This window comes from Microbacterium sp. EST19A, from assembly GCF_019969685.1.
Taxonomy (GTDB): domain Bacteria; phylum Actinomycetota; class Actinomycetes; order Actinomycetales; family Microbacteriaceae; genus Microbacterium.
Genome location: NZ_JAHXYZ010000002.1, coordinates 1,073,197 through 1,300,079, shown reverse-complemented (window position 1 = coordinate 1,300,079; position 226,883 = coordinate 1,073,197). Strand labels below are relative to the sequence as shown.

Below are 226,883 nucleotides of genomic sequence, written 5' to 3'. Positions count from 1 at the left end.
GCGGCGCCGTGCGCTGACGCACCGCCGTGCGGTCAGGCGACGGGCGTCGTCGTGTCGATCGCTGCGCGCAGCGGACGGCGCATCGCCCGCCAGTAGTTCGACGGAGCGGCGCGCACCAGCACGTCGATCAGCCGTGCTTCGCGCCCGACCATCGTGCGCACAGCCCGCCGCTCAGTGGCGCGGATGATCTGCGCCGCGGCATCCGTCGGCTCGGTGTGGTACATCGCGGCCTGCGCGGCGGCAGCGCGAGCCGCCACGTCGGGGTCGATGGCTGCGGCGTAACGGCCGTGCAGGATGATGCCGGTGCGCACCCCTGCCGGATAGACGGCGCCGACGGTGACGGCGGTGCCTTCGAGCTCGTGCCGCAGCGCCTCGGAGAACGCCCGCACGGCGAACTTGCTGATCGCGTAGGGGATGCGTCCGGCGGGTGCCGCCAGTGCGTAAACGCTGGCGAGGTGCGTGATGTGCGCTGCCGGAGCTGCGCGCAGGGCCGGCAGCAGCGCCTTGGTGACCGAGACCGTCCCCCAGAGGTTGACGTCGGTGAGCCAGCGCATCTCCTCCATCGTGAGCTGATCGAGGGTGCCCAGCATCGAGGAGCCGGCGCAGGTGATCAGAGCGTTGATTCGCGGATGTGCGGCGCTGATGTCGTCGACACCCGCGAAGACGGCGTCGTCGTCACGGAGGTCGATGACGTGCGTCGTCACGGTGGAGCCGCGCAGACTCGCGGCCACAGTCGCCAGGGCCGACGCGTCGTGGTCGATGAGCGCGAGATGCACGCCGCGCGCCGCCAGAAGCCGGGCGATGTCGGCGCCCATGCCGTTCGCCGCCCCCGTGATCACGGTGGTGCTGCCGACGAGATCGAGATGCTTCATGCGGCCTCCTGCGGGCGCGTTCCGACGGGGGCCGGGCGAATGTCGGACCGATGGGGGATGCTGATCCGGAACCCATTCTTGCCCACACCGCTCCGGCGGCATACCGGTACGCTCGAGGAGAGGAGGTCGCGGTGGGACGAACAGCGGATGCCATCGCCGAAGGCGTTGCGATCGCGACCGCCGCGGCGCGCCTCGCCGTGAAGAACCACATCCTCGTCGGCACCATCGCCGAGGACGGCGTGTTCGACACCGAGAAGTACATCGCCGACGCCCGCGAGGCGCTCGGCGCGATGGCCACCGAGGCCGAAGAGGCCGCCGCGAACGTCACCGCACTGCGCAAGCGCGCACGCGGACGCCACTCCGACCCGCACGGCACGCACGACTACCGAGACCGCGACGTGCGCAACCTCCGTCGGCGCGCCAAGCAGTCGACCGGCGTGGGCGCGCGCCTCCGCGAGATCATGCAGGACCGCGAGCGGCTCGGCGTGATCGTCGAAGAGGCGCGAGAGGCCGCCTGGGCCGACGTGCGGCACAACCTCGACCGTCGGCTGCGCGTCGAGGGCATGCGCCCCGACCACGATCCGGAGTACGGAAAGATGCGCGAGGCGCGCATGCAGGCGCTGCGTCTCGTCGACCTGCAGGCCCTGTCGTCGGAGCAGCGCGCGAGGGCCAAGCGCCGCAAGAAGCAGGAGCTGGCGGAGGCCGTGGAGGACTGAGGCCTCGTTTCGCTTTCGCGTCGGGACTGTTGTAGGCTTATCGTCGGCCCGCTGAGCGTTGAAGTTCGCGGATCATGCGCCCGTAGCTCAATGGATAGAGCATCTGACTACGGATCAGAAGGTTAGGGGTTCGAGTCCCTTCGGGCGCACACTGTGTTGAGACAGTGACAGAAACCCCGTCGTGAAAGCGACGGGGTTTCTGCTTTGTCTGAGGTGCTCCGGCATCCGTTCCGGTCGCAGCTTCTGCCGCCGGCATCCGTTCCGGTCGCAGTTGCTGTCGTCCGGAGGCGGCGGAGGCGGCCGCAATTGCGACCGGAGGCCGGGCGGGCGACGTCGACGGCGACCTGAAGCAGAGCCGCGCGCGCTACAGCAGGCTCGTGATCGCCGGATCGCGTCGGGCGACCTCGGCCGCGGTCGCCAGGATCACCTTCCGCATCGCGGCGACCGCCACCGCCGGGGTGACATCCGAGCGGTGCGCGAGGCTCACGATGCGGGTCATCATCGGATGCGTCAGTCGCACGGATCGCAGCGCGGGCTGGTCGAGCAGCACCATCGCCGGCACCACGGCGACACCGAGCCCGCGCTCGACGAAGCGCAGCACGGCGTCCATCTCGGCGCCCTCCAGCACATGCGTCGGCGTGAGTCCCACGGAGCGGAATGCGGCATCGGTCGTGGCGCGGAGCTCGTACGTCTCGTCGAGGGCGATCAGCGGAAGCGTGGCGAGATGATCGAGTCCGATCGCGGGCGTCACTGCCACCGGGGGCAGGGATGCCGAGGAGACGACGACGAGCTCCTCGGTGAGCAGCGGTGTGCGCGTGAGACTGAAGCCCGACGGCGGCGGCCCGTCCGACTCGGTGATCAGTGCGATGTCGACGGCGCCGACGGCGAGCTGATCCACGAGCAGACGCGAGCCGCTTTCGATGAGGTGCAGGTCGACGTCGGGGTGCGCGGAGTGGAAGACGCTGATCGCCTCGGCCACGAGACTGATGCACAGCGTCGGAGGGGCGCCCAGGCGCACGCGCCCGCGTCGCAGGCCCTGCAGCTCGTCCATCTCCTCGCGGATGGCGTCGGCCTCGGCGAGCATCCGCTGGGCGCGGGGGAGAAGCGTCTCACCCGCGGCGGTGAGGGCGATGTGGCCGCGCGCGCGGTGGAACAGCTCGGCGCCGAGTTCGCGCTCCAGCGTCGAGATCTGTCGGCTCAGCGACGGCTGCGCCAGGTGCAGGTGCTCGGAGGCGCGAGTGAAGTGGCCGAGCCGGGCGACCTCGACGAACCCGCGCAGTTGCTCGAGGTTCATGGCCATAGCCTACCTGCATCGTTCAGAGTCGAACTATGCATTGGAGTTATTAGGATCGCCTAACTAGCGTGGATTTCATGAGTACACGCGAACGTCAGATCTCCACCACCGTCCTGGTCATCGGGACCGGTGGTTCCGGGCTGCGGGCGGCGATCGAGGTCGCCGAACACGGCATCGACGTCCTCGCCGTCGGCAAACGCCCCCGACAGGATGCCCACACCTCCCTCGCCGCCGGCGGCATCAACGCCGCGCTCGGCACCATGGATGCCGACGACAGCTGGCAGCAGCACGCCGCCGACACGATCAAGGAGAGCTACCTGCTCGCCAACCCGCACACGGTCGAGATCGTGACGCAGGGCGCCGAGCGCGGCATCCGCGATCTCGAGCGCTGGGGCATGGACTTCGCGCGCGAGGACGACGGCCGCATCTCGCAGCGGTTCTTCGGCGCGCACACCTTCCGTCGCACGGCCTTCGCGGGTGATTACACCGGCCTCGAGATCCAGCGCACCCTCGTGCGCAAGGCCGAGCAGCTCGAGGTGCCGATCCTCGACCACGTCTACATCACCCGCCTGCTCGTGCGCGACAACGTCGTGTTCGGCGCCTACGGCTTCGACCAGTCCGACGGCACGCGGTACCTGATCCATGCCGATGCGGTGATCCTCGCCGCCGGTGGGCACAACCGCATCTGGCGCCGCACCTCGTCCCGCCGCGACGAGAACACCGGCGACTCGTGGCGCCTCGCCGTCGAGGCAGGAGCCCGCCTGCGCGACCCCGAGCTCGTGCAGTTCCACCCGTCCGGCATCATCGAGCCCGAGAACGCTGCGGGCACCCTCATCTCCGAGGCCGCCCGCGGTGAAGGCGGCATCCTGCGCAACGCCCTCGGCGAGCGGTTCATGGAGAAGTACGACCCGGAGCGGATGGAGCTGTCGACGCGCGACCGCGTCGCCCTCGCCGCGTACACCGAGATCGCCGAGGGTCGCGGCACCCCGAACGGTGGAGTCTGGCTGGACGTGTCGCACCTTCCGCGCGAGACGATCATGACCCGTCTTCCCCGCGTCTACCAGACGATGATGGAGCTGCAGATGCTCGACATCACCACCGACCCGATCGAGATCGCCCCCACGGCGCACTACTCGATGGGCGGCGTGTGGGTGCGTCCGGAAGACCACCAGACCGACGTCGACGGACTGTACGCCATCGGCGAGGCGTCCAGCGGACTGCACGGCGCGAACCGCCTCGGCGGCAACTCGCTCATCGAGCTGCTCGTCTACGGCCGCATCGTCGGACAGGCGGCGATCGCGCACGCGGCGGGGCTCGACGCGCAGCGTCGTTCTGCGGATGCCGTCGCGCAGGCTCGCGCCGAGATCGACGATCTGCTCTCCGCGGACGGGCGTGAGAACGTGCGTGCCCTGCAGCGTGCGATCCGCAACCTGATGACCGAGTTCGGCGGCGTCGTACGCAGCGAGGAAGGCCTGCGCGCCGGTCTCGCCGATCTCGACATGATCGAGGGGCGCATGGAGGACATCGGCATCCACCCCGACATCGCCGGCTTCCAGGATCTCGCGCACGCGTTCGATCTCAAGGGGTCGGCGGTCGCGGCCCGCGCGACGCTCGAAGCGGCGCTGCAGCGCCGGGAGACCCGCGGATGCCACAACCGCAGCGACTTCCCTGACACCGACCCGACGCTGCAGGTGAACCTGGTGTGGAGCCCTCGCACCGGCGTGACCCGCGAGGCGATTCCCGAGATCCCCGCCGAGATCGTCGAGCTCATGCGCGAGGTGGACACCGAGGGCAAGCTCGTCGAGTAGTTCGCAGCCCTGCTTCCGGTCGCAGTTTCTGCCGGTTCGACGTCGCTCCGGCGGCAGCAACCGCGACCGGAGTGACGACCGACGGCAGCAACTGCGACCGGAGCGGCCGCGCCTCAGTCGACCTGCGGCTCCTCCGTGTCGATGACCCCGATCCCGACCGCCTCATGGTCGGGCTCGGGCTCGTCGCGCTTCGGGGCCTTGGGCTCCTCGCCCGGATCCTTCTCGGTGCTCGGCTCCTCGAGTTCGTCCGTGCTCGGGATCTCCTCCGGGTCGGCCTGCTCGGGCGACTCGGCCTCTTCCGGGGTCTCCGCCGTGAGGTGCCCTGCCTCGTCCGCGGCCGGCGGAGAGGTCGGAGTCGGCGCCTGCGCCTCAGCGTCGACCTGCTCCGGCGTGCTGTCCTGGTCTGGCGTGCTGTCGGTCATGATCGCCCCTTTCGCGATGTCGTCACGCTCAGGATGCCGCCGCGCCCCGCACCGATGAAGGGGCTTGACGAGCGTCAGGTCGATGGGGGTGAACCGGGCACCGGAATGCGGCGTAGCCTGGAGGCGTGACAGCGTACGTCTCGGCCTTCGACCTCTTCTCCATCGGAGTGGGGCCTTCGAGTTCCCATACGGTCGGACCCATGCGGGCGGCGCTCGCCTTCGCGCAACGGCTCAGCGCGAGCGGCTCGCTCGATCGCGTCTCGCGCGTCGGCAGCACGCTCTACGGTTCCCTCGGCGCGACCGGGATCGGCCACGGCACGCCGGATGCCGTCGTCGCCGGGCTCCGTGGGCTCTCGCCCGAGACGTGCGACCCGGGCGAGGTCCGTTCGGCCTGGACCACGTACACGCCCGGCGAGCCGCTGCGGCTCAACGGCCGGCACGACGTCGCCTTCACGAAGGAAGACATCGTCTTCGCGCCGCGCACGCGCCTCCCCGGCCACCCGAACGCGATGACCATCACCGCCTGGAATGCCGACGGCGGCGTGGTCGCCGAGGACACGTACTACTCGATCGGCGGGGGCTTCATCCGCCGTGACGGCGAGGAGGCGAAGCTCACGACCGGCAGCTTCCCCTATGCGTACACGGATGCCGCGTCGCTGCTCGCCCTGTGCGACGAGAGCGGGCTGTCGATCGCCGAGCTCGCGCGTCTCAACGAGGCTTCGGTGCGCAGCGAGGAAGAGGTCGCCGCGGGGCTCGATGCGATCTGGAACGCGATGTCGGCCTGTGTCGACGCGGGCCTGCATTCCGACGGAGTCCTGCCCGGCATGCTGAAGGTGAAGCGTCGCGCCGGCACGATCCGCGCACAGCTGGAGGAGTCCGAGGCCGGTGGACACCGTGAGCTCCCGGGCGAGTGGCTCGGAGCGTTCGCGCTGGCCGTCAACGAGGAGAACGCGGCCGGCGGCCGCGTCGTCACCGCGCCGACGAACGGCGCTGCAGGCATCCTTCCGGCCGTCGGGATGTACTGGTGGCGCTTCATGGCCGACTCCGGCCTCGGCGCGGGCAACGCCGTCACGCCCTACGGCGAGCTGGTCGGCAGCGCCCTGCTCGGCTTCGACGCCGCGCACGCTCCGGCGGAGGCGCACGGCGAGGCCGCGAGTCTTGACGGCGACCTCGTCGCGGAGGCGAACCGCCGCCGCGGCATCCGCCGTTTCCTGCTCACCGCGACCGCCCTCGGATCGCTGTTCAAGGCGAACGCGTCGATCTCGGGTGCGGAAGGCGGATGCCAGGCCGAAGTGGGCTCCGCGTGCGCGATGGCGGCCGGCGGCCTCACCGCCGTGATGGGCGGCACGAACCGTCAGATCGAGAACGCCGCCGAGATCGCGATGGAGCATCACCTCGGACTCACGTGCGACCCGATCGGCGGTCTCGTGCAGATCCCGTGCATCGAGCGGAACGCGATCGCCGCGTCGACCGCCGTCACCGCTGCCCGTCTCGCCCTGCGCGGCGACGGCAGCCACTACGTGTCGCTGGATGCCGTCGTCGAGACGATGCGGCAGACCGGTGTCGACATGTCGACGAAGTACAAGGAGACCAGCGAAGGCGGCCTCGCGGTCAACGTCATCGAGTGCTGACCTGACCGCCCGACTCTGGTGGAGCGGCCATCCAGCCCTCATGATGTGTACCAGAGCCGACAAGCGGCAGGAACGGCGGCGGATCATGGAATCAGTGCTCTTGGGCGCTCCCAGTGGCATCTCGGTGCGATTCGGCGCCGACGAACGACTGGATGAGCACGAACGCAAGCGCCTCCTGGCGCGCGAAGTCGTCGCGTCGCTCATGAACGTCGAGGTCGCCGAAGTCCGCGTGCACCGCGAGGAGCCGGCGCAGTTCGGCTATCACCCGCATCTGCTCGCCACCGTCGCCGGATCGGAGATCCCGCTGGCCATCCGCAGCGCCAGCACAGGACCGGCCACCGTGGTCGTCGTGGCCGATCCGGTCATGCCGCTGGGGGTGGACCTGCGCCCTGCGACACCTGCCGAGGCGGATCTGCGCGACATGCGCGCCCACTCGCATCTGTTCGGCGACACCGACGAACAGCATCTGCTCGCGCACTGGTCCCGAGTGCAGGCGGTGCTCCATGCCGACGGCCGCGGCTTCCGCGTCAGACCAGAGCATGTGCGGCTGGACCCGACGCTCACGCAGGGCTGGATCCCCGATCGGCGGGTGCACTATCGCCTGCTCGACCTCCCTCGCGAATCGTGGGCGATCACCCTCGCCTACGGGGCGTTCCCGCTCTAGTCCGTCGCCGGGTCTCAGCCCGATGACAGCCCCAGTACCGGGAACAGCACCTCGAACCCCTTGTCGAGCCCGCCGGAGACCGCGGTTCCGCCGTGGTCGGCCCCCTCCACCTCGAACAGGGTGGTGTCCATGCCGACCGTCTGGGCCTCGGTCGACACCGCGCGTGCCGCCGCGAGGAACGAGGGATCCTCGGAGCCGGCGGAGAAGATGCCCGTCATGCCGCGGTACGTGCTGGCAGGGGCCGCCTTCATGATGTTGATCGGTTTCGACGCCTCGAAGGCGCCCTCGTCGCCGCCGTACACGTCGGTGACGACGGCATCCGGATCCTCGGACCCGGGGAACTCCTCACCCGACACGTCGATCACGTTCTGGAAGGTCTGCGGGTACTTCGCGGCGTACTTCGCCGCGCAGCCTCCGCCGTTCGAGTACCCGGCGATGGTCCAGTAGTCCGGATCGTCGATGATGTTCAGATTCGCCCGCGCCCAATTGACGACATCGGTCGTGACGTAGGTCTCCGCGTTGCCGAACGTGGTCGAATCGGCGCAAGCGGGATCCCTGCTACCGTCTCCGCCGAGCTGGTCGGCGACGATCACGATCGGAGCGAGCCCGTCGTGCTTCGCTGCGAAGCCGTCGAGCACGTCGCTGATGATCGTGCCGTCCGGGTTGCCGGTGTACCCCATCATCATGATGACGACAGGCAGCGCCGGCGGATCCTTCACCAGCGCCGCGGGCGGGAGGTACACGCTCGCATCACGCGCGACGAAGCCCGACACCGTCCCGGGGATGGCCTGCGTGCCGCGCTGTCCCACCTCGGGCATGTCTCCCGGCGGCGTCCAGGTGGTGTGGATCGGCTGAGCGGGAGCGTCACGGTCTTCGATCAGCGCCGGCAGGCCGATCGGCGCGGACGCCACGACGCCGAACAGCGTGCCGACGTTCGGGTTGAGCCCGTAGAAGGCGTTGATACCGATCACGGCCGTGACGACGAACCACACGATCGACAGCGCGGCGACGATCTTGCGCCACACGTGCGAGTCCCACAGCGACACGATCGCCAGTCCGACTCCGGCGAAGGCGGCCGCCGCCCACACGCCCACTTCGACCGGCAGGTCGACGCCGAACGCGTCGGCGACGTTCGACACCAGGTAGGCCGCCGCGCCGACCGCAGCACCGACGACGATGCCGATCAGGGCGCGGCGGACCCGCTTCGCGGTCGGACGACGACACAGCAGAGTCACCAGCAGCACGGCTGCGATGCCGTAGACGATCCACATCGCGGGGGAGTCGATGATCGGCAGCGTCAGTAGGCCCTCCACGGTGACTCCTCTCGACCGGCTGCTCGGCCCGAGCAGATCCTGTGACGCGGAGTGTAGCAATCGCACAGATTCGCTCGCGTCACACACGGAGAGCTCGACGCCCGCTAGCCTGTCTCGCATCCGACCACGGCGAAACGAGTACGCGAATGTGGACGCAGAACATCGACCCCGTCTCGAACCTGGGGCTCTCGGCCCTTGTGGCGGCGATCCCCGTGCTGGTCTTCCTGCTGTGCCTCGTGGTCTTCAAGCTCAAAGGCATCCTGGCTGCCGCGATCGCGGTGGTGGCCGAGGTGGCCGTGGCGGCGCTGGTGTTCGGCATGCCTGCGACTGCGATCGGCGGGTCCGCGCTGATCGGTCTGCTCACCTCGATCTGGCCGATCGCCTACATCATCGTGATGGCGGTGTGGCTGTACCGGCTGGCTGTCGCCAGCGGGCGCTTCGACATCATCCGGGCCTCGATCTCGGGCATCTCGACGGATCAGCGCATCCAGGTGCTCCTGATCAGCTTCGCGTTCGGCGCGTTCCTCGAGGGGGCGGCAGGCTTCGGGGTTCCGATCGCCATCTGCGCGGCATTGCTGGTGCAGCTGGGGTTCCGTCCCGTCAAGGCGGCGATGCTCTCGCTGGTGGCCAACGTCGCCGCCGGAGCCTACGGCGCCATCGGCATCCCGGTCATCGTGGGGGCCCAGGTGGCGGGCGTCGATGTCTCGGAGCTGTCGCAGACGATGGTGCTTCTGCTGCAGCCGCTCACCTTCCTCGTGCCGTTCCTGCTCGTCGTGATCCTCGACGGATGGCGCGGCCTGCGCGAGACGTGGCCCGCGACGCTGCTGGTCAGTGTGGTCTTCAGCGGCGTGCAGGCATCGGTGCTGTGGTTCCTCGGACCGGAGCTCGCCGACCTCGGCTCGGGCCTGGCGGCGATGGTCGCGCTGTTCGTGTTCGGTCGCGTGTGGCAGCCGAAGCGCATCTTCCGTGAGGGCGGCGTCGAGGCTCCGCCGGTCGAGCGGCACAGCTTCCGTGAGGTCGCGGTGGCGTGGAGTCCGTTCTACATCCTGACGGCGTTCATCCTCGTCTGGAGCGTGCCGTGGTTCAAGCAGCTGTTCGCGGCCGAGGGCCCGCTGGCGGCGGCCGTGATCAAGGTGCCGATTCCCGGACTCACCGGTGAGGTGGCCACGGCCGGCGGCGATGCGGTCGCGACGACGTGGGACTTCACGCCGCTGAACGCCACCGGAACCGCGATACTCCTCGCGGTCATCGTCTCGTTCCTCACGACGCCGCGGTTGAAGGCGGCGGATTTCTGGGGACAGCTCGGCTCGACGCTGCGCGACCTCTCCCAAGCGCTGCTGCTGATCGCGGCGATCCTGGTGCTGGCGAACATCGCCAACTACTCGGGTGGCTCGGCGAGCATCGGCAGCGCACTGGCCGCGGTCGGCCCGCTCTTCCCGCTGTTCGCGCCCATCATCGGTTGGATCGGCGTGTTCCTGACCGGTTCGGTGGTCAACAACAACACGCTGTTCGGACCGCTCCAGGTCGCCACGGCCCAGCGGATCGGTGTGCAGTCTGACCTGCTCATCGCCGCGAACACCGCCGGAGGAACGACCGCGAAGGTCATCTCGCCCCAGTCGATCGCGATCGCTGCCGGTGCGGTGGGACTCTCGGGGCGCGAGAGCGAGATCCTGCGAGCATCCATCGGCTACAGCCTCGGCATGCTCGCCTTCATCTGCGTCTGGTCGTTCGCGCTGTCGAACCTGTTCCTCGGCTGAGGGTCGGTCGGTTCCTCACTCAGGTCTCGAGGGATGCACGGACCTCGCGGAGAGCATCGGCGGAGCGACGCAGCAGACCGAGCTCGTTCGCCGAGTAGGGCGTCGCGTGGATCGGCGTGGCGCCGGCCGCGCTGACGATCGACGGAACCGAGAGAGCCACGCCGTCGAGGCCGTGGTAGCCGTCGAGCACCGTGCTGACGGGCATCACGGCGTGCTCGTCGCGAAGGATCGCTTCCACGATGCGAGCGCTGGAGAGACCGATGGCGTAGTTGGTCGCTCCTTTGCCTCGGATGACCTTGTACGCGGCATCGCGCACGTCCACCGCGATCGCGTCGAGCTCATCGACGGTCATCTTCGGGTGGCCGGGCGCCTCCCAATCGAGGATCGGAACGGTGCCGATCGTCGCCGTCGACCACAGCGGGAACTCCGTGTCGCCGTGCTCGCCGACGATGTGCGCGTGCACGCTGCCGGTCGAGACGCCGGCGCGTCGGGCGAGTTTCCATCGCAGGCGCGAGGTGTCGAGCACGGTGCCCGACGCGAAGATGCGTTCGCGCGGCAGGTTCGTCGCCTCCTGCGCCAGTACGGTGAGCACATCGCAGGGATTGGTCACGATGACGTAGATCGCATCGGGGGCGGCCTCGAGCAGCTGCGGCATCATCGAGCTCAGGATGCCGGCGTTCACGCCCGCCAGCTCGATGCGCGTCTGGCCCGGCTTCTGCTTCGCACCCGCGGTGATCACCACGACATGCGAGCCCTCGACGACGGCGAGATCGCTGCCGCCGATGATGTCGCTGGAGCCGGTGAACTGGGTGCCGTGAGCGAGGTCCAGGACCTCGGCCTCGACCTTCTCCGCGGCGATGTCGTACAGGGCGATGTGTCGAGCCGATCCTCGGATGAGTGACGCGTACGCGACGCTCGATCCGACGCTGCCGGCGCCGACGACGGTGAGTTTCGAATTCTCGATGACGGCCATGCGGCCAGTCTGGCAGGACGCCGCGCCCAGGACCACAGTCCTGCCGGAGTCCGCCGCTCTCGGCTGTCGGACGCTTCCGCTATTCTCCCCGGAGGCTCGGATGCGGAGAGGAGGACGGATGACGGGTGATTTCTGGGCGCCGACGTCGCGCCGACGAAAGCAGCAGCCGGTCGTCTCGGTGCAGCCGTCCGACGATGCACCCGGCGCCGACGACCATTGGCCGACGAACATCCCCGCCGTCGCCCAGGTCTTGCGGGAGGGACTCGAGCTCGATCCCGGCGTGACCTTCCTCGTCGGCGAGAACGGCAGCGGCAAGTCGACCATCGTCGAGGGCATCGCGATCGCGTACGGGCTGTCGCCGGAGGGCGGGTCGCGTCAGGCCCGGCACCGCACGCGCCCCACCGAGTCGCCGCTGTCGGACTGGCTGCGTCTGCAGCGCGGTGTCGGCGCGAACCGCTGGGGCTTCTTCCTGCGGGCCGAGACGATGCACTCCTTCTACACGTACCTCGAGGAGAACCCGTCGACCAGCGGGCCCGATGTCCCGTTCCACGAGATGAGCCACGGCGAGTCCTTCCTCGCCCTGCTCGAGAGCCGCTTCGACGACCCCGGCTTCTACTGCCTCGACGAGCCCGAGGCGGCGCTGTCGTTCAATTCGACCCTCGCCCTGATCGCCGTGCTCCGGCGGATCGCCGACGAAGGCGGCCAGGTGCTGTGCGCCACGCACTCGCCGGTGCTGGCTGCTCTTCCCGGCGCCCGCATCCTCGAGGTGGGCGACTGGGGCGTTCGGCCGACCGAGTGGAACGACCTCGAGATCGTGAACCACTGGCGCTCGTTCCTCGGCAGTCCGGACCGCTACCTCCGGCATCTGCTCGACTGACGGCGAAGTCGTAGGCTGGCGGGCATGACCGAGCAGAAGGCGCCGCGCCGCCGTGGGCGTCCGCGCGGCGGCACCGATTCGCGGGAGCGCATCATCGCGGCGGCGGTCGACGAGTTCGGCGAGCAGGGATACGACGGCACGACCGTGCGCTCGATCGCGGCACGCGCCGGAGTGGACTCGGCGCTCGTGCATCATTACTTCGGCACCAAGGCCGATCTGTTCGCGGAGGCCGTGGGCATCCCCCTCCGCCCCGACATCGACGTTCCGGGCATCCTCGCGGGGCCGCAGGACGAGGTCGGCGAACGCCTCGTGCGGTACGTGCTCGAAGCGTTCGAGCAGCCCGACATCCGTCGGCGCGGGGTGATGCTGATGCGCACCGCCATCGGCAGTCGCCTGACGACGCCCCTGCTCGCCGGGTTCCTGTCGCGCGAGCTGATCGGGCGGATCGCGAAGACGCTCGGGGTGGAGGATGCCGACCTGCGCGCGACGCTCGTCGCCTCGCAGATGGCCGGGCTCCTGCTCACGCGCTACGTGCTCAAGATCGCACCGATCGCGACGGCATCCGTCGACGAGCTGGTCGGCAGGATCGGCCCGACCGTGCAGCGCTACCTCTTCGGCTGACTCCGTCCCCGCTCAGTATCCGTTGACGCGATCGACGGCGAGGCGCATAATTCATCACATGATGAATAACTCGGCCGTCGAGATCGCGCAGCTGCGGGTGCGCCGGGGGAGCGTGCACGTCTTCGACGGCATCGATCTCACGATCCCGCGTGGGCAGATCACCGGCCTGCTCGGGCCGTCCGGGTGCGGCAAGACCACGCTGATGCGCTCGATCGTCGGCGTGCAGAAGATCGCTTCGGGCGACGTGACGGTGCTCGGCGAACCGGGCGGATCGCGGCAGCTGCGCCATCGCGTCGCGTACGGAACACAGGGTGCCGCGGTGTACGGCGACCTCAGCGTACGGCAGAACCTCGCGTACTTCGCGGCGCTGCTCAAGGCGCCGAAGCAGGACGTCGACCGTGTCATCGACGAGGTCGGGCTGCGCGCGCAGAGCGGTCAGCTGGTCGACTCGCTGAGCGGAGGGCAGTCGAGCCGGGTCTCGCTCGCGATGGCTCTCATCGGCTCGCCGGAACTGGTCGTGCTGGATGAGCCGACCGTCGGGCTCGACCCGGTGCTGCGTGCCGAGCTGTGGGAGCTCTTCCGCGGGCTCGCCGAACGCGGCGTGACGCTGATCGTGTCGAGCCATGTCATGGACGAGGCGCTCCGCTGCGATCGCCTGCTGCTGATGCGCGAGGGGCGGATCATCGCCGACACGACCCCGTCTGCACTCCTCGAGGACACGGGCACGGCCGACCCGGAGGATGCGTTCCTCGCCCTGATCGAGCGCGACCGCACGGCGCACGACGACACCCGCCGCTCTCGCCGAGAAGCCCGCGATCCGGGCGGGGAGGCCGCAGAATGAACGGCCGCCGGATGTTCGCCACCGCAGGACGCGTGCTCGCGCAGCTGCGGCACGACCCGCGCTCGATCGCGCTGATGGTGATCGCCCCGAGCCTGCTCGTCGGGCTGTTCGCCTGGCTGTTCAGCGACCAAGAGGGTGTCTTCGACCAGTTCGGCGGAGCGATCCTCGCCCTGTTCCCGTTCGTGGTGATGTTCCTCGTCACGTCGATCACGACGCTGCGGGAGCGGAAGTCCGGCACGCTCGAGCGCCTGATGACGACCCCGCTCGGCAAGGGCGACTTCATCCTCGGCTATGCGCTGGCCTTCGGGCTGATGGCGCTGCTGCAGGCGGTGATCACCGTGTCCTTCGCGGTCGGCGTGTGCGGGCTCGACGTCGATGGACCGCTCTGGCAGCTCGGACTCGTGGCCATCGTCGACGCGCTGCTCGGCACTGCACTCGGCCTGCTCGCGAGCGCGTTCGCCCAGACGGAGTTCCAGGCCGTGCAGTTCATGCCGCTGCTGGTGTTCCCGCAGATCATCCTCGGCGGGCTGTTCATGCCGCGCGACCAGATGCCCGACGTGCTGCACGCCATCTCCGACTGGCTGCCGCTGAGCCACGCGATCGACACGATCAACGCGGTCGCCGCGGGAGACGAGGGATGGGACGTGTTCGGCCCGCTGCTCATCGTGGTGGCGTTCGCGGTCGGCGCGCTCGTGCTCGCCTCTCTGACGCTGCGTCGCCGCACGCGCTGAGGGCTCGCCTCGCGCTCAGCGGGCGGAGCGGTTCTTGGTGTGCCGGGTCGGGACGGCGGCCCACGGGTCCTCGGGCCACGGATGCTTCGGGTACCGGCCGCGCATCTCGGCGCGAACCTGGGCGTAGGGACCCGACCAGAACGAGGTGAGGTCGTCGGTCACCGCGAGCGGGCGACCGGCGGGGGAGAGCAGGTGGAAGAGCACCGGCACACGCCCGTCGACCAGCCGGGGCGTCTCGGCCCAGCCGAAGCACTCCTGCAGCTTCACGGCGACGACAGGCCGGGCGTCCGGGTCGTCGAGGGTCGGGTACGCGATGCGGATGCGGGATCCGGTGGGTACCTCGAGGCGTTCGGGCACGAGGTCATCGAGGCGTCGTGCCTCGGGCCACGGCAGCAGTCGGCGCAGTGCGGATGTCAGGTCCAGCCGTGCCACCGGGGTGCCACCCGCCAGCGCGTCGAGTTCCGGGGCGAGCCAGGCGTCGAGGGCGGCGAGGAGTCCGGCATCCGACACATCCGGCCACGGCGACCCCAGCTCGCGGTGCAGCAGCGCCAGACGCGACCTCAGCTCCACGGCCGAGGATGACCAGGCGAACATGCTCAGCCCCTCGCGCCGAAGAGCCCGGCGCACGGCATCCCGCCCCTCGTCGGCCGACGCTCGCACCGGCGCCGAGGAACGCAGGATCGCGCCCACACGGCGCTCGCGGCGGGCCTGGATGCGACCTCCGACGAACTCGGCCTCGACGCGGTCGGTGATCAGGTGGCTCGCCGCCTGTTCCATCTGCTGCTCGGTGAGCACCGCCGCAGACCGCACGATCGCGCCGGAGCCGGCGGCCGCGCGGCCGGACGCCCGCGCGACATCGGCGATGGCCAGCCACTCGACGGCCGCGAGCGGACCGCTCACTCCCGCACGGGTTCCCGACGCCAGCAGGAACGTCGCCCCGCCGGCCGTGCGGTCCACGCGGCGGGCGACCCGCTCGGGGAACGCCAGCGCGATCACGAGGCCGACACCGTCGAGGTCGGAGCGCAGACCCGGCGTCGACGTCGTCAGGCGTTCGAGCCGATCCGCGTCGCTGCGCCACCGCCGTGCCTCCGGTGATCGCCCGCCGCGCAGTGCGATGAGGGTCTGCGCGACGTCGGAGTCCGCCGTGCGCACATCGCCGCCCAGCAGCGCGACGACCTCGGCGGCGAGCCGGGTGCCCACGACAGGGCTGCCGTCGCGCAGGGCGCGGGCGAGCCGCGGATCGGTCGGGATGCGGGCCAGGGAGCGGCCCTCCGAAGTCGCGCGGCCCTCGTCGTCGATCGCCCCGAGGTCGTGCAGCACCGTGATGGCGTCGGCCAGGCTGTCGGCGGGCAGCGGATCGATCAGCCGCAGACCGGTCCCGCCCGGCGCACCCCAGCAGGCGAGCAGCAGGGCGGCATCCGCGAGGTCGCTCGAGGCGATCTCGGGAGTCGGGCGAGCGGGGGCCGTGGCATAGGTGCGCTCATCGACGCAGCGGACGACGATCCCCGGTCCCTGACGGGTGGCGCGGCCGGCACGCTGCACGCACGACGAGCGGGAGGCGGCAGTGGTCACGAGGCCCGTCATCCCGCGCGCAGCGTCGCGGTGCGGAGACCGTGCCAGGCAGGTGTCGACCACCAGCCGCACGCCGGGCACGGTGAGCGAGGACTCCGCGAGCGAGGTCGTGACGATGATGCGGGCCTGCTCGCCGGAGCGGCGGCCGCGGACCACGGCATCTTGCTCAGCGGCGGGCATCCGCCCGTGCAGCTCGCGCACGTCGAACAGGTCGGTCGCATCGCGGATGCGGCGTGCGATCTCCGACACCTCGCGCGCACCCGGCGCGAAGACCAGCACGTCGGCGGCAGGGTCGTCGCGGTGCAGCTCGAGGGCGGCGGATGCCGTGGCGCGCGCGACATGATCCAGGAAGGCCCAGGTGACTCCGCGCTCGTCGAGGCGCGGTGCGGGACTCGGTGCCCAGCGCTCGGTGAGCGGGAAGGCAGGAACCTGGTGGTCGACGATCGGCGCCGGCTCGTCGTCTGTGCCGATGACGTCGGCGATCCGCGCGGCGTCGAGGGTCGCCGACATGGCGATGAGCACGAGGTCGTCCCGCAGCTCGCGCACCTCCGAGAGCAGGCCGATCAGCAGGTCGGTCTCGAGCGCGCGTTCGTGCACCTCGTCGATGATCACGGCATCCACGCCCGCGAGGCCCGGGTCGTCCAGCAGGCGACGGAGCAGCACGCCGGCCGTGACGAACTCGACCCGTGTCTCTCGTCCGACCGCGCGCTCGCCGCGGACCGTGAACCCGACGCGAGTGCCCAGCGGTGAGCCGTCGAGCTGCGCGAGCCGCCGCGCGGCCGCCCGGGCGGCGACGCGACGTGGCTGGGTGACGATCACGCGACCGGCGGAACGCGAGGCGAGCAGCGGAGGCACGAGCGTGGTCTTGCCCGTGCCGGGCGGTGCGCTCACCACCGCTGACCTGCTCGCGTCGAGCGTCGCCGCAAGCTCATCGATGGCGGCCGCGAACGACAGACCCGCGCCGATCGCGGCGAGGTCGAAGGCGGCGGACGTCATCGTCCCAGTCTGCCCGGTCGGGTCGGAGACGACGGATGCCGCGACCGAATCGGCCGCGGCATCCGCTGTTCTCTGTCTTCTACTCCGCGGCAGGCGCCGGGGGAGCGGGCGGCGGCGGAGTGGTCGGCTTCGCCTTGCGGGGTGCGGGAGGCGTGGCTGCAGCCACACCCTCGCCGATGCCGCGACCGACGGCCTGACCCTGGATGATGCCGGCGAGGTCGAGCCCCGTGGCCGAGTGGACGCTGTCGAACACCGAGCGCAGCGCCTTCGCACTGTCGGCACCGACCACACTCGACGCGCCGTCCTCACCGGAGCTGCCGATGATCGACACGTTGCCGATCGCGGCGTAGCCCTTGGCGAACTCGGCCATGATCGACGGCAGCACCTCGAGCACGCGCTGCGAGAGGAACGCGTCCTGGTTCGACGCGATGGCCTTCGCCTCTGCCTCGAGGGCGGCGGCGCGGGCGTCACCGGTGGCGCGGATCGCCTCGGCCTCGGCAGCAGCCTGCAGGCGTCGGGCGTGAGCCTCGGCCTCGGCCTTCGACCGCAGCGCGTCGGCTTCACCGGTGGCGCTCGCGACCGCAGCCGCAGCCTCACCGTCGGCACGGGCCTTGTCGGCCACGGCCTGCTGCTCGGCGATGCGAGTGCGGGCCTCGGCCTGCTTGACCTGCTCGATCGCGGCAGCCTCTGCCGCCCGCTCACGGGTGTACAGCTCGGCCTGGGCGCGGGTCTCGGCTTCGTACCGCTGCGCGTCGGCGACGCGCTTGACGTCGGCGTCGAGCTGCGCCTGCCGGTTCTCGGCCTGCTGCTGCAGAACGGCCTGCTGCGCCTGCTCGCGGGCCAGGTTCTCGGCCTGCTCCGCCTCGGCGCGCGCACGGCCGATGCCGGCGTTCGAGTTGGCCGTGTTGGTGTCGAGCGCGGTCTGCTCGATCAGGTTGGCTTCCTGGTTCGAGATGTTCTTCTGGTTGATCGCGCGGTCGGCGTTGGTCTGCGAGATCTCCGCCGACTGACGCTTCGCCTGGATCTCGGGGGCGCCGAGCGACTGGATGTAGCCGACCTTGTCGGTGATGCCCTTGATCTGGAACGAGTCGAGGATGAGGCCCTGCTCGGCGAGCTCCTGCGAGACATCGGCGGCGATCTGGTCGGAGAACTTCTTTCGCTCGCGCATGAGCTCGACGACCGACAGCGTCGCGACGATGCCGCGGAGAGCACCCTCGAGCTGCTCGGTGGTGAACTGCTCGATGGCCGAGTCCTGCGAGGCGAAACGCTCGGCGGCGCGGCGCACCAGGAGCGGGTCGGAGCCGATCTTCACGATCGCGACGCCATCGACGTTCAGCGTCACGCTGTCGAGGGACTGCGCCTCGGCGTTGAGGGAGACCTGCCGCGAGCGCAGCGAGATGATCTCGTGACGCTGCGTGATCGGGTTGACGAGCGACTTGCCGTTCACGATGACCGTGACGGGCGACTCCGACATCTCGTCGCGGCTCGAACCGTCGGCCCCGAGGACCGCGAGCTGCACCTTCTGCTTGCGCCCGGAGATGACGAGGGCCTCGTCGGCTCGGGCGACCTTGATCCAGCTGCGTGCGAACAGCAGCAGGATGAGCAGCAGAACGACGACGACGACGACGGCGATGCCGACGATGACGAGGATGCCGATGATTCCGGCGATCTCCATGGATGACTCCCTCTTCCCCCCGGCGCGCCGTGCTGCGCGCCTTCAGGCTCCACCCTGCCAGACCGGCGCGCGTTCCCGTCGCACTTCTGGCGGGTAATACTGCCCGGGACCGGCCACAACTGCGACGGGAGGGAGGTCAGCCGCGGCGGAGCTTCTCGGCCAGGTCGCGCAGGGTACGGAGCTCGGCGTCGTCGAGGCGCGACATGCGCTCCGCGATCGAGCGGCCGTGGACCGTGGCGAGGGAGCGGAAGGTGCGAGCCCCGGCATCCGTCGCCCGGATCAGCGCGCCGCGACCGTCTTCGGGGTCGGGGCACTTCGAGACGAGACCGCGCGAGACCATGCGGTCGACGAGGCGCGAGACGCTGGGCTGGCTGATCAGCATGTTGGTCGTGACGTCGCGCAGACGGGCGGTCATCTCGGGGGAGCGCGTCACCGTCAGGAGCACGTCGTACTCGGCCTGCGCGAGATCGCCGTGCTCGAAGTCTTCCAGCATCTCGTTGAACAGTTCGTGCTGCGCGCGGAACAGGCTCTCCCAGGCCTCCAGGGCGAGCTTGCGATCGGTCATCCTCACAGAATAGTGGGAACAGTAAAGGGCCGGTCGGAGAGGCTCCCGACCGGCCCTTGTCCCTTGCACCAAGAGTGTCCTGCAATCACATGCGGTGGATGCCACAGCAAACATTCACCGTGTGATCACTGTATAACGGCAAGGTAACGAATGCAACGGTTTGGTCACGGAAACTTCTGGCAGGAGCCGCCATTGTCCGATCTCACGAAAAGTGTCGGAGTCTCACGAAGGCTGTCGGAGAGTCTCACGAAAGTGTCGGAGTCTCACTAGACGTGTCGGAAGAGCGGCGTGTCGACCAGCCTCGTTGGGTGCCGGACATAGTCTGCCCGTGAGCAGATCCCCAGTCGGGGCATCTTTGTCAGGGCTCAGGACATAGGCCAGTACCGCTCCCCAGGAGAGAGGCTGACTGCCGAATAGGAAGTATCCGTCGATGTCGATTGGATCCCTATGGACCTGACTCAGCAGTGGCCTGTTCCTCCCACCACTGAAGCGAACCGGACGCGAGCTCGCGTTGAGTACCGTCTCGATGGCGTGCAACTAGAGCTTGACGCCGTCGACTGCGACAGCGTGCCCTTCGAACGAGGCGATCCCGTTCGGAACTTTCCCAGTTGGCGGCTCAAGAGGCACTACGACGGATACCACTGGATGGGAGCGCTTGGCGCGTCTGTCGGATTCGAGTCGCTGACGGAGCGGGGCTGCCTCATCGAATTGGACCGCACCCCGGGCGTGGTTGCGATCGCCAGCCAGCCCATGTGGATCCGATGGACCACGCCCGACGGCCCGCGCGAGCACTGCCCGGACTACTTCGTGCGTCTGGACGACGGGCACGCCGTGCTGATGGACGTCAAGCCGGCGACTCAGATCAAGGACGACGTCAGAAGACAGTTCGACATGACAGCGGTGTTCGCCGCTGAGCGCGGCTGGCGGTATGTCGTCTATGACGCGGAATCGGTAGTCCGCGAGGCCAACCTCCGATTCCTGGGCCCGTTCCGAGACTGGGCGAGCAGCGAAGAACTGCCAATGCTCCCAGAAGATGGGCTGCCCCTGGCTGAGGTAGCTGCGCTGCTCGGCGTCGGATCCGAGGGCTTCGCACACTGCTACGCGCACCTCTGGTCAGGGGCGCTCGAGGCAGATCTCGATCAAGCCCTCAACATCAGAACGATCGTGTGGCAAAGGAGCGTGTGATGCGCGTTGTAGTTGGCGGGTCGCTCACGTGGCGTCAACGCAAGTTCTCGGTCTTGTTCATTGAGAAGGATTCGGCGATGCTCCGAGATGAGGACGGAAGTGAGGTCGAAGTCGCTCTCGACGAGCTTCGACATGATGCAACACCGGTGCCTAGCGACACTTCAGGTCTGCTGAACCTTTCTCTGCAGGTGCAGGACATCACGCCGGACATGGATCCGTGGCTGCAATCGTGCATACGCATCGAGGCGACCCGAGAAGAGATCGGGGTCGGGAAGGCTGTTGAAGCAGAGCGCGAGTGGCTGGAGGTGCGCCTAAGCAGGACTGTCTCCACGCGCGCCGTGGAGCGTCGGCTTAAAGCGTTCCGAGAGCAGGGGACGACCACTGCAGGCAAGGGCTCCCCACGCAAGAGCACATGGGATCCACGCCTCGTCGAGGCCATCAACCACGTACTCGGAGGAAAGAGCCGCGCCTCGACTGTGAGTCGAACTACGGCGATCGAACAAATCATGAGGCGCGTCGAACGTCTCCACGGCGATGCGGTGAAGCTGCCGAGCCGAGCGACGTTCTTCCGACTTCTCGAAGCAGACGAGCACGGGCAATTCACCTTCGGTTCGGCCAAGACTCGCGAGTCGCTTGCGCTTCAACCCGACGGCACATTCGGCACTCGCACCGCACTGCGTCCCGGCGAACTGGTCGAGATGGACTCCACGCGGATCGATGTCATGCTGCGGATCGATGACGAAACCGTCGGCCGGCCCGAACTGACGATTCTCCTTGACGTCGCAACTCGCTCGATTCTTGCCGCGATGCTGCGCCCCGAAGGGACGAAGAGCGTCGACCTGGTGGCTGTCCTTGCACGGGCCCTGGTGCCCTATGGCCGGCGTATGGAAGGGGTTCGCGAGACCCGACAGCTGATCTCGACGGCATGGGCTGACGATCAACTGATCGATCAGGAGCGATTTGAGCGATTGCGTCTCGCGCAGCCGTATGTGTTTCCCGACACGATCACCACCGACCGCGGACGAAACTATTTGTCGCGGCATTTCCGCGCTGCGTGTGAAACCTTGAATATCTCGCTGATCACCTCGGCGCCGCACACACCAACGGACAAACCGCACGTAGAGCGAGCGTTCGGGGCAATCAACTCAATGCTGCTGCAGCACGTGAAGGGATATGTCGGCCGCAGCGTCGAACATCGCGGTCGCGACACAGACACGGAATCCGACGAACTACTGACGATCGCGCAGGCCCAGGAGCTCCTAGAGGACTGGATCGCGGTCGAGTGGCAGAATCGTCCGCATGACGGACTGCGGGACCCGTTGCATCCGCGTATAAAGTTGTCGCCGAACGAGATGTGTCGCGCGTTCCGTGCTTACGTGCCCGAACTCCACGTACCGCTGACGCGAGACGATTACATCGCGCTGCTACCTGTGGACTACCGAGTTCTGAACCGCTACGGCGTGCGCATCGATAACCGCGTCTACAACTCCGAGCGGCTCAAAGGCCTGTGGAGGCGCAAATCTCCTGACAAAGCGCGGAACGGCCGATGGCCGATCCGCGTAGACCCGTACAATCTGCACGTCGTCTGGCTCGAGCGGGACGGCGAGTTCATCCCTCTGAGATGGTCCAATCAGGTCCATGAACTCCCGATGCTGGGTGATGTCTGGCGGTACGCCCGCACGTCGCGCTCCTGTGGTGTCGCTGAGCTCGATGCTGAACGTCGCGAGCTTGCGATGGCGATCAAGGCGTTCGCCGGTCAAGGGAATCCGGCCCCTCGAAGCAACGGTCAGAAGCGAAGCGGGCGAGAGCGCGCTCGATTGGCAGCGATCGCTGAAGATCCGATGAACTTCACCAGTGTGAAGAGCATCGAGGACGAGAAACGACCTGCTGACGATGACAACTCGTCCATCGAGACCACCTCTATTGAGGAATGGCCTAACACCGGTGGCTTCCCTCTCATCGGAGACAGGCTCGACGAGGTGCGGCGGAGGATCGACGAATGATCGAGATCGCGACCAAGGAAGGCTGGCGCGAGCACGTTGACACCGCGTATGAGCGCCCGGCGCCGGTCACATCCGTGGAGCTTCGGGCCATGAGCTTCGGGGACCGCGCGTTATACAACCAGGGACGAGCTCAATACTCGCAGGCAGGCGCCTTCGTGCGGACACCGCAGTTCGAGGCCTTCCAGCGAGCCGTTCGGGATCGCGTCATGCTCAACGCCTACCGACGAGTCGGGAAGCTAGGCCTGATCCTCTCGGGGGAGCCAGGCCAGGGCAAGACCACTTCGCTAGTCGAGATCGGTAGAGCACACGAACGCAGGCGGCGAGACACCGGCCACCCGGCTGCGGGGCCGGGCATGCTCCCAGTCGTGTATGTCGCGGTACCCGCCCAGTGCTCAGCCAAAGCTCTGATGCATGAGTTCGCCCGATTCCTTGGTCTCCCGGTTCTCGGCAGGATGACCTACGGGGACCTGCTGGAAGCGGTCTCGAACGCCCTGCGCAGATGCTCCACCGAACTCGTCTTGGTCGATGACGTGCATCACCTCGATCTGAAATACCGGCAGAACGTCGAGGCATCAGACATGCTCAAGCAGCTTTCCGAGCGATGTGGAGGCACGTTCGTCTACGCCGGAATCGCAGTTGAGGGGACCGGACTTCTCGACGGCTCACGTGGTGGGCAGATCGGGAAGCGATTCGAAGTGCACGTGGCCTTACCATTTCCTTTGATCTCGACCGCGGAGAAGGCTCGCTGGGGTGATCTGCTTCTCGCCATGGAGAGCTCACTGTGTCTAGCAGAGCAACGGCCAGGATCGATTCTGTCCGCGGCGCCGACACTGCACGCGCTGACGGGCGGGGAGATTGGACTGCTCAAGGACCTCTTGCAGTTCGCTGCCCTGAGCGCGATGGACGACGGAACCGAGAAGCTCGATTCGGCCGCATTCGAACGCGACCTTGCCCGCCGTCAGACGGCCGCAACGCTCCACACAAGCAAGCCGCGACGATCGCGAACGCCTGTGAGTGCGGCATGACCTCGCGTCCCGGGCTTCCGACTTCCGTTCGCCTGTATCCGGGGGAAACGGCGGCGAGCTACTGGGCGCGGCTTTGCGCCGCAAATGCAATCGGCGAAAAGGACCTCTGGTTGGCGTTGCGACGCGAGGATCGAACCCTCCCAATTCGGGTGACACCGAGAAGCGCCCTCTGGAAGATCGAGGCGTTGGGTGGGCTTCCGGATGGTGCATTGCTCCGCGAAGCCGGCGGTCGCGCCTGTGGACATGGTGGCGCCACGCGTCAAGTCGAATGCCCGAGTTGTCGCATGATTCCGGCAGCTGTGGCTCTCTGCAGACGGTGCGCCGGAGGCGATCAGGTCACAGTCGCGCGTATGCACGGTCCGGTCTGCGTGCGACACCGGAGGTGGCACGGAAGCGGTCGAGATATTCCCCTGCCGGGGAGGCACAAGCACCTGCTCGCGCAACGCCTGCTGAATGGAACTCTCACTCTTCGAGGTGTGCCGTATCGGTCACCCGAAGTTGATGCGGCCGCGGAGTTGCTGCGACTGCGAAATCTCGAAGGTGGGTGCGCAGCTGAACTTCTGGATGACGAGATTCCTCAATTTCCGCGGCGAATCGCGCTCACTGCGCGGCTCACTGACGCTCGTCTCACGAACGTTCTGATGTCGCAGGGTCTCGGTGGGTACGCACTGGCAATGCTGTTCGATCGCGTAGTCGCCGCGCACTCTCTAGGGCATCGCGCCGTGGACGGCATCTTCGACAGCCTGAGAATTCAGGGACGGGAACTCTGGATCGGCAGGTTCGCGGTCGCTACGCAAGGCGGCTGCGTGCTTACGCCCGCTGCCAGGCGCATGCTTCCGAGGGTCAAGGCGATCAGGGCGCATGTGCTGAACCATCGTGTGGAACTGAGGTCGAGGTAGGCATGCGAACTCTTCCCTGTCGTGTGATTCCGCTGCCCGGGGAGACGCCTGCCGGTTTCCTAGCTAGGTTGGCCGTCGCCAACTCGCTCGATCTCAGCGCGCTCACCCACTATTTGGAGCGGACGGTTGGTGCCAACAGGTCGAGCTCGACCAACGCTCGATTCACATCTGCGACTGAGGCAATCGGTGCGCTGCCTCCCGGGCACTTCGCCAAGGAACGCGCACGCTTCCGTCTGTATCGGCGCTGCCACCACGTTCGGTGGATGCTTCGACGCTGCGCCACGTGCGACGTTGTTGATCGCGCTCGCTCCGCGTGCTTGGTATGCAGCGACGGAAACCCGACTGAGGTGTTCAGTAGGGGAGGAGGGTTTTGCATTCGCCACCGTCGATGGCACTTCCTCGGTGAAGATGAGCTCCTGTCCACCCCGTCGGCGTGCCATCGCGCCGAACAGTCGATTTCAGGAATCCTCTGGAGACGCGGGGTGACCATGCACACGGGCGAATACGACCTTGCCCTGCGCCTAATCATCGACAGCTGGCAAGAGCGACCTGACGCGCGCTGGCTCCGAGCCTCGTGCTCGTATGCGCCGGCAGTTGACCTGCTCGTGACGCTAACGCACCCTGACGTCACGCTCAGCTTGTTTGCACTCGCCGAGAGCGACTCCCAGCAGGTCGAAGGGCTTATCGGGCTCGCCGTAGGCATTGGAGGTGGAAGCCGGACGGCGGAACTGGAATCGACCGCAGCCACGGTCGTAGCGGTTCACCGCGCCGCGATGTACACCGCGATCCGAATGCCAAAATCGAGCGGGGCGACGGTATCGAAAACGCCGTTTGAGAAGGGGGTCGCGGAAGCGTCCTACCGTGAGAAAGCGGTTCTCCTGCGCCACGTCACGCGCTCCGGCAGAAGAGCGGACATCGTGGAGCGTGCTGTGCGTGCGGCACCTGCATCTCGGGTCGTATCCCGGCGCATCGTTCCCGGCTGGGCCGACGATGCACCGTGGGTCACGCAGGGGACTGAACAGCGCTCAGCGACTTCGAAGATCGGGAGCGTTCCCCGGGACCAGATCGGTCAAGGTGACGCCGAGCACCTGGGTGAGAGCCAGGAGAGTTCGCAACGTCGGGTTAGCCGGGTGGCCGGGGCGTGATTCGCCCTTCTCGTACTTCTGATACGTGTACCGGGTCAGCCCGGCGCGGTAGGCCACGTCTTCCTGGCTCAGATTGGCTTCGTGGCGAGCAGTGCGAAGGGAAGTGGCGAAGCGCTGCGCGAACGCAGCCCAATCTGCTTCCAAGTCGTCGTTCCGCTGGCGCACCTTCCAAGCGTCTAGATCCGGGCGCTCATGTTTGGCCTAATCGGTATGGCATAATTTGGGAGGCCATACGAAACAATCATCATCTTCGTCGGATTGCTCCGCTACTCCCTGCACGTGTGCTGCCCATCCCGGTGACTGGCGGTCGCGCCGCGGGATCGGCCCGTGCATGCGACCGCGAAATGTGATGGTGTGCGTCATGTGTGAGGCGTTCCCGATCTGGTGGCAGGACATCACGAGTCCGCCGCCTACAGAATGGGTGTACATGTTCGAAGAGTTCACCGGCGATGACACCGCGGAGGAATGGGCACTGGCTGCCGCCATCTTCATCGCGCAGACTCGACGCCGCACGGGCCTCGGTCCGACGTTCGCCGAACTCTTCACCCACCTGCTGCCCGACACAGGTGGATTGCCGGGTCCTTTCCCAGAAATCGAGTTCATGGAGCGCCGACGGGCGGTCACGGGATTTCGAGGTCACGCCGCTATCGAGTGGCGTCGTCGAGGAATGATTAGCTTCGACAGGGCCGTCATGCGCAGTCTGCGCGTAGGGCGCGCGTTCCGTGAACATTCTCGACTGCGGCAACAGTCCCGAGCGTCCCTAGTTGCCCGTAACGGTTCGAAGCATTCCACACTGGTCCTGCTTGCGGAACCGCTGGATGTGGCTGACTAAACGAACGAAGGTACGGAGGCTCCCATCGAGCCGAGGTACCCGTGAGCCACCACTAGCCCGTTCGCATCGTCTAGAGCAGAGAACGTCGATCAGGAGGGGACGATATGACTGAGAACGCTCCGCCGGAGCTTCGGCGGATCATTGCTCGCATCGAACCTGGCTGGCCTGAGCTCATCGATGTGAGCTCCGGCTGGTACCCGCTTCTCGACCGGCTCGACAGAAAACTCGCGGCGATCGCTCCGGGCTACGTCGTTCAGCAGGTCAAATCAAAGTTCGGCTCTCTCAGCTTTTACGCTCGGGCATCCGAAGACGTCTACGATTACAACAAAGAATTCAGCGAAGCCATCCTCGCTGCTGAGTGGGAGAGCACGACAACCTGCGAAGAATGCGGGGCGCCGGCGAGGACCTACACGATCCGAATGTGGGTGTGGGCACTCTGCGCATCTCACGCTCGCGCCAAGGCTGAGGAAGCCGCCGAATGAACGCCCGCAGTGCCCGGCGGGCGTTCAGAGTCCGAGCTGCTCGGCTAGAAACTGATCAATTCGCCCAATATCGGCAAGGGTGACGCCCACAAACTTGTCGGGGCGGACGACCAGCGATGGGACCTCCGTCATTGCGGTTAGCCGTTGCTCAGCGTCCTCGGGAGCTTGATCGTCTGCCCACACGACTGCGTTCGGGCTCGTCTGCCGAATGTGCGAGATCAGGCTCGCCGTCCGCCATCCACGCTTGGGCCAGTTCTGCCAAGGCACGTACGGGCCGATGAGCTTGCCTCGCAACGGCTCGCGGATCAACCAGCCGACCTGATCACGCGGCCACGTCGTCAGCCAGGCGACCTGCACGCCGGGTCGCTGGGCGAGGTCGTCAAGTGCGTCCACGAGGTCATCGTCGACCGCCATCCAGGAGCGCCAGCCTTCGTCGTTCTGATGCAGCGCGCGCTCTTCCTCGCGGTAGATCCGGGAGATTGTGCCATCGACATCGAGCGCAAGCAGTGCAGCGCGCTGATGGGAGCGTTTATCCACGATCAGACATCTCTGCGCGAGTTTGCGGTGTTCGGGCTGGCCAGGTGTTCGGCTGTGTTGGCGTGACGAACGGGGGCTCCGAGATGGCCATAAGCGCGAGCCTAGGACCATTGTGGCTCGGGTGCGAGTCGCTCCTAATCATGGAGTACGACGGACGCCGCCCAGGCGAGGAGGCGATAGCCGTCGCGCGCAGTTGCGCGGCATCGGGAACGGCAACGGGCGCATGATTCCGTCTTCGCGCGGTCTTGGGTGTTGTCCCGCGGAGACGTTCCTACCCCTACGCTTAGCGCTATGTCGCGGGTGAAGATCTATCCATGGGATGCAACACGCGGCCAGGCGGACCAAGAGTACGCACGCGTAATCGAGCTGCACCGCAAGAACCGCACGACGCTCGGCCATCTTCCTTTCGCAGCGTTTGAGGAGGCGGGAGCGCGGCGACGACTGATTCTCGGCACGGTCGACGATGTTGTTCAGGGCTATCTCCTCTACAGCACGCCGCGCCAGCAGACACTGAAACTTGTACACGTCTGTGTTGATGCACTCGCGCGGGGGATCGGCCTCGCCAAGGCAATGGTCGACGCAGCGATCGCTGCGAATCTCGATCGTGCAGTGATCACCGCACACTGTCGGTCGGACTACGACATGGACGGCTTTTGGCGATCGCTGGACATGGCGCCGACTGCTGAACGCCCTGGCAGAGCAGCTAAAGGATCGACACTCACGGTCTGGACACGCAAGATCGGGCAACTCGACCTGCTTGAGAGCGCCCTCTACGACTCCTCGCGCCCCATCGCCGTGCTCGATTCGAACGTCGTGATCGACCTGTACGCCTCGAACCAGATGGAGCGCCCGGACCGAGAGGAGTCGAAGGGGCTGGCCGCGGACTGGTTAGTGGATGTGGTTGAGCTCGCGGTGTCACCAGAGGTGTCCGTCGAAGTCAATCATTTGGAACCGCCCGTCGAACGGCAACGGGTGCAACGCAGTCTCCAGGGACTGGTCGCGCTGCGACGACGCGAGACAATGAGGCCGCTCGCAGCAGAGTTCGTTGCGCGGATGCCGACCGCGGCTATACAGCGAGACTCCAGTCTCCGAAATGACGCTAAACACCTCGCGGACGCGGTGCTTGCTGGTGCCGACTACTTTGTTACACGGGACGAGAGCTTTCTCGCAGCCACGGCGGAGTGGGCGCGCGAACAGTACGCCATCGACGTGCTCCGTCCAGTGGATTTGCTTCGTGCGTTCATCCCCCCGTCCGCACCGACTGAGTTCCGCTCTGGACAGTTGGAATCGGCCGGCCTGCGCTGGCAGTCCGTAGACCAAGTCACCGCGGATCTAGAAGACGAGTTTGTCGACATCCGCAACGGAGAGAAGGGGACAGTCTTCCGGAAGCAGCTTCGTGCGGTGCTTGCGAGACCGGCCACGGCGCGCCTTGAGGTTCTCCTCGATGATCGCGGGCGGCGTTGGGCTCTTCTCGGAACGGAATCTACCGACGATACGCTCCGCGTTTCGGTGATGCGCGTCGCGAGAGGCTCGCTCGGCGGAACTATCGCATTCCAACTGACTAGGTACCTCCGTGCCCTGGCGTTGGAGCGAGCCGCGGGCGCCGTGGCGATCGTGGAAGGGGCTCTGAACCCGGCGTTGCGAGCCGCACTTGTCACCGACGGCTTCCAATCCGAGCCACCTGCCGCCCGGCTTGCACGCCACCCCGATCCGTCACAGACCGCCTCCCTTACCACCCCGGCGGAAGTGACCGAGTATGAGCGACGGCACTGGCCGCAACTCCTGCTTGGGACGGATGTCCCCGTGAGGGTTGTGCCGATCCAGCCGCGTTATGCCCGCGAACTCCTGGGCTTCAACGACACTCTTTTCCAGGTCCGCGATCGACCCGCCCTTGGGCTCGCTCGCGAGTTCGTGTACTTCGCGGCGCCAAAGATGAAACACTGGGAGATCCCAACCCGGGTGCTGTGGTATGTCACCAAGGACCCGACTGCCCCTGAACACCGCGCAGTTCGCGCCGTCGTCGCACACTCTCGTGTGGTCGACGCCGAAGTGATGCACGTGCAGGACGCAGTTGACCGGTACCGAACCCTGGGGGTCCTCCGGGGTGGGGAGATCCAAGGGCACGCAAAAGACGGGAAGGTGCTGGTGCTGAGATTCGAGGACACACACGTGCTTGACGCCCCGCTGGGGCGAAAATCACTCGATGCGCTACTACGCAAGCACGGTGTCACCACCTCACTCATCACCACACGCACTGGAACCCCCGGGCTCTTCGATGATGTCATCCGTACTCAGGTTGGATGGGAAGGACGATGACCCGCGCCCTGTTCCTATCGATAAAGCCCCGGTACGCGAGGGCAATCCTCGAAGGACGCAAGACGATCGAAGTCAGACGTAAGTTCCCCGACCTCCCCGCTGGCACAACCATCGTGCTCTACTCGAGCTCCCCGGAGCGCGCGATCGTGGGCACGGTGCGTCTGAAGCAGGCAAGCAAACTGCCACCAGACCGTGTCTGGGAGCTGCACTCGGACGCGATCGACATTCCAGAGGACGCCCTCGGTGAATACCTCCAAGGCACCGACGCCTCCACCCTTCTGGAAGTCGAGCGCCCTAGAGCGTGGGAGCGACCAGTGTCCCTCGCTTCGCTCCGAGACCTGCTGGGATTTGGACCGCCCCAGAGCTTCCGCTACCTCGATTCACTGCAGGTCGAGCTGATCGCCAGCAGCGGTTTGTCCGTTAATCAATGACGTAAGCGCAGCGCCCGGCTGCGGGGACATGGGCTCCTCGGCATTTCGCGTCGACGAATCGCACCGCGGGTCATTGTCAGAGAATCGCTAGCTACCGGTAGGGAGGCAGGACGGATCGGCGGCATCGCCTGCGCGCGAACCTGCGGATGACTCACGGGCCACGTTGCAGATGCGCGAGCGGACCTCTGGACGCTTCTCGGGCAGCGTGTTCGTTTGACCCTACGAAGCAGTAGGCCGCTGGAGGGGCGAGGCTGCCATCGCCGGAGCGGGTCCCTAAGGGGGCAACAGGATCGATCATGGAACTAGGCCTGCGTTTGTCAGTAGTATGAACCACCACAACGACGTTCGAACAGGGGCTCCCATGGCTGAAGAGAAGGTAATTTTCGTAGCGTTTGCTATCGAGGACGAGCGCCAACGTGATTTTCTGAAAGGGCAGTCGCTGTCGCCGCGAGCGCCATACTCCTTCATCGACATGTCCGTCAAGGAGGCCTACGACTCCGACTGGAAAGAAAAGGTGCGTACGCGGATCAAGCGCTCGCACGGCGTGATCGTCCTCGTAAGCGAGAACTCCGCAGCTTCAACGGGCCAAGCATGGGAGATCGAGTGCGCGAAGGATGAAGGCAAGCCGATCCTCGGAATCTGGGCTTACTCGGGCGACCGATCAACCATCACGGGGATTAAGACAGTGGCGTGGACTGACGAGAACATTTCGACCTTCATCGATTCGCTCTAGGCCATCGTGCGCAAGGCCCTAATCGTCGGTGTCGACCACTACAACGAGATGCCCTCGTTGCGAGGGTGCGTCAACGATGCCCATAGCGTCTTTGCCGTGCTCGAGCGTGACGCAGACGGCACTGCTAACTTCATCAGCCCTAAGTTGCTTATAGGGACCGGTGAGAATTCGCCGGTGGAGCGGGCTGCACTACGGGAAGCGGTGCGCGAGCTGTTCCGAGACGACGCAGAGATCGCTTTGCTGTATTTCTCTGGGCACGGCTACCTCGATGAGACAGGTGGCTTTCTCTGCGTGAGCGACTCGCGCGACGGCGACGATGGGCTGGCGCTCTCAGAGATCATGACGCTCGCAAATCAGTCGCCTGCGACGAACAAGATCATCATTCTCGACAGCTGTCACAGTGGAGCTGCCGCCGGCGCTGCAACCGGCGCTGCTCAGGCAGACATTCGTGAAGGCGTAACGATCTTGGCCGCGTCTACAGCGAATCAGTACGCACTCGAGTCCGGCGGTTCAGGAGTGTTCACCAGCCTCTTGGTCGACGCCTTGAACGGCGCAGCCTCCAACCTCGTCGGTGACATTACGCCCGGCAGCGTTTACGCGCATGTCGATCAGTCTCTGGGCCCCTGGCAACAGCGCCCCGTGTTCAAGACCAACGTGACCAATTTCGTGTCTTTGCGCCGTGCGCGACCTCCGATCTCGCTGGAAGATCTTCGGCAAATCACTTCAATCTTTCCGGTACCGGGAGTTCCCTTGCCGCTGGACCCTTCGTTTGAGCCGAGCCGCAGTGCAGAACAGATCGCGGACGGAACCATACCGCCGCCAGACCCCGCCAACACCGCCACCTTCAAGGTCCTGCAGAACTATGTCAGGGTCAACCTCGTGCAACCGGTCGGGGCAGTTCACATGTACTACGCTGCGATGGAAAGTCGAGCCTGTGAACTCACCGTCCTCGGGGAGCACTACTGGAACCTCGTGAATGAGAGGTTGATTTGACAGGCTCAAGCTGGGCGGGACTCGAGTCAACAGAAGCTCTCGAGACTCTGGCCGCGGTCGAGCACGCTAGGTGGTCGCACTGGCAACGATATCTGCACAGCCGATGTGTGCAGAACGCTGATGGCTCTCTGACCATTCCGGTCGATGACGCTGAGAAGTGGTCTAGGCAGATGGCTACGCGCTACGAAGAGCTCAGCGAAGAAGAGAAAGAAAGCGACCGCGAACAGGCGCTCGAATACCTCGACGCGTTGCGTCGGCTTATCGCGTCGCGCAATGCCTGAGCGCGTGGCGACTACTTCTGAGGTGTCGAAACACCAGAATTACCTGCTGGCGGCTTGCCCGTTGCCGGTTGCTTTGGTCCTGACCCACTCCCCGTAACGGACCTAGGATGAGCGCCCTCGTTGGAGCGGTGCGGCCGAGCGCCCTTGTTTCCTGACGATTCACCCTGCTTGTTTCCGGACATCCGATTCCAATCGATCTTCCGCGTCGTAGAGCCATTCAACTATGTAGTCGTCTCTTACGGCTACCCAGACGCCCGCGCTGCCCTCAACGGGATCGTTGAAAGCTCCCATCTGATCCATCATGTACTGAGTTTCGATGAAGATGTCTCGAGGCTCTGGATACGTACTGAAGTATGACTGATCCCCAAACCTGCCCCCGATCCACACGCCGTCAGCGATGCGTATCCTGACCCAACCCGCTTCTGTAGTAGTCGCTGCCAGATCCCAGGCAGTCGGGGTTGCCTCGTACCTGGAGTCGGTGAGGTGTGATCGCATCCTCGATGCGAGTCGATGCAGCGGCTGGAGCGCTCTTCCGCCGCCGTAAACGACGTACGACAGCAGGGCGGGGATGACGATCCCCATCAATAAGAAAAGCCATGCTGCCACCGACACCTCGGCGGGCGCGATCGCTTCGCCAGAACGAAGGCGCGCGATGACGGGCGGCCCGAGGACGGCGATGTAGACCGCGTCGAAGATGACGCTAACGATGAAAGCTAGAAGTATCCGGGACCCGACGCTACGGTCGACATCTCTGAAGCCTCGTAGCTGCGATCGCACGAGTATGAAGATCACTCCGGGAACGATGAGCGCGAGATACGAGAGGATCCCTAGGCCGTCTGTCGGCAACGTCAACATTCTCTCCTGACAGGCTGCGCTCGACTTTCGATCTTCTGGCAGTCGATCGGTGTGCGCTGGTTCGTTCGAGCTGACACGCCCAGGAATGCTACGGTTCCGCTGTCAATGCCGGGCGGCCGCATCTGGGCGCATCTGAATCTAGCTGAAACCGAAGCGGTATGTTCCGCCGCGAGCATTCCAGGCCACGCGTTCCTCGTCGCTTGCCCTCCTTCGGCGGGTCGGGGCTTGGACTCAAGCGTTCAGAGCCGCAGATGACGATCAACGGTGTTACCTCCTCGTGCGACGGTCACCACTCGAGAATCCGTGTCTCCGCGCCTACCGTCCCGGCGGGTCGCGAGGTCAGAACGCGGGTCAACGACAGTGTTGTTGACCCGCGTCGGTCGCGGCCTGCGCGAAAGGCTCCGTCGAAGTCATCGGGAGCGTCCGTATCCTTCCGTCAGCTGCGGTGAGATCGGACAACTATGTCCGATTTCAAGAAAGTCTCGAAGTCTCACGAAAGCTGTCAGACGGTCTCGCGAAGTTGTCGGAGTTTCACGAAGCTTGTCGGATCAGAATCGGCGCAGAACCATCTCCCCGCCCTAAACGATCGTTTCAGCGGCCCTCGGACGTGCTACTCGTTTTCACTGGTTTCGCGTCTCAGCGACCGATCCTCTTTCGGACAGTGCCAGCCGGACTCTCAACCTCTCCCCTTGAAAGCGGCACCGCCGATTTCGAGACCTCTACGGCGCGATCGGGGAGGTCATCGCTCTTCCTCTGAGATGGGTCAGGACAGCCATGCCGCAACTGACATCCTTTGACGTATGAAGACTCCAGAAGAAGTAGCGGCAGGGGAGCGGCTGTCCAGGACTTCGTTGCGTGACTTCAAAGCGGCGCCTCGGGGCAAGGAGCCGGACTACGATCTCCCTTCGTTCATGGCCACCGTGCCGCTGGAAGAAGCGCCGATCCCCGTGTTGCTCCGTCATGCGCTGAACCTGATCGGCATTGACCACACGGGCCCGGGGGAAAAGGTTGCCTGGTGGGCAACGTTCGCCTACAAGGGCTATGCGTGCTCGCTCGTACACCAGAAGTTCGGTCTCCGGCTACGTATCCGCGGCAACCTCACTGACGCGCAGGCGAACAGTCTCCTATCCGAGATGCAGGAGAAGCTGGTATCGGCCGTCGCAACTGTTGAAGGGCTGCTGATCACCAGAACTCGCGACACCTTGAACGCGGGAGACGTCACAGTCGTTAATCAGGAACGGCAGTTGCGGCGGGCGTATAGCTACTTCCGCGAGCGTGCAACAGACCCAGACGTTGTGGCCGACGTTTCCGACAGCGGAAAGAGCGAGTTCGGAACGTGGACATCGTTCATCTTGGGCAAAAACATCATGGCCATGAACTCGTTCCACGACCTCGTCGCCGCCATCTCGGCCTTCCTCAGCTCCCTGGAGCATGAGCTCGTCCTAGCTCTTCCGTTTCTGGACTTCAACCCGTCGATTGATGACCTGACCCGGATCATCGGTGACACATGGGGCAAGAAATGGCGGCGCGTAGTGGGAACGTCTGACCCCGAAGCGGTTCGGCTGCGGGAACGGCTTGCCGAGGTAGTCGAGCGTTGGCGCAATCCATATTCGCACGGAGGGTTCGAGAAGGGGCACAGCGCGACGATCTACGTGCACACCCCCATCGGGGCACTCCCGGTCGGGCTGTCACAGATCCGCGATAGCCCGCTGTTCTCGTTTCACGCCGCGTCGGAGACCGACATCGAAGGCGTCTTCGCCCTGTTCGACGAGATCGACGCCTACCTCGACGGGACGATGCCCCATGCAAGAGCCTGGATCGCCTCTGGCCTCGACGTCAGATTCGACGCAGATTTCAGAGCACAAGTGGTCGAGTACGAATCTAAGGGCAACCTGCAGGAGCTAATCGATGCTCACGCCTACCGAGCGGACATGATCGCCAACATGGACTTCTGAAAGGCGCTGCGACAGGGTTGATCGCTGCGACGCCGAGGAGAAGCGGTCGATGATCGTGACCAGGCCAACGACCTCGCTAGCGGTCAAGCGTTGCGATGACTCGGTGATCAAGACGCGTGTGACCCGGTTGCGAAGCTTTCTCGCTGAGTAGTTCCGTGATGAGCACAGTGCGGGCTTGGGCTGGGTGGCTGCTTCCAGCGTGGTGTCGATCTCGCGGGCGTGAAGCAGGGGAGCGAGAAGCACGATCACGCAATCCTGCCGTCGGTGATCCTGTCGATCACAGGGGGGTTGACTTTGAAGTGCAGCTAGCCGTGCGGCGACGACTCTCTGCTTAGCCAAGGAGGACGGGGGCGAAGATGAGGATCGGGACGCTTCCGATGGTGGTGAGGAAGACGGTGTCGCGCGAGATCGTCTCGCCGACATCGTAACGTTGCGAATAATTGAAGACGTTCTGTGCCGTTGGAAGCGCTGCGAGAACGGTGACCACGAGCACGTCGTGCGCAGAGAGTCCGAACACGAACCGTGCAACCCCCCACGCGAGCACCGGCATGACGATGAGGTTGAGTGTGGTCGCTAGAACAATGTCTCGACGTCGTCCCGACGGGGCGAAGATGCGCTGACCGTGCAGCGACATCCCGTAGGCGATGAGAAGGAGCGGTACGCAGGCATCGGCGATGAGGTCGGCGGGTTGCAGGACAATTGCAGGCAATTCGATTCCTGAGACCGCGACAAGTGTGCCCAGCACAGAGGCGACGACGATCGGGTTCGTCGCTACGCGGACGATTACCCGCCAGAGGGAGGTCTGCGTGGTTGTTGCGGCATCCAGAATCATCATCGTGATGGGGGTGAAGACTAGTAGCTGCATGAGTATGAGCGGTGCTGGGTATGCGGCGCTCCCGAGCAGATAGAGCGACACCGGAATGCCGATATTGCTGGAGTTGACCTGACCTGCGCTCAAAGCGCCGATCACGGTTTCGCCAACGGATCGGCGCCATGCGAACCGTGCGATGAGGACGTACACCGCGATTACGGTAGCGGCAACTATGGCTGAGACTGGCAGGAGTGCGGAGAACAGGTTATCTACGTCTGCTTGCGCGAGGACAACGAACAGCAGAAACGGCGATAGAACGAAAAACGCCAGCCGTGCTAGAACCGGCCGGGCGTGCTCACCCAGCAAGTCGGTCCGGCCGACGATCCAGCCCACGAGGATCGCAACGGCGACAACGGTGAACCCGGTGAATGATTCCATCAATGGAACGACTGTCTAGGAAGCATCGAACGCTCTGGCGCGTTCAAGGATCTTCGTTGCACGCCTTAGACGGGGAGGGTCGCTACCGTCACGCACGACTCTTCCCCTGTCGTCGAAGTCTGTCAGGAACGCCCGCGCCCAGGAGATGTCCGAGGGCGAAGGGCTGAGCACTTCGTTCACCACCGCGAGCTGGTCGGGAGAAAGACAGAGCTTCCCCGTCATGCCAAGAGACACAGCAACCTCAGATTGCGCGCGAACCAGGGAATGGCTCGAGGCGACGGCCGGGCCATCGATCGGCCCAGGAAGGTTCGCGACGCGGGATGCGATTACCAACCGCGAACGGGGGTACGCCATCGCGAGGTCTTCAGCCGTCGCGCCGGTGTCCCCTCGGTAGTCGCCGCTGCCGAACGCGAGTCGAAAGGAGCCGCGTGCCTTCGCTATGGAGACTGCGTATTCGATGCCGACGGCTGATTCGATCAGTGCCACGACCGGTGCTGTCTCCGCGAGCCTGCTGTAGGTGGCTGTGACTTGGTCGCCCGCCTCCGTCTTCGCGAGCATGACGCCCATCAATCCCGGCAGGTGCTTGAGTGCATCCAGGTCGTTCGCCCAATGGTCCGAGTTACGGTCGTTGACACGGACCCACGCGCGGTTGTCTTCTGTCGATAGGAAGTCGGCGACGGCCTCTCGTGCCGTCTCCTTCGAGCGAGGGTCGATTGCGTCTTCGAGATCAAAGATGACCTGGTCCGCTCCGGAGACGAGCGATGACGCGAACTGCGACGGGTGTGCGGCATTGACCAGCAGCCACGTGCGCGCGACGCTCGGGTGTTTAGTGACGCTCATCGGACGCTCCTGAGTTGAAGGTCACGCATGTCGTCTATGGCTTCTACGGGGACAACAGGTAGTTGCAACGTCGAGACACGCGGACCTCCGGTGCGAACGCCGTTGATGACCACCGCGGCCTGAGCTGCACGCGGTCCCTGACCGAGCAGGTTGTTGTTGGCGTCCACACGTGGAAAGTTCGATGACGAGATGTCGAGGCGAATGCGGTGATGTGTCGCAAATCGGTTGGCGATCGGCGGCATCTCGATCTCTAAGTGCACGGTCAGCCTCGTGGGATCGTCATCTATGAGTTCCGGATCTTCTATGGCACGAAGGCGTACGACGGTGTCGCACAGGTTCATTGCGAATCCGTCCGGGTGGTCCTCGCTTGGCGGGTAGTGGTCAACGAGTTTGACGGTGACGTCCGTGTCTTCTCCGGTGGTTGAGAAGTCCATGCGCACGATTGGTGAGCCCGTGATGGCGAGGTCAGTGTTGAGTGGGTCGGAGCTAAAGGAAAGAACATCGGGACGTGACAGGAGTGGGAGATAGGGCTCCGCGCATCCTGGAAGTCCGGGTCGTTCTCGTTGATCGAAAGCACCCGGCTCAAAGACGCCAGGATAGGAGCCGATCCCTCCGCCCACGGTCGGGACAGGGTGGCGAGGATCGTATCGGAACGTGGTGAACTCGTCGGGCGCGGGCAGCAATGCCGGATGAGGGTTGAGGGTCCCTTTGCTGCCCAAGACCCAGGCTGATGCTTCGGCAGCAGATGGCGGCCATTGCTCGGCGGCGAGCCACTCACCACCGTGGTTGAGCCGACCGTGGGTGGAGGTGCCGGCTCCTCCACCCATGAGGAAGAACGTCACCCGGGGCCGGAACCCCGTAAGTGGCAGTGTGCTGTGGCTGAACCACCGCTTGCGGAGTTCGAAGTAGCCGCACCCGACGGCGTGCTCGAGGCTGGCGGCTTGTCCGAACTCGACATCGCCAGCGAACGTGTCGTCGATGCCGGAGTGGGTCCAGGGCCCAAGGATCAGGTAGGCATCCCCGTTGGGTCGTCGCTCCAGTTCGTGAAAGATCTTCACTGTGGACATGGGATAGATGTCGTACCAGGAGCTGATCTGGAGCGAAGGAAACCCTTCCAGCCGGCTTGCCTTCCCGCGAGCGGAGAGGCTCGGCTGTTCCCAATACCTGTCGAACGTGTCTTGGTCCCATTGAGAGAGCAGGTCGTCCTCGCGTTCCCGGTCGAATCGCAATGGTGAGCGGCCGTGCCGCCAGGGGAGGCGGAGCAGCCATTGGTCAAGTGCTTGCTGATCGATGGAGCTCACCCTGACGGTGTCTCCCTGATCGGCGGCAGCCCGGCGGGCCGCGCTAAGTGCCCAAGTAGCTTGTTTGAGCTCGAAGGCACCATTCAGTCGGATCCCTTCGTGGAATGCACTCCAGAATCCGCCTCGGTCAAGATAGAGTCCCAGCAGTGCTGGCGCGCCGGCGACGGCAGCAGCGAGTGCCGCGTGGGCGGAGTAGGAGACGCCCATGAGGATCGCGCCGGCGCCGAACCAGGCGTGCGTCGTTGCCCATCGGATGGTGGCGAGCCCATCGGCGGCCTCATTGACATACTTCGTGAAGACGCCCCCCGAATCGCCAGTGCCTCGGCAGTCCTGCACGATGACGGTGAATCCTTCGAGACATAGCTCCTCAAGATGGGCCTGGAACTGCGCGGCCGGGAGACCGTGGAGCGCTGCCTTGCGGCCGTAGGGCGTACGTTCGATGATGGTGGCGCGGGGCGCCACGCCCACGGGGATGAGAATGTCGGTGGCCAAATCCACGCCGTCCGGCATGGAGACCACGGTCGTGAGCCGTTTGACAGTGAGGTCGGCGGCGTCGTGCAGATCCTGCATGGAGATACCTGTTCGGGGCTAGTCTGCGGATGTATCGACCGGCTCGTGCGGGGAGGGGTCGTCCATGCGCGCCGCGTTGACAAGGATCTGTGTGTACGGATTCTGCGGTGCCCGCATGATCTGGTCCGCTCGTCCGCGTTCGACGACCTCGCCGCGGTAAAGCACGGTGACTTCGTCGCTGATGAAGTTGACGACACCGAGGTCATGCGAAATGAAAAGCATGCTCAATCCGCGGTCTTCTTGAATGTCCTTCATGATGTTCAGTACCTGTGCCTGAACGGAGACATCCAGGGCGGAGACAGGCTCGTCCGCGACGATGAACTCCGGCTCGAGGATGAGAGCTCGCGCGATGGAAATACGTTGTCGCTGCCCGCCGGAGAATTCATGAGGCAGTCTGCCGAGGAAGCTCTGGCTCAGTCCGACTTCGTCCGCGACCTTCTTCACACGCCGCTGCCGCTCGGCCGAGTTCCCCTGCCGTTGCACCAAGAGCGGTTCTTCGAGGAGCTCATTGAGAGTCATGCGCGGATTGAGTGAGCTTCCGGAGTCTTGGAAGATCATCTGCATTCGCAGCCGGTGTTTGCGAAGCCTTTCGCCGCGTAGGGAGATGATGTCTTCCCCCACGCACTCGATGGCGCCTGCCGTCGGGCGGATCAGCCCGATCGCAATCCTTCCGAGCGTTGACTTTCCGCTGCCGCTTTCGCCGACAAGCCCCATCACGGTGTTGGGGCGAACGACCAGGTCGACGTTCTTGGCTGCATACATGGTCGTTTTTCGTCCGAGCGGCCCGACACGGTACGTCTTCTGAACCTGTGTCATCCGCAGCGCTACTGGGTCAGTCATGCCGAAGCTCCCGCCGGTTCGTAGGGGCGAACTCGACGGTTGTTGCCGAGGTCGATCATTTCTTGCGCGTCCGGTGCAGAGGAGTTCTGAAACGAGGGGACGGTGGGGAGGCGTCGCTGATCACGCGAGAGTGCCCTGGCGACCTCGATCAGAGCGCGAGTGTAGGGGTGTTGAGCATCGTCCATGACTGCCTTCGTGGGGCCGGTCTCGAGGACTTGCCCGCCATACATGACGGCAATGTTGTCGCTGTGCCGAGCAACGACAGAGATGTCGTGACTGATGAGGATCATCGCCAGGTTGTCGCTGCGGCGCAGCTCGTCGAGCAGTTCCATGATCTGTCCTTGGACGGCGGCGTCCAGCGCGGTGGTGGGTTCGTCGGCGATAACCAGCCGGGGGCTGTTGGAGAGAGCCATGGCGATCATGACGCGTTGGCGTAGTCCGCCCGAGAGCTGATGCACGTAGCTGTTAAGCACGTTGCGGGCCGGGGGAATACCGACCTTATCTAGCAACTCTGCGGCGCGAGCCTCTGCGGCGCGAGCGGAGACCTTTTGGTGGAGGCGGATCGGTCGGATCATCTGATCTTTGATGGAGAGCAAGGGGTGCAGCGCTGACATGGCTTCTTGGAAAATGAACCCGATCTCGGTGCCGGCGAGAGCGCGTCGTGCTTTGGGTCGGAGGTTGGTCAGCTCCTGGCCCTTGTATCTGATGCTGCCGGTGACGGTCATGTTGTTTTCGAGAAGGCCAGCGATGGCCATCGCGGTGATGCTTTTTCCGGAGCCGGACTCGCCGACGACAGCGAGGCATTCGCCTTCGGCCACCGCGTAGGAGACGTCGGACACCAGTTGAAGGGGTGCGTTTGATCGCTGCCGAACCGAGACGGCAACACCGTCGAGGGTGAGGATCGGGTCGTGGAGTGCGGTCATGGTCACGCTGCCTTTCCGTAGCGGATGCGAGGGTCTGCAACGGCGTAGAACAGGTCGACGACGAGGTTCGCGAGCACCATAATCAGGGCGATGAAGAACACGCAGCCTTGGATGAGGGGGTAGTCACGTCGCTGCACGGCGGTGAGGAGAAGCTGGCCGAGCCCGGGCAGCGAGAACACGGTCTCGAGGATGACGGCGCCTCCGAGAAGGGTGCCGAGGCTCAACCCGAACACTGTCATGACGGGAACGACAGTCATCCTATTCACATAGTGGTTTTGAATGTCACGGTCGGAGATGCCCAGTGAACGAGCGGTCGTGACGAAGGGCTGCCGCATCGAATCGAGCATCGATGCGCGGGCGTATCGGAACAGTTCTGCCGCTTGCAGGATGCCGAGGCAGAAGACGGGGAGAGCCAGGTGCTGCGCCCATGCGAAAGCGTCTTCGGTCACAGGAACGTACCCGGCTACCGGGAACCAACGCAGCTGTACGGCAAATACGCCGACGAGGATCACCGCGAGCCAGAAGCTGGGTATAGCATTTCCGATCACCGCGAACCCCACAAGTACGCGGTCGATGAGTCCGTTGTGTGCGCGGGATGCGATCGTGGCTGTGACGACGGCGACGACAAGTGCGAACAACATCGACAGGAGAACGAACGTCGCTGTGACCGACAGGCTCCCCAGAACCAGGCTGCTTACATCGGCGTGGAGGAAGAGCGATTGACCGAAATCGAAGCGGATGAGGCTGCTGATGAAGTCGAGGAACTGGCGCCAAAGGGGCTCGTTCAGGCCGAGTTGGGCTTCGAGTTCCGCGATCTGCTCAGGTGTTGCTTCATCCCCAAGGAGCGCTCCAGCGGGCCCGCCCGGTGCTAAGCGTATGAGGACGAAGAGTAGGACCATCGGAACGAGGATCGTGGGCAACAGTGCGCCCAGTCTTTTGAGTGCGTAGAGGATCATGGTTCAACCTCGTGAGGATCGCGGATCGAGGGCATCACGGAGCGCGTCGCCGAGGAGCACGAGTCCGAGAACGGTGAGGAAGATAGCAAGGCCGGGGAAGACGGCCATCCACCAGGCCGGGTTGAAGTATTGCTGTGCCGAAGAGAGTTGCCCGCCCCAGGTAGGAATCGAAGGATCCAATCCGATGCCGATGAACGACAGGGATGCGATGACGAGGATCCCGGTGGCCAGCGCCATTGTTGATTGGACGATGATCACTGAGACACCTTCGGGGGCGATATACCGGAGCAGGATCCGAGGCGTTCGGGCTCCGATAGCGCGGGCAGATTCAACTGATGTGAGTTCTTTCGCGGACAGAGCGGCGCCGCGGACGAGGCGTGCAGTAGCCGGAACGAGGGCTATCGACATGCCGACGATCAGGGGTGCGACTCCGTTTCCGAGAACTCCGACGAGGCTGATCATCAGGACGACGGTGGGGAACGACATCAGCCCGTCCATGATGCGCATGATCACGCTGTCGAAGCCGCGGTAGTACCCGGCAAGGACGCCGATCACGTACCCGACCAGTACGGCGATAGCTGTTGAGACGACCGTGATGAGCAGTGCTGCCCGGCCACCCCAGACGGTCAATCCGAAGACATCTCGGCCGAGGTTATCTGTTCCGAAGAGATGTTCCGCGCTGGGCGACTGCAGCCGGTTGAGCGGTTCGACCACGTTGGGGTCGGTGTTGATGAGTGGTGCCGCGACCGAGATGACGATGATGAGGAGTAGTAGGCCCGCGCCCACGAGGGTGTTGGGCTCTCGGAGGAGTGCCCTGCTGGTTCTTGCGAACCGTGTGAGTGAGGATGACATAGCGATTCCTAGTGAGCGCGGGCGGGTGACTACTGGGCGACGACGACGTTGTAGAAGCCGCGCGCACTGCCTCGTGCGGGCGGGTACTCTGCGATGTTGCTGCTGGTGACGTCGATCTGAGAGCGGCCTCCGAACCTGACGAACGGCACCTGCTCGTAGATCAGCCCCTGCAGGTCGTCCCACACGGCTTTGCGCTCTTCCTGAGTGGCGCCGGCTGTGAGCTGTTCCATGAGGTCTTGCTTTTCGGGGGTGTTCCACCAGCCGGGGAAGTTCTCTCCGAGGAACACCACGGTGAGGGGGTCGCCGTAACTGCTGCCACCTGACATGAACAGGTTCCACTTTGTGTCGTCTCCACGGGCAGCGGTGAAGGCGGCACTATCGAGGAGCTCGGCCTTGACGTTGAAGCCGGCGTCGGTGAGCTGTTCGACGATCACGGGCGTATAGGCGTCAGCCGCCTGATAAAGCAGGACGATCTCCTCACCGTTATACCCGGCTTCTTCTTGCAGCTTCTTAGACAGCTTGATGTCGGCGGCGTTGTACGCGTCGGCCCCGGCTTCGCTGTACCACGGCGATCCCTCTGGGAGGAGACTGGAGTTGAGGTCTACATACTCCTCGGAGGGGGCGATAGCGGCCATGATGCTCGTGTCGTCCAAGGCGGCCTGCAGAGCTTGGCGGAGAGTCTCGTCAGCCAGGATGCCGTTTCTGGTGTTGAACTGCATCAGCGGGAAACCACCGCTTGCTGTCTGGTTGACGGTTACGGCGGAGTTTCCTTCCACTGAGGTGACCTGATCGAGAGGGAAGTTAGGAGCGATGTCCGCCTGCCCCGAGACGAGGAGGTTGGAGACGTTGGCCGGAGTGCTGGGTACGAAGGTAATGGTGTCGGCATACGCGACTTTCGCGCCTGCGGCGCCATCGCTTTCCTCCGTCCGCGACGCGTAGTCGTCGAATCGGCTCAGCTCGATCGACTGGTCGGGTACGTAGCTGTCCAACTTGTAGGGCCCCGTGCAATTCAGCGACTGGAGCGCATCAGCGGGCGCCTTACCCGCAATCGAGTCGGCGGACATGATGTACGCGGCGGTGTCCGGAGTGGCGAGCAGCGCTGGGATGGCTCCGCTGGGTTGCGTGAGGACGAGATTGACGGTGTAGTCATCGACAGCGGTCACTGTTTCGACCAGGCCGCCGAAGATCGCGCCGGGTGCGCTCTCGGCGTATCGCTGCAACGAGGCGACGACGTCAGCTGACGTCAGCTCGGTGCCGTCGTGGAAAGGTACGCCCTCGCGGAGCGTGAACTCATACGTCTTCGCATCCTCGTCGTAACTCCAATCCTCCACCAGTCCCGGCGCAACGTCGAGTTCGGCGGTGCTGGCAAAGAGGCCTTCGCATGCCTGCGCTGCGGGCATCCCTGCAGCGCGCAAGCTGGTCGATACGGGGTCGATCGTCGGTGGGATACCAGCCACGGTGATGGTCCCACCCTTCTCGGGTGTCGCGGAGGCGGTCGGCTCGGCCGTGCCGCCGCCGCTGCAGGCGGTCAGTGTGGCGGCGATCGCGACAAACGCGACCACGGGGGCAATGCGGTGCATTTTCACTTGCTCACTCCTATGTGACGTGCTCCCTCGAGCATCGCCGCAATCGGCGCTGCTCGGGGGTTCGGGTTGGCCCTGGTCGGGATGCTCGTGTGGAGACATCCTCGTCCCGGGATGCTGGCTCCAACAGAAGCTAGCGTTGGTGTGTATCGAGCACATTACCATTCGATTTCAAAAAGAAGTAGTTCGATTGGTTGCATACTTTTTTCGATTTCTGTTAGTTTGGAGATATGACGATGGAAGAACGCAGGTACCGCGACGAGGACGTCGCACCAGGGTCCGTGGGGGATGTGTTCCGACAGATCCGTTCTAAGGGTGCGACCTCTCGCTCAGCGATAGCGCGTTCTTTCGGTCTGTCCCCGTCGACCGTTGGCCTTCGCGTGGAAGCGCTGCAGCGGTTAGGGCTGGTCACAGATGAGGGCAAGCATGATTCGCAGGGCGGTCGTAGGGCACGGAATCTCGCTGTCGTGGACGATGCGGGCTATGTGGTGTCCGTCGAGCCCGGGGTTCGGCTACTGAAATTGTCGGTTGCGAATCTCAGCGGGCACATCATTCATAGTGAGCGCCTTCCCGCCGTGGCCAGTCAGGAGCCGGTGGATGCTGTTGCCGCGATTTGGGCGGAGATCGTCACGTTGATGGAGACCGCACGAGTGCCCTTCGAGCGACTCCGCGGCATCGCGGTCGGGCTGCCGGCGTCCGTCGAATATGCCACAGGTCGGGTGGTGATGCCATCGTTCATGCAGTCCTGGAATGACGCTCACGTGCCGCAACTTTTCCGCACTCACACGACGGTGCCGGTGCTCGTAGAAAACGATGCCAACCTGGTAGCGATATCAGAGCTTTCGGAGGTCGCGGGCAGCCACGACGACTACTTCCTTGCTGTTCTGCTGGGACGACGTATCGGCGGCGGGCTCGTCGCGAACGGCGAACCGCTGCGCGGCTTCAACGGTGCGGCCGGGGAGTTCGGCCACACACCCGTGGCAGGGCCGGCCGTGATTCCTTGCGTGTGCAGCCTTGATGCGTGCTTGGAATCAGTTGCTAGCGGTGCGGCGGTCGCGGCTCGGCTGTCCGCGCTCGGGCATACCGTCGATATCCCTTCCGACATCGTCGCGCTCGGTCGAAGCGGCGATCCCCGCGTGCTTGCGATCCTCCGAGAGGCCGGCACGCACATCGGCGCTGCCCTCGCTTCGAACGTGAATTTCTTCAACCCGCGCCGCGTCGTTCTCGGTGGTGCGCTCTCGCTGTCGTCTCCGCTCGTGGCCGCACTGCGCGCGGAGCTGTTCCAGAAGTGCCTACCGATCGCGGCACAGGATTTGGATATCAGCGCCATCGATGATCCGGACACGGCCGGTGCTCGCGGGGCCCTGCGTCTTCTTCTAGACGAGGTACTCGCCCCGGCTCGAATCGATGAGCTCGCTCAGCTCGCGCTCGTCGACGAGAAGGCGACGAGTTGAACGTCAGCCCCACGACAATACTCACCACCGCCAGGGCTGCGTTCGCTACTCTTGCGGTCGACATTGGGGGCACCACCCTTAAAGGGGCGATCTTTGGCCTCGATGGCAGTGTCCGACACCAAAAGCAGGTTGGCACCTTCGCTGCAGGACCCGACCCTCTTCTCGCGTTGACTGCACTGATCGAAGAGTTGCAGGGGGCGGCCGACGAAGACGGCTGGACCCTGCTCGGCATTGGTCTCGCCTCTCCGGGGGTCATCGATGCGGACCGCGGTCGCGTCGTCTATGCGTCCAACCTCGGCTGGAACGAGCTTGCACTGGCAGAGTGTCTCGCGCGTCGCTTCTCCCTTCCCGTTCGCGTCGAGCACGACGCTCGTGCTGGCGCCATCGCTGAGATCGCCGCGCGCGGAGACGACAGCCGATACCGCGACTTCGTTTTCGTTCCGATAGGAACGGGTGTTTCGGCAGCGCTCGTCCTGGATCGCAGAGTCATCCATGGCGCCACTTGGGGTGCGGGCGAGTTCGGACACATGCCGGTCGTGGCTTCAGGGGAAAGTTGCAGCTGCGGGGGTTTCGGCTGCATCGAGGCGTACTCGTCTGCCACGACAGTTATGAAGCGCTACCGGGCCCGCGGTGGGATCGCTGCGAATTCGACCCCGGAGCTCGTGTCCCTCTTGCCCACGGATCATGTCGCTGAACGAGTTTGGCGCGATCTGGTCGACGCCTTGGCTGTTGGATTGAGTTCGTTGTGCGCCGTCATCGATCCGGCTCGCATCGTCATCGGCGGTGGACTCTCGCTGGCTGGCGACGTGTTGCTCAAGCCGCTCCGTGCGGCCATGATCGAACGGTTGCCCTGGCGAGAAACTCCGCCGCTGGTCCAGTCAGGACTCGGGAGCCACGCGGGCCTGATTGGTGCAGCCCTCCGCACGCTTCCCTTCACTGAGCATTCCCGGCAGCGCTTCGCCCTCACCGCTGCAGACGAACTCCGGACAGCGGCACATCCGCGGGAGAGCTCCAGCACGCTTCCTTGACCGTACGCCTGACGAATGGACCCTCATGCAGATCGTGATCTTGGCCACCACCGATGACATCGAAACCTTCACCGGCGACTACATTCTGAACCGTATCGAAGCCGGGCATCTCCGCGTCCTCGGAGTAGCCACAGGGTCATCCCCACTGCCGGTCTACCGTGGACTCGCGAAGCGCTGGACGCCGAAAGTCGGCGCACTCACGGCATTCGCACTCGACGAGTACGTCGGACTGGACTACTCCCACCCCGAGAGCTACCACGCGGTCGTTGACCGAGAGGTGACGCAGCCGTTGCGCCTCGACCCGATGCGGGTGCACGTTCCCGACGGCAATGCGCCCGATCTTGACGCGGCCGCCGCAGACTACGAGTCGCTGATCGCTCAGAGCGGGGGAGTCGACTTGCAGATTCTCGGCATCGGTACGACAGGACATATCGGATTCAACGAACCGACCTCGTCCTTGAACTCGCGCACTCGGGTGAAGACGCTAGCTCTTCAAACCCGCGCAGACAACGCAAGATTCTTCGATGCACCGGAGCTCGTACCGTCTCTATGCCTCACCCAAGGACTCGGCACGATCCTTGACGCCGCGGAAATTCTGATGGTCGCCCAAGGTGAATCCAAGGCGCACGCCATCGCACAGGCCGTCGAAGGCCCGCTCACCGCCATGTGTCCTGCGTCGGTGCTGCAGCTTCATCCTCGAGCCACCATCGTCCTCGACGAGGCCGCCGCGAGCGAGCTACTCCACTCCGACTACTATCGCTACGTCTTCGCGCAGCAGCGAGGGATCACACATCCTGGGCTCATCGACCCCGGCAGATCCGCGACAGCGAACTAGATCTGCACCCTTGCAGGCAACACCCACCGTGCCACTGGCTTCATGGCCATCTGAGCGGTCCACGCGCCGGTCGGGCACCCGCCAGCACAAGACAGCGGAACCACCGTATTGAAGCCGCGACATGTCCTATGGATGGCTCGGTGAACGACGAGGAGCAGCACTCTCTTGACAGCACGGCCAAGCCCGGCTTTACTTTAATGCAACCGGTTGCAAAGGAGTTCAAACATGCTTTCAGATTCCAACAGATTGGGATTCGCCGAGATGCGTGTTGCCGACCAAGCGGCCGACGCTGGGGAGTACGCCGCGGCCGCGGCGGCCGAGGCTATCGAACGAGCAATCTTCGAACGGGGGCGGGCCCGGGTGATTTTCGCGAGTGCGACTTCCCAGAGGGATCTGCTCGCTGCTCTCGCATCTGACCCGCGCATCGCTTGGGATCGCGTCGATGCGTTCCACATGGATGAGTACCGGGGGTTGGACGCGCAGGATCCCCGCTGCTTTGGCCAGTGGCTGCAGGATCGTCTGCCCGAGGCGGCCCAGGCCGGGCTGCACCGTATGGATGGCACGGCGAGCATCGAGGAAGAAGTCCAGCGCTACGGCCAGCTGCTCGCCGCTTCACCCATCGATCTAACGTGTCTGGGTATCGGCGTTAATGGCCACATCGCGTTCAACGAGCCCCATCACACGCGTTTTGACGACGACGCCGTTGTCCGATTGGTCGAGATTGATGTCATTTCGCGGCGGCAACAGGTCGACGAAGGGCTATTCGCCAGTCTTGAAGATGTCCCTCACCAGGCACTGTCTCTGACCGTGCCGGCGGTACTGAGCGCGGCTACGGTCGTCGCGACCGTGGTAGGACAGGCCAAAGCCAAGGCCGTGCAGGTCGCACTGGAATCTTCAATCGGTGCACACTGTCCGGCCACCGCACTGCGACTTCACCCCAACGTGTCGATATTTCTTGATCGGGCCGCCGCCGCAGACCTCTCTGATGCGTCTCTCAGCGCGGTCTGACCGGTCCGGTGGACTGCCGCACGACCAATGCACCGGAGGTCGTCACGGGTGCGGCGGTTCCGTTGGCGAGGAGCAACTCAAGTTGCCGCATCGCCAGTTCACCCATCCGATCGTTGGGAGAGCTGATCGTTGTGAGACCGGGAGTGAGCACCTGGGCGAGCAGCACGTCGTCACAACCAACGAGGGATACGTCGTGAGGGACGGACTTCTGAGCGGCGTCGAGGCCGGCGATCACACCACAAGCCGTGAGGTCGTCGAAGGCGAAGGCAGCCGTCGCTTGAGTTTCAAGAAGATCAGCGGATGCGCCCAGGCCGCCCTGGAAGGACGCGTCGTAGGGGCCGAGGGTGATCAGGTCGACGGGCGCGGTGGTAGCCCAATCTTGGATGGTGCGAGTGCGCTGTTCCGCTGCCCAGGAGCCATCTGTTCCACGGAGCAACGCAATAGCCCGATGCCCAAGGTCGAGCAGATGCTGCCCGGCCTCGAGCAACGCGGTGGTTCGGTCGCAGATCACCGAAGCCATCCCGTCGATTTGCCGATCAAGGAGAACTGTCGGTACGGAGCCGGTGGCTTCGATGAGCTTCTGCGCCGGCGAACGCGGAGAAGCGATGACGAGTCCATCGACTTGCGCGGCGAGTCGTTCGATCAGGTGAATCTCGTTGTCGGTGTCCTGTCCGCCGTCGATCAGAATGACCGTCGTGTCGGAGGCCGCCGCCGTTCGCTGCACGGCGCGAATCAGAGGAGGAAAGAAGGGGTTAGTAATGTCCGGAACGAACAGCCCGATGGAACCCGTCCTCCCTGTGCTGAGTCTCCGTGCCGTCTTGTTCGGGTGATAGCCGCCCATCTTCTCCGCGGTGGCGAAAATCTCGGCCCGTACCTCCGCTTTCACCAGGTCCGGCCGACTGTACGCACGAGAAACGGTCGCGGGCGAGATCTGCAGCTGCTCCGCGATCGCATAGATGGTCACTCTGCCCATACCACCGCCCTCTCCCTAAAGTTCCTACCCACGTTAGGGCACATCGCTGCAACCGGTCGCAAGGCGGCTGACCCTCGTGGGTAGCACGAGGCAGGTCCGAGGCCGACATGTCACGACGGGATCCTGCATCGCAGTCGAGATACAAGACGGGTACATCTCGTCCGTGGCCCCGGTCGCGGAGGATAAGGGCCTGCCATGGCTTTCCGCAGGACTCGTCGATCTGCAGGTGAACGGCTTCGCCGGTCACGACGTCAATGGTGAAACGTCAGCCGACGAAGTCATCGCCCTCACGGCGGCACTGGCCGCAGTGGGGACGACCACATACCTGCCTACGATCATCACCGCGTCTGCACAGGAAACGATCAATTCGCTTCTCGCCGTACGTCGAGCCCGCGCTGTTGATGCCGCGACCGCGGCGGCCGTCCCGTTCGTCCATCTCGAGGGACCGCACCTCTCGGACCAAGCGGGCCCTCGAGGCGTGCATCCGACAGCCCACATTCGTCCACCAGATCTTGAGGCTTTCGCACAGCTGCAGGAGCAGTCGCACGGGCTGATCGGCATGATGACATTGTCTCCGCACTACGAATCGTCTGCGGCTTTTACCTCGGCGCTCGTGAGCCGTGGTGTCCGCGTAGCCATCGGCCACACACATGCAAACAACGCCGAGATCCAGCGGGTGGTCAAGGCAGGTGCTACTTTGTCGACTCACCTCGGCAACGGTGCCCACAGGATCATTCCTCGACACCCGAACTACATCTGGTCGCAGCTGGCCGAAGACCGGCTCACCGCCGGATTCATCGCGGATGGCCACCATCTCCCCGACGAGACCCTGGTGTCGATGATTCGCGCAAAGGGAGTCGAGCGCTCGATCCTCGTCTCGGACTCCACCTCCGTGGGGGGCCTGCCTCCCGGTCATTACCGCACGGCCGTGGGTGCGGAAGTTGTCCTCGACGATCGGGGACAACTACGAGAGGCGGAGGGTCCCTTCCTCGCTGGCGCTGCACTGCCGCTCATCGCCGGAGTCTCGCGGATCGCAGCCCATGGTGCTTTCACGCTCAAAGAAGCGGTTGCCATGGCCACGCGGGTGCCCGGATCGATCATCGGAGGGCGTGGTGAGATCGCCACCGGCAGTCCGGCGGACCTTGTGACCTTTGACCAGAACGAGAGCGACGGCGAGCTACACCTGCGGACCGTCATCGTCAGTGGGCGTCTTAATGACTGACTCTCCGTTTGACGACGCTTCGCACCCCCGCCCCCGCAGCGTATCCCACGTCTCTGCCCCAGGCTCAGAGGCAGCCGACACCGCTGGTCGCCCGACGCAGGTGCGGATTGTCCACCTCGGGCTCAGCGCTTTCCACCGTGCGCACCAGGCCTGGTACACGGCGCAAGTTGACAACACCCGGGAATGGGGGATTGCCGCGTTTACCGGCCGCCATCCCGATGCCGCACACACTCTCGCCGCTCGGGACGGTCGCTATGTCGTGATCGAAAGGTCCGACGCGGCAGACACTTTCGCAACGGTCGGGCACCTCATAGCAGCCCGCGATGGAGCCGATCGAGCCTCGCTCCGTGCATTTCTCCAAGACCCGGTCGTTGCGATCGTCACGATCACCGTGACCGAATCGGGTTACGGCTTGAACGCATCCGGAACGCTCGACATGGGTGCGCCTCACATCGCTGCCGATCTCGAGCACGTGCGAGCGAGTATGCGCGGCGAACATGACGACACCACGGCGCTGTCGTCGACGATTGGACGTTTGGTCGATGGACTGGCCGCGCGCCGATCACATCGGGCCGGGCCGTTAGCGGTGCTGCCATGCGACAACCTGCCAAGCAATGGTGAGCTCGTCCGACGCGCGGTACGCGATTTCGCGACGGCAGCTGACGAGCAGCTGGCGCGCTGGATCGAAAGCAACGTCAGTTTCGTCAGTACATCCGTGGATCGAATCACACCACGAACTCGTCCCGAGGACATCGACCTGGTAGAGAGAAAGACGGGATTTCGCGACGAAGGAGTTGTGGTCACCGAGCCTCACCACAACTGGATTCTCGCCGGGCAATTCCCCGCGGGTCGTCCGGAGTGGGAGCGTGCGGGCGCTCAATTCGTCGAGGACATCCGTCCCTTCGAGAACCGCAAGCTCTGGATGCTGAACGGCGCTCACTCACTACTCGCCTACGCCGGAACAATCCGGGGCCACGAGACAGTGGATCAAGCGATCGCCGACCCCGTCCTCCTCAGACAGGTGAATTTCCTTTGGAACCTTGCTGGTCGCCATCTTCCCCAGCAAGGGCTCGCTCTGCCGCGCTACAGGGCAGAGTTGCTCGAGCGCTTTCAGAACCGACGCATCCGTCACGGCCTGCGACAGATCGCGGCGGACGGGACCTTGAAGCTTCGAAGCCGAACCGTCCCCCTGGTTGTGGCCGAGCTGCAGGCGGGCCGAGACGCGAACGCCGCTCTGCGAGTCGTCGCTGCGTGGGTGGACTACCAACACGCGGCGCCAGGCAATTCTGAGTCCGATGCCGAGGCGCTGCGGATTCGCGAGGCCCTGAATAAAACGTCCTCGGAACAGCTGCCCGCCCTGCTCGAAATCCTTGAACCGTCCTGGCGACATAACCCAGATGTTCATCGAAGAGTACAAATGCTTCGCGCACTCTGAGACCTGCAAGACCCTCAACTCTGGAAGGCCAAATGAAGATCATCGCCGCCGACGTCATCGTCACTAGCCCAAGCCGCAATTTCGTCACCCTTAAGATCACCACAAACGACGGCGTCACAGGCCTCGGAGACGCCACGCTGAACGGCCGTGAGCTCGCGGTCGCCGCGTACCTTCGCGAGCACATCGTTCCGCTTCTACTCGACCGAGATCCACATCGCATCGAGGACACCTGGCAGTTCCTCTATCGCAGTGCGTATTGGCGACGCGGCTCAGTGACGATGGCCGCCATCGCCGCAGTAGATATGGCCCTGTGGGACATCAAAGGCAAGGTCGCTGGCCTTCCTGTCTATCAGCTGCTCGGCGGAGCCTCTCGCACCGGGCTCGCAGCTTACGGTCACGCCTCCGGGCGCGACATCCCTGAGTTGTTCGACTCGATCAAGATGCACCTCGAAGACGGATATACCCACATCCGTGTCCAGACGTCCATACCCGGGGTTCGCGCCGTGTACGGGGTCGCCGCACAGACGCAATCGTCCGGCGAACGGTACGACTACGAGCCGGCCAGCCGCGGTGCTCTGCCCGTTGAAGAAGACTGGGACACTCGCGCTTACCTGCGTCACCTGCCCGGGGTGTTCGAAGCCGTGCGCAATGAGTTCGGACCGACGCTGCCGTTGCTCCACGATGGACACCACCGGATGACGCCGATACAGGCCGCGAAGCTCGGCAAATCGCTCGAGCCGTTTGACCTCTTCTGGCTGGAAGACTGCACTCCTGCGGAAAATCAAGAAGCGCTACGACTGGTCCGTCAACACACAACGACACCGCTCGCCATCGGCGAAGTGTTCAACACCGTCTGGGATTTTCAGCTGCTGATCAGAGAACAGCTGATCGACTACGTGCGTGCGGCATCGACGCACTTTGGCGGAATCTCACCGTTGAAGAAGGTCATGGATTACGCCGCGCAGTATCAAATCAAATCCGGTTTCCACGGCCCGACCGATGTGTCGCCGGTGGGGCTTGCGGCCCAAGCCCATGTCGGGCTGGCAATCCACAACTTCGGTGTTCAGGAGTACATGGCACACAGCGACCGAACCAACTCCGTCTTCGAGCAGACCATGACGTTTAAGGACGGAAGCCTGCATCCAGGCGATGCACCCGGTCTCGGGGTGGAACTAAACGAGGAAGCCGCCGCAGCATTCCCGTACCAGCAGGCATACCTGCCCTACAACCGTCTCGCCGACGGAACGATGCATGACTGGTGATACGGGAGCGGCGGCCAGCTGCATCGTCGTGATGGGTGTTTCCGGTGTGGGTAAGACGACTCTTGGCCGAGAGCTGTCCCGGCGTCTCCACTTGCCGTTCATCGACGGTGACAACCTGCACTCGGCGCACAACGTCGACAAGATGCGGGCGGGGATCCCGCTCAGCGATCGTGACCGCGTCCCCTGGCTAGACGATGTGGGGGCAGTTCTTGCGTCAAGCAACGGCGTCATCGTCGCCTGCTCGGCGCTGAAACGGGAATACCGCGACCGAATTCGGCACTTAGCACCTCGCACCTTCTTCCTTGAGCTGGACGCAACACCGGCGTTCATCGCGAGTCGCCTCGCCAATCGGGCCGATCATTTCATGCCAGAGTCTCTTCTCGCCTCGCAGCTTGAATCGCTTGAGCCGCTGCAGAACGAGAACGGTATGCGTATCGACGTTGAAGGGGACACCGAAAAAGTCTTGGAGCTAACTGTTGCAGCGTGTACCGCCGCGTTTGGTGGAGAACGATCTCTCGCTTAGGTGGTAGAGCGGCGGGATGGGCGGGAGCGATCACCGGCATCTTCTGGGAGAGTCGCGTCTCACCGAATGAAACTTTCTCGAGTCTGGACAGATTTCCACAGGTGTGTCTCACGAGATCTGCCCCGTGGTGTCGAGCCGCGGCGACGCGAGGTTCATGCTGTGGGGGATGCCGGGGTGTGTGCCCGTCAACAGCGCGTGGGTGCCCTCGCCGCGTGCCGGAACGTGATTACCGACATGTTTCATGAGAAAACTGGGAAGCAGGGAGTGATCGCACTTGTCCGCCTTTCCGCGGGTGTCGCGTCTCGCCTACCGCCAGCATTCGTGAGATCGGACATTTGTCGTTTCTCACGAAACCTGTCGCATTCTCACGAAACCTGTCGCTGTTCTCATGAAAGGTGGCGGATTCTCGCGGATGTTGTCACACGGTCTTCCGGGATCGACACCTGTGTCAGCAACGCCGAGGTCGCCTACGCATCAACTAGCTCTGGAGAAGCGTCGGAAGCGGCAAGCGATTTCGACAGTGCGGTGGCGTGGTTCGGCGGACGCATAGGGGATCTGCGTACAGTGCGAATGTGCCTCGAGACCCACGCTTTCGTACCGTTCGTGGTGCGGTCGGAGTCATGCTCGCCGCAGTGTTCGCCATCGGTCTGAGCGGGTGTGCGCCGGATCCGGTCAGCGATTCCTTCCTCAAGGGGGAGAACACCGGCTATGTGGCCGCCGACGGCTCGATCGTCGAGATCCCGGTGGCCGAGCGGAGCGAACCGGTCGCCTTCAGCGGCATCACTGAAACTGGTGATGATTTCGACAGCGCCGACAACGCCGACAACGTCACGGTGGTGAACTTCTGGTACGCCGGGTGCGCGCCATGCCGCGTCGAGGCGAAGGATCTCGAAAGCGTCTGGCAGGAATACGGCGGCGAGGATGTAGCTTTCATCGGCATCAACACCCGCGACCAGGCCGACACTGCCCAGGCTTTCGCTGACGAGTTCGGCATCACCTACCCGAGCCTGATCGACGTGAACACGGCCGAGGCGAAACTCGCGTTCTCCGAGGCTGTGCCGATCCAGGCGACGCCGACGACTCTCGTGCTCGACAGACAGGGCCGTGTCGCGGCCCGCATCATCGGACCCATCGACGGCACCTCGATCCTCTCGACCCTCGTCAAAGACGCTCTAGCAGAAACACCATGAACACCGACACCATCATTGGGTCCGGCGCGCTCTGGCTCGCAGTCCCCCTCGCGATGCTCGCCGGCCTCGTGTCGTTCCTGTCGCCCTGCGTGCTCCCGCTGGTCCCCGGCTTCCTCGGCTTCCTCGGCGGAGCGGTCGCGCCGCGGTCGAAGGGCGACGAGGGGAATGCTGCCACTCCCGAGCGCCGTCAGCTCGTGGTCGGCGTGCTTCTGTTCATCCTCGGCTTCAGTCTTGTCTTCGTTCTCATCACCGCGCTGAGCGGGACGGCCGGCGTGTTCTTCCTCCGCTGGGGCGACGTGATCACACGGATCCTCGGCATCGTCGTCATCCTGATGGGGCTCGTCTTCCTCGGGCTGTTCAGTTTCGCCCAGCGGGAGGTCCGCTTCCACGTCGGCTCCCGGGCCGGAGTCGTAGGGGCGCCGCTGCTCGGAGTGGCACTCGGTGTCGGCTGGGCGCCATGCATGGGTCCGACGCTGGCCGCGATCATCGCGCTTTCGTTCAACGCCGGCGACCCTGTCCGGGCCGGCCTCCTTGGCCTCATGTATTCGCTCGGCCTCGGCATCCCGTTCCTGCTGGTCGCACTCGGGTTCGGTTGGGCGGCGAAGACGGTCGAGTTTCTCCGACGTCACATCCGGGTGGTGAACGTCTGTGGCGGCATCATGCTGATCGTCCTCGGCATCCTGATGGTGACCGGGCTATGGACCGACATCATGTCGCGGCTGACAGCGGTGATGGGCAGCGTCATCCTCCCTCTCTGAGACCCGGAGCGGGGATGTCGCGAGTGACGACTGAAGCGGCCCTCTCTACCCGACTGCTCATGTCGACGGCGCCACTTCGTGATCCCGTGTCGGAGCCTTAGATGTAGACGCCGCGGTCTTCCATGAATCGGACGGGGTTGGTGTAGCCACCGTTGATGTAGACCTCGAAATGCAGATGGCACCCGAAGGAGCGTCCAGTGTCGCCCGCGTAGGCGATGACCTGGCCGGAATTGACCCACTGCCCCCGGCCGACGGCGATGCCTCCGGGTTTGATGTGGGCGTACCCGGTGCTGACGCCTCCGCCGTGTTGGATGCGGACGTAGTTGCCGTAGTTGCCGTTGGCGCCGGCGTAGTCCACTGTTCCGGAGTTGGCGGCGTAGATCGCCGCTCCGCAGCCGTTGGCCATGTCCGCGCCGTAGTGGTAGCTCGAGGAGCAGCCCTGCGAACCACAGATCGGGGTCCGCGGGCCGTAGCTTGAACTTCGGCCGCCCCCGTGGGGCCGAACCCAACCGCCGCTCCCGGCGGAGCCTCCGCCGCCACCGTTGCCGCCACCATTGGCTGCCGCTTCGGCGGCTTCGCGTTCGCGACGGACTCGCTCTTCGGCCTCGCGTGCGGCTACACCCGCCTGGTAGCCAGCGACAGTCTGCGTGGTGGTGTCTTTCAGCGCGGCGAGCTGCGCCTGCATCGTGTCGAGGTTCGCGGCTTGCTCGTCGAGCGCGGCCTGTGCGGCGTCGGCCGCTTCTTGTGCGGCAATCATCTTCTGCTCTGCAACCTGCTGCAGCCGGTCCCGTTCGTCGCGGGCGACCGTGGCCTGATCGGTCAGCGATTGGGCGGTATTTCGCGCCGAGATTGCGTCATCGTAGACCGACCGGTTGTACTCGAGCAGCTTGTCCATTGTGCCCAGCCGGGACAGGAGCTCATCGGCGTTGTCCGCGGAACCGGAGAAGAACAGTTGCAGTGCTGAATCGTCTCCACCGTTGCGGTACAGCTGTGCCGCAACTTGACCGGCCCTTCGCGCAGAGGTTTCGGCAATCGCTGATTGTTCGTCGGCCTGCGCCTGCAGGCTCTCGGCTTCCGTGATCGCAGCGAAGTATTCCTGTTGTGCGGCGTAGAACTCGTCGGAGGCGGTATCGGCGGCAGCCTGGGTCTCGGCGACTTTCTGCGTCAAGGACTGGATCAGCCCTTCGATCCGGGTGATCTCGGCGGCCTTGGCAGCTTCGTTGTTCTTGGCGCGTTGGACATCGTCCCAGCTCGGGTAGGACGCAGCGTACGCAGCTGAGACGCCGGAGCCGATACCGAAGGCAGCGAATGCAGCGACGCCGAGGGCGCCGAGTCCGAAAGCGCCACGTCGAGTAACACTCAGCTTCCAGAACGAGTCGCGTTCGGCGGGCGTGGGTGCACACCCGCATTCTTCAGCCGCCTCCGTAGCAGCCGCGGAGACGCTTCGTCCGTTCACTGTGCCCTCTCCTCGAGCTCGGCTTCGTGGATTCTGCTGCCAGGGGCGCGCAGATTGGCCATGCTCGCGTTGCCCGCTGTCTGGTCTATCGTCCGTTCGTGGGGGCCGAAGTCGCGCCGACTCGCCCGTGATCTCTGATCTGTGGCCCATATCTGACGCACCGAACTTGAGTTCGACTGCCCTGACACGAAGCTCACTCTTTCGGGTCCGTGTGGCCGTCGGCGCTCAACCTGTCGTGTTTTTTCTTCTTCACTTGCCGTACAACAACGGTGGCGGTGATCACCGCGGCACCTATGACAGCAACGGCGATTATGAGCGGGATCGCGATCGAAGCCACCTCGTCCTCGCCTGCGGATACCGCCGGGGCAGGGGTGTCCGCTGCTGGCGGTTCGGTGGTTGGCGCGGCGGAGGGCGACGCCTTTGCCGGTTGGATCCGTGATTGTTCGTTCCCGCATGCTGGTTTGTCCCATCCCAGCCCTGGCTCGATACCGGTGGGAGCGTACGTGAACGTGAAGCTCTCGGATATGGGGTGACCGTCGCTGGAGACGGCGTTCCACAGCACGGTGTAGACGCCCGGTTCCCCGAGTGCGACCGGGGTGGTGAGGATGTTGCGGTCGATGGTGGAGCAGCTGGATTCGTAGAAGAGGCCGTCGGGCCCTTGCACTTGGGCGAAGCTGGCCTTGCTGAAGTCAATGAGCTCCCCGCTGAACGTGAGAGCGACGTCGTCAAGTTGGGTGACGGTTTCGTCTGCCCCGGGCACGGTGTCCAGGAGGTTGTCGTGCGCGAGAGCTGCGGGGGCAGGTGTAGCCACGATTCCCAGTGTGATGAGGGCTAGAAGTGTGCTGGCGAGCCAGCGGGTGCGGTGGGTGGAGGTCACAGGTGCGGGTCCTTTCGTACGGCGGGCACGGGGGTGCTACCGGTAGGTCGGTTGTTGCGTTTCGTGTGTAGGACGGAGAAGCCGGTGAGGATTGCGAGCGTTCCCGCGATCATCAAGGTGGCGCCTCCGGCGAGGGCCTGGTCCTGGAGAGGGGTGGGTCCCCACGTCCGCCCCATGGCGCCAAACCACTCCGCGACGATGAGGTCGGAGCGAGTGCTAGTGGCGATGCCGAAGAACGCTGCCACGCCTGTGAGTGCAGTGAGTGAAGCCCACCGCCACCGCCCCTCGGGACTCGTGGACGCGTTCAGGGAAAGCGATCGCACGAAGAGGCACCCGGTGACGAGGAGCTGACTGATCATCCATTCCGCTCCGAGCTGGTCGTAGAGCGACCAGCGGAACAGGTCGGAGTAGTGGAACAACCACAGCGACGTGGCGAAAAGAGCCGCGGAGACGACGGGGCGCAGAGTAAATCTGGCCAGCGGGCTGTGGGCGGCCCAGACAAGCCATTCCCGCGGTCCTCGGCTTCCATCGTCCCGTGGATGGATGACCAAGGTTGCGAGGGTGATCGGCGCCGCGAAGACAAGGAGCAAGGGGATCGCGAGACTGAGGAGAGCGAAAGAGAGGAATCGCATACTGATGAGCGAATCGTCATAGGCTGCGATCGGCCCACTGGTCGTCCACAGAAGCGCCCCCATCCCCGCAATCCAGCTGACCGTCCGCCTGGCTGGCCACGGATACCCGCGGCGCCGTGCGCGTCGGACGCCGACGAGGTAGAAGACGATTCCGAAACCCGCGACGAGCACCCAGAGGAGGTCGGGGCTCCACGCCGTGAACCATCTCTGCAGGGTGAGTGCGACCGGGACGGGTGCGTCGGTGAGGATCTCTGCGGCGGTGGTCTGCGGGAGTGTGATCGTGTCGGCGGGGGCGGCGGTGCGGGCGAGGGCGGCGGCGGCACCGCTCGCGATACCCATGAAACCGAGTTCGACGCTCACGATCATCCAGAAGGCGCCACGGCCCTCGTTGGCCTTTGCGATGAGTCGACGGCGGTAGGCGGCACCCAGGACGCCCATGACCAGAAGAGCGCCGATCTTTGTGAGAAGGATGATGCCGTACGGTGAGGCCAACTCCTCCCACCGGCCGAGGGCAGTGAGCGCCCGCACATATCCCGAGACGGCGACGCCGATGAACGCGATGAGTGCCACCGTCGAGTACCGGCGGAGCAGGTTCTCGAGTTCGTGCGGAGAGCTGATCGGTCGCGCGACGACGAGCAGGATGAGACCTCCGAGCCATATTGCCGCTGAAATGACGTGCAGGACGAGGGACATGACCGCGGGATCGTGGTTGGCGAGCTCACCCGAATGACCTTGGGTGGCCATGGGTATCAGGCTGATGATCGCAAGCACGGTTGTGATCAGCACCGCCCCATAGCTGCGCACAGCGAATGCGAGAACTGTCACGACCGAGGCGAGGATCGCGGTGATGAGCCATGATCGTCCCAGCTCGGTGTCGAGGAGGAAGCGGCCGAGCTGCGTGCCGAACTCGGCGCTCAGGCTCACTTGCGGATTGAATGAGGACAGGAAGGTGAGGAAAGCCACCACCCCGCTTGTGATGGTGAGGGTTGCGGCGCCGGCGGAGGCTATATCGAGCGCGACGGTGAAGGGTTTCCCCCCCGAGGGGAGAGCGAACACCGCCAGTACCAGTGGCCCGAGCATCGCCGCACCGGAAAGATTGACGAACAGCTTCGCGGCCGGGAGTCCCCATCGCACGAGCGCTCCAGGGTCACTGGTGAGTCTCGGTGCAGCTCCTCCGCCGATCGCGAGCCCGACCACCACAGCGATGAGTGCGGCGACAACGAGAATCGTTGGTCCAACGATCCGGAGAACAACGGGATTCATGGAGTGGTAGCTCCCGTCTCAGCGTCCGCGACGTCCGGGTCTTCCGTCACAGGTGCCGTGCATTCACCGGTCTTGGGGAGCTGCTGGATCGCCCCGGCGAGAGATTCAAGAACCGCGTCCGCCGACAGGGTGGCGGTGTCTACGTACACCTGGGCAGCTGGATCTCGGCCGTAGGTTGTGAGCCGCAGATTCGGGGTCTCCTCCTCGTCGACGATCCAGTCGACGCCCCCCAAGCTGACACATTGCAGGGTGGTGGGGGCCGGGGGCTCCAACCCGCAGGTGAGGAGCACGCTACTGGGGGTGCCCCATGCTGCGGTGGCCTGAGCGTCCGTCCAGACACGAGCCTGGTCGCCAATCGAGTCCGGTAGTCGCACGGTGACCTCTGCGCACAGCGGGTCATTCGCGTTTGCTGCGGGCTCGAGGTGGACGGTGGGTGCGCAGCTGCTGAGTAGAAGCAGTGCGCAGAGTGCCGCGACAGAGGTCAGAATCTTGAGCTTCACAACTTCATCCATCCGTCTTCTTGGGAGTCAGCATGCAACCGCCGCCGTCGGATCGACATGATGAGCAGCGCTAGTACGGTTCCGATACTGAGTGTCCAGCCGAGCCACGGCATCAGCACGACGGCGAGGGTCGTGCCGGTGCGGAGAGGGACCTCGGTGATCTTCGCCGCGGTCGTGTCCACCGCAACCTGAGCCAACACCTGCCCGTCGCGGCCGATGACTTGACTGGTCCCGGTGGTGGAGACGTTCACGGCAGTTTTCCCGGTTTCGATCGCGCGCATGCGGGCGATGGCCAGCTGTTGGAGGTTCTCGTCGGTGCCTCTGAAGTCCGCGTTGTTGGTTTGAAACACGAACATCTGCGCGCCAGAGGCCGCGCTTTGGTGGATGACGTCGTCGTAGATGACGTCGAAACATATCGCCAGACCGATGGGCACATCGCCAACGTTCACGAGGGGTGTGTTGGAGCCGGGTGTGTACTCGCGTTGTATCAATCCGATGAGGTCGGGGGCGATCGCTTCGTAAAACCAACGATCCGGGACGTATTCGCCGAAAGGGACGGGGTTGGCCTTGTCGTGGAGCTGCTGCGGCCCGGCGCTGGTCCACAGCATTGAGGTGTTGAACGTGTCGGCTCCACGAGTGGTCGCCGCATTCACCAGTGCCGGAGCGCCAGCACCCTGCACGAGTCGATCAAGGCGTCCTGCGACGGCGACATCGCGCAGGGGATCGGCGTCGACGGCCCCTTCTGGCCAGACGAGAAGGTCCATCTCACGGTCCAGAAGAGGAGCGGTCGCTTCTTCCTGCGCGCGCATGATGTCACCTGTTGTCCTGGTGTCGAAGTAGCCGCTAGGGCCGTTGCCCTGCACCCATCCGACGCGCATCGTTCCCACTTGCTCGGTGGGGAACAGAGGGACGGCTATCGCGGCAACGACGATGACCGCCGCTGCTGCTGCTGGCTCCCATCGGCGGAGGATGAGGGCCTCCACGACGCTCGCGCAGACGAGAACCGTCAGGAAGGACAGCCCGGTTGTTCCCACCCATGAAGCGGCCTCCGCGAGCGGGCTCTCGGCGAGGCTGAAACCGACGCGCGCCCACGGGAACCCGGTGTACGGCGTACTCCCCATCAGCGTTTCTCGCAGCACCCACACCCCGGCGACGAGCACGGGAGTGATCGCGCGATACCCGTATCCCGCCCGGGTGGTGGCGACACGATAGGCAAGTGCGATCAGCACGCCGCCGGCACCGAATAGCAGGGATTCCAAGCCAGCCAGCGCGACCCACGGGATGGGCCCCAGAAACCGTGACACCCATACCAAGTGGGTGAAGTAGAAGGCCGCGCCGTAGACGAGCGAGATCAGGAACGCCCTGGGGAGAGAACGTCCGCGGAGCGTCCACAGCCCGATGGTGACGCTCACGAACGTTGCAGGCCACCACCCGTATGCGGGGTAGCCGAGATCCAGCATTCCTCCTGCGATGGCGGACGCGACAATCGCTACGGGGAAAGGCACCGCAACAGGCAGGCGCGCGTTGTGCTCTCTGGGGTTGCCGCGCCGTGATCGGCCGGAGAGGGCGTGTCTCACCAACGGGTCAGCGGTCACGGTCATGAGAGCTCAGCTTTTTGAGGTAGGCGTTGTACGTGTCGAGGTCGGTGTTCCCGTGCAGGTCGGCGTACCGGTCCGCCGCGGCAGCACGAGCGGTGTCGCTGCGGAACCAACGATGCATCACGTAGATCAACATCAGCACGGTCGGGGCTTCACCGTAGGACCATGCCAGGGCACCGGCTAGCTGCTGATCGGCGAGGGGATCGATGCCCAGCGCCTCTGTGGGGGCGACGAATGAGCCGACCAGGATCGTACTGGCCATCATGAGGAACACCCCGAAGAACGCGTGCAGCGCAGCTTCAGCAAACACGTCCAGTGCACGCGCACCATGACCCAACCTGACCGGCAGAGGATCGGAGGACAAGATGGGGATGGTGAACAGCATGCCGGCGAGGAGGAATCCGACCTCGAGCGCGACGTGACCCCCGGGCGCGGTGAGGATGACATCGGCAGCACCCGCAAGGTAGATACCGTAGAACGCGAACAGGTAGAGCGGGACAGTGGCCCACGGGCTGAGTACCCATCTCGCGGCCGGGCTTCGGAGAGCACTGTGGGCCGCTGTGAGGACTACCCGTCCCGCTCCGTGATGCGGCGTTGCTCGCAGTAGAAGGGTTCCGGGTGAGCCGAGGACCAGTAGCGGCGGCACCATCATCATCAGAGTGAGTTGCTGGAACATGAAAACGGACACCAGCGCCTGGCCGTAGGTTTCAACGCCCAGTCCGGTGACCGCCGCGAGGAGAACGCACCCAAGCAGGAAGCTGACCGTCCGCCACACGGGCCAACGACGCCCGTGCGTCCACAATCGGATCGCTCCGACGAGATACAGCGCAGCGAGGATCCCCGCGACGATGGGTAGCACCGGAAGCGGGATGTCGGCCGGTGCGAGGAATGTCTGCAGAGACGGGGGACTGCTGGGGATCTCGCCGCTCACGCGCATGGTCGTGTCAAGAAGCTCACGCCGCTCACTTCCGGATCACCTTGATCGTCGCTCCGGCTGCCAGGAACACCACGGCCGCGATGGGCTGTGCTGTGGTCCACACGACACCGGAGAAGGGGAAGGGCATCACCGGATTCCAGAGCACGGCGATCGCGAGGAACACCGGGATCCACCACCAGTGGCGTGCCTGCAGCGCAAACCACGCGACGATCAGCCCGAAGATTGAGGCGATGAAGAGGACGAGGGGTGCCCAGTTCGCCTCAAAGAGCGCCGGGGCCAGGAACAGGATCGCGGCGGCGACGAGGCTGGGGGCCAGGGCGTTCCGCTGGTACGTGGAGGGGACGCGTTCTTTGGGACTCATGGGTGAACCGTTTCTTCGGCGGGTACAGGGTCGACGGGATCGGGGCGGGACGCGGGGTCTGGCCGGCGACGGCTCGCGCGCAGACCCGCGACGATGAGGAACACGGCACCGATGCCGAGAGCGACATCGGCGAGGTTGCCGATGAATAGGTTCCCGTAGGCGAGGAAGTCGGTGACGTGCCCGATCCCGAACGCGGGAGGCGAGAATAAACGGTCGATGAGGTTCCCGATCGCACCGCCCACGATGAAACCGAAACCAACCGCCGACCACACGTTCCGGGCTCGGGTGGCAGCACCGATAAGGACCGCGGTGACAGCGACCCCGATGACGGTGATGACCCATGTGGAGCCTTCCCCGAGCGAGAAGATCGCCCCGGGGTTGAAGGCCAGTTGAAGACCGAGCCAGTCACCGATCAGCGGTGTACGCGCATCTTGCCGCAACGTGTTCAGAGCCAGAGTCTTGGTGCTTTGGTCGATCAGGATGACGATGGCGGTGACGATGAGCACCACGGCCAACCGGCGGACTCGATCACGCATCGGCGTCTTTCTCGGTAGCTGCGGCATCCTTGGCGGCCTGGGCGCGGTCGCGCTGGTGACGCCGGCGCCCGGCCATAACCACTCCCACAACGCCGATCCCCAGAATCAGTGCCAGACCCGAGAGGAAGAACAGGGGTAGCAGTTCGAAAGCACCGCCGCCGGATGCCGTGCCACCGTATGTTTGCGCGGGTCGAGCCGGTTCCGGCTCCTCCGTGCTTTCTGGGGAGGTTTCAGGGGTGGGGCTTGTGGTCGGAGTGCTGGGTTCCGTGTCCATCGCGGGCGTGACCGTGTACACATACTCCCCGTTGATCGGGTGTCCGTCGGCGGAGACGGTCTTCCAGCGGACGGTGAAGATGCCGGTTGCGGCGTCGGGGGAGAGGTGTTGAGTGATCGAGTCACCGCTCACCGTTGGCGGGTCGACGGCGACGTTTGCTCCGCTTTCATCGATAACCTCGACGACCGTTGCGTCGTCACCACCGGTGAGGGTCCCGGTGAACATCAGAGAGATCTCGTCGGGGGAGCCGTTGATGGTCGAGTCGGCGGTGGGGTACGACGAAACGAAGTCGTCATGAGCGGCGGCCGGAGATGCAGTCCCAAGTACGACGGATGCCGACAACAACAGGGTGGTGAGGACGGCAGTGGTGCGTGCCGAGAGGCGTTTATGCATGGGTGTCGTGCTCTCCGGGGTGGGATTCGGGTTCGATCTGAAAAGTGGAGTGTTCGATGCTCACGGCGAAATGTTCGCTGACGCATTGCTGAAGTGATGTCAGCAATGCGGCGGAAGCTTCCATCGTGACGGTGTCATCGACCACGACGTGGGCGGTGAGCGTGGGGAGGTCGGTCGAGACCTGGGTCGCGTGGAGGTCGTGCACAGCGACCACGTGCGGAAGGGCAAGGATGTGGCGGCGGACGTCCTCGAGGTCGAGGCCGGCAGGTGTGGACTCCATCAACACTCGGCCGGATGCTCGCAACAGGATGAGGGTGCGGGGAATGATGAGCAGCGCGATCAGAACGCCCGCGACGGCGTCCGCCTGATACCAACCGAAAACGGCGATGAGGATGGCGCTGGCGATGACGCCGACGGAACCGAGGGCATCGTTGACGACCTCGAGGAACGCGGCGCGCATGTTGAGATTGCGTCCGCGGCCGCTGAACAATACGAGCATGGAGGCGATGTTGGCGACGAGACCGACGATGCCGAAGAACAGCAGACTCCCCGAAGCGATCTCAGGGGGCTCGAACAGCCGCCGTACGCCTTCCACAAGCGCGAAGATGCCCACTCCGAGCAGCAGAGCTGCTTGAGCGAGCGCACCGAGCACCTCCGTGCGTTGAAGACCGAAGGTGTATTTGGGAGTCGGGGGACGGTTCATCAGATGCGCAGCGGTGACGGCCATCGCCAACCCGATGACATCGGTGAGCATGTGCGCCGCATCAACGAGCAGTGCGAGGCTGCCTGTGATGATCGCGCCGATCACTTCGACGATGAAGACCGAGGAGGTGATCGCGAACGCGATGACCAGGCGATTGCGGGGAGTGGCGTCACCAATACCGTGACTGTGCCCTGTTTCTGTCATGGTGCTCCTTTACGGCCGTCCAACGATGAGCCGGGCGACGGTCGCCGCATCGCGACTCGTCCCAGCGAGGGTGTCAGCGTCCGCGCGGGAGTATCGCGGCATGCCAACAGTGAACAGCCCGGGGATGCGTGCACTGACGTGCAATGGCTGCCCGGGCGGCTCCGAATCGGGCAGCCATGTGTCTGCCGGCCTGTATCCGGTCGCAAGGATCACGGAATGCGGCTTCATGGACGCCCCATCGGCGAACATCACGGTGTCTCCGTGAATCTCCGCTACGGCGGCGGCATGAGTGACGTCCGTCGAAGCTACGCGGTGGCGTACCTCGGACATCGGACCCTTACGCCGCAGCCTTGACCAGACGGACCGCTCCGATATCCGTGCTGGTTCGGCTCGAGTCGCGAGGGTGACGTCGTGGGAGGACGCGAGTTCTTCAGCAATCTCTACTCCGCTGTATCCGCCGCCAACGATCAACACGGGGCCGGGGGGTATCTGCGCGGGGTAGAGATACTGGCTGGAATGCAGCACAACACCGGGTACTGCCAGTTCCTGGCGCCATCCCGGTATGCGCGGCACGGCGGCAGCTCCCGTTGCGCAGACCACATTTCGGGTTTGCACTTCCCCGGCGGAGGTCGACAGATGCAGCGTGGATCCGTCGCCCAACCGGTTGACTCCAAGAGCTCGGGTGCTCCACACGGTCTTCACACCGATGGCTTTCTCCACCGAAGACAGGTAGTCGGACATCTCATCCGCACTCGGATAACGATCTTCATCGCCCGGGAAAGGGAACCCGCGGACGACACTGTGGCGTGCCGCACTGCGTAGTTTCATCGACTGCCGCCGCGTGGCCCAGCTTCGTCGACCGGGGGGTGCAGAATCGATGATCACGAAGTCTTTCTGGGGCTCAAGCCCGGAGGACCTGAGCGCGGCGGCTGTCGCCAATCCGGAGTGCCCGGCGCCAACGATGATGACGCGACGATGCGATAGCGAATGCGCCATCATTCAGCACCGTTCACCGCGGCTTCAATGCTGTCTTCCAGGTCAGTCCACGTCTCCAGTACGACAGGCTCCCCATCGATGAAGAACGAGGGGGTACTGCTGACACCGAGCTGCTCACCCTCGTCGAGATCGAATTGGACCCGTTCTGCTGTCGCCGGATCAGCGACCGCATCATCGAACGCGGCCATGTCCAATCCGAGTTCTTCCGCAAACCCCCGGAACAGGTCCGCACGAGACTCTTGAGCCTCACCCCATTGAGGCTGCGTTTCGAACAGGCGGTGATACATGTCCTCGAGCCGCCCCTGCTGCGCTGCGGCTTCGGCAGCGATTGCGGCGTTCTTTGAGTTGAGGTGACCCGGCAGCGGGAAGTAGCGGATCACGTAGGTGATCTCGCCATCGAACTTGCCGCGGAGATCCTCGACGAGGGGATAGAAAGCACCGCAGGCCTCGCACTCGAAATCGAGGAATTCGACAACCGTCACCGCCCCTTCTCCTCCGTCATCGAGGACGTGCGAGTTCTCACGGACGACTTGTGGACCGTCAGCGGTCCCCGTCTCGGGTGCGGCAGCTTGATTCTGATTGATCAGGACGAAGACCAGCGCGACGACCAGCAACACCACGGCGAGAGCCACGGTGACAAGTACCGCTTTCACGGAAGATTTCATAGACACTCCAAACACACACAACGAACGAGGACGACCAGTGGAGCGCCATCGAAAAGATGGCGCCGCCAGGGTCAGGTCCGCGACAGAGAAAGCTGTGTGAGAGAAGGAGGCAGTGCGAACAGGCGCCCCGTCAGGGCCGCCATTGATGGTGCGCGCGGCAAACGTTCGCGAATGTGAGAAGAGGGGACGTGCCGGAGGAAGGTCCGCGTGACGATGAGCACCAAGAAGCAGCAGATGATACCCAAGAGGCACCCGGCAACACCGATCACGATGTCATTGGCGGCATCCCCGGCCAGGAATTGTTCGGCGGTCGCGCCGACATCGCTTTCACCCGAACCCGCCGAGACATGGCCAGCAGAAGGCGTCCCTAGTGACGACGAGGATGTCGTGCTCAGATACGGAGTCGCGTCCGTCGCGTCACGATGGCCGCCCGGCCATGCTCCGACAACGAGAAGAAGCGCCAGTCCGAGGGCTGTAATGATCTTCGTTATCAGGAAACCGTCGGCGCGGCTGGCGCAGTTGCGAGTGCGACCGTGGACGACCATGACCTCAGGATGGTACCAGCCCCACCAATCGATATTCTTTGCGAACCCGAGAGCCACGCGCCCGTTCTACCGGCGAAACAAAGAGGTCTTGGGACGTCCGCTGAGCCAGCCCATAACCCATTCAACGGGGCCAGTCCCGACGAACCGCCACCACAGCCAACCCACCACAATCATGCCCGGAACGATCACCAGCCAGCCCAAATAGAAGTTCTCGGCAGGGCGGCCATACGCGTTACTCCAGAGTGCGATGAGACCGCCGTGCAGCAAGTACAAGGACAGCGCCACCTGACCGCACGCGCACAGGGGAACAAAGACGGCGCTCCAAAAACGCTCTGCATGCTCCCGTCGCACCGTAGCCCCGAGTACAACGCACACGTAGACGGCGAACACCAGGCCAATATCTCTCAGAGAGTCCAGGTAGTCCCCGGACAGCACCGTGCCGAAGCGCTGCCCGAAGCCCCAGGCAAGATACGCCAACGGCGCCACAGCCGCCATGATCCACAACAAGCGGTCGCGTTTCAAGCCGTGACGGATCAACAGGGCGCCGATGAGGAACATCGGTAACAGGTTGACCACCCGATACTGAGGGCCCAGGAACATCCAGGTCATGACCTCACGTACGGGCGGTGGCGCGGTGTAAACCCAAATCCAGGTGCGTGCGACGCTCAGCAGTGGCTGACTGGCTAGCAAGAGAACCGCTGTCGCGGCGATCACGACCGGGGTGCGCAGGAGTAGAAGGGGCGCGCCGATGATGATGAGCAGTCCGAGGTAGCTGAGGATGACCGCCAGCCAGGAGCCCCACGTGGCCATCCAAACGCCCAGGACGATGAGGAACAGGCCACGCAGAACCTGTTGCAGCAACGTCACCCCCACAGGGCCGCCGCGTCGCCACACAAGCTCCGCCGACATGCCCATGACGAGAGCGAAGAGCGGCGACGCGACACTACTGAAGTTCGCCGTGACGAATTGCGCCGCCCACGGTGCGTTCGGCACGAAAGGAGCCGCGTGCGCGATGAGCATCGCGACAATCGCGAACCCGCGAAGCGCGTCCGGAATCACAAGACGACCCATGTCAGAGACGCGTCGAGCTCGCCTGTGCATTCTGGGTGGCAGCGTTCTTTCGGGCTCGAAGACCATGCCCTGAGGATATTGGCTTGACCGCATAGGAAATAGGTCAGCGGAGACTGTATAGTTCAGCTTATGCTGACCATTGCTTCTCGTCTCGACGTCATGAACCGGCTCGGCCGCGCCATGGCTGATCCTACGCGTTCTCGGATTCTCATGACTCTGCTCGGTGGCCCGAGCTACCCCGCAGTCCTTTCCCGTGAGCTAGAGCTGACGCGCTCCAACGTGTCGAACCATCTCACCTGCCTGCGTGACTGCGGGATCGTTGTCGCCGAGCCTGAGGGCCGGCAAACCCGCTACGAGATCGCCGACCCTCATCTCGCCGCGGCCCTCCTCGCGCTTGTGGATGTGACGCTGGCTGTGGACGAGCACGCGCCGTGTGTGGACTCGGCCTGCACGGTGCCGGGCTGCTGCGGAGCAGAGGCTGACGCGTGAGCGCGGCGTGCGGCTGCGAGCACGAGTCCGCCGCCCCGGCGGGAGAGGAACACGAAGAGGCTGAGCGGCCGTGGTGGAGGGACCGCGGGATCATGGTGCCGGTCTTTTCCGGCGTTGCGTTCCTCGTCGGCCTGATCCTCGAGTGGTCCGGCCTCGAGATTCCGGCGCTCGTGCTGTTCTGGGCCGGTCTGCTGCTGGGTGCGTCGACGTTCACGCCTGGCGCGATACGGAAGCTGTTCAAGGGCAAGCTCGGCATCGGACTGCTGATGACCATCAGCGCCATCGGTGCAGTCATCCTCGGATACGTCGAGGAGGCCGCGGCTCTGGCGTTCCTGTACTCGATCGCTGAGGCGCTCGAAGACAAGGCGATGGACCGGGCCCGCGGGGGTCTACGGGCGCTCCTGAAGCTCGTCCCGGAAACAGCGACTGTGCTGCAGGGCGGCAACGCTGTGCAGGTGCAAGCGAGAGAGCTGATGGTCGGTCAGGTCATGGTGGTCCGCCCGGGCGAGCGGATCGCAACCGATGGGATCGTCCGCTCCGGTCGCTCCAGCCTGGACACCTCGGCGATCACTGGGGAGTCGATCCCGGTCGAGGTCGAGCCTGGCGATGTTGTGTCGGCCGGCGCGATCAACAGCGCCGGCGCGCTGGAGGTCGAAACGACGGCTGCGGGCACCGACAACTCGCTCACCACGATCGTCGAACTGGTAGAGAAAGCACAGACCGAGAAGGGCGAGCGTGCTCGTCTCGCGGACAGGATCGCCCGCCCGCTGGTGCCCGGCGTGCTGATCCTCGCAGCGCTCGTCGCGATCATCGGTTCGCTGCTGGGCGACCCCGAGGTGTGGATCACCCGCGCGCTCGTCGTGCTGGTCGCCGCTTCTCCGTGTGCGCTGGCGATCTCGGTGCCCCTGACGGTCGTCGCGGCGATCGGTGCGGCGAGCAAGTTCGGCGTGATCATCAAGTCCGGCGCCGTCTTCGAGCGCTTCGGCACGGTCCGCCACGTTGCCGTCGACAAGACCGGCACCCTCACCCGCAACGAACCTGCGGTCACCGCCGTGCTGACCACGAACGGTGTAACCGAGGTCCAGGCGCTGGCCTGGGCGGCCGCCCTGGAGCAGCACAGCACACATCCTCTTGCCTCAGCAATCACCGCCGCAGCCTCGGGGATACCGGCAGCTGCAGATGTGACCGAGCAGGCCGGCCACGGCATCGACGGCACCGTCGACGGATCGACAATCACCGTCGGCAGCCCCCGCTGGCTGGACGCCGGCGACCTCGTCGAGCGGGTCGCATCGCTGGAAGAGCAGGGCATGACCGTCGTCATCGTGCACCGCGACGGGTCACCGGTCGCCGCGATCGGCGTCCGTGACGAGCTGCGCCCTGAAGTCCCTGACGTAGTCCGGACACTCACCGGCCAGGGCGTCGGCGTGACTATGCTCACCGGCGACAACGCCCGTACCGCTCGTGCACTGGCTGCGCAGGCCGGGATCAGCGACGTGCGAGCGGAGCTGCGCCCGGAGGACAAGGCGACCGCGATTGCAGAACTGTCGAAGGCAGGACCGGTCGCGATGATCGGCGACGGCATCAACGATGCCCCGGCCCTCGCTAGCGCAGACATCGGCATCGCGATGGGCGCGACAGGCTCCGACGCAGCAATCGAATCCGCCGACGTGGCCTTCACCGGCCATGATCTGCGCCTCATCCCGCGGGCATTCGACCACGCCCGCCGCGGTCGACGGATCATCAACCAGAACATCATCCTGTCGCTGCTGATCATCACCGCCCTGCTCCCGCTCGCGCTCTTCGGCGTCCTGGGACTCGCGGCCGTCGTCCTGGTCCACGAGGTCGCGGAAGTCATCGTGATCCTCAACGGCCTGCGCGCCGCCCGCGCCCGCACGCCACAACTGGAAAACTGATGCTCGCCACCATCGGTTCAGCGATCGGCCTGTTCGCGGCAACCAACATCGACGACATCGTCGTGCTCACCGTGCTGTTCCTCGCCTCCAGTCGAGGGAAACCCCGCCCGTGGCAGATCGTCGCAGGCCAGTATCTCGGGTTCATCACCCTGGTCGTGATCAGTGTGATAGCCGCGCTCGGTCTCACCATCGTTCCGGACGAATGGGTCGGTTTCCTGGGTCTGATCCCGCTCGGCATCGGCATCTGGACGCTCATTCGCGGCCTGCGCCGTAACAGCGACGATGACGATGATGACGACTCCAAGATCACCGCGGTCGGACTATGGGGCGTCGCAGGGATCACGATCGCCAACGGGGCCGACAACATCTCCCTCTACACGCCGATCTTCCGCACCAGCGCCCCCAGCGACGTCGCGATCATGATCGTCGTATTCCTCATCCTCGTCGCGGTCTGGTGCGCGGCCGGCCGGCTCATCGGCACCAACAAGGCCGTCACCGAAGCGCTGGAACGCGTCGAGCACTGGCTCGTACCCGCCGTGTTCATCGGTCTCGGCCTGTTCATCCTGATCGAATCCGGCGTCATCGTCCGTCTGATCGAGGTGCTCGCATGACCTCCTCCCAGACAGAGGCTCACCCGCCCGCTGCGCGCAAGCTGTCGTCGGCACGGCGATGGCAGCTCACTGGTGGAGCGCTCTTGATCGCCGTGGTTGTCGTGCTGATTGATCAGGGAACCAAGGTGTGGGCCGAAGCGACCCTCACCGAGCGTGAGCGCATCCCGCTGATCGGTGACCTGCTGGGTTTGCAACTCGCCTATAACCCGGGAGCGGCATTCTCGTTCGGGGAAGGCTTCACATGGGTGTTCGCGCTGCTCGCTGTTGCCGCCACGCTCACAGCGATCGTGTTCGCGTTCCGAGTGCGACGCCCGGGGTGGGCGATCGTTGTCGGTGCGCTCGGTGGAGCTGCTGCCTCACACGCAGGCGACCGCTTTTTCCGCGATCCTGGGTTCGCCCGGGGTCACGTCGTGGACTTCCTTGCCTACGGGAACTGGTTCATCGGGAACGTCGCTGACATCGTGATCTTCGCCGCAGCGATCGCCGGAGCAGTTTTCATGATCCGCGCAGATGATGAGAGCACCGAGTGAGATTCGTTGTCCGGTGGTGGGACACTCATCAACTCGCCCTCTACATCGTCGCAATCGCCGTGGGCGCGGCCATCGGGTTGATAGCGCCGCAGACCGCTCCGAGCCTCGAGCACTCGATCGAACCGGCACTGATGCTGCTGTTGTTCGCCACTTTCCTCGGCGTCCCGCTCATCGAGGTAAAGCGCGCGTTCCGTGACATCAGGTTTCTAGGCACGGTGCTGGTGGCGAACTTTGTCATTGTGCCGATGCTCGCCTGGGGTCTCTCCCGCTTCGTGGTCGATGACCGGGGACTACTCCTCGGGGTGTTGTTCGTCCTGCTGACCCCGTGCATCGATTACGTCATCGTGTTCGCCGGTATCGCGGGTGGTGCTGGCGCGCGACTGCTCGCAGCCGCACCGCTGCTGATGTTGGTCCAGATCTTGCTGTTGCCGGTGTTCCTGTTCCTCTTCGCCGGTGGCGCTGTGCTCGATGTGGTCGACATCGGCCCATTCATCCGGGCATTCCTGTTGCTGATCGTGGTCCCACTCTCTGCAGCAGCGGTTGTGCAGGCGCTTGCGCGTCGTTACCGGGGAGGGCGGTTTATCGAGAAGATCATGGCGGGTGCAATGGTGCCGCTGATGATGGTGACCCTCGCCGTGGTCATCGGTTCCCAGATCGCCGCCGTTGGATCGCAAATAACCGCGCTCCTGCGCGTAGTGCCGCTGTACATCGCATTTGTCGTCCTCGCCGTCGCGATCGGGAAGCTCGCCAGCCGCGTCGCACAACTAGACGTTTCCGCCACCCGCGCGGTGATGTTCTCCACCGCGACGCGCAACTCGCTCGTCGTCCTACCGCTCGCTCTCGCCCTTCCCGCCTCGATGCGCATTGCCCCGCTCGCGATAGTCACGCAAACCCTTGTCGAGCTGGTCGCGATGCTCGTCCTCGTCCGCGTGGTCCCCCTCTTCACGCGCGAACCACGGCCGAGCCTCGCCTAGCCGCAGCACTGGACTATAAATCGGAGCGGTCGTCCCACCGAAATCGATCGTTTGCGGCTCGGGCGTCTGGAGGGCCACCGCTAATGCTCACCGCACCCCCGAGACGGCAGGCGTTTTCGGCGTGTCTCAACTCCCGCTGCTCGAAGTGTCGCGCAACGAGATGACGGCCCTACTGGTGACCGGGCGTAATCAAGACCGGCGTATACGGAGGGAACCTGCGCGGCTGTTTCACGAGCTCAGCGAGCGGGATGCCTGTTCGAGCGTGTCGGTGACGACTCGGTAGTACGCCCAGCGCCCTCGTTGTTCGCGTGTCGCGAGACCGGCATCGACGAGCAGCTTCATGTGGTGCGAGACGGTGGGTTGGGAGAGTCCCACGGGGTCGGTGAGGTCGCAGATGCAGGCCTCGCCGCCGTCTGATGCTGCGATGAGCGAGAGCAGCCGCACGCGCGTGGGGTCACCCAACGCTTTGAACGTGTGGGCGATCCGCTCAGCTTCCTCAGCTGTGAGCACCCCGCCGGTAACAGGCGAGCAGCAGACCGCCACATCCGCTGGCAGGAGAGCGAGAGGGGAAGGCACGATCGAATTCTCTCACGTCGTATTGACATTTGTCGATACATCGACAAGTCTCGATGCATCGAGGATTGTCGATGCGTATTGGAGAAGGCTAATGGTGAACACGTTGCCCGTCGTTGTGATCGGTGCTGGTCCGCAAGGGCTGGCCTCGGCTGCGCATCTGGTGGAGCGCGATGTCCCGGTCGTGGTGTTGGAAGCAGGGGACGGCCCTGCCGCGGCCGTGCAGGAGTGGGGGCACGTGCGGTTGTTCTCTGAGTGGCCGGAACTGGTTGATGCGGCCGGGGCTCGCATTCTCGAGCCCACGGGCTGGAGCGCCCCCACGACGGGATATCCCACAGGGGAGCAGTGGATCACCGGATATCTCGCACCCCTCGCCGCCGAGCTGGGCGAGCACATCCGCTTCGATTCCCGAGTCGTCGAAGTATCTCGCCTTGGGCGTGACCGACTTGTCGACGCAGGTCGCGGAGAGCAGCCGTTCACCGTGCACGTGCAGCCCGTGGAAGGCGACGAGTACCGGTTGCAGGCTCGGGCGGTCATAGACGCATCGGGCACCTGGGATACTCCGAACCCCGCTGGTGCTGACGGCCTGCCGGCTCTCGGAGAACATGCATCCGCGGATCTGCTGTCCTACCGCATCCCTGATTTCCGTGATCGTGAGCAGTTCGGCGGCAAGCACACCGTGGTCCTCGGGTCCGGCCACTCAGCGGTCACCGCCGTTCTGGCGCTGGGGCAGATGGCGCGCCGCGACCCGAACACGACAGTGACCTGGGCGCTGCGGCGTGCTGCCGCGGGCAACGCTTTCGGAGGCGGCGAGGCCGACGAGCTGCCCGCCCGCGGAGCGCTCGGCATCAGGGCGAAGGAGTTCGTCGACGCCGGCCTGGTCTCTCTCGTCACGGGGTTCCGCGTGGAGCGGGTCACCCGCGACGGCGAACGGCCGGTGCTGGTCGCCGAAGACGGCCGCACCCTCACCGCCGATCGGGTGGTGGTCTTGACCGGTTTCCGCCCGGATCTATCGTTCCTGTCGGAGCTGCGCCTGGAGCTAGACGCGACGTTGCAAGCTCCAGTGCGTATCGCCGCGGAAGTGGATCCCAACGTGCACTCGTGTGGCTCCGTCGCCGCCACGGGCGCGATCGACCTGGCTCAGCCGGAACCGGACTTCTACCTGGTCGGCGCCAAATCGTATGGCCGAGCACCCACCTTCCTCGCTCTCACCGGGTATGAGCAGGTCCGCAGTGTCGTCGCTGAGCTGGCCGGCGATCACGAGGCCGCGCGCCGAGTCGAGCTTGTGCTGCCGGACACGGGAGTGTGCGGTGGGGCGGGACTGTTCGACGCATCCGGGGCATCGCTGGGCGGTTCGTGCTGCGCGCCGCCCGCTCAGGTCCTCCAGATCGGCCGCATGCCGGCATCCGTCTGACGAGAGGGAGTCGACGATGGACCCGCATTTCGCTTTCGAGGTCTACAAGCGGAGGGAAATCGAACTAACGCGGCGGCTGGAGCTTCAGCGTGTGGCGCGCGCGAGAATCGACGCGATACGTGGGACTCCGCGGGAAGGCTGGCGCTCCCGCGTGCAGCGGTGGTGGAAGGCGTCGTTGGGCGGCCGTGTGGCTCGCCCGTCGCCCGTCGCCTGCTGCGCCACCGCCGTAGCCTGCTGAAGAGCCGCGCCGAGGCCGGGTTCGTACGGAGCTTCTCAGGTGAGAATCGCCGTACGAATCTTCTCGGCCACCGCTTCGCGCAGCGGGCGAACAGCGTCAGCGTCCCACGATTCCGGGTTGGGGAACGACCACTCCAGAAGTTCCCCGCGAGGCGTCGACGGCAGGGTGAGCCCGGGCTTCATCAGGACCACGACGTCGGCGGCGTCCAGGTCGTCGACTGTGACGGCACGCGGCACGCGATCGGTGATGTTCATTCCGAGTTCTGCCACGGTGGCGGTCACGGCCGGATTCACTTCGTCGGCGGGGGAGAGACCCGCCGACGTCGCGGTGAACCGGTCGCCGGCCAGGTGCTCTAGGAGAGCTGCTCCGAGCTGCGAGCGGCCGGCGTTGTGCTGGCAGATGAAAAGGACGGTTGGGGGAGCGTCAGTCACGGGTTCTCTTCCGGGTTGGGTTTCAGCTGGCGGCGAGATGGGGAGCGAGTTCCGCGATGCGGCGCTCCAGCTCGTCGTAAGCGGTATCGAAGGCGTCATCGGTGCCGATCCGCACGGGGTCGGGGATCGACCAGTGCAGGTGCCCCGTGACGCCGATTTCTTCGTGAGCGTTATCGCACACCGTCACCACGAAATCCGAATCGGTCAGGATCGAAGTCAGGGCGCGTGGTGATTCCGTAGGCAGCGCGAGGGCGTGGCGCTCGGCTGCGGCAACCGCGCCCGGATCTATCCGCTCGGCCGGGTGCGTTCCTCCCGATGACGCCGGGATGCTGCTGCGGGTAGACCACAATGCCGCGGCAAGCTGCGACCGGGCGGAGTTCGCCGTGCAGACGAACACGACGCGATCCGCGCGCTCCACTCGGCCGGGAGTGAGCCCGCGAAGTGCGGTTTCGGTTAGGTGAATGTAGCTGCGTCGTTTGTCAGCCTCCGAGCGGGAACGCGAGACCATCCCCACGGACTCCAGCACATTCAGATGGTGTGTGACGAGGTTGGAGGGAAGGCCCAACGCCACCCCGATTTCGGTGGGGGAGAGGTCGCCCAGCGTGAGACGGTCGACGATCCGCAGGCGAGATGGGTCGCTCAGCGCGGCGTGCTTCGCCGCGCGCGCCTCCACCTGATCAGTTCGTTCAGTGTTCATTGTCTCAATCTTGACTGAACTACCCCTCTCGGGTCAAGATAAGCCGACATGAACATTGCTACCCGCTCCCAGCCCGAGCCCCCGCGACCTCACCTGCTGCGCCGAACTGCTGCCGAGTTCCTTGGAACCGGCCTGCTCGTCACGATCGTTGTGGGTTCCGGCATCGCTGCGCAGCGCCTCTCGCCGGATGACGTCGGCCTCCAACTGCTGGAGAACAGCCTGACCACCGCGCTCGGTCTGACGGTCCTGATCCTCATGCTGGGCCCCGTGTCTGGCGCGCACTTCAACCCCGTGGTGTCGATCGCGGATTGGCTGCTCGGACGCCGCGCCGGGACGGGACTCCCGCTACGCGATCTCGCCCCGTACGTGCTCGCGCAAGTTCTCGGCGGGATCGCCGGAACGTTCTTGGCGGGAGTGATGTTCGACACCGCCCCCGCGCTCTCATCGAACGACCGCTCGACCGGTGGACACCTGGTCGGGGAGGTGGTCGCCACGGCGGGCCTCGTGCTGTTGATCTTCGCGCTCGCGCGCACGGGCAAGGGATCGGCCACGGCAGCCGCGGTCGGTGCGTACATCGGCGCGGCGTACTGGTTCACCAGCTCAACGTCGTTCGCGAATCCCGCGGTGACGATCGCCCGCATGTTCACCGACACCTTTGCCGGCATTGCGCCCGCCTCTGTCACGCCGTTCATCGCTGCACAGCTCGTCGGGGCCGCGGTCGGCCTCGCTGTGCTGCTCGCCCTCTACCCGACCGCCGCCCGCACTGCCGGCGACGTCGTGGTCCCTCAACAACTCGAAAACCAGCCCTGAAAGGCACCCTCATGCATCTTGTAGCGATCGGCGGAAGCGACGCCGGAATCTCCACCGCCCTCCGCGCCCGCGAACTCGACCCCTCCGTCGACGTCACCGTCGTCGTGGCCGACGCCTACCCGAACTTCTCGATCTGCGGCATCCCCTACTACTTCTCCCGCGAAGTGCAGCCCTGGCAGTCGCTCGCCCACCGCACCCACGCGGACCTCGAAGCCACTGGCATGAACCTCCGTCTGGACACCCTCGCCACGAACATCGACGTTATCGGCCGACGCCTCACGGTCCGCGACGCGAACGGCAGCGAATCGACCATCGCGTACGACGAACTCATGGTCGGCACGGGAGCCTCCCCGTCGACCGCCGGCATCGCAGGTCTTGACCAGCTCGGCCCCGACGACGGCGTGCACCTGTTGCACTCGATGGGCGACACGTTCGCGCTCGAGCGCTACCTCGACGACCACCAGCCCGAGACGGCAATCATCGTCGGAGCTGGCTACGTCGGCCTCGAAATGGCCGAAGCGCTCACCGTGCGGGGCCTCCAGGTCACCCAGCTCCAGCGCGGCCCCGAAGTCCTCTCCACCCTCGATCCCGAACTCGGCTCCCTCGTCCACGACGAACTCACCCGACACGGCGTCGATGTCCTCACAGGTACGCGCGTCGAAGCCGTCACTCGTGAAGCCGGACGAATTGCCGTGGTCGGAAACCGCGACGGTGAAGCGTTCTCTCGCACCGCTGATGTGGTGCTCGTCGTCGTCGGAGTGCGACCCAACACCAGCCTTCTCACCGCAGCAGGCGCAACCACGGGCGCGGGCGGCGCTGTCGTCGTCGACGAACGGATGCGTACCGGCCTGCCGAACGTGTGGGCGGCCGGCGACGGGGTGGTCACCCATCACCGCCTGCTCGGCGTCACATACCTTCCTCTCGGCACCACGGCGCATAAGCAGGGACGCGTCGCGGGGGAGAACGCGATCGGTGGGGATACACGGTTCGCAGGGAGCCTCGGCACGCAGGTCGTGAAGGTCTTCGACGTCGTCGCCGCACGCACAGGGCTCCGCGACCACGAAGCCACATCAGCCGGCTTCGCCCCGCACAGTCACACCGCGATCGCGGACGACCACAAGCGGTACTACCCGGGAGCTACGCCCATCAGCATCCGCATCACCGGCGACACCAACGACGGCCGTCTGCTCGGCGCGCAGCTCGTCGGCACCCGGGGCGCGGAAATCTCCAAGCGCGTCGACACCTACGCCACGTCCCTTCATCACGGCATGACCGTCGCCGCGATGAGTGACCTCGACCTCTCCTACACGCCCCCGCTCGGCTCCCCGTGGGACGCCGTACAGATGGCTACGCAGGCGTGGGAACGCGACCTGCGAAGCCTCGCAACAGTGTGACTCCGGGCGCGCCGATCGAACCCTCGGTGCAGCTCACGCGTTCGGGCGGTCGTGGCGGAGACGAAGCGCCACCCACCATCCGCAGCGACGGCAGATGAACGCACGATCGTTCCCGAGGGAATGCAGTTTCCTTCGGGGCAGGGATCGGCCGCAACAGGTGCATTCCACCTCAGAGTCAGTCCCCATGAGTGGTGATGGCCTGTCGAATTTGTTCGGTGGTCGGCATCCCGGCCAACCCCGCAGGCGTTCGGTAGATTCGGCAAGCTAAGTCGACTGTGCGGTCCGAACCAGGGAACAGATCGTTTCCATTCAACGTGATTGTGGGCGAGCCGGCGAAGGCGACTTCCGCGGCGTCTTCCTCGGTTCGCACGAGTCGAAAGGTCAGCGTCGAGTCAACGTCGTGACCCGTTTCTCGGAGCGCCTCGGAAACGCGGCGCCCCGTCTCGACCCAACTGGGGCACTCTGCGATATGTAGCAACTCGATCTTCACGACTTCAATCATCCTCCTTCCGGGGCCGGTCAACGATGGTTGCCATCGCTGAATGTGAGATGACGCATGAGTAGTCCGCATCGTCTGACCGGCGGTGTGGCGCACCCGGGTAGGGCACGCCACACCGTTCGTGGTCAGAGGATCGCGAGAATCTCCTCCATCGTGGCGATCTCCGCCGTCTGAGTGTCGACGATCGTCTGAGCGAGGTTCACGGCGTCGCTGTTCTGGCCGTTGTCGATCTCGTCCTGGGCCATGTCGATGGCCCCATTGTGGTGCTCGATCATCTGCTCGAGGAACAAGCGGGACGCCTCGACACCGGTGGCGTCGTCAAGGGCTTGCATATCCTCTTCGGTCATCATGCCACCGCCGTGATCCATTTCGCCCGTGTCTGTGTCGGCGGCGTCCCAGTCCTGGAGCCAGCTCTCCATCTTCTCGATCTCGGGCTGCTGAGCTGCCTTGATGTCTTCGGCGAGGGCGGTGACCTGCTCGTCGATGCCTTCTTTGGCCAGGATGGTGTCGGACATGTCGACGGCCTGGGTGTGGTGCTCGATCATCATGCGGGCGAACATGACGTCAGCCTCGTTCGCGTCCGCTGTCTCTGCGGGTGCGGAGGAGCTGCCGCCGTGGTCCATTCCGTCCATATCGTCGCCGGAACCAGTGCCTCCGGCGCAGCCGGTGAACGTGAGTAGTGCGGTGAGGGTGAGTGCGGCGATTGCCGCGGGTCGGATCTTCATCAGTGTTCTCCAAGGGTCGGTGATGAGGCCCGACTGTTGCCGGGCCAAGGGATGCGTTGCCTGCGGAGCGGGCTAGCGCGTCATCACGTGCGACTGATGCAGAGAACCGTGAGAGACGGGGGCGGGGGCGGTAGGGGTGCGTGAGCCCGGGCGGGCCGGTCGATCGTCGCGAGCATCGCGGCCAGCGGTGTACGCCGCCAACCGAGCCCGATCCGTTGAAGCAAGATGGTGGCGACCAGGAGAGCGAGCACACACGCCATCCACGTCATCGCATCCTGACCGCCACACGTAGTGCACCCCGTGTCTTGTGCCGGTGCGGCCGGTAAGGGGGCTGCTGCTGGAGCATCATGGTGGTGCGCCGGCGCTGCGGCCTGCGCGCCGACAGCCGCCGTGTCATGGTGACCGGCTGCCGTCGCGTGCGAGTTGAAGGAGTGCATCGCCAACAACCCGGCGATGATGCCCACGGCGACCGCGATCACGACCAGGACGGTGTGGGTGAGCGTGCGCGGTGCCCGCACTCGTTGTGCGACATTGATCAGCGACATTCTCACCTCCCGTTCTCCTCAGCCTACGTCCACGCGGTCGGCTCTCCTCGGCTACGTGCCCGTCACCGCGTCGGGGCGGAGATCCAGTCGTCGCAGCAACTGAGCGTTGAGCGCGACCACGATGGTCGACAGGGACATCAGCACTGCACCGACGGACATCGGCAACACGAACCCGATGGGGGCGAGCACACCGGCCGCGAGCGGGACGGAGAGGAGGTTGTAGCCGGCGGCCCACCAGAGGTTCTGCTTCATCTTCCGGTAGCTGGCCCGTGACAGCTCGATCACGGAGAGCACTGACCGGGGGTCGTCGCTGGCGAGGATAACTCCGGCCGATGCGATCGCGACATCCGTTCCCGCGCCGATAGCAATACCGACGTCGGCCTGGGCGAGGGCCGGGGCATCGTTCACACCGTCGCCGACCATCGCGACCCTGCGGCCTTCGCTCTGCAGTTCTTTCACCTTGGAAGCCTTATCCTCCGGGCGCACCCCGGCGAAGTACCGGTCGATACCCAGCTCACCCGCTACGGACGCGGCCACCGCATCAGCGTCACCGGTGATCATGACCACTTGCACGCCACGCTCATGGAGCGCGTCGACCGCGTGACGCGACTCGGAGCGAATCTCATCCGCCAGGCGCAGCGCACCCGAGACCTGTCCGTCGACGAGCACGTGGAGGATGATCGCACCCTCACCGCGCCACTGGTCGGCCACGGGCAGCTCCCGCGCGTGTTCCTGCTCGAGCATGTACGGGCCGCCGACCTGCACAATGCGTCCGTCGACGCGCGCACGCACCCCAACAGCGGGGGAGGATTCAAAGTCCGACGATGCGCGGACCGAGAGGCTCTTCTCTTTTGCCGCGTTGACTATCGCACGGGCAAGGGGGTGCTCAGAGTCGGCTTCCGCGGCAGCGGCCCAGGCCAGCAGCTGGTCAGAGTCGGCCCCAGGGACGGGATCGATGGCGGTAACGGCGGGGGTGCCCTTGGTGAGAGTGCCAGTCTTGTCGAACAGGACCGTATCGACCGTGCGCATGCTCTCCAACGCGAGACGATCCTTGATCAGCACACCGCCCCGGGCGGCGCGCTCCGTCGCGATCGACACAACAAGCGGGATCGCAAGACCCAGAGCATGCGGGCACGCGATCACCAGCACGGTGATCGTGCGAATCACCGCAGCGTCAGGCTGTCCGACGAGAGTCCAGACGATGGCGGTGATCGCAGCGGCGCCGAGTGCAAACCAGAACAGCCACCCCGCCGCCTTATCCGCGAGCCGTTGCGCCCGCGACGATGAACTCTGCGCCTCAGTCACCAACTTCTGGATACCCGCAAGTGCGGTATCGTCGCCGATCGCCGTGATCTCCACCCGCACCCCGGAGTCGGTCGCGACCGTGCCGGCAATCACCGAGTCACCATCACTGCGGCGCACCGGCCGAGACTCTCCCGTGATCATCGACTCATCCATGCTGGCCGAGCCCTGCACGATCCGCCCGTCAGCGGGGACCCGCCCACCCGGGCGCACCACCACCACATCACCCACCTGCAGGTCAGAGGGGGCGACTGTGACGGTGGCGTCTCCTTCTACCTTCTCCGCCTCGTCGGGCAGCAAAGCGGCGAGGGAATCCAGTGCCGACGTCGTCTGCGCCAGGGAACGCATCTCGATCCAGTGACCGAGCAGCATGATCACGATGAGCAGCGCCAGCTCCCACCAGAAGTCCAGCTCATGATGCAACAGGCCCAGGCTCGCACCCCATGACGCGAGGAATGCCACGGTGATTGCCAGGGCGATCAGCAGCATCATCCCGGGCTTGCGCGCACGGAGCTCGCTCACTGCACCAGTCAGGAATGGTGCCCCGCCCCACACGTACATGACAGTTCCGAGAACCGGTGACACCCACGCGACCCACGCCGCGTCGGGCAGCGGGTAGCCCAGAATCATCGAGAACATCATCGAGAACCCGACCACCGGGATCGCGAGGACCAGCATGATCCAGAACAACCGCCGAAACTGGCCCACATGATCGCCATGGCCACCGTGCCCGCCGTGGTCACCATGGCCGCCGTGACCGTGTGGTGCAGCGGGGTCGTGGCTCATCGCCGCGTGGTCATGATCCATCGCAGCCGCTCCCGCGTGACTATCGTGCGCGGTGTGATCGGTGTGTTCGTCGTGCTGGCTCATCGGAACTCCTTGCTTAATGCGCCCGGGGCGAGCCGGAAGCCGTCAGATGCGACTCAAACGTTGCTGGTCGCGAGGGTGTAGCCGGCCTCTTCCACCGCGGCCTTCACAGCAGCCGAATCAACCGGGGCAGCGCTGTGGATGGTCACCCGGGAAGTGCCGCCCGCGTTGAGATCCACGGTGACCGAATCGACGCCGTCAACAGCGCTCAGCTCCTCGGTGACACTCGATGCACAATGCGAGCACGTCATCCCGTCAACAAGCACCTCCGCTGTCACCGCAGCATCAACAGGCGCAGGTGTCTCCGTGTTCGATGACGCAGCGCAGCATGCGCAACCAACATTCGCGTCCTTCAGCCCAAGCTCGATGCGATCAGACATGGTGTTCCCTTTCAACTAGACAGACGTGTGATCATGAACGAACCAGGCGGGCTATCGCTTCGTTGGCCTCACGGACCTTCTCGGCCGCAACCTCGCCACCCTCCGCACTTGCCTCGGCGACGCAGTGACTCAGATGATCACTGAGCAGCGACAACGCCACCGTCTCCAGGGCCCTCGTCGCCGCGGAGACCTGCGTGAGGATGTCGATGCAGTACTTGTCCTCATCAACCATCCGGGCGATCCCACGCACCTGACCCTCAACACGGCTCAGCCGCTTGCGCAGATCCGCTTTGTTGTCGTCGTAGCCGTTCATTCTTACATGATACCCCCTGGGGGTATACAACACAATCGAGAGATCTTCATTCCGGAACCGCGGCACAACCATGAGGCCAGCCCTGTTGCACCCTCCGATAACGATCGTTTCCGGCGGGCGCACCGAGGTAGCCAGCCGACTGCACGACACGCCGATCGCGCATCTGCCGAAACCCCCTCCCGGAACCTGCTGCACCGAAACGGTCCGCCCGACCTTTTAGGCAGGGTGAGAGCGAACGCGACCACTGACAAGCTTCGTGAGACAACTGGAAGTTTCTGCAGCCCACCACTCACCCGTCTTTCCGGAGATTCTCTATTCAGTAACCGACAACTCTCGTGAGATCGGACAGCCATCGGCGATGGACCGCTCGTCGAAGAACGTCGCATCGAGACCGGGCTGCGTCTCTCGACCACCTCGCACCGTCGACGTAGAATCACGACCGGTGACCACAACCCGAATCAGGGAGGTAGGAACATGGCGTTGTTCGCGAAGAAGGGCGACGAGGCTGTTCTGGCCAAGCTCCGAGAAGCCCCCGAGCAATATCGGGAGCTCGCGGAACGGCTCCACACACTCGTCCGGGAGAGCGCGCCCTCGTTGGAGCCGGTCGTCCGTTGGGGGCTCGTGTTCTACGTCAAGGCCGGCAAAGACATCTGCTACATCAAGCCGGACAAGGACTACCTCGCGTTCGGCTTCGGCGAAGTCGTCAACCCGACGCGAGAAGAGGGTGCCCATCTGCATCCCGTGGCGTGGACCGTCAGTTCGCTGGATGCTGCGGCAGAGACTCAGATCCGCGGGTGGGTGGAGAGAGCATCCGCCTGAGGCATCCGGGCAAGTGCGCCCTGTGCTCGACGACCGCCAACTTCGGTGAGAGCGGACACGTCAGGTGAGGTGGAAAGCAGCGGCGGCAGGTGCGGAATGTCGATGGGACGTGTCGCGCGGCCTCTCTCGTACAGTCGCCGCACATCGTCGAGAGCCTCGACGGGTGACATGTACCTTGTCGCGACGGTCAGGGTGCGCATCCACATGACTTCGACTTCGTGTTCGTCGACCTCATACACGCATCCCACAGTGCGGCGAGGGTCGTTGGCCTCGTACTTGTGATCGAGAATCAACCATTCGCGCGCCGCGACGTCGCGGAGCTCGAATCGTGCGTCGATCAGTTCATTCATAGGTCCACCTCTTCGGCGTTTGTTGCGGGCAGCTGGTGAGTGACAGGGCTGCGGGGTGAGCGTGGGTGATGGCGGAGAGGACATCCGCCACCACCCACGCTGGACAGTCAGCTCAGCTCGGATCAGGCGGTCACGGCTTTGGCTTCGCGGGCCGCCATCGATTCGATCTGGATCTTGCGCGGCTTGGCGCGTTCGGCGACCGGGATGATCACGCTGAGCACGCCGTTGTCGTAGGTGGCGCTGATGCCCTGCGCATCCACGTCGTCACCGATGGTGAATCGGCGCACGTAAGACCCGAAAGGGCGCTCCTGTGCCAGCCAGCGAGAGTTGTCGCGTTTCGCCTCCGTCCGCTCGGCGCGGATCGTGAGCAGGTGACCGTCGACGTCCACATCGACCGAACCGGGATCGACTCCGGGAAGGTCGGCGTTCAGTACGTACCGGTCGCCTTCGCGGAAGAGATCCACGGGCATGAGGCGCGGTTGCCTGCTGGTGTCGAAGACGCTCTGCGCGATCCGGTCCAGCTGGCTGAAAGGATCAAATGACATCGACATGGTGAAAGAAGCTCCTCTCAATGAGTGACGGCGTGACCTGCCGCCCAACAGATGGTGGTCAGCGGTGATGGCCGCGAGCGGCCGGATCGGGTGGAGGTGCGCGTACCCTCTCAGCGAGGGCCTGGGCCCACGAGTCCCCGGAAGGGGCAGGCGGGCGGATGAGTCCGTAGATGGGACCCGCCGGGCGATGCGGCGGCATGATCGTCGCCGTCGACACGGCGGCAAGGCCGGACACGATCTGCTCGAACTCTGCGCGCACCCACTCCGGGTCCGCGCAGATGATGTCTGCGATTCGCGTCAGCGGGTCATCGACCGGGCTGATGACTGCCACAGAAGATCACCTCCAAATCCTTCGTCGTCACGGCCGGAGTGCCGGGGGATCGGCACTCCGACCTCGAGAGATGTGGATCACTTGATGCATATTTTGTACACCAGGGATTGACGTAATGCAAGTTCTCAGAGCAGACTTCTCGATATGGATTCGTCCCCTCGCGCGCGGCCGGTGTACACCATGGGAGTGGCTGCAGAACTGCTCGATCTGCCTCCGGCGACGTTGCGGCTGTACGAGCGCAAAGGTCTCGTCGTTCCCGCGCGCACCGAGGGAGGAACGCGCCGCTACAGCGAGGAGGACATCGATCGGATGCGCCGGGTCGCCGATCTCCAGACGGACGGCGTCAACCTGACGGGCATCGGCCAGGTGATGGACCTGCAAGACGAGAACGCCGAACTCCGGGCCTCCCTCGACCGCAGGGATCCTGAATAGGCGAGCGCGTCGTCAGGTCGAGGAGCTCCGGAGGTCGTCGGCCTCGAGGAGAGCGGCGGGGAGCTCGCGGGTGAGATCTCGCGCCAGGAACCCCAGCCCCATCCGTTCGGTCAGCCGATCGCCCGCGCGGGTGTGGCACCACGAGCCCCACACCGCGGCTTGTTCGGGGCGGAGACCGCGGGCGGCGAAGCCGGTGATGGAGCCGGCGAGCACGTCGCCCGAGCCGGCTGTTCCCAGACCGGGGCCACCCGCGTCGATCTTCCACACCTCGCCGGACTCGAGGAGACGATGTTCTTCACTCCGGAGGCGTGGATCTCCTCGTCGGTGTTGAGGCGCCGCACCACGCCTCGCGCGACGACGCTCCAGCGGAGACCCGCGTCGTCGCCGTCGACTTCCCACGCGGCGATCGGGTGGATCGCCAACGCTGCGAGCTTCGAGCCGGGTGCCGAGCGGAAGTAGATCGACTCGTCGTGAACGGAGTAGTTCAACGGGGAGACGTCAGGCGCTCCATCCCGCGCGGTGATGGCGAGCCGACCGAGATTCTCGGTTCCGATGAGTCGCCAGCACTCGGTCGTCGTCAGATTCTCCACTCCGTCGGTCACCGTGCCTCTGCTCGAACCTGCTCGGGCGTCGTCTTCTGATGACCTCATGATCCCGACCTTTCTGTTCCCTCCAGTGCACCGCCGACGGCGACGGACCGGCAGGGCCGAAGGTCCCTTCTTGTCGAAGCCCCACTCCGAAACCGACGGCGTCACTCCTGCGGGATCGCCCTCACGCGATTGTTGCGCGGGTTGTGCTCGAGTTCGACGAGACCCAGGGCCTCCAGCAGCGGCGGCACGTACATGCCGAAACGACCTCGATACCCCTTCCGCTGCCCGTACCAGCCACCGACGGGGTTGTCCTCGGACCGTCCCCAGGCCTCGACCGAATCGGGTGCCGGCTCCTTCTTCTCGTCGGCCGCACCGAGCGCCACCCAGTCGCCCCGTCGGAGCAGCTCCGCATGAAGGTCCTCGATCGCCCGGGCGAGGTAGGTGAGACGGGTCGCGCCGACCTGGCAGACCAGGAGAGCAGGATCGCTGTCGTCATCCCGGTAGAGGGTGTAGTCGGATGACAGGGGAGCTGTCTTCAGCATCCACGGGTCCTCCGGGGTGCCTGCGCCGGACCAGTGCTGTTCGGTCATTTCCTGCTCCTGTCACGGCTTCTCAGGGAGAGCGCGCCGAGGGCCCTGATCCTAGTCCGATCGACGCGAGTCAGTCATTGACAGTGGGTTCCTCCGTTTGGTAGCGTCTGCTCTAACGTTGAAGCAGATTCCGAATACCCGGCTCCGCGAATAAATCGTCGTTCCGAGGATTCAGTGCTCAAACGTTTCAGCATCCGACCACGTCGAAGGAGACACGATGGCATCTGCATCGAAGGCTGCGGGAGCGACACTGCGCGACATCGCGAAGGAAGTCGGCATCTCCGTCAGCGCGGTGTCGATGGCACTCCGGGACCACCCCCGCATCGGACCCGACACGAAGGCGAAGGTTCTGACGGTCGCCGACGAGCTCGGCTACGTGCCCAATTCCGCCGGTCGCGCGCTTCGGGCGCGCAAGGCCGATGCGGTGGCCCTCATCATTCCCAACACCAGTCAGCATGTCTTCGGGCACAGCTACTTCATGCACGTTCTCACGGGCGTGACCGGAGTGGCGAACGACAAGGATGCGCAGGTCGTCATCTCCACCAACCCGGATGAATCGCACGGGATGGCGGCGTACGAGCGCGTCATGCGATCGGGAAGTGTGGACGGCGCGATCGTGACCAGCGCCGCCGTCACGGACGACAACATCGAGCGCCTGGTCAAGAGCGGCCTGCCCTTGGTCCTGCTGGGGAACTTCCCGTATCTGCCGGACTCGGTCAGCATCGGCGTCGACGACCGCGCTGCGGCCTTCGAGGCGACGTCGCATCTCATCGAGGTGCACCAGCGCCGGGTGCTGGCACATGTCAGCGGTCCCCTCGACCACCAGAGCGCGATCGACCGGCGGGACGGATTCTTCGACGCCGTCGAGGCGCACGGCATCACCGGACATCTGCTCGTCGGCGACTACAGCGAGGAGTCCGGCGCGCGAGCTGCCGGCGACATGGCTGAGGTCGACGGTGTGTTCGCCGCCAACGACGAGATGGCATTCGGCGCGATGACGCGCCTGCGTGAACGCGGCCTCGCCGTGCCCTCTGAGATCTCGATCATCGGGTTCGACGACTTCGGCCTCAGCCGTGTCACGACTCCCTCGATCACCACGATGCACGTGCCGGCGGAACACATGGCACGTCTCGCGACCGAACGACTGTTCGACCTCGTATCCGGAGTCGCCGTGGCACAGGATGACGCTCACGTCACCCTGCCCGTCGACCTCGTGACGCGAGAGTCGTGCGGCTGCTAGGCGCACCACCGAGAGGGCCGTCTCTCACCTACCCGAATCACACGATCTCATACAGCCCGAAGGAGAGCTTTCCTATGAGAAGAATCACATCTGCAGTGGCGGTCGCATCGGTGGCGGCCATTGCCCTGGCCGGGTGCAGCACGGCTGCCCCCGAAGCAGACGGCCCCGTCGAACTCACGCTCTGGACCGGGTTCACCGGCGGAGACCGTGAAGCCTACGAAGACCTCATCGCCACGTTCAACGAGACCCACGACGACATCCAGGTGACCATGGAGGTGCAGCCCTGGGACACGATCGCGCAGAAGCTGCCGTCCGCGTGGGCGACAGGGCAGGGACCCGACCTCGCGACGCCGAGCTTCGACCCGAACGTGGTGAACAAGTACCTCGATACGAATTCGCTGCTGGAGCTCGACGACGTCGGAGACACCAGCCTGCTCGCCCCCGCGGCGATCGAGGCCTTCACGGTGGATGACGCGCTCTACGCCGTGCCCGCGAACGTCGCGACGCTGCAGCTCTACTACAACAAGACCCTCTTCGCGGCGGCAGGCGTCGACCAGCCGCCGACCACCGTCGAAGACTTCAAGGCGGATGCCGAGGCGCTGTCCGGTGACGGCGTGGTGGGACTCTCGCTGGCGGATCACGAGACCATTCAGATGTGGCCGATCCTGCAGTGGCTCGAAGGCGGCGACATCGTCGATGCCGACGGCTGCTCGGCGCTCAGCAGCCCCGAGAACGTCAAGGGACTGCAGAGCTGGGTCGACCTCGTCGAGGCAGGCGCAGCCCCGGTCGGGCTGACGGGCGCGGAGTCGGACTCGCTCTTCAGCGCCGGCAAGGCAGCCATGCAGCTCAACGGACCATGGGCCGCCGCCGGGTATGAAGAAGCCGGCATCGAGTTCGGAGTCGCTCCCGTCCCGGAGGGCGTCGACGGTCCTGTCACGCTGGGCTCCACGGTGCCGATGGCCGCGTCTGCGAAGACGCAGCACCCGGCCGAGGCGCAGGAATTCCTGGAGTGGTGGACGGGTCAGGACGCGCAGCGTCAGTTCGCGCTCGCCAGCGGCTTCCCGCCGGTTCGCACCGACCTCGCCGACGACCCGGAACTCGCTGCCAACGAGATCGTGGCCGCGTTCGCCGCAGCGTTGCCCACGGCACGCCTGTATCTCGTGGGCGTCGAGGGCGCCACGCAGATCGATTCGGAAGCGTACGTTCCCTTCATCGGGGAGATCACGCGCGGCGGCGACGTCGAGGAAGCGGCCGACGCGGCATCCGCGAAGATCGACGCGATCACCGGATGCTCAGGCAAGTGAGCACGCACACCACCTCTCCGGCCGTCCGGGGCACGCGCCCCGGCGGCCGGAGGGCCTCACCACGGCGGCGGTTCCGGGGGCTTCCCGGCTGGCTGTTCGCGGCGCCGAGCCTGATCATCCTGCTCGTCTTCATCGTCTACCCGATCACCCAATCGCTCTGGTACAGCCTGCATGACTGGCGCATCGGCGCCGAGAACCAGATATGGCTCGGCCTCGGCAACTATCAGCGGCTGCTTGCGGACGAACTGTTCTGGAACGCGCTGCGGGTGACGCTGCTCTTCTCGCTGGTCAGCGTCGTGCTGCAGATCGGCATCGGCTACTGGGCGGCCACCGCCCTGGTGCGAGAGACCTGGTTCAACCGGATCGTCCGCTCCGTCTTCTTCTTCCCGACGATCGTGGCGCTCGCGACGATCGGTCTGGTGTGGCGGTTCCTCCTCGATGCGCGTATCGGGTTCGTCGGCGGTGTCGTGCAACTCTTCGGGGGAGACCCGGTCGAGTTCCTGCAGGACCCGGCGTTGGCGCTGCCGACCATCATCTTCGTCAGCGTCTGGAAGACCGTCGGCTACGCGATGGTCATCCTGCTCGCCGGCATCAAGGGCGTGCCCGATTCCCTCTACGAGGCGGCTCGGCTCGACGGGGCGAACGCCCGGCAGCTGAACTGGCACGTCACCCTGCCCAGCATCCGTCCGACGCTCCTCTTCGTCACGATGATCCTGACGATCAACTCCCTGCAGGTCTTCGACCTCGTCTACGTCATGACCAACGGAGGGCCGCTGTTCGCGACCGACACTCTCGTGACGATGATGTTCCGCGAGGGGTTCACCAACTTCAACCTCGGCTACGCCTCGGCGATCGCCTGGGTCCTGTTCGTCATCATCATGCTCCTGTCGGCACTCCAGCTCAGATTGTTCAGGTACCAGGATGTCGACTAGATTGCGTCTCTCTTTCAAGTGGGTGCTGCTGGGCATCGGCGTGCTCGCCGCCCTGATCCCGTTCATCTGGATGATCGGTGGCTCCTTCCGCAGCGAAGCCGACCTGTTCGCCGCGCCGGCACAGTTGCTCCCCACCACGTGGACCCTCGACGGCTACATCAGCATCTGGCAGGAGCTGCCCTTCCTGCGCCTGCTGCTGAACAGCTTCATCTTCGCGGGCGTGACCACGGTGCTGTGTCTCCTGTTCGATTCGATGTGCGCGTACGCGCTCGCCCGGATCCCCTTCCGCGGATCGACCGTGTTGTTCTGGCTCGTGATCGCGACCCTGATGGTGCCGTTCCAGGTGACGCTGATCCCGGTGTTCATCGAGCTGTTCCATCTCGGGTGGCTCGACACCTACCAGGGGCTCATCATCCCGCGCGCGACGAGCGCCTTCGGAATCTTCATGCTGCGCCAGTTTTTCATCTCGATCCCTCGTGAGCTCGACGAAGCAGCACGCATCGACGGTGCGGGTCACCTGCGCATCTACTGGACGATCATCCTGCCGCTGGCCAAGCCTGCGCTGGCGACCCTGGCGGTGCTGCACTTCATGAACCTCTGGAACGACCTGCTGTGGCCCTTGATCGTCACGAGTTCCACCGAGATGCGCACCCTTCCCGCCGGGCTCACCCTCTTCGGCGGCCAGCACGTCACCGACCATGCGGTGCTGCTCGCCGGGGCCACCATCTCCCTTCTTCCCCTCGCCCTGGCGTTCTTCTTCGCACAGAAGTACTTCGTGGCAGGCATCGCAACGACAGGACTGAAATGAGAGCTCCCCACGAGCCATTCGCCCGCGACGGCTTCACCTGGCTGCTCGGCATCGAAGACACGTGCGTCTACCCGGTGTCGCCGGGGGAGGCCCCGCTCGACGAACACGCCCTCACGGGGCACGACGCCGCCTGGCGGGAAGACCTGACCCTGGCGCGCGAGATCGGCGCGACCGCACTCCGGTACGGCGTCAGCTGGCCCCTGGTGCACGTCGCGCCCGGCGTCTTCGACTGGGCACGGCTGGACGAGGTGATCCCGTTCGCGGTCGATGAGCTCGGGCTGACGATCGTCGCCGACCTCGTGCACTACGGCACGCCGCGCTGGCTCACCGACTCCTTCGCCGATCCCCGGTATCCCGACGCCATCGCGGAGTTCGCTCGTGCGTTCGCCGACCGGTACCGCTCGAAGGTGAGGCACTTCACGCCGCTGAACGAACCGGTGACGACCGCGTCGTTCTGTGGATTGCGGGGGGTGTGGCCGCCGCGGCTCTCGGGGTGGGACGGGTGGGTCACGGTCGCGGTTCCCATCGCCGTGGGGATGGCGCGAGCGACGACCGCGATCCGAGACGTGAACCCGGATGCCGTGATCGTGCATGTGGAAGCATCCACCGTGGTGCACACCGACGACCCCGGTCTCGACGAGCATGCCGCGCTGCTGCGCGACGTCGGATGGCTGCCCACCGACTTCCTGTTCGGACGAGTCGACGAGCAGCACCCGTTGTGGGCGTGGCTCCTCGAGCACGGTGCTCTCCGCGCGGATCTGGACTGGCTTCGTCTCCATCCCGCGGTGCCGGACTTCATCGGGGTGAACTACTACCCCGACCTGACCCCGCGCCGTGTGACTCTCGTCGGCGCAGACCCCGTGCAGATCTCGTACGACAAGTGGACGCAGGGTTTCCGCGAAGCACTGACGGCGTTCGCCTCCCGGTACCGGCTGCCGCTGATCATCACCGAGACCAGTATCGAGGGCGGCGACGAGGTGCGGACGCGGTGGCTGCGCGACTCCGCCGCGGTCGTGGAGGAGCTGCGTGAGCAGTGCGACATCCGCGGGTACACCTGGTGGCCGCTCTTCGACTTCGTCGACTGGTCGTGGGCGGCAGGGGGAGCGAACGTGGAGGAATTCGTCATCGAGACCGTCGATGCCGACGGGACCACGACGATCGGGCCGGCACCCTCGCTCGGCGACCCCGCCCAGGGGAAGACACCGTTCCTGCGTCGCATGGGTCTGGTGCGGCTCGAGGAACGATCGGACGGCACACTCAGCCGAGTGCCGACGCCGGCGGCGACGCTGTACCGGACGCTGTCATGAGTGCTCCGGTGTATGCGGAGTACTTCGCCGATCCGTTCGTGCTGCGCGCACCGGACGGGTCCTACGTGGCCTACGGCACGGGACGCCCGCCTGCGGCAGGAGACGCCGTCTTCGAAGCGCTGACCTCGACGGACCTGGCCCACTGGGAATCCCACGGCCCCGTGCTCCCGCGGCTCGCCGACACCTACGGCGACGAGTACTGGGCGCCGGAGGTCGTCGAAGCCGAGGGCGCCTGGTGGCTGTACTACTCCGTCGGGCATGGCATCGTCGGTCACCACATCCGGGTGGCTCGCGCGGACCACCCGCTGGGCCCGTTCGTCGATCGGGGGGTCAACCTCACTCCGAACGAATCGTTCGCGATCGATGCGCACCCGTTCAGAGATCAGGACGGCACGTGGTACCTGTTCTACGCCCGCGACGTGCTCCAGCACCCTCGCCCGGGCACGCACCTCGCGGTCGTTCGCCTTGCGACCATGGATTCGACGGACGGCTCTGCGACAGGGGTGCTCGAGGCGAACGCGGACTGGCAGATCTTCGAACGCGGCCGCGCCATCTACGACGGCACCTTCGACTGGCACACGCTCGAAGGCCCTGCCGTCATCCACCGCGCCGGCCGCTACTGGATGACCTATTCCGGAGGTGCGTGGACCGGCGACGGATACGCCGTCTCATGGGCGGTCGCAGACCACCCGACCGGCCCGTGGCGGCATGCGCCTCACGGCACTCCTCCTCTGCTCACGACCGACGATGACGGCCTCATCGGACCGGGCCACAACTCGCTGACCGTCTCGCCCGACGCTGACGACGTCATCGTCTTCCACGCCTGGGATGCGAACCACGATGCACGCAGGATGCACGTGCGCCGCATCTCCTTCGAGCCGGAGGGGCCCTGGGTCGACGGCCCGACACAGGGCCCCTCCACTGCAACGACCTGATCATCCGAAAACCGACACAAGGCAAGGAGAAGTACGCAATGGTGAGTACATTCATGTCCGTCCTGAGGGACGCCGCAGGCCCTCGTAGACGCAGGCCCTCTCGCAGTGTTCTGCACGCGACCGTCGAGCAGGGGAGGCCTTCGCGACTGGTCGGCGTCCTCGTCGTCGGCCTCCTGGTGCTGGCGGGCATCCCCGCCGCAACCAACGCCGCCACCGCCGATGCGGTGACCACCGCACCGGTGGAGCAGGCCGCTGCTCTAACGATGCAGCAGAACGTCGCCGCGTCGCCGGGGCTCCCGTGCGACACATTCTCGGCCGGCGGCACTCCGTGCGTGGCGGCATATTCCACCGTCCGCGCGCTCTCCGGTTCCTACGCGGGTCCGCTGTATCGGGTGACGAGGGCGTCCGACGGGGCGGGATCCGACGTGGGTCTGCTGAGCTCCGGGTACGCGAACGCCGCGTCGCAGGACTCGTTCTGTCTGAACACCGTGTGCACGATCGTGCAGGTGTACGACCAGTCCGGGCAGGGGAACCATCTCGCGATCGCTCCGGTCGGTGAAGCGGGCTCGAGCGCCATCGGCGCTCGTGCGGATGCTCTGCCGGTGACGGTCGCCGGCCATGCCGTGTACGGGATCCAGGTCGAGCCTCGCGTCGGATACCGTCGCGCGAACGGCGCCGGGATGGCCGTGAACGGTCAACCGGAGTCGATGTACTGGGTGGCCAGCGGCACGATGGCCACCAACGCGTGCTGTTTCGACTTCGGGAACGTGGAAGCGACGTCGACGAACACGGGCGCCGGTCACATGGACACGTTGATCATGTCGACGTTCTGCGGACAGCCGCCGTGCTCGGGCCGCGGACCGTGGATCCAAGCGGATCTCGAGAACGGCGTCTTCCAGAGCAATGGACCGAGCAACCCGGCCAGCGTCAGCCAGACCAGCCCCTTCGTCACCGGGGTGCTGCGGAACAACGGGCAGACGAGTTTCGCTCTCTATGGCGGCAACGCCACCTCCGCGTCTCTGACGTCGCTGTTCCAGGGACCGCTGCCTGCGGGGTACACGCCGATGAAGCAGGAGGGCGGCATCACCCTCGGTGCCGGTGGCGACAACAGCAACGCGGCACCCGGATCCTTCTTCGAAGGGGCGATCACGTCCGGGTACGCGCCGAACGCGACCGTCGCGGCGTTGCAGTCCGACATCGCCTCCGTGACGTACACGGGCACCTCCGGCGGCGGCCCCGGCGTCGGCATCACCGGACCCGCCGGCAAGTGCGTCGACGTCAGCGGTCCCGACAACGGGGTCGGGGGAGCAGCCGTCCAGCTGTGGGACTGCCTCCACGACGCCGTCGACCAGAAGTGGCTGCACATCCGCACGACCCCGACCGTCTACCTGACGTCAGGTCTGGACGAGTACCCGAACACGTTGAAGACCATGGGGCGGTGCCTGGAGATCACGGGCAACACGACGACCGCGGGCACGCCGATCCAGCTGTGGGACTGCAACGGGCTCGGTGGCCAGGAGTGGGTGCCGCAGCCGGACGGGACGGTGAAGAATCCGCAATCGGGATTGTGCCTCACCGCGCGGAACGCCCAGACGTCGAACGGCACCCGGCTGGAGATCCAGCCGTGCACGGCGGCGGCGAGCCAGCGGTTCATCGTGACGCCGGGGCTGCTGTTCGATGAGACCCCCATCAACGCGCCGGCCGGCAACTGCGTCGACGTCATCGGAGCGAACAACGGCGCCAACGGCACTCGCGTGGTGACCTGGGATTGCCTGCGGGAGGCGAACGACCAGAGCTGGTGGCACACGTCCAACGGGTCCTTGACGACGCTGGGCCGCTGCCTCGATGTGGTCGGCAACAGCAGCATCGCCGGCAGCGAGGTCCAGCTGTACGACTGCAACGGTGTGGGTGGACAGAAGTGGGTCCAGCAGGCGAACGGCTCGCTCAAGAACCCGCAGTCCGGTCTGTGCCTCACCGACCCGGCGAACGGCACCCACGGGACGGTGCTCACCATCCAGGCGTGCAACGGCACGGCATCCCAGCGGTTCAAGGTGTCGGGTGGGCAGACGATCGCCGCGCCCGGCGGAAAATGCGTGGACACCGCCGGGAATGACACCTATGGCAACTGGTCAGGGCCCAAGGTTCAGCTGTGGACGTGCATCGAGCATGCCGTCGACCAGCACTGGACGCTGACTCCGAACAACACGCTGGAGACGCTGACGCGCTGCCTCGACGTTGCCGGCAACAGCACCGCGCCGGGAACCACGGTGATCCTGTTCAACTGCAACGGTGTGGGCGGCCAGCAGTGGGTGCCTCAGTCGAACGGAACCATCCTCAACCCGCCGAGCGGACTGTGTCTGACGGCTCCGGGAACTTCGTGGACCAACGGACTCCAACTCACCATCAACACCTGCACGGGAGCTGCGAACCAGAAGTTCATCATCTAGCGGGCGCACGGGTCGCTGATTCCCGGTGGGCCGCCGGGGATCAGCGACACGTCCGCCAGCCGGCGCGACCCCTACGGCGGTACGAGGCGACGTCCGCACCGCGAAGTGATGTTCTCCCGTCCATCGAGCTTCTACGTTCGGTCACACCGATCGATACAACGCGTCGGATGCTCTGAGGCCGCCGACCGGCACCGCCGGCGAGCTCGTGCAGACGCTCCTCGTCTTCGCGATCGCCGGCCTCGTCGCTGTGGTCTGGGCGCGGTCCGACAGACGGATCCGCCCCGCGTCGACGGGCCGAGCAGAATAGGTGCATGCTCTCCGTCCGCGTCAGCGTCACTCAGGCCCTCTCCGATCAGGCGCAGGAGATCCTCTCGGGAGACCCCACGGTCTGCGGGCTGGCCGTCATCCCCGCGGCAGCGATGGACGGACGCGGCGACGTGATCCTGTTCGAGATGACCAGGGAGAACGCGAACAACATCATGCGCTCGCTGCGGCACCTCGGCATCCCCGCGGAGGGCGGCATCGTCGTGTCCGAACCTCTGGTCGTGGTCTCCGATGCCGCCGTCCGCGCTGAGACTCTCGCCCCGGGGCATCCCGCCGACGGCGTGCTCTGGGCGCAGCTCGCCGGCAAGGCGGAGGAAGACGCGCATCCCTCCGTCTCGTTCTTCGTGTTCCTGCTGCTCGCCACGCTCATCGCGGGCGTGGGCCGTCTGCTCGATCAGCCGATCCTCATCATCGGTGCGATGGTCGTCGGTCCGGAGTTCGCTCCGCTCGCCGCGATCTCCTACGCGATCGTGCGTCGACGCGGCGGCATCGTCGTCCCCGCGCTCGGGACGCTCCTGGGTGGGTTCGCCGTATGCGCCGCCATCGCCTGGGGCGTCTGGGCGGCTCTCTACTCGACGGGCGTCATCACCTACGAGCAGGCGACCACCGGCCCTGCGACAGAGTTCATCGTCGCTCCGGACGCGTGGTCGTTCGTCATCGCGATCCTCGCGGGCATCGCCGGCGTGCTCTCGCTCACCACGGCGAAGTCATCGGCCCTCGTCGGGGTGTTCATCTCGATCACGACGGTGCCGGCGGTCGGGACCATCGGCCTCACGCTTGCCGTCGGTGCCTGGGACGAGGCGCGCGGCTCCGCGATCCAGCTGCTCATCAATCTCGCCGGTCTCCTGATCGCCGGTGTCGCGACGCTGTACGTGCAGCTCATCTCCGGCCGTCGGCAGGGTCGACGAGCCGCGCGCCTCCGCAGGTCGCGGCGCCGGAGAAGCACGGCGCGTCTGCGGATGCTCAGCATCGAAGACGACGGGCATCCGTCCCCGCCCCGTCAGGAGTAGTTCGCACTCCCGCAACGGCGTCGCCTTCTCGCATGGAAACGGCGCGGGGCCGTATGGGTTCCGTCTGCATCCGCGCTTCCGAGGTCTGCGCGGAGGAATGTGGGAGCCATGTCCCTCGACCATCGTCCTCGATTCACCACCGCTGCCGTCGCTGCCGTCCCCGCCGCGAGCCCGTCGGTCCCGCGCTGGGGCCATGTCTCGCGCACCGTGAGCCACTACGGCACGGTCGCATCGGTGCTCGCCATCTATCCGCCGGATTCCACCGGTGCAGAACGACGCCTCGCCGAGGCCAACCGCTTCTTCACGCCGCTCGCGCTCGGCGGAGGGGTCGTCGTCTGGGTGGGTCTGTCTGCCGTGGGGGTCCCGCTGCTGCTCGCCGCCTTGCTGCTCACGGCGGTTCTGCTCCCCGTCGGCATCTCGCTGTCGCGCCGTGCGCGCGACATCCGTCAGCGCACAGTGACACTGGCATCGAGCCGGTCCGGCCTCCACGAGGAGAGCGCCGAAGAGCGCTCGCAGCAACGTCGGCTCGACACGATCGCAGAAGCTCTGCAGGATGCCGCCTTCGCATGCCGACAGGGCGTGATCAGTCGCCAGGAGTTCGACCGAGCGTGGCGAGCGGCGTATGCGCACGCCGGCGGACGGCTGACGTCCGACCGTCGATGAAGACCTCGCTCACCTTCGACCGAGGATCTTCTTCCACCGAGCCGCGTACGACAGCGGCACGAATCCGACTGCCTCGTTGACGTCGAGCATGTGGCGGTTCTCCTCGGCATTCATCGTCTCGATGAGACCGTGATCGGGGAACCTATCGCGGAGCCCCCGGATGTTGGTGAGTTTCAACAGCATCCCGAGGCGACGACCGCGATGACCTCGCAGCACCAGCGTGTCGCGCTGTTCCACGGATCGATCGGGCTCCGGCGGCACATCGAGCTCGGTGTAGCCCGCGACCTGTCCGGTGGCGTCGTCGACGACGATCGTCGTGATCAGCATGCGAGGGCTCGTCTCCCACAGGTCGTCGAACGCACGCACGCGCTCGGCCGTCCACACGTCCTCGCTCTGCTCGATGCCGGCGTTCGGAGCATCCGTGCTCATCCTGGTGCGCAGCACGGCGATGCTCTCCAGCCATTCGTCCGGCGTCCGGCCCTGCCACGTCACGGTGCGGTAGCCGGCGGCTGTCGCGGTCGTCTCGGCGAGGAGAGCCGACAAGGCCTCCTCATCGACGGGCAGTGCGAGGCCGCTCAACCGGCCGACCTGCTCGAGAGAGAAGCCGCGGTTCCGCAGGAAGCGCGTCGAGGCGAGCTCTGCCGGCACGGATCCGAAGCCGGTCGGGGCGGAGATGCTGTCGCCGGTGACGGTCGCCGTCGCCAGGAAGCTCGTCTGATTCTGGATCGTCGTTCGTCCTCGGGCTGTGGCCGTCTGCTCGAGACGCTCGTACAGTGCCGAGCCGATGCCCTGGCTCCGGTAGTCGGCAAGCACCGCGACGGACGCCCAGCACTCGCTCGCATCGGCCGGGAGCGCCAGGCTGCCGCGCGCGACGACCCTGGCGCCGACCTTGGCGACGAACCCGAGCATCACGGTGCTCTCGTCCTTCCAGTTCGGCAGCATCTCCTCGGCTGTGAAGAGCTCGCCCGGGGCTCCGCGCTGCTCGGCCTCGACGGTGCTTCTCACCTCGGCCATGCCGATGAAGTCCGCGGCATCAGGGGAATCGATGGTCTCCGGCACGGTGAGCTCGGAGATCGTGAAGGCCGGCTCGACGCCGGTGTGATCAAGGGATGACATGGTGAACCTTCTGTTCGCAGGATCGTTCGACTCACCCACGGCGTGGGGAGGAGGGAGATCGCTGTCAGATGGTCACGACGGAAAGCCTCTCATGCCGCCACCGCGGCGGCAATGGTGCGCTTCCGGGTCGTCGCGAGACGTCAGTTGATGATCTCGCCGCGTTCGTCGGCGCGGATGGCGGCGAGCGTCTCTCTCCACGTCTGCAGAGCCTCGGCCGACAACCGTGTCCAGCCGAGCACCTCGCCCACCACCTTCACTGGTTCGGTGCTGCGATACGACCGCGTCGGATTGCCGGGAAACTTCTTGTCGGTCACGTTCGGATCGTTCTCGAACGGCCCGGTCGGCTCGACGACGTAGACCCGCGGTTCGCCGTCGCCGGCTGCGAGCTCTGCGGCAAGACCGGCACCGTCGTGCAGGGCCGTGAAGTAGATGTGGTTCATCACGACTTCCGGGCGGTAGTTCGACCGGAATCCGGCGGTGAGGAGATCGCCCTCCTGAAGGTCGGCCTTGGTGCCGTGATAGAACGGACCCTCGTCCAGCGCGTCATCCATCCCGACAGCCTAGGTCGGACGCGGTAGAACTGGACCTATGACTGCGAAGATCACTGTCGCCCTCGTCGGTCTCGGCTTCGGGGCCGAGTTCGTGCCGATCTACCGGGATCATCCGGATGTCGCGGCGCTCGCCATCTGCGACGCCGACCCGGAGGTGCTGGCGGCCGTCGGCGACGAATTCGGGATCACCGAGAGGTATACGAGCCTCGATGAGGTGCTCGCGCAGGCCCACATCGACGCCGTGCACCTGGTCACCCGACTCCCCGATCACGGGCGCGAGAGCATCGCCGTGCTGACCGCCGGCAAGCACTGCGCATCCACGGTCCCGATGGCGCTGTCGGTCGAGGAGATGCGCGAGATCGTGCGGCTGCAGGGCGCCGTGGGCAAGAACTACATGATGATGGAGACCGCCGTCTACACACGCGAGTTCCTGCACTGCCGGGAACTTTTCGACGAGGGACGGTTCGGTACGATCACCTTCGCCAAGGGCTCGCACTATCAGGACATGGAGGGTTGGCCGACGTACTGGCGCGGCCTCCCTCCGCATTTCTACATGACCCATGCGATCGCTCCGGTGCTGCGTCTGCTCGGCACTCGCGCCACGTCCGTGCGGTGCCTCGGCTCGGGCCGGTTGCCTGCCGACCGCGCGGCGCAGTACGGCAACCCGTTCCCTGCCGAGACGGCGATCTTCGAACTCGAGGGATCGGATGCCGCGGTCGAGGTCTCCCGCACCCTGTTCCAGGCCACGCGCTCCTACTCCGAGGCGTTCGCCGTGTACGGCGAGAGTTACGGATTCGAGTGGCCGCAACTCGAGGACGAGCCGCCGGTGCACTTCCTCCGCTCGACCGGCGCAGGGGAGGACGCGCGAGGCGACGGGATCGAAGCCCGCCGCATCGAAGCGCCCGATCGGGGTGACCTGCTTCCCGCGGAGATCGCGGGCTACACTGGCTCCAGCGTGCACGCCGACGGCAGCCATGCCTCGTTCGTGCAGGGCGGCGGACACGGCGGCTCGCACCCGCATCTCGTCCACGAGTTCGTCCGCAGCATCGTCGAAGAGCGACTACCCGCGATCGACGCGGTCACGGCGGCGAACTGGACGGCCCCCGGGGTGATCGCGCACGAGTCCGCTCTGCAGGGTGGCGTGCCGCTGCCGATCCCGGCATTCGATGGAGGCGCTCGGTGAAAAACGCCGGCATGGACGGCTCTCGGATGTGGTGGTCGGATGAAGAGTGGGCGAGGCTCACAGACGCGACAGCCTGTGGAATGTGCGCTGATGCGCACCTCGAGGAGAACGAGCACAGCGTGCTGGTCGGATCGACGGTGACGACTCACACGCGTCTCGTGCGCAATCAGGCGCATCCCGGGTACAGCGTGGTGATCCTTCGTGAGCACGCCACAGACATGGGTGAGTTGGACTCCGAGCAACTCAGCCGATTCTGGAGCGACGTGCAACGCGCTGGTGGTGCGATCACGACGGTGTTCGCGCCGCGCAAGATCGACTACCTCGTGATGGGTCATCGGATGCCGCACCTGCACTGTCACCTTTTGCCGCAGCATCCGAACGACGATCCGCTGCGCAACGTCGACATCTCCGACGGTCCGAGCTTCCTCACCGCCCAAGAGCTGCAGCAGGATCTTCGTGCGCTCCGAGCGGAGTGGGGAGCGCCTGAGTGATGCATCTTCCGTACCCCTTTCGGGGAACAGAACCTGCATCACGGCTCCGCGCGCTTTTCAGCGCCAGCGGTACTCCTCGTCCGACACGTGCTCGAGCCACGTCGTGGTCTCGGCCGGGTCGTCGGCGCCCTCGAGCAGTGCGAGGTGTTGCATGAAGCGGTCTTCCGTGGCGCCGTGCCAGTGCTCCTCGCCGGGCGGGGTGTACACGGTCTGACCCGGCTCCGCCGCGACCACCTTGCCGTCGCGGGTGCCGACGAGCGCCGTGCCCTCGGTCACGCGCAGGTACTGCCCGCGGGCGTGCGAGTGCCACGCCGTGCGAGCGCCGGGGGCGAAGCGCACGAGTCCGCCCGACATCCGCTGGTCGGCGTCGTGCGGCGCGATGATCGGGTCGAGCCAGACGTCGCCGGTGAACTGCTCAGGCGGGTTCTTGACGGTCGGGATACGCGGTTCGATGTTCACGGTTCCCTCCTGCTCAGACGGTCAGCAGCACCTTGGTGGCGCGGCGCTCGTCCATGGCCTTGTATCCCTCGGCCGCCTCTTCGAGCGGCAGCGTGAGGTCGAACACGACCCCGGGATCGATCTTCCGGTCCCAGATGAGCTGGATGAGCTCGGGGAGGAAGCGACGCACCGGCGCGGGACCGCCGTGCAGGTGCACGCCCGAGAAGAACAGCTCGTTGCCGGGCAGCTCCACGTCGTGCGAGACCCCGACGTAGCCGATGTGGCCTCCGGCGCGCGTCGAGCGGATCGCCTGCATCATCGACTCCTGCGTACCGACGGCCTCGATCACCGAGTGCGCGCCGAGGCCGTTCGTCAGTTCCTTGATCTTCGCGACGCCGGCGTCTCCGCGCTCCTCGACGATGTCGGTGGCGCCGAAACTGCGGGCGAGCTCCTGGCGATCAGCGTGGCGGCTCATCGCGATGATGCGCTCGGCGCCCAGCTGGGAGGCGGCGAGGATGCCGAGGAGTCCGACGGCTCCATCTCCGACGACAGCGACCGTCTTACCGGGGCCGACCTCAGCGGCGACCGCCGCGAACCATCCCGTGCCCAGCACGTCGGACGCGGCGAGCAGCGACGGAACGAGGTCCGCGTCGGGCTGGCCGGGTGTCGCGACGAGGGTGCCGTCGGCGTGGGGGATGAGGGCGTACTCGGCCTGTGTGCCGATGCCGCCCATCGAGACCACGTGCACGCAGCGCGACTGGTATCCGGCTTGGCAGATCTCGCAGGTGTTGTCGGACGCCATGAACGACCCGACGACGAAGTCGCCGATCTTCACGTTCTTCACGTCCGCGCCGATCTCCTCGACCACGCCGACGTACTCGTGTCCCATGGGGGCGGCGTTCACACCGTCGACACCGCGGTAGGGCCAGAGGTCCGATCCGCAGATGCAGGTCGCGGCGAGCTTGATGACGGCATCCGTCGGGCGGGTGATCGTCGGCTTCTCACGATCTTCGACCCGGACGTCGCCGGGTCCGTGCATGATGACTCCACGCATGGTGTCTCTCCTTCTGAGGGATGGTCTCGGGGGCGCCGTCAGGCGCGGCGGATGCGGTCGAGATCGGCGATGACGTCGGCGGGCTCTTGCGAGACCGGCAGGTTGTCGACGTCCCGCGCGCCATCGAGCCCCGTGTCGGCGTCGAGGGCGGCGAACAGCGGATCGAGATCCGCCTGGGCCGGCCCCTTCTCTGCCACGAGCTCGAACGTCTTGCCGACCGCCGCCTCCGACGTGAGCGACGCGACGAGCACCTCGGCGAGCTGAGCCCGCGCGATGACGCCGTCGGCCGGACTGCCCGCGGTGCGGGTGTCGCCCTGCAGGAAGTGCAGCTCGTGCTCGTCGTCTTCGTTGTAGTCGAACCAGCTCGGACGCACGATCGTGTACGGCTTGCCGCTCGCGCGGACGAGGCGCTCGCCGCGCCGCTTCCAGTCGTGCGCGCCGCTGGAGCGGTTGTACTCGCCGTCGCGGTACGTCACGCCGATGGCGGTCATCAACGCGATGCGCACCGGGCGATCGCCGATCGCTTCGAGGACGTTCCGCACGCCGCCGTAGTCGACGTCGCGGAAGCCCGCCGCGCTGCCGTGCGTGCCGTGGGTGAACACGACTGCGTCGACGCCATCCACCGCCTCGGCGAGTGTCGAGGCATCGGTGAGGTCGCCACGGATGGTGTCGTCTCCGCCGCCGCGCCGACTCAGGATGCGGATACTGTGGCCGGCGTTCTCCGCCGCCCGGGCGACGTGCCGGCCGATGCTGCCGGTTCCTCCGACGAGCAGGACGTTCAGGGTGGTCATGCTTCCGGGATCTCCTTGCCGAAGGCCTCGAGCGTGACGGCCTCGGGCTCCGGGCCGCGACGCACGTCCGTGTCGAGCGCGTCGATCGCCGTGAGCTGCTCCGCGGAGAGCTCGAAATCGAACACGTCGAAGTTCTCGGCGATGCGCGCCGGGCGCACAGACTTCGGCAGGGCGGATCGTCCCTGCTGAAGGTGCCAGCGCAGCATCACCTGCGCCGGGGACTTGCCGTGCTCGGCGCCGATGGCCTTGAGCGTCTCGTCGTCGAACGCGGAGGCGCCGTTGGGACGGTACGCCGTGATGCCGCCGATCGGCGACCAGGCCTGCGTGATCGTGCCGGCCGCGGCATCCGCCTGCTGCACGTCGCGCTGCTGGAAGTACGGGTGCACCTCGATCTGGTTCACCGCGGGCACGATCGAGGTCTCTGTGGCGAGATCCCCGAGATGCGCGGGCATGAAGTTGCTGACGCCGATCGCGCGCACGCGGCCATCGCCGAGCAGGGCCTCGAGAGCCTTATAGGCGCCGAGGGTACGGTCGAACTGCGACGGCAGAGCCTGGTGCAGGATGAGCAGGTCGAGAGTGTCGACGCCGAGCTTGCCCGTCGACTTCTCGAAGGCGTGCAGCGTCTCGTCGTAGCCGAAGTCGGTGATCCAGACCTTGGTCTCGATGAAGACCTCGTCGCGGGCGATGCCCGACCGGCGGATGGCCTCGCCGACCTCGCGCTCGTTGCCGTAGGCGGCGGCGGTGTCGATGAGGCGGTAACCGGTCTCGAGCGCGGATGCGACGGCGGCGACGGTCTCTTCGGGCGCCGCCTGGTACACGCCGAAGCCGAGTGCCGGCATTGAGACGCCGTTGTTCAGAGTGAGATTCGTGGTCATGTCTCCAGTGTGCGCGCGGACGCGGCAGGGTGGGAGGGCCTGGTGGTACCTCTCTGCGTGTGCCAGCAGGGCGTAGCGTCGAGGTATGGACACCCGCAGCGAAGTGCGCGAATTCCTCTCCACGCGGCGCGCACGACTCACCCCCGATCGGGCCGGACTCCCCGTGTTCGGCGGCAATCGACGCGTGCCGGGCCTACGGCGCGAAGAGGTCTCCCTCCTCGCGGGAGTGAGTGTCGACTACTACACGCGTCTCGAACGCGGCGACCTCTCCGGGGTGTCGGACAGCGTGCTCGACGCGCTCGCCCGCGCTCTGCAGCTCGACGACGCCGAGACCGCGCACCTGTTCGACCTCGCCCGCACGGCGAACGCCTCACCCGTCGCCCGAAAGCCGCGCAAGAAGGCGGAGGCGATCCGTCCCAGCATCCAGCGCCTGCTCGACGCGATGACCGGAGCGCCCGCCCTCGTGCGGAACAACTACTTCGACTACCTCGGAGCGAACGACCTCGGCAGGGCGCTGTACTCGCCCGTCTGGTCCGAGCCCGCGCCGAACAGTGCACGGTTCGCGTTCTTGAATCCGGCGGCGCAGGATTACTACCTCGACTGGGATCAGGTCACCCGCGAGCTCGTCGCCGCGATGCGCGGCGAGGCCGGCCGCAACCCGTTCGATCGTCGGTTCAGTGACCTCGTCGGAGAGCTGTCCACGCGCAGCGATCGCTTCCGCACGCTGTGGGCCGCGCACGACGTGCGCTTCCATCGCAGCGGAGTGAAACGGCTGCGGCATCCGATCGTCGGCGAGATCGAGCTCGTCTACGAGGCGTTCGAGCTTCCGTCCGATCCGGGCTTGCAGATGTCGACGTACACGGCCGAGCCCGGCACCCCCTCGGAGGACAAGCTCAAGATGCTGGCCAGCTGGGTCGCGACCGAGGCACCGCGCACGGAGACGGCGGCGTCGACCGACGCCTGATCCTGCCGGCGCGGGCGGCTCAGAGCACGATGTCGCCGGACGCGCCCAGCGGTCGCCAGCCTTCCGCGCGCGCCTTCTCGCCACGGAGCACGTCTGCCGCGATCAGCGGGCCGAACTCGACACCGGCGATGCCGGCGATGTCGGAGATCGGTGCCTGGAAGGTGCGGAACGCTCCGAGCGGCGGGGCCGCGAGCAGCCCCTCGCTGGTGTCGACGAGCTCGGTCTGATCGAGCACGAAACCGGTGGCACGGAGCCCGGTCGGATCCTGCCAGGCCGCGACCTTCCAGAACCGCAGAGGAATGCGGATGCCGCGATACGGCGGGTCGTCGTCGGCGGGGACCGGAGCCGTGAACACGCTCAACCGCTGATCTGTCGTCTCGGCGTACGCGAGCACGTGGTCTTCGAGGCCGAGCCACAGGTCTTTCGACTGGTTGAAGCCCGCTGCCTGCGGCGCGGCGTTCGGGTAGAAGAAGGTCGCCTCCATCGCGGCGCGTGCTGCGGCGGCATCACCCCATCCGGGGTCGCGGCGGCGTACGAGGTGCCCGCGGTCGAGGTCGTTCCGCGCATACACGTCGGCCCCGGTCTGCTCATCGGCGTCGATCCGCGGGTCGAGACGCCACTCGCCCTCCCGCGCCAGATCGCGCAGCTGCGCTCCGTCGATGTTCACCGCGGTGACGGCCGCGAGTCGGCGATCCGGATCGAGCAGCACCGAGAACCGCGGGTAGTCGAGCTGCCGGGACTCACGCCCCGGGGTCGGCATCGGCACTGCGGTGGCGAGGAACTCGGAATCGTAGCCGTCCGTCATGCCTCCCATCGTGCCGGATGCATGCGACATCCGGCCCATCGGTCAGTCGCCGCTGATGCGCACCCCGGTGAGTTCTTCCGAGACCTGCCAGACGCGCTGCGCCTCCTCCTCGCTGCGCAGGCGGGAGTACAGCGGCTGCTCGGCGGGACCGCCGCCGAGGTGAGCGAGCCCGCGAGGGCCGTAGAGGCGTGCGCGGCGGGCGTCGGGGGAGGCCGCCGCGTAGAGAGCCGGGAGTGCCGCCGATTCCGGAGTGCCGACCAGGATGCCGCGTGCGGATAACCACCGGATCATGCGCACGCTGACCGTGTCCTGCCCACGCTCCAACTCCGGTCGCGCGGCGAGCAGGCTGGTGGGGGCGATCCCGGGATGGGAGAGGTTGCTCGTGATGCCCCAGTCCTGTGCCTCGCTGCGCCGATCGAGCTCGAGTGCGAACTGCCCGAAGGCGATCTTGGACTGGCTGTAGGCGTGCCCGCCGCTGTAGGACCGCTCCCAGTTCAGGTCGTCCCAATGGATCGATCCCTGGTTCGCGGCGATGCTGATCTGCGAGGTGACGCGGGCGCCGCCTGCACGCAGGAGCGGGAGCAGCTGCCCGACGAGGGCGAAATGGCCGAGGTGATTCGTGCCGAACTGGAGCTCGAAGCCGTCGGCCGTCAGCTGCCGGTCGGGCGGGGTCATGACACCGGCGTTGTTGATCAGGAGGTGGACGGGGCGGCCGTCCTGCCGCATGCGGTCGCCGAACGCCGCGATCGACTCGAGCGACGAGAGGTCCAGGGGCAGCAGCGTGATCTCGGCGCCGGGAACGTGGTTGCGGATGCCGGCGGCCGCGGTCTCTCCCTTGCCGGGGTTGCGCACCGGCAGTACGACGTCGGCGCCGGCCTGCGCGAGACGGGTCGCGATCCGCAGCCCGATGCCGTCGCTGCCTCCGGTGACGACGGCGCGACGTCCGGTCAGCGGCGGGACGGTGATGTCGATCGTGCGTGGCATGTGTTGCTCCTTCAGGTCTCTCCCACTCTCGCCGTTGCGCCGTCGGCCAACCAGGACTCGTCGATCAGTGGATGCCGGAGCACAGGCGTGTCAGGATCGACAGCGACGAGAGGATGCCGTGCGCATGGGGATCGACAGAGCGGGACTGGCGGAGTTCCTGCGGCGCCGGCGCGATGTCCTCCAGCCCGAGGATGTCGGCCTGCCGCGCGGACAGCGCCGGCGCACCGAGGGGCTCCGGCGCGAGGAGGTGGCGGCGCTGAGCCACATGTCCGCCGACTACTACGCCCGCCTCGAACGCGGCAGCGGTCCGTTGCCCTCGGAGCAGATGATCGCCTCGATCGCCCAGGGCCTGCATCTCTCCGTCGATGAACGCGACCACGTGTTCCGGCTGGCAGGGCACCGCCCTCCCGCTCGCGGCGTGGAGAGCGATCACGTCTCGCCCGGAATGCTGCGGATCCTCGACCGGCTCGAGGACACGCCCGCCGAGGTCGTCACCGAGTTGGGCGAGACGCTGCGACAGACCCCGCTCGGCGTCGCGCTCACCGGCGACACGGCGCAGCTCTCCGGTCCGCAGCGCAGCATCGGGTTCCGGTGGTTCACCGATCCGAAGTCCCGTGATCTCTACGACCCGCGCGACCACCCGTTCCTCGCGCGGTTATGGGTCTCGGGTCTGCGCGAGGTGATGGGCCGCAACGGGCCGGAGTCGCGCGCGGCCGAGCTGTGCCGGCTGCTGCGCGAGGAGAGCGAGGAGTTCCGGACGCTCTGGGATCGGCAGGAGATCGGGCTGCGCCCGCAGGAGACCAAGCGCTTCGTCCACCCCGAACTCGGCGCGCTCGATCTGTCCTGCCAGAGCCTGCTCGACCCGGCATCCTCACAGGCCCTGTTGGTCTACACCGCCGCCCCGGGATCGGAGAGTCACGAGAAGCTGCGGCTGCTCTCGGTGCTGGGACCGCAGTACGCGCATTGACGCCCGAGCGAACCTCGAGACGAGGACAGATTCTGTCCGCGTTCCCTCGTAGCGTGAGCCTCCTCACTCGATGTCCCGATCGGAGAAGAAGATGACCGACACGAAGAGCTCCACCCCTGCCGGGTACACGACGGTCGCGCCGTGGGTGGTCACGGACGACACCGGAGCACTGCTCGACTTCGTCGCCGCGGCTCTCGACGGCGAAGAGCTCGGGCGCGTCGCCACGGAGGACGGGTTGATCGGCCACGCGGAGATCCGGGTCGGCGACACCGTCGTCCTGGCCTTCGACCGTCGTCCGGAGTGGCCGGTGATGCCCAGCCTGCTGCGGGTGTGGGTTCCGGATGCCGATGCGACGTTCGCGAAGGCGCTCGCCGCCGGAGCGGTGATCGTGACCGGACTCGACGACAATGCCTTCGGACAGCGCGGAGGCCGCATCAAAGACCCGTTCGGCAACATCTGGTGGGTGGTGAGCAACGTCGAAGACGTGCCCGAGGACGTGATCTGGCAGCGACTGCAGCAGCCCGCGTACGCCGAGCAGATGCGGACCGCGCAGGAGACGCTCGACGCGGAACTCAGCGGTCGTGAGCAGGGACGGTCCAGCGCACCCCTGCGCTGAGCGGCGACGAGGCCGCTCAGCGCAGCGGTGCCGGCCTCAACCGGCGTACTCCTCCGTCGGCTCGACCCACTGCACGAGCTGATAGACGATGCCGTTCGGGTCGGTCATCTGGAAGTAGCGCTCGCCCCAGGGTTCGGTCTCGATCGGCGTGACGATCGTGACCCCCTCGCCCTGCAGCCGGGCGTAGTCCTCGTCGATGCTGTCGACCGTGAACACGACGAGCAGGCCCGCGGCATTCACCGCGGCCGAGGCCGGCTTGAAGGTCGAAAGTCCCGTGCGCAGGTAGATCAGATTGATCCCGGCATCCGGATGCTGCAACGACGAGAATCCGTCGGCCGCCATGGCGACGGAGAACCCGAGGTGCTTCTGCACCCACGCGGCGGAGGCGTCGACATCGGCGACGTTGAGGGAGATGGCTGATGAGGTGATGTGCACGGAGATGCTCCTGTCGGTAAGTTATACGGCGTACAATGTACGACGTATAACGCACGTATGGCAAGATCATTCCCATGGATGCTGATCGCACGGGTTCCGGGGAGCCCAGCAGGACCCTCGCGCTCCTCTGGGGCGAATCGGCTGCCCCACGGAAGGGGCCGGCCCGCTCCATCGCCGTCGACAAGGTCGTGCAGGCGGCGCTGGACATCGCCGACGAGGGCGGACTCGCCGCAGTGACCGTGCGCGCGGTCGCCGAGCGCGTGGGTATCGCGCCGATGTCGGTGTACACCTACGTTCCCGGCAAGCCCGAACTGCTCGACCTCATGGTCGACGCGCTCTATGCCGGTATGGACCGGCCCGGTCTGGGGGACCGGCCCTGGCGCGAGCGTGTGACCGAGATCGCGCACGCCAACCGCGAGCTCCTGCTCCGGCATCCCTGGCTCACCGAGGTCTCCGCCCTCAGCCGCCCGCCGCTCGGGCCGGGCGTGATGACGAAGTACGAGTACGAGCTCTCGGCCTTCGACGGCACCGGGCTCGGCGACGTCGACATCGACGCGGCGCTGACCTACGTCCTCGGGTTCGTGCAGGGTCACTGCCGGTCGGTGCACGACGCGGCGCGAGCGGTGACGGACACGGCGATGAGCGACGCGGAATGGTGGTCGGCGAACCAGCCGATCCTCGCCCGTGCGCTCGACCCGGAGGCGTATCCCCGAGCGGTGCGCATCGGCGCTGCTGCCGGTGAAGCGCAGGGCGGTGCCTGGGGAGGCGCCCAGGCGTGGGCATTCGGGCTCGCCCGCACCCTCGACGCGCTCGCCGCGCTGATCGAAGGCCAGGCGGAGCGCGGGTAGCGGCATCCGTTCCCCGGGCTCTGCGAAGATGAGGGCGTGACCGATCCTCAGTACCGTCAGCGCCCGCGGGTGCGCGGCGCGGTCGTCGACGAGATGACGCGATGCGTGCACTACCGGAGTCCGGTCGACATCGTCGCGATCCGGTTCGCCTGCTGCGGCGAGTACTACCCGTGCCACCTCTGCCATGAGGAGGCGGCAGGGCATCCCGCTCGGGTGTGGGCGCTCGGTTCGCGCGCCGAGAAGGCCGTGTTGTGCGGAGCGTGCGGCGTCGAGCTGACCATCACGGACTACCTCGGGACGATCGCGTGTCCGCAGTGCGGGGCGCCGTTCAACGAGCGGTGCGCCCTGCACGCCCACCTGTACTTCGAGACCGACCCTCAGGAGCGCTCATGACCGACGCCGCATCGACACCCTCCGTGCTGTTCGTGTGCGTCCACAATGCGGGGCGTTCGCAGATGGCGGCGGGATTCCTGCGTGACATCGCGGGAGACCGCGTCGAGGTCCGCTCGGCCGGCTCGATGCCCGCCGACGAGATCAACCCGATCGCGGTCGCCGCGATGGCGGAACTCGGCATCGACATCACGGCGGAAGCGCCCAAGGTGCTCACGACCGAAGCTGTCCAGGCCTCCGACGTCGTGATCACGATGGGATGCGGCGACGCGTGCCCGTTCTTCCCCGGGAAGCGGTACGAGGACTGGGAGCTCGACGACCCTGCCGGCCAGGGCATCGACGCCGTGCGGCCGATCCGCGACGACATCCGCACCCGGATCGCGCAGCTCGTGAGCGAACTCCTGGGCTGAAGGCCGCCCGACACTGTCGGCAGATCCACAGGTTGCGGTGGACGCCGCCTGTATTCTGGCATTTCCCAAGGGGAGTACTCCGATACGGTCGGTTCGTCATTACGGATGCACGTCGCATCCCGGGCCACCGGTTCCTGATCTCAGGAATGGAGAAGACTTTGGCGCTGCTTCCGCATACGCCGAATCTGGAGTCCTCTTGGAAATCACGCCGCTGATCTGGATCATCACGATCGCGATCACCATCGCCTTCTTCGTGTACGAGTTCTTCGCCCACGTTCGCACGCCTCACGAGCCGTCCATCGGCGAATCCGCACGCTGGTCAGCCTTCTACATCGGACTCGCCGTGCTGTTCGGCGTCGGTGTCGGCATCTTCTCCGGATGGACGTTCGGGGGAGAGTACTTCGCCGGGTATCTCACCGAGAAGGCCCTGTCGATAGACAACCTGTTCGTCTTCCTCATCGTGATGACCGGTTTCGCCGTTCCGAAGATCTATCAGCAGAAGGTGCTGATGATCGGCATCGTCATCGCGCTGATCCTGCGCGGGATCTTCATCGCGGTCGGTGCCACGCTGATCGAGAACTTCTCCTGGATCTTCTACCTCTTCGGCGCGCTCCTGCTCGTCCTCGCATATCGTCAGGCGTTCAGCAGCCACGAGAGCGACCCGGCAAACGGCCGCTTCATGACCTTCGTGCGCCGGCACCTTCCGGTGACGAACGAGTACCACGAGGACAAGCTGACCGTCGTCAAGAACGGCACCCGCTTCGTCACCCCGATGCTGCTGACGATCATCGCGATCGGCTTCATCGACCTCGTCTTCGCGGTCGACTCGATCCCCGCGATCTACGGGCTCACCGACGAGGCTTACATCGTCTTCACGGCCAACGCCTTCGCGCTGATGGGGCTGCGTCAGCTGTACTTCCTCATCGGTGGACTGCTCGAGCGTCTCGTCTACCTCGCTCAGGGGCTCGCGGTCATCCTCGCGTTCATCGGCGTGAAGCTCGTGCTCCACGCTCTGCACGTCAACGAACTGCCGTTCATCAACGGCGGAGAGCCGATGCTCTGGGCCCCCGAGATCCCGATCTGGTTCTCGCTGCTGTTCATCGCCGCGACGATCACCGTCGCCACGGTCGCGAGCCTGCTCAAGACGCGACGGGCTCCGGATGCCGGTGCGGAGATCTCTGCGACCGACGCGGCCCCGGTCGCCGGAGACACGATCAGCTCGCTCGAGACCCCCACGACGTCAGCGATCGACACCCGCACGACCCACGCCACCGACAAGGAGACCTCGTGAGCGCGCCGCGCTGTTCCACCCCATCCTCGGACCCTGACAGTACGAGCGCCCGGCTCGAGCCGGGCGCGTGCTTCCCTGTCGGGAGCAGCTGCTGATGGGCGACCTGCTCTGGAACATCGCACTCGTCTTCGTCTTCGTCCTGGTCGGCGGGGTGTTCGCAGCGACCGAGATGGCTCTGGTCACCCTGCGCGAGAGTCAGATCAACGCGATCGGGCTCCGCGGGCGCCGGGGCGCCAAGGTCGCGGCGCTGGCACGCAACCCGAACACCTTCCTCTCGGCCGTCCAGATCGGTGTGACGGTCGCGGGTTTCGCGTCGGCCGCCTACGGGGCGACCTCGCTCGCACCCTCGCTGGCTCCGCTACTCGAGGCGTGGGGCGTGGCCCCCGCGCTGGCGCTGACGATCGCGACGGTCGTCCTGACGCTCACGATCGCGTATCTCTCTCTGGTGCTGGGTGAGCTGGTCCCGAAGCGACTGGCGATCCAGCGCAACGCCCAGTTCGCCTACGCGGTCGCGCCGGCGCTCAATGGCTTCGCGACCGTGATGCGTCCCGTCATCTGGCTGCTCTCGGTGTCGACGAACGCGCTCGTGCGGCTGCTCGGCGGTGACCCGCACAAGACCGGCGAGGAGATGACCGACGACGAGGTGCGCGAGATCGTCGCCTCGCATCAGGGATTGCCAGACGATGAGCGCCGGATCCTCGACGACGTGCTCTCGCTGCGTGGGCGTCAGATCAGCGAGGTCATGCGTCCGCGCCCCGAGGTCGTCGCCCTCGACGAAACGGCGAGTGTCGCGGACGCCGTGTCGCAGGTGCGCGATCTGCCGTTCTCCCGCTATCCGGTGTCGGATCGCTCGATCGACGACATCACCGGTTTCGTGCACGTGCGCGACCTGTTCGAGGCGGCGGCCGCGGGCTCGACCGAGCCACTGAGCTCGCTCGTGCGCGGCATCCCGTACATCCCGTCGACCGCCCGCGTCCTCCCGACGCTGACCCGCATGCGGGCGGACGGCCACCACATCGCGGTGGTCGTCGACGAGTACGGCGGCACCGACGGACTCGTCACGCTCGAGGACCTCGTGGAGGAGGTCGTGGGAGAGATCTTCGACGAATACGACGCCGATGTCTCGGCCTCTCCCGATGCGGGCGTCGACGGCCGGCTCAACCTGCAGGACTTCGAGGAGCTCACCGGGCTGTCGATCCCGCGCGGTTCCTCCGACACGATCGCCGGGTTCGTGACGGAGCGTCTCGGGAGGCTCGCCGTGGTCGGCGACAGCATCGAGGTGGACGGAGCCACGCTGCGGGTGGCCGAACTCGATCGCCGGCGCATCTCCCGGGTTCGCGTGACCGCGCACACGGAGGCGGAGGCAGAGCCGGCGCAGGCGTGAGAGGCGTGCCCAGAGGAGGCCTCCGTCTCGTCCCGACGTTTCGCGGAGCCTGTGACGAATCGCGGGGCGATCCACAGGGAAGCCTCCGCGAAACGTCATCGCCTCCGCGAAACGTCACCCGGTGACGCGCGTGCCGAGCTCGCTCAGGCCGGCGTCCAAGATCTCCACCAGCAGCCGCGCGTAGCGGCCGTCGGGGTCGAGGTCGGGGTCGAAGACCGTGATGCTCGCGCCGATCGCCCCGGGAGCGAGCTCTCGCAGCAGATCGGTGAGCTGTGCCGCGGTCAGGCCGCCGGGGTCGGGGCTGTCGACCGCCGGCATCACCGAGGGGTCGAGCACATCGACGTCGACCTGCAGCCAGTAGCCGTCAGGGCCCGCGATCGCGGCGGATGCGGTGGCCACATCGGACGCTCCTCGCGCGACGACGTCTGCCGCCGGGGTGACGAGTCCGAGAAGCGCGCGCACCTCTTCCTGCTCCTCGTCGTCGTCGCGATGGCCGATGTGCGCGGTGCGCGCGGCTGCGAAGTACGGCGAGAGGCCGTCGATGTCGGCGATCGCCGGCCAATGAAGACCGATCGCTGCTGCGAGGGCCTCGCCGGCGACGCTCGCAGTCTCGTCGCTGTTCCCCGGATGCCGGAAGTCGGTGTGCCCGTCGACGTGCACCAGCCCCGTGCGTCCTCGTCTCGCCGAAGCGATGCCGGCGCCGAGGAGGAGGGCGCAGTCGCCGCCGATCACCAGGGGAGCACTCCCCGCGGCGAGCGCCTCGGTGACGCGCGCGGAGAGACGCCGGGAGTGCTCGATCAGCGCCGTCTCATTGCGCACGTGCCCGGACTCCCGGGTGTCGTCGTCGTCGACGTAGCGCGCGGGGAGGACGACGCCTCCGTCGGTCGCGCCTCTCGCCGCGAAGCGGATGTGGAGGCCGGCCTCGCGCAGGGCCTCCGGCGCCTTCGCCGTGCCGGGGACGCTGCCGCGCCGAGGCGGTCGCAGGCCGAGGTTGCTGGGTGCCGACAACAGGGTGATCATGTGCTCAGTCTGGCCGCGGCATCCGACATCGGGTCAGGTGGGGAAGGGCACGCCTGTCAGGTGCTCCGCGGCCGCCCAGAGCGCGGCGCCGGTCGTGGGGGAGCGCACCTCGTCTGACGCGCGCACGCGGGCGGGCGCTCCGCGGAACTCGAGCATCCCGCCCGGCCCCCAGTAGTCGCCGCCGCGGGCATCGGGTGCCGTGGCGGCGTGGATCAGCGGCGCGGCGCCGTCGTCCTTGCCCTGCACGAACGGCCGGCTCAGTGCGGCCAGCCCGCGCACCACCCGCGGCACCTCGACGAGGCCCGGCCGAGACGCGGTGAGCTGATCGACCGCGTACCCCGGGTGCGCGCACAGCGCGGATCGCGCCGTATCGGACCAGCGTCGGTCGAGTTCGAAGGCGAACGCCATGAGCGCCGCCTTGGAGCGCCCGTACTGCCGCAGCGACGATCCGCGCCACGAGGCCGAGAGACCATCGGGCTCGATGTGCGCGAACCGATGCGCGAGCGAGCCGACGGCCACCACGCGGGCATCGTCGGCGAGGAGCGGGGCGATCTGCGCGAGCAGAGCGAAGTGCCCGAGGAAGTTGGTGCCGATCATCAGATCGAGGCCGTCGTGCGTCCGCGCTTTCTTCTCGGCGGATTTGACCCCGGCGTTGCAGATGACGGCGTCGATTCGTTCATCAACGTCGGCGGCGGCACCGCGGATGCTGTCGAGCGAGCCGAGATCGACGGGGATGACGCGCAGTGCCGCGCCGGGTGCCTGAGCGGTGATCGCGTCGACGGCGGTCTGTGCGCGTTCCGGCGACCGGCATCCGAGGAGCACGCGTGCGCCGCGGACCGCGAGGCGCTCGGCGCACCAGTAGCCGATGCCCGCGTTGGCGCCGGTGACGAGGATCGTGCGACCGTCCAGATCGTGCCGCTGCGGCAGAGGAGCATCCATCCCCCCAACCTATGCGCTCAGTGGTGGTGGTCGTCGTGGTCGTGGTGGTCGTGGTCGTCGTCCTCGAAGATCATCCCGACGGAGGTCGCGCACGCGTCGCCCTTCCACGCCTCGATGCCCTCGCGCACGGCGAAGGCCGCGATGACCAGTCCGGCGACGGCATCCGCCCACCACCAGCCGAACAGCGAGTTCGCGACGAGGCCGACGAGCACGGCGGCCGACAGGTAGGTGCAGATGAGCGTCTGCTTCGAGTCGGCCACGGCGGTGGCCGACCCGGCCTCGCGACCCGCGCGCCGTTCCGCGAACGACAGGAAGGGCATCACCACCACGCTGATGGCCGTCAGGATGATGCCGATGGTGCTGTGCTCCGGACGCTCCGCCGTGACGAGGGCGAGGACCGACGTCGCGGTGACGTAGACGGCGAGAGCGAAGAATGCGACGGCGATCGCGCGCAGGGTCGGCTTCTCCCAGCGTTCCGGGTCGCGGCGGGTGAACTGCCAGGCGACGGCCGCAGCCGAGAGCACCTCGATGGTGGAATCGAGGCCGAATCCGACGAGGGCAGCCGACGAGGCGATCGACCCGGCGGCGATCGCGACCACGGCCTCGATCAGGTTGTACGCGATCGTGATGGCGACGATGATCCGGATGCGACGGTGGAGGGTCTCGCGCCGGTCGGCGGTGAGCGTCGTCGACATCAGCAGGTGCATCCTTCGCCGTCGCAGCAGTCGGGTTCGACGATCAGCGTGACGCGCATGAGCTCGTCGAGAGCCGGTGCGAGGTGCGGATCGGCCAGACGGTAGCTGCTCCGGCGGCCGTCGGGCACGCTCTCGACCAGTCCGCAGCCGCGGAGGCACGCCAGGTGATTGGACATCACCTGGCGGGAGACTCCGAGACCGTCGGCGAGTTCGGCGGGGTAGCGGTCGGAGGCGCGCAGAGCGAGCAGGACGCCGGCCCGCGTCGGATCCGACAGCGCGTGTCCGAGGCGCGCCACTGCCGCGGTATGGGTGAGGGATGCCGTCGCCGTGGTCATGCGATCACAGTACAGCAGATCCTGAATTCAGAGAAGATTGAATCCGCAGGAGCGGGCGTTCGTCAGTATTCGATGATGCTCTCGGCGATCTGCTCGCCGAACCCGCCCGGCGAGGCGGTGTCGAAGATCGTCACCGTGTGTCGTCCGGAGAGCGCGGTCAGGGCGATGTCACCCGTCCAGCTGCCGTCGGCACCCACGGTCGCGGTGACCCCGGTGCTCCGGCCGTCGACGACGATCAGGATCACGGTGCCAGCCATCCCGCGGATCGTGGCGGTGGCGACCGGAGGGCATCCGCTGGTCGCGGCGGGTGCCAGCGCGACGTCGATCCACCACGCGCGCGACCGCGCGAGGAAGGTCGTCGGCGCCGGATCCTCCGCGCCCGGTGCGACCTCGGGCTGGCCTTCCGGCTCTGCGGCGGGTGCGGGTGCCGGTGCCGGTGCCGGTGCCGCGACCTCGGAGATCGGAACGGGAACCTCACCGTTCGCACCGTCGACGTTCGGGGCGGTGTCGTCGGGAGAGCCGACAGAGGGGAGCGTGCCGGCCTTGCGCGGGACGGGATCCGGAGTCGGCGGGAGGGGCTCTGCGGATGGCGGGACCGGCGGCAGAGCGACGGCCGGCACATCCACGCCGGTGGCATCCGGTTCCGCCGGGATGCGCAGGAGCAGGCCGCCGCTGACGGAGAGGGCGACGGCCACGGTGGCTGCGACGGGCCAGAGCAGGGGAGCGGCAAGACCTGCGGCGGCGGCCGCCTGCCCCGCCCCGAAGTACGCGGGAGCGATGACGAGTCCGGCGCCGCCGACGAGAAGCGGGCCCACGGTGATGGCGCGCGCCAGATGCCGGGCTTCACCGGCCGCGGCTCGGCAGGCTGCGCACGACGCGAGATGTTCGGCCACGACCTTCTGTGGTCGAGGACCCAGAGCTCCCTGCACGTAGCCGCCGAGCAGCTCGATGACGCGAGCGTGGTCGGACCCTTCCGGCGCGCGTCGCAGCTGCGCCGTGATCCACGCCTTCCGGAGCCCTTCTCGGGCGCGATACGTCAACGCGGCCACCGCGTTCGCCCGCAGGCCGAGAACGTCGGCGATCTCGCGCGGTGGAAGCCTCTCGACCTCGCTCAGCCAGAGTGCGTGCTGCCACCGCTCGGGGAGAGAGCGGAACGCCTCGCTGAGAGCCGTGGAGTCCACCATCGCCTCGACGTCGATCGTTCCGGTGTGCGAAGGCGGGTCCTCGACGAGCTCGATCGGCACGGTCGACGGCGTGCGACGGGCAGCCGTCAGCCAGGTGTTGCGCACGGCGGTCAGCAGGTACGGCCGGAATCGCTCCTCCGGCCCGCCTCCTCCGCGCACCACCTGCAGGATGCTCAGGAAGGCGTCGGAGACGACGTCCTCCGGGTCGGGCGGGGCGATCCCCAGACTCCGGGCATAGGCCACAGCGGTCGGGGCGTGGCGACGCCAGAGCTCGGAGAACGCGCATCGGTCGCCCGCGCGACTGCGCTGCAGCAGGACCGCGTCCGGGAGAGCGTCGGCGTCGTCGGTGCCGGACATCGGTCCTCGTGCTTCCTGCCGTGGTTTCATCTGCGCGTCTCGGTCAGAGGCCGCGCGAATACTGTATACCGCACCTACGGAATCCACGCGGATATGACATCACCGACGAGATCACGGGTGGGATCCCTGGGAACAGGATCCCACCCGCAGGCCGCTCGATGTGAGGGGTGCGCGGCCGACGACGGAGCGAGTCAATATCCCCAAAGACTCGGACCTCCGTCATAGGCAAGACCTCGCGCTGCACGATTCATGACGCGAGTCCGAAGAATCCGCCGCGCGATCGCCTGCGCTCAGCGGATGGCGTACACCGCACTGCCGACGATCACGGCGACGATGGTCGTCCAGCCGATGATCGCGAGCCCCTGCCAGAACAGCACGCGGGCCTTGCCCACGCCGGCGGCGGCGAGCATCGTGGCGGTGAAGTGGGTCGGGAGCAGCAGCGGGCCGAGCAGGCTGACGCCGGGGACGCCGTAGCGCTCGAACGCGCGCTGGAACTTCGCCCGACGGGCCGCCTTGCGGTCGCTCTCCGCCGTCTCGACCGCGGTCTCCGTCACCGTTCCACCTGCGGCGACGGCGCTCTCCCCGGCCCGCGTCCGGTTCACGATGGCGCTGCGCGCGCCGGAGCTCGCCAGCACCAGCACCGCGACGCAGACGAAGTTGCCGACCATCGCGGCGATCGCGGCGATCACGGGTGGGATGCCGCCGATGATCCCGATGCCGGCCGCCCCCTCTCCCTCGATGAAGGGGATCGCCCCGGCGAGGGCGACGATGAGCGGCTGCACGAGGTCGGGGACCTGGGCGACCCAGTTCTGGAAGATCTCGATGAGGTTCATGGGGTGCTCCCGGTGATCGGTGCGAACGGTGTCTCCGTCGCGATGACTCCAGTCCAGCGTTCCCGCGCCGCGGACGACAGTGCCGGGTCGTCACCGCTTTCCGGGTGGATCGCACACCGTATCCGTGACATGTGTCACGCCCGTATCGTGTTGAGCGTGAGCAGCCGCATCGAGCCCATCGCCCCCGCTCCGACGAGCCAGGGGTCGGTCTTCCTGACGCGCGGCGTCACCGCCACCTGGTGGTACACCCTGACCGCGGTGATCTTCATCCAGGTGATGCTGATCGGAGCCTGGGCCGGCATCGTCGCGGCCACCGATTTCAGCGGTGCCGTCGTGCTCGTGATCGCGGTCGGCGGGCTCATCTGGTGCGCCTCGACCCTCCTGCTGCTGTTCGACTACCGGCACCGCATCGACGCCGGACCGGGGGTGCCGTGGAAGCGGCTGATCATCCCGTTCGTCATCGCCGTGGCGTTCGGTGCCGTCGCCGGGTCGATCACGGGCAGCTGGCAGCTGGCCGTCATGCCGCTCGCGCAGTCGGTGGTGCTCCTGAACTGGCCGCGCGGGGTGCGTTTCCGGGTGGTCGTCGCCGCCACTCTGCTGCTGGTCGCACTCGCCTTCCTCGACTCGACGACGCATTCACTCGGTGCCGGCGTCCCTTCCTGGCTGCCGGGGGCCTACGCGGCACTGCTGCCCGGGATGACCGTCAGCTCGCTGTGGTTCTGGGACGTGATGGTCACACTGGACCGCGCTCGCGCATCCGAGTCGCGGCTCGCGGCGACCCAGGAACGGCTGCGGGTGGCCACCGACGTGCACGACCTGCAGGGCCATCACCTCCAGGTGATCGCGCTGCAGCTGGAGCTGGCCGAGCGCCTGCTTCCCCGGGACCCGGATGCCGGCATGGAGCAGCTCCGCGCGGCGCGGGTGAGCGTCGACGAGGCGCGGCAGGGGACGCGGGACCTCGCGACGCGGTACCGCTCCGTGCCCTTGAGCGATGAGCTCGCCAATGCGCGCGACCTCTTGCGCGCCGCCGGCCTCGAGGTGGAGGCGGTGATCGATGCGGATGCCGCCGGGGCACCGGCATCCGCTCTCGGTCCTGTCATCCGTGAGACGACGACGAACGTGCTGCGGCACGGCGGAGGGCGCCGCGCCCGTCTCGTGCTGACGAGGACGCCGGATGCCTGGAGCTACGAGATCGTGAACGACGTGGTGCCCGGCGCCGACGTCGGGAGCGATGGGTCAGGAGGATCGGGGCTGGACGGCGTCCGTCGTCGGATCGAAGAGGCGCACGGGACGCTGGACGTACGCACCGCGGCAGATGAGTTCGCCGTCGCGGTGACGGTCCCGACGACGGTCGAGGAGCACGGATGATCCGGGTGCTGCTCGCCGACGACGAGGGGATGATCCGATCCGCGCTCGCCGCCCTGTTGCGGCTGGAGGACGACATCGAGGTCGTCGCGGAGTGCGCCGACGGAGAGCAGGCCGTCGCCGAGGCCCTTCGGCTGGAGCCCGACGTGTGCCTGCTCGACCTCGAGATGCCGGGGCTCGACGGTGTGCAGGTCGCCGAGCGGTTGAACAGGGCGATCGCGACGCGCTGCGTGGTGGTCACGCGCCATGCGCGACCCGGGGTGCTGCGCCGCGCCCTGGCCTCCGGCGTCGCCGGCTTCCTGCCCAAGTCGCGGGGCGCCGACGAGGTCGCGGCCGTCATCCGTCGCGTCGCGGCCGGCGCGAGGTACGTCGATCCGGAGATCGCCGCCGACGCCCTCAGCGACGAGCGCTCACCGCTCACGGACCGCGAGCTCGACGTGCTGCGGGCGGGGCGACGCGGCGAGACGACGGGGCAGATCGCCCGTGCGCTCTCCCTCGCGCCCGGGACGGTGCGCAATCACATCTCGGTGATCCTCGGCAAGCTGTCGGTCGGCACGCGTCAGCAGGCGGTGCTGATCGCGGAGGAACGGGGCTGGATCTGACGGAGACCGACCGGTCGCCCGCTAGGCTGGCAGCCATGGGAACAATATGCGCCGCGCCCGTGATGGGGCGCACCCTCGTGTTCCGCGACCGCCGCTCCTGACGGCGCGCTCGCTTCTCGCACGCATCTGCGCGCCGTCCACCGAGATGTCATCGCACCTCGGGACGGGCAGTGTTTCTCGACGCCTCTCCGCGTCGCTCCCTCCTTCGAGGTGCTCCGATTCTTCTTCTGGAGCGCACTCATGCCTCGTTCAATCCATGGCGGCCGTCACGAACTCGGCCAGAACTTCCTCGTCCACCGTCCGACGCTCGGGCGCATCACCGGCCTCGTCCGCCGCACCTCGGGGTCGATCCTCGAACTCGGGGCCGGCGACGGCGCCCTCACCCGCTCGCTCGCGGAACTCGGCCGACCGCTCACCGCGATCGACATCGATGAGCACCGGGTCCGTCGGCTGCGGCAGTCCCTTCCCGGGGTCCGCGTCGAAGCGGCAGACGCGACACGGCATCCGCTGACCGCGGAGGTCGTGGTCGGCAACATCCCCTTCCACCTGACGACGCCCATCCTCCGGCGCCTGCTGTCGAGCGGGAACTGGCGGCACGCGGTTCTGCTCACCCAGTGGGAGGTGGCTCGCAAGCGGGCGGGCGTCGGCGGCGGCACGATGATGACCGCGCAGTCGGCGCCGTGGTTCGAGTTCGCGCTCGAGGGGCGGGTGCCGGCGTGGGGGTTCTCGCCGCAGCCGAGTGTCGACGGCGGCCTGCTCTCGATCTCGCGTCGCGGCTCGCCGCTCGTACCGGTCGAGGAACGCCGCGCCTACGAGGGATTCGTCCGGGCGATGTTCACGGCTCGCGGAGGGAGCCTCGACACGGTCGTCGCGACGGCGGGCCGGGTGTCGCGGGCGCGCGCGCGACAGGCGCTGGCGGCCGCGGGGGCGTCGACGCCGCGTCTGCCGCGAGATCTCCGCCCCGAGCACTGGGCGGGGCTGTGGCAGCAGTTGGGATGACTCGACTGTCGCGCCCGGCGCGTCCGTGGCCGGGAGTAGCCTCGGCACATGCCCACGTTCGGAACGCTCGCCACTCCCGTCGGAGTGATCGGCGTGGTCAGCGACCGCACGGCCATCACGCGTCTCGGGTGGCGCGCACCTGCTCCGGAAGACGCCGATCCGTCTCCTGATCCATTGCTCGACGAGGCACTCGCGCAGCTGCGCGCCTACTTCGCGGGAGAGCTGACCGTGTTCGATCTGCCGATCGATCTCGGCGTGCAGACCGCGGCGACGCGGGCGGTGCTCACGGCCCTCCATGAGACCGTCGCCTACGGCAAGCCGGTCAGCTACGGCGAGCTCGCGGCGCGCAGCGGAACCGATGTGCCGCCGCGCGGTATCGGCTCGATCATGGGCGCGAACCCGATCCCGATCATCGTGCCGTGCCACCGGGTCGTCGCCGGCGACGGTCTCGGCGGCTACTCCGGCGGTGCGCCCGGGCAAGGGCTCGCAACGAAGCGGTGGCTGCTCGAGCTCGAGGGCGCGCTGCCGGCGTCACTGTTCTGACCCGGCGGCGGCATCCGTCATCCCGTCATCCCGTCATCGACGACCATCGCGGCCTGAGAGAATGGAGACGCCGAGTCCCGATCCGAGGAGCCAACGTGCCGTTCATCTCCACCCGCGGAGGCATGCAGCCGCAGTCGTTCAGCGAGACGCTGCTGGAGGGACTCGCGCCCGACGGAGGGCTCGCGGTTCCCGAGGTCATGCCGACCGTCGACGGTGAGACGCTCGAGCGCTGGCGGGCTCTGACCTACCCGCAGCTGGCGACGGAGGTCATCGGCCTGTTCGCGACCGACATCCCGCGCGAAGACCTCGCCCGGATGACGACGGATGCGTATGCGGACTTCCCGGCGAGCGTCGTGCCACTGCGCGCGATCGGCGACGACATCACCCTGGTGGGGCTGTCGGAGGGGCCGACCCTCGCGTTCAAGGACATGGCGATGCAGTTCCTCGGCCAGGTGCTCGAATACACGTTGGAGCGCCAGGACTCGGTGCTCAACATCCTCGGTGCCACGTCGGGCGACACCGGCTCCGCCGCCGAGCACGCGCTCCGCGGCAAAGAGCGCGTCGCCGTGTTCATGCTGTCGCCGCAGGGACGGATGAGCGCGTTCCAGCGGGCGCAGATGTTCTCCCTCGACGACGCGAACGTGCACAACATCGCGATCGAGGGCGTCTTCGACGACTGCCAGAACCTCGTCAAGCACCTCGCCGGCGATCTCGTCTTCAAGCGTGCGCAGCACCTCGGCGCGGTGAACTCCATCAACCTCGCGCGCATCACCGCGCAGGTCGTCTACTACTTCTGGGCCTGGCTGCGGGCGACGGATGCCGGGGGCTGGACCGAGCTCTCGTTCACCGTGCCGTCAGGCAACTTCGGCAACATCCTGTCGGGCTTCTACGCGAAGCAGATGGGGCTGCCCATCCGCCGGCTCGTCCTCGCCGCCAACGAGAACAACGTCCTCGACGAGTTCTTCCGCACGGGCATCTATCGCCCGCGCAACGCCGCCCAGACTCTGGCCACCTCCAGCCCCTCGATGGACATCTCGAAGGCATCGAACCTCGAGCGGTTCATCTTCGAGCTCGTCGGCCGAGACGCGTCACGCGTCGTGGGCGCCTGGCACGAGCTCGAGGAGCAGGGCTTCTTCGACTTCTCCGCGGAGCTGTCGCGCTTCGTCGACGAGTTCGGCATCGTCAGCGGCACCTCGACCCATGAGGACAGGCTCGCGACGATCCGCTCCGTCTACGAGGCGAGCGGCGAGATCATCGATCCGCACACGGCCGACGGCGTACGCATCGCGCATGACCACCTGGAGCCCGGAGTCCCGATGCTCGTGCTCGAGACGGCGAAGCCCGAGAAATTCGCCGAGACGATCCACGAGGCCATCGGCATCGAGCTCGCCTACGCGCCCGAGTTGCGCGAGATGCTCGACGCACCTCAGCACGTCACCGAGATGGCCGACGACGAGCACGCGCTCCGGGCCTTCATCGAGGAGAACGCGCTGCACTGAGCGAGGCCCACCCGCAGGTGGGGCCCCGGTCACTCGGGGTTGCCGTGCAGCATCCAGGCGATGCCGAAGCGGTCGACCAGCATGCCGAACGTTCCGCCCCACGGCGGCACGTCGAGCGGCATTGTGATCGTGGCGCCGTCGGACAGCTTGTCCCACACCTGCTGCGTCACCTGCTGCGTGTTGCCGCTGAGCGATACCGAGATGCCCTGGGGCTTCTCGTACGTCATGCCCGTGGGAGTGTCCGATGCCATGAGGACCAAGCCATCGGGAGTGGTCAGCTGGCCGTGCATGACGAGGTCCTTCTGGCTCGGGTCCTGAACCATGTCCGGAAAGTCCCCGAACACGCTGATGTCGAGCTCCCCGCCGAGGACGCTCTGATAGAACTCCATGGCCTGGCGTGCTTCGGTGCGGAAGGACAGATACGGGTTGAGATCGGGCATGAGCGACTCCAAGGTGTGCGGAGGTGTCCTCGTGGGCATCTGTGCACGTCAGTCTGCGCCGGGGCTCACCCGTGCGCAAGAGGTTCCCGGTTCAGGCCGGGAGTGCCTTCACGGCCGCCGCGAGTACCTGGGGAACGGTCGGCACGCCCTCGGCGCGGAAGACCTCCGCGCCGGATCCATCGCGGATGATGACAGTCGGGGTGAAGCCGATGTCGAGGGCCTCTGCGGCATCCGGTTCGCGTGCGACGTCGATCTCGGTGACGATCGCGTCAGGAAGGAAGCGCACCGCGTCGGCGAGCACAGACCGCGTGCGCGCGCATGCGCCGCAGAACGACGAAGAGACCAGTGTCAGCTCCATGCGCACCTCGTTTCCAGGACATCGGGTTCTCCGGATGCAACCGTCGCCCGCCGCCCGGTGTTCCCGGTGGTGGGGCGCGAGTCAGAAGTCGGTGCGCTTGACGAGGCCGCGGTTCGTGCGGATGTGCTCGTAGTCCCACTGGATCTCGCGGGCCGCCGACAGCCACGCGGTCACGGCGTCGACGTCGACGTCGACGACATCGGTGTAACGGGCTTCCGCGGCCTTGAAGCTGCCGGACGCGGCGAGCCCCTCTGCGTCGAACGACTGGCCGCTCCAGAACATCAGCCGCACGGCATCCTTCAGCCGGTCGTAGCCGACGATCGGATTGCCTTCGAGGAACCAGACGGGATGCGCGTGCCACACTTTGGATCTCGCCTCGGGGAGTCCTCGCTCGATCGCGGTGGCGAGGAGCTCGCAGATCTCTCGATCCGCCGGCGCCAGTTGGCGGTGATACTCGACGATGTCGGCGGGGCGGGGAGGTTCGATCACGGCGGGCACGCTCCCATTCTGTGCGGACGAGCCCACCCTGCCAAGGGGTTCTCAGGAGCTCTCCGGCATCGCCCGCGGATGCAGCAGCCCGGATGCCGCTCCCAGAGCCGCACCGACGACGGTGTCGACGATGCGCTCTGCTGCCATGTCCATCGAGCCGATCTCTCCGGTCGCCGCCCCGGTGAGGAGCAGAACGAGCGGGGTGATGAAGACGAGTGCGAGGGCATAGTGCCGCACGACGACCAGCTCGATCGTGAACTGCAGCGCGGCCAGCAGGAGCGCGAGCCAGACGCCTGACGGATGCAGCAGCGCGAGGACCGCGTAGACGCCTGCTCCGACGACGGTGCCGAGCATCCGGTGCAGCCCGCGCTGGAACGCCGCCTTCCTCGCCGCTGCGACGCCGACGACCGCGACCGCCGACCCGACGATCCAGTACGTGCGCGCGGGATCGATGACGAGTCCCAGGAGCACACCGACGACGGCGACGATGCCGACGCGCAGCAGCAGGATGCGGGAGTCCGCTCCCCAGGAAGGCCCGGGAAGCAGGGCCCGCAGAGATCGGGCGGGCGTCGTGCGAGTGCGCCGCAGCAGCAGGGGTGCCATCGCGACCAGGTACGAGAACGCGCAGCCGGCCGCCAGCGCGGCGATGTAGACGACCGGTGCGATCGCCGAGACGTCGACCACGTGCGCCGAGAGCCCGAAGACCAGCACGAAGAACAGCGGACCCGGCGGGCCGAGACGGAAGCCGAAGGCGAGCGCCGCCGAGGCGACCGCCACGATCACGACGCCGAAGCTCACCAGCCACGCGTTCCCTGCGATGAGCACGCCGAACACCGCGCTGAGGAGGAGGCCCGCCGCGACCAGCGGGAGCACCCGTGCGCGGTCGACGGCGGGCGCGGAGCCGAGATACAGCACGGTGAACGCACCGCTCGCCGCGACATAGCCGAGCGCCGGTTGACCGAGAAGGGTCATCGCCGCGATCGGCACCCCGATGCCCAGCGCGGCCTGCAGCGCGAGCGGCCAGCGCGGGCCTCGTGAAGGGGCGAAGGCGAAGAGACTCACCCTTCCATTGTCGTCTCCGCTCGGCATCCGTCAGTGCGCGGCGAGCCACTCCGCGAAGGTCTGGCGCCCCAGAACGGCATCCGGTCCGGGCAGCGCGTCTCCGGCACGCATCCCGGCCATCTGGGGGCCGGGGATGTTCAGCGCGGGAATCGATCCGCGATACCCCTCGCTGCGGGCGTAGGCGCGGATCATCTCCGCCAGCTGCTCCTCACGCGGACCCGCGAAGTCCCGGACGCGACCCTGTGGCTCTCCGGCGGCGAGTTCGGCGAGCCGATCGCCGACCTCGCGCGCGGCGACCGGCTGCGTGCGCGCGTTCGGCGCGAGATGCAGCGGCCCGACCTTCGCCCGGTCGAACATCTGCGCGGCGAACTCGTGGAACTGCGTCGCCCGCAGGATCGTCCACGGCACGGGCGACTGCTCGACGACCTTCTCCTGCGCGACCTTGCCCGCGTAGTAGTCGTACGGGATGCGGTCGATCCCGACGATCGACAGCAGCACGACGTGCGCGACGCCGGCGTCGGCGGCGGCCGACACGAGGTTCCCGGTCGCGGCGGTGAAGAACTCGATCGCCGCGGCGGCCTTGAGGGTCTCGATGCTCGCGACGTCGATCACGGCGTCGACGTCGGTCAGCGCCGCATCCAGGCCCTTGCCCGTGACGAGGTCGACACCGCGCGAGCGGGTCAGCACGACGGCGTCGTGGCCCGCTGCTCGCAGCGCATCGACCGTGTGCCGACCGACGACTCCGGTACCTCCTGCGACGGCGATCTTCATGGGGGACTCTCCTTGTTCGAAGCTCATACTCCTTCGACGGCGCAGCATCCGCGAATGTGAGGCGGACCTGCACTGCTCGTGTCGACGGATGGTCCGATCGGGGACAGGATAGGAGTCGATGGACGATCTCGACACTCTCGAAGCCGAACGCCGCAACCTTCTCGCCCGCGCGTACCGGATGCTCGGCACCGTCGCCGACGCCGAGGATGCCGTGCAGGAGACGTACGTGCGCTGGTACCGCCTGTCCGACGAGGAACGCGCGAAGATCATCAACCCCGCCGCCTGGCTCATGCGCGTCGCGGGGCGCATCTGCCTCGACGTGCTGGGATCGGCCCGGGTGCGTCGGGAGAGCTACGTCGGGCCGTGGCTCCCCGAGCCGCTGCCCCGCAGCTCGCCGCTGGTCGCGTCGGCACAGCTCGATCCGCTCGACCGCGTCACGCTCGACGAATCCGTGAGCATGGCCCTGCTGGTCGTGCTGGAATCGCTCACGCCGGCGGAACGCGTCTCATTCGTGCTGCACGACGTGTTCGGCGTGCCGTTCGCCGAGATCGCCGAGACCGTGGGCCGTAGCCAGGATGCGGTGCGCCAGCTGGCCTCGCAGGGGCGACGACGGGTGCGCGAGCGCCGCGCAGGTCTGGCCACGCGCGAGCAGCACGACGCGGTCGCCCGGGCATTCCTCGAGGCGTCGGCGACCGGCGAGTTCGACCGCCTCGTCGCGCTGCTGGATCCGGACGTGGTGCTGCGCTCCGACGGCGGAGGCAAGATGTCGGCGGCGCTGAGGCCGGTTCTCGGTTCCGACCGGGTCGCCCGCTTCCTCCTCGGCCTGCCGCGCCTGAACCCCGGGGCGGAGCTGACCGTGACCGCGACGACCGACGGCATCGCTCTGCTGGCACGCGTCGGCGGCAGGGCGGACTCCGTGTTCTCACTGATCGTCGAAGGCGACCGGATCACCGAAATCCTCATCGTCCGCAACCCCGACAAGCTCACGCAGTGGCAGTGACGGGCCGATCGCTACGATGACGATTGTGACGACACCGACCGTGCGCCCCGGCATCGACGACCGGCTCTCGCAGATGATCCGGATCCCGACCGTCTCGGCGGAGCTCGAGGAGCGCGGCACCGCTCCGTTCGAAGAGTTCGTCGCCGTGATCGCGGACCTGTACCCGCTCGTGCACGAGAAGCTGCGACGGGAACGGCATACGGACTTCGGGCTCCTGTTCCACTGGGAAGGGCGCGGCGCGGCATCCGACGGTCCTGTCGTGCTGATGGCGCACTACGACGTCGTCCCCGTCGACGAGAGCGACGCCTGGACTCACCCTCCGTTCGCCGGAGTGATCGCCGACGGTTCGGTGTACGGCCGCGGCGCCTTGGACGACAAGGGGCCGCTGATCGTGGTCCTGGAAGCGGTCGAGAACCTCCTCGCCGACGGATTCGTGCCCGCACGCGACGTGTACGTCTCGTTCGGCGGCAACGAGGAGACCTACGGACACGCGGCGGAGGAGATCGCCAGGGTCCTCCGCGACCGCGGGGTCGTGCCCTGGCTCGTGGTCGACGAGGGCGGGGCCGTCGTGGACGCCCCGCTGCCCTTCGTGCCGGGGCGTGCAGCGATGATCGGTGTCGGGGAGAAGGGCGTGATGACCGTGCGGCTGTCGGCTCGCGGTGACGGCGGCCACGCCTCCGCTCCGCCGTCGCTCACCGCCGTGCGGCGCATCGCCCGCGCCGTCGATCGGCTCGGTCCCACCACTTTCCGCCCGCACGCCTCGGGTGCGATTCTCCGGATGCTGTCACAGTTGGCCACGCAGACACCCGGGCCCGCCCGACACCTGCTGCGCCTCCTCGGATCGGCGCCGCTGCTCACCGCGCGGGTCTTCGCCGCACTCGGCGGAGAGCCCGCGGCTCTCGTCCGCACGACGGTCGCGCCGACCATGCAGTCCGGCGGCACCGCGGCGAACGTGCTGCCCTCCCAGGCCTCGGCGACCGTGAACCTCCGCATCGCGCTGGGGGAGACCACGCAGCAGGCGGTGTTCCGCGTGCGCCGCCGCATCCGGGATCCGCTGGTCTCGGTCGAGGTGCTCGAGGCGAGCGAGCCGTCCCCGGAGTCGCCGACCGACAACCCGCAGTTCGCTCTGCTCGCCGAGGCGCTCGAGGTGTCGCATCCGGGAGTCCCCGCCGTACCGTACGTGATGATGGCGGCCACGGATTCCCGACACTTCCACCGCTTCTCGCCGGCGGTCTACCGCTTCGCGCCGCTGGACATGTCGAACGCGCAGCGCGCCTCGATCCACGGCGTCGACGAGAGCGTCGAGATCGTCGCGCTGGAGCGCGGAGAGCGCTTCCATCGCGCGCTCCTCGAACGGTTACAGTGATCTCACCCGAGAACGATCAGGAGACGCGATGACGCGCACGCGCACACTGGGCACCCTCGCTGTCGTCGTCGGCTTCCTCGCCTTCGTCGAGTTCACCAGCGGCGTGCTGCAGGGCTACTACACGCCCATGCTCACCGACATCGCCCGTCATCTCGGCATCCACGACGCCGACGTCAACTGGCTCGAAGGCGCGCAGCTCATGCTGTCGGCGCTCGTGGTTCCGGCGTTCGCGAAGCTCGGCGACATGGTCGGCCACAAGCGGATGCTGCTGATCTCGACCGCCCTCACCGCCGCGGCCGCCCTCGTGCTGCCGTTCACCGACTCGTTCGGCGTCTTCCTCGCCGCCTGGGCGCTGATGGGGTTCTACGTCGTCTGGCTCCCGCTGGAGATCGCCCTCATCTGGTCGCGGTCGCGGCGCATGGAGGGGCGGTCCTCGATCACGGCGAAGGCGGCCGGGCTCCTCGTCGCCGCGCTCGAGGGCGGTGCGATCATCGGCGCCCTCGTCGGCGGTGCGCTGATCGACGTCCTCCCGCTCACGGTCGTGCTCCTCGTGCCGGCCGTGCTCATCGTCGTGTGCTTCTTCGTGATCCTGTTCGGGGTGAAGGAGTCGCCGGATCCGACCGGCGGTGTGTTCGACACGGTCGGTCTCGTGCTGATCTCCCTCGCGCTCGTCTGCTTCACCGGGGGCCTCAGCCTGCTCCGCCTCGAGGGCGGGCTCGTGAATCCCTGGTCGTGGGCCGTGGTCGTGCTCGGCCTCCTCCTCGTGATCCCGTTCGTGCTGTGGGAGCTCCGCTGCGACGACCCGCTCATCGACGTGCGCATGTTCCGCTCGCCGGCCCTCGGCCCGGTCTTCCTCACCGCCGGACTCTTCGGGGTGAGCGTGCTCGGTGCGCAGGCGCCGCTGTCGACCTTCGCCCGCACCGATCCGGACACCTACGGCTACGGCCTCGGCACGACCGGGTTCGCGACGTCGCTGATCATCGGGATCTACCTGATCGCCATGATCACGGGTGCGCTGCTCTTCCCGACGATCGCACGCCGGCTGACTCCGCGGCTCACGCTCATGGGCGCCTCGGTGCTCGTCGGAGTCGGGTTCCTGCTGTTCCTGCCGTTCCATGCCACCTACGCGCAGGTCATCACGAACATGGTGGTGGTCGGGCTGGGTTCGGGTGCGCTCGTCGCCGCGCTGCCGGCGGCGGCGGCATCCGCTGCTCCGGCGACGCAGACGGGCGTGGCGACCGGCCTCACCAACTCGGTGAAGACCGTCGGCGGCGCGATCGCGTCGTGCGTCTTCGGCATCGCGCTGCTGAACGGGGTCGCGAGCACGGCTGCCGGGGCCAGCGAGGGCACCGCAGGATCGCTCGCCGGCTACTTCACCGTGTGGGTGGTGTGCGGCGCGACGGCGCTCGCCGCGGCGGTGCTGCTCGTGTTCGTTCCGAAGGCCGCGTTCACCGACCGGTCGGTCGAGACCGAAGCTGCGCCGGCCGTCTGAGATCAGTCCCCACCGCGCCGGCCGTCCTGTCCGAAGGTGGCCGGGTCGACCGGCCGTTTCGCGCGCGGGAGGTTCGCCACGACGAGCAGGTACGAATCCGTGACCAGATCCTCGATCAGCTCCGGCTCCAGGTCCTCGGAGGGGTTCACCGTGATCCAGTGCTTCTTGTTCATGTGATAGCCGGGAGTGATGGCGTCGAACTGCTCCCGGAGTGCCTTGCTGTCTTCCGGGTCGGCTTTCAGGGTCACCCTCGGATCACCGGTGACATCCATCATCAGCATGAACACCTTGTCCCGAACCTTGTACACCTCCCATTCGGGTCCGAACGGATACTCCAGAACGGCACCGGGAAGCTCGTCGACTCGTGCCCGAGCACACTCCTGCAGTTCCTCGCCGTTCACGTGATCTCCTTCATCCTGGGTTCTTCCACTCTGCCGCAAGAGGGGTCGGGTGGAGCATGCTCCACCCGACCCCTCTCCTCAGTCGCCCTTCACGTTGACGAGCTGCCGCAGCGTGTGCCGGATCGACACGAGGCTCGCGGCATCCGCCATCACCTGGTCGATCGGCTTGTACGCCTGCGGGATCTCGTCGATGAAGGCGTCCGTGTCACGGAACTCGATCCCCGTCATCGCCTCCCGCAGCTGCTCGTGCGTGAACGTCTTCCGTGCCGTCGACCGGGAGAAGTTCCGGCCGGCGCCGTGCGGCGACGAGTTCAGCGACTGCGGGTCGCCGAGCCCTTCGACCACGTACGAAGCGGTGCCCATCGAGCCGGGGATGAGTCCGGGCCGACCGGCGTCCGCCTGGATCGCCCCCTTCCGCGACACCCACACCTGCTTGCCGTAGTGCTTCTCCGACTCGGTGAAGTTGTGGTGGCAATTGATCCGCTCCTGCTCGTCCACCGGTGTGCTGAGGAACTCCGACACCTGACGCACGACCCGATCCATCATCTCCGCCCGGTTCAGCAGCGCGAAGTGCTGGGCCCACCGGAGCTCCCGGATGTACCGGGTGAACTCCGGCGTCCCCTCGACCAGGTACGCCAGGTCGGGGTCAGGGAGGTCGATCCACCACTGCTTCGCGAGCCGCTGCGCGACCGAGATGTGCTTCATGGCGATCTTGTTCCCGACGCCTCGCGACCCCGAGTGCAGGAACAGCCAGACCCGGTCGAGCTCGTCGACCGACACCTCGATGAAGTGGTTGCCCGAGCCGAGCGTGCCCAGCTGCAGCCGCCAGTTCCCGGCGTACTGCGCAGGGTCGAATCCGTTCTTCTCAGCCAGCGCCTCGAGCTCCGCGATGCGAGGCTCGGCGGTCGCGACGACCTTGTTGTTGTACCGGCCGGCCGAGAGCGGGATGGCGCGCTCGATCTGCTCCCGGAGTTCGGCGAGGTCGCGACCTTCGAGGTCGCTCTTCGTGAACTGGGTGCGGACGGCGATCATGCCGCAGCCGATGTCGACACCGACGGCGGCGGGGATGATCGCCCCGAGCGTCGGGATGACCGATCCGACGGTCGCACCCTTTCCGAGGTGCGCATCCGGCATCAGTGCCAGATGCGGGTGGATGAACGGCATGCGTGCCGTGGTGTGCGCCTGCGCGAGTGTCTTCTCGTCGATCAGCGACGCCCACGACAGCAGCCGTGCGGAGAGCCTCTCCATGATTCCTTTCCTTGTGGTGATGTCCAGCCACAGGTCAGGGGTCTCTCCAAACGGAAAACGCCCCGGACCTGACGGTACGAGGCGTGAGAGCAGCGGATGCTGTCAGACGGCGCGCGCCGGAGGGTACGACTCGTAGCGGTCGTTGCGCTTCGGCTGAAGCGCCTCGACCGCGGCGAAGGGGAGTTGCCGCAGGGCGGTCATCCGTTCGTCTCCTCGGCTGGCGTGCTGCGCCGGTCGGCACAGCTTTCCGAGAATAGGGGGCGACACGCCCGGGAGTCAAGCCTGCTCGCGCGGAGGGTTCAGCGGAGGCCGAGGGATCGCACGATCTCGGGCCACGCGAGTGCCCCGAGGTCGGCATCGGCCGCGGCCGACCCGCCCCGCGCCATCGCGCGTCCACCGACGACGGCCGTCTCGCCGGGCAGAGTCAGGCGGTGGCCGGCCGTGGGATGCGTGACGACCACGGTGTCGAGACCGGCGGCCGTGCGCCGCACTGCGACGCGCTCGGCGAACGCGACGCTCGGCCACACCTGATCGTCACCTCCGGCGATGAGGACCAGCTGCCCGACGATGTCTTCCGCGCGGATCGCTGCCGCGGCCGCGAGATCCGGATGCTGTTCGATGCTGGACTCGTACAGCGAGCGGTATGCGGGAGGATGCGTATCCGGCTCCCACGACGAGTCGAACGGCACCGCCGGAAGCGGGATGCCGTCGAGCGTCCAGTGCGACGACCACCCGTCGTCGCCGAGTCCCGACCAGACGACCGACGAGGGAGCGGCCGCGATCGCGACGTCGGTCGGATGCACCGATGCCGTGACGAGCGCGGCCTCGGCACCGAACGACGTGCCGAAGATCGCCACGCGGTCGCTTTCGCGTCTCAGCAGATCGAGATGCTCGATGAACAGCTCGATCGGCACCTCGTGCGGCGCCGGCCGTTGCCCGACACCGCCGAACCAGCGAATGGCCCGCACTCGAGCGCCGTGTCTCGCCAGCAGGTCAGCGCGCTCGGTCTCGATGCGCCCGCTGGAACCGGCGAGCAGCAGCACGGCGGTGCCGCACGGCTCGTCCGGGTGCGCGTCGTGGAGGTCGGCGGCAGCGAGCGATGGCATGGTCCCAGTGTGGCGGATGGTGCCCGATGGTCGTCAGTGCCGGTTCTCTGGCTTCCTGGGGGCGCTCCGCCGCGACCTGCGAGCGCGCCACATCGCGTTCAGGCCACTGCCGAGAAGAGCGATGCCGAGCCCGCCGACGATCACGACTTCCCAGGGATGGTCTCCCTTCCTCATCGTCGGCACGCCGTCGCGGACGTCCAGCCAGATCGCCAGCGCGATGAGCGCTCCGCCGGCGAAGACCAACCCCGCGAACAGCCAACGCTCCCGGGCGCTGCTCCGCCCGGGAGTCAAGCCTGCTCGCGCGGAGGGTTGTACATGAACTCGATACGGATGCCGTCGGCGTCTTCGACGAAGGAGGCGTAGTACCGGTCGCTGTAGCGGGGGTACTCCTTGGGGTCGCGCACCGCGGTCCATCCGGCGTCCAGGGCGACCGCGTGGAGGCGGTCGACCTCGGCGGGGGAGTCCATGGCCCAGGCGAGGTGCTGCCACCCGACGCGGCCGTGCCGGTGCGGGGTGCTGTCCTCATCCCACACGTACAGGATGATCTCGGTCTCGTCGCCGTTGTTCCACGAGATGGAGTGGTCGTCCTCTCCGCCGGCCTGGTAGCCGAGCGCAGCGAGGACCGGGTGGAATTGTGCACGCCCGCGCTCGAGGTCGGCGACGGTGATGCCCAGGTGATCGAGGAGAGCCATGCGCCCAGTCTTCCAGGCACGACGGACGTCGCACCAGAGGGGACGCTCAGAGCTCGATGCCGTGGTCCTCGTCATTGACCCCGGCGTTGTTCCCGCGGCGCGACTCGTAGCCGAGGAACCAGCCGAGCCACACGATCGCTGCCAGCAGGATGCCGAGCCAGACGTTCTGGAAGATCAGGCCGATGACGACACCGAGAACGAGCAGGCCGGCGGTGACGGAGACGCGGAGCGCGGTGCGGGACATGATCTCAGCTTAGATCTCGGGGCTCAGCGGTCGCGATGGTTCTCGGGTGCGAGGCGCGGGCCGCGGCGCGGCTCCTTCACCCCGCTGGCATAGATCAGGCGGATGACGCGCTGGCGGTGCCCCGCCCAGGGGGCGAGAAGCTCGAGCATGCCGTCGTCGTCGGTACGTGAGCCGGTGAGCACGTAGCCGACCTCGTGCGCGAGGTGGAAGTCGCCGACGCTCACCGCATCCGGATCGCCGAGAGCGCGGATGCGGGTCTCCGCCGAGGTCCACACGCCGATCCCGGGGAGGCTCGTGAGCACGCGGTCGCGGTCGGCGCCGGTCGCGGCCGTGCGCATGGCGCGCTCGATGCTGTCGCCGCGGGCGGCGGCGCGGACGAGGGTCTTGGACTGCGGCGGCTCCACGGCCGCGCGGTGCCAGGACCACGACGGGATCGTGCGCCAGACGGATGCCGCGGGCGGTGCGAACAGCGGGCGAGGGGTGGGCCCCGGGGCAGGCTCGCCGAAGCGCGACACCAGGAACCGCCAGGCGCCGAAGGCCTGCATCGCGGTGACCTTCTGCTCGAGGATCGATCCTGCGAGCGCGTCGAACACCTCGTCGGTGCGGGTGAGGCGGATGCCGGGATTGCGACGGGCGACCTCGGCGATGAGCGGATGCCCCGAGGCGTCGAACCCGTCGGCGTCGTCGCGCGCGCCGCACAGATCGGGCACCCGGTCGAGCGCCTCAGCGGCTCCGGCGCCCCACGCGGTCGCGCGGACCTCGTCGCCCGCCACCCGTAACGCGAGCGTCGCGGCGCCGAGCGGGGTGCGCACGGCTCGCCAGATCACGCGGCCGTCGATGACCGTCGTCGGGTCGGTTCCCCCACGGCGCAGCACGCCGACGGTGCGACCGAGGTCGAGGTCATGTCGAGGCCGGTAGACGGTCTCCTGCGCAGCATCCGAGCCGGCGGCCTGGGCCGCTCCGGCATCCGCTGTCAGGGTCATGCGCCCACCCTACGCGGCGGCGCCGACAGAGACGGCGGGGCGATGCTCAGAAGCGGTCGGGCGAAGGCGTGCCGTGGCCGTAGCGGATGACGACGTCGGCGTGCCGGTCGAAGCGGTAGCCGATGCCGCGCACGGTGCGCACGATGTCTTCGTAGCGGCCGAGCTTGGCGCGCAGGCGACGCACGTGCACGTCGATCGTGCGCTCTCCTGGGGTCTCGTCGTCCTGCGCCTGCCAGAGGGCGGACACGAGCTCGGAGCGCTCGATCGTGCGTCCCTCGCGGAGCACGAGGTACTGCAGCAGCTCGAACTCCTTGTAGGTGAAGGCGGCGGACTCGCCGTCGATGAGGACGCGCTTGCGGGAGATGTCGACCGTGACGCCGGTCTCCTCCTCGACGGTGTCCTCTTCGGCGGCCGCCTTGGTGCGGGCGATCGCGCCGGGCTCCTGCAGGGCGAGGCGGACGACGTCGAGGTCGCGACCGCCGGAGCCGTGCGGGGCGAGGGCGACGGTGGCATGGGTCTCGGCACCCGGCGCGAGCTCGGCGAGCGTGCGGCGCAGGGCGTCGACGAGGAGCGGCAGGCTCACGCCGGCTTCGGCGGCCTTGATCTCGTCGAGTCCGACGTACAGGGCGAAGCCGCGGGGCGAGCGGACGGCGGGAAGATCGGCGGCGCCGGCCAGGGGAGCGGTGGCTGCGGGCTGCTGCGAGCGGACCGCGGTGGTCTGGGCGGAGACGGTGGGGCGGTCGAGAATGGCGATGTTCGACATGATGATGAAGTCCTCAGGACGTGAGCCGGAGAGCGGCTCTGATGCGTTGCGTGAATGACCGGCGGAGCCGGGAAGCGAGCAAGGGTGGATGCTCGGTGACTCTGGCCTCGCAGATGGCGAAGGATCAGGTCAGGCGGAGTTGCTGTTCGTTCAGCGACACATTCGGCAACACATGCCAACGCGACCGGGCATCATCATCCCGGCAGTCCCGTTCGCCTCCTGGGCGGACAAAGGGCGTGCGTTGGTGGTCATGGGGGGATTATGTCTGATCGTGTCGCCTCATGTCAAAACGGGCGATGTGCGCAGAAGCGGGCGTAACGTTGCTCGAATGACGATCTCGACCACGGTCGGCGGGTTCATCCTGACCGACGAGAAGGATGAATCGCGCTACACCCTGATGCGTGACGGGCGACTGGTGAGCGTGCTCGACTACCGTGACGACGGCAGCACCGTCGCGTTGACCAGAGCCTTCACGATCCCGACTTTCCGCGGCCACGGCTACGCGGGAAAGGTCGTCGAGGGCGCCGTCGCCGACATCGAGTCGCGCGGAGATCGCAAGGTCGACGCGGTCTGCTGGTATGTCGCCGACTGGTTCTCGGCCCACCCGGATCACGCGCACCTCCTGCGCTCGCGCTGACGCACCCGATTGTTTCGCTCTGTTACGCGTTCGCCCTGACAAGATGAAGTCATGAAACTCGCCGAGGCCCTGACCGCCCGCGCCGATCTGCAGCGCCGCATCGAGCAGCTCCGCGCCCGCATCACCGCGAACGCCCGGTACCAGGAGGGCGAGGAGCCCGCGGAGGACGCCGGCGCTCTCATCGTCGAAGCGGATGCCGCTCTCGCGCAGCTGCGCGACCTGATCCGCCGCATCAACGCGACGAACGCGCGATTGGATCTCGGTGGCGACGGAACGATGACCGACGCGCTCGCCGCCCGGGACGTCCTGCGCCTGCAGCACTCCCTCCTGGCGGATGCCGCCGCGGCCGCATCCGGAGCGAACGACCATGTCCAGCGCCAGATGAGATCGGAGCTGCGGAAGATCTCCGCGCTTCCGGTCGCCGACCTGCGCGCGAGGGCCGACGGGGTCGCGCAGGGGCTGCGGGAGCTCGACAACAGGATCCAGCAGGCGAACTGGCTGCACGAACTGGAGGAGTAGAGCGGAAGTCGGTAGTCACGACGAAGCGGGCACAACCCCCGCCGGGAGGGGCAAGTTCCGGCACCACATGAGGGCGGAGGGCAGCCAGATCGCATCGCGCAGCCCCGCACGCCGCACATGTGAACGCGCACAGCGCACCCTGCATCACCGCGTGCCGATCGTCATGACGAGGGTGGGTCAGGGGACCTTCCGCTCTTCGCCTCCTCAGCAACTGCGGCACGCCTCGGACCGAATGTCCGAGGTGGTTCGTACCTTGTGAGTATGCGCATCCTGCACACCTCCGACTGGCACATCGGTCGCACGTTCCACGGTCACTCGACCATGGACGCGCTGGCCGAGGTGCTCGGAGCGCTCACCGAGCAGGTGCGGGAGAACGCCGTCGACGTCGTCCTCGTCGCAGGAGACGTGTTCGACTCCGCCACGCCATCCGGCCCGGCCTACACACTGCTCGGCGACGCACTCGTCGCGCTGCATGAGACCGGTGCCCGGGTCATCGTGACGAGCGGCAACCACGATTCGGCGGCACGCCTCGGCTTCCAGGCCCGACTGCTGCGCGACGGCATCCATGTGCTCACCGATCCGCTGGCCGTCGGCACTCCCGTGACGGTCGACGATGCCGACGGGCCGGTGCAGTTCTTCGGCATTCCCTACCTCGAGCCCGCGATCGTGCGCCAGCACTGGCCGGAAGGCGACTCCGAAGGGCGCCAGCTGCGCACGCAGGCGCAGACGATGGCGCACGCGATGGATCTGGTCCGTGCGGGCATGAGCGCGCACCCCGGTCGCTCGGTCGCGATCGCACACTGCTTCGCGGCAGGCGTCGACGCCACGCTCGGCCTCGAGCGCGAGGTGCGGCAGGGCGGCCTCGACGTCGTACCGCTGAGCGTCTTCGACGGCCCCGACTACATGGCTCTCGGCCACATCCACGGCCGGCAGCAGCTGAGCGAGCGTGTGCGGTACGCCGGAGCGCCGCTGCACTACAGCTTCGGCGAGCAGCACAAGCCCCGCGGCTCGTGGCTGATCGAGCTCGACGCCGACGGCCTCGCGTCCGTGGAATGGCTGGAACTGCCGGTTCCGCGGCGGCTCGTCACCCTCACGGGTCCGCTCACCGAGATCCTCTCCGAGGCCAGTGTGGCCGCGCATGCCGACGATTGGGTCTGCGCGATCTACACCGACGCGATGCCGCAGGCCGAGCCGATGCGGCGCCTGCGTGAGAGCTTCCCGTTCTGCGCCATGGTGCAGCATCAGCCCGAGATCGTGGCTGAGGAGCGCGAACGCACCTACTCGCAGCGGCTGCGAGCCGCGGTCAGCGACGCCGAGCGGATCGAGGCCTTCCTCGAGCACGTGCGCGCCGGGCACGGGCCGACCGAGACCGAGAGCGAGCTGATCCGCGCGGTGCTCGACGACCGTGTGCGTGCGGAGGCGCTCGTCTAGATGCGCCTGCACCGCCTGGAGGTCGAGGGGTTCGGCCCGTTCCGATCGCGCCAGACCGTCGACTTCGACGCCTTCGCCGACGACGGCATCTTCCTGATCGCCGGGCGCACCGGTGCCGGGAAGTCCAGCATCCTCGATGCCGTCTGCTTCGGTCTCTACGGCGGCGTGCCGCGCTACGACGGCGGTGAGAAGCGACTGCGCAGCGATCATTGCGAACCCGATGACCTCTCCGAGGTCGTCGTCGAGTTCAGCGCCTCGGCCGGCCGCTTCCGCGTGACGCGATCCCCGGAGTACGTGCGCCCGTCCAAGCGCGGCGGAGGCACGACGAAGCAGGCCGCCGGCGTGGCGCTCGACGAGTGGACGGATGCCGGGTGGGTCGGCCGCGCCGCGCGGGCGGTCGATGTGGCCAACGAGCTCGACGAGATCCTGCAGCTGAGTCGTGACCAGTTCCTGCAGGTCATCCTGCTCGCGCAGAACCGCTTCTCGGAATTCCTCCTCGCCGGGAGCAAAGACCGCCAGACGCTGCTGCGCCGACTGTTCGGCACGCAGCGATTCGAAGACGTGCAAGCCCGGTTCGACGACCGGCGCCGAGGCGCGGAGCAGGCGCTCGGAGCACGGCTCGCGACGGTCGCCGCCCGCGTGGAAGAGGCGGAGCGCCTGGTGTCCACGGCCGAACTCTGGGGTGATGCGGCAGAGGCAGGCACCGGGGAGGCCTCCGCTGCGGAGCAGACCGCCCGACCGACCGTCACCGCGACGACGGCCGAGCGCCTCGACGGTCTGCGCCGGGCGAAGGCCCGTGCCGACTACCGGGCGGAACGGCGCGTGTCCGAGCGCGCGGAGGCCGAGAGATCCTCGACGGCCGCCGACCTCGTGCTCTCCACGAGGCGCGAGGAGCAGCGCGCGCAGTCCGAGCGCGACCGTGCCCGCGCTGCACTGGACCGGCTCGATGCGGAGGAGCCGTCGATCGCGGCGGCACGCGCGGAGCTGGCCGATGCCCGGTCGGCCGAGGCGCTGCGATCGACGATCGCGGCCGCTGCTCGCGCGCGGACGGCCTGGGAGAGTGCGAGCGCGGCCGAGCAGACCTCCCGCGCGTCGTGGGAGCAGTTCGGCGTCGCGACCGACGACGACCTCGAGACCTGGGCCGCCGCGCGCCTCAGAGAGAGCGGCGGGTGGGAGCGCGCTGCCGAGCTCGAAGCGAAGGAGCCGGCGCTCACCCTCGAGCTGCAATCAGCCGAAGTCGCCGTGCAGTCGGCATCCGCCCGCGTCGAGGAGGGCGCCGTCGAGCGAGCCGAACTGCCGGCTCAGATCGTCGCTGTGACCGCCGAGCGCGATGACGCCCGGCGCATCGCCGACCGTGCCGCCGACCTGGCCGCCGCGCGCGACGCCGCCGAGTCCCGCGTCCGCGCCGCCCGCGACGTGCAGCGCGTCCGTGCGCAGCAGGAGATCGCCGAACAGCAGCTGGCTGCACTGACGACCCAGCATGCGACCGCTCAATCGGCGCTCGCGCAGCTGCGGCAGCGTCGCTTCGATGGGATGGCCGGCGAACTCGCCTCGGGTCTCGTCACCGCCGAGCCGTGCCCGGTGTGCGGATCGCACGAGCATCCGTCGCCGGCCACGCACGCCGACCCCGTCTCCGCCGACGACATCGCTGCCGCCGAGGCCGAGCGGGATGCAGGGGCCGAGCGGGAGCGTGAAGCCTCCGAGATGTCCGCGTCTCTCCGTGCCGAGCTCGCTGGGGCCGAGGCCGGGGCCGACGGCCGCACCGTCGAGCAGGCCGAGACCGAGCGCACCGCGGCGGTCGAGGCGCACGCGGAGAGTCTCGCTGCCGCTGACCGCCTGACGACCCTCGACGCGCGGCTGCAGGAGCTCGCCGAGCGGGCCGACCGGCTCGAACGCGAACGCGCGGATCGTGACGTGACGCTGTCGGCGGCGCGGGAGCAACTCGCTCTCCGTGCCCAGCGCGCCGAAGAGGCCCGCGCTCTGATCGCCGATGCCCGCGGGCCGTTCGATACCGTCGCCGAGCGACTCGCCGACATCACGGCCCAGGTGTCGGCCGCCCGGCTGCTCGCCGCGGCAGTCGCCGAGCAGCAGCGACGGACGCAGGCCCTCGAAGAGGCCGAGGATGAGCGGGATGCCGCTCTCGCAGACTCCGCGTTCGACGACGTGGCCGCCGTGGAAAGGGCGCTGCGATCGGTGGCCGTGCAAGAGGCCCTTGAGACGCGCATCTCCCAGCACGCCGTGCAGCGCGAGAAGGAGAGGTCGACGCTCTTCGACCTCGAGCTGCGCACGCTCCCCGAAGAGCCGATCGACATCTCGCCCGACGAAGAGGCGGCGGCGAAAGCACGTGCCGCGTGGGTGCACACCGTCGATGAGGCGAGCCGCGCGCTCGGCACCGTGGAACGGCTCGAAGACCTCATCGCGTCCGCGACCTCCGAGCATGCGAGGACGGCCGACGACGCCGCCGAGTTCGAGGTGCTGCAGGGCCTCGCCGATGCCATCGCGGGGCGAGGCGCGAACACCCGCAAGATGACGCTCGAGACCTTCGTCCTCGCCGCCGAGCTCGAAGAGATCGTCGAAGCCGCGAACCGTCGCCTGTACGACATGTCCACCGGCCGATACCAGCTGCAGCACTCCGACGCACTCGCCGCGCGCGGCGCCGCGTCCGGTCTCGGCATCGTGGTCTCCGACGCGTTCACCGGGCAGACGCGCCCGCCGCAGTCGCTCTCCGGGGGCGAGACCTTCCTCACCTCGCTCGCGCTCGCGCTCGGACTCGCCGAGGTGGTGACGGCCCGTGCCGGCGGCATCCGTCTGGACACGCTCTTCATCGACGAGGGTTTCGGATCCCTCGACGGCGACACCCTCGACGTGGCGATGCGCACGCTCGACGAACTGCGGCAGGGTGGCCGGACCGTCGGCGTGATCAGTCACGTCGAGGCGATGCAGGAGCAGATCCCCGCGCAGCTCACCGTGCGGGCGACGCCGAACGGGCCGAGCATCATCGAGACGCGCTGACCGGCCGACCGGCGTCAGACGCCGTATTGCTCGCGGACGGTCTCTCGCAGCATCACGCTGCACCGCGCGATCGCCGCCCGGAAATCGACCAGGGCCCCCTCTTCGGCACGGTCGGAGATGGCGCGGAATGCACGAATCGGCACCCCGAACTGCTGCGCGACCCAGATGTACGCATACGTCTCCATGTCGACCAGCCCCGCACCGGAGGGACGGATGACCGCGGTGATCCCCGCATCGCCGACGAAGCTGTCTCCGGTGGCGATCAGCACGCCGTCTCGGCCCGTCGACACGCGTGCGGGCAGCGACACGTGCTGGCCGGGAACGCCCTCGAGATCGAAGACATCGTGCTGCAGCGCGCTCCCGATCTCGTGCACCACGGCGTCGAGCGCGGGGTCGATCCCTCCGGCAGTGCCGACCACGACGACCTCTTCGTATTCTTTGGCCGCGAGAGCGCGCGTCAGCGCGTAGGTCGCCTGCATCTTGCCCTCGCCGGTGACGAGTTGCTCGAAACCTTCCAGGTCGTCGGGGAACGCTTCGAGTTCGGATGCCATCGCGGCGACGAGGAGTCTCACGCCCTCATTCTCCCATCGTCCGACGACCGGGATCCGCGGCTCCGCGCCCGCCACGTCATTCCGATGTAACACTGGGGGTGGATACTGATCTCGAGAAGACCGGAGGACCCCCATGACCCTTCAGCAGCAGATCTCCGAAGACCTCGGCGTCAAGTCCGAGATCGATCCCGAAACCGAGGTGGAGCGTCGAGTCGGGTTCCTCGTCGACTACCTCCGCACGGCCGGCGCGCGAGGTTTCGTGCTCGGCATCTCCGGCGGACAGGATTCGACCCTCGCCGGTCGCCTCGCCCAGCTCGCCGTCGAACGGGTGCGTGCCGAGGGCGGCGAGGCGAAGTTCCTCGCTGTGCGCCTGCCCTACCGCGTGCAGGGGGATGCTGCGGATGCCGAGGCGGCGCTGGAGTACATCGCGCCCGACGCATCGGTCGAGGTGAACATCCAGAACGGCGTCGACGGCGTCGAGGAGGACATCGAGTTCGCCGTGACCAGCGACATCAGCGATTTCAACCGCGGCAACATCAAGGCGCGTGTGCGCATGGTCACGCAGTACGCGCTCGCAGGGCATGACGGCATGCTGGTGATCGGCACCGATCACGCCGCAGAGGCCGTGACCGGGTTCTTCACGAAGTTCGGCGACGGCGCGGCCGACATCCTGCCGCTGTCCGGTCTGACCAAGCGGCAGGGGCGCTCGCTGCTCCAGTTCCTGGACGCGCCCGAGCGGCTCGCCTTCAAGGTGCCGACGGCCGACCTCCTCGACGGCCAGCCCGGCCGTGCCGACGAGGACGAGCTCGGCATCACCTACGAGCAGATCGACGACTTCCTCGAGGGCCGCACCGTCGATCCCGACGTCGCCGGCCGGATCGAGGCGAAGTACCTCGCGACGCAGCACAAGCGCCACCTCCCGGTTGCCCCCGACGACGACTGGTGGCGCTGACCCGGGACGCGCGCCGTTCGTCCCGTGTCGGATGCCGCGGATAGTGTCGAAGCATCCGACAGAACGGGAGCATCGTGCGGATCGACACTGAGGCGCAGCGCGTCATCTGGAGCGCCAGCGATCTCAAGGCGGCCGCGGAATGCGAGTTCGCCTGGTGCCGTGCGATCGATGCGAAGCTCGGGCGTGTGCCCGCGGTCGAAGAGCCGGAAGATGCCACGCTGAAGCGCGCTGCCCTGCTCGGCGACGTGCATGAGCGCGACGTGCTGGCACGCTACGTCGAAGACCTCGGCGACGACAGGGTCCACCAGATCGAGAAGGTGTCGTCGGTCGATGCCGAGGCGCTCGGCGCGGCGACCGATGAGACCGTGGCGGCGCTCCGGTCCGACGCGCTGGTCGTCTTCCAGGCCGCTTTCGCGACCGATGAGTTCGTCGGCTTCGCCGACTTCCTGCGCAAGGACGACGACGGCCGATGGCGAGTGCAGGACTCGAAGCTGGCGCGCAAGGCTCGGGTCACCGCTCTCATGCAGCTGGCGGCATATGTCGACCAGCTCGACCGGCTCGGCATCCCGCGATCCGACGAGGTCGACCTGATCCTGGGCGACCACAGCATCAGTACGCACGCCGTGGACGACCTGCTCCCGCTCTTCCAGGTCCGTCGGGCCCGTCTACGGGCGCTCATCGCCGACCGGCGCATCGAAGACGGCGCCGCGGGTGCTCCGCTGGCCTGGGGCGACGATCGCGACGACCTGCAGATCGTCGCGTGCGGGCGATGCGCGACCTGCGAAGAGCAGGTGCTGGCCCACCGCGATCTGCTGATGGTCGCACGCATGCGTCCGGTGCAGCGTGCGCGACTCCGCGCGTCGGGTATCGCGACGATCGATGCTCTGGCGTCGGCATCCGAGGCACCGGTGGGCATGAACGCCGACTCCTTCGAAACCCTCCGGGCGCAGGCTCGTCTGCAGATCCGCGCCGATGCCGACGCAGCACCGACCTACGACGTGCACTACGCGCCGGCCATCCACACGCTGCCGCTCCCCAGCCACGGCGACATCTTCTTCGACTTCGAGGGAGATCCGCTCTACACCGAGCCGGCGCCCGACGGCGAGGCGCACTGGGGCATCGACTACCTGTTCGGCTGGGTCGACAACAACGACCAGTATTCGGCGCTGTGGGCGCACACCTTCGCCGACGAGCGTCAGGCTCTGGAAGACTTCCTCGATTTCGTGAAGGTGCGACGCGCGGCGCATCCCGCGATGCACATCTACCATTACGCGCCGTACGAGACCTCGCACCTTGTGGCGATGGCCGCGCGGCACGGCGTGCGTGAGGGAGAGGTCGATCGGCTGCTGCGCGAGGGGGTGTTCGTCGACCTGTATCCGCTGGTGCTGCGCACCGTGCGCGTCGGGTCGCGCTCGTACTCGATCAAGAAGCTCGAGCCGCTGTACATGGGCGACGACGTGCGCACGAGCGATGTGCAGAAGGGCGACGACTCGATCGTGCAGTACGTCGCCGCGCGCGAGCTCGCAGCCGCAGGGGAGCAGCTCGAGGCGGATGCCGTGCTGGCAGACCTCGCCGACTACAACCGCTACGACTGCGTCTCGACCCGTCGTCTGCGCAACTGGCTGATCGACATCGCCCGGCAGAAGGGCGTGACGCCGGCGCCGCCCGACGAGATCGACGAGGTGATCTACGAGCCTTCGCCGCGATCCGTCGCGCTGCTCGCCGATGCCGAGCGCGCGGTCGAGGCCGGGGGAGACGGGCTCGTGCACCGGATCGCCGCCGCGGCGATCGACTACTTCCCGCGCGAGGCGAAGAGCTTCTGGGTGTCGCATTTCCAGCGGCTGCGCGAGCCCGTGACGATGTGGGACGGCACGCGCGACGTGGTGCGCGTCGATCGCCCGTCCTCGACGGTCCGCCGCGAGTGGAGCATCGGAGAGGGGCGGCGGGTGATGTCCCGCGACATCGAGATCCGCGGAGAAGTGTCGCCGGGAACGACCCTGGGGGTCGGCGGGCAGCCGTTCGCGCTCTACGAGGTGCCGGCGCCGTTCGACACCGAGGTGCCGTCGCGGGCTGTGCACGTGCCGCACACCGTGACCGTGAGCGAGGTGCTCGACGACGGCTACCTCGTGACCGAGTCCGCCGTGCAGGGGCAGACGTGGGACGAGCTGCCGGTCGCACTCACGCCGGCCGCGCCGCCGCGCGTGGTGTCGCTGCAGGGCGCCATCGATGAATGGGCCGACAGGGTGCACGCCGAGGCGCCCGGCTTCCCCGCCGATGCGGCGACCGACATCCTGCGCCGCATCCCGCCGCGCACCGCGTCGGGGGCGCCGATCCCGACGGCAGGCGATGACGTGATCGACGCGATCGTGCGGGGCGTCCTCGACCTCGATCGCAGCTACCTCGCTGTGCAGGGTCCTCCCGGCACCGGCAAGACCTACACGGGATCGCGGGTGATCGCGCGGCTCGTGAACGAGCACGGGTTCAAGATCGGGGTCGTCGCCCAGTCGCACGCCATCATCGAGACGCTGCTCGAGCGCGTCGTCGCCGACGGCGTCGCGCCGGGGCAGGTCGCCAAGGCGCCGAGGGACAGCGAGGCGGAGGTCTCGTACACCGCGATCCCCAAGAACGGCATGGCCTCGTTCCTCGCTGAGCATGCCGATGAGGGCGTCGTCGTCGGAGGCACCGCCTGGGACTTCAGCAACACCCAGCGCGTCGATCGGGCGGGGCTCGACCTGCTCGTCATCGACGAGGCCGGGCAGTTCTCGCTCGCCTCGACGATCGCCGTCGCCGCCGGAGCGAAGCGCCTGCTGCTGCTCGGCGATCCGCAGCAGCTCCCGCAGGTGAGTCAGGGCGCTCATCCCGAGCCGGTCGACACGTCGGCCCTCGGCTGGGTCATGGACGGCGATCCGGTCGTGCGGCCCGAGTACGGCTACTTCCTGGCGCGATCGTGGCGCATGCACCCGTTCGTCGCGGCGCCGGTGTCGAAGCTCGCCTACGCCGGTCAGCTCGCCTCCGCGCCCGGAACGGAGAACAGGTCGATCGACGGCATCGATCCCGGACTGCACGTGGTGCCGCTCCGTCACCGTGGAAACGCCACGCAGTCGCCCGAAGAGGCCGCCGAGGTCGTGCGTCTCGTCGGCGATCTCATCGGCCGCACCTTCACCGACAACGACCCTGCTGCGACGACGAGACCGCTCGTGCAATCCGACATCATCGTCGTCACGCCCTACAACGCGCAGCGTCAGCTGGTTCTCGATGCGCTCGCCGAGGCCGGGTTCTCCGGCGTGCCCGTCGGCACGGTCGACAACTTCCAGGGCAAGGAGGCGGTCGTATCGATCACCTCGCTCGCGGCCTCGAGCGGACGGGATGCGCCCCGCGGGCCGGAGTTCCTGCTGCTGCAGAACCGGCTCAACGTCGCGATCTCCCGCGCGCAGACGGTCGCCTATCTGATCCACTCGCCGGCGTTGCTCGACGACCTTCCCTACACGCCCGAGGGCGTCGCCCGGCTCAGTGCTTTCGCGCGACTGGTCGGGGCCGCAGGGTGAGCACGCTCGGGCACACGACCGACGACATCCTCCGCGCGGCGGCCGCATGGGCGTGGTTTCCGCGCGACAGCGACCGCGCCGTCGAGCACCTGACGCTCGTGCGCTACCCGGCACGATTCGGCGGCGGGGTGCGCGGCTCGCAGGTGCGCTCGTCCTCCGACGCCGCGGCGGTGCTGGATCACGCCGTCGAGCGCACGAGGAACTGGGGCGAGTCCCGACTGACCTTCTGGACCAACCCTTCGGACGGCCCCGACCTCGAAGGGGAGCTGCAGCGACGCGGTGCGGAGCACATCGACACCGTCGCGGTGCTCGCGCGCACCATCGACGATCTCTCCATCGACGTGCCGCGCGGCGCGACCGGCGAGATCGTCCGCACGCTCGACCAGGTGCGCGAGGTCGACGTGATCAACGTGCCCGTGTGGGAGCAGGCTCCGCTCGACGAGGAAGGCCTGCGCATCGAGCTGGCGGAAGTGACCGGCCAGCGCGAGGCGGGGGAGGGCCTGCGCGTGCTCGGGCGCCTCGAGGGCCGGGCGGTCAGCACAGGCGGCTGCACGATCGTCGACGGTTTCACGCGCCTCTGGGGTGCCGGGACTCTGTCGGAGTTCCGCGGCCGAGGGGCGTACCGCGCCGTGCTCGCCGAACGACTGCGGGCGAGTGCGGAACTCGGCGCGACCACGGCCCTGGTGAAGGGGCGCGTCGACACCTCCGCGCCGATCCTCACCCGAGTCGGATTCCGGCACTATGGCGACGAGCGCGCGTATCGACTCGACATCGCCTAGCGGCGGCCGCAGGCGACGAGCAGCGTCGCGATCAGACGGTGCCGTAGAGCCGATCGCCGGCGTCACCGAGGCCGGGCACGATGTAGCCCTTCTCGTTGAGACGCTCATCGAGAGCACCGAGCACGAGCGTGACATCGCGGTCGCCCGCCATCGCCTCGATCGCAGCGACGCCCTCGGGGGTGCCGAGCAGGCAGATCGCGGTGACATCCTTGGCCCCGCGGTTGAAGAGGAACTGGATCGCCGCCGCGAGCGAACCGCCGGTGGCGAGCATCGGGTCGATGGCGAAGCACTGCCGGTCGCTGAGATCGTCGGGCAGACGCTCGGCGTAGGTGGTCGGCTCGAACGTCTCCTCGTCGCGGACCATGCCGAGGAACCCGACCTCCGCCGTCGGGAGGAGCTTGACCAGGCCCTCGAGCATGCCGAGACCGGCACGCAGGATCGGCACCACGATCGGCCGCGGCTCCGAGATCTTCACGCCCATCGTCGTCGTCACCGGAGTGGTGATCTCGATCGGGCTGACCTTCACGTTGCGCGTCGCCTCGTAGGCGAGCAGGGTCACGAGCTCTTCGGTGAGCTGCCGGAAGACCGGCGACGGGGTGCGCTGGTCGCGCAGCACCGAGAGCTTGTGGGTGACGAGAGGGTGGTCGGCGACGTGAACACGCATGGATACAGGCTAATGCGCGGCGCCCCTCGGCACGACATCGGCCTCGGCAAGAGGCCGGCGCGGCTGTCGTAGGCTCGAGCCATGACCGCCGCCGACGATCTCGCCATGCGACGTGCTCTCGTGCTCGCTGCGGAAGCTTCGGCCGCCGCGGAGATCCCTGTCGGAGCAGTGATCCTCGACAGCGAGGGACACATCGTCGCCGAAGGTCGCAACAGCCGCGAGGAGACGCACGACCCGACCGGGCACGCCGAGATCGAAGCGCTGCGGCGAGCGGCGGCATCCGTCGGCTCCTGGAATCTCCAGGGTCACACCCTCGTCGTGACCCTCGAGCCGTGCCTCATGTGCGCAGGAGCGATCCTGCAGGCGCGGGTCGGCCGGGTGGTCTTCGGCGCGTGGGATGACAAGGCAGGAGCGGCGGGGTCGATATACGACGTGCTCCGCGACCGCCGTCTTCCCTACCGGGCGGAGGTCGTCGGCGGCCTCGAAGCGGATGCCGCGACCGCCCTGCTGCGCGACTTCTTCGAGCAGCGCCGCTGAAGACCGCGATCTTCGGAGACGTGCACGTTCTGCGGATCAGATCGCAGGAATCGTCCGAAGAACGTGTGATCGTCCGAAGAGTCCGCCGCGCTTCAGTCCGATGACTTCAGCACGAACACGTCGGTCGAGGGTTCGGGGTCGATCGCGGGACGGTACACGTCCGGCTCGATGTAGACGACCCGCGCGACCGGCACGGCCTCGCGGATACGAGCCTCGATCGCGTCGATGTCGCCGGCCGCCTCGCGCAGCGGCTTGTCGGCGCTGAGCGCGATCTTCGCGGCGACCATGAACTCATCCGGCCCGAGGTAGAGGGTCTTCATGTGGATGATCTTCTCGACCTCGTCGCCGGCGTTGATCGCGTCGACGATGCGGTCGTAGTCCGCCTGCGTCGCGCCTTCGCCGACGAGCAGGCTCTTGGTCTCGACGCCCAACACGATCGCGATGACCACGAGCAGCACGCCGATCATCACGGTGCCGAGGGCGTCGAAGAGCGGGTTGCCGGTGATCAGCGTGAGGCCGACGCCGAGCAGCGCGAAGGTGAGGCCGGTCAGCGCGCCGACATCCTCCAGCAGTACGACCGGCAGCTCCGGTGCCTTCGACCGGCGCACGAACGACACCCAGGACTGGCCCTTCTCACGCACGAGGTTGCTCTCGCGCACGGCCGTGCGCAGCGAGAACGACTCGAGGCCGATCGCGATGACCAGCACGACGAGGGGCAGCCACCACCACGTCTGGTCTAGTTCATGCGGGTTGGTGAGCTTCTCGACGCCCTCGTAGATCGCGAACAGTCCGCCGACGGAGAAGAGGATGATCGAGACGACGAACGCGTACACGTAGCGCTCGCGCCCGTAGCCGAAGGGGTGCGAGCGATCGGCTTCGCGCCGGGCCTTGCGGCCGCCGAGCATCAGGAGCAGCTGGTTGCCCGAGTCGGCGACCGAGTGGATGGCCTCGGCGAGCATCGATGCGGAACCGGAGAGTGCCCAGGCGATGAACTTCGCAATGGCGATGCCCAGGTTCGCCAGGAACGCCGCGACGATGGCCTTGTTGCCTCCGGATGCACTCATGCCACGAGTCTAGAACCGCTCGCCGATGGATACCGGAGCGCCCGCCGTAGGATGACGACATGGCTGAATCGCTTCCCTCTCTCGCGTTCCTCGGTGCCGGTTCGATGGGAGGGGCGATCCTTCGCGGCGTCGTCGCCTCCGGCATCCGCATCGACGGCGGGATCACCGCCACCAATCGCACGCCCGAGAAGGCGCAGGCGTTCTCGGATGTCGACGGGGTCACCAGCATCGCGCTCTCCGAGCAGCCCGACGGCAACGCGGATGCCGTGGCCGGAGCGCGCATCGTGCTCGTCGGCGTGAAGCCGGCGATGGTGCCGGATCTGCTCCGTGAGATCGCACCGCATCTCGCGTCCGACGCGATCGTGGTCAGCCTCGCCGCCGGCGTCACGCTGCAGACCTTCGCCGATGTTCTCGGGGCTGACGCCCGCGTCATCCGCTCGATGCCGAACACTCCGTCCACCGTGCGCAAGGGCGTGGCGGGTCTCGCCGCCGGAGCGTCCGCGACCGCAGACGACCTGGCGCTCGTCCGCCGCCTGTTCGAGACCGTCGGGGCGGTCGTCGAGGTGCCCGAATCGCAGATCGATGCGCTCGGCACGATCTCCGGCTCCGGCCCCGCGTACGTCTACCTGCTGATCGAGGAGTTCACGAAGGCCGCGATCGGCCTGGGATTCACCGAGGCCGACGCGCGCCTCATGGCCGAGCACACGTTCATCGGTGCGACGGCGCTGCTCGACGCCTCGGGGGAGGATCCGGCCGAGCTCCGTCGCCGGGTCACGAGCCCGAAGGGTACGACCGAGCGCGCGATCGCCGTCCTGCAGGATGCGCACCTCGATCAGACCTTCTCGGATGCCGCGGCGGCGGCCCTCGCCCGCTCCAAGGAACTCGCCGCCGGAGCCTGAGCGATGCAGCTGCGGATCGAAGGGGAGATCTGGCACTGGCGCGGCCCCGCGCCGTTCCACTTCGTCACCGTGCCGCCGGCGGAGAGCGAGATGATCCACGAGGTCGCCTCGATCGTGACCTACGGGTGGGGGATGATCCCGGCATCCGTCACGATCGGCACGACCACCGTGACCACCGCTCTCTGGCCGAAGGACGGCGGCTACATCGTGCCGATCAAGAAGGTGCTGCGGGACCGCGAGGGCGTGGGCGTCGACGACGTCGTCGAGATCACGCTCGACATCGACGCCTGACGGCAGGAGCATTCATGAGCGATGCAGAACTCCGGGCGCGGGACCTGGTGATCGTCGCGATGGACTACGGCCAGTTCACCCTCGCCGGAGGCTTCGAGGCCGACGATCTCGCCCTGCTCGCCGCGGCGCAGCAGCATCCGCCCTCGGCGAGCGATGGACGTTCAGTGCTCGTGCTGAGCCCGCACCAGAACAACTTCGCGATGAAGGTCGTGGTGGAGCTCTGGTCGGACCGACCTCCGCGTGACGAGACCGCCTGGGATCAGGTCTCGGTCGAGCCTCTGGCGGTGGGGCCGACCGGGGCTCTGCGGCTGGCCAGTCCGACGCTCGACGACACGCTCTGTCCCACGCCGCCGGATGAGTACCGGGTGGAGATCAGCGGCCGCGGCTTCGTCAACTACGGCTGGCCGGGATCGACCGAACCGGGGGACGAATGGCGACTCCGGCTCTGGCCGTCGTCCTCGGGGTCACCCGGGGATGTTCGCCGGCTCTGGAACATGCCCGGCTACGGCACGCCGTGGTCGCCGATTCCGGGGTCCGTCGCCTGAGCCGTGCGCGAGAGCGGATGCCGAGTCAGCGGTCGAGGGCTGCGAAGCGCTCGATGTCGCTGTTGGTGCCCGACACGATGATGAGGTCGTGGTTCGTCACGATGGTGGCGGCCTCGGCGTAGCGGAACGGCTTGCCCGGGCTCTTCACGCCGACGACGGTGACCTTGTACTTCGAGCGCACGCCCGACTCGTTCAGTCCGACGCCGCGGATGAACTTCGGCGGGTACATCTTGGCCAGCACGAAGTCGTCGTCGAAGCGGATGAAGTCGAGCATCCGGCCGCTCACGAGGTGCGCGACACGCTCGCCCGCTTCGCGCTCGGGGTAGATGACGTGGTTCGCGCCGACGCGGGCGAGGATCTTGCCGTGCGACTGTGAGACGGCCTTGGCCCAGATCTGCGGCACCTTGAGGTCGACGAGGTTCGCGGTGATGAGGACGGATGCCTCGATCGACGAGCCGACGGCGACGACCGCGACCTGGAAGTCGCCGGCACCGATCTGGCGCAGCGCATCGATGTTCTTCGCGTCGGCCTGCACGGTGTGGGTGACGCGATCGGACCACTTCTGCACGAGCTCGAGGTTGTCGTCGATCGCGAGGACCTCGCGGTCGAGGCGGTCGAGCTCGCCGGCGCACGCGGCACCGAATCGACCGAGACCGATGACGAGGACGGGAGCGTCGCCCCGGAGGACTTCAACCAACGATCGGCCTTTCCACGGGCAGCGAGTAATACTGCGATCGCGATGTCGCGGCGACTGCCGCGGCGAGTGTCACTGTACCAACGCGGCCCATGAAGATGGTCGCGGCCATGACGTACGACGCCGAATCGGGCAGCTCCGCGGTGAGACCGGTCGACAGGCCGACCGTGCCGAACGCGGAGATGACGTCGAAGAGCACATGGCTGATGTCGTCTTTGGTGATCTGGGCGATCACGATGGTCGACAGGGCGACGATCGTGGCTCCCCACGCGACGACGCTGAGCGCGACGCGCTGCACGTCGCTGGGGATGCGACGGCCGAACACCTCGACGGACTGGCGTCCCTTCGCCTCCGACCAGACGGCGATCGCGAGGACCGCGAGAGTGGTCACCTTGATACCGCCTGCGGTGGACGCCGAGCCGCCGCCGACGAACATCAGCATGCTGGCGGCGAGGAGGGACGAGCCGTTCAGGTCGTCCATCTCGATGACGTTGAACCCGCCGGATCTGGTCATCGCCGACAGGAAGAACGCCTGGAACGTCGTGTCCGCCGCATCCATCGAACCGAACGTCTTCGGGTTGTTGAACTCCAGGATGAGGAACACGGCGGCACCGAGCACGAACAGCAGCACGGTGGTCACCAGGGTGAGCTTGGTGTGCAGCGACCACTTCTTCACGTGCCAGACGTGCTTCGCGAGCGTGTAGATGACCGGGAAGCCGATGCTGCCGAGGAACACGCCGATCATGAGCAGGCTGAGCACGAGGTAGTCGTCGGCGAACACGGCGACGCCGCCGTCGTTCGGGGCGAAGCCCGTGTTGGTGAACGCCATGGCGGCGAAGTACGGCGCCTCCCAGAGGGCGGCGATCGGATCGACCTTCGCCATCACGAGTGCGGGGTACAGCAGAGCGGCGAGTGAGGCTTCGATGATCAGGGCGGAGACGGCGACGGTGGTGAGCAGCTGACCGACCTCGCCGAGGCGCACGGTCTGGCTCTCGTTGACGACGCCGCCGTGCGCGCGCAGGGGGTTCGTGTCTCCGGCGGCCATCAGCTTCGCCCGCAGTCCGAGTCGTCGCGAGATGAGCATGCCCATCAGCGAGGCGAGCGTCAGCACGCCGAGCGCTCCGATGTTGACGCCGACGAAGACCACCACGTGACCGAAGGGCGACCAGTAGTTCGCCATGTCGACGGTCGCGAGGCCCGTGACGCAGATGGTGGAGACGGCGGTGAAGAGCGCATCGCTCAGCGGGGTGACCGTGCCGCTCGCCGAGGCGATGGGCAGAGACAGGAGAACCGTGAAGACCAGGATCAGCAGGGCGAAGATGACGATCGCGAAGCGCGACGGCGACGAGGTGACGATGTGCTTGACCCAGTCGACGGCACCTTCGAGGCGCTCACGCGGAGACGACGCCGAAGCGATCCCCGACATCGCGTCCCCCTTCGTCCGGCCTGTGCCCGTCCGGGCGGTCACGCGGCGCCTTTCGCCGAGCCTTCGTCATGGTACTCCGTGGCGGGGACGACTACCCTGATCACATGACGGACATCTTCGACGTGATCGCAGACGGTACGAGGCGCGACATCCTCCAGCTCCTGCTGCGACGCACGGCCGAAGGAGAATCGGGTATCAGCGTCAGTCACATCGTCGCCGACCTGGGCATCAGTCAGCCCACCGTGTCGAAGCACCTCAAGGTCCTGCGCGACGCCGAGCTCGTCTCGGTGCGCGAAGACGGACAGCGTCGCTTCTACAGCCTGTCGGTCGAACCGCTCGAGGTGGTCGACGACTGGCTGGTGCCGTTCCTCGTCGACGCGTACGGCGATGACGCGCCCGACATCGACTACCCGGTCGTGCCGCTGACCGACAGCGCCGCTCATGCGGCAGAGGTGGTCGGCCGCGCCGCAGCATCCGCGAAGCACGTCGTGACCTCGGCGCTCAAGCGTTTCGGCGGCTGACGACCTGTCGTCCTGCTCCGGCGCGAATGAGGCCGGACATGACTCGCCCCTGACGACAGGGGGGCATGTCGTCAGGGGCGAACCGCGGGCCCCAGCCCGCGTGGACTCGGCGGTGCCGGCACAAGTCCTGTGATGACAATGGCAGGTCCGGCTGGGTGCGAGGCCCGCAACGGCTATGTCTCCGCTGAGACTCCGTCCCTATCGCGTGAGTCCGTGTCTCAGCGTCGAGCCGCCTTGCGACGGAACAGCCAGGCGCCCCAGACCACCGCGATCAGCAGGATCACGAGGCACCAGCCGATCGCCCACCACGGCTCACTCTGCAGCGGCGCGTCCATCAGCAGTCCGCGGATGGTCTCGACGATGGGAGTGATGGGCTGGTTCGCGGCGACCGGCTGCAACCAGGCCGGCATGCTCGCCACCGGCACGAAGGCGCTGGACAGGTACGGCAGGAAGAGCAGGACGAAGCCGTAGCCGTTGGCGCCCTCCGGGCTTCCCGCGGCCAGCCCGATCGCGGCGAACAGGTAGGTGATGGCGAGGATGTACAGCGCGATCAGTCCGGTCATCGCGATCCATTCCAGCGGGGTCGCGCTCGGACGGAACCCGACGAGGATGCCGACTCCGATCACGATCGCCGTCGCGATGAGGTTGCGCAGCACGCTGGCCACGACGTGTCCGGTCAGCACGGCGCCGGCGCGCAGGGGCATCGTGCGGAACCGGTCGATGATGCCGGTGCGCATGTCGTTTGCGACATACACGGCGGTCGACGAGGCGCCGAACCCGGCGCATGTGAGGATGATCCCCGGCACCACGTAGTCGACGTATGCCCCGGAGGGATCGATCGCACCGCCGAACACCCAGGTGAACATGAGCATGAGCATCACCGGGAGCATGATCGCCATCAGCAGCGATTCGCCGTCGCGCAGGGAGTGGCGGAGACTGCGTCCGACGAAGACGGCCTCGGCCGTGAAGCCGCCGACGCGCGGACGCGGTGCGGGGGAGGACGGGACGGATGCCGTGACTCGAGGCGCGGCGACGGCGATGTTCATGCGAGCTCCTTCATGGAGGGGGTGGCAGCGGATGAGGTGACGGCGAGGAACACGTCGTCGAGCGTGGGGCGGCGCAGCGTGATGACGCCGTCCGCTCCTTCCTCGTCCAGCAGATCGAGCGCCCGACGGAGGTCGGCGACCGACCCGTCGGTGGGGATCTCGCGGACGAGGTCGCCGCGACCGTCGTGCAGTTCGACGGTGTCTCCGCCGACGCGGGACTTGAGTTCGGCGGGCGTGCCCAGCGCCGCGATCCTGCCGTCGTGGAGGACGGCGATCCGGTCCGCGAGCTGGTCGGCCTCCTCGAGGTACTGCGTGGTGAGGAAGACGGTGGTGCCGGTGCGAGCGAACTCGCGGATGATGTCCCAGAGGTCCCGGCGACTCCGGGTGTCGAGACCCGTGGTCGGCTCGTCGAGGAAGAGCACCTGGGGCGTCACGACGAAGCTGAGCGCGAGGTCGAGACGACGGCGCATACCGCCGGAGAACGTGCGCACGACTCGTCCCGCGGCATCCGTCAGGTCGAACTGAGCGATGAGGTCGGCGGCACGTCGCTTCGCCGCGGCGCGGCCGAGACCTGCGAGCCGAGCGAACATCACGACGTTCTCGGTGGCGGTGAGAGCGTCGTCGACAGCGGCGGACTGCCCCGTGAGGCTGATCCGGCGCTGCACCTCAGAGCTCCGGGCGCGCACGTCCCATCCGGCGACGTGCGCTGATCCGTTGTCGGCCGAGGTGAGTGTGGTGAGGATGTTGATGATGGTCGTCTTGCCGGCGCCGTTCGGTCCGAGCAGGGCGAACACCTCTCCGCGGGCGACGGTGAAGTCCAGGCGGTCGACGACTGTCCTCCCCTTGAAGGCCTTGCTGAGGCCCTGCACTTCGATGGCTGTCTCCATCGTGCTGTCCCTTCTGTGTATGACGCAAACTGTGTACCCGTGAAACAATTGTGTATGACCGCAACACACTGTTTATTAAATAAACAGAAGTAGGATGATCGCATGACCGAGAACGAGCCTCCGGAGCTCCCGCGGGGCATCGCGCTCGCCTGGGGGGTCGCCGCCGATCCGCAGCGCGGACCCAAACGCGAGATGAGCGTCGAGAAGATCGTCGATGCCGCGGTCGAGCTGGCGGATGCCGAGGGCATCGGCGCCGTGTCGATGGCTGCGGTCGCCGCGAAGCTGGGCTTCACGCCGATGTCGCTCTATCGGTATGTGAGTGCCAAGGACGACCTGCTGCTGCTGATGCAGGAGCAGGCGACCGGACTCCCTCCGGACAGCCACCGGGAGATCGACGGGTGGCGGGAGCAGCTGCTCGCCCTGTACGAGGAGCAGGTGCTCCTGTATCTGCGGCATCCGTGGATGCTCTCCCTGCCGATCAACGGCTCGCCGATCACTCCGAACAGCTCCGCATGGCTCGACGCCTCACTGGCGTCCCTCGAGTCGACGCCGCTCACCGCCGACGAGCGGATGGCGGTCGCGCTCGCCGTGACCGGCGACGCCCGCTGGTGCGGGATCGTGCAGGCCGGCTACACCGCGCAGTCCCGCAGCTCCGGGCTCACGCCGGATGAGGTCGCCGTGCGCGAGGCCACTCTCTACGACCGAGTGATCAGCGCGGACGAGTTCCCGGCTCTTCGTCGCGCCATCGAAGAGGACGTGTTCCTCTCGCCGGCGGATCCGTTCCGGTTCGGCGTCGAGCGCGTGCTCGACGGCGTCGCGGCGTACATCGCCTCGCTCGGTCGCGACGTACCGCGCGCCGGTTCGGAGGAATGGGTCGCCCTCGATCCGGCCGAGCTCGCCGGCGACCGCCGACTCCGCGAGGCACAGAAGGCCGTCCGCGAGGCGGAGAAGGCTCTGCGAGCCGCGCGGAAGCTCGAACGGCAGACCCTCCGCGACGCGGGGGAGCGGCTGGCCAAGGCGAACAGGTCCGCCTGATCGGGCCGGAGGATCGCCGGACCTTGCGATGATGTGGGGATGACGACAGAGTTCCGCGCCCACTTCGACTTCGCCATCGCCTTCGCGAACGGCGGCAGCATCCACGGCGAGGGATTCCGCCTCGATCTGCCGCGCGAGCACATGACGGCCGACGAGATCGGCGTGCTGCTCGTCGCACATCTCGGGCTGGCGCTCGTCAGCGACGTCGAGCTCCGCGACCTCCGGATCGTCGAGGAGCAGCACCGCGGCAGTCGCGGCGTCGAGACCGCCGAACGGGCTCCCGGCGCGACGCAGATCATCGACCTCAGCCACCCGATCGAAGCCGGCCTGGTGACCTATCCCGGGCTTCCGGCGCCGACCATCACGCCCCACCTCACCCGCGAGGACTCCCGCGGGAAGTATGCGCCGGGCACCGAGTTCGCGATGGACATCATCACGATGATCGGCAACACCGGCACCTACATCGACTCGCCCTTCCACCGCTATGCGGAGGGCGGGGATCTCGCGTCGCTCGACCTGCGCAGCCTCGTCGACCTGCCCGCCGAGGTGTTCCACCTGCGCGACTCGTGGGACGACGAACGGCGCGGCATCGGTGCGACGACGCTCGCCGACCGCGAACTGCGAGGGGCGGCCGTGCTCCTCGACACCGGATGGGATCGGCATTTCGGCACCCCGGAGTACGGGGTCGGCTCCCCGTTCCTCACCGAGGACGGCGCCCGGTTCCTCGTCGACGCGGGAGTGGTCCTCGTGGGGATAGACGCGCTGAACATCGACGACACCGAGAGCGGAGGAGAGCGCCCGGCACACAGCATCCTGCTCGCCGCCGGCGTGCATGTGGTCGAGCATCTGACCGGCCTCGACGCGGTGCCGGCTCGTGGCGCACGATTCACCGCCGCGCCTCCCGCGGTGCGCGGCTTCGGCACGTTCCCCGTTCGCGCGTTCGCGACGGTCGCTGCGTCTCATTGATCACACGAGCCACATGGGTTTACAGGCGTCCCACCTACCCCATAGAGTGTGCACATCGAGAAAGGGGTACGTGGGATGCCCGAAGTACCTGACGTCCGGTTCCTCACAGTGGCCGAGGTCGCCGAGCTCATGCGCGTGTCGAAGATGACCGTGTACCGGCTCGTCCACGCAGGCGAACTGCCTGCGATCCGATTCGGCCGCAGCTATCGCGTCCCCGAGTCGGCCGTCGCCGAGGCCCTGCAACGCCCTATCGCCGACGTCGGCTGATATCCGGCAGAGGAGGAAGTCGTGGATGTCAGCACGTTCTACGCCCTCTTCTCCACCACGTGCTTCACGCTCACCGGCCTGTGGTGGAACGTCGTCCGCGCTCGCCGCGACTGGACATCGAACCCCGCGATGCGCCGCACGATCGGCGGCATCTATCTCTCCTTCCTGCTGCCGGCCCTGATGGGTCTGTTCGCGCAGGTCGGGGGCACGGAGAACCCGATCCTGTGGCGCCTGTCGTTCGTCGTGGTCGCGATCGTCGGCGGGGCCTCGATGGTGCGCCTGGTCTCGCAGGCCTGGCGCGATGGGACTCCGATCGCGATCCGGTGGACGCAGATCGGGACCGTCGTCGTCTACGTCGCGATCGCGGTGATCGGCGTCGCCCCGCAGCTCGTCATGCCGCTGGGACTCACCGGCATCCAGGTCGAGGCCCTGCTCCTGATCGCTCTGGTCGCCCTCGGGCATGCGCTGGTGTGGCGATTCCTGGTGACGGAGAACGTCGAGGAGTGAGACGGCACGGACAGCCTGCTCGGGTTTGCTAGACTGATCCGAGGCATTTTTTCGTGCCCGTTACCCGGGCGTCCGATTTGCGCGACGCCCAGCCGCTGACTTAGTGAGGTTTCCGTGGGTTCTGTCATCAAGAAGCGCCGCAAGCGCATGGCGAAGAAGAAGCACCGCAAGCTGCTTCGTAAGACTCGCCACCAGCGCCGCAACAAGAAGTAAGCGGCCAGACACGAGCGCCTGTCTTCGGACGGGCGCTTTGTGTCTCTGCCCGCATCTCCGCATCTCGAGAGGACGTCATGAAGTCGATCACCGTCAACGAACTCGCCGAGCGCTCCGGCACGCCGCTCATCGACGTGCGCGAGGTCGATGAGTTCGCCGCAGGGCATGTTCCCGGTGCGGTGAACATCCCGATGTCCGAGATCGGCAACCGTCTCGAAGAGTTGCCGAGCGAGGCGTTCGACGTGATCTGCCAGGCCGGCGGCCGCTCCGCGCGGGTCGTCGAGGCACTCGAGGGGCGCGGCTACGACGCGACCAACGTCGAGGGCGGCACGGGCGAGTGGATCGCCCAGGGCCGCGAGGTCGAGGTGCCGTCGGCGTGACGACGCTGACCCTCATCGGCAAGCCGGACTGCCATCTCTGCGATGTCGCCTCCGAGGTGATCGACGCCGTCGTCGCCGAACTGCCGGATGCCGCGGCGGAGCAGATCGAGATCGTCGAAGCCTCGATCAAGGATGATCCGGCTCTGTACGAGCTGTGGTGGGAGAAGATCCCGGTCGTGCTGATCGACGGGGAACTCCACGCGCACTGGCGGGTCTCGCCCGATCGGCTGCGCGCCGCCCTCGAGGAATCCGTCCGATCCGTCGCTCTGAGCGACCAGAAGGAGCTGTCGTGACCGTCCGCCATGTCGTGAGCTGGAAGCTCGCCGCCGAAGATGCCGCAGAGCGGGCCGCGCAGGCCTCCGAGGTGGCCCGTCGCCTGAACGCGCTCGACGGTGTCGTGCCGCAGCTGCTGTCGATCTCGGCCGGAGCGAACATGGCCTATCCCGATGCGAACTGGGACGTCACTCTCGTCGCCGACTTCGCGTCGATCGCGGCGCTCGAGGAGTACCAGGTGCACCCCGCGCACGAGGAGGTCGTCGCCTACGTGCGCTCGGTCGTCTCCGGCCGCGTCGCCGTCGACTTCGAGGTCTGAGCCGCAACCCGCACGTCACAATCGGTCATACTTGCAACACAAATGTGATCCGCTGAAGCCCTCTCCCGGCAGTCCGGGTCCTGAGCCGCATGTTTAGATGATCACCTACCCGTCCGTGGGCATCATCGCCCTCGTCTCACTGGAGCCGACATGCACCGTCGTAACATCGTCGCCGGCCTCGCCCTCGTCGCGACCGCCACCCTCGCCCTTGCCGGCTGCGCCACGGGCGCGGGAGATTCCGGAACAGGCGAGCCCGCAGCGGGCGACGAGTACGGACTGGTCGAGGCCGGAACGCTCACGGTCTGCTCCGACATCCCCTACGCTCCCTTCGAGTTCGAAGGCGGCGACAACGGCACCGGCTACACCGGGTTCGACATCGACCTGCTCGACGCGGTCGCGAAGAAGCTCGACCTGAAGCTGTCGGTGCAGGACGTCGGCTTCGACGCGCTGCAGTCCGGCACCACCCTGGCCGCCGGCACGTGCGACATCGGCGCGTCGGCCATGACCATCACCGATGAGCGCAAGGCGAACATCGACTTCTCCGACCCGTACTACGACTCGCTGCAGTCGCTGCTGGTCCGCACCGACTCGGGCATCGAGTCGATCGACGACCTCTCCGGCAAGAACGTCGGCGTGCAGCAGGGAACGACCGGCGAATCGTACGCGACGGCGAACGCGACGGGCGCCGAGCTCGTGCAGTACCCGTCGGACGGCGAGCTGTGGCCGGCCATGCAGGCCGGTCAGATCGACGCGATCCTGCAGGACCAGCCGGTGAACCTCGAGCACGAGAAGGCCGACTCCGCCTACAAGATCGTCGAGACGTACAACACCGACGAGTCCTACGGCTTCGCTTTCGCGAAGGGTGAGAAGGACGAACTGCTGGAGGCCGTCAACGGAGCGCTGAAGGAGCTGCGTGACAGCGGCGACTACCAGACGATCTACGACAACTACTTCACCGCGAAGTAATCGGCAGGCACGGTAGGTCGGGAGGACCTTGACAATGGCGTTGAGGCGTACAACCAAGAGCAAGCTGTATCGGTACATCGTCTATGCGGTGCTGATCGCCATCGTCGTCTGGGCGGCGGTCAGCACCGACTGGGCGAAGATCGGCCCGCTGTTCTTCAACCCCGAGATCGCGATCAAGATGTTCCCGGGGATCATCACGACCGCCCTCGTGAACACCCTGTGGTTCACCGCCGTCGCGTTCGTCGCCGGTCTGCTGCTCGGCGTCGTGCTGGCGCTGCTGAAGCTGTCGAGCATCGGACCGTTCCGCTGGATCGCGACGGCCTGGATCGAGTTGTTCCGCGGGCTTCCCGCGATCCTCACGATCTTCGGCGTCGCGTTCATCCTGCCGATCGCACTCGGCATCTCGGGCCGCGACCTGGGCGGACCGGTCGTCCTCGGTCTGGTCGGTCTCATCCTCGTGGCTTCGGCCTACATGGCCGAGACCATCCGTGCCGGCATCCAGGCGGTTCCGAAGGGGCAGACGGAAGCGGCTCGTTCGCTCGGCATGTCTCCCATGAAGACCACGTTCTGGATCATCGTTCCGCAGGGCTTCCGTATCATCATCCCGCCGCTGACCAATGAGTTCGTGCTGCTGCTGAAGGACACCTCGCTGCTCTTCGTCGCCGGCACGTTCATCTGGTCGAAGGAGCTCACGAACTTCGCCCGCGACGCGGCGACGCAGAACACCAACGCGACGCCGCTGATCATGGCGGCGATCCTGTACCTGATCGTGACGATCCCCCTCACGCGCTTCAGCGCGTATCTGGAACGACGGATGGCGAAGCAGCGATGATCACCGACCTGATTGATGTCCACGCGCCGGCGATCGACCTGCAGGGGCTGGAGAAGAGCTTCGGCGACAACAAGGTGCTCAAGGGCATCGACCTCACCGTCACCGCCGGCGAGGTCGTGTGCGTGATCGGCCCCTCCGGGTCGGGCAAGTCGACGCTCCTGCGCTCGGTGAACCTGCTCGAGGAGCCGACGGGCGGCAAGGTGCTGATCGAGGGCATCGACATCACCGATCCCGATGTCGACATCGACCGCGTGCGCACGCGCATCGGCATGGTCTTCCAGAGCTTCAACCTGTTCCCGCATCTCGACGTGATGGGCAACCTCATGGTCGCCCAGCAGCGTGTGAAGAAGCGCTCGAAGGCCGAGGCGCAGAAGGTCGCGCTCGCGATGCTCGCCCGCGTCGGCCTCGCGGAGAAGGCGGATGCCTACCCCGGGCACCTCTCGGGCGGACAGCAGCAGCGCGTGGCGATCGCCCGGGCGCTCTGCATGAACCCCGACATGATGCTGTTCGACGAGCCCACATCGGCGCTCGACCCCGAGCTCGTCGGCGAGGTGCTGCAGGTCATGCGCTCTCTCGCGGACGAGGGGATGACGATGCTCGTCGTCACGCATGAGATGGGCTTCGCCCGTGAGGTCGGCTCGCGCCTGATCTTCATGGACGGCGGATACATCGTCGAAGAGGGCGATCCGCGCGAGGTCATCGGGAACCCGCAGCATCAGCGCACGAAGGACTTCCTGTCCCGCGTGCTGTAGCCCGCGCCCGCTCCCCGCTGAGACCCCGCTTTCGCGTCGAGACCCCCTGCTGCAGGCGTCTGCAGCAGGGGGTCTCGGCGATAGATGGGGGTGTCGGGATCAGCGCTCGACGACCTCGGCGTCCGCGGCATTGCGGCGCACCGACTCGATTCCGGCGAGTGCGCCGGCCTTCGAGGAGTAGCCCTCGCTGCTGGCGATGACCTCGCCGTTGCTCGCCTTCAGGTTGAACCGGTGCTCGCCGGACTTGTCGGTGTACAGCTCGAACGTGCCTGCCATGAGGCGTCCTTTCTCTGTCGGGTCGAGGAGTCTCGCCCCTCAGGACTCACGCTAGCCCGACCCCCATATCTGGGGGAAGAGCGACCTCGATCGCGCCGGTGCACGGGGTATCGGCCCTCCGGTCGCAGTTGATGCCGTGCAGATCCTCACCGTGCGGCACGAACTGCGACCGGAAGTGAACGAAGCGGCACGAACTGCGACCGGAAGGGACGGGACGCAGGCAATCGCGTCCGCCGGCCTCAGCCGCGCGGGTGCACGGCCACGGGCTCGGGCGCGACCGCGATGCGCACACGGTCGCCGAAGGCGGGGTGGATGCCGGGGGAGTGCTGCACCCGGACGAGTTCGCCCGACTCGGTCCGCACCAGCGTTCGCCGCATGCTGCCGAGGAACGTGCTCTCCTCGACCAGTGCGTCGGTCGCGGCATCCGCTTCCGAGGCGAAGAAGACGTTCTCGGGTCGGAGGTATACATCGACGGGGCCGTCGGCGGGCGTCTGCAGCGGGAGGGCCTGCCCCCACACCATGACGTGATCGCCCTCGGCGACGCCCGAGACGACACTCGAGAGTCCGACGAACGCTGCGACGCCGGCCGTCGAGGGCGTGGTGTAGAGCTGCTCCGGGGATCCGATCTGCTCGATGGTCCCTGCGTTCATCACCGCGATCCGGTCAGAGACGGCGAGGGCCTCCTCCTGGTCGTGCGTCACGAACACGGTGGTGATGCCGAGGCGCAGCTGGATCCGGCGGATCTCGTCGCGCAGCTGCACGCGCACCTTCGCGTCGAGGGCCGAAAGGGGCTCGTCGAGCAGCAGCACCTTGGGCTCCGTGACGAGAGCGCGCGCGAGCGCGACGCGCTGTTGCTGACCGCCCGAGAGCTGGTGCGGGAAGCGGTCGGCGAAGTCCCCGAGCCCGACGAGCGCGAGGGCGTCGAGGGAGCGCTTCGCGGCATCCGCCTTTCCCGCTCCGCGTCGCCGCAGCCCGAACGCCGTGTTGTCGAGAACGCGCAGGTGCGGGAACAGCGAGTACGACTGGAAGACCATGCCGATGTCGCGCTTGTTCGTCGGCACGCGCGAGACGTCGGAGCCGCCCAGCAGAACGGCGCCGCTGTCGAGGCCCTCGAGACCGGCGAGCACGCGCAGGAGCGTCGTCTTGCCGCAGCCCGACGGGCCGAGGAGTGACACGAACTCCCCGGGCGCGATGTCGAGGTCGACGCCGTGCAGCACCGTGTTGCCCGAATAGCTCTTCACGATCCCCTGCAGCTCGACGCGGGTGCCTTCGCCGGCCTCGGCGAGCAGCACGTTGTCCTTGGTACGAGGGAGGGCGTGGTCGAGGGTCATGAGCGGGCCTTTCCGGTGCCGCGGGCGACGCGGCCGATGACGAGGAGCAGGAGGAAGGCGAACACGAGCGCCAACAGGGTGAAGATCGCCGGAGCGTACGGGTCCTGCTTCTGGACGACGACCATGGCGGTCTGGAACACCTGACGGTTCAGGAGCGAGGCGATCGTGAACTCGCCGAGCACCACCGCGATGGAGATGAGCGACGCGGCGAGCAGTCCCTGGCGGATGTTCGGCGCGAGCACCTTGAGCACGACGGTCGGCCAGCTCGCTCCGAGGGATCGGGCTGCCTCGGCGAGCGTCTTCAGGTCGGCCGCGTCGATCGATGCCTGGATGGAGCGGAACGCGAACGGCAGGACGGTGATCCCGTAAGCGAAGGCGAGCGTCCAGGTGCCGGTGCCGAGGGCGCGACCGATCTGCAGGTAGATCGGCGCGAGGCCGACGACGAGCACGATCGCGGGGATCGAGATGGGCAGCAGCACCGCGAACTCGAATGCCGGCTTGAGGTTCGGGAACCGCAGGTTCACCAGGATCATCGTCGGTGCCAACAGGAAGAGCACGATCACGACCGTGACGACCGCGAGGATCAGCGAGTTGCCGAGCCCGGTCCAGATCGGCTTGATCGCGGCCGATGCGGCGGGGTCGAACAGCGCCGTCCAGTGCGTGAGCGACATGCCGCCGGCCGGGTCGCGCAGCGTGAAGAGGAATGTCGACACCAGAGGGATCGCGAAGAAGGCGCCGACCAGGATGCCGATGATCCAGCGGGTCGCGAGGGAAGGGCCGAGACGGTTCACGACTGCCACCTCGCCGCTCGGCGCTGGATGAGGGAGTACAGGGCCATGACGACTCCGACGATGACGATCATGCCGAGCGCGAGCGCTCCGGCGAGGTTCTCGCGCCCGAGCACCGTCTCGCTGGTGAGCGCGGTGCGGATCTGCAGCGGCACGATCTGCGAACCCTGGCTGGCGAGAGCCGCCGCGGTCGCGTACGACGAGAACGCGTTGGCGAACAGCAGCAGCAGGCTGGCGAGGAACGAGGGGGCGAGCACCGGGATGCCGATGCGCAGCCAGAAGCTCGCGCGGGTGCCGCCGAGTGTGAGGTTGGCCTCGGACCACTGCGGCTTGAGCGCGGCGAGTGCGGGCATGAACGTGATCACCATCAGCGGGATCTGGAAGTAGATGTACGGCAGGATCAGACCCGGCAGCTCATACAGCCAGGTGCCGTTCGCGTAGATGTCGAGCCCGAAGGAGTCCTGGAGGAAGAGCTTGAGAACGCCCTGGATGCCGATCGTCGCGATGAAGGCGAACGCCAGCATGACCCCGCCGAACTGGGCGAGCACGCCGGCCGCGGCATCCACCATCGAGCGCACCGCGCCCTCCGGGTTCATGCCGAGCAGGGCGTAGCAGACGAGGGCGCCGACGAGCGCGCCGACGACCGCGGTGAGGAGCGAGAGGCCGGCGGAGTTGGCGAACGTGGTCAGGACGACCGGGTCACCGAGTGCCGAGATGTTGTTCCAGGTGAAGCTGCCGTCCTCCGCGAAGAAGCCCGAGCCGATCGCGAGGACGGTCGGGACCGCCAGGAACAGCACGACGTAGGCCGCGAAGGGGGCGAGCCCCAACCAGGCCCACGACGGCGCGGACCGCCGGGCCCCCGCATCATGCGAGGACCCGGTGCCCGTCTCCCGTGTGGTGGTCGCGGGGACGGATGCCGCAGCATCCGTCCCCGCGGGGGTGAGAGTCGTCACTGGACGGCCGCTGCCCACTTCTCGCCGAGCAGCGTGCCGGCGTTCGCCGACTGCTCCTCGGTCGGGACGACCGTCTCGGACGGCACCTCGGGAAGAGCTGCGGCGAGGTCGGCGTCGATCGTGCCGGCATCCGTCATGGCCTCCATGCGCGCCGGGCGTGCGCCGCCCTTGAGCCACAGGTTCTGCACCTCGTCGCTGTAGAGGAACTCCTGCCACAGGCGAGCCGCGGCAGGGTTCGGGGCGTCCTTGTTGATGGCCTGGTTGTAGTAGCCGGCGTAGCCGGTGCCGTCGAGGACGACGACCTTCCAGTTCTCGTTGTCGGCCGTGTGCGAGGCGTTCAGGTAGTCCCAGTCGAAGACGACCGGGGTCTCGCCGCTCGCGACGGTCGCCGTGGTCACGTCGACCTTGAGCAAGTTGCCCGCCTTGTGCAGCTCCGAGAAGAAGTCGATGCCGGGCTGGACGTCGTCGAGCGTGCCGTCGGACTGGACCGTCGCGAGACCCACGGCGGCGAACGCCGCACCAGCCTGCGTCGGGTCGCCGTTGATCGCGACGGCCCCCTTGTAGTCGGCGCTCTTCAGGTCGTCGAGCGACTCGGGGGCGTCGAATTTGGAGGAGTCGTAGCCGATCGACATGTATCCGCCGTAGTCGCCGACGAAGAGGCCCGTCGACTCCTTGAGGGCGTCGGGGATGTCGTCCCAGGTCTCGACCTTGTACGGAGCGAAGACATCGGTGTTCTGCAGCGCGACGGTGAGGCCGAGGTCGAACACGTCGGGAGCGGTGTCCAGTCCCTGGTTCGTCTCAGCGGCCTGGATCTCCTCGGCGCTCGAGACGTCGGGGGAGGCCTCGTTGATCGTGATCTCGGGGTACTTCTCGGCGAACAGATCGAGGATCTCGCCGTAGTTCGCCCAGTCGCGGGGAAGAGCGATGACGTTGAGCTGGCCCTCGGCCTTGGCCGCGGCCTCGAGGTCGGCGAACGTGCCGAAGTCGGCGACGGACGTCGCGGATGCCGCGTCGACGTCGGAGTCTCCGCCGCCGGCCGTGGCGTCGGCCGCGCCGGAGCAGGCGGTGAGCGCGAGTACGGCCGTGGTGGCCAGGGCGATGCCGGCGCCGATGCGCGCGCGGCGGATGTTGCGAGCCATGTGATTCCTCTCGGGTGACCGGCGATCGCCGGTTCGGGTGCGAGAGGACACTATGGGCGCGGAGTTACCGGTCGGAGCGGCCCGGGTGAACGCGGGATGTCCGGGTGATGGCGTATCCGGATGCCGGTGGCGTCAGTCCTGCGGGACCGCGTACTTGAAGCCCTTGTGCGAGCCGACGTAGCCGAGGTGCTCGTAGAAGCGGTGCGCGTCGACGCGGCTCGCGTCCGAGGTGAGCTGCACCATGGCGGCGCCGAGGGCGGGCGCGGCGCTGTCGGAGACCCAGCGCATGAGCGCGGAGCCGACGCCGGAGGAGCGCAGGTCGCTGCGCACCCGCACAGCCTCGACCAGCAGTCGTCGTGCGCCCCGCCGCGACATGCCGGGGATCGAGGTGAGCTGCAGGGTGCCGACGATCTCATCGCCGAGCTCGACCACGAGCAGATCGTTCGAGGAGTCGGCGAGGATCTCGACGAGTCCTGCCCTGTAGGCGGGGCGGTCTTCGTCGGATGCCACGTCGCCGCGGGCAGCGCTGATCGCGTCATCGGCGAGCAGGGCGATGACGGCATCCGTGTCTTCGATCGTCGCCCGGCGCAGCACGCCGGCTCCGATGCGGGACTCGATCGGCTGGGGCAGGGCGAGGGCGTCGAGCATGCGTTCAGTCTGACATCCTGAGGGGATGGACATCGGCGCACTCCTCGGGCTCGAACAGCTCACCTGGGGAATGCTGATCCTCATCGTCGTGGCGGCCTTCGCGGCCGGTTGGATCGACGCCGTCGTGGGCGGCGGCGGACTGCTGCAGCTCCCGGCACTCCTGCTGATCCCGGGCGTCGCGCCCATCCAGGCGCTCGCGACCAACAAGCTCGCCTCGGTCTTCGGCACCGCGACGAGCAGCGTCACCTACTACCGGCGGGCGAAACCCGACATCCGCACGGCGATCCCCATGGCGGTGATCGCGCTCGCCGGCTCCTTCGGCGGAGCGGCCGTCGCGACGATCCTGCCGCCGTCCGCCTTCAAGCCCATCATCGTGGTCGCCCTGCTGGCCGTCGCGCTCTTCACCGCGTTCAAGCCGCAGATGGGCGCGGCGACGCAGCTGCGCTTCCAGGGGCACAAGCACCACATCATGGCGGGCGCCGCGGGGCTCGCGATCGGCTTCTACGACGGCATGATCGGGCCGGGCACAGGCACCTTCCTCGTGATCACGCTCGTGGCGCTGCTCGGCTACGACTTCCTGCAGGCGAGCGCGAAAGCCAAGATCGTCAACCTCGCCACGAACCTCGGCGCGCTGCTGCTGTTCATCCCGCACGGCTCGGTGCTCTGGCTGCTGGGCGGCATCCTCGCCGTCGCGAACGTCGGCGGAAGCTACCTCGGCTCACGGATGGCGATCGCCCGTGGCACGACCTTCATCCGCGTGGTGTTCCTCGTCGTCGTGATCGGCCTGATCGCGAAGCTCGGGTTCGATGTCTGGAACGAGAACATCGCGCCGGCGCTCGCCGCGATCGCCTGAGCGCCCCGGCAGGCTTTGTACGCCTCGCGAGGACGGAATCGCGGCATCCGTCCTTCCGAAGCGCACATGCCCTTCGCAGGCGCGCACACGAAGAGACCCCGTGCTGCCAGGGCAGCACGGGGTCTCGAGAGCGAGGGACGCGGCTGCTCAGGCGTCGTCGTCTTCCGGCTCGAAGTCGACGCCGGCCTCGGCGCGCTGTGCGGGAGTGATCGGCGCGGGTGCCGCGGTCAGCGGGTCGAAGCCGTTGCCGGACTTCGGGAACGCGATGACCTCGCGGATCGACTCGGTCTTCGACAGGTGCTGCAGCACGCGGTCCATGCCGAGCGCGATGCCGCCGTGGGGCGGGGCGCCGAACTTGAACGCGTCCAGCAGGAAGCCGAACTGCTCGTCGGCCTGCTCGTCGCTGATGCCCATGACCTCGAACACGCGCTTCTGCACGTCTTCGCGGTGGATGCGGATCGAGCCGCCGCCGAGCTCCGAGCCGTTGCACACGATGTCGTACGCATAGGCCAGAGCCGAGCCGGGGTCGGTGTCGAACGTGTCGGCGAACTCGGGCTTCGGGCCGGTGAACGCGTGGTGCACGGCGGTCCACGCTCCGGCGCCGACGGCGACGTCGCCCGAGGCCACGGCATCCGCCGCAGGCTCGAACATCGGGGCGTCGACGACCCAGGTTAACGCGAACTCGTCGGGGTTCAGGTAGCCGAGGCGACGGCCGATCTCGACACGGGCCGCGCCGAGAAGCGCACGGCTCTCCTTGGTCGAACCGGCGGCGAAGAACACGCAGTCACCGGGCTCGGCGCCGACGAAGGCCGCGAGACCCGCCTGCTCGTCCTCGGAGAGGTTCTTCGCGGCGGGGCCGCCGAGCGAGCCGTCCTCGTTGAAGAGCACGTAGGCGAGACCGCGGGCGCCGCGCTGCTTGGCCCAGTCCTGCCACGCATCGAGCTGCTTGCGGGGCTGGCTCGCGCCACCCGGCATCCGCACGGCGCCGACATACTCGGCCTGGAACACGCGGAACGGCGTCTCCGCGAAGTACTCGGTCGCCTCGACGAGCTCGAGACCGAACCGCAGGTCGGGCTTGTCGGAGCCGTACTTGGCCATCGCCTCGGCGTAGGTCATGCGCGGCAGCGGGGTCGAGACCTCGACGCCGATGGTCTTCCACATCGCGACGACGAGCGACTCCATCAGCGTGATGACGTCTTCCTGGTCGACGAAGCTCATCTCGATGTCGAGCTGCGTGAACTCCGGCTGACGGTCGGCGCGGAAGTCCTCATCGCGGTAGCAGCGCGCGATCTGGAAGTACTTCTCGACACCGCCGACCATGAGCAGCTGCTTGAACAGCTGCGGCGACTGGGGCAGCGCGTACCAGCTGCCGGGGCTCAGTCGCGCCGGCACGAGGAAGTCACGGGCGCCCTCGGGCGTCGACCGCGTGAGCGTCGGCGTCTCGACCTCGGTGAAGTCCTCGGCGTGCAGCACGTCGCGGATCGCCTTGTACACGTTCGAGCGCAGGCGCAGGTTCGAGGCCTGGGCCGGACGCCGCAGGTCGAGGTAGCGGTACTTGAGGCGCGCCTCTTCTCCCACGGTCTCGGTGTCGGCGAGTGCGGTCGACACCTGGAACGGCAGGGGAGCGGACTCGTTCAGCACCTCGACGTCGCTCGCGATGAGCTCGATCTCTCCGGTCGGCAGGTTCGGGTTCGCGTTGCCCTCAGGGCGCTGCGAGACCTCGCCGGTGACCTTCAGCACGAACTCGTTCCGCAGCGGGTGGGCGATCTCCTCGTCGCGGATGACGACCTGGGCGATGCCCGACGCATCCCGCAGATCGATGAAAGCGACTCCTCCGTGGTCACGACGGCGATCGACCCAACCCGTGAGGGTGACGGTCTGACCGATGTGCTCGGCTCGCAACGAGCCTGCCGAGTGGGTGCGAAGCACGGAGGATTCCTTCTGATCTGGGGAATGGTGAACCCGCCCAGTCTACGTGGGCGGGCGGAGGGTCCCCGGCGCCGTTCCCCGCGCCGGCACCGATCGTCAGTATGATCGCCACGACAGAAAGGGCCCACTCCATGGACTCCAACGGCATCTCCGACCTCTACGCACAGATCTTCTCCGGCACCACCGGCGTGATCTCTCTGATCTTCTACGTCGTCGTCGTCATCGGCCTGTGGAAGGTGTTCACGAAGGCGGGCCACCCGGGCATCCTCGCGATCATCCCGATCGTGAACGTCATCTTCCTCGTGCGCATCGCCGGGCTCTCCGGCTGGTGGTCGCTGCTGTACCTGATCCCGATCGTGAACATCGTCTTCGGCATCATCGTCGCCATCAAGCTCGGCGAACGGTTCGGCAAGGGCGGTATCTTCTCGTTCTTCCTGCTGTTCGTGTTCCCCTACATCGGCTACCTGATCCTCGGTTTCGGCGAGTCGCGCTACAGCAAGGCCTGAGATGGCGGCTTCGCGACTGCACCTCGTCCGTCACGGCGAGGTGCACAACCCGCGCCGGGTGCTCTACGGGCGGCTCCCGGACTATCACCTGAGCACGGCGGGGCGCGCGATGGCGCAGGCCGCGGCCGACCACGTCGCCGCGCTCGAGCGAGCGGTCGTGGAGCTGTACTCGTCGCCGCTCGAGCGCGCGCAGGAGTCCGCCGAGCCGTTCGCCGCGCGGTTCGACCAGGTGCCCGAGATCGACATCCGCCTGATCGAGCCGACCAACGTGTTCGAGGGCACGCAGATGCGCCGCTCGCTGATGAACCCCCTGAATTGGTGGCACCTGCGTCAGCCGGCCCTGCCGAGCTGGGGCGAGCCGTACGCGTCGATCGCCGAGCGGATGCTGGGCATCATGGACGAGGCGTGGGATGCCGCGGACGGCGGCGACGTCGTGATGGTCTCGCATCAGGCGCCGATCTGGATCACGCACCTGCGCGTGGCCGGCCTTCCGCTGCGCCATGATCCGCGGACCCGTCGGTGCGCGCTGTCGAGCGTGACCTCGTTCGAGCGCGTCGGCGACGTGTGGCGCGAGGTGGCGTACGCCGAGCCCGCGGCGACCGGCGGTGCGGTCGACGTCGGCGCCGTCTGAGCGGGTCCATGGGGCGGATCCCGTCCACCCCATGCATAGGAACCCGCACGTAAACTGAGAATCGTGCCACTCGCCTCGACGGTCCGTCCGATCCGCAGCGGCCGCCCCTCCCGCAGCAGGCTTCCGCGCCGCGCGGTCGGAGCCGCGCTCGCCGCGGTGTTCGCCATCGGTCTGAGCGCCTGCGCTCCCGATCCGGTCAGCGAGTCCTTCCTCTCCGGCGAGAACACGGGCTACGTCGCGGCCGACGGGGCGATCGTCGAGATCCCCGAGGCTGATCGCGGTGAGCCGGTGGACTTCGGCGGCGTCACCGAGTCGGGCGACAAGCTCGACAGCGCCGACCTCGAGGGTCAGGTCACCGTCGTCAACTTCTGGTACGCCGGTTGCGCGCCGTGCCGCGTGGAAGCGGCCGACCTCGAGAGCGTCTGGAAGGACTTCGAGGGCGAGGGCGTCTCGTTCGTCGGCATCAACACCCGCGACCAGGCCGACACGGCCACAGCCTTCGCCGACGAGTTCGGCATCACCTACCCGAGCCTGATCGACGTCGACACTGCGCAGGCCAAGCTCGCGTTCGCCGAGGTCACCCCGATCGCGGCCACACCGACCACCCTGGTCCTCGACAAGCAGGGCCGCGTCGCCGCCCGCATCATCGGTCCGATCGACGGCACCTCGATCCTCTCCACGCTCGTCAAGGACGCGCTCGCGGAGTCCTCGTGATCACCACGGGAACGCTGTGAACCCCGAAGCGATCATCGGATCCGGCGCCCTCTGGCTCGCGATCCCGGTCGCCATGCTCGCCGGGCTCGTGTCGTTCCTGTCGCCGTGCGTGCTGCCGCTCGTTCCGGGGTATCTCGGATTCCTCGGGGGAGCGGTCGCGCCGCGGGGCGACGTCTCGTCTCGCTCCGCTCGCTCGACGACCGAGGTGGGCTCCGCCGCCTCGACGACCGTCGAGGCGCCCACGCGGGGGCGGCTTCTGCTCGGAGTGCTGCTGTTCATCCTCGGGTTCAGCCTCGTCTTCATCGCCATCACGGCGCTCAGCGGCACTTTCGGCATCTTCCTGCTGCAGTGGGGCGACCTGATCACCCGCATCCTGGGCGTCGTCATCATCCTGATGGGACTCGTGTTCCTCGGTGCCTTCGGGTTCGCGCAGCGCGAGTTCCGCTTCCACGTCGACTCGAAGTACGGGGTCATCGGTGCCCCGCTGCTCGGGATCGCGCTCGGCATCGGCTGGGCGCCGTGTATGGGCCCGACCCTCTCGGCCATCGTCGCCCTCTCGTTCAACACCGGCGATCCGGTGCGCGCGAGCTTCCTCGGGCTCGCCTACTCGCTCGGTCTCGGCATCCCGTTCCTGCTGGTCGCCCTCGGCTTCGGCTGGGCGACCAAGACCGTCGGATTCCTGCGCCGCCACATCCGCGTGGTGAACATCATCGGCGGCGTGCTGCTCATCGTCCTCGGCATCCTGATGGTCACCGGCCTCTGGACCGACATCATGTCGCGGCTGACGGCGGTGATGGGCAGTGTCCTCCTCCCGCTCTGAGAACAAGAACCAGGATGCCGTGACCAGCGACACCACCAACGATCCTCTCCGCCCGTCCGACCACGTCGACGGCGACGACTCGATCACGCAGCCGCGCCTCGGCATCGTCGGCTGGCTGCGGTGGGGGTGGCGTCAGCTCACCTCGATGCGTACGGCCCTCATCCTGCTGCTCGTGCTCGCGATCGCCGCGATCCCCGGCTCGATCTTCCCGCAGCGGATGGCCGACCCGAACGGCGTGACGCAGTGGCAGCGCGACAACCCCGATCTGTTCCCGGTGCTCGATGCGCTGAAGATGTTCGACGTCTACCTGTCGCCGTGGTTCTCCGCGATCTACCTCCTGCTGTTCGCGTCGCTCGTCGGCTGCGTCATCCCGCGCATCCGGCACCACGCCAAGGCCCTTCGCGCCCGCCCGCCGCGCACCCCCGCCCGTCTGCAGCGGCTCGAGGACTACCGCGAGGTGGTGCGCGACGCGCCGGATGCCGAGGCTGCGGCATCCGCCTCGATCGACGTCGCGACGAAGCAGCTGAAGGCCCTCGGGTACCGCGTCGAGCGCTATGACCGCGGCCGCACGTTCTCGGTGTCGGCCGAGCGCGGCTACTGGCGGGAGACGGGCAACCTGCTCTTCCATCTGGCGCTCGTCGGCGTGCTCGTCACCGTGGGTATCGGCGGCGGGTTCTCGTACACGGGCCAGCGGGTCATCGTCGAGGGCGAGACGTTCGCGAACACCCTCATCGACTACGACTCGATGAACCGCGGACGCTTCGTGGGAGACGACGCCCTCGCTCCCTACTCGATGCGCCTCGACTCTTTCGACGTGACCTACCAGCCGTACGGCGAGCCCGGCTCGGGCCAGGCCGGCGACTTCTCGGCGAACGTGACCGTGCAGGAGAACGGCGAGGAGCGCACCGGCGCCGTGAAGGTCAACGAGCCTCTCGCCGTCGCCGACGACGACATCTTCCTGCTCGGCAACGGCTACGCGCCGACCATCACCGTGCGCAACGCCGACGACGAGGTCGTGTTCACCGGGAGCGTGCCCTTCCTCCCGCAGGACAACAACATGTTCTCGCTCGGCATCGTGAAGATCACCGACGGGATGCCGGAACAGCTCGGCATCCGCGCGCTGTTCTACCCCACGGCGGCCACGGGTGCCGACGGCACGATCGCCTCCGCGTACGGCGACCTCGTCAACCCGCTGCTCACGCTGGACGTGTTCGAGGGCGACCTCGGGGTCAACGACGGCGTCCCGCGATCGGTCTACGTGCTCGACACCACCGATCTCACCCAGCTGACGGGCCGGGCGATCGGCAAGGAATCGATCGAGCTGAGCCCCGGCAAGACGGCTGACCTTCCCGACGGTCTCGGCACGATCACGTTCGAGGACGACTCTCCCGCGGGGGCGACCGACGCCTCGCAGTCGGTGAAGCGGTTCGCCTCCCTGCAGATCCACCGCGACGACTCCGGTCCGTTCGTGCTCGGGTTCGCGCTGCTGGCGCTCGCGGGGCTCATGATCGCGCTGTTCGTTCCCCGCCGTCGCGTCTGGGTGAAGGCGACCGCCGCCGACGGCGCCGTGAATCTCGAGTACGCCGCACTCGCCCGAGGCGAGGACCCGACCCTCGCCGCTGCGGTCGACGACCTCGTCGCCGGACACGGTCGCCTGCTCGACGTCGCGGGCGACACGACAGCACGCGAGATCCTCGACGAAGCCGTTCCGTCCGCGGAACCGCAGGCCCCGGCATCCGACTCCCCGAAAGTAGACTGACATCATGCTCGAGCTCAACGAGATCTCGCCGATCCTGCTGTGGACGGCGATCGCGATCTATGCGGCGGCGTTCATCGCCTTCGCCTTCGATCTCGCGCGCCGCTCGGAGGTCTCGGCAGAAGCGCAGACCGTCCGGCAGCCGGCGCTCGTCGGCGCAGGCGGGGGAGTGATCGGCGCATCGTCCGCCGGGTCGTCCGACGCCGACGCGAAGCCGCAGCGATTCGTGATGGCACGCATCGGCACATCGCTCATGGTGCTCGCCTTCGTCTTCCATCTGGGAGCGACGCTGACCCGTGGCATCGCGGCCGGGCGCGTGCCGTGGGCGAACCTCTACGAGTTCGCGATGCTCGGCACCCTCCTCATCGTCGCCGTGTTCCTGGTGGTGCTCACGCGGATCGACCTGCGCTTCCTCGGCACGTTCATCACGGGTCTCGTCGTGATCCTTCTCGGCCTCGCCTCGACGAACTTCTACGTCGAGATCTCGCCGCTGATGGACCCGCTGAAGAGCATCTGGCTCGTCATCCACGTGTTCGTGGCGTCGCTCGCGACCGCGTTCTTCGCGCTCGCCTTCGCTCTCTCGGTCATCCAGCTCATGCAGTCGCGGCGGGAGCGCCTCGTCGGAGAAGGCGCCGAGAAGACGGGCCCCGGGTTCCTGCGGACCTTCCCGAACGCGGAGCGCCTCGAGAGCATGGCGTACCGGTTCTCGATCATCGGGTTCATCCTGTGGACGTTCACCCTGATCGCCGGTTCCATCTGGGCCTATTACGCGTGGAGCCGCTTCTGGGGCTTCGATGTCAAGGAGACCTGGACCTTCGTGATCTGGGTCATCTTCGCCGGATACATCCACGCCCGCGCGACCCGTGGATGGCGAGGAAACCCCTCGGCCTGGCTGGCGATCGTCGGCTTCTCGGCCGTGATCTTCAACTTCACCATCGTCAACGTGTTCTTCAAGGGCCTGCACGCATACTCCGGCCTGAGCTGAGCCGGCAGGCGCTCAGGGGCCGAGAGGGATGACCTCGGCGTGCTCTTCGCCGTCCTCGTACCAGACCAGTTCCGCCTCGGCGATCGTCTCGGCCGGCTGCAGCGACAGCTCGGTCCGTGACGCGTCGGCGAACTCCTGCCACGCGGCAGGGTCGAGCGTCCTGCCGTAGACGACCGAGAGGTGGAACGTCCAGTCCTCGACGCCGCGCTCGTCGAGGCGCCGGAAATCCGTGCTCTCGAGGGCCGCGCTGAGGTCTGCATAGGCCGAGACGAGCGCGGCCGAGCGGGCGATCCGCACGATGAGGATCTGCCACGGTGCCGGGAACACGTCGACCGCCTCCGCCGTCACCTCGATCGGATGCTGTCGCGCCGCCCAGTCGCGGACCAGAGCGCCGACCTCGGTCCGGCGATCCGGTTCGGAGAAGGCGCGCAGCGTGACGTGCTCGGTGCGCGGATGCGGGATGTCGCCGCCGAGCCGCGCGAGCGCGGCATCCTGCACCTCCCTGTACAGCGACGCGACGGCGATCGTCGGACGCAGCACGAGATACTGCTGCCCCTCCAGCGAAGCGAGCTGGGCAGGGTCGTCCATGAACGGTCGGCGCATCCTCGGGGAGCCTCGGCTCGTCCGGCGCGGGCTCGGGTCCGGATCAGAGCCCGAGGGATCCGGCATCTTCATGCCCGCTCCGAAGAGCGAGAGGAAGTCGCCATGGCTGCCAGCTTCCACAGGGCGCTGACGGAGGCATCGACCTGCTGCCGGTCGATCGCTCCGCCGACGAACTGCAGCACGAGCCCGTCGAGCGCGGCGAAGACGGCGCGAGCCACGGCATCGTCCTCCTCGTTCGCCGAGTCGCCGAACATGCTGCGGGAGAGCTCCGAGGTGTACTGGTCGTACATGGCGATGATCTGGGTGCGGATCCCTTCATCACGACCGGCCTCGAGGACCATCTCGAACTGGTAGACGTGCAGGTCCTTCTCCTCGCTGAGAGTGGACCACAGCGCCGCCTTGTAGTCGTCGGCAGAGTCGCGGAATCCGGCGAGATGCGAGTCATTCAGAGCCGTCGTCGCGGACCAGGCGAGCGCAGCCGACGCCAGCGACGACAGCGAGCCGAAGTGGTGCGCCACCAGAGAATTGTTCACGCCGGCTTCTTCCGCGACCTTGCGGAAGGTCATGCCGTGCAGCCCGTGGCGGGCGACGACACGGACCGCCGCTTCGATCAGCGCCTCGCGACCGGTGCCGTATTTGATGCGTGGTGAGTCTTCGGCCATGTTGGCACCCTACCTCCCGGGTCACGTCGACGCTCATCCAATTTGAGCAAATGCTTGACATGGAATTCAGCACCTGCTCAAATAGCTTCATCATCCGCCTTGTTCAAGGGAGAACGCCATGGCGTCGACCAGCACCGAATCCCCGGCCGAGCAGACGCCGTCACTGAAACGGAACAGTCTCGGTGTCGTCGGCGTCGCATTCTTCGTCATCGCTGCGGCGGCGCCGATGGCGGCGTTCGTGGGGGCCGCCCCGGTGGTCTTCTCGATCGTCGGCAGCGGCGCACCGGCCGTCTACCTGATCGTCGCGGCCATCATCGCGGTCTTCGCGGTGGGGTATCTGAAGATGAGTCGTCACATCACCAATGCCGGCGGCTTCGTCGCGTACATCGCACGGGGGCTGGGCCCGCGCGCCGCCACCGGGTCCGCGGGCATCGTCGTCGTGACGTATCTCGCCCTCCAGATCGGCCTCGTCGCCCAGTTCGGCGTCTTCGCCCAGCAGCTCGCCGCGAGTGCGGGACTCGACGTGCCGGTCTGGGCCTGGGTGATGCTTGCGATCGCCGTCACCACTGTCCTGGTCATCCGCGGCGTCGACCTGAACATGCGCGTCCTGGGCGTGATCATCGCGCTCGAGGTCATCGTCGTCGCGGTGCTCGTCGTCGGAATCCTCATCGCGTTCCCCGGACAGGACCCGTCCCTGGTGAGCTTCAGCCCTGCGGTACTGGCGAACCCCGGAGTGGGTGTCGCCGGACTGTTCGTGTTCACCTGCTTCACGACGTTCGAGGCGACGACGGTGTTCGCCGAGGAAGCGAGGAACCCGCGCCGGACGATCCCCATCGCGCTGTTCGTCGTCATCGGCTTCGTCGCCGTCTACTACACCTTGGCGACCTGGGCTGTCAGCTACGGCATCGGCGCGAATGACGTTCAGCGGGCCTCGGCCGAAAACCTCTCCGGCGTCATCTTCGATCTCGCCTCGCGCGCCGTCGGCCCCTGGCTCTCGCTCGTGCTGCAGATCCTCGTGCTCACGAGTTTCCTCGCGATGCTGATCGGCGTGCAGAACATGTTCGCCCGCTATTGCTTCGCTCTCGGACGCGCACGTGTGCTGCCGCAGATCTTCGCGCGGGTCTCACGTGTGAAGCACGCGCCGCACGTCGCCGCGCTCGTGGACGCCGCTGTCTGTGCAGTCGTCCTCGCGATCTTCTTCGCGGCCGGAGCCGATCCCATCGTCGTCGTGTACGCGTGGTTCGTCGCCCTCGGAACCGTCGGCTTCATCACGATGATGACGCTCGCTTCGGTGGCCATCCTCGCCTTCTTCCTCCGTGAACGCCTCGAGACCGGCTTCTGGAGCACGAAGTTCGCCCCGAGCCTCGCGCTCCTCCTGAACGCCGCAGTGCTGGTGATCGCGCTGTCGAACTTCGATGTGCTCCTGTTCGGCGACGGCACCGTGGCCAAAGCGATGCTCTGGCTCATCCCCGCCGCGTTCGTCGTCGGGTTCATCATCCCGAGCTTCCGCAAGGACATCGACTTCACGGTCGTGGCGATCGCCTGAGGACCGCTCCGTGCATCCATCCGCCCCGGGAAAGGAAACTCCACTGTGAACATGTCTACCGACTCGAAGGTCCACGCGCAGGGCTTCATCGCCCAGGAGGAGTGGCCCGATGTGTCCGCGATGATCGACGGATTCGGCGCTCCGAGCCTGCCCGCGAGTGAAGCTCTGATCGGCCGGACGATCGAGATCCGTTTCGACGACGGCGACACGACGCGGTACGAATTCCACTCCGCGGACGCGGTCACGTCGACCGTCATCGCCGGCGCGCGCGCCGGATCCCGCGACCGCCTCTCCTACCGCGCTGTGGAGGTTCGCCCGGGTGTGCAGTTCATCGACGTGCTGACGGGCTCAGGGGCGGAGGCCCGCGCGATCTCGATCGTGGTCGACCTCGTCGACGGTCGCGTCACGGCCGCCGACAGTTGGATCACGCTCACCGACGGCGTCGGCCGCACCGGAACCGTCTTCCTCTCCGGCCGGATCGAGGGCATGGGTGAGATCGAACCGCGGAGGAGCAGCGATGAGCTCGTCGGCAAGCGCATCTACTACCGCTACAGCGAGACGGAACGATACGAGCACATCTATCTCAACGGAGGCACGTTCGTCTGGCATTGCATCTCCGGTGCCGAATCCGGCCTGGCCGACGTGGATCAGACGAAGACCCTGGAACTGGCGGAAGGGCTCGTCATCTTCTACTGGAAGGAGAGCGTGATGCCGGTGGAGAGCTTCCTCGTGGTCGATCTGCACGAGAAGCGCTCCATCGGCCGCATGTTCTGCTGGGAGAACTCGACGCAGAGCGTCGTCCACATCCCCTTCGACAGCCGCTTCACGATTCTCAACGAGACGTCCTACCCCAACGATTGATCCGCTCGCGGATCCGAGAGGCGCAACCATGCCCGACTTCACGAGCACCACCCGATATGACCGCTCTGCGGCCGAGCCCTTCGAGGTCGGCACGGTCCAGTGGACCCGCCGGCCCGGAGAAGGAGACCGCGAGAATCTCGCGTCCGGCTTCTGGTTCATCACCCCGGAGGAGACACCCGGCGCGATGCGGGTCGTCGGCCATGCCGACGAGACGGTGTACATCATCGAGGGCCATCTCCGTGTCGAGCCCGACGACAGCGACGCGTTCGAGCTCACTGCCGGGTCGGTGGCGACGTTCAACAAGGGAACGGCTGCGCTCTGGACCGTCCTCGCACCGACCGTCGAGTTCTTCGTCTACTCCTGAGGATCCCATGACAGCGCAGGAGTACGACGTCGTGATCCTGGGTGCGGGATTCGCAGGTCTCACAGCCGCCCGCGAACTCACGTGGAGCGGCAGACGAGTGCTCGTCCTCGAGGCGCGGGACCGGATCGGCGGGCGTACGTGGCTCGACAGTCGTCTCGGGCTCGACATCGAGCTCGGCGGCACGTGGGTGCACTGGATACAGCCCTTCGTCTGGACGGAGCTGCATCGGTACGGGATCGGGCTCGTGCCCAGCCCTCAGCCCGCGGTCGCGTGGCATCAGCACGACGGGCGGCCGACCGCGGTCGAACCGGATGCGCTCCTCGCCCTCCTCGACGAGCCGAATCGGGAACTCGGGCGCGCGGCGCGTGAGGTCTTCCCGGATCCGTTCTCTCCCCTCAGTTCGGCGCAGGGGACGCTCCTCGACGACGAACTGCTGCTCGACCGGCTCGCCGCCCTTGGGCTCGACGAGGATCGCCTCGCCCTCCTCCTGTCCTTCTGGACGCTGAACTTCAACGGGCGACTCGACGAGGCTGCCTACACGCAGGCCTTGCGATGGCTTGCCGCCGCCAACGGAGACTGGCGGATGCTGTTCGAGGCGTGCGCGAGCTACAAGATCGCGGGCGGAACGCGGGCTCTCGCTGAGGCGATCCTCTCCGACACGGATGCGGAACTGCGGCTCGGTGCCGATGTCGCGTCCATCGCGGACGGTCCCGGCGAGGTGTTGATCCGACTCGTCGACGGGTCATCGGTCACTGCAGCTTCGGTGATCGTGACTGCTCCGCTTCATGCCCTCGCGCGGATCCGCTTCGAGCCGCCGTTGCCGGCGGCTGCCGAGCGCGCGGTCGAGAGCGGGCAGGTCGGACGGGGAACGAAGATCTGGTTCTCGGTCGAGGGCGAGAGACCGCACTTCGTCGCGTTCGGCGCTAATGACGCGCCCCTGAACTTCCTGCAATCGGAGTATCACGTCGGTGGGCGCACGGTCGTCATCGGGTTCGGCCCTGATGCACGCGCCATCGACGGCAACGATCGATCGGCCGTGCAGCAGGCCGTCGACCAGGTGGTGAGGGGTCTGACCGTCGTCGATGTCGCGGGGCACGACTGGACCGCCGATCCGCTCTCCGGCGAGACGTGGCCGATGCATCGCGCGGGCTATCTGAAGCGTGGGCTGCCGGCACTGCGCGCGCCTCACGGTCGGGTGCTGCTCGCGGGATCGGACGTCGCCGACGGATGGGGTGGGTTCATCGACGGGGCCATCGAAAGCGGTCTCTCCGCGGCCCGCAGCATCCTTCGACCGCCGACGAGCGACGCCTCCCCTGCGGCGGCGGCCGTCTCGACCGATCAGGACGTCTGACCTCCGGAGGAGCTGAGGCCGCGACTCAGGCCGTGGCGAGCACCGCCTTCGCCGAGGTCGTGCGCCGGAGGGCGACGGCCAGCGTCGTCGCGACGACCGACAGCACGCCCCAGACCACGAGCGCCGCGACCGCGGAGCCGTTGCCCGCGATCAGTCCGGCGAACGCGGGCGCCGTCGGAAGGGCCGCGCCGAGACCGGCGAGCCAGCCGGGCACGGTCGAGATGAGTCCGGTGGCGACGGCGATGACTCCGACGAGTGCGGCGATCCAGCGGCCGACCCCGCCGAACAGCGCGACCAGCGCCTGGTTCACCGCGGCGAACACGATGCCCGCGAGCACTGCCGTACCGGCGAACACCCACCACGCGCCGACCTCGTAGCTCGCGATGAACTGCACCACGAACGAGACGAGCAGGCCCTGCGCTGCGCCGATCAGCGCGGCCGGCGCGAAGGCACGGAGCGTGAGTGCGGCGGACGAGCGGCGCGACGTGAGGGTGCGGGCCGTGTGCGCGCGCATCACCAGGAACGACGCGAGTCCGCCGAACCACAGCACGACCGCGGTGAGCAGCGGGATCGCGGTGGGGCCGAAGATCGTGTTCATCGATGCGTTCGTCGACACCGGGTCGGCGATCACCGAGGCGAGCGATTTCGATTCCTGGTCGCTGAACGACGGGAGCGAGTCGGATGCCGTGCGCAGCCCGCCCGCGAGGTCGCCCGTGCCGGTCGCCAGGGTGTCGAGCCCGGTGGCGAGTTCGGTCGTGCCCGTGGCGAGCTCGGTCGCCCCGCCGGAGAGCTGAGTGGCGCCGGTGGCGAGGGACCGCGCTCCGGCGGCGGACTGGCCGATGCCCTCGTTCGCGAGCTGAGTCAGTCCGCCCGCGAGCTGCGTCGCGCCGGTTCCGGCCTGGCGCATCTGCGGGGCGATCGTGGCGGGCAGCGCTGCGAGCTGGCTGACGCCGGCTTCCGTCGCGGTCGCTCCTGCGGCCAGCTCCGTGAGCTGGTCGCAGTAGGCAGCCGTGAAGACGAGCGGATCGCAGCTCTTCGCGAGGGCGTTGATGCCCGCTGCCAGCTCGGTGGTCCCCGACGCGAGGGCCGCGGCCCCGGGCGCCTGTGCCTCCAGTGCCGCTGCTCCGCTCGTGAGCCCCGAGCCGATCTGGCTCGCACCGGCCGCGGCCTCCCGTGTCTTGCCGGCGATGGTGTCGAGGCCGGAGGCGAGCGACGATGCGCCGGTGGCGAGCTCTCCCGCTCCCGACGCGAGCTTCGTGGCGCCGTCGGGGATCGCGGCTGCTCCGTCCGCCGCGCTCCTCGCGCCGGTCGCCAACTCCAGTGCGCCGTCGGCGGCGTCGCCGATCTGGTCGCCGATCGTGGTGAATCCGACGAGCACGTTCTCGGTCGTGGCCTCGGTGAGCATCGTGCCCATCGTCGACGCGGCGACGTTCGCGATCTGGCCCGTGATGAGATCGTCGGCGACGAGACCGTCGTCGGGCGTGGTCACGGTGATGGTGGCCTTCTCGGCTTCTCCTCCGCCGTCGGAGATCGCCTGACCGGCCGAGGTGGCCGCCGCGGAGAAGTCCTCCGGGATGGTGATGACGGCCTGGTACGTGCCGTCGGCCAGCCCCTCGGCCGCGTCGTCCTCGTTGGAGATCACCCAGGTGAGATTCGAGTCGAGTTCGTCGGAACCCTCGACGAGACCGGACGCCAGCTGTCGTCCGAGCGGGGTGAGCTGATCGTCGATCGTGACCGGTTCGTCGAGGTTGACGATGGCCGCTGTCATGGTGTCGAGACGCTCGGTCGGGTTGTTCAGCGCCGCGACCAGGATGCCGCCGATGGCCGCCGGCAGCAGCAGGACGCCGAGGATCGTCAACCAGGTGACGGGCTTGCGGGAGCGCGAGCGCTCGATGGGAAGTGTCATGCGGTCACCTCGGTGGATTCTGCGGCGATTCGGCGCGGAGTGCGCGTGTCGAGAGTCTCGGCATCGGGCCAGCCGGCCTCGGCGAGAGTGGTGCGGGCGGATGCCGCGTCGGAGGCTGTGGCGAAGACCGCGAGCGGCCGGGACACGGCGGCATCCCGCAGCATCGCGGCCGCCTGGTCGCGCTGGCCGCCGGTCAGGCGATCGAGTCCGTCGATGACGACGACCGACGACTTCCCGCGCAGGGCTTCCGCGAGTTCGGCGAGGGCGGCATCCGCATCGTCGACGAGCACGCAGCCGACGTGCGAGCGCACCCACGCGGCCCGGCCGGGAAGAAGGTGGCCGGCGACCCTGAGGCGTCCGTCGCTCGGAGCGACGCGGCCGGCGATCGTGAGCGCCAGAGCGCGACGGGTGCGGGAGTCGCTGCCGGTCGCGACGACGGCGCCGCGTTCCGGGATGCGCAGCGAGAGGCGCTCGATGACCGGTGCGTCGGCGCTGATCTCGAGGTCGTCGGCGGCGACAGCGGAGCCGTCGCCCGGCCAGGCGGCCAGGTGGCGCTCGCGTTCGACGGCCTCGCCCTCGATGTCGACGCGGGGGAGGATCTTCTCCAGCCAGGCCGGGATCTCCCAGGCGCGTTCGCCGAGGATCGCCATCAGCGCGGGGATCAGGGTCATCCGCACGAGGAACGCGTCGATCGCGATGCCCGCCGCGAGGCCGAGCGCGATCGGCTTGAGCGACGAGTCGCCCTCGGGGACGAACGCCACGAACACGGCGAACATGATGAGTCCTGCCGCGGTGACGACCTTCGCCGAACCGGTGAAGCCGCTGCGCACGGCACGCTGAGCGGCGGCGCGTCGGGTCGCGCGATCCGGGCTCTTCGAGTCGGGGTCGTGCACGAAGTCCTCACGCATGCGGGAGACGAGGAACACCTGATAGTCCATCGCGAGCCCGAACAGCACGCCCATCAGCACGATGGGCATGAAGCTGATGATCGGGCCGACCTTGGCGACGTGCAGCAGGTCGGCGAACCAGCCCCACTCGAACACCGCGCCCACGACGCCGAAGGCGGCGACGATCGAGAGGAGGTAGCCGAGGGCCGCGGTGATCGGCACCCAGAGCGAGCGGAACACGATCGTGAGGAGCACGAGCGAGAGACCGATCACGAAGATGCCGAACGGCAGCAGCGCGTTGCCGAGCTGGTCGGAGATGTCGATGCCGACGGCGGTGAAACCGGTGACCTTCAGGTCGATGCCGAACTCGTCGAGCCATTCGTCGTGATGCGATCGGAGCTCGCGGACGAGGTCGGCGGTGGCGGGATCATCCGGTGCGGTCTCCGGGATGATCTGCACGATGCCGGTGTCGGCGGTCTCGTTGGGAACGGAGAGCGCGACCTCCTTGACGCCGTCGACCTTCGCGACGGCATCCCCGAGGTCTTCCATCAGACCCAGCGGATCGGTCGAGGTGACGATCGTGCCGGTGAGGATCATCGGGCCGTTGAACCCGGGACCGAATTCCTCGGCCGTGAGGTCGTAGCTCTGGCGCGCTTCCGAGTCCTTCGGCAGCACACCCGCGTTCGGGAGGGCGAGATCGAGGCTCAGCGCGGGGACTGCCACGATGCCGAGGCCCAGGACCACGGCGAGCGAGACCAGCACCGGGTGCTTGGTGACGCCGCGGACCCACCGGGTGCTGCCCTTCACCCGTTCCTTCGGCCCCTCATCGCCCTTCTTGGGCTTGCGGGCCCGCAGCGGCCGCCCGGCGACCCTGCCCTTCATGAATCCGAGGAGCGCGGGGGTGAGCGTGACGGCGATCGCGACGGCGACGGCGACCGCCGCGGAGGCGGCGATGCCCATGGTGGTGAGGAACGGGATGCCGGCGAAGCCGAGCCCGATCAGGGCGATCAGCACCGTGACTCCGGCGAACACGACGGCAGAGCCCGCCGTTCCGACCGCGCGAGCTGCGGATTCCTCGGGGTCGACGCCTTCACGCACCTGATCCTGGTGTCTCGCCATGATGAACAGCGCGTAGTCGATCCCGACCGCGAGCCCGAGCATGAGCGCGAGGAGCGGCGTCGTCGACGACACGGTCGCGAAGGCGGTGGCCGTGAAGATGCCCGCCATCGAGATGCCGACACCGAGGATCGCGGTCAGCAGCGGCAGGCCGGCGACCACGAATGACCGGAACGTCACGATCAGCACGAGGAGGGCGATCAGCAGACCGACGGCCTCGGTGAGGGTGACGCCGGGGATCGACGTGGCGAAGAGGTCGCCGCCCAGGACCGCCTGGGACCCGTCGGGCAGGGTGCCGGCGAGATCGTCGACGACCTCGTGCAGCGCCTCCTTGGTCTCGGGCGAGACGTCTGTGGACTGCCCGTCGAACTGCAGGCGGACGATCGCCGCGGTGTCGTCGTCGTTGATCATGCCGCTGACCATCTCGTCGTACGGCGAGTTGGCGGCCAGGACATCGTCCATGTCACCGAGTTCGTCGACGGCATCCTCGATGGGCCCGCGATACGCGTCGTCGGTGATGTCGTCGCCATCGGCCGCCACCACGATGAACTGCGCGTTCGTGCCGCTCACCTGGGGGAACGAGCGCGACAGCTGCTCGAGGCCCGCCTGCGACTCGGTGCCGGGAATCGAGAAGGTGTTGTCGGTGCCGGCGCCGAGCACGAGGGCGCCGGCTCCGGCGATGCCGAGCGCGAGGAGCCAGGAGACGAGGACTCGCCAGGGGTGCCGGAAGGACCAGCGGCCGAGCGACGACAGAAGAGTGGACACGCGTTCCTCCGAGGGGTGCCGATTGGATACACAGGTGTATTCAATACATAGATGTATCGTAAAGTGACCCGCCCGCGGAAGTCTGTGTGCGGGGTGTGAATCATGCGAGAGTGAGAGTCAGGAGGAATCGATGACGACACCCGCGACCCGCAGCCGCGAGAACACGCGCGCACGGCTTCTCGAAGCGGCAGCGCAGGTCTTCGCCGAAGTGGGACTCGACGGCGCATCCGTCGAAGCGGTGTGCGAGCGCGCCGGCTTCACCCGCGGCGCCTTCTACTCCAACTTCGAGTCCAAGGATGAGCTTTTCCTCATGCTCGCCGGCAGCGTGGCCGAGGTGCGCGTCAACGCGGTCCGCACGAGGGTCGAAGAGCTCACCGCCGACGGAGCGCTCGCCGAGGGCTGCGATCCGATCGATGTCGTGCAGCAGGTGATGGAGCTCGGCGGCGACGACCGCCTCGGCGTGATGCTGATGAGCGAGATCCGCATCCGCGCCCTCCGGGACGAGCAGTTCGGCATCGCGTACCTGGCGCAGGAGCGTGAGATGGTGGCGAGCATCGCTCAGATCGTGGAGGACATCGTCGAGGCCGGCCTCCTGCGCCTCCGGCTTCCGGCAGACGTGGCCGCCCGCATGCTCATGATCATCTGGGAGGGCATGACCGTGCGGGGTGCGATGGCGGGCCAGGATGACGAGCGCCTGCGCCATTCCAGCAGCGAGGAGCTCGGCCGCCTGGTGCAGCTGCTCATCGTGGACTGAGGCGACTCAGTCGGACGCGAGCACGGCGTGGCAGCGGGAGAGCCGATCGAGCCACCAGTCGCGGCGGTCGTCGGAGGCGGCCAGGCGGGTCAGCGCGGCGGCATCCGGCGTCACCCGGCCCACCGGGATCGAGCCGTCGACAGGTCGCAGGTCGGCGACGTCGTCGAGGAAGAGCGACGAAGTGCCGAGACCGCAGTCGTAGTCCAGGTGGGGGAGCGCCGCGGCGAGCGCGGCACCCTGGGACAGGCCGATCGCCGTGTCGAGCGCGCTGGAGACGACCACGGGAAGCCCTGCGGCCGTCACGATCTGCAGGGCGTGCGTGACCCCGCCCAGGGGCTGTGCCTTGATGACGAGGAGGTCGGCCGCACGGGCGCGCGCGACGGCGAGCGGGTCGTCGGATTTGCGCACGCTCTCGTCGGCCGCGACCGGGACGCCCATGTACTTCACGCGTCGGCGCAGGTCGGCGAGCTCGTCCACGGTCGCGCACGGCTGCTCCACGTACTCGAGATCGAACTCGTTGAGGGCGTGCACGGCGTGCTCGGCCTCGTCGACGTTCCACATGCCGTTCGCGTCGATGCGGATGCGTCCCTCCGGACCCATCGCCTCGCGCACCGCCCGCACGCGGGCCACGTCGTCGGCGAGCGTCTGGCCCGGTTCGGCGACCTTCACCTTCGCCGTCCGGCATCCGGCGAAGCGCGCGAGGACGTCGGCCACGAGTGACGCGTCGATCGCGGGGATCGTGGCGTTGACCGCGATCCGGTCACGCAGGGGAGCCGGCTGCGGATTCCAGCCGAAATCGATGGCGGCGGCGAGCCAGGTCGCGGCCTCGGCATCCTCGTACTCCACGAAGGGGGAGAACTCCGCCCACCCTTCCGGTCCCTCGAACAGGAGTGCCTCGCGCGTGTCCACGCCGCGGAAACGGGTGTGCATCGGGAGGGCGACGACGCGGGCGGAGGCGAGCAGGTCTGCGAGCGGGGGGAGCATGTCCCCATTGTGCCCTGGTGTCGGTGCTGAGCCTCGAGGTCACACCGTGTCGACGAGGACGCCTGGTCCGGAAGAGTCATGACGCCGGTTGTCCCATTGAATGTCGGTATATCGCCTCGATCGCTTTCCGGTCTCCCTGTGTGCTCCTACGCTCGACGCGTCGCACCGCCCGGTGCGGACGATCGACAGGGAAGCGAGTGAGTGACATGAAGAAGAGACTGCTCCGGATGGCCGCGGTGGTGGGCGTGAGTTCCATCCTCGTGATCGGTGGCGCCTCGGCGGCATCCGCCGAGGCCGACTTCAGCGATGTGTGGGGATGTACCCGGACCACCGGGGAGGACTACTACCAGTGCAGCGACAATCACGGCAACAGCTGGTACACCGACCGTCCGGACTGGAATCCGTTCTGGAACATCATGTGACGGCGAAGGCGAGCGCGCATCGCCATCGACTCGCTGCTTCGTCATCGGCCCATCCGCTCACCGAGCGGGTGGGTCGATTGCTTTCTTGCCGGCTACATAAATGTGTGATTGACAATGGTGTGTGACACACAGTACCGTGTGAGTCATGAACGAAACGCTCGACACGCATCTGCAGGAGCTCCGCCGCGGCACGATCGTGCTCGCCTGCCTGCAGCTGCTGCGCACGGCGGGCTACGGCTACGGGCTTCTCGAAGAGCTCGAGCGCCGCGGCTTCGCCACCGACGCGAACACGCTGTACCCCCTGCTGCGCCGCCTGGAGAAGCAGGAGTACCTCACGAGCGAGTGGAACACCGACGAGGCCCGGCCCCGCAAGTTCTACCGCACCGCGGAAGCCGGCATCCGCCTGGCCGACACCCTCACCGACGAATGGCGTTCGCTGACTGCGGCGATCGCATCCCTCACCTCCGAGGAGAAGTGACATGACCACGACGAACACTCTCACCGAGAGATACATCAGCGCGACCATCCGCAGCCTGCAGCCGCAGGCGCAGGGCGACGTCCGGGCCGAGCTCGAAGCGTCCATCGCCGATGCGGTCGAGGCGCGCATCGAGCAGGGCGAGGCACCGGGTGCCGCCGAGCGCGCGGTCCTGACCGAGCTCGGCGACCCGGGTGTGCTGGCCGCGGGGTACGCCGACTTCCCGCTGCACCTCATCGGCCCCCGCTACTTCCTCACCTGGTGGCGACTGCTGAAGCTGCTGCTGATCATCGTGCCGATCTGCGCGATGGGCGGTGTCGCACTCGGGAAGGCTCTCGACGGCGCCACCGTGGGCGAGATGATCGGCGCGGCCGTGGTCGTCGGCATCCAGGTCATCGTGAACGTCGGTTTCTGGGTGACCCTGGTCTTCTTCATCCTCGAGCGCGCCGGCACCGACACGGGCGTGAAGTGGGACGTCGACCAGCTTCCCGCACAGGCCGACGACGGCGCGAACCGCAGCGACGTGATCGCCTCGCTGGTGATGCTGCTCCTGGGTATCGGGGCGGTGCTGTGGGATGTGACGCGGGGATTCTTCCCCACGGGCGGCGAGCCGATCCCGATCCTCCACCCGGGGCTCTGGCCGTGGGGCATCACGGTGCTCTTCGTGCTGATCGCCGCGGAGACCCTCCTCGCCGTCGCCGTGTACGCCCGCCGCCGCTGGACCGTCGCCCTCTCCGTCGTGAACACGGTGCTGGCTGTCGCCTTCGCGGTCTGGTCGCTCACCCTCCTCGTGCGGGGCGAGCTCATCAACCCCGAGTTCCTGGCCTTCTCCTTCACCGGCAACGGCGTCGAGGGCGACACGATGAGGGTCCTCGGGATCATCACCGGCGCGGCCCTCGTCGCGTTCCCCGCCTGGGACATCATCGACGGCTGGATCAAGACGGTCCGCGCCCGTCGCCGCTGACAGCATCCGCCGACGAGACGCCGCTGCCCCCAGGGGAGGCGGCGTTCCGTCGTTCCGCAGAGGGCGGGGAATAGGCTGGACACGTGACCAGCCCATTCGTCTCCGACCTGTTCGATCCCGCCGAATGGGTGCTCGCGCCCGGTGCGGAGGACTACACCGACATCACCGCCCACGTCTCGGTCGACGGTGGGGTCGCTCGCATCGCCTTCCACCGTCCCGAGGTGCGCAACGCCTTCCGTCCGCACACGGTCGACGAGCTGTACCGGGCCCTCGACATCGCCCGTCAGGACTCGCACATCGGCGCGGTGCTGCTCACCGGCAACGGCCCGAGCCCGAAGGACGGCGGCTGGGCGTTCTGCTCGGGCGGCGATCAGCGCATCCGCGGTCGTGACGGGTACAAGTACTCCGACTCCGAGACGGTCGTGCAGGACGCCGCTCGTGGCGGACGCCTCCACATCCTCGAGGTGCAGCGCCTGATCCGCTTCATGCCGAAGGTGGTCATCGCGGTGGTTCCGGGTTGGGCTGCGGGCGGCGGGCACTCCCTGCACGTGGTGTGCGATCTGACCATCGCCTCAGCCGAGCACGGCAGGTTCAAGCAGACGGATGCCGACGTCGGCAGCTTCGACGCCGGATACGGTTCCGCCTACATGGCTCGCCAGACCGGACAGAAGTTCGCGCGCGAGGTGTTCTTCCTCGCGGAGGAGTACTCCGCCCAGCGCGCGTATGAGGCAGGGGCGGTGAACCGCGTCGTGCCGCACGCCGAGCTCGAGCGCGAGGCGCTGAAGATGGCGCGCACCGTGCTCACGAAGTCGCCCACGGCCATCCGCATGCTCAAGTTCGCCTTCAACGCGGTCGACGACGGTCTCGTCGGCCAGCAGGTGTTCGCCGGAGAGGCGACCCGACTGGCCTACGGCACCGACGAGGCCGTCGAGGGGCGCGACTCGTTCCTCGAGAAGCGCGACCCCGACTGGTCCTCGTTCCCCTGGCACTACTGAGCGCTCGAGAACACGCATGGCTGCTCTGATCCCGACGGAAGCCGACGACCCGGCGCAGGTGCGAGTCGCCCTTCGCGATGCCCTCGACGGTGGATCGCCGCTGGGGTTCGGGATGGTGGCCGGTACACCGGTCGAGGCCCCGGAGGGCGTCGCCGTGGTCATCGCGACCTCGGGTTCGAGCGGCATCCCGAAGCGCGTGGCCTTGACCGCCGAGGCGCTGCGATCGAGCGCCGAGGCGACGGCGGAGCGGATCGGTGGTGGGCGGTGGCTGCTCGCCCTTCCCGCCGGGTACGTCGCCGGACTGCAGGTGCTCGTGCGCTCGATCGTGGCCGGTACCGAGCCGGCGGTGATCGACGGCCGTTTCTCGCCGCGGTCCTTCGCGGAGACCACACTGGCGATGCTGCGTCCGGATGCCGGCGCGGGCACCGGCATCCCCGACCTGTTCACCTCTCTCGTGCCCGCTCAGGTCGCGACCCTGCTCGATGCCGTTGACGACACCGCCGTGCGCGCCGCACTGCAGGCGTACCGGGCGATCCTCGTCGGCGGGCAGTCGCTCCCGGAGCCGCTTCGCGAGCGGGCGGCGGATCTCGGCGTGCGACTGGTGCGCACGTACGGGTCGACGGAGACCAGTGGCGGCTGCGTGTACGACGGGGTGCCTCTCGAGACGGTCACCGTGCGCACGATCGACGGGGAGCTGCGGATCGCGGGGCCCATGCTCGCCGAGGGCTACCTGGGTGACGATGCGCTGACGGCTCGCACGTTCGTCCGTGACGACCACGGCATCCGCTGGTATCGCACCGGCGACCTGGGACTCGTGGAGGACGGGGTCGTGCGGGTGCACGGGCGCGCCGACAACGTCATCGTGTCGGGCGGGATCAACATCTCCCTCGACCGGGTCGAGCGGATCGTGCGGCGGGTCCCCGGCCTCCATCAGGCGGTCGTGGTCGGCGTCGACGACGAGCGCTGGGGCGAGGCCTCGGTCATCGTCGTCGCACGCGGCGAGGTTCTGCGCCGCAGCGAGGGCGAGCAGCTGGAGCAGGCGCGCGAGGCGGTCTCGAAGGAGATCGGCGCGCACGCGAGGCCCGCGCGTCTGATCCTGGTCGACGAGCTGGACGTGCTCACCTCCGGAAAGCCCGATCGAGAGGCGATCCGGCGCGTGGCGTCCGAACTGCGCTGAGCCATCGCCTCCTGCCAGACTGTGGCGGATGGACGTACTGCGATTGGCCGGGGTGCCCGGAGTGGGCAAGAGCACCGTGGCCTGGGCAGTCGCCCGACAGCTGGCCGTCGAAGGGGTGCGCGTCGGCTACGTCGACATCGATCAGCTGGGCATGTGCTATCCCGCGCCGGCCGACGATCCCGACCGCTGGAGTCTGAAGGAGAGGGCTCTCGCGAGAGTCGCGGCGCAGTTCGCGGCGTCGGGCGTCGAGCGTCTCGTCGTCTCGGGTGTGGCCGAGCCGTCGGCGCCTCCGCAGGGGAACGGCCACCCGACGGTGTCGCTCTGGCTCGGGGCGGACGAGGTCACGCGCCGGGAGCGGTTGGCTCCGCGAGGCTGGGCGCGCGAGCAGGTCGACGAGGTGCTCGCCATCGGCACCCGTGAGACGGCGTCGGCCCACTGGGGGTGGACGCGGGTGGAGACCGATGGGAGCCCGGTCAACGGCACGGTGCGCGCGGTGCGCGGGCTGTGGCGGGGCGGCATCGCCGGGGTTGTGCCCGTGTCCGCTGTCGCCGACGCCGGCACGACCGAGCACGTGGTCTGGATCACCGGACCCCGATGCGCAGGCGCCTCGCGCGTCGGCTGGGAGACCGTGGCCCCGCTGTGGGCAGAGGGCCGGCGCACGGGATTCATCGACGTCGCCCAGCTCGACTTCGCCTGGAACGTGGACACGCGCCTCGGAATGCGGAACGCCGCCGAGCTGCAGCGGGTGTTCTCGGCGGCGGGTGCGCGGACACTCGTGGCCGTGGCGCCGCTCGAGGTCTCGCCCGACGAGGTTCGAGCCGCCTTCCCGCGGGCCGACGTGCGGTTAATCCGATTGGATGCCGATGAGGAGAGCCGTCGCGATCGTGCTCTCCGAAGGGCTGCCGGGACCGACGCGCTGCTCGCCGGGGACGATCTGATCGGGGCGTCGGAGCGGGTGATCGAGGAGATCGTCGCCCTCGGCTCCCGTCAGCGCGAGACGCCCGTGCGGGCAGGGGAGCGCGTGATCGACACGACCGCCACGCCGTTGCCGCAGGTGGTCGCGCAGGTCGCGGCCGAGCTCGCTCGCTGAGGCCCTGCCAGACTGGAGCGCATGGCCTCGTACACCCACGGACACCACGAATCCGTCCTGCGGTCGCACAACGTGCGCGACATCGCGAACTCCGCCGCCTACCTCCGTCCGCACCTCACCGACGGCACGCGCCTGCTCGACGTCGGCGCGGGGCCGGGGACGATCACGGTCGACTTCGCCGGGGTCGTGGCGAGCGTCACGGCCACGGAGATCGACGATGCCGCGCTGTCGCTGTCGCGCGATCTCGCCGCGGACCGCGGTCTCACGAACCTCGACTTCTCTGTCGAGGATGTGCACGCGCTGAGCTTCGCCGACGACTCGTTCGACGTCGTGCACGCCCACCAGGTGCTGCAGCACGTCGGAGATCCCGTGCAGGCGCTGCGCGAGATGCGCCGTGTCACCGTGCCCGGAGGAATCGTGGCGGCCCGGGATGCGGACTATGCCGGGTTCCTCTGGTTCCCCGTGCTGCCGGAACTCGACCGCTGGCTCGCCCTCTACCAGGCGGCGGCCAGGGCCAACGGGGGAGAGCCGGATGCCGGTCGGCGCCTGCTCTCCTGGGCACGGGCCGCGGGCTTCGAAGACATCACGGCGACGGCATCCACCTGGTGCTACGCGTCGACGGCCGAGCGCGACTGGTGGGGTGGGATGTGGGCCGACCGCATCCTCGAATCCGCGCTCGCCCGGCAGCTCGTCGACAGCGGGATGGCGACGCGCGACGACCTGCACGAGATCAGCGACGCGTGGAAGCGCTGGGCTGCGGACGGCGACGGGTGGTTCCTCGTGCCGCACGGCGAGATCCTCTGCCGCGCCTAGCTGCGCGGATACATCTGGAGGCGGATGCCGCTCGTGAGGTGCTCGCGTAGCGTGGGGGAGTGATCCGCCCGCTCTCCCGTACGGCGCTGATCCTCGACATCGTCGGGGCGGCGCTGCTCTTCCTCGTCCTGACGCCGACATCCGTCGTGTTCTACGGACCGACCACGGGCGGCACCGTGATCCAGGGCACGAGCGTCGGAGCGGTCGTGGTCGCCGGCATCCTGATGTTCGGTGGAGTCGCGATCGGACGGTTGTCACCCGGCCTCGCGCTCGGCGCGGCATGGGCCGGCGCGATCGTGCAGATGCTCGCAGGATTCGGCCCTCTCCCGATCGATCTCGCGATCCTGCTCGTGCTGTACGCGACCTCGGCGTGGGGTACGCGTCGCGTGCTCTGGTGGGGATTCGCGTCGACGCTGGTGGGCGGCCTCGTCGCTGCGGCGTACATGGTCATCGTCACCGGCGTCACCTTCGGCACGGGCATCGGGTGGGAGCAGCTCACCGGAGGAGTGCTCCTCCTCATCGTGTCGGTCCTCGCCCTCGGATTCGCCTGGGTCTGCGGGCTGCTGTGGCGGGTCGTGCTCCGCGCCCGCAGCACGAGGGAGGCGCAGCTGCAGGCCGAGTCGCTCGCCGCCGAAGAACAGGAGCGCGTGCGCATCGCCCGGGACATGCACGATATCGTCGCGCACTCGCTCGCGGTCGTCATCGCCCAAGCCGACGGCGCCCGGTACGCCGCGGCGACGAGACCGGAGATGGCCACCGAGGCTCTCGGCACGATCGCCACGACGGCGCGGAGTGCTCTCAGCGATGTGCGGATGCTGCTCACGCAGCTCCGGCATCGTCAGGGCGACGGCCCGCAGCCCACGCTCGCCGACCTCGAGACGCTGTTCGCCCAGGTGCGCCAGGCCGGCGTCGAACCCCTGGTCACGGTCGACCCGATGCCGCCGGGGGAGCCGCCCGGAGCGATCCAGCTGGCCGTGTACCGCATTCTCCAGGAGGCGCTCACGAACGCGATCCGCCATGGCGACGGCACCGTCCACGTGCATCTGGCCTGGCTGCCGGAGCGCGTCGACCTGCAGGTGCGCAACACCGTCTCCGCCGAGGCTGCCGCCACCGCGCCCGGAGGCCACGGCCTCATCGGCATGCGCGAACGCGCCCAGCTGGTCGGCGGTAGTCTGCAAGCCGAACACCGCGGGGCGCAGTTCGTCGTCCAGGCCTCGCTTCCGATCGGTTCGTCGATCGATTCCGGGGCACCAGAGGGGGAGCACGCATGATCAGAGTGGTCCTCGTCGACGATCAGGCGCTGTTCCGCGCCGGCATCCGCATGCTCGTCGCCTCCCAGGCCGACCTCGAGGTCGTCGGAGAGGCGGGCAACGGGCAGGAGGCGCTCGAGATCGTGCGCACCAGCCGTCCCGATGTCGTGCTGATGGACATCCGGATGCCGGTCATGGACGGGCTGACCGCCACCGCCGAGATCCTGACGCGGCCCGAGCCGCCGCGGATCGTCATGCTCACGACCTTCGACCTCGACGAGGCGGCGGCCCGGGCGATCCGGCAGGGGGCGAGCGGATTCCTGCTCAAGGACGCCGACCCCGAGTTCCTGCTGGCGGCGATCCGCACGGTCCATGCCGGATCCAGCGTCATCGCGGCATCCGCCACCCGCGATCTGTTCGCGCACTTCGCCGAGGCGCCGAAGCCCGTGCCCCCGCAGTTCGCCGATCTCACCGACCGCGAGAAGGAGATCTTCGCGCTCGCCGCGCGGGGGCTGTCGAACGCCGAGATCGCCGGTCGGGAGTACCTGAGCGAGGCGACGGTGAAGACGCACATCAGCCGCATCCTCACCAAGCTCGCCCTCCGCGATCGGGTGCAGCTCGTCGTCTTCGCGTTCGAGCACGGCCTCACCTGATCGAATCGTCGCCCTGCCGGCCGACGATTCGAGGAGGCGATGACGATTCGCGGAAGGAATCACGGGGATCGGTCCGTGGAACGTCGCGATGTCCGCGAATCGTCGCCGGGCGGATCATCCTTCCGATGTACGACGGATGCCTCCTGCGGGCGACGCGCCCGGAGGAGTGCCGGAAATAGCGTCGAAGCATGGAGATCACGACCACCGACCTCGGCCTCGCCGCCCGGGTCCAGCACCTGAAGAAGACCTACGGATCGGGTGAAGGGACCGTCCGCGCGCTCGATGGCGTCAGCGTCGGCATCCGCCGCGGGCAGTTCACCGCCATCATGGGGCCGTCCGGCTCCGGCAAGTCCACGCTCATGCACATCATGGCCGGACTCGACACCCCCACCGAGGGACGCGCGTGGATCGGCGACACCGACATCACCGGCCTCGGAGACCTCGACCTCACGATCCTGCGCCGGCGCCGCGTCGGCTTCATCTTCCAGGCGTTCAACCTCGTGCCGACCCTCGACGCCCTCGGCAACATCATGCTGCCGTTCGAGCTCGACGGCCGTCGTCCGAGCGCGATCGAGCGGGCCCGCATCGACGGTCTCATCGATTCGCTCGGCCTCGGCTCGCGTCTGAACCACCGCCCGCACCAGCTGTCCGGCGGACAGCAGCAGCGCGTCGCGATCGCCCGTGCCCTCGCCACCGCCCCCGACCTCGTCTTCGCCGATGAACCCACGGGCAACCTCGACTCGAAGACAGGGCGCGAAGTGCTGCAGCTGCTGGCCTCGGCGAGCCGCGAGCACGGTCAGTCGATCGCGATGGTCACACACGACGCGATCGCCGCCAGCCACGCCGACCGCGTGCTGTACCTCGGCGACGGCCGCATCGTCGCCGACCACCCGCGCCAGACGGCGGAGGAGATCTCGGCGTACATGCTCGCCGCGGAGGTGGCGGCATGACCGCCGTCGCCACGGTCGTCCCCGAGACGGCCGCGACCGGTCCGCGTCTGGGCTGGCTCCGCGATCGGGGCATGGGCGCCAGCATCCTGGTCGCCGCGCTGTCGGCCGCGTTCGGGGTCATCCTCGTGGAGGTCACCGCGTACATCGGCGCCGTCCTGCAGGCCGATCCGCTCATCGGCGACAGCGGCACCCTCGCGGTCGTCGTGGGGCTGCTGTCGGTGCTGCTGACGGCTGTCGCGATGTACGTGGCCGCGATCGTCACGGCGAACACCTTCTCGACCATCATCGCCGGTCGCACGCGGCAGATCGCCCTGATGCGGCTGATCGGCGCGACGGCCCGTTCGCAGCGGGCGCAGGTCGGCAGGCAGGGATTCGTCGTGGGCGTGATCGGCGCCGCGATCGGTCTGCTCACCGGGCTCCTGTTCGCCGCCGTCGGCGTTCAGGTGGGCGCGCAGTTCGTGGCGAACGATCCGACGGGCTTCTCCCTCGCGCAGCCCTTCATCGCGCTGCCGGTGATCGGCGTCGCCCTCACCACCTGGGCCGCCGCCTGGGCGGGGTCGCGCCGCGTGCTGTCGGTGACGCCCCTTCAGGCGCTCGGCGGTTCCGTGGAGCGCACGCACGACGAGGTCTCCGGCAGGCCCGGCCGCCACGTCGGCGCCTGGATCCTCCTGATCAGCGGTGCGGTGCTCCTCGCGGCGGGTGTGGTCATCGGGCTGATCACTCCGCTCGGCGTCGTCGTCGCGTTCTTCGGCGGCATCCTGTCGTTCACCGGTCTGGTGATCGGATCGGTCATGTTCATGCCCCCGGTGCTGCGTCTTGTCGGCCGGATGTTCGGGTCGAGCGCCACCGCGCGTCTCGCCGCGGAGAATGCTCTGCGCTACCCGGAGCGCTCCTCGCGGATGGCGATCGGCGTGGTCATGGGCGTGACGCTGGTGACGATGTTCGCCGTCGCGCTGGAATCGGCGAAGGCACTGATGATGAATCAGGTGGACGGCGACGTCCCGGAGGGATTCTTCGCGCCGTTCGACGCGTTCGCGGGGATCATGATGGTGCTCGTCGCGGTCTCCGCGGTGATCGCCGCCGTCGGCCTCGTGAACCTCCTCACGATCGGCGTGGTGCAGCGCCGCCGCGAGCTCGGGCTCCTGCGCTCCATCGGCCTGTCCAACACGCAGGTGCGGCGGATGGTGCTGCTCGAAGCGACGCACATCACGGTCGCCGCGACGCTCACGGGGCTCGTGCTGGGTGTCGCCTACGGCTGGATCGCCGCGCAGTCGCTGCTCGGCTCGGTCCCGACGCTCCCCGACTTCGAGCCGGCCGGATTCGTGCTGCCGCAGATTCCGTGGATCCCGGTCGCGATCATCGTCGTCGCCACGGCTGTGCTGACGCTCGTCGCCGCCGCCACGCCCACTCGACTGGCCACCCGCGTCGCCCCCGTCGAGGCGCTCGCGGCCGACTGACGGCTCTAGGCTGGACGGATGCCGTCGCCGTTCGATCAGTCCACGTATCAGGTCCGTCTCGACTGGGGGACCGCGGGGCTCGCCCGCCTGGCCCCGGCCGACATCGTCGTGGTCGTCGACGTGCTGCGGTTCTCCTCGACGGTGACGGATGCCGTCGCCGGCGGTGCTGAGATCGAACTGGCGGATGCCGTCGCCTGGTCGACCAACGGCGCGGCCGTCGCCACGGCGGCCGCGGCCACCGATGCCACCGTTCTGGTCGGCGCGATCCGCAATGCGTCGGCGGTCGCGCGGGCGGTGCAGACGGTGCAGGAGCGTCGGCAGGCGCGGACGTCGGTCGCCATCATCGCGGCAGGCGAATGGGACGAGGTGGGAGAACCCCGCTTCGCCGTCGAGGATCACCTCGGCGCAGGCGCGATCGTCGCTGCGCTCACCGACCTGGGCATCGACCACACCGCACCGGATGCCGCTGTCGCCGCGGAGGGATTCCGAGCCCTGCGCCGCGCGCTCCGGCACATGCTCAGTGCCAGCGGCTCCGCTCGCGAGCTCGAGATCGGCGTCCCGTCGACCGCGCGGATGGCAGCATCGGGTGTGGTGCCGACCGCGCCGGTGGATGCCGCCGTGCTCGATGCCGTCGACGCCGTCCCGGTGCTGACCGACGGCCGGTTCACGCGCTTCGACTGAGCGGCATTGCCGCGGGGCGTGCACGCTCGCCGCGACGGCCACGTAGGGTCGTGGCATGAGATACCTCCCCGCTCTCATCGTCGATGCCGTGCTCGTGCTGATCTTCGCCGTGATCGGGCGCGCCTCTCACGACGAGAACCCGGCGGGCTTCCTGTTCACCGCCTGGCCGTTCCTCGTCGCGCTGCTGGTCGGTCATCTGCTCGCGGCACTCCTGCCCGCACGGCCGCGTCGGCCGTGGTCGGTGCTGTGGGGAGCGGTCGTCTGGATCGTGACCGTCGCAGGCGGGATGCTTCTGCGCGTCCTCAGCGGAGACACGGCCGAGGTGCCCTTCATCGTCGTCGCGACGCTCGTGCTCGGGGTGTTCCTCGTCGGATGGCGTGCGGTCACCGCCCTCGTCCGTCGCCGCAGCGCGACCTCCCCCGGCGAGACGCAGCCGGGCACGGCGAACGGCGCGTCATCGGACCACCGCGATCCCGTCGACCCGGTCGTCTGATCCGAGGGCCGGACCGACCTGCGTCGAGCGGAAGGTCAGCGCGGCATCTGTGCGGCCAGGCGCACGTCGGTCGTGATCTCTCGGCGTGTCCAGGCGAACACGTAGCGCGCGTCGAACGTGCGCGAGCACCGTGCGCAGGACGTCGCCCTCGTCGGACGGCGGTGTCGGTAGGTGAGGTGACCGGCGGGGCAGCGGCCGACCCAGGGCGCGAGCTCGACGGCGGTCTCGCCGCGGTGGGTCGTGCCGCCGACGTAGCCGAGGTCGCGCGCGACGACCTTCCACGCCGCTCCGTGCGCCGCGGTGTGCCCGGCCAGGGCGTGGGCGACCTCGTGCAGGAGCACCTGATGGATCTCGTCGTCTTCGAAGCGGGCCGCGAGATACCGCGACACGGTGATGCGCTTCTTCGTGTAATCGCACAGTCCGGCACGGCGCTTCGCGTTGTCGAAGCCGAACGACCAGCTGTCATCGAGATGCAGTCTGATCAGTGCCTCGCCCCAGATGCGCACACGGTCAAGTTCCGCCATGGGCCCAGGCTAAGCCATGCCGGCGACATCGCGGTCGAGGCCTGCTCAGCCCGCCACGAGCTGCTCGGAACGGCGACGCTCCGCCGCCTCGATCGCGAGCAGCGCGGTCTCGAGATCGCGATCCTCCGCGCCGGATTCGCGCCGCAGGAACAGCGACTGCTTGAAGCTCTCGCGCGCCGTCTCGTAGTCGCGTGCGTCGTAGGCGTTCTTGCCGTGATGGTGGTGCGCGAAGGCGGCGATCGACAGCCAGCGCTGCCCCTCGGCCTCGGCCGCGCAGGTCGACAGCTCCTGCTCGGCGGCGGCGTACGCGCCCCGATACTGCAGCACGGTCGCGTGCAGCACACGTGCGCGCAGCACGTCCTTTCGGGTGCCCGCCATCCGCGCCTGCCGCACCGCGTCGTCGGCCAGCGCGAGCGCCTCGTCGAGCCGGTCGAGCACCTTGAGCAGCCACACGCGCTCGAGGAGCGCCGGGAGGCTGCGCTGCGCGTCGATCTCCGCGAGGCGCACCGCGCACTCGTCGAGATCGACCAGCTCGCGGAGGGTCTCCTGGTCGTATCCCTGGATGAAACTCATTGCTCTCCTTCCGCGCGTCCCCGTCCAGTCTGCCTGGCGCTCGCTCGGTCTTCCGGGCGGCGCGCCCCGGGCGACGGCATCCGCTCGAGAAGTCGGACGACGGCTGCGTTCAGCGCAGGAAGAGCGACGCGTCGGGGCGCGGCGACGCCACGGCGTCGGCATCCGTCACGACGCGCGCGCCCTGCACGAAGGCGTCCACCTCGGCGCCCTGCGCGATCTTGGCGGGGTGTGGTCCGGCCGCCAGCATGCGGGGCAGCCACTCGGTCGGGAGCGGGGCAGCGGATGCCGCGATCACGAGGTTCCCGAAGCGACGCCCCTTCAGCACCTGCGTGTCGGCGAGGACGCCGATCTCGGGCAGCACCTCGGCGATCGTGGCCGCCTGGCGTCGGGCGAAAGCGAGACCCGGACCGTCCGCGACGTTCACCAGCAGCACGCCGGCGGGGGCGAGCAGGGCGGCGAGCTCCCGGTAGAACTCGATGCTGGTGAGGTGAGCGGGTGTCTGCGCGCCCGAGTACACGTCGGAGACGACGAGGTCGCAGTTCGACTGCAGGGCGGCCGGGAGCCTGCGCACACCCTCTCTCGCATCGCCGATGCGGATGCGGATGCCTGCGCCCTTGGGCAGCGGGAGATGCTCGCGCACGAGTTGGGCGAGCGGCGCCTCGAGCTCGATGACCTGTTGGCGCGATCCGGGACGGGTGGCGTCGATGTAGCGGGGGATGGTCAGCGCGCCCGCACCGAGGTGCACCGCCGTGAGGGGTCCCGCAGGGAGCTGATCGATCACCGCACCCATCCGCACGATGTACTCGAAGTGCAGATGCGTCGGGTCGTCGAGGTCGACATGCGACTGCGGCGTCTCGTCGACGACGAGCTCGAACCCGCTGGTGAACTCCGACGGCACGATCCGCGCGATGCCGCCGTGATCGAGCCGGGCCTGCGGATGCTCGGTGTCACGCGATCGCATCCGGCCCATACCGTCGAGCCTACGCGCCCGCGCGCGCCGCGATCAGTCCTGCTTGCCGTTCGCGCAGGTCTCCTGTTCGGCGGTCTGCCCGGAGATGCTCGGGTCGAGGGTGGCGCGCGGCGCCGGAGTCTCGGTGGAGGGGGCGCCGCTCGGTGCCGGATCCGTGGTCGCGCCGGGATCGGGGGTGACGAGCTCGACTCCGCCGTTGTTCGCGACGTCGCCGGTGAGCTGCACCGGCTGACCCGCCTTCAACGCCGCCCAGATCGTCTCTGCGGCGTCGAGGTTCGGAATCACCTTCTGGTCGGGCTTGTCCGGGTCGGGGAAGCTGGGGTACTGCACGAATGCGAATTCGGAGAACGGCACATCCTTGATCGCGAGCCCCAGCTGCGCGAGCCGGACGGGGTTGCTCAGCTCGTCGCTCGGGTCGACGTTGTCGACGATCGTGTTCGCGAGGCGGAGGACCGTCGCCGGGTCGGTGAGCACTTCCTCGCTCAGGACCTTCCTCACCAGCCGCGACATGTACTGCTGCTGGTTGGAGATGCGTGCCAGGTCGCTTCCGTCGCCCACGCCGTGCCGGGTGCGGATGAACTGCAGGGCCTCGATGCCCGACACGGTGCGCAGGCCGGCGGGCCAGTCGATGCCCGTCTCCTCGTCGCGGATGCCGTCGCCGCCGATGCAGACCTCGACGCCTCCGATGGCCTCGGTGACCTCCATGACCCCGTCGAACGAGATTTTGGCCGCGAAGGGGATCGGGATGCCGGAGAGGTCGGTGACCGTCTTGGCGACGCAGGACAGTCCGGCGTGCTCGAACACCGTGTTGATCGACGCCTTCGACAGCGCAGAGGCGACCGAGCCGTCGGGACGGGTGCATTCGGGAACCGGGACCATGAGGTCTCGCGGCAACGACACGACCGTGACGTTGCGCGGCTCCGCCGAGACGTGCACGAGGAGGTTCACGTCGTTGAGCACGCCGCCGTCGGCGTCCGAGCAGCGCTTGCCCAGGAGTCCCGTCGACACCTCTCCGCACTCGTCGGTGCCGATGATGAGGATGCTGAACTCGCCGTCGTACGCGCCGATCGACGGGGGCTCGACATCGGGCGCGTCCTCGAGGGTCACGGCTCCGTCTCCGACGCGGTTGAAGAGGTCGACGACAACGAATGCGGCGACGGCGATGGCGGACGTCAGGACGATCGCCACGACGATCCCCGCGATCTTCAGGAACCGGGGGACACCGGTGCGCTTCTTCACGTCTGCGTGGCGCGGGAGCGCGGAGCGGTCGCGGTCTCGGGCGGGTCTGGGCATGCGGGCGAGCATACCCACGCGGCTGCACAGCCAGCCGGGAAACTGCCGGAAGGGCTGATGTTACGGGCGCATGACAATTGTGGGAGTAACTTGCAGGGAATTAGTTAGTCGTGGATACTTTTTCCTACCAGGTGAGCATCCGATGCCCGCCAGGAGAAATTTCGAAGAGGAGATCCCCTGATGCACAAGCGCATTCTTCCGGTCGTGGCGCTGGGCGCCGCGGCCACGCTCGGCCTTGCGGCCTGCGCCGGCGGCGCCACCGAGAGCGGCACCGACGGAGAGGGCCAGGAGCTCACCGTCTGGATCATGAAGGGCACCAACCCCGACGCGACCGCCTTCTACGACAAGGTCTCCGCGGCCTTCGAAGAGGAGACGGGTGCGACCGTCAACATCGAGGAGATCCAGTGGGCCGACGCCCACGATCGCTTCGTGACCTCGATCGCCGGCCAGACCACCCCCGACATCGCCGAGACGGGCACCACCTGGACCGCCGAGTTCGCCGACGCCGGCGCGCTCGAGCCGCTCGACGAGTACGTCGACGCCGAGAAGGGCCTGCGCGACGACCTCGTCGAGGGCCTCGCGGTCGCCGGCACCTACGACGACGAGCTCTACGGCATGCCGTGGTACGCGGGCGTTCGCTCGATCGTGTACCGCACCGACGTGTTCGAGGAGCTCGGTCTCGAGGCCCCGAAGACGTGGGACGACATCGTCACCGCGGGCGAGGCCATCAAGGCCGCGAAGCCCGACATGCTCCCGTTCCCGGTCGCCGGTGACGCCGAGTTCCAGGTCTACCCCTGGGTCTGGGGCGCGGGCGGCGAGATCGCCACGCAGGACGGCGACGAGTGGACCAGCGAGCTCGACAGCAAGGAGTCGCAGGCCGGCATCGAGTTCTACACGGGCCTCGCCACCGAGTACGGCTTCTCCTCGGCCGGTGCCACCACCTGGAAGGAGACCGACCTCCGTGACGCGTTCACGCAGGGCAACGTCGCCATGATGCTCTCGGGCTCCTGGACTCCGAAGGCGCTCATCGAGGCGAACCCCGACCTCGAGGGCAAGATCGGCGCGGCGGTCATCCCCGGCGAAGACGGCGGCATCGCCCCGTCCGTGCTCGGCGGATCGCACCTGTCGGTCTTCAACACCACGAAGAACCCCGACCTGGCGTGGGAGTTCGTCAAGCTCATGACCACCGGCGAGTTCGCCGAGCAGTGGTCGAACGAGACCGGCTACTTCCCGGGCGTCCAGTCCGCGATGGAGGAGGCCCTGGCCTCGACCGACCCGCTGGTCGCACCGTTCGCCGAGCAGATGGTCGACGGCGGAGCATCCGTCCCGGTCACGCCGAACTTCGGCGCCGTCCAGGCGAAGAAGACGACCAACTCCATGATCCAGGCCATCCTCAGCGGGCAGAAGGACGTCGCCACGGCGACGAAGGATGCCGCTGCCGAGATGACCGAACTGCTCAACCAGTAAGGAAGCATCCCTTCCATGTCGATGGTGCAAGCGCCACTGCCGACCACGAAGGCGGAGTCCACCTCCGCCTCCGTGGTCGGCGGCAGCCGACAGAAGCGAGGCATCTCGCTCCTCACGGCTCGCCCCTGGCTCCTCCTCGCTCCCGGGCTGATCATCCTCGCGGTGCTCATGCTCTGGCCGCTCGTCCAGGTCGTCATCTACTCGCTGCAGGACTACGGTCTCCGTGAGATCAACACCGGCGAGAGCAACTGGATCGGTCTCGAGAACTACGCCGAGGCGCTCACCAACCCGACGCTCTGGACGGTGGTGCTGCCCAACACGGTCGGGTTCGCGGCCGTCGCCGTGTTCGTCACCGTCGCAGTCGGCACGCTCGTCGCCCTGCTGCTGGCCCGCCTCGGCACGACCTGGCGCGTCATCGTCTCCAGCTGCATCATGGTCGCGTGGGCGATGCCCGCCGTGACCGGCACGTACGTCTGGACCTTCATCTTCGATGCCGACCGCGGCATCTTCAACTCCGTCCTCAAGGACCTCGGCCTCATGGACGGCTCGGTCAACTGGTTCACGAACCAGTGGTCGTTCTACGCCATCGTGCTCCTCAACGTCGTGCACCACGGCTTCCCGTTCGTCGCGATCACGGTGCTCGCCGGACTCCTCGGCGTCTCGAAGGAGATGCTCGAGGCGGCCGCCCTCGACGGTGCAGGCGCCTGGCGCCGCTTCTGGAAGATCATCTTCCCGACGCTCAAGCCGGTGTTCTCGGTCGTGATCATCCTGTCGACCATCTGGGACTTCAAGGTGTTCGCGCAGGTGTACCTGATGCCGGGCGGATCGGGCGGTAACCGTTCCGTGCTCAACCTCGGCGTCTGGTCGTACGTCGAGTCGTTCGGCCAGAACCGCTACGGCTTCGGTGCCGCGCTCGCGGTGCTGCTGACGCTCGTCCTGATCGGCATCACGATCGTCTACATCCGCTCCCTCATGAAGGAGGACGAGCTGTGAACCCCCGCGCCTCGCTCCGGTCCCGCATCGGACTCGGCATCGCGGTCGCCGCGGTCCTGATCTTCACGCTGTTCCCGGTCTACTGGATGGTGTCCAGCGCCTTCGACAAGAAGGCCTCGAGCGGCGGGCAGTCGCTGCTCCCGCAGGAGTTCACGTTCGACAACTTCGCTTTCGTGCTGAACGAGGGCGGCTTCGGCACGTTCCTGCGCAACTCCGCGATCGTCGCCCTCGTGACGGTTCTCGTGAGCGCTCTCGTCTGCCTGCTGGCGGCGGTGGCCGTCGCGCGCTTCCGGTTCAAGTTCCGCACCACGGTGCTGATGCTGATCCTCGTCGTGCAGATGGTGCCGCTCGAGGCGCTCGTGATCCCGCTGTTCCTCCAGGTGAAGAGCCTCGGACTGCTGAACAGCATCCTCGGCCTGATGATCGTCTACATCGCCCTCTCGCTCGCGTTCGGCATCTGGATGCTGCGCGGCTTCGTCGCCGCCGTGCCCGTCGAGCTCGAAGAGGCCGCGTACATCGACGGCGCGAGCTGGTGGCGGATGTTCCGCTCGATCCTGCTGCCGCTCGTCATGCCCGGCCTCGTCGCGACCAGCATCTTCAGCTTCATCACCGCGTGGAACGAGTTCATCTTCGCGATGACGATCCTCGGCGCCGAGACCGACCAGTACACGGTCTCGATCGGTCTGAAGTCGTTCTTCGGCCTGTTCGCCAACGACTGGGGCAGCATCATGGCCGCGTCGACGATCATCACCGTTCCTGTCATGATCTTCTTCGTGATCGTTCAGCGTCGTCTCGCCTCCGGCATGGTCGCAGGGGCGGTGAAGGGATGAGCGCCGACCTCGAGCGTCTCGCCAACGGCGTGCTCTGGCCCGGGTTCCTCGGAACCGAGGCACCGGCGTGGCTCCTCGACGAACTGCGCGACGGTCTCGCCGGAGTGGTCTATTTCGGACAGAACGTGGGCGACGGGCTCGCCGACCTCAGCGCCGCGATCCTCGCCGCCAATCCCGATGCGCTGATCGGCATCGACGAAGAGGGCGGCAGCGTCACCAGGCTCGAATCCGCGTCCGGCTCGACCGTCCCCGGTGCCGCGCAGCTGGGTCTGCTCGACGACCTCATCGCCACCGAGAGGACGGGCGCGGAGCTCGCCCGACGGGTGCGCGCGATCGGGGCGAACGTGATCCTCGGACCGGTCGCCGACGTCAACACCGACCCGAGCAACCCCGTCATCGGCGTGCGGGCCTTCGGCGCGGACGAGGAGCTCGTCTCGCGGCATGTGGTCGCCACGGTCGACGGCATCCAGGACGGCGCGGTCGCCGCGTGCGTCAAGCACTTCCCGGGCCACGGCGACACGCACGTCGACTCGCACCACGCTCTGCCGGAGATCTCGCTCGACATCGAGGAGTTCGAACGCGTGCACCTCGAGCCCTTCCGCGCCGCGATCGACGCCGGAGTGGATGCCGTCATGACGGCGCACATCGTCGTCCCCGCGTGGGGCGAGGCGCCCGCGACCCTCAACCCTCGGGTGCTCGGGATGCTGCGCGAATGGGGCTTCGACGGCGTCGTCATCACCGACGCCCTCGACATGGCCGCGATCCGTGAGACCGTCGGAATCGACGGCGGTGCCGCTCTCGCGCTCGCCGCGGGAGCCGACCTCCTCTGCATCGGCAACCCCACCAATCCGGGCGCCGCGGCGCTGCCGGATCAGGACCGCCGTGACTTCCTCGCCGCCCGCGACGGGATCGTCGCCGCTCTGCGTGACGGCTCCCTGCCGCGGGAGCGCGTCGAGGAGGCCGCAGGACGGGTCGCCGCGCTCGCCACGAAGCTGCGCTCGGCAGCGGAGCGGCATCACGACATCGCGGATGACTTCGACGCCGCCGCGATCGTGCGGCGCGCCGTGGCAGTCGTCGGGGGAGCCCCCACGGCGGCATCCGAGGTCGCGGTCGTCGACGCACGCCGCCGCTCCTCGCTGGCCGTCGACAGCGCCGCCGGCTACGTCTCCGGCGCTCTGGCCGCTGACGGCTACCGCGTGCGGCTGGATGTCGCGAGCAACGCGGTCTCCGAACAGGACAGGGTGCTCGACGAGGTCGCCGCGGCATCCGGCACCACCGTGCTGCTGATCGATCGACCCGATACGGATGCCGCACAGCGAGCCCTCGTCGAACGGGCCGCCGAGCGCGACCCGCGTGCTGTCGTGGTGAACGTGGGCCTGCCGGCGCGGCATCCGCTGCCCCTGCCGACGATCGAGGTCGCCGCCGCCAGCCGGCTCGGGGCCCTGGTCGCCCGCGAAGCGCTGCTCGGGCGCACCGTTCCCCCGGAGAGGGTAGACACCGCCGGGTGAGGCGGGATCCGCCCATGGACGCCGACGTTCTCGCACTGGTGCGCCGCTCGCTGCCGAAGCTGAGCGCTGCCGAGGCGCGCGTCGCGGACACCATCCTGGGCGACCCGACGCTCGTCGTCGACCTCGCCATCAACGACCTCGCGAAGCTGTGCCGCACCTCGCTGTCGACCGTCGCGCGGTTCGCGCAGACGCTCGGCTACAGCGGGTATCGCGAGCTGCGCGTCGCGGTCGCGCGCACGGTCACGCTCGCCCAGGCGCAGCAGGCCCGCTTCGGCCTCGACAGCACGACGATCGACCCCGAGGACGAGCCCGAGGCGATCGCCGCGAAGCTCGCGGCCATGGAGATCGACGCGATCGAGAAGACGGCGCGGGGGATCGATGCGGCAGGTCTCGACCGCGTCGCCCGTGCCGTGGTCGCCGCCCGGCACATCGATCTGTTCGGTCAGGCGGCCTCCTCACTGACGGCTCAGGACCTGCAGCTGAAGCTGTCGCGCATCGGATGCTCCGTGGCGCACTCGCCCGATCCCCATCTCGCGGTGACCACGGCGTCGCTGCGGACGGCCGACGATGTGGCCATCGGCTTCTCGCACGGCGGCGAGACCCTCGAGACCGTGCGGGCGCTCGAGGTCGCGCGGGATGCCGGTGCGCTCGCCGTCGCGGTCACGAGCGTCGCCGACTCCTCGCTCGCCCTCGCCGCAGACGTGGTGCTGCTCACGCACGCGCACGAGTCGCCGTTCCGGATGGCGGCGATGTCGAGCCGCATCGCCCAGTTGGCCCTCGTCGACGTGCTGTTCGTCCGTGTCGTCCAGCACCGCGGCGAGCCGGTCGCTCTGCCCCTCCAGCTCACGCACGACGCCGCCGCCTCCCGCCGCCGGCGCTGACCCCTCTCGGGAGGAGAACTCCGCGTTGGGAGGATGCTCCGGTGGCGAGAGTCCGCCCATCGCGGAGTTCTCCGCCCCAGGTGCGACGCGACCGATTCAGTCGACGTGGTCGCGAGTGCTCGAGAGGGCGCGCGTGGCGATGCGGTGGCCGCGGGCGAGGCTGCCGGAGAGCGAGAGGCCGGTGAGGATGCCGGCGAGGAAACCGGCGGCGAACGCATCCCCTGCACCGATCGTCTCGACGACCGGGACGTCGAGGGCGGCGCTCTCCGCCCGTTCGTCGCCGTCGAACGCCACCGCACCGTCCGGGGCGGTCACCAACAGGTATCGCGGCTCGGGGAACAGCGCCCGCAGCTGCTCCGGCTCGCCCGCGCCGAACACGGCCTCGGCGTCCGGGCGGGAGCAGAACACGACGTCGGACCGTCGGGCGAAGTCGCTGATCAGCGCTCTGCCCTCCTCTTCGCGATCACGCCACAGGGCCGGACGCCAGTTCACGTCGAAGCTGAGGAGGCGATCGGGTCGGCGATCCGCGAACAGGGCCTCCTGCGCGGCGCGAGCGGACGGCGAGAGAGCGGGGGTGATCCCCGAGGTGTGCACGAGCGCGGCTTCGGCGAGAAGAGCGGATGCCGCGGGCGACTCCAGCGTGCGCGGAGACAGATCCGCCGCCGCGGAACCGGCGCGGTAGTAGTGCATCGTGCCGTCGACGGCGCCGTCCGGGCGCGGAGCGAGCTCCTTCACGTACAGCCCGGTCGGAGCATCCGCGTCGACCTCCACCGCGGAGTCGTCGACGCCGTGCCGGCGCAGCTCCGCGGTGAGGAAACGCCCGAATCCGTCGTCGCCGACGCGGGAGACGACGGCGGTGCGGATGCCGGCCGACACGAGGGCGATGGCCGTGTTCCACTCGGCCCCGGCCAGGGAGCGGTGGAAGGTGCGGTTGTCCTCGAGGGGCGCGGCGAGCGCGGGAACCAGGGAGACCATGCCCTCACCGAAGCAGACGGCGAGCGGGGAGGAATCGGGCACGATCTGGACACTACCGGAACACCGGTATACGGGAGAGGTCGATACCGGATCGCAACACACGGGTGTTTGGTATCTGAGAATTCACTGGGTAGCGTCGAGGAATCACCGTGTCCGGAGCGAAGAGGCCCCGGGACGTGCACAGAAGCGCCCTACAGGGAAGGTCACAGAATGCACCACACAGTCACCCGACGGCGAGGACTCATCGCCATCACCGGAGCCGCGATCGCCGCTCTCACCCTGGCGGGATGCGTCGCCAGCGACCGCGGCGATGAGGGGGCAGAGGGCTCCGGCGATGTCGACGGCACGTTCGTCTTCGCCGCATCCTCCGACCCGGCCAGCCTCGACCCCGCCTTCGCGCAGGACGGTGAGACGTTCCGCGTCTCGCGTCAGATCTTCGAGGGCCTCGTCGGAACGAAGCCGGGCACCGCAGACCCGGCACCGCTCCTCGCCGAGTCGTGGGAGTCGTCCGAGGACGGCATGTCGCACACCTTCACCCTGAAGGAGGGCGTGACGTTCCAGGACGGCACCCCGTTCAACGCCGAGGCCGTGTGCTTCAACTTCGACCGCTGGTACAACTGGACCGGCCTGGCCGCGTCCGAGGCGTTCGGCTACTACTACAACAAGCTCTTCAAGGGCTACTCGTCGAACCCCGAGGAGGCCGTCTACAAGTCCTGCGCCCCCGACGGGGACAACAAGGTCACCATCGAGCTGAACAAGCCGTTCGCCGGTTTCGTCGCCTCGCTGTCGCTGCCGTCGTTCGGCATGCAGAGCCCGTCCGCGCTCGCCGAGTTCGGCGCTGACGAGGTCGGCGGCTCGGCCGAGGCTCCGCAGCTCTCCGAGTACGCCATGGGGCACCCGGTCGGCACCGGCCCCTACCAGTTCGACGAGTGGGCCCCGGGTGAGCAGCTCACCCTCAAGGCCTACGGCGACTACTGGGGTGAGGCGGGCCAGGTCGACGAGATCATCTTCCGCACCATCGACGACCCGACCGCTCGCCGCCAGGCGCTCGAGTCCGGCTCGATCGACGGCTACGACCTCGTCGGACCGGCCGACACCAAGGCGCTCGAAGACGACGGCTTCACCATGGTGTCGCGCCCGCCGTTCACGATCCTCTACCTGGCGTTCAACCAGGCCGTGCCGGAGCTTCAGGACCCGAAGGTCCGTGAGGCGCTCTCGTACGCGATCGACAAGGACGCGCTGATCAGCCAGGTCCTCCCCGAGGGCACCGAGAAGGCCATCGAGTTCGTGCCGCCCGTCGTGAACGGATACAACCCCGACGTCACGACGTACGACTTCGACCCCGAGAAGGCCAAGTCGCTCCTCGCCGAGGCCGGTTACACCGAGGCCAACCCGCTGAAGCTCGACTTCAACTACCCGGTCAACGTGTCGCGTCCGTACATGCCCGACCCCGAGCAGATTTTCACGGTGCTGTCGTCGCAGCTCGCTGATGTCGGCGTCGAGACCACTCCGGTCTCGGAGGAGTGGGTCGAGTACCTCGACCGCACCACGGGCACCCCGGACCACGGCATCCACCTGCTCGGCTGGACCGGTGACTACAACGACACCGACAACTTCGTGGGTGTCTTCTTCGGCCAGGAGGGTTCGGAGTGGGGCTTCAACAACCCCGACCTGTTCCAGAAGCTGACCGAGGCCCGGGGCGTCGCCAGCCTCGAGGAGCAGACCGCGCTGTACGAGCAGATCAACGAGGATGTCGCGCAGTTCATCCCCGGTGTCCCGCTCGCGCACCCGGCGCCGACCCTGGCGTTCGACCCCCGCGTGAAGAGCTACCCGGCCAGCCCGGTGAATGACGAGGTCTTCACGGACATCGTCCTCACCAAGTAGGTCTGACCATCTGAGGCGCCGTGTTCCGGTCCCCGCGCATCGCGGGGACCGGAACACGGCGTACCTTCCGATCATCGGAGATCTCTTTGCTGCGCACCATCGGCAGGCGACTGCTTTTCCTCGTCCCCACCCTGCTCGGCCTCAGCATCCTGCTGTTCGCCTGGGTCAGGGCCCTCCCCGGCGGCCCCGCGGTCGCCCTTCTCGGTGAGAAGGCGACGCCCGAGGCGGTCGCCAGAGTCAACGAGCTCTACGGCTTCGACAGGCCGCTCCTCGAGCAGTACTTCATCTGGATCGGCCGCCTCCTCCAGGGGGACTTCGGAACATCGATCCAGACCAACCGTCCCGTCGTGGAGGAGTTCTTCCGACGCTTCCCGGCGACCTTCGAGCTGAGCGTCATGGCGCTCATCTTCGCCGTCGGCGTCGGCATCCCGCTCGGGTACTGGGCCGCTCGCCGGCACGGCAAGCTCACCGACCACGCGTCGGTCGTGTTGAGCCTGGTCGGCATCACGATCCCGGTGTTCTTCCTGGCCTTCATCCTGAAGTACGTCTTCGCGGTGCAGCTGGGCTGGCTGCCGTCCGACGGTCGGCAGAACCCTCGAATAGATGCCACGCATCCCACGGGCTTCTACGTCTGGGACGGCATCATCACCGGCGAGTTCGACGCGTCCTGGGATGCGATCCTGCATCTCATCCTTCCCGCGCTCGCCCTCGGCACGATCCCGCTCGCCATCATCGTCCGCATCACGAGGGCCAGCGTCCTCGAGGTGCAGAACGCGGACTACGTCCGCACCGGACGGGCGAAGGGCGTGGGCTCGTCGACGCTGCGCAGTCGCTTCATCCTGCGCAACGCCATGCTCCCCGTGATCACCACGATCGGGCTGCAGACCGGTCTGCTGATCTCGGGCGCGGTGCTCACCGAGACCGTGTTCGCCTTTCCCGGGATCGGCTCGTTCCTCGCGAGAGCCATCTTCACCAGGGACTTCCCCGTGCTGCAGGGATTCATCATCTTCATCGCGATCGCGTACGCGCTGATCAACCTCGCGGTGGATGTGTCCTACAGCTTCATCGACCCGAGAGTGAGAGTGCAGTGATGTCCCTCACCATCGTCCGCAAGGAGGCCGCATCATGAGCGTCGCACTCCCACCCGCGCAGGGACCGTCCGCCGAGAGCGGCGGCGTCATCGACACCGTCGCGATCGCCCAGGCCGGCCTCAAGGAGGGCTCCGGTGGATTCTGGAGCGATGTGTTCCGTCGGCTCCGCCGGAATCCGACGGCGTGGATCGGCGCGGCCATCGTGCTCGCCTTCATTCTCATCTCCGCGCTCGCACCGCTGCTGGCGCCGTATCCGGAGACCGCGCTCCCCGGGGCGAAGTTCATCACCCCGACCCACATCCCGGGTCCCGGTGAGCTGCCGCAGTTCCCGCTCGGGCTCGACCGCTTCGGCGGCGATGTGCTCTCCAAGCTCATCTGGGGCGCGCAGGCGTCGCTCCTGATCGGCGTGATCTCCACGGCCATGGGTCTGGTCGGCGGCATGATCCTGGGCCTGCTCGCCGGCACGTTCGGCGGATGGGTCGACACGATCATCATGCGTGTCGTCGACATCATCCTGTCGGTGCCGAACCTGCTGCTGGCGGTGTCGATCGCGGCCATCCTCGGTCAGACGCCGTTCGCGGTGATGATCGCCATCGGAGCCTCGCAGGTGCCGATCTTCGCCCGTCTGCTGCGCGCCTCGATGCTGCAGCAGCGGTCGAGCGACTACGTGCTGTCGGCGCAGACGCTGGGCCTCGGACGCGGTCAGATCACCATGTCGCACGTTCTCCCGAACGCCATCGGTCCGGTCATCGTGCAGGGCACCCTGACGCTGGCCACCGCCGTCATCGACGCGGCCGCCCTGTCGTTCCTCGGCCTCGGCGGAGGACGCCCGGAGACGGCCGAGTGGGGCCGCATGCTCACCTACGCGCAGGCGGAACTCGCGATCGCGCCGTGGCTGGCGTTCCTCCCCGGTATCTGCATCGCCGTCACCGCGCTCGGCTTCACCCTGCTCGGCGAGGCGTTGCGCGAAGCCATGGACCCCCGGACGAGGGCGCGATGAGCGCCGCGAAGGAGAATCAGATGTCGACCGCGCCGCTGCTGTCGGTCCAGGGGCTCGCCGTGGACTTCGCCACGATGGACGGCGTCGTGCACGCCGTCGAGGGAGTCGATCTGGAGATCGCCGCCGGCGAGACCGTGGCGATCGTGGGGGAGTCCGGCTCGGGCAAGTCCACCACGGCGATGGCCATCATCGGACTGCTCGCCGGAGGCGGCAAGATCGCTTCGGGCAGCATCCGCCTCGACGGCAAGGAGATCACGCACGCTCCGGAGAACGAGCTGCGGAGCATCCGCGGTCGGGACATCGGTCTCGTGCCGCAGGACCCGATGTCGAACCTCAACCCGGTCGCGAAGATCGGCACCCAGGTGGCCGAGACCCTGCTCGCGCACGGCCTCGCCAACCGGCAGAACGTGCAGGCGAAGGTCGTCGAGGCGCTCACCGCCGCGGGACTGCCCGATCCGGCGCGTCGTGCGAAGCAGTATCCGCACGAGTTCTCCGGCGGCATGCGCCAGCGCGCGCTGATCGCGATCGGGCTCGCGTGCAAGCCGCGGCTGCTCATCGCCGACGAGCCCACCAGTGCGCTCGACGTCACGGTGCAGCACACGATCCTCGATCAGATCGGTGCGATGACGCGCGAGCTCGGCACCGCCGTGTTGCTCATCACGCACGACCTCGGTCTCGCCGCCGAGCGTGCGGAGCGGGTCGTCGTGATGCACCGCGGCAAGGTGGTCGAGCAGGGGCCGGCGCGGCAGATCCTCGAGGCTCCGCAGCATCCGTACACGCAGTCGCTCGTCGCGGCGGCGCCGTCGGTCGCAGCGGCGCGCCTCCGTCCGGAGGCGTTCCACGTCGAGGAGCGGACGGATGCCGATGCTCAGGGGAGCTCAGCGACCCACGTCGAGGCGGAGAAGCCGAAGGACAACATCGTCGAGATCGAGCACCTCACCAAGGTGTACCCGGTGCGCGGACGCGGGGAGGACTTCGTGGCCGTCGACGACGTGTCGCTGGCGATCCCGCGAGGCGAGACCGTCGCGATCGTGGGGGAGTCCGGTTCGGGCAAGACCACGACCGCGCGGATGCTGCTGAAGGTGGTCGAGCCGACGAGCGGACTGATCCGCTACGAGGGCAAGGACATCTCGTCGCTGAGCCGGGCGGAGACGAAGAACTTCCGCCAGCAGGTGCAGCCGATCTTCCAGGATCCGTACTCGAGCCTGAACCCGATGTTCACGATCGAACGCCTCATCGCCGAGCCGCTGGACTTCTACAAGCGGGGGAGCGGTGCCGATCGACGCAAGCGCGTGCGGCAGCTCCTCGACGACGTGGCGCTCCCGCAGTCGATGCTGCGGCGGTACCCGTCCGAGTTGTCGGGCGGTCAGCGTCAGAGGGTCGCGATCGCACGGGCACTCGCGCTCTCGCCCGACGTGATCGTGTGCGACGAGCCGGTCTCCGCGCTCGACGTGCTGGTGCAGGATCAGATCCTGAAGCTGCTCGGCGACCTGCAGAAGGAATACGGCCTGAGCTATCTGTTCATCTCGCACGACCTGGCGGTGGTGCGGCTGATCAGCGACTACGTCTGCGTGATGAAGGACGGCAGGCTCGTGGAGGCGGCCTCTTCGGAGGAGATCTTCACGAACCCTCGCGACCCCTACACGCGCAAGCTGCTGGCCTCGATCCCCGGCAACGAGCTGAACATCGCGTCCTGACCGGCGCCGAGACCCCGGGTTGCTCCCGAAACCCCCTGCTGCGGACGCGCGCGGCAGGGGGTTTCGACGTCAGAGCGGGGTCCCGGCGGGGGCTTTTACCGCAGCTTCCGAGATTGGTCAAGGACTGAGCTTGCCATGTCGCAGATTCGCACGTATAGTTGGTAGTTGCGCTCGCTTCTCCCTGCCCTCATATGGTGGTCGGCATTCGTTGAGTCTTTGAGCGCACACTCCACCTGACGACAAAGGAATCGAGAAGCCCTGCGGGGCTCACGGAGGTTATTCCCTTGGCTGCTGCTCGCAACGCATCCACATCCACCACCACCAAGAACGGACGCGGAGCTTCCCGTCTTTCGTTCGCCAAGATCTCCGACACCCTGACGGTCCCAGACCTTCTGGCTCTGCAGACCGAGTCCTTCGGTTGGCTCGTCGGCAACGACGCCTGGAAGGCGCGCGTGGCCGAGGCCAAGAAGGCCGGCCGCACAGACGTCAACGAGAACTCGGGCCTCGGCGAGATCTTCGAGGAGATCTCTCCCATCGAGGACCTCGGCGAGACGATGCAGCTGTCGTTCACGAACCCGTACCTCGAGCCCGAGAAGTACTCGATCGACGAGTGCAAGGAGCGTGGCAAGACCTACGCTGCTCCGCTCTACGTCGAAGCCGAGTTCATGAACCACCTCACGGGTGAGATCAAGACGCAGACGGTCTTCATGGGCGACTTCCCGCTCCAGACCGACAAGGGCACGTTCATCATCAACGGCTCCGAGCGCGTCGTCGTCTCGCAGCTCGTGCGCTCGCCCGGTGTCTACTTCGACAAGACCCCCGACAAGACGTCCGACAAGGACATCGTCTCGGCGCGCGTCATCCCGAGCCGTGGTGCATGGCTCGAGTTCGAGATCGACAAGCGCGACCAGGTCGGCGTGCGCGTCGACCGCAAGCGCAAGCAGTCGGTCACCGTCTTCCTGAAGGCGCTGGGCATGACGAGCGAGGAGATCCTCGCGGAGTTCGCCGGCTACACCTCGATCGAGGAGACGCTCGCGAAGGACACGATCGTCACGAAGGAAGATGCGCTCCGCGACATCTACCGCAAGCTCCGTCCGGGCGAGCAGGTCGCCGCCGAGGCTGCCCGCGCGCTGCTGGACAACTTCTACTTCAACCCGAAGCGCTACGACCTGGCCAAGGTCGGTCGCTACAAGATCAACCACAAGCTGGGTCTCGACCAGCCGCTGAACTCGTCGGTGCTGACCGTCGAAGACATCGTGGCCACGATCAAGTACCTCGTGCGTCTGCACGCGGGCACCGAGGAGACCTTCACCGGCATCCGCTCGGGCAAGAAGGCCGAGATCCGTCTCGCGACCGACGACATCGACAACTTCGGCAACCGTCGCATCCGCGCGGTCGGCGAGCTGATCCAGAACCAGGTCCGCACCGGTCTGTCCCGCATGGAGCGCGTCGTCCGCGAGCGCATGACCACGCAGGACATCGAGGCGATCACGCCGCAGACCCTGATCAACGTGCGCCCCGTCGTCGCCGCGATCAAGGAGTTCTTCGGAACGTCGCAGCTGTCGCAGTTCATGGACCAGAACAACCCGCTCGCCGGTCTGACGAACAAGCGTCGTCTCTCCGCGCTGGGCCCGGGTGGTCTGTCCCGTGACCGCGCCGGTGTCGAGGTCCGTGACGTCCACCCGTCGCACTACGGCCGCATGTGCCCGATCGAGACGCCGGAAGGCCCGAACATCGGTCTGATCGGTGCGCTCGCGACCTTCGCGCGCATCAACTCCTTCGGCTTCATCGAGACCCCGTACCGCAAGGTCACGAACGGCGTCGTCACCGAGGACATCGACTACCTGACGGCTTCCGAAGAGGTCGACTTCAACATCGCGCAGGCCAACGCCCCGCTCGATGCCAAGGGTCGCTTCATCGAGAGCCACGTCCTGGCCCGCCCCAAGGGCGGCAGCGGCGAGGTCGACATGTTCCTGCCGGAGGACATCGGCTACATCGACGTCTCCCCGCGCCAGATGGTGTCGGTCGCGACCTCGCTCGTGCCGTTCCTCGAGCACGACGATGCACAGCGCGCCCTCATGGGTGCCAACATGCAGCGTCAGGCTGTGCCGCTGCTCCGCAGCGACTCGCCGCTCGTCGGAACCGGTATGGAGGGCTACACGGCCATCGACGCCGGTGACGTGCTCACCGCCGACAAGGCCGGTGTCGTCTCCGAGGTCTCCGCGGACCGCGTCGTCGTCATGCTCGACGAGGGCGGCACGCAGGAGTACCACCTGCGCAAGTTCGACCGCTCCAACCAGGGCACGTCGTACAACCAGAAGGTCGTCGTCTCCGCCGGTGAGCGCGTCGAGGTCGGAGAGGTCATCGCTGATGGCCCCGCCACCGAGAACGGTGAACTGGCCCTCGGGAAGAACCTCCTCGTCGCCTTCATGACGTGGGAGGGCTACAACTTCGAGGACGCGATCATCCTCAGCCAGGATCTGGTGAAGGACGACACCCTCTCCTCGATCCACATCGAGGAGTACGAGGTCGACGCCCGCGACACGAAGCTCGGCAAGGAGGAGATCACCCGTGACCTCCCCAACGTCAGCCCCGAGCTGCTGAAGGACCTCGACGAGCGCGGCATCATCCGCATCGGCGCCGAGGTCCGCCCCGGCGACATCCTCGTCGGCAAGGTCACGCCGAAGGGCGAGACCGAGCTGTCGGCCGAGGAGCGTCTGCTCCGCGCGATCTTCAACGAGAAGAGCCGCGAGGTCCGCGACACGTCCCTGAAGGTGCCTCACGGCGAGCAGGGCACGATCATCGCGGTCAAGGAGTTCAACGCCGAGGACGGCGACGACGAGCTCGGCTCCGGCGTCAACCGCCGCGTCGTGGTCTACATCGCCCAGAAGCGCAAGATCACCGAGGGTGACAAGCTCGCCGGCCGTCACGGCAACAAGGGTGTCATCGCGAAGATCCTCCCGATCGAGGACATGCCGTTCCTTTCGGACGGCACCCCGGTCGACATCGTGCTGAACCCGCTCGGCATCCCGGGTCGAATGAACTTCGGCCAGGTCCTGGAGACCCACCTCGGGTGGATCGCCAACCAGGGCTGGAAGGTCGAAGGCACTCCGGAGTGGGCTGTGAAGCTCCCGAAGGACGCGTTCGAGGCTGCTCCCGGCACGAAGGTCGCCACCCCGGTGTTCGACGGTGCGAGCGAGGAGGAGATCGCTGGTCTCCTGGACTCGACCCTCCCGACGCGCGACGGTGTCCGTCTGATCGACTCGAGCGGCAAGACGCAGCTCTTCGACGGTCGTTCGGGTGAGCCGTTCCCGGCGCCGATCTCGGTGGGCTACATGTACATCCTGAAGCTGCACCACCTGGTCGACGACAAGATCCACGCGCGTTCCACGGGTCCGTACTCGATGATCACCCAGCAGCCGCTCGGTGGTAAGGCGCAGTTCGGTGGACAGCGCTTCGGTGAGATGGAGGTGTGGGCCCTCGAGGCCTACGGCGCCGCATACGCGCTCCAGGAGCTCCTCACGATCAAGTCCGACGACATCCTCGGCCGCGTCAAGGTGTACGAGGCGATCGTCAAGGGCGAGAACATCCAGGAGCCCGGTATCCCCGAGTCGTTCAAGGTGCTCATGAAGGAGATGCAGTCGCTCTGCCTGAACGTCGAGGTGCTCTCGGCCGACGGCACGCTGGTCAACCTCCGTGACACCGACGACGAGGCCTTCCGCGCTGCGGAAGAGCTCGGGATCAACATCTCCAGCCGCTTCGAGGCCGCCTCGATCGACGAGATCTAAGGTGCGGGCCGCCGTGTGATGCGGCGGCCCCCCTCCCCGATTTCTTCAAAAGAATTCCGACACAGGAGAATCAGTGCTCGAGTCAACAACCTTCGATGAGCTTCGCATCGGCCTCGCCACCGCCGACCACATCCGCGCGTGGTCGTACGGTGAGGTTAAGAAGCCCGAAACCATCAACTACCGCACCCTGAAGCCGGAGAAGGACGGTCTCTTCGGAGAGCAGATCTTCGGCCCGTCCCGCGACTGGGAGTGCGCCTGCGGAAAGTACAAGCGTGTCCGCTTCAAGGGCATCGTCTGCGAGCGCTGCGGCGTGGAGGTCACCAAGAGCTCCGTCCGTCGTGAGCGCATGGGTCACATCGAGCTCGCCGCTCCCGTCACCCACATCTGGTACTTCAAGGGTGTGCCCTCGCGTCTCGGCTACCTGCTCGACATGGCGCCGAAGGACCTCGAGAAGGTCATCTACTTCGCCGCCTACATGGTCATCTCGGTCGACGAGGATGCTCGTCACCGCGACCTGGGCACGCAGGAGAACAACATCCGTCTCGAGCTGAAGACGCTCGGTGACCGTCGTGACGCCAAGATCGCCGAGCGCCTCGCTCGTCTAGAAGAGGAGCTCGCTGCTCTCGAGGCCGAGGGTGCGAAGGCCGACGCCAAGAAGAAGGTCAAGGACGCCGCCGAGAAGGAGATGTCGCTCATCCGCAAGGGTGCCGACGAGGCGATCCTGAAGCTGGAGCGCGTGTGGGAGGACTTCCGCACCCTCGAGGTCGGCGCCCTTCGTCCCGAGGACGACGTCTTCCACGAGCTGCAGGACCGTTTCGGTCAGTACTTCGAGGCCTACATGGGCGCCGAGTCGATCCAGCGTCGCCTCGCGGCGTTCGATCTCGCGGCCGAGGCCGAGAGCCTGCACCTGCAGATCTCCGAGGGCAAGGGTCAGCGCAAGATCCGCGCGATCAAGCGCCTGAAGGTCGTCAACTCGTTCCTGGAGACCGGCATGAGCCCGGCCGCCATGGTCCTGGATGTCGTCCCGGTGATCCCGCCGGAGCTGCGCCCGATGGTGCAGCTCGACGGTGGCCGCTTCGCGACCTCCGACCTCAACGACCTCTACCGTCGTGTGATCAACCGCAACAACCGTCTTCGTCGTCTGATCGACCTCGGTGCTCCCGAGATCATCGTCAACAACGAGAAGCGGATGCTGCAGGAGGCCGTCGACGCACTGTTCGACAACGGTCGCCGCGGTCGTCCCGTCACCGGTACCGGCAACCGTGCCCTGAAGTCCCTCAGCGACATGCTGAAGGGCAAGCAGGGTCGCTTCCGTCAGAACCTGCTCGGCAAGCGCGTCGACTACTCGGGCCGTTCGGTGATCATCGTCGGACCGCAGCTGAAGCTGCACCAGTGCGGTCTGCCCAAGCAGATGGCTCTGGAGCTCTTCAAGCCGTTCGTGATCAAGCGCCTGATCGACCTCGGTCACTCGCAGAACATCAAGGCGGCCAAGCGCGCCGTCGAGCGCACCCGTCCCGAGGTCTGGGACGTGCTCGAGGAGATCATCCGTGAGCGTCCGGTTCTGCTGAACCGTGCACCCACGCTGCACCGTCTCGGCATCCAGGCGTTCGAGCCGCAGCTCGTCGAGGGCAAGGCCATCCAGCTGCACCCGCTCGTCTGCGCGGCGTTCAACGCCGACTTCGACGGTGACCAGATGGCTGTGCACCTGCCGCTGTCGGTCGAGGCTCAGGCCGAGGCCCGCGTGCTGATGCTCGCGTCGAACAACATCCTGAAGCCGTCCGACGGACGCCCGGTCACCCTGCCTTCGCAGGACATGATCATCGGTCTGCACCACCTGACCACGGTCAAGGCGGGCGCATCCGGTGAGGGCCGTGCATTCGGTTCTGTGGGCGAGGCGATCCTGGCGAAGGACGAGGGAAGCCTCGACCTGCAGGCCAAGGTCCGCATCCGCATCCCCGGTCTGACGTTCCTCGAGGGCGACGCCCCCGAGGGCTACGAGCGTCACGGTCTCGTCGACGCCTCGCTCGGTCAGGCGATCTTCAACGACACGCTGCCCAAGGGCTACCCGTTCGTCCGCGAGCAGGCTGACAAGAACAAGCTGTCGCAGATCGTCAACAAGCTGGCCGAGGAGTACCCCAAGGTCGAGACCGCTGCGTCGCTCGACCGCATCAAGGACGCCGGCTTCTACTGGGCCACGCGCTCCGGTGTGACCGTCGCCCTGAGCGACATCCTCACACCGCCGAACAAGGCCGAGATCGTCGCGGGCTACGAGAAGCAGGCCGCGAAGGTCCAGTCCCAGTACGAGAAGGGTCTGACGACCGACACCGAGCGTCGCCAGGAGCTCATCAAGATCTGGACCGAGGCGACCGACGAGGTTCAGACCGCGATGCGGGACAACTTCCCGGAGGACAACACCATCAACCGCATGGTGTCGTCGGGTGCTCGTGGTAACTGGCTGCAGATCCGGAACATCGCCGGTATGCGTGGTCTGGTGAACAACCCCAAGGGTGAGATCATCCCGCGTCCGATCATCTCCTCGTACCGCGAGGGTCTGTCGGTGGCGGAGTACTTCATCGCGACGCACGGTACCCGTAAGGGTCTGGCCGACACCGCTCTGCGTACCGCCGACTCGGGTTACCTGACCCGTCGTCTGGTGGATGTCTCGCAGGACGTCATCATCCGCGAAGAGGACTGCGGCACGTCGAAGGGCCTCGAGCTCCCGATCGCCGCTCCGAACTCGCAGGGCGAGCTGGTGCGCGACGCGAACGTCGAGAACTCGGTGTTCGCTCGTACCCTGGCCTCCGATGTCGTCAGCGAGTCGGGCGAGGTTCTCGCCTCGGCCGGCGACGACGTGGGCGATGTCCTGATCGACAAGCTCGTCGCTCTGGGTGTCGAGACCATCAAGGTGCGCTCGGTCCTGACCTGCGACTCCGCCGTCGGTGTCTGCGCGCAGTGCTACGGCCGTTCGCTGGCGACGGGTAAGACCGTCGACATCGGCGAGGCCGTCGGCATCATCGCGGCCCAGTCGATCGGTGAGCCCGGTACCCAGCTGACGATGCGTACCTTCCACACCGGTGGTTCCGCGTCGGCAGACGACATCACGCAGGGTCTTCCCCGCGTGCAGGAGCTGTTCGAGGCTCGTACCCCCAAGGGTGCGTCCCCGATCGCCGAGGCCGATGGTCGCATCACGATCGACGAGACCGACAAGGGCAAGAAGGTCATCCTGACGCCCGACAGCGGCGACGAGCCCGTCATCTACCCGGTGCTGCGTCGTGCGACGCTGCTCGTGGAAGACGGACAGCACGTCACCGTCGGTCAGCCGATCCTGGTCGGAACGCTCGACCCCAAGGAGATCATGCGCGTCATGGGTGCTCGCGAGGTGCAGCGTTACCTCGTCGGCGGCGTCCAGGGCGTGTACCGCTCGCAGGGTGTGCCGATCCACGACAAGCACATCGAGGTCATCGTCCGTCAGATGCTCCGCAAGGTCACCGTCGTCGATCACGCCGACACGACCCTGCTCCCGGGTGAGATGGTCGACCTCAAGCGCTACCAGGCGATCAACCGCGAGGCTGTCGCCGAGGGCAAGCGTCCGGCTTCCGGTCGTTCGGAGCTGATGGGTATCACGAAGGCGTCGCTCGCGACCGAGTCGTGGCTGTCGGCTGCGTCGTTCCAGGAGACGACCCGTGTGCTCACCGAGGCTGCCATGCAGGGCAAGCGCGACCCGCTGGTCGGTCTCAAGGAGAACGTCATCATCGGTAAGCTCATCCCCGCCGGAACGGGACTCTCGAAGTACCGTGACGTCACGGTCGAGGCGACCGAGGAAGCCAAGAGCGAGCGCTACCCGAACCGGATCTTCGCATCCGACGGCGCGTACGCGGACGGCGACTTCGGCTACGTCGACTTCGACGCGTTCTCGACGGACGACATCACGCCCGGTACGTACAACTGACGTACTGAGTGACTGAGAAGGCCCCGGGTTTGTCCCCGGGGCCTTCTTCGTGCGTGCGGGGGCCCTGCATCGGGCGGAGATCTCCGCGTCGGGAGGAGCCTCACACGGAGGAGCTCCTCCCAACGCGGAGTTCTCCTCCCGATGAAGCAGCGCCGCTCAGCCGAAGAGGTGCGCGACGATCGCCGAGGTGTAGCCCGAGGGTGCCAAGTTGGAGTAGCGCGTGTCGATGAGGATGTCGTCGCGCCAGAACAGGGTGCGGCCGTCGGTGACCGGGTACTGCGTGTTCGGCCAGGTCTTCTCGCAGCGGGTACCGCCGTCGGGAGTGAAGCAGGAGAAGCCCTCGTTGTCGGCGAGGGCGTTGAGCATGTCGAGCGCCGGGCCGCGGTTCATGCCCGAGATCGTCGTCACGAGGCTCGTGGTGTCCGCCCCGGGGTCCGCCCAGATGCATGTCAGGGTGCCGTCGGTGCCGACCCCGGACGGACCGAAGGCGGCGTCGTTGAGGGGCACGCCCTCGAGCTGGGCAAGCACGTCGTCCGACAGGATCGCCCGGCAGTCCGTCGGCAGGGCGACGCCCTTGGCGGTCGGGCTGGGGGAGGGGGACGGTGTTCCGGTCTCGTCCGGGCCATCGGATGCTCCCGCTGACGGACTCGGTGAGCCCCCGGCATCCCCGGATCCATCGGATGCCGGTCCGCACGCGGTCAGGACGGCCACCAGCAGGAGGGCCGCGGCGCTTGCGGAGTATCGCGCGTTCATGGCCACACCGTAGCGCGGTTGCCCTGCGGGGGACAGCATTCGTGAGGCATCCTCCGGGCGGCGCGTCGCGATAGGGTCGGCGGATGAGCATCGAGACTTCCGCAGCAGCATCCGCCGTCGTGATCGGTGATGCGCTGATCGACGAGATCCGCGATGACGCGGGTGTGCGCGAGCTGGTCGGCGGCGCAGCGTTGAACGTGGCCGTGGGTCTCCGGCGCCTCGGCGTCGCGACCACCCTCATCGCGATGGTCGGCGATGACGACGCCGGCGCGCACATCCGCGAGTACCTCTCTGACCATGGCGTCCGTCTCATCGAGAGCGCGGCCGCACACGGTTCGTCGCGCGCGATCGTGCAGCGGGCGGCGAACGGGGAGCCCGAATACGTCTTCAATGAAGCGGCGCAGAAGCGCAGCATCCGCTATTCCGACGAAGCCCGCGAGGCCATCGCGGAGGCGGGCCTCGTGGCGATCAGCTGCTTCCCCTTCGACGTTCGTGCCGAGGTGGATGCCCTGGCGGACGCGACGGACGGAGCGCGCCTGGCGATCGATCCCAACCCGCGCACCGGGATGCTGAGCGACCGGGCCGAATTCGTGCGCGGTTTCGAGCGCCTGGCTGCCGGAGCCGAGATCGTGAAGGTCGGCGCGGATGATGCGGCGATCCTCTACGACGGCGACCTCGACGCGCTTCGTGCGCGGCTGCGCGAGCTCGGGGTCGGTGCTGTGCTCGCGACGGCGGGCGCCGACGGGGCGATCCTCGAGACGGATGCCGGCACCACGGCCGCCCCGATCTCGGAGCTCCCGGGGCGCATCGTCGACACCGTGGGCGCGGGTGACGCGACCCTCTCGGCAGTCGCCGCCGACCTCGTGTCGGGGAGTCCGGAGACGCTCGACGACTGGCACGCGCTGCTCGTCCGAGCCATGGACATCGCCGCCGCGACGTGTCGCGCAGAGGGCGGTCTGCTGCGCACTCCGCAGTCGCTCGCCGAGGCGGAACGCGGCGTCTTCGGCAGCTGACGGGTCGATTTCATGTGCCCGCGTCTGACGGGTATGATGGTCTTTCGTGCCCCCGGTTGGCTGTCCAAGTCGGACGGGTGCGCTCTGGCGAGTTACCCAAGCGGCCAAAGGGATCTGACTGTAAATCAGACTGCTCAGCATTCGGGGGTTCGAATCCCTCACTCGCCACCAATACCTAATAGCCCCTGACCTGGTGTTTATCTCACCGCGTCAGGGGCTTTGTTGCGTCTATGGGGCGAATTATGGGGCAAGGCCCTGATCCATCAGTGCCGCGAACCTATCGGCGGCAGCGCGCTGCATCGTCGGATTCACGTGCGAGTAGATGTCCATCGTGATCGAGATGCTCGCGTGGCCGAGCCTCTCCTGAACGACCTTCGGCGACTCGCCAAGCTGCAACAGCAAGCTCGCGTGGGTGTGTCTCAGGCTATGCAGTGGGATGTGGGGGAGATCCGTGATCACCTTCTGCGCCGCCTGTGTGCGTCGCTTCCAGCGGTTCGTCATCAGCACGGGGCTCCGCATCCGGCCGTCGTCGATGTGACCGAAGACGAAGGCGTTCGGCCGCGCGTAGTCGAGTGCGATCGTGCCGCGCTCGGCCTTGTGTGCCTTGAGCGCGGTCAGGAGCATCGTGTCAGCGTCGATGACGCGGGCGGTACCAGACTTCGGAACCTTGGTGCGACCTCGCGTGGTGCTGTCGGCTGCACGCCTGATCGAGATCCTGCCGGCCGTGAAGTCGATGTCACGCCACTGCAGCGCGATCCCCTCACCGCGGCGCATGCCGGTGTGTGCGAGCGTCAACCACAGCGTGTACATCTCGTCCTGGTAGACATCCCGGTCCCAGTCCAGGAACGCCCTCAACTGCTCCGCTGTCCATGTGACCATCTCCGGGCGCTCAGCGCGGATATCGCGCCCCGTGGGTGCCTTCACGATCTTCCTGAGCCGCGCAGGATTCTTCGTGAGGAAGCCGTCCTCCATCGCCGAGTCCAGGATGGCGGCGAGCGTGATCGACGTCTTGTTGACCGTGTTCGAACTCAGCGGGGCACCGTCACGGCCGCCGCGTTCCCGCAGCAGCTTGTAGAGCTTGCCGATTGCTGGCCCAGTTATTTTGTCCAGCGGCTTCGCGCCCAAGTGTGGCACTAGGTAGTTATTGAACTGGCGCCGGTAGCCCAGCATGGTGCTCGCCTCGAGCGACAGGGCATCGAGCCATTCTGATCCGTACGCCTCGAGCGTCGGCACGGCGCCGTGGAACTTCTGATCGTTGCGACGCTTCCGCAGCGCTTCCTGCATCTCGTCGTCGGCCGCGTCGTCGGTGACGAACCCACCACGACTGAACTTCCGCTCGCCGAGCTCTGGCTGTTCCGGGTCAATCGGAATCCAGATCTGGAAGCGCCACCTGAGGCCGGCCTTCGTCTGGTAGCTCTGCAGCGAACCCTTGCCGCGTCGCCGAGAGCGCCGGTTCTCAGTCATCGCCCCACTCCAACCGCAGGCGGCGGGATCTCGCCGGGAGGCAGGGTGATCCCGCGAATATCCGGCATCGCACCGACCATCGGCAAGGCCTGATCTGCCGGGAACATCGACTGCAGTTCGCTCAGTCTGTCCCACGCAAGACGGTGACGCGCTGCGACCAGAGGTATCTCTGTTCGTACGCGTTCACGCTCCCAATCCTGTGCGTCTTCCCGCCTCAGTGTCTGCAAGAGACTCTCGTGCTTCTGCCCAGCCTCATAGAGCACGCCCGTCCAGTAGCCGAGTCGTGCTTCGACCGACAAGCCGGTCTTCATCGTCGCCCAGGCGATCGCATCATCCGCCGAGACGTCATCACTCAAGCCTGAGCCGACAGGGCGTCCCTCGATCTCTTTCGAAAACAGAATCTCAGTGGGAGACACACCAAGTGCCGCGGCGATAGCGATGAGATCGTCAACCTCTACTCGCTTGGCTAGGTTCTCGATCTTGCTGAGTCCAGACGCAGAGATGGGGCGCCCCAATTCCGTCAGCCTCTCAGAGAGCCCGCGGAGATCGAGGCCCGCTCGCCCTCGAATCGTCTTGACGTTGGTGGCCACGACGGAGCCGGTGGTACCGATCTCGTTGCCTCGGATGCGCTGGTTGTTGGAA

General features: G+C 67.2%; 228 protein-coding genes, 2 tRNA genes and 1 pseudogene (1 of these 231 running past the window's edge). 129 read left to right on the top strand and 102 right to left on the bottom strand.

Annotated features, from left to right (window positions below; translation table 11 throughout):
- Positions 1–32 precede the first annotated feature (32 nt).
- On the bottom strand, positions 33–872 hold the full coding sequence (locus LC452_RS16330; protein WP_223627148.1) for an SDR family oxidoreductase: 840 nt from the start codon (positions 870–872) through the stop codon (positions 33–35).
- A gap of 131 nt (positions 873–1,003) precedes the next feature.
- Between LC452_RS16330 and LC452_RS16325 the strand changes: the two genes are divergently transcribed.
- Together LC452_RS16325 and LC452_RS16320 are read left to right on the top strand one after the other, a co-directional pair.
- On the top strand, positions 1,004–1,588 hold the full coding sequence (locus LC452_RS16325; RefSeq protein ID WP_223627147.1) for an asparagine synthase: 585 nt from the start codon (positions 1,004–1,006) through the stop codon (positions 1,586–1,588).
- A gap of 76 nt (positions 1,589–1,664) precedes the next feature.
- Positions 1,665–1,737 (top strand) — tRNA-Arg (locus tag LC452_RS16320).
- A 215-nt stretch (positions 1,738–1,952) separates the two neighbouring features.
- On the opposite strand, the gene LC452_RS16315 is transcribed toward LC452_RS16320, so the two are convergent.
- Complete coding sequence (locus LC452_RS16315) at positions 1,953–2,888, bottom strand: LysR family transcriptional regulator (protein ID WP_374197778.1); 936 nt, start codon at positions 2,886–2,888, stop codon at positions 1,953–1,955.
- A gap of 71 nt (positions 2,889–2,959) precedes the next feature.
- Between LC452_RS16315 and LC452_RS16310 the strand changes: the two genes are divergently transcribed.
- Positions 2,960–4,690 carry an L-aspartate oxidase gene (locus LC452_RS16310; protein WP_223627143.1) on the top strand — a complete coding sequence of 577 codons (1,731 nt, stop codon included), beginning with the start codon at positions 2,960–2,962 and terminating at the stop codon, positions 4,688–4,690.
- A 113-nt stretch (positions 4,691–4,803) separates the two neighbouring features.
- Here the strand turns inward: LC452_RS16310 and LC452_RS16305 are convergent, their stop codons facing one another.
- On the bottom strand, positions 4,804–5,112 hold the full coding sequence (locus tag LC452_RS16305) for a hypothetical protein (protein ID WP_223627141.1): 309 nt from the start codon (positions 5,110–5,112) through the stop codon (positions 4,804–4,806).
- A 125-nt stretch (positions 5,113–5,237) separates the two neighbouring features.
- On the opposite strand from LC452_RS16305, the gene LC452_RS16300 reads away from it, so the two are divergent.
- Positions 5,238–6,743 (top strand): L-serine ammonia-lyase, iron-sulfur-dependent, subunit alpha, encoded by a 1,506-nt coding sequence (locus LC452_RS16300; RefSeq protein ID WP_223627139.1) that lies wholly within the window; start codon positions 5,238–5,240, stop codon positions 6,741–6,743.
- Between the two features lie 85 nt (positions 6,744–6,828).
- A complete protein-coding gene (locus LC452_RS16295; RefSeq protein WP_223627137.1) occupies positions 6,829–7,407 on the top strand; it encodes a hypothetical protein in 579 nt (192 codons plus the stop codon).
- 14 nt (positions 7,408–7,421) lie between these two features.
- Here the strand turns inward: LC452_RS16295 and LC452_RS16290 are convergent, their stop codons facing one another.
- Positions 7,422–8,720: an esterase family protein gene (locus tag LC452_RS16290; protein ID WP_223627135.1), complete on the bottom strand. Its 1,299-nt coding sequence runs from the start codon at positions 8,718–8,720 to the stop codon at positions 7,422–7,424.
- A 146-nt stretch (positions 8,721–8,866) separates the two neighbouring features.
- Here LC452_RS16290 and LC452_RS16285 point away from each other — a divergent pair, with 146 nt between their 5' ends.
- Positions 8,867–10,477 (top strand): L-lactate permease, encoded by a 1,611-nt coding sequence (locus LC452_RS16285; protein WP_223627133.1) that lies wholly within the window; start codon positions 8,867–8,869, stop codon positions 10,475–10,477.
- 19 nt (positions 10,478–10,496) lie between these two features.
- On the opposite strand, the gene LC452_RS16280 is transcribed toward LC452_RS16285, so the two are convergent.
- The gene (locus tag LC452_RS16280; protein ID WP_223627132.1) at positions 10,497–11,450 is read right to left on the bottom strand and encodes an L-lactate dehydrogenase; all 954 of its coding nucleotides are present in this window, start codon (positions 11,448–11,450) and stop codon (positions 10,497–10,499) included.
- Between the two features lie 118 nt (positions 11,451–11,568).
- Here LC452_RS16280 and LC452_RS16275 point away from each other — a divergent pair, with 118 nt between their 5' ends.
- Genes LC452_RS16275 through LC452_RS16260 form a run of 4 tightly spaced genes read left to right on the top strand, consistent with a single transcriptional unit; the run spans position 11,569 to position 14,520 of the window.
- Positions 11,569–12,327, top strand: a complete 759-nt coding sequence (locus LC452_RS16275) for an AAA family ATPase (RefSeq protein WP_223627130.1) — start codon at positions 11,569–11,571, stop codon at positions 12,325–12,327.
- A gap of 24 nt (positions 12,328–12,351) precedes the next feature.
- Positions 12,352–12,948: a TetR family transcriptional regulator gene (locus LC452_RS16270; RefSeq protein ID WP_223627128.1), complete on the top strand. Its 597-nt coding sequence runs from the start codon at positions 12,352–12,354 to the stop codon at positions 12,946–12,948.
- 58 nt (positions 12,949–13,006) lie between these two features.
- The gene (locus LC452_RS16265) at positions 13,007–13,789 is read left to right on the top strand and encodes an ABC transporter ATP-binding protein (protein WP_223627127.1); all 783 of its coding nucleotides are present in this window, start codon (positions 13,007–13,009) and stop codon (positions 13,787–13,789) included.
- Positions 13,786–14,520 carry an ABC transporter permease gene (locus tag LC452_RS16260; protein ID WP_223627125.1) on the top strand — a complete coding sequence of 245 codons (735 nt, stop codon included), beginning with the start codon at positions 13,786–13,788 and terminating at the stop codon, positions 14,518–14,520. Before LC452_RS16265 ends, LC452_RS16260 begins: the two co-directional genes overlap by 4 nt.
- Positions 14,521–14,535: 15 nt before the next feature.
- On the opposite strand, the gene hrpB is transcribed toward LC452_RS16260, so the two are convergent.
- The 3 genes from hrpB to LC452_RS16245 form a co-directional block, all read right to left on the bottom strand.
- Positions 14,536–17,088 carry an ATP-dependent helicase HrpB gene (gene hrpB / locus LC452_RS16255; protein ID WP_223627123.1) on the bottom strand — a complete coding sequence of 851 codons (2,553 nt, stop codon included), beginning with the start codon at positions 17,086–17,088 and terminating at the stop codon, positions 14,536–14,538.
- 79 nt (positions 17,089–17,167) lie between these two features.
- On the bottom strand, positions 17,168–18,763 hold the full coding sequence (locus tag LC452_RS16250) for an SPFH domain-containing protein (protein WP_223627122.1): 1,596 nt from the start codon (positions 18,761–18,763) through the stop codon (positions 17,168–17,170).
- A 136-nt stretch (positions 18,764–18,899) separates the two neighbouring features.
- Positions 18,900–19,328, bottom strand: a complete 429-nt coding sequence (locus LC452_RS16245) for a MarR family winged helix-turn-helix transcriptional regulator (protein WP_223627120.1) — start codon at positions 19,326–19,328, stop codon at positions 18,900–18,902.
- A gap of 447 nt (positions 19,329–19,775) precedes the next feature.
- On the opposite strand from LC452_RS16245, the gene LC452_RS16240 reads away from it, so the two are divergent.
- The 4 genes from LC452_RS16240 to LC452_RS16225 all read left to right on the top strand — a co-directional run bounded on the left by LC452_RS16240 (position 19,776) and on the right by LC452_RS16225 (position 25,585).
- A complete protein-coding gene (locus LC452_RS16240) occupies positions 19,776–20,513 on the top strand; it encodes a TnsA-like heteromeric transposase endonuclease subunit (protein WP_058631474.1) in 738 nt (245 codons plus the stop codon).
- The gene (locus LC452_RS16235) at positions 20,513–22,516 is read left to right on the top strand and encodes a Mu transposase C-terminal domain-containing protein (RefSeq protein ID WP_223627118.1); all 2,004 of its coding nucleotides are present in this window, start codon (positions 20,513–20,515) and stop codon (positions 22,514–22,516) included. The genes LC452_RS16240 and LC452_RS16235 overlap by 1 nt, the downstream gene beginning before the upstream one ends.
- Complete coding sequence (locus LC452_RS16230) at positions 22,513–23,541, top strand: AAA family ATPase (RefSeq protein ID WP_223627116.1); 1,029 nt, start codon at positions 22,513–22,515, stop codon at positions 23,539–23,541. The genes LC452_RS16235 and LC452_RS16230 overlap by 4 nt, the downstream gene beginning before the upstream one ends.
- Positions 23,542–24,922: 1,381 nt before the next feature.
- A complete protein-coding gene (locus tag LC452_RS16225) occupies positions 24,923–25,585 on the top strand; it encodes a hypothetical protein (RefSeq protein WP_223627724.1) in 663 nt (220 codons plus the stop codon).
- Here LC452_RS16225 and LC452_RS16220 read toward each other — a convergent pair.
- Positions 25,466–25,750, bottom strand: coding sequence for a helix-turn-helix domain-containing protein (locus LC452_RS16220; protein WP_223627114.1), 285 nt, complete (start codon positions 25,748–25,750; stop codon positions 25,466–25,468). The two genes, LC452_RS16225 and LC452_RS16220, sit on opposite strands and share 120 nt — an antisense overlap.
- Positions 25,751–26,012: 262 nt before the next feature.
- On the opposite strand from LC452_RS16220, the gene LC452_RS16215 reads away from it, so the two are divergent.
- Both LC452_RS16215 and LC452_RS16210 read left to right on the top strand, forming a co-directional pair.
- Positions 26,013–26,417: a hypothetical protein gene (locus tag LC452_RS16215; protein WP_223627112.1), complete on the top strand. Its 405-nt coding sequence runs from the start codon at positions 26,013–26,015 to the stop codon at positions 26,415–26,417.
- A gap of 104 nt (positions 26,418–26,521) precedes the next feature.
- The gene (locus LC452_RS16210; protein ID WP_223627110.1) at positions 26,522–26,899 is read left to right on the top strand and encodes a hypothetical protein; all 378 of its coding nucleotides are present in this window, start codon (positions 26,522–26,524) and stop codon (positions 26,897–26,899) included.
- A 24-nt stretch (positions 26,900–26,923) separates the two neighbouring features.
- Here the strand turns inward: LC452_RS16210 and LC452_RS16205 are convergent, their stop codons facing one another.
- Complete coding sequence (locus LC452_RS16205) at positions 26,924–27,436, bottom strand: HAD domain-containing protein (RefSeq protein WP_223627108.1); 513 nt, start codon at positions 27,434–27,436, stop codon at positions 26,924–26,926.
- Positions 27,437–27,727: 291 nt separating this feature from the next.
- Here LC452_RS16205 and LC452_RS16200 point away from each other — a divergent pair, with 291 nt between their 5' ends.
- The 4 genes from LC452_RS16200 to LC452_RS16185 all read left to right on the top strand — a co-directional run bounded on the left by LC452_RS16200 (position 27,728) and on the right by LC452_RS16185 (position 31,909).
- Positions 27,728–29,752, top strand: coding sequence for a hypothetical protein (locus LC452_RS16200; RefSeq protein WP_223627107.1), 2,025 nt, complete (start codon positions 27,728–27,730; stop codon positions 29,750–29,752).
- On the top strand, positions 29,749–30,183 hold the full coding sequence (locus LC452_RS16195; RefSeq protein ID WP_223627105.1) for an ASCH domain-containing protein: 435 nt from the start codon (positions 29,749–29,751) through the stop codon (positions 30,181–30,183). Before LC452_RS16200 ends, LC452_RS16195 begins: the two co-directional genes overlap by 4 nt.
- 361 nt (positions 30,184–30,544) lie before the next feature.
- Positions 30,545–30,916, top strand: coding sequence for a TIR domain-containing protein (locus LC452_RS16190; protein WP_223627103.1), 372 nt, complete (start codon positions 30,545–30,547; stop codon positions 30,914–30,916).
- A gap of 6 nt (positions 30,917–30,922) precedes the next feature.
- Entirely contained in the window at positions 30,923–31,909 is a 987-nt protein-coding gene (locus tag LC452_RS16185) for a caspase family protein (RefSeq protein ID WP_223627101.1), read from the top strand.
- 440 nt (positions 31,910–32,349) lie between these two features.
- Here LC452_RS16185 and LC452_RS16180 read toward each other — a convergent pair whose 3' ends face one another.
- Positions 32,350–33,036 (bottom strand): DUF6338 family protein, encoded by a 687-nt coding sequence (locus tag LC452_RS16180; RefSeq protein WP_223627100.1) that lies wholly within the window; start codon positions 33,034–33,036, stop codon positions 32,350–32,352.
- An 809-nt stretch (positions 33,037–33,845) separates the two neighbouring features.
- On the opposite strand from LC452_RS16180, the gene LC452_RS16175 reads away from it, so the two are divergent.
- Complete coding sequence (locus LC452_RS16175) at positions 33,846–35,000, top strand: hypothetical protein (protein WP_223627098.1); 1,155 nt, start codon at positions 33,846–33,848, stop codon at positions 34,998–35,000.
- A gap of 331 nt (positions 35,001–35,331) precedes the next feature.
- Here LC452_RS16175 and LC452_RS16170 read toward each other — a convergent pair whose 3' ends face one another.
- The 8 genes from LC452_RS16170 to LC452_RS16135 are packed head-to-tail and all read right to left on the bottom strand — an operon-like array spanning position 35,332 to position 44,111.
- On the bottom strand, positions 35,332–36,249 hold the full coding sequence (locus LC452_RS16170) for an AEC family transporter (protein WP_223627096.1): 918 nt from the start codon (positions 36,247–36,249) through the stop codon (positions 35,332–35,334).
- 15 nt (positions 36,250–36,264) lie between these two features.
- Positions 36,265–37,089, bottom strand: a complete 825-nt coding sequence (locus LC452_RS16165; protein ID WP_223627094.1) for a CoA ester lyase — start codon at positions 37,087–37,089, stop codon at positions 36,265–36,267.
- On the bottom strand, positions 37,086–38,960 hold the full coding sequence (locus LC452_RS16160; RefSeq protein WP_223627092.1) for a CocE/NonD family hydrolase: 1,875 nt from the start codon (positions 38,958–38,960) through the stop codon (positions 37,086–37,088). The genes LC452_RS16165 and LC452_RS16160 overlap by 4 nt, the downstream gene beginning before the upstream one ends.
- Before the next feature lie 18 nt (positions 38,961–38,978).
- On the bottom strand, positions 38,979–39,800 hold the full coding sequence (locus LC452_RS16155; protein WP_223627090.1) for a dipeptide/oligopeptide/nickel ABC transporter ATP-binding protein: 822 nt from the start codon (positions 39,798–39,800) through the stop codon (positions 38,979–38,981).
- Positions 39,797–40,723: an ABC transporter ATP-binding protein gene (locus LC452_RS16150; protein ID WP_223627089.1), complete on the bottom strand. Its 927-nt coding sequence runs from the start codon at positions 40,721–40,723 to the stop codon at positions 39,797–39,799. The genes LC452_RS16155 and LC452_RS16150 overlap by 4 nt, the downstream gene beginning before the upstream one ends.
- 2 nt (positions 40,724–40,725) lie before the next feature.
- Positions 40,726–41,679 (bottom strand): ABC transporter permease, encoded by a 954-nt coding sequence (locus LC452_RS16145; RefSeq protein WP_223627087.1) that lies wholly within the window; start codon positions 41,677–41,679, stop codon positions 40,726–40,728.
- Positions 41,680–41,682: 3 nt separating this feature from the next.
- Complete coding sequence (locus tag LC452_RS16140) at positions 41,683–42,531, bottom strand: ABC transporter permease (RefSeq protein WP_223627085.1); 849 nt, start codon at positions 42,529–42,531, stop codon at positions 41,683–41,685.
- A 29-nt stretch (positions 42,532–42,560) separates the two neighbouring features.
- Complete coding sequence (locus tag LC452_RS16135; protein WP_223627705.1) at positions 42,561–44,111, bottom strand: ABC transporter substrate-binding protein; 1,551 nt, start codon at positions 44,109–44,111, stop codon at positions 42,561–42,563.
- 470 nt (positions 44,112–44,581) lie between these two features.
- On the opposite strand from LC452_RS16135, the gene LC452_RS16130 reads away from it, so the two are divergent.
- The 4 genes from LC452_RS16130 (at position 44,582) to LC452_RS16115 (ending at position 48,439) form a co-directional block, all read left to right on the top strand.
- The gene (locus tag LC452_RS16130) at positions 44,582–45,568 is read left to right on the top strand and encodes an ROK family protein (protein WP_223627083.1); all 987 of its coding nucleotides are present in this window, start codon (positions 44,582–44,584) and stop codon (positions 45,566–45,568) included.
- Positions 45,565–46,596: an ROK family protein gene (locus LC452_RS16125; protein ID WP_223627081.1), complete on the top strand. Its 1,032-nt coding sequence runs from the start codon at positions 45,565–45,567 to the stop codon at positions 46,594–46,596. The genes LC452_RS16130 and LC452_RS16125 overlap by 4 nt, the downstream gene beginning before the upstream one ends.
- A 25-nt stretch (positions 46,597–46,621) precedes the next feature.
- A complete protein-coding gene (gene nagB, locus LC452_RS16120; protein WP_223627079.1) occupies positions 46,622–47,431 on the top strand; it encodes a glucosamine-6-phosphate deaminase in 810 nt (269 codons plus the stop codon).
- A 225-nt stretch (positions 47,432–47,656) separates the two neighbouring features.
- Positions 47,657–48,439: a 6-phosphogluconolactonase gene (locus tag LC452_RS16115; RefSeq protein ID WP_223627078.1), complete on the top strand. Its 783-nt coding sequence runs from the start codon at positions 47,657–47,659 to the stop codon at positions 48,437–48,439.
- On the opposite strand, the gene LC452_RS16110 is transcribed toward LC452_RS16115, so the two are convergent.
- Positions 48,426–49,403 carry a LacI family DNA-binding transcriptional regulator gene (locus LC452_RS16110; RefSeq protein WP_223627076.1) on the bottom strand — a complete coding sequence of 326 codons (978 nt, stop codon included), beginning with the start codon at positions 49,401–49,403 and terminating at the stop codon, positions 48,426–48,428. The genes LC452_RS16115 and LC452_RS16110 overlap by 14 nt on opposite strands.
- A 172-nt stretch (positions 49,404–49,575) precedes the next feature.
- Between LC452_RS16110 and LC452_RS16105 the strand changes: the two genes are divergently transcribed.
- The 4 genes from LC452_RS16105 to LC452_RS16090 all read left to right on the top strand — a co-directional run bounded on the left by LC452_RS16105 (position 49,576) and on the right by LC452_RS16090 (position 53,854).
- Positions 49,576–50,634, top strand: a complete 1,059-nt coding sequence (locus LC452_RS16105; protein ID WP_223627074.1) for an N-acetylglucosamine-6-phosphate deacetylase — start codon at positions 49,576–49,578, stop codon at positions 50,632–50,634.
- A 100-nt stretch (positions 50,635–50,734) separates the two neighbouring features.
- Positions 50,735–52,069 (top strand): mannitol dehydrogenase family protein, encoded by a 1,335-nt coding sequence (locus LC452_RS16100; protein WP_223627072.1) that lies wholly within the window; start codon positions 50,735–50,737, stop codon positions 52,067–52,069.
- Positions 52,070–52,101: 32 nt separating this feature from the next.
- Positions 52,102–53,331 (top strand): D-mannonate dehydratase ManD, encoded by a 1,230-nt coding sequence (manD, locus tag LC452_RS16095; RefSeq protein ID WP_223627070.1) that lies wholly within the window; start codon positions 52,102–52,104, stop codon positions 53,329–53,331.
- A complete protein-coding gene (locus LC452_RS16090) occupies positions 53,321–53,854 on the top strand; it encodes a gluconokinase (protein WP_223627068.1) in 534 nt (177 codons plus the stop codon). Before manD ends, LC452_RS16090 begins: the two co-directional genes overlap by 11 nt.
- 108 nt (positions 53,855–53,962) lie before the next feature.
- Here LC452_RS16090 and LC452_RS21935 read toward each other — a convergent pair whose 3' ends face one another.
- On the bottom strand, positions 53,963–54,097 hold the full coding sequence (locus LC452_RS21935; RefSeq protein WP_263294052.1) for a hypothetical protein: 135 nt from the start codon (positions 54,095–54,097) through the stop codon (positions 53,963–53,965).
- A gap of 377 nt (positions 54,098–54,474) precedes the next feature.
- Between LC452_RS21935 and LC452_RS16085 the strand changes: the two genes are divergently transcribed.
- Together LC452_RS16085 and LC452_RS16080 are read left to right on the top strand one after the other, a co-directional pair.
- A complete protein-coding gene (locus tag LC452_RS16085) occupies positions 54,475–55,044 on the top strand; it encodes a TlpA disulfide reductase family protein (RefSeq protein ID WP_223627704.1) in 570 nt (189 codons plus the stop codon).
- Complete coding sequence (locus LC452_RS16080) at positions 55,041–55,802, top strand: cytochrome c biogenesis CcdA family protein (protein ID WP_223627067.1); 762 nt, start codon at positions 55,041–55,043, stop codon at positions 55,800–55,802. Before LC452_RS16085 ends, LC452_RS16080 begins: the two co-directional genes overlap by 4 nt.
- A gap of 97 nt (positions 55,803–55,899) precedes the next feature.
- Here the strand turns inward: LC452_RS16080 and LC452_RS16075 are convergent, their stop codons facing one another.
- The 14 genes from LC452_RS16075 to LC452_RS16010 all read right to left on the bottom strand — a co-directional run bounded on the left by LC452_RS16075 (position 55,900) and on the right by LC452_RS16010 (position 68,879).
- Entirely contained in the window at positions 55,900–57,258 is a 1,359-nt protein-coding gene (locus LC452_RS16075) for a M23 family metallopeptidase (RefSeq protein ID WP_223627065.1), read from the bottom strand.
- A gap of 193 nt (positions 57,259–57,451) precedes the next feature.
- Positions 57,452–58,135 (bottom strand): copper resistance CopC family protein, encoded by a 684-nt coding sequence (locus tag LC452_RS16070; protein WP_223627063.1) that lies wholly within the window; start codon positions 58,133–58,135, stop codon positions 57,452–57,454.
- Positions 58,132–59,691, bottom strand: coding sequence for a cytochrome c oxidase assembly protein (locus LC452_RS16065; protein ID WP_223627061.1), 1,560 nt, complete (start codon positions 59,689–59,691; stop codon positions 58,132–58,134). Before LC452_RS16065 ends, LC452_RS16070 begins: the two co-directional genes overlap by 4 nt.
- A 335-nt stretch (positions 59,692–60,026) precedes the next feature.
- Complete coding sequence (locus tag LC452_RS16060) at positions 60,027–60,542, bottom strand: DUF3515 family protein (protein ID WP_223627059.1); 516 nt, start codon at positions 60,540–60,542, stop codon at positions 60,027–60,029.
- Positions 60,527–62,131 carry an apolipoprotein N-acyltransferase gene (gene lnt / locus LC452_RS16055; protein ID WP_223627058.1) on the bottom strand — a complete coding sequence of 535 codons (1,605 nt, stop codon included), beginning with the start codon at positions 62,129–62,131 and terminating at the stop codon, positions 60,527–60,529. Before lnt ends, LC452_RS16060 begins: the two co-directional genes overlap by 16 nt.
- Positions 62,115–63,065 (bottom strand): cytochrome c oxidase assembly protein, encoded by a 951-nt coding sequence (locus LC452_RS16050; protein ID WP_223627056.1) that lies wholly within the window; start codon positions 63,063–63,065, stop codon positions 62,115–62,117. Before LC452_RS16050 ends, lnt begins: the two co-directional genes overlap by 17 nt.
- A 25-nt stretch (positions 63,066–63,090) precedes the next feature.
- The gene (locus LC452_RS16045; RefSeq protein WP_223627054.1) at positions 63,091–63,426 is read right to left on the bottom strand and encodes a DUF6804 family protein; all 336 of its coding nucleotides are present in this window, start codon (positions 63,424–63,426) and stop codon (positions 63,091–63,093) included.
- Positions 63,423–63,935, bottom strand: a complete 513-nt coding sequence (lspA, locus tag LC452_RS16040; RefSeq protein WP_223627703.1) for a signal peptidase II — start codon at positions 63,933–63,935, stop codon at positions 63,423–63,425. The genes LC452_RS16045 and lspA overlap by 4 nt, the downstream gene beginning before the upstream one ends.
- A gap of 19 nt (positions 63,936–63,954) precedes the next feature.
- On the bottom strand, positions 63,955–64,629 hold the full coding sequence (locus tag LC452_RS16035) for a copper resistance CopC family protein (RefSeq protein ID WP_223627053.1): 675 nt from the start codon (positions 64,627–64,629) through the stop codon (positions 63,955–63,957).
- Positions 64,622–65,536, bottom strand: coding sequence for a cation diffusion facilitator family transporter (locus LC452_RS16030; protein WP_029259133.1), 915 nt, complete (start codon positions 65,534–65,536; stop codon positions 64,622–64,624). The genes LC452_RS16035 and LC452_RS16030 overlap by 8 nt, the downstream gene beginning before the upstream one ends.
- A 9-nt stretch (positions 65,537–65,545) precedes the next feature.
- Positions 65,546–66,532, bottom strand: coding sequence for an NAD(P)-binding domain-containing protein (locus tag LC452_RS16025; protein ID WP_223627701.1), 987 nt, complete (start codon positions 66,530–66,532; stop codon positions 65,546–65,548).
- Complete coding sequence (locus LC452_RS16020) at positions 66,532–67,197, bottom strand: thioredoxin domain-containing protein (RefSeq protein WP_223627051.1); 666 nt, start codon at positions 67,195–67,197, stop codon at positions 66,532–66,534. The genes LC452_RS16025 and LC452_RS16020 overlap by 1 nt, the downstream gene beginning before the upstream one ends.
- 71 nt (positions 67,198–67,268) lie before the next feature.
- Positions 67,269–67,799: a hypothetical protein gene (locus LC452_RS16015; protein ID WP_223627050.1), complete on the bottom strand. Its 531-nt coding sequence runs from the start codon at positions 67,797–67,799 to the stop codon at positions 67,269–67,271.
- A 9-nt stretch (positions 67,800–67,808) separates the two neighbouring features.
- A complete protein-coding gene (locus LC452_RS16010) occupies positions 67,809–68,879 on the bottom strand; it encodes a DUF1624 domain-containing protein (RefSeq protein WP_223627048.1) in 1,071 nt (356 codons plus the stop codon).
- A gap of 63 nt (positions 68,880–68,942) precedes the next feature.
- On the opposite strand from LC452_RS16010, the gene LC452_RS16005 reads away from it, so the two are divergent.
- The 5 genes from LC452_RS16005 to LC452_RS15985 are packed head-to-tail and all read left to right on the top strand — an operon-like array spanning position 68,943 to position 73,330.
- Positions 68,943–69,302: a helix-turn-helix transcriptional regulator gene (locus tag LC452_RS16005; protein WP_223627046.1), complete on the top strand. Its 360-nt coding sequence runs from the start codon at positions 68,943–68,945 to the stop codon at positions 69,300–69,302.
- A complete protein-coding gene (locus tag LC452_RS16000; protein WP_223627044.1) occupies positions 69,299–71,215 on the top strand; it encodes a cation-translocating P-type ATPase in 1,917 nt (638 codons plus the stop codon). The genes LC452_RS16005 and LC452_RS16000 overlap by 4 nt, the downstream gene beginning before the upstream one ends.
- Positions 71,215–71,826, top strand: coding sequence for a cadmium resistance transporter (locus tag LC452_RS15995; RefSeq protein WP_223627043.1), 612 nt, complete (start codon positions 71,215–71,217; stop codon positions 71,824–71,826). The genes LC452_RS16000 and LC452_RS15995 overlap by 1 nt, the downstream gene beginning before the upstream one ends.
- Entirely contained in the window at positions 71,823–72,356 is a 534-nt protein-coding gene (locus LC452_RS15990; protein ID WP_223627041.1) for a signal peptidase II, read from the top strand. Before LC452_RS15995 ends, LC452_RS15990 begins: the two co-directional genes overlap by 4 nt.
- Complete coding sequence (locus tag LC452_RS15985; RefSeq protein WP_223627039.1) at positions 72,353–73,330, top strand: arsenic resistance protein; 978 nt, start codon at positions 72,353–72,355, stop codon at positions 73,328–73,330. Before LC452_RS15990 ends, LC452_RS15985 begins: the two co-directional genes overlap by 4 nt.
- 228 nt (positions 73,331–73,558) lie before the next feature.
- Here LC452_RS15985 and LC452_RS15980 read toward each other — a convergent pair whose 3' ends face one another.
- On the bottom strand, positions 73,559–73,906 hold the full coding sequence (locus LC452_RS15980) for an ArsR/SmtB family transcription factor (protein WP_374197777.1): 348 nt from the start codon (positions 73,904–73,906) through the stop codon (positions 73,559–73,561).
- Positions 73,907–73,997: 91 nt separating this feature from the next.
- On the opposite strand from LC452_RS15980, the gene LC452_RS15975 reads away from it, so the two are divergent.
- A complete protein-coding gene (locus tag LC452_RS15975; RefSeq protein ID WP_223627699.1) occupies positions 73,998–75,317 on the top strand; it encodes an FAD-dependent oxidoreductase in 1,320 nt (439 codons plus the stop codon).
- 273 nt (positions 75,318–75,590) lie between these two features.
- Here LC452_RS15975 and LC452_RS15970 read toward each other — a convergent pair whose 3' ends face one another.
- Both LC452_RS15970 and LC452_RS15965 read right to left on the bottom strand, forming a co-directional pair.
- The gene (locus tag LC452_RS15970) at positions 75,591–75,986 is read right to left on the bottom strand and encodes a low molecular weight phosphatase family protein (protein WP_223627035.1); all 396 of its coding nucleotides are present in this window, start codon (positions 75,984–75,986) and stop codon (positions 75,591–75,593) included.
- A gap of 22 nt (positions 75,987–76,008) precedes the next feature.
- Positions 76,009–76,683 carry a helix-turn-helix domain-containing protein gene (locus LC452_RS15965; protein ID WP_223627034.1) on the bottom strand — a complete coding sequence of 225 codons (675 nt, stop codon included), beginning with the start codon at positions 76,681–76,683 and terminating at the stop codon, positions 76,009–76,011.
- Positions 76,684–76,731: 48 nt separating this feature from the next.
- Here LC452_RS15965 and LC452_RS15960 point away from each other — a divergent pair, with 48 nt between their 5' ends.
- Both LC452_RS15960 and LC452_RS15955 read left to right on the top strand, forming a co-directional pair.
- A complete protein-coding gene (locus LC452_RS15960; RefSeq protein ID WP_223627032.1) occupies positions 76,732–77,493 on the top strand; it encodes an MIP/aquaporin family protein in 762 nt (253 codons plus the stop codon).
- A gap of 11 nt (positions 77,494–77,504) precedes the next feature.
- On the top strand, positions 77,505–78,887 hold the full coding sequence (locus LC452_RS15955; protein ID WP_223627030.1) for an FAD-dependent oxidoreductase: 1,383 nt from the start codon (positions 77,505–77,507) through the stop codon (positions 78,885–78,887).
- 175 nt (positions 78,888–79,062) lie between these two features.
- Here LC452_RS15955 and LC452_RS15950 read toward each other — a convergent pair whose 3' ends face one another.
- The 5 genes from LC452_RS15950 to LC452_RS15930 all read right to left on the bottom strand — a co-directional run bounded on the left by LC452_RS15950 (position 79,063) and on the right by LC452_RS15930 (position 83,518).
- Positions 79,063–79,389: a thioredoxin family protein gene (locus tag LC452_RS15950; protein ID WP_223627028.1), complete on the bottom strand. Its 327-nt coding sequence runs from the start codon at positions 79,387–79,389 to the stop codon at positions 79,063–79,065.
- Between the two features lie 122 nt (positions 79,390–79,511).
- Positions 79,512–80,111: a DUF305 domain-containing protein gene (locus tag LC452_RS15945; protein ID WP_223627697.1), complete on the bottom strand. Its 600-nt coding sequence runs from the start codon at positions 80,109–80,111 to the stop codon at positions 79,512–79,514.
- A 596-nt stretch (positions 80,112–80,707) separates the two neighbouring features.
- Positions 80,708–82,828 (bottom strand): heavy metal translocating P-type ATPase, encoded by a 2,121-nt coding sequence (locus LC452_RS15940; protein WP_374197776.1) that lies wholly within the window; start codon positions 82,826–82,828, stop codon positions 80,708–80,710.
- 53 nt (positions 82,829–82,881) lie between these two features.
- On the bottom strand, positions 82,882–83,205 hold the full coding sequence (locus tag LC452_RS15935; protein ID WP_223627026.1) for a heavy-metal-associated domain-containing protein: 324 nt from the start codon (positions 83,203–83,205) through the stop codon (positions 82,882–82,884).
- Positions 83,206–83,236: 31 nt separating this feature from the next.
- Entirely contained in the window at positions 83,237–83,518 is a 282-nt protein-coding gene (locus LC452_RS15930; RefSeq protein WP_207485709.1) for a metal-sensitive transcriptional regulator, read from the bottom strand.
- A 474-nt stretch (positions 83,519–83,992) separates the two neighbouring features.
- Between LC452_RS15930 and LC452_RS15925 the strand changes: the two genes are divergently transcribed.
- Positions 83,993–84,337 (top strand): DUF1801 domain-containing protein, encoded by a 345-nt coding sequence (locus tag LC452_RS15925; RefSeq protein ID WP_223627024.1) that lies wholly within the window; start codon positions 83,993–83,995, stop codon positions 84,335–84,337.
- Here LC452_RS15925 and LC452_RS15920 read toward each other — a convergent pair.
- Both LC452_RS15920 and LC452_RS15915 read right to left on the bottom strand, forming a co-directional pair.
- Positions 84,301–84,687, bottom strand: a complete 387-nt coding sequence (locus LC452_RS15920) for a hypothetical protein (RefSeq protein WP_223627022.1) — start codon at positions 84,685–84,687, stop codon at positions 84,301–84,303. The genes LC452_RS15925 and LC452_RS15920 overlap by 37 nt on opposite strands.
- A 122-nt stretch (positions 84,688–84,809) precedes the next feature.
- Positions 84,810–85,238, bottom strand: coding sequence for an Hsp20/alpha crystallin family protein (locus tag LC452_RS15915; RefSeq protein WP_223627020.1), 429 nt, complete (start codon positions 85,236–85,238; stop codon positions 84,810–84,812).
- Positions 85,239–85,713: 475 nt separating this feature from the next.
- Here LC452_RS15915 and LC452_RS15910 point away from each other — a divergent pair, with 475 nt between their 5' ends.
- Entirely contained in the window at positions 85,714–86,001 is a 288-nt protein-coding gene (locus LC452_RS15910) for a MerR family transcriptional regulator (RefSeq protein WP_223627018.1), read from the top strand.
- Between the two features lie 12 nt (positions 86,002–86,013).
- Here the strand turns inward: LC452_RS15910 and LC452_RS15905 are convergent, their stop codons facing one another.
- The 3 genes and pseudogenes from LC452_RS15905 to LC452_RS15895 form a co-directional block, all read right to left on the bottom strand.
- On the bottom strand, positions 86,014–86,268 hold the full coding sequence (locus tag LC452_RS15905; protein WP_223627016.1) for an NAD(P)H-hydrate dehydratase: 255 nt from the start codon (positions 86,266–86,268) through the stop codon (positions 86,014–86,016).
- Positions 86,269–86,318: 50 nt separating this feature from the next.
- Positions 86,319–86,651, bottom strand: a pseudogene (locus LC452_RS22180) (pyridoxamine 5'-phosphate oxidase family protein); the annotation flags it as partial.
- Positions 86,652–86,752: 101 nt separating this feature from the next.
- A complete protein-coding gene (locus LC452_RS15895; RefSeq protein WP_223627014.1) occupies positions 86,753–87,181 on the bottom strand; it encodes a DUF6855 family protein in 429 nt (142 codons plus the stop codon).
- Between the two features lie 217 nt (positions 87,182–87,398).
- Between LC452_RS15895 and LC452_RS15890 the strand changes: the two genes are divergently transcribed.
- The 9 genes from LC452_RS15890 to LC452_RS15850 all read left to right on the top strand — a co-directional run bounded on the left by LC452_RS15890 (position 87,399) and on the right by LC452_RS15850 (position 98,151).
- Entirely contained in the window at positions 87,399–88,421 is a 1,023-nt protein-coding gene (locus LC452_RS15890) for a LacI family DNA-binding transcriptional regulator (protein WP_223627012.1), read from the top strand.
- 95 nt (positions 88,422–88,516) lie between these two features.
- The gene (locus LC452_RS15885; protein ID WP_223627011.1) at positions 88,517–89,725 is read left to right on the top strand and encodes an ABC transporter substrate-binding protein; all 1,209 of its coding nucleotides are present in this window, start codon (positions 88,517–88,519) and stop codon (positions 89,723–89,725) included.
- Positions 89,722–90,657 carry a carbohydrate ABC transporter permease gene (locus LC452_RS15880; protein ID WP_223627009.1) on the top strand — a complete coding sequence of 312 codons (936 nt, stop codon included), beginning with the start codon at positions 89,722–89,724 and terminating at the stop codon, positions 90,655–90,657. The genes LC452_RS15885 and LC452_RS15880 overlap by 4 nt, the downstream gene beginning before the upstream one ends.
- A 1-nt stretch (position 90,658) precedes the next feature.
- Positions 90,659–91,465, top strand: coding sequence for a carbohydrate ABC transporter permease (locus LC452_RS15875; RefSeq protein WP_223627008.1), 807 nt, complete (start codon positions 90,659–90,661; stop codon positions 91,463–91,465).
- Positions 91,462–92,772, top strand: coding sequence for a family 1 glycosylhydrolase (locus LC452_RS15870; protein ID WP_223627006.1), 1,311 nt, complete (start codon positions 91,462–91,464; stop codon positions 92,770–92,772). The genes LC452_RS15875 and LC452_RS15870 overlap by 4 nt, the downstream gene beginning before the upstream one ends.
- Positions 92,769–93,707, top strand: coding sequence for a glycoside hydrolase family 43 protein (locus LC452_RS15865; RefSeq protein ID WP_223627004.1), 939 nt, complete (start codon positions 92,769–92,771; stop codon positions 93,705–93,707). Before LC452_RS15870 ends, LC452_RS15865 begins: the two co-directional genes overlap by 4 nt.
- A gap of 53 nt (positions 93,708–93,760) precedes the next feature.
- Positions 93,761–96,154, top strand: coding sequence for an arabinofuranosidase catalytic domain-containing protein (locus LC452_RS15860; RefSeq protein ID WP_223627002.1), 2,394 nt, complete (start codon positions 93,761–93,763; stop codon positions 96,152–96,154).
- A gap of 311 nt (positions 96,155–96,465) precedes the next feature.
- Positions 96,466–97,488 (top strand): DUF389 domain-containing protein, encoded by a 1,023-nt coding sequence (locus LC452_RS15855; protein WP_223627001.1) that lies wholly within the window; start codon positions 96,466–96,468, stop codon positions 97,486–97,488.
- Between the two features lie 108 nt (positions 97,489–97,596).
- On the top strand, positions 97,597–98,151 hold the full coding sequence (locus LC452_RS15850) for a DUF6611 family protein (protein ID WP_223626999.1): 555 nt from the start codon (positions 97,597–97,599) through the stop codon (positions 98,149–98,151).
- A gap of 9 nt (positions 98,152–98,160) precedes the next feature.
- Here the strand turns inward: LC452_RS15850 and LC452_RS15845 are convergent, their stop codons facing one another.
- Both LC452_RS15845 and arr read right to left on the bottom strand, forming a co-directional pair.
- Positions 98,161–99,267 carry a GNAT family N-acetyltransferase gene (locus LC452_RS15845; protein WP_223626997.1) on the bottom strand — a complete coding sequence of 369 codons (1,107 nt, stop codon included), beginning with the start codon at positions 99,265–99,267 and terminating at the stop codon, positions 98,161–98,163.
- Positions 99,268–99,407: 140 nt separating this feature from the next.
- Positions 99,408–99,818, bottom strand: a complete 411-nt coding sequence (gene arr / locus LC452_RS15840; protein ID WP_223626996.1) for an NAD(+)--rifampin ADP-ribosyltransferase — start codon at positions 99,816–99,818, stop codon at positions 99,408–99,410.
- Between the two features lie 37 nt (positions 99,819–99,855).
- Between arr and LC452_RS15835 the strand changes: the two genes are divergently transcribed.
- Both LC452_RS15835 and LC452_RS15830 read left to right on the top strand, forming a co-directional pair.
- Complete coding sequence (locus LC452_RS15835) at positions 99,856–101,001, top strand: Gfo/Idh/MocA family protein (RefSeq protein ID WP_223626994.1); 1,146 nt, start codon at positions 99,856–99,858, stop codon at positions 100,999–101,001.
- A 137-nt stretch (positions 101,002–101,138) separates the two neighbouring features.
- Positions 101,139–101,492 (top strand): HIT family protein, encoded by a 354-nt coding sequence (locus LC452_RS15830; RefSeq protein ID WP_223626992.1) that lies wholly within the window; start codon positions 101,139–101,141, stop codon positions 101,490–101,492.
- A gap of 57 nt (positions 101,493–101,549) precedes the next feature.
- On the opposite strand, the gene LC452_RS15825 is transcribed toward LC452_RS15830, so the two are convergent.
- Genes LC452_RS15825 through LC452_RS15810 form a run of 4 tightly spaced genes read right to left on the bottom strand, consistent with a single transcriptional unit; the run spans position 101,550 to position 104,650 of the window.
- Positions 101,550–101,951 carry a cupin domain-containing protein gene (locus tag LC452_RS15825; protein WP_223626991.1) on the bottom strand — a complete coding sequence of 134 codons (402 nt, stop codon included), beginning with the start codon at positions 101,949–101,951 and terminating at the stop codon, positions 101,550–101,552.
- Between the two features lie 13 nt (positions 101,952–101,964).
- A complete protein-coding gene (locus LC452_RS15820; protein ID WP_223626989.1) occupies positions 101,965–102,984 on the bottom strand; it encodes a zinc-dependent alcohol dehydrogenase family protein in 1,020 nt (339 codons plus the stop codon).
- Between the two features lie 38 nt (positions 102,985–103,022).
- Positions 103,023–103,775 carry an SDR family oxidoreductase gene (locus LC452_RS15815; RefSeq protein WP_223626988.1) on the bottom strand — a complete coding sequence of 251 codons (753 nt, stop codon included), beginning with the start codon at positions 103,773–103,775 and terminating at the stop codon, positions 103,023–103,025.
- Positions 103,772–104,650, bottom strand: coding sequence for an aldo/keto reductase (locus LC452_RS15810; protein WP_223626986.1), 879 nt, complete (start codon positions 104,648–104,650; stop codon positions 103,772–103,774). Before LC452_RS15810 ends, LC452_RS15815 begins: the two co-directional genes overlap by 4 nt.
- A gap of 85 nt (positions 104,651–104,735) precedes the next feature.
- On the opposite strand from LC452_RS15810, the gene LC452_RS15805 reads away from it, so the two are divergent.
- Positions 104,736–105,614: a helix-turn-helix transcriptional regulator gene (locus tag LC452_RS15805; protein ID WP_223626984.1), complete on the top strand. Its 879-nt coding sequence runs from the start codon at positions 104,736–104,738 to the stop codon at positions 105,612–105,614.
- A 19-nt stretch (positions 105,615–105,633) separates the two neighbouring features.
- Here LC452_RS15805 and LC452_RS15800 read toward each other — a convergent pair whose 3' ends face one another.
- Positions 105,634–106,419: a DNA/RNA non-specific endonuclease gene (locus tag LC452_RS15800; RefSeq protein WP_223626982.1), complete on the bottom strand. Its 786-nt coding sequence runs from the start codon at positions 106,417–106,419 to the stop codon at positions 105,634–105,636.
- Positions 106,420–106,461: 42 nt separating this feature from the next.
- Complete coding sequence (locus LC452_RS15795) at positions 106,462–107,403, bottom strand: SDR family oxidoreductase (protein WP_223626980.1); 942 nt, start codon at positions 107,401–107,403, stop codon at positions 106,462–106,464.
- A gap of 124 nt (positions 107,404–107,527) precedes the next feature.
- Between LC452_RS15795 and LC452_RS15790 the strand changes: the two genes are divergently transcribed.
- Both LC452_RS15790 and LC452_RS15785 read left to right on the top strand, forming a co-directional pair.
- Complete coding sequence (locus LC452_RS15790; RefSeq protein WP_223626978.1) at positions 107,528–108,370, top strand: helix-turn-helix transcriptional regulator; 843 nt, start codon at positions 107,528–107,530, stop codon at positions 108,368–108,370.
- Positions 108,371–108,461: 91 nt separating this feature from the next.
- On the top strand, positions 108,462–108,986 hold the full coding sequence (locus LC452_RS15785) for a VOC family protein (RefSeq protein ID WP_223626976.1): 525 nt from the start codon (positions 108,462–108,464) through the stop codon (positions 108,984–108,986).
- A gap of 36 nt (positions 108,987–109,022) precedes the next feature.
- On the opposite strand, the gene LC452_RS15780 is transcribed toward LC452_RS15785, so the two are convergent.
- The gene (locus tag LC452_RS15780; protein ID WP_223626974.1) at positions 109,023–109,421 is read right to left on the bottom strand and encodes a VOC family protein; all 399 of its coding nucleotides are present in this window, start codon (positions 109,419–109,421) and stop codon (positions 109,023–109,025) included.
- 74 nt (positions 109,422–109,495) lie between these two features.
- Between LC452_RS15780 and LC452_RS15775 the strand changes: the two genes are divergently transcribed.
- The 5 genes from LC452_RS15775 (at position 109,496) to LC452_RS15755 (ending at position 113,744) form a co-directional block, all read left to right on the top strand.
- Positions 109,496–110,269 (top strand): TetR/AcrR family transcriptional regulator, encoded by a 774-nt coding sequence (locus LC452_RS15775; RefSeq protein ID WP_223626972.1) that lies wholly within the window; start codon positions 109,496–109,498, stop codon positions 110,267–110,269.
- A 36-nt stretch (positions 110,270–110,305) separates the two neighbouring features.
- Positions 110,306–110,662: a CHY zinc finger protein gene (locus LC452_RS15770; RefSeq protein ID WP_308116478.1), complete on the top strand. Its 357-nt coding sequence runs from the start codon at positions 110,306–110,308 to the stop codon at positions 110,660–110,662.
- Positions 110,659–111,069 (top strand): arsenate reductase ArsC, encoded by a 411-nt coding sequence (locus LC452_RS15765; RefSeq protein WP_223626970.1) that lies wholly within the window; start codon positions 110,659–110,661, stop codon positions 111,067–111,069. The genes LC452_RS15770 and LC452_RS15765 overlap by 4 nt, the downstream gene beginning before the upstream one ends.
- A 196-nt stretch (positions 111,070–111,265) precedes the next feature.
- Positions 111,266–112,360: a TerC family protein gene (locus LC452_RS15760; RefSeq protein WP_223626968.1), complete on the top strand. Its 1,095-nt coding sequence runs from the start codon at positions 111,266–111,268 to the stop codon at positions 112,358–112,360.
- A 94-nt stretch (positions 112,361–112,454) separates the two neighbouring features.
- Positions 112,455–113,744, top strand: coding sequence for a hemolysin family protein (locus LC452_RS15755; protein WP_223626966.1), 1,290 nt, complete (start codon positions 112,455–112,457; stop codon positions 113,742–113,744).
- Positions 113,745–113,858: 114 nt separating this feature from the next.
- On the opposite strand, the gene LC452_RS15750 is transcribed toward LC452_RS15755, so the two are convergent.
- The 6 genes from LC452_RS15750 to LC452_RS15725 form a co-directional block, all read right to left on the bottom strand.
- Complete coding sequence (locus LC452_RS15750) at positions 113,859–114,764, bottom strand: arginase family protein (protein ID WP_223626964.1); 906 nt, start codon at positions 114,762–114,764, stop codon at positions 113,859–113,861.
- Between the two features lie 33 nt (positions 114,765–114,797).
- Positions 114,798–115,703 carry an SDR family NAD(P)-dependent oxidoreductase gene (locus tag LC452_RS15745; RefSeq protein ID WP_223626962.1) on the bottom strand — a complete coding sequence of 302 codons (906 nt, stop codon included), beginning with the start codon at positions 115,701–115,703 and terminating at the stop codon, positions 114,798–114,800.
- 17 nt (positions 115,704–115,720) lie between these two features.
- Positions 115,721–116,398, bottom strand: coding sequence for a cation transporter (locus LC452_RS15740; protein ID WP_223626960.1), 678 nt, complete (start codon positions 116,396–116,398; stop codon positions 115,721–115,723).
- Positions 116,398–116,733, bottom strand: a complete 336-nt coding sequence (locus LC452_RS15735) for a helix-turn-helix transcriptional regulator (RefSeq protein WP_223626958.1) — start codon at positions 116,731–116,733, stop codon at positions 116,398–116,400. The genes LC452_RS15740 and LC452_RS15735 overlap by 1 nt, the downstream gene beginning before the upstream one ends.
- 62 nt (positions 116,734–116,795) lie before the next feature.
- Positions 116,796–118,274, bottom strand: a complete 1,479-nt coding sequence (locus LC452_RS15730) for an RNA polymerase sigma factor (RefSeq protein WP_223626956.1) — start codon at positions 118,272–118,274, stop codon at positions 116,796–116,798.
- Between the two features lie 290 nt (positions 118,275–118,564).
- On the bottom strand, positions 118,565–119,107 hold the full coding sequence (locus LC452_RS15725; protein WP_223626954.1) for a small multidrug efflux protein: 543 nt from the start codon (positions 119,105–119,107) through the stop codon (positions 118,565–118,567).
- A 156-nt stretch (positions 119,108–119,263) separates the two neighbouring features.
- Here LC452_RS15725 and LC452_RS15720 point away from each other — a divergent pair, with 156 nt between their 5' ends.
- The 5 genes from LC452_RS15720 to thrC all read left to right on the top strand — a co-directional run bounded on the left by LC452_RS15720 (position 119,264) and on the right by thrC (position 124,115).
- The gene (locus tag LC452_RS15720) at positions 119,264–120,475 is read left to right on the top strand and encodes a histidine kinase (RefSeq protein WP_223626952.1); all 1,212 of its coding nucleotides are present in this window, start codon (positions 119,264–119,266) and stop codon (positions 120,473–120,475) included.
- A complete protein-coding gene (locus LC452_RS15715; RefSeq protein WP_223626951.1) occupies positions 120,472–121,074 on the top strand; it encodes a response regulator transcription factor in 603 nt (200 codons plus the stop codon). The genes LC452_RS15720 and LC452_RS15715 overlap by 4 nt, the downstream gene beginning before the upstream one ends.
- Before the next feature lie 240 nt (positions 121,075–121,314).
- Entirely contained in the window at positions 121,315–122,073 is a 759-nt protein-coding gene (gene erm, locus LC452_RS15710; RefSeq protein WP_223626949.1) for a 23S ribosomal RNA methyltransferase Erm, read from the top strand.
- Between the two features lie 48 nt (positions 122,074–122,121).
- On the top strand, positions 122,122–122,616 hold the full coding sequence (locus tag LC452_RS15705; RefSeq protein WP_223626947.1) for a methylated-DNA--[protein]-cysteine S-methyltransferase: 495 nt from the start codon (positions 122,122–122,124) through the stop codon (positions 122,614–122,616).
- Positions 122,617–122,711: 95 nt separating this feature from the next.
- On the top strand, positions 122,712–124,115 hold the full coding sequence (gene thrC, locus LC452_RS15700) for a threonine synthase (protein ID WP_223626945.1): 1,404 nt from the start codon (positions 122,712–122,714) through the stop codon (positions 124,113–124,115).
- 29 nt (positions 124,116–124,144) lie between these two features.
- Here the strand turns inward: thrC and LC452_RS15695 are convergent, their stop codons facing one another.
- From LC452_RS15695 to LC452_RS15675, 5 genes are all read right to left on the bottom strand, one after another.
- Positions 124,145–124,555 (bottom strand): VOC family protein, encoded by a 411-nt coding sequence (locus LC452_RS15695; RefSeq protein ID WP_223626943.1) that lies wholly within the window; start codon positions 124,553–124,555, stop codon positions 124,145–124,147.
- Positions 124,556–124,646: 91 nt separating this feature from the next.
- Positions 124,647–124,913 (bottom strand): thioredoxin, encoded by a 267-nt coding sequence (locus LC452_RS15690; protein WP_223626941.1) that lies wholly within the window; start codon positions 124,911–124,913, stop codon positions 124,647–124,649.
- 81 nt (positions 124,914–124,994) lie between these two features.
- On the bottom strand, positions 124,995–125,411 hold the full coding sequence (locus LC452_RS15685; RefSeq protein WP_223626939.1) for a DUF1801 domain-containing protein: 417 nt from the start codon (positions 125,409–125,411) through the stop codon (positions 124,995–124,997).
- 42 nt (positions 125,412–125,453) lie between these two features.
- Positions 125,454–126,464, bottom strand: a complete 1,011-nt coding sequence (locus LC452_RS22115; protein WP_223626937.1) for an FUSC family protein — start codon at positions 126,462–126,464, stop codon at positions 125,454–125,456.
- 30 nt (positions 126,465–126,494) lie between these two features.
- Positions 126,495–127,235 carry an SDR family oxidoreductase gene (locus LC452_RS15675; protein WP_223626936.1) on the bottom strand — a complete coding sequence of 247 codons (741 nt, stop codon included), beginning with the start codon at positions 127,233–127,235 and terminating at the stop codon, positions 126,495–126,497.
- A gap of 118 nt (positions 127,236–127,353) precedes the next feature.
- Here LC452_RS15675 and sigJ point away from each other — a divergent pair, with 118 nt between their 5' ends.
- Genes sigJ through LC452_RS15660 form a run of 3 tightly spaced genes read left to right on the top strand, consistent with a single transcriptional unit; the run spans position 127,354 to position 131,093 of the window.
- A complete protein-coding gene (gene sigJ / locus LC452_RS15670; protein WP_223626934.1) occupies positions 127,354–128,235 on the top strand; it encodes an RNA polymerase sigma factor SigJ in 882 nt (293 codons plus the stop codon).
- A gap of 16 nt (positions 128,236–128,251) precedes the next feature.
- Positions 128,252–129,601, top strand: a complete 1,350-nt coding sequence (locus LC452_RS15665; RefSeq protein WP_223626932.1) for a M20/M25/M40 family metallo-hydrolase — start codon at positions 128,252–128,254, stop codon at positions 129,599–129,601.
- A gap of 28 nt (positions 129,602–129,629) precedes the next feature.
- Positions 129,630–131,093 carry an MFS transporter gene (locus tag LC452_RS15660; RefSeq protein WP_223626930.1) on the top strand — a complete coding sequence of 488 codons (1,464 nt, stop codon included), beginning with the start codon at positions 129,630–129,632 and terminating at the stop codon, positions 131,091–131,093.
- A 2-nt stretch (positions 131,094–131,095) separates the two neighbouring features.
- Here LC452_RS15660 and LC452_RS15655 read toward each other — a convergent pair whose 3' ends face one another.
- The 7 genes from LC452_RS15655 to LC452_RS15625 form a co-directional block, all read right to left on the bottom strand.
- Positions 131,096–131,494, bottom strand: a complete 399-nt coding sequence (locus LC452_RS15655; RefSeq protein WP_223626928.1) for an MmcQ/YjbR family DNA-binding protein — start codon at positions 131,492–131,494, stop codon at positions 131,096–131,098.
- Positions 131,495–131,572: 78 nt separating this feature from the next.
- Entirely contained in the window at positions 131,573–132,742 is a 1,170-nt protein-coding gene (locus tag LC452_RS15650) for an RtcB family protein (protein WP_223626927.1), read from the bottom strand.
- A gap of 299 nt (positions 132,743–133,041) precedes the next feature.
- Positions 133,042–133,848 carry an acyl-CoA thioester hydrolase/BAAT C-terminal domain-containing protein gene (locus tag LC452_RS15645; RefSeq protein WP_223626925.1) on the bottom strand — a complete coding sequence of 269 codons (807 nt, stop codon included), beginning with the start codon at positions 133,846–133,848 and terminating at the stop codon, positions 133,042–133,044.
- 287 nt (positions 133,849–134,135) lie between these two features.
- Positions 134,136–134,540, bottom strand: coding sequence for a VOC family protein (locus LC452_RS15640; protein WP_223626923.1), 405 nt, complete (start codon positions 134,538–134,540; stop codon positions 134,136–134,138).
- A 46-nt stretch (positions 134,541–134,586) separates the two neighbouring features.
- On the bottom strand, positions 134,587–134,784 hold the full coding sequence (locus LC452_RS15635; protein ID WP_223626921.1) for a hypothetical protein: 198 nt from the start codon (positions 134,782–134,784) through the stop codon (positions 134,587–134,589).
- A gap of 23 nt (positions 134,785–134,807) precedes the next feature.
- Positions 134,808–135,767 (bottom strand): DNA-3-methyladenine glycosylase, encoded by a 960-nt coding sequence (locus tag LC452_RS15630; protein WP_223626919.1) that lies wholly within the window; start codon positions 135,765–135,767, stop codon positions 134,808–134,810.
- A gap of 46 nt (positions 135,768–135,813) precedes the next feature.
- Positions 135,814–136,530: a winged helix-turn-helix domain-containing protein gene (locus LC452_RS15625; protein ID WP_223626918.1), complete on the bottom strand. Its 717-nt coding sequence runs from the start codon at positions 136,528–136,530 to the stop codon at positions 135,814–135,816.
- Between the two features lie 328 nt (positions 136,531–136,858).
- Here LC452_RS15625 and LC452_RS15620 point away from each other — a divergent pair, with 328 nt between their 5' ends.
- The 4 genes from LC452_RS15620 (at position 136,859) to LC452_RS15605 (ending at position 142,129) form a co-directional block, all read left to right on the top strand.
- A complete protein-coding gene (locus tag LC452_RS15620) occupies positions 136,859–137,167 on the top strand; it encodes a GNAT family N-acetyltransferase (RefSeq protein WP_223626916.1) in 309 nt (102 codons plus the stop codon).
- Positions 137,168–137,218: 51 nt separating this feature from the next.
- Positions 137,219–137,686 carry a DIP1984 family protein gene (locus LC452_RS15615; protein ID WP_223626914.1) on the top strand — a complete coding sequence of 156 codons (468 nt, stop codon included), beginning with the start codon at positions 137,219–137,221 and terminating at the stop codon, positions 137,684–137,686.
- Between the two features lie 261 nt (positions 137,687–137,947).
- The gene (locus LC452_RS15610) at positions 137,948–139,117 is read left to right on the top strand and encodes an exonuclease SbcCD subunit D (RefSeq protein ID WP_223626913.1); all 1,170 of its coding nucleotides are present in this window, start codon (positions 137,948–137,950) and stop codon (positions 139,115–139,117) included.
- Positions 139,118–142,129, top strand: coding sequence for an AAA family ATPase (locus tag LC452_RS15605; RefSeq protein ID WP_223626911.1), 3,012 nt, complete (start codon positions 139,118–139,120; stop codon positions 142,127–142,129).
- A 14-nt stretch (positions 142,130–142,143) separates the two neighbouring features.
- On the opposite strand, the gene LC452_RS15600 is transcribed toward LC452_RS15605, so the two are convergent.
- Entirely contained in the window at positions 142,144–142,701 is a 558-nt protein-coding gene (locus LC452_RS15600; protein ID WP_223626910.1) for a nucleoside phosphorylase, read from the bottom strand.
- Positions 142,702–142,813: 112 nt separating this feature from the next.
- Between LC452_RS15600 and nadE the strand changes: the two genes are divergently transcribed.
- The 3 genes from nadE (at position 142,814) to LC452_RS15585 (ending at position 147,956) form a co-directional block, all read left to right on the top strand.
- Positions 142,814–143,632, top strand: a complete 819-nt coding sequence (gene nadE / locus LC452_RS15595) for an ammonia-dependent NAD(+) synthetase (RefSeq protein ID WP_223626908.1) — start codon at positions 142,814–142,816, stop codon at positions 143,630–143,632.
- 74 nt (positions 143,633–143,706) lie between these two features.
- Positions 143,707–147,177: a bifunctional RecB family nuclease/DEAD/DEAH box helicase gene (locus tag LC452_RS15590; protein WP_223626906.1), complete on the top strand. Its 3,471-nt coding sequence runs from the start codon at positions 143,707–143,709 to the stop codon at positions 147,175–147,177.
- Positions 147,174–147,956 carry a GNAT family N-acetyltransferase gene (locus tag LC452_RS15585; RefSeq protein WP_223626904.1) on the top strand — a complete coding sequence of 261 codons (783 nt, stop codon included), beginning with the start codon at positions 147,174–147,176 and terminating at the stop codon, positions 147,954–147,956. The genes LC452_RS15590 and LC452_RS15585 overlap by 4 nt, the downstream gene beginning before the upstream one ends.
- A gap of 31 nt (positions 147,957–147,987) precedes the next feature.
- On the opposite strand, the gene upp is transcribed toward LC452_RS15585, so the two are convergent.
- On the bottom strand, positions 147,988–148,620 hold the full coding sequence (gene upp / locus LC452_RS15580) for a uracil phosphoribosyltransferase (protein WP_136057072.1): 633 nt from the start codon (positions 148,618–148,620) through the stop codon (positions 147,988–147,990).
- An 81-nt stretch (positions 148,621–148,701) separates the two neighbouring features.
- On the opposite strand from upp, the gene tadA reads away from it, so the two are divergent.
- Positions 148,702–149,157 (top strand): tRNA adenosine(34) deaminase TadA, encoded by a 456-nt coding sequence (tadA, locus tag LC452_RS15575; protein WP_223626902.1) that lies wholly within the window; start codon positions 148,702–148,704, stop codon positions 149,155–149,157.
- Positions 149,158–149,249: 92 nt separating this feature from the next.
- On the opposite strand, the gene LC452_RS15570 is transcribed toward tadA, so the two are convergent.
- Complete coding sequence (locus tag LC452_RS15570; protein WP_223626900.1) at positions 149,250–150,221, bottom strand: cation diffusion facilitator family transporter; 972 nt, start codon at positions 150,219–150,221, stop codon at positions 149,250–149,252.
- 59 nt (positions 150,222–150,280) lie between these two features.
- On the opposite strand from LC452_RS15570, the gene proC reads away from it, so the two are divergent.
- Genes proC through LC452_RS15555 form a run of 3 tightly spaced genes read left to right on the top strand, consistent with a single transcriptional unit; the run spans position 150,281 to position 151,956 of the window.
- Positions 150,281–151,120, top strand: a complete 840-nt coding sequence (proC, locus tag LC452_RS15565; protein WP_223626898.1) for a pyrroline-5-carboxylate reductase — start codon at positions 150,281–150,283, stop codon at positions 151,118–151,120.
- A 3-nt stretch (positions 151,121–151,123) separates the two neighbouring features.
- Entirely contained in the window at positions 151,124–151,411 is a 288-nt protein-coding gene (locus LC452_RS15560; protein ID WP_223626896.1) for a DUF1905 domain-containing protein, read from the top strand.
- A gap of 14 nt (positions 151,412–151,425) precedes the next feature.
- Positions 151,426–151,956, top strand: a complete 531-nt coding sequence (locus LC452_RS15555) for a hypothetical protein (protein ID WP_223626894.1) — start codon at positions 151,426–151,428, stop codon at positions 151,954–151,956.
- A gap of 25 nt (positions 151,957–151,981) precedes the next feature.
- Here LC452_RS15555 and LC452_RS15550 read toward each other — a convergent pair whose 3' ends face one another.
- Together LC452_RS15550 and LC452_RS15545 are read right to left on the bottom strand one after the other, a co-directional pair.
- Entirely contained in the window at positions 151,982–152,653 is a 672-nt protein-coding gene (locus LC452_RS15550) for a TrkA family potassium uptake protein (RefSeq protein ID WP_046013607.1), read from the bottom strand.
- Entirely contained in the window at positions 152,646–154,076 is a 1,431-nt protein-coding gene (locus LC452_RS15545) for a TrkH family potassium uptake protein (RefSeq protein ID WP_223626892.1), read from the bottom strand. Before LC452_RS15545 ends, LC452_RS15550 begins: the two co-directional genes overlap by 8 nt.
- A 104-nt stretch (positions 154,077–154,180) precedes the next feature.
- Here LC452_RS15545 and LC452_RS15540 point away from each other — a divergent pair, with 104 nt between their 5' ends.
- Positions 154,181–154,597 (top strand): helix-turn-helix transcriptional regulator, encoded by a 417-nt coding sequence (locus LC452_RS15540; protein ID WP_223626890.1) that lies wholly within the window; start codon positions 154,181–154,183, stop codon positions 154,595–154,597.
- Between the two features lie 218 nt (positions 154,598–154,815).
- Here LC452_RS15540 and LC452_RS15535 read toward each other — a convergent pair whose 3' ends face one another.
- Positions 154,816–155,643 carry an ABC transporter permease gene (locus tag LC452_RS15535; RefSeq protein WP_223626888.1) on the bottom strand — a complete coding sequence of 276 codons (828 nt, stop codon included), beginning with the start codon at positions 155,641–155,643 and terminating at the stop codon, positions 154,816–154,818.
- Complete coding sequence (locus LC452_RS15530; protein ID WP_223626886.1) at positions 155,640–156,530, bottom strand: ATP-binding cassette domain-containing protein; 891 nt, start codon at positions 156,528–156,530, stop codon at positions 155,640–155,642. The genes LC452_RS15535 and LC452_RS15530 overlap by 4 nt, the downstream gene beginning before the upstream one ends.
- Before the next feature lie 102 nt (positions 156,531–156,632).
- Here LC452_RS15530 and LC452_RS15525 point away from each other — a divergent pair, with 102 nt between their 5' ends.
- From LC452_RS15525 to LC452_RS15475, 11 genes are all read left to right on the top strand, one after another.
- Positions 156,633–157,565 (top strand): TetR/AcrR family transcriptional regulator, encoded by a 933-nt coding sequence (locus tag LC452_RS15525; protein ID WP_223626883.1) that lies wholly within the window; start codon positions 156,633–156,635, stop codon positions 157,563–157,565.
- Positions 157,566–157,604: 39 nt separating this feature from the next.
- Positions 157,605–158,531, top strand: a complete 927-nt coding sequence (locus LC452_RS15520; protein ID WP_223626881.1) for a cyclase family protein — start codon at positions 157,605–157,607, stop codon at positions 158,529–158,531.
- A 75-nt stretch (positions 158,532–158,606) separates the two neighbouring features.
- Entirely contained in the window at positions 158,607–158,798 is a 192-nt protein-coding gene (locus LC452_RS15515) for a helix-turn-helix domain-containing protein (protein WP_211541255.1), read from the top strand.
- A gap of 21 nt (positions 158,799–158,819) precedes the next feature.
- Positions 158,820–159,305 (top strand): hypothetical protein, encoded by a 486-nt coding sequence (locus tag LC452_RS15510; RefSeq protein WP_223626877.1) that lies wholly within the window; start codon positions 158,820–158,822, stop codon positions 159,303–159,305.
- A 114-nt stretch (positions 159,306–159,419) separates the two neighbouring features.
- Positions 159,420–159,518: a 30S ribosomal protein bS22 gene (locus LC452_RS15505; protein ID WP_003792170.1), complete on the top strand. Its 99-nt coding sequence runs from the start codon at positions 159,420–159,422 to the stop codon at positions 159,516–159,518.
- 77 nt (positions 159,519–159,595) lie between these two features.
- Positions 159,596–159,898 carry a rhodanese-like domain-containing protein gene (locus LC452_RS15500; protein WP_136057082.1) on the top strand — a complete coding sequence of 101 codons (303 nt, stop codon included), beginning with the start codon at positions 159,596–159,598 and terminating at the stop codon, positions 159,896–159,898.
- Entirely contained in the window at positions 159,895–160,191 is a 297-nt protein-coding gene (locus tag LC452_RS15495; RefSeq protein WP_223626875.1) for a glutaredoxin family protein, read from the top strand. The genes LC452_RS15500 and LC452_RS15495 overlap by 4 nt, the downstream gene beginning before the upstream one ends.
- Entirely contained in the window at positions 160,188–160,490 is a 303-nt protein-coding gene (locus LC452_RS15490; protein ID WP_223626873.1) for a Dabb family protein, read from the top strand. Before LC452_RS15495 ends, LC452_RS15490 begins: the two co-directional genes overlap by 4 nt.
- 150 nt (positions 160,491–160,640) lie before the next feature.
- A complete protein-coding gene (locus LC452_RS15485) occupies positions 160,641–161,456 on the top strand; it encodes a basic amino acid ABC transporter substrate-binding protein (RefSeq protein WP_223626871.1) in 816 nt (271 codons plus the stop codon).
- Positions 161,457–161,490: 34 nt separating this feature from the next.
- On the top strand, positions 161,491–162,288 hold the full coding sequence (locus tag LC452_RS15480; RefSeq protein ID WP_223626870.1) for an amino acid ABC transporter permease: 798 nt from the start codon (positions 161,491–161,493) through the stop codon (positions 162,286–162,288).
- Positions 162,285–163,040, top strand: coding sequence for an amino acid ABC transporter ATP-binding protein (locus tag LC452_RS15475; protein WP_223626868.1), 756 nt, complete (start codon positions 162,285–162,287; stop codon positions 163,038–163,040). The genes LC452_RS15480 and LC452_RS15475 overlap by 4 nt, the downstream gene beginning before the upstream one ends.
- A 99-nt stretch (positions 163,041–163,139) precedes the next feature.
- On the opposite strand, the gene LC452_RS15470 is transcribed toward LC452_RS15475, so the two are convergent.
- The 6 genes from LC452_RS15470 to LC452_RS15445 all read right to left on the bottom strand — a co-directional run bounded on the left by LC452_RS15470 (position 163,140) and on the right by LC452_RS15445 (position 168,175).
- Positions 163,140–163,316 carry a YegP family protein gene (locus LC452_RS15470; RefSeq protein WP_223626866.1) on the bottom strand — a complete coding sequence of 59 codons (177 nt, stop codon included), beginning with the start codon at positions 163,314–163,316 and terminating at the stop codon, positions 163,140–163,142.
- A gap of 239 nt (positions 163,317–163,555) precedes the next feature.
- Positions 163,556–164,647, bottom strand: a complete 1,092-nt coding sequence (locus LC452_RS15465; protein WP_223626864.1) for an ABC transporter ATP-binding protein — start codon at positions 164,645–164,647, stop codon at positions 163,556–163,558.
- Positions 164,644–165,438 (bottom strand): ABC transporter permease, encoded by a 795-nt coding sequence (locus LC452_RS15460; RefSeq protein WP_223626862.1) that lies wholly within the window; start codon positions 165,436–165,438, stop codon positions 164,644–164,646. Before LC452_RS15460 ends, LC452_RS15465 begins: the two co-directional genes overlap by 4 nt.
- Positions 165,435–166,388 (bottom strand): ABC transporter permease subunit, encoded by a 954-nt coding sequence (locus LC452_RS15455; protein WP_223626860.1) that lies wholly within the window; start codon positions 166,386–166,388, stop codon positions 165,435–165,437. Before LC452_RS15455 ends, LC452_RS15460 begins: the two co-directional genes overlap by 4 nt.
- Positions 166,385–167,527 (bottom strand): ABC transporter substrate-binding protein, encoded by a 1,143-nt coding sequence (locus tag LC452_RS15450; RefSeq protein WP_223626859.1) that lies wholly within the window; start codon positions 167,525–167,527, stop codon positions 166,385–166,387. The genes LC452_RS15455 and LC452_RS15450 overlap by 4 nt, the downstream gene beginning before the upstream one ends.
- A gap of 132 nt (positions 167,528–167,659) precedes the next feature.
- Positions 167,660–168,175 carry a GNAT family N-acetyltransferase gene (locus LC452_RS15445; protein ID WP_223626857.1) on the bottom strand — a complete coding sequence of 172 codons (516 nt, stop codon included), beginning with the start codon at positions 168,173–168,175 and terminating at the stop codon, positions 167,660–167,662.
- Positions 168,176–168,200: 25 nt separating this feature from the next.
- Between LC452_RS15445 and LC452_RS15440 the strand changes: the two genes are divergently transcribed.
- On the top strand, positions 168,201–169,028 hold the full coding sequence (locus LC452_RS15440) for a TSUP family transporter (protein WP_223626855.1): 828 nt from the start codon (positions 168,201–168,203) through the stop codon (positions 169,026–169,028).
- A gap of 147 nt (positions 169,029–169,175) precedes the next feature.
- Here LC452_RS15440 and aspS read toward each other — a convergent pair whose 3' ends face one another.
- A complete protein-coding gene (aspS, locus tag LC452_RS15435; RefSeq protein WP_223626853.1) occupies positions 169,176–170,957 on the bottom strand; it encodes an aspartate--tRNA ligase in 1,782 nt (593 codons plus the stop codon).
- Positions 170,958–171,088: 131 nt separating this feature from the next.
- Here aspS and LC452_RS15430 point away from each other — a divergent pair, with 131 nt between their 5' ends.
- From LC452_RS15430 to ccsB, 6 genes are all read left to right on the top strand, one after another.
- Positions 171,089–171,463, top strand: a complete 375-nt coding sequence (locus tag LC452_RS15430; protein ID WP_223626851.1) for a DUF5684 domain-containing protein — start codon at positions 171,089–171,091, stop codon at positions 171,461–171,463.
- A 1-nt stretch (position 171,464) separates the two neighbouring features.
- Positions 171,465–172,094, top strand: coding sequence for a histidine phosphatase family protein (locus LC452_RS15425; protein ID WP_223626849.1), 630 nt, complete (start codon positions 171,465–171,467; stop codon positions 172,092–172,094).
- 63 nt (positions 172,095–172,157) lie between these two features.
- Positions 172,158–172,808, top strand: a complete 651-nt coding sequence (locus tag LC452_RS15420) for a TlpA disulfide reductase family protein (protein ID WP_223626848.1) — start codon at positions 172,158–172,160, stop codon at positions 172,806–172,808.
- Between the two features lie 16 nt (positions 172,809–172,824).
- Entirely contained in the window at positions 172,825–173,628 is an 804-nt protein-coding gene (locus LC452_RS15415) for a cytochrome c biogenesis CcdA family protein (protein WP_223626846.1), read from the top strand.
- 19 nt (positions 173,629–173,647) lie between these two features.
- Positions 173,648–175,387, top strand: coding sequence for a cytochrome c biogenesis protein ResB (locus LC452_RS15410; RefSeq protein WP_223626844.1), 1,740 nt, complete (start codon positions 173,648–173,650; stop codon positions 175,385–175,387).
- A 4-nt stretch (positions 175,388–175,391) separates the two neighbouring features.
- On the top strand, positions 175,392–176,369 hold the full coding sequence (ccsB, locus tag LC452_RS15405; protein WP_223626842.1) for a c-type cytochrome biogenesis protein CcsB: 978 nt from the start codon (positions 175,392–175,394) through the stop codon (positions 176,367–176,369).
- Between the two features lie 12 nt (positions 176,370–176,381).
- Here the strand turns inward: ccsB and LC452_RS15400 are convergent, their stop codons facing one another.
- Both LC452_RS15400 and LC452_RS15395 read right to left on the bottom strand, forming a co-directional pair.
- On the bottom strand, positions 176,382–176,957 hold the full coding sequence (locus LC452_RS15400) for a 2'-5' RNA ligase family protein (RefSeq protein WP_223626841.1): 576 nt from the start codon (positions 176,955–176,957) through the stop codon (positions 176,382–176,384).
- A gap of 83 nt (positions 176,958–177,040) precedes the next feature.
- A complete protein-coding gene (locus LC452_RS15395) occupies positions 177,041–177,634 on the bottom strand; it encodes a TetR/AcrR family transcriptional regulator (protein ID WP_223626839.1) in 594 nt (197 codons plus the stop codon).
- A 118-nt stretch (positions 177,635–177,752) separates the two neighbouring features.
- Here LC452_RS15395 and LC452_RS15390 point away from each other — a divergent pair, with 118 nt between their 5' ends.
- Genes LC452_RS15390 through LC452_RS15375 form a run of 4 tightly spaced genes read left to right on the top strand, consistent with a single transcriptional unit; the run spans position 177,753 to position 181,756 of the window.
- Complete coding sequence (locus LC452_RS15390) at positions 177,753–179,180, top strand: APC family permease (protein WP_223626837.1); 1,428 nt, start codon at positions 177,753–177,755, stop codon at positions 179,178–179,180.
- 51 nt (positions 179,181–179,231) lie between these two features.
- Entirely contained in the window at positions 179,232–180,041 is an 810-nt protein-coding gene (locus tag LC452_RS15385; protein WP_223626835.1) for a MoaF C-terminal domain-containing protein, read from the top strand.
- Between the two features lie 28 nt (positions 180,042–180,069).
- Positions 180,070–180,405: a cupin domain-containing protein gene (locus tag LC452_RS15380; RefSeq protein WP_223626833.1), complete on the top strand. Its 336-nt coding sequence runs from the start codon at positions 180,070–180,072 to the stop codon at positions 180,403–180,405.
- A gap of 7 nt (positions 180,406–180,412) precedes the next feature.
- Complete coding sequence (locus LC452_RS15375; RefSeq protein ID WP_223626831.1) at positions 180,413–181,756, top strand: NAD(P)/FAD-dependent oxidoreductase; 1,344 nt, start codon at positions 180,413–180,415, stop codon at positions 181,754–181,756.
- 25 nt (positions 181,757–181,781) lie between these two features.
- Here the strand turns inward: LC452_RS15375 and LC452_RS15370 are convergent, their stop codons facing one another.
- The gene (locus LC452_RS15370) at positions 181,782–183,662 is read right to left on the bottom strand and encodes a YhgE/Pip domain-containing protein (protein WP_223626829.1); all 1,881 of its coding nucleotides are present in this window, start codon (positions 183,660–183,662) and stop codon (positions 181,782–181,784) included.
- Positions 183,659–186,430, bottom strand: a complete 2,772-nt coding sequence (locus tag LC452_RS15365; RefSeq protein ID WP_223626827.1) for an efflux RND transporter permease subunit — start codon at positions 186,428–186,430, stop codon at positions 183,659–183,661. The genes LC452_RS15370 and LC452_RS15365 overlap by 4 nt, the downstream gene beginning before the upstream one ends.
- 130 nt (positions 186,431–186,560) lie before the next feature.
- Here LC452_RS15365 and LC452_RS15360 point away from each other — a divergent pair, with 130 nt between their 5' ends.
- Positions 186,561–187,184: a TetR/AcrR family transcriptional regulator gene (locus LC452_RS15360; protein ID WP_223626825.1), complete on the top strand. Its 624-nt coding sequence runs from the start codon at positions 186,561–186,563 to the stop codon at positions 187,182–187,184.
- A 6-nt stretch (positions 187,185–187,190) separates the two neighbouring features.
- Here the strand turns inward: LC452_RS15360 and LC452_RS15355 are convergent, their stop codons facing one another.
- Positions 187,191–188,168 carry an o-succinylbenzoate synthase gene (locus tag LC452_RS15355; RefSeq protein ID WP_223626823.1) on the bottom strand — a complete coding sequence of 326 codons (978 nt, stop codon included), beginning with the start codon at positions 188,166–188,168 and terminating at the stop codon, positions 187,191–187,193.
- 206 nt (positions 188,169–188,374) lie between these two features.
- On the opposite strand from LC452_RS15355, the gene LC452_RS15350 reads away from it, so the two are divergent.
- The 13 genes from LC452_RS15350 to LC452_RS15290 all read left to right on the top strand — a co-directional run bounded on the left by LC452_RS15350 (position 188,375) and on the right by LC452_RS15290 (position 199,588).
- Complete coding sequence (locus LC452_RS15350; protein WP_223626821.1) at positions 188,375–188,590, top strand: hypothetical protein; 216 nt, start codon at positions 188,375–188,377, stop codon at positions 188,588–188,590.
- 145 nt (positions 188,591–188,735) lie between these two features.
- Complete coding sequence (locus LC452_RS15345; RefSeq protein ID WP_223626819.1) at positions 188,736–189,068, top strand: PadR family transcriptional regulator; 333 nt, start codon at positions 188,736–188,738, stop codon at positions 189,066–189,068.
- A 1-nt stretch (position 189,069) separates the two neighbouring features.
- Positions 189,070–190,029 (top strand): permease prefix domain 1-containing protein, encoded by a 960-nt coding sequence (locus tag LC452_RS15340; protein ID WP_223626817.1) that lies wholly within the window; start codon positions 189,070–189,072, stop codon positions 190,027–190,029.
- A gap of 83 nt (positions 190,030–190,112) precedes the next feature.
- Positions 190,113–191,024, top strand: a complete 912-nt coding sequence (locus LC452_RS15335) for a 1,4-dihydroxy-2-naphthoyl-CoA synthase (protein WP_223626815.1) — start codon at positions 190,113–190,115, stop codon at positions 191,022–191,024.
- 16 nt (positions 191,025–191,040) lie between these two features.
- Positions 191,041–192,201 (top strand): AMP-binding protein, encoded by a 1,161-nt coding sequence (locus LC452_RS15330; RefSeq protein ID WP_223626813.1) that lies wholly within the window; start codon positions 191,041–191,043, stop codon positions 192,199–192,201.
- A 28-nt stretch (positions 192,202–192,229) separates the two neighbouring features.
- Positions 192,230–193,291 carry an adenylyl-sulfate kinase gene (locus LC452_RS15325; protein WP_223626811.1) on the top strand — a complete coding sequence of 354 codons (1,062 nt, stop codon included), beginning with the start codon at positions 192,230–192,232 and terminating at the stop codon, positions 193,289–193,291.
- A gap of 21 nt (positions 193,292–193,312) precedes the next feature.
- Positions 193,313–194,104 carry a class I SAM-dependent methyltransferase gene (locus LC452_RS15320; RefSeq protein ID WP_223626809.1) on the top strand — a complete coding sequence of 264 codons (792 nt, stop codon included), beginning with the start codon at positions 193,313–193,315 and terminating at the stop codon, positions 194,102–194,104.
- Between the two features lie 59 nt (positions 194,105–194,163).
- Positions 194,164–195,375, top strand: coding sequence for a histidine kinase (locus tag LC452_RS15315; RefSeq protein WP_223626807.1), 1,212 nt, complete (start codon positions 194,164–194,166; stop codon positions 195,373–195,375).
- Positions 195,372–196,007 (top strand): response regulator transcription factor, encoded by a 636-nt coding sequence (locus tag LC452_RS15310; protein WP_223626805.1) that lies wholly within the window; start codon positions 195,372–195,374, stop codon positions 196,005–196,007. The genes LC452_RS15315 and LC452_RS15310 overlap by 4 nt, the downstream gene beginning before the upstream one ends.
- Before the next feature lie 188 nt (positions 196,008–196,195).
- Positions 196,196–196,957 carry an ABC transporter ATP-binding protein gene (locus LC452_RS15305; RefSeq protein ID WP_223626803.1) on the top strand — a complete coding sequence of 254 codons (762 nt, stop codon included), beginning with the start codon at positions 196,196–196,198 and terminating at the stop codon, positions 196,955–196,957.
- Complete coding sequence (locus tag LC452_RS15300; RefSeq protein WP_223626801.1) at positions 196,954–198,414, top strand: FtsX-like permease family protein; 1,461 nt, start codon at positions 196,954–196,956, stop codon at positions 198,412–198,414. Before LC452_RS15305 ends, LC452_RS15300 begins: the two co-directional genes overlap by 4 nt.
- A gap of 18 nt (positions 198,415–198,432) precedes the next feature.
- Positions 198,433–199,095 carry a 2-phosphosulfolactate phosphatase gene (locus LC452_RS15295; RefSeq protein ID WP_223626799.1) on the top strand — a complete coding sequence of 221 codons (663 nt, stop codon included), beginning with the start codon at positions 198,433–198,435 and terminating at the stop codon, positions 199,093–199,095.
- Positions 199,096–199,150: 55 nt separating this feature from the next.
- Positions 199,151–199,588: a DUF3054 domain-containing protein gene (locus LC452_RS15290; RefSeq protein ID WP_223626797.1), complete on the top strand. Its 438-nt coding sequence runs from the start codon at positions 199,151–199,153 to the stop codon at positions 199,586–199,588.
- Positions 199,589–199,623: 35 nt separating this feature from the next.
- Here LC452_RS15290 and LC452_RS15285 read toward each other — a convergent pair whose 3' ends face one another.
- The 4 genes from LC452_RS15285 to LC452_RS15270 form a co-directional block, all read right to left on the bottom strand.
- Positions 199,624–200,112 (bottom strand): SprT-like domain-containing protein, encoded by a 489-nt coding sequence (locus LC452_RS15285; RefSeq protein ID WP_223626795.1) that lies wholly within the window; start codon positions 200,110–200,112, stop codon positions 199,624–199,626.
- 45 nt (positions 200,113–200,157) lie between these two features.
- Entirely contained in the window at positions 200,158–200,685 is a 528-nt protein-coding gene (locus LC452_RS15280) for a hypothetical protein (RefSeq protein ID WP_223626793.1), read from the bottom strand.
- A gap of 109 nt (positions 200,686–200,794) precedes the next feature.
- A complete protein-coding gene (locus LC452_RS15275; RefSeq protein WP_223626791.1) occupies positions 200,795–201,655 on the bottom strand; it encodes a spermidine synthase in 861 nt (286 codons plus the stop codon).
- 33 nt (positions 201,656–201,688) lie between these two features.
- Positions 201,689–202,948, bottom strand: a complete 1,260-nt coding sequence (locus LC452_RS15270) for an LCP family protein (RefSeq protein ID WP_223626790.1) — start codon at positions 202,946–202,948, stop codon at positions 201,689–201,691.
- Between the two features lie 180 nt (positions 202,949–203,128).
- Between LC452_RS15270 and LC452_RS15265 the strand changes: the two genes are divergently transcribed.
- Genes LC452_RS15265 through LC452_RS15245 form a run of 5 tightly spaced genes read left to right on the top strand, consistent with a single transcriptional unit; the run spans position 203,129 to position 208,627 of the window.
- Positions 203,129–204,415, top strand: coding sequence for a sugar ABC transporter substrate-binding protein (locus LC452_RS15265; protein ID WP_223626788.1), 1,287 nt, complete (start codon positions 203,129–203,131; stop codon positions 204,413–204,415).
- Between the two features lie 15 nt (positions 204,416–204,430).
- The gene (locus tag LC452_RS15260) at positions 204,431–205,408 is read left to right on the top strand and encodes a carbohydrate ABC transporter permease (RefSeq protein ID WP_223626786.1); all 978 of its coding nucleotides are present in this window, start codon (positions 204,431–204,433) and stop codon (positions 205,406–205,408) included.
- Positions 205,405–206,238, top strand: coding sequence for a carbohydrate ABC transporter permease (locus tag LC452_RS15255; protein ID WP_223626784.1), 834 nt, complete (start codon positions 205,405–205,407; stop codon positions 206,236–206,238). The genes LC452_RS15260 and LC452_RS15255 overlap by 4 nt, the downstream gene beginning before the upstream one ends.
- The gene (locus LC452_RS15250; RefSeq protein ID WP_223626782.1) at positions 206,235–207,746 is read left to right on the top strand and encodes a glycoside hydrolase family 3 N-terminal domain-containing protein; all 1,512 of its coding nucleotides are present in this window, start codon (positions 206,235–206,237) and stop codon (positions 207,744–207,746) included. Before LC452_RS15255 ends, LC452_RS15250 begins: the two co-directional genes overlap by 4 nt.
- Positions 207,747–207,760: 14 nt before the next feature.
- The gene (locus tag LC452_RS15245) at positions 207,761–208,627 is read left to right on the top strand and encodes a MurR/RpiR family transcriptional regulator (RefSeq protein WP_223626780.1); all 867 of its coding nucleotides are present in this window, start codon (positions 207,761–207,763) and stop codon (positions 208,625–208,627) included.
- 96 nt (positions 208,628–208,723) lie between these two features.
- Here LC452_RS15245 and LC452_RS15240 read toward each other — a convergent pair whose 3' ends face one another.
- Positions 208,724–209,644 (bottom strand): sugar kinase, encoded by a 921-nt coding sequence (locus LC452_RS15240; protein WP_223626778.1) that lies wholly within the window; start codon positions 209,642–209,644, stop codon positions 208,724–208,726.
- A 168-nt stretch (positions 209,645–209,812) separates the two neighbouring features.
- Here LC452_RS15240 and LC452_RS15235 point away from each other — a divergent pair, with 168 nt between their 5' ends.
- The 6 genes from LC452_RS15235 to rpoC all read left to right on the top strand — a co-directional run bounded on the left by LC452_RS15235 (position 209,813) and on the right by rpoC (position 223,011).
- The gene (locus LC452_RS15235; protein ID WP_223626776.1) at positions 209,813–211,486 is read left to right on the top strand and encodes an ABC transporter substrate-binding protein; all 1,674 of its coding nucleotides are present in this window, start codon (positions 209,813–209,815) and stop codon (positions 211,484–211,486) included.
- A gap of 86 nt (positions 211,487–211,572) precedes the next feature.
- The gene (locus LC452_RS15230) at positions 211,573–212,577 is read left to right on the top strand and encodes an ABC transporter permease (protein ID WP_223626774.1); all 1,005 of its coding nucleotides are present in this window, start codon (positions 211,573–211,575) and stop codon (positions 212,575–212,577) included.
- Between the two features lie 34 nt (positions 212,578–212,611).
- Positions 212,612–213,577 carry an ABC transporter permease gene (locus LC452_RS15225; RefSeq protein WP_223626773.1) on the top strand — a complete coding sequence of 322 codons (966 nt, stop codon included), beginning with the start codon at positions 212,612–212,614 and terminating at the stop codon, positions 213,575–213,577.
- Positions 213,574–215,274 carry an ABC transporter ATP-binding protein gene (locus LC452_RS15220; RefSeq protein WP_223626771.1) on the top strand — a complete coding sequence of 567 codons (1,701 nt, stop codon included), beginning with the start codon at positions 213,574–213,576 and terminating at the stop codon, positions 215,272–215,274. The genes LC452_RS15225 and LC452_RS15220 overlap by 4 nt, the downstream gene beginning before the upstream one ends.
- Before the next feature lie 284 nt (positions 215,275–215,558).
- Entirely contained in the window at positions 215,559–219,062 is a 3,504-nt protein-coding gene (locus LC452_RS15215; protein WP_223626769.1) for a DNA-directed RNA polymerase subunit beta, read from the top strand.
- A gap of 73 nt (positions 219,063–219,135) precedes the next feature.
- Entirely contained in the window at positions 219,136–223,011 is a 3,876-nt protein-coding gene (rpoC, locus tag LC452_RS15210; protein WP_223626767.1) for a DNA-directed RNA polymerase subunit beta', read from the top strand.
- Between the two features lie 156 nt (positions 223,012–223,167).
- Here the strand turns inward: rpoC and LC452_RS15205 are convergent, their stop codons facing one another.
- Positions 223,168–223,764, bottom strand: coding sequence for a hypothetical protein (locus LC452_RS15205; RefSeq protein ID WP_223626765.1), 597 nt, complete (start codon positions 223,762–223,764; stop codon positions 223,168–223,170).
- Between the two features lie 83 nt (positions 223,765–223,847).
- Here LC452_RS15205 and LC452_RS15200 point away from each other — a divergent pair, with 83 nt between their 5' ends.
- Together LC452_RS15200 and LC452_RS15195 are read left to right on the top strand one after the other, a co-directional pair.
- Positions 223,848–224,777, top strand: a complete 930-nt coding sequence (locus LC452_RS15200; protein ID WP_223626763.1) for a PfkB family carbohydrate kinase — start codon at positions 223,848–223,850, stop codon at positions 224,775–224,777.
- An 86-nt stretch (positions 224,778–224,863) separates the two neighbouring features.
- Positions 224,864–224,948, top strand: a tRNA-Tyr gene (locus LC452_RS15195).
- 69 nt (positions 224,949–225,017) lie between these two features.
- Here the strand turns inward: LC452_RS15195 and LC452_RS15190 are convergent.
- Both LC452_RS15190 and LC452_RS15185 read right to left on the bottom strand, forming a co-directional pair.
- Positions 225,018–226,241: a site-specific integrase gene (locus LC452_RS15190; protein WP_223626761.1), complete on the bottom strand. Its 1,224-nt coding sequence runs from the start codon at positions 226,239–226,241 to the stop codon at positions 225,018–225,020.
- On the bottom strand, positions 226,238–226,883 hold the 3' portion of the coding sequence (locus LC452_RS15185; protein ID WP_223626759.1) for a helix-turn-helix domain-containing protein. Its footprint extends 5 nt past the window's final position; only the last 646 of its 651 coding nucleotides appear in the window; the start codon falls outside the window, past its right edge — the gene reads right to left on this strand; the stop codon is at positions 226,238–226,240. Before LC452_RS15185 ends, LC452_RS15190 begins: the two co-directional genes overlap by 4 nt.

Coding starts and splice junctions, on each gene's coding strand:
- LC452_RS16330 (WP_223627148.1), bottom strand. CDS start 872: ATGAAGCATCTCGATCTCGTCGGCAGCACCACCGTGATCACGGGGGCG.
- LC452_RS16315 (WP_374197778.1), bottom strand. CDS start 2,888: ATGGCCATGAACCTCGAGCAACTGCGCGGGTTCGTCGAGGTCGCCCGG.
- LC452_RS16310 (WP_223627143.1), top strand. CDS start 2,960: ATGAGTACACGCGAACGTCAGATCTCCACCACCGTCCTGGTCATCGGG.
- LC452_RS16305 (WP_223627141.1), bottom strand. CDS start 5,112: ATGACCGACAGCACGCCAGACCAGGACAGCACGCCGGAGCAGGTCGAC.
- LC452_RS16295 (WP_223627137.1), top strand. CDS start 6,829: ATGGAATCAGTGCTCTTGGGCGCTCCCAGTGGCATCTCGGTGCGATTC.
- LC452_RS16285 (WP_223627133.1), top strand. CDS start 8,867: ATGTGGACGCAGAACATCGACCCCGTCTCGAACCTGGGGCTCTCGGCC.
- LC452_RS16280 (WP_223627132.1), bottom strand. CDS start 11,450: ATGGCCGTCATCGAGAATTCGAAACTCACCGTCGTCGGCGCCGGCAGC.
- LC452_RS16275 (WP_223627130.1), top strand. CDS start 11,569: ATGACGGGTGATTTCTGGGCGCCGACGTCGCGCCGACGAAAGCAGCAG.
- LC452_RS16270 (WP_223627128.1), top strand. CDS start 12,352: ATGACCGAGCAGAAGGCGCCGCGCCGCCGTGGGCGTCCGCGCGGCGGC.
- LC452_RS16265 (WP_223627127.1), top strand. CDS start 13,007: ATGATGAATAACTCGGCCGTCGAGATCGCGCAGCTGCGGGTGCGCCGG.
- LC452_RS16260 (WP_223627125.1), top strand. CDS start 13,786: ATGAACGGCCGCCGGATGTTCGCCACCGCAGGACGCGTGCTCGCGCAG.
- hrpB (WP_223627123.1), bottom strand. CDS start 17,088: ATGACGTCCGCCGCCTTCGACCTCGCCGCGATCGGCGCGGGTCTGTCG.
- LC452_RS16250 (WP_223627122.1), bottom strand. CDS start 18,763: ATGGAGATCGCCGGAATCATCGGCATCCTCGTCATCGTCGGCATCGCC.
- LC452_RS16245 (WP_223627120.1), bottom strand. CDS start 19,328: ATGACCGATCGCAAGCTCGCCCTGGAGGCCTGGGAGAGCCTGTTCCGC.
- LC452_RS16240 (WP_058631474.1), top strand. CDS start 19,776: ATGGACCTGACTCAGCAGTGGCCTGTTCCTCCCACCACTGAAGCGAAC.
- LC452_RS16235 (WP_223627118.1), top strand. CDS start 20,513: ATGCGCGTTGTAGTTGGCGGGTCGCTCACGTGGCGTCAACGCAAGTTC.
- LC452_RS16230 (WP_223627116.1), top strand. CDS start 22,513: ATGATCGAGATCGCGACCAAGGAAGGCTGGCGCGAGCACGTTGACACC.
- LC452_RS16215 (WP_223627112.1), top strand. CDS start 26,013: ATGTTCGAAGAGTTCACCGGCGATGACACCGCGGAGGAATGGGCACTG.
- LC452_RS16210 (WP_223627110.1), top strand. CDS start 26,522: ATGACTGAGAACGCTCCGCCGGAGCTTCGGCGGATCATTGCTCGCATC.
- LC452_RS16200 (WP_223627107.1), top strand. CDS start 27,728: ATGTCGCGGGTGAAGATCTATCCATGGGATGCAACACGCGGCCAGGCG.
- LC452_RS16195 (WP_223627105.1), top strand. CDS start 29,749: ATGACCCGCGCCCTGTTCCTATCGATAAAGCCCCGGTACGCGAGGGCA.
- LC452_RS16190 (WP_223627103.1), top strand. CDS start 30,545: ATGGCTGAAGAGAAGGTAATTTTCGTAGCGTTTGCTATCGAGGACGAG.
- LC452_RS16175 (WP_223627098.1), top strand. CDS start 33,846: ATGAAGACTCCAGAAGAAGTAGCGGCAGGGGAGCGGCTGTCCAGGACT.
- LC452_RS16170 (WP_223627096.1), bottom strand. CDS start 36,249: ATGGAATCATTCACCGGGTTCACCGTTGTCGCCGTTGCGATCCTCGTG.
- LC452_RS16165 (WP_223627094.1), bottom strand. CDS start 37,089: ATGAGCGTCACTAAACACCCGAGCGTCGCGCGCACGTGGCTGCTGGTC.
- LC452_RS16160 (WP_223627092.1), bottom strand. CDS start 38,960: ATGCAGGATCTGCACGACGCCGCCGACCTCACTGTCAAACGGCTCACG.
- LC452_RS16155 (WP_223627090.1), bottom strand. CDS start 39,800: ATGACTGACCCAGTAGCGCTGCGGATGACACAGGTTCAGAAGACGTAC.
- LC452_RS16150 (WP_223627089.1), bottom strand. CDS start 40,723: ATGACCGCACTCCACGACCCGATCCTCACCCTCGACGGTGTTGCCGTC.
- LC452_RS16145 (WP_223627087.1), bottom strand. CDS start 41,679: ATGATCCTCTACGCACTCAAAAGACTGGGCGCACTGTTGCCCACGATC.
- LC452_RS16140 (WP_223627085.1), bottom strand. CDS start 42,531: ATGTCATCCTCACTCACACGGTTCGCAAGAACCAGCAGGGCACTCCTC.
- LC452_RS16135 (WP_223627705.1), bottom strand. CDS start 44,111: ATGCACCGCATTGCCCCCGTGGTCGCGTTTGTCGCGATCGCCGCCACA.
- nagB (WP_223627079.1), top strand. CDS start 46,622: ATGCAGATCGTGATCTTGGCCACCACCGATGACATCGAAACCTTCACC.
- LC452_RS16115 (WP_223627078.1), top strand. CDS start 47,657: ATGCTTTCAGATTCCAACAGATTGGGATTCGCCGAGATGCGTGTTGCC.
- manD (WP_223627070.1), top strand. CDS start 52,102: ATGAAGATCATCGCCGCCGACGTCATCGTCACTAGCCCAAGCCGCAAT.
- LC452_RS16090 (WP_223627068.1), top strand. CDS start 53,321: ATGACTGGTGATACGGGAGCGGCGGCCAGCTGCATCGTCGTGATGGGT.
- LC452_RS21935 (WP_263294052.1), bottom strand. CDS start 54,097: ATGAAACATGTCGGTAATCACGTTCCGGCACGCGGCGAGGGCACCCAC.
- LC452_RS16085 (WP_223627704.1), top strand. CDS start 54,475: ATGCTCGCCGCAGTGTTCGCCATCGGTCTGAGCGGGTGTGCGCCGGAT.
- LC452_RS16080 (WP_223627067.1), top strand. CDS start 55,041: ATGAACACCGACACCATCATTGGGTCCGGCGCGCTCTGGCTCGCAGTC.
- LC452_RS16060 (WP_223627059.1), bottom strand. CDS start 60,542: ATGGATGAAGTTGTGAAGCTCAAGATTCTGACCTCTGTCGCGGCACTC.
- lnt (WP_223627058.1), bottom strand. CDS start 62,131: ATGACCGTGACCGCTGACCCGTTGGTGAGACACGCCCTCTCCGGCCGA.
- LC452_RS16050 (WP_223627056.1), bottom strand. CDS start 63,065: ATGCGCGTGAGCGGCGAGATCCCCAGCAGTCCCCCGTCTCTGCAGACA.
- LC452_RS16045 (WP_223627054.1), bottom strand. CDS start 63,426: ATGAGTCCCAAAGAACGCGTCCCCTCCACGTACCAGCGGAACGCCCTG.
- LC452_RS16035 (WP_223627053.1), bottom strand. CDS start 64,629: ATGCATAAACGCCTCTCGGCACGCACCACTGCCGTCCTCACCACCCTG.
- LC452_RS16030 (WP_029259133.1), bottom strand. CDS start 65,536: ATGACAGAAACAGGGCACAGTCACGGTATTGGTGACGCCACTCCCCGC.
- LC452_RS16025 (WP_223627701.1), bottom strand. CDS start 66,532: ATGGCGCATTCGCTATCGCATCGTCGCGTCATCATCGTTGGCGCCGGG.
- LC452_RS16020 (WP_223627051.1), bottom strand. CDS start 67,197: ATGAAATCTTCCGTGAAAGCGGTACTTGTCACCGTGGCTCTCGCCGTG.
- LC452_RS16010 (WP_223627048.1), bottom strand. CDS start 68,879: ATGGTCTTCGAGCCCGAAAGAACGCTGCCACCCAGAATGCACAGGCGA.
- LC452_RS16005 (WP_223627046.1), top strand. CDS start 68,943: ATGCTGACCATTGCTTCTCGTCTCGACGTCATGAACCGGCTCGGCCGC.
- LC452_RS15995 (WP_223627043.1), top strand. CDS start 71,215: ATGCTCGCCACCATCGGTTCAGCGATCGGCCTGTTCGCGGCAACCAAC.
- LC452_RS15990 (WP_223627041.1), top strand. CDS start 71,823: ATGACCTCCTCCCAGACAGAGGCTCACCCGCCCGCTGCGCGCAAGCTG.
- LC452_RS15975 (WP_223627699.1), top strand. CDS start 73,998: ATGGTGAACACGTTGCCCGTCGTTGTGATCGGTGCTGGTCCGCAAGGG.
- LC452_RS15965 (WP_223627034.1), bottom strand. CDS start 76,683: ATGAACACTGAACGAACTGATCAGGTGGAGGCGCGCGCGGCGAAGCAC.
- LC452_RS15960 (WP_223627032.1), top strand. CDS start 76,732: ATGAACATTGCTACCCGCTCCCAGCCCGAGCCCCCGCGACCTCACCTG.
- LC452_RS15955 (WP_223627030.1), top strand. CDS start 77,505: ATGCATCTTGTAGCGATCGGCGGAAGCGACGCCGGAATCTCCACCGCC.
- LC452_RS15950 (WP_223627028.1), bottom strand. CDS start 79,389: ATGATTGAAGTCGTGAAGATCGAGTTGCTACATATCGCAGAGTGCCCC.
- LC452_RS15945 (WP_223627697.1), bottom strand. CDS start 80,111: ATGAAGATCCGACCCGCGGCAATCGCCGCACTCACCCTCACCGCACTA.
- LC452_RS15940 (WP_374197776.1), bottom strand. CDS start 82,828: ATGAGCCAGCACGACGAACACACCGATCACACCGCGCACGATAGTCAC.
- LC452_RS15935 (WP_223627026.1), bottom strand. CDS start 83,205: ATGTCTGATCGCATCGAGCTTGGGCTGAAGGACGCGAATGTTGGTTGC.
- LC452_RS15930 (WP_207485709.1), bottom strand. CDS start 83,518: ATGAACGGCTACGACGACAACAAAGCGGATCTGCGCAAGCGGCTGAGC.
- LC452_RS15925 (WP_223627024.1), top strand. CDS start 83,993: ATGGCGTTGTTCGCGAAGAAGGGCGACGAGGCTGTTCTGGCCAAGCTC.
- LC452_RS15920 (WP_223627022.1), bottom strand. CDS start 84,687: ATGAATGAACTGATCGACGCACGATTCGAGCTCCGCGACGTCGCGGCG.
- LC452_RS15915 (WP_223627020.1), bottom strand. CDS start 85,238: ATGTCGATGTCATTTGATCCTTTCAGCCAGCTGGACCGGATCGCGCAG.
- LC452_RS15910 (WP_223627018.1), top strand. CDS start 85,714: ATGGATTCGTCCCCTCGCGCGCGGCCGGTGTACACCATGGGAGTGGCT.
- LC452_RS15895 (WP_223627014.1), bottom strand. CDS start 87,181: ATGACCGAACAGCACTGGTCCGGCGCAGGCACCCCGGAGGACCCGTGG.
- LC452_RS15890 (WP_223627012.1), top strand. CDS start 87,399: ATGGCATCTGCATCGAAGGCTGCGGGAGCGACACTGCGCGACATCGCG.
- LC452_RS15870 (WP_223627006.1), top strand. CDS start 91,462: ATGAGAGCTCCCCACGAGCCATTCGCCCGCGACGGCTTCACCTGGCTG.
- LC452_RS15865 (WP_223627004.1), top strand. CDS start 92,769: ATGAGTGCTCCGGTGTATGCGGAGTACTTCGCCGATCCGTTCGTGCTG.
- LC452_RS15860 (WP_223627002.1), top strand. CDS start 93,761: ATGTCCGTCCTGAGGGACGCCGCAGGCCCTCGTAGACGCAGGCCCTCT.
- LC452_RS15855 (WP_223627001.1), top strand. CDS start 96,466: ATGCTCTCCGTCCGCGTCAGCGTCACTCAGGCCCTCTCCGATCAGGCG.
- LC452_RS15850 (WP_223626999.1), top strand. CDS start 97,597: ATGTCCCTCGACCATCGTCCTCGATTCACCACCGCTGCCGTCGCTGCC.
- LC452_RS15845 (WP_223626997.1), bottom strand. CDS start 99,267: ATGTCATCCCTTGATCACACCGGCGTCGAGCCGGCCTTCACGATCTCC.
- arr (WP_223626996.1), bottom strand. CDS start 99,818: ATGGATGACGCGCTGGACGAGGGTCCGTTCTATCACGGCACCAAGGCC.
- LC452_RS15835 (WP_223626994.1), top strand. CDS start 99,856: ATGACTGCGAAGATCACTGTCGCCCTCGTCGGTCTCGGCTTCGGGGCC.
- LC452_RS15820 (WP_223626989.1), bottom strand. CDS start 102,984: ATGCGTGGAGTCATCATGCACGGACCCGGCGACGTCCGGGTCGAAGAT.
- LC452_RS15815 (WP_223626988.1), bottom strand. CDS start 103,775: ATGACCACCCTGAACGTCCTGCTCGTCGGAGGAACCGGCAGCATCGGC.
- LC452_RS15810 (WP_223626986.1), bottom strand. CDS start 104,650: ATGACCACGAATCTCACTCTGAACAACGGCGTCTCAATGCCGGCACTC.
- LC452_RS15805 (WP_223626984.1), top strand. CDS start 104,736: ATGGACACCCGCAGCGAAGTGCGCGAATTCCTCTCCACGCGGCGCGCA.
- LC452_RS15800 (WP_223626982.1), bottom strand. CDS start 106,419: ATGACGGACGGCTACGATTCCGAGTTCCTCGCCACCGCAGTGCCGATG.
- LC452_RS15795 (WP_223626980.1), bottom strand. CDS start 107,403: ATGCCACGCACGATCGACATCACCGTCCCGCCGCTGACCGGACGTCGC.
- LC452_RS15790 (WP_223626978.1), top strand. CDS start 107,528: ATGGGGATCGACAGAGCGGGACTGGCGGAGTTCCTGCGGCGCCGGCGC.
- LC452_RS15785 (WP_223626976.1), top strand. CDS start 108,462: ATGACCGACACGAAGAGCTCCACCCCTGCCGGGTACACGACGGTCGCG.
- LC452_RS15775 (WP_223626972.1), top strand. CDS start 109,496: ATGGATGCTGATCGCACGGGTTCCGGGGAGCCCAGCAGGACCCTCGCG.
- LC452_RS15765 (WP_223626970.1), top strand. CDS start 110,659: ATGACCGACGCCGCATCGACACCCTCCGTGCTGTTCGTGTGCGTCCAC.
- LC452_RS15755 (WP_223626966.1), top strand. CDS start 112,455: ATGGGCGACCTGCTCTGGAACATCGCACTCGTCTTCGTCTTCGTCCTG.
- LC452_RS15750 (WP_223626964.1), bottom strand. CDS start 114,764: ATGATCACCCTGTTGTCGGCACCCAGCAACCTCGGCCTGCGACCGCCT.
- LC452_RS15745 (WP_223626962.1), bottom strand. CDS start 115,703: ATGGATGCTCCTCTGCCGCAGCGGCACGATCTGGACGGTCGCACGATC.
- LC452_RS15740 (WP_223626960.1), bottom strand. CDS start 116,398: ATGTCGACGACGCTCACCGCCGACCGGCGCGAGACCCTCCACCGTCGC.
- LC452_RS15735 (WP_223626958.1), bottom strand. CDS start 116,733: ATGACCACGGCGACGGCATCCCTCACCCATACCGCGGCAGTGGCGCGC.
- LC452_RS15730 (WP_223626956.1), bottom strand. CDS start 118,274: ATGTCCGGCACCGACGACGCCGACGCTCTCCCGGACGCGGTCCTGCTG.
- LC452_RS15725 (WP_223626954.1), bottom strand. CDS start 119,107: ATGAACCTCATCGAGATCTTCCAGAACTGGGTCGCCCAGGTCCCCGAC.
- LC452_RS15715 (WP_223626951.1), top strand. CDS start 120,472: ATGATCCGGGTGCTGCTCGCCGACGACGAGGGGATGATCCGATCCGCG.
- erm (WP_223626949.1), top strand. CDS start 121,315: ATGCCTCGTTCAATCCATGGCGGCCGTCACGAACTCGGCCAGAACTTC.
- LC452_RS15705 (WP_223626947.1), top strand. CDS start 122,122: ATGCCCACGTTCGGAACGCTCGCCACTCCCGTCGGAGTGATCGGCGTG.
- LC452_RS15695 (WP_223626943.1), bottom strand. CDS start 124,555: ATGCCCGATCTCAACCCGTATCTGTCCTTCCGCACCGAAGCACGCCAG.
- LC452_RS15690 (WP_223626941.1), bottom strand. CDS start 124,913: ATGGAGCTGACACTGGTCTCTTCGTCGTTCTGCGGCGCATGCGCGCGC.
- LC452_RS15675 (WP_223626936.1), bottom strand. CDS start 127,235: ATGAAGATCGCCGTCGCAGGAGGTACCGGAGTCGTCGGTCGGCACACG.
- sigJ (WP_223626934.1), top strand. CDS start 127,354: ATGGACGATCTCGACACTCTCGAAGCCGAACGCCGCAACCTTCTCGCC.
- LC452_RS15665 (WP_223626932.1), top strand. CDS start 128,252: ATGACGATTGTGACGACACCGACCGTGCGCCCCGGCATCGACGACCGG.
- LC452_RS15660 (WP_223626930.1), top strand. CDS start 129,630: ATGACGCGCACGCGCACACTGGGCACCCTCGCTGTCGTCGTCGGCTTC.
- LC452_RS15650 (WP_223626927.1), bottom strand. CDS start 132,742: ATGGAGAGGCTCTCCGCACGGCTGCTGTCGTGGGCGTCGCTGATCGAC.
- LC452_RS15645 (WP_223626925.1), bottom strand. CDS start 133,848: ATGCCATCGCTCGCTGCCGCCGACCTCCACGACGCGCACCCGGACGAG.
- LC452_RS15640 (WP_223626923.1), bottom strand. CDS start 134,540: ATGGCTCTCCTCGATCACCTGGGCATCACCGTCGCCGACCTCGAGCGC.
- LC452_RS15635 (WP_223626921.1), bottom strand. CDS start 134,784: ATGTCCCGCACCGCGCTCCGCGTCTCCGTCACCGCCGGCCTGCTCGTT.
- LC452_RS15630 (WP_223626919.1), bottom strand. CDS start 135,767: ATGACCCTGACAGCGGATGCCGGAGCGGCCCAGGCCGCCGGCTCGGAT.
- LC452_RS15625 (WP_223626918.1), bottom strand. CDS start 136,530: ATGTCGAACATCGCCATTCTCGACCGCCCCACCGTCTCCGCCCAGACC.
- LC452_RS15620 (WP_223626916.1), top strand. CDS start 136,859: ATGACGATCTCGACCACGGTCGGCGGGTTCATCCTGACCGACGAGAAG.
- LC452_RS15615 (WP_223626914.1), top strand. CDS start 137,219: ATGAAACTCGCCGAGGCCCTGACCGCCCGCGCCGATCTGCAGCGCCGC.
- LC452_RS15610 (WP_223626913.1), top strand. CDS start 137,948: ATGCGCATCCTGCACACCTCCGACTGGCACATCGGTCGCACGTTCCAC.
- LC452_RS15605 (WP_223626911.1), top strand. CDS start 139,118: ATGCGCCTGCACCGCCTGGAGGTCGAGGGGTTCGGCCCGTTCCGATCG.
- nadE (WP_223626908.1), top strand. CDS start 142,814: ATGACCCTTCAGCAGCAGATCTCCGAAGACCTCGGCGTCAAGTCCGAG.
- upp (WP_136057072.1), bottom strand. CDS start 148,620: ATGCGTGTTCACGTCGCCGACCACCCTCTCGTCACCCACAAGCTCTCG.
- tadA (WP_223626902.1), top strand. CDS start 148,702: ATGACCGCCGCCGACGATCTCGCCATGCGACGTGCTCTCGTGCTCGCT.
- LC452_RS15570 (WP_223626900.1), bottom strand. CDS start 150,221: ATGAGTGCATCCGGAGGCAACAAGGCCATCGTCGCGGCGTTCCTGGCG.
- proC (WP_223626898.1), top strand. CDS start 150,281: ATGGCTGAATCGCTTCCCTCTCTCGCGTTCCTCGGTGCCGGTTCGATG.
- LC452_RS15560 (WP_223626896.1), top strand. CDS start 151,124: ATGCAGCTGCGGATCGAAGGGGAGATCTGGCACTGGCGCGGCCCCGCG.
- LC452_RS15555 (WP_223626894.1), top strand. CDS start 151,426: ATGAGCGATGCAGAACTCCGGGCGCGGGACCTGGTGATCGTCGCGATG.
- LC452_RS15545 (WP_223626892.1), bottom strand. CDS start 154,076: ATGTCGGGGATCGCTTCGGCGTCGTCTCCGCGTGAGCGCCTCGAAGGT.
- LC452_RS15540 (WP_223626890.1), top strand. CDS start 154,181: ATGACGGACATCTTCGACGTGATCGCAGACGGTACGAGGCGCGACATC.
- LC452_RS15535 (WP_223626888.1), bottom strand. CDS start 155,643: ATGAACATCGCCGTCGCCGCGCCTCGAGTCACGGCATCCGTCCCGTCC.
- LC452_RS15530 (WP_223626886.1), bottom strand. CDS start 156,530: ATGGAGACAGCCATCGAAGTGCAGGGCCTCAGCAAGGCCTTCAAGGGG.
- LC452_RS15525 (WP_223626883.1), top strand. CDS start 156,633: ATGACCGAGAACGAGCCTCCGGAGCTCCCGCGGGGCATCGCGCTCGCC.
- LC452_RS15520 (WP_223626881.1), top strand. CDS start 157,605: ATGACGACAGAGTTCCGCGCCCACTTCGACTTCGCCATCGCCTTCGCG.
- LC452_RS15515 (WP_211541255.1), top strand. CDS start 158,607: ATGCCCGAAGTACCTGACGTCCGGTTCCTCACAGTGGCCGAGGTCGCC.
- LC452_RS15500 (WP_136057082.1), top strand. CDS start 159,596: ATGAAGTCGATCACCGTCAACGAACTCGCCGAGCGCTCCGGCACGCCG.
- LC452_RS15485 (WP_223626871.1), top strand. CDS start 160,641: ATGCACCGTCGTAACATCGTCGCCGGCCTCGCCCTCGTCGCGACCGCC.
- LC452_RS15480 (WP_223626870.1), top strand. CDS start 161,491: ATGGCGTTGAGGCGTACAACCAAGAGCAAGCTGTATCGGTACATCGTC.
- LC452_RS15475 (WP_223626868.1), top strand. CDS start 162,285: ATGATCACCGACCTGATTGATGTCCACGCGCCGGCGATCGACCTGCAG.
- LC452_RS15470 (WP_223626866.1), bottom strand. CDS start 163,316: ATGGCAGGCACGTTCGAGCTGTACACCGACAAGTCCGGCGAGCACCGG.
- LC452_RS15465 (WP_223626864.1), bottom strand. CDS start 164,647: ATGACCCTCGACCACGCCCTCCCTCGTACCAAGGACAACGTGCTGCTC.
- LC452_RS15450 (WP_223626859.1), bottom strand. CDS start 167,527: ATGGCTCGCAACATCCGCCGCGCGCGCATCGGCGCCGGCATCGCCCTG.
- LC452_RS15445 (WP_223626857.1), bottom strand. CDS start 168,175: ATGCTCGACGCCCTCGCCCTGCCCCAGCCGATCGAGTCCCGCATCGGA.
- LC452_RS15440 (WP_223626855.1), top strand. CDS start 168,201: ATGGACATCGGCGCACTCCTCGGGCTCGAACAGCTCACCTGGGGAATG.
- LC452_RS15430 (WP_223626851.1), top strand. CDS start 171,089: ATGGACTCCAACGGCATCTCCGACCTCTACGCACAGATCTTCTCCGGC.
- LC452_RS15425 (WP_223626849.1), top strand. CDS start 171,465: ATGGCGGCTTCGCGACTGCACCTCGTCCGTCACGGCGAGGTGCACAAC.
- ccsB (WP_223626842.1), top strand. CDS start 175,392: ATGCTCGAGCTCAACGAGATCTCGCCGATCCTGCTGTGGACGGCGATC.
- LC452_RS15400 (WP_223626841.1), bottom strand. CDS start 176,957: ATGGACGACCCTGCCCAGCTCGCTTCGCTGGAGGGGCAGCAGTATCTC.
- LC452_RS15395 (WP_223626839.1), bottom strand. CDS start 177,634: ATGGCCGAAGACTCACCACGCATCAAATACGGCACCGGTCGCGAGGCG.
- LC452_RS15390 (WP_223626837.1), top strand. CDS start 177,753: ATGGCGTCGACCAGCACCGAATCCCCGGCCGAGCAGACGCCGTCACTG.
- LC452_RS15385 (WP_223626835.1), top strand. CDS start 179,232: ATGTCTACCGACTCGAAGGTCCACGCGCAGGGCTTCATCGCCCAGGAG.
- LC452_RS15380 (WP_223626833.1), top strand. CDS start 180,070: ATGCCCGACTTCACGAGCACCACCCGATATGACCGCTCTGCGGCCGAG.
- LC452_RS15375 (WP_223626831.1), top strand. CDS start 180,413: ATGACAGCGCAGGAGTACGACGTCGTGATCCTGGGTGCGGGATTCGCA.
- LC452_RS15370 (WP_223626829.1), bottom strand. CDS start 183,662: ATGACACTTCCCATCGAGCGCTCGCGCTCCCGCAAGCCCGTCACCTGG.
- LC452_RS15360 (WP_223626825.1), top strand. CDS start 186,561: ATGACGACACCCGCGACCCGCAGCCGCGAGAACACGCGCGCACGGCTT.
- LC452_RS15355 (WP_223626823.1), bottom strand. CDS start 188,168: ATGCTCCCCCCGCTCGCAGACCTGCTCGCCTCCGCCCGCGTCGTCGCC.
- LC452_RS15350 (WP_223626821.1), top strand. CDS start 188,375: ATGAAGAAGAGACTGCTCCGGATGGCCGCGGTGGTGGGCGTGAGTTCC.
- LC452_RS15345 (WP_223626819.1), top strand. CDS start 188,736: ATGAACGAAACGCTCGACACGCATCTGCAGGAGCTCCGCCGCGGCACG.
- LC452_RS15340 (WP_223626817.1), top strand. CDS start 189,070: ATGACCACGACGAACACTCTCACCGAGAGATACATCAGCGCGACCATC.
- LC452_RS15330 (WP_223626813.1), top strand. CDS start 191,041: ATGGCTGCTCTGATCCCGACGGAAGCCGACGACCCGGCGCAGGTGCGA.
- LC452_RS15325 (WP_223626811.1), top strand. CDS start 192,230: ATGGACGTACTGCGATTGGCCGGGGTGCCCGGAGTGGGCAAGAGCACC.
- LC452_RS15320 (WP_223626809.1), top strand. CDS start 193,313: ATGGCCTCGTACACCCACGGACACCACGAATCCGTCCTGCGGTCGCAC.
- LC452_RS15310 (WP_223626805.1), top strand. CDS start 195,372: ATGATCAGAGTGGTCCTCGTCGACGATCAGGCGCTGTTCCGCGCCGGC.
- LC452_RS15305 (WP_223626803.1), top strand. CDS start 196,196: ATGGAGATCACGACCACCGACCTCGGCCTCGCCGCCCGGGTCCAGCAC.
- LC452_RS15300 (WP_223626801.1), top strand. CDS start 196,954: ATGACCGCCGTCGCCACGGTCGTCCCCGAGACGGCCGCGACCGGTCCG.
- LC452_RS15295 (WP_223626799.1), top strand. CDS start 198,433: ATGCCGTCGCCGTTCGATCAGTCCACGTATCAGGTCCGTCTCGACTGG.
- LC452_RS15290 (WP_223626797.1), top strand. CDS start 199,151: ATGAGATACCTCCCCGCTCTCATCGTCGATGCCGTGCTCGTGCTGATC.
- LC452_RS15285 (WP_223626795.1), bottom strand. CDS start 200,112: ATGGCGGAACTTGACCGTGTGCGCATCTGGGGCGAGGCACTGATCAGA.
- LC452_RS15280 (WP_223626793.1), bottom strand. CDS start 200,685: ATGAGTTTCATCCAGGGATACGACCAGGAGACCCTCCGCGAGCTGGTC.
- LC452_RS15275 (WP_223626791.1), bottom strand. CDS start 201,655: ATGGGCCGGATGCGATCGCGTGACACCGAGCATCCGCAGGCCCGGCTC.
- LC452_RS15270 (WP_223626790.1), bottom strand. CDS start 202,948: ATGCCCAGACCCGCCCGAGACCGCGACCGCTCCGCGCTCCCGCGCCAC.
- LC452_RS15265 (WP_223626788.1), top strand. CDS start 203,129: ATGCACAAGCGCATTCTTCCGGTCGTGGCGCTGGGCGCCGCGGCCACG.
- LC452_RS15260 (WP_223626786.1), top strand. CDS start 204,431: ATGTCGATGGTGCAAGCGCCACTGCCGACCACGAAGGCGGAGTCCACC.
- LC452_RS15250 (WP_223626782.1), top strand. CDS start 206,235: ATGAGCGCCGACCTCGAGCGTCTCGCCAACGGCGTGCTCTGGCCCGGG.
- LC452_RS15245 (WP_223626780.1), top strand. CDS start 207,761: ATGGACGCCGACGTTCTCGCACTGGTGCGCCGCTCGCTGCCGAAGCTG.
- LC452_RS15235 (WP_223626776.1), top strand. CDS start 209,813: ATGCACCACACAGTCACCCGACGGCGAGGACTCATCGCCATCACCGGA.
- LC452_RS15225 (WP_223626773.1), top strand. CDS start 212,612: ATGAGCGTCGCACTCCCACCCGCGCAGGGACCGTCCGCCGAGAGCGGC.
- LC452_RS15220 (WP_223626771.1), top strand. CDS start 213,574: ATGAGCGCCGCGAAGGAGAATCAGATGTCGACCGCGCCGCTGCTGTCG.
- LC452_RS15205 (WP_223626765.1), bottom strand. CDS start 223,764: ATGAACGCGCGATACTCCGCAAGCGCCGCGGCCCTCCTGCTGGTGGCC.
- LC452_RS15200 (WP_223626763.1), top strand. CDS start 223,848: ATGAGCATCGAGACTTCCGCAGCAGCATCCGCCGTCGTGATCGGTGAT.
- LC452_RS15190 (WP_223626761.1), bottom strand. CDS start 226,241: ATGACTGAGAACCGGCGCTCTCGGCGACGCGGCAAGGGTTCGCTGCAG.